Annotated in this window: 202 protein-coding genes, 9 pseudogenes and 1 riboswitch (2 of these 212 cut by a window edge); of the genes and pseudogenes, 103 read left to right on the forward strand and 108 right to left on the reverse strand. The window is 74.4% G+C overall.

The window, feature by feature from the left end:
- Positions 1–451, forward strand: partial view of a GNAT family N-acetyltransferase gene (locus tag GQS52_RS27625; RefSeq protein ID WP_259370672.1) — the 3' portion only. It extends 326 nt beyond the left edge of the window; only the last 451 of its 777 coding nucleotides appear in the window; its start codon lies off the left edge, out of view; its stop codon occupies positions 449–451.
- A gap of 67 nt (positions 452–518) precedes the next feature.
- On the opposite strand, the gene GQS52_RS09375 is transcribed toward GQS52_RS27625, so the two are convergent.
- Positions 519–731 carry a DUF397 domain-containing protein gene (locus GQS52_RS09375; protein WP_182312954.1) on the reverse strand — a complete coding sequence of 71 codons (213 nt, stop codon included), beginning with the start codon at positions 729–731 and terminating at the stop codon, positions 519–521.
- On the reverse strand, positions 691–1536 hold the full coding sequence (locus tag GQS52_RS09380; protein ID WP_346268232.1) for a helix-turn-helix transcriptional regulator: 846 nt from the start codon (positions 1534–1536) through the stop codon (positions 691–693). Before GQS52_RS09380 ends, GQS52_RS09375 begins: the two co-directional genes overlap by 41 nt.
- A 100-nt stretch (positions 1537–1636) precedes the next feature.
- Here GQS52_RS09380 and GQS52_RS09385 point away from each other — a divergent pair, with 100 nt between their 5' ends.
- The 3 genes from GQS52_RS09385 to GQS52_RS09395 all read left to right on the forward strand — a co-directional run bounded on the left by GQS52_RS09385 (position 1637) and on the right by GQS52_RS09395 (position 4230).
- A complete protein-coding gene (locus tag GQS52_RS09385; RefSeq protein ID WP_259370673.1) occupies positions 1637–2194 on the forward strand; it encodes an ATP-binding protein in 558 nt (185 codons plus the stop codon).
- Positions 2195–2225: 31 nt separating this feature from the next.
- On the forward strand, positions 2226–2678 hold the full coding sequence (locus tag GQS52_RS09390) for a hypothetical protein (protein ID WP_259370674.1): 453 nt from the start codon (positions 2226–2228) through the stop codon (positions 2676–2678).
- A 151-nt stretch (positions 2679–2829) separates the two neighbouring features.
- Positions 2830–4230 carry an FG-GAP-like repeat-containing protein gene (locus tag GQS52_RS09395; protein ID WP_182312957.1) on the forward strand — a complete coding sequence of 467 codons (1401 nt, stop codon included), beginning with the start codon at positions 2830–2832 and terminating at the stop codon, positions 4228–4230.
- A 76-nt stretch (positions 4231–4306) separates the two neighbouring features.
- On the opposite strand, the gene GQS52_RS09400 is transcribed toward GQS52_RS09395, so the two are convergent.
- On the reverse strand, positions 4307–5059 hold the full coding sequence (locus tag GQS52_RS09400; protein ID WP_182316329.1) for an A24 family peptidase: 753 nt from the start codon (positions 5057–5059) through the stop codon (positions 4307–4309).
- A gap of 137 nt (positions 5060–5196) precedes the next feature.
- Here GQS52_RS09400 and GQS52_RS09405 point away from each other — a divergent pair, with 137 nt between their 5' ends.
- On the forward strand, positions 5197–5565 hold the full coding sequence (locus tag GQS52_RS09405) for a DUF192 domain-containing protein (RefSeq protein WP_259371081.1): 369 nt from the start codon (positions 5197–5199) through the stop codon (positions 5563–5565).
- Between the two features lie 124 nt (positions 5566–5689).
- Here the strand turns inward: GQS52_RS09405 and GQS52_RS09415 are convergent, their stop codons facing one another.
- The 14 genes from GQS52_RS09415 to GQS52_RS09480 form a co-directional block, all read right to left on the reverse strand.
- Positions 5690–6199: a hypothetical protein gene (locus tag GQS52_RS09415; protein WP_182312959.1), complete on the reverse strand. Its 510-nt coding sequence runs from the start codon at positions 6197–6199 to the stop codon at positions 5690–5692.
- A 252-nt stretch (positions 6200–6451) separates the two neighbouring features.
- Positions 6452–7060 carry an OmpA family protein gene (locus GQS52_RS09420; protein ID WP_182312960.1) on the reverse strand — a complete coding sequence of 203 codons (609 nt, stop codon included), beginning with the start codon at positions 7058–7060 and terminating at the stop codon, positions 6452–6454.
- Between the two features lie 8 nt (positions 7061–7068).
- A complete protein-coding gene (locus GQS52_RS09425) occupies positions 7069–7653 on the reverse strand; it encodes a hypothetical protein (RefSeq protein ID WP_182312961.1) in 585 nt (194 codons plus the stop codon).
- Positions 7654–7687: 34 nt separating this feature from the next.
- Positions 7688–8284, reverse strand: a complete 597-nt coding sequence (locus GQS52_RS09430) for a pilus assembly protein TadG-related protein (RefSeq protein WP_346268271.1) — start codon at positions 8282–8284, stop codon at positions 7688–7690.
- Positions 8281–8466, reverse strand: a complete 186-nt coding sequence (locus GQS52_RS09435; RefSeq protein ID WP_182316331.1) for a hypothetical protein — start codon at positions 8464–8466, stop codon at positions 8281–8283. Before GQS52_RS09435 ends, GQS52_RS09430 begins: the two co-directional genes overlap by 4 nt.
- Positions 8467–8606: 140 nt before the next feature.
- Complete coding sequence (locus tag GQS52_RS09440; protein WP_182312962.1) at positions 8607–9518, reverse strand: response regulator transcription factor; 912 nt, start codon at positions 9516–9518, stop codon at positions 8607–8609.
- A gap of 91 nt (positions 9519–9609) precedes the next feature.
- Positions 9610–11016, reverse strand: a complete 1407-nt coding sequence (locus tag GQS52_RS09445; RefSeq protein ID WP_182312963.1) for a histidine kinase — start codon at positions 11014–11016, stop codon at positions 9610–9612.
- 88 nt (positions 11017–11104) lie between these two features.
- Positions 11105–11995: a DUF5936 domain-containing protein gene (locus tag GQS52_RS09450; protein ID WP_182312964.1), complete on the reverse strand. Its 891-nt coding sequence runs from the start codon at positions 11993–11995 to the stop codon at positions 11105–11107.
- Between the two features lie 37 nt (positions 11996–12032).
- A complete protein-coding gene (locus GQS52_RS09455) occupies positions 12033–12974 on the reverse strand; it encodes a type II secretion system F family protein (protein WP_182312965.1) in 942 nt (313 codons plus the stop codon).
- The gene (locus GQS52_RS09460; protein WP_182312966.1) at positions 12971–14308 is read right to left on the reverse strand and encodes a CpaF family protein; all 1338 of its coding nucleotides are present in this window, start codon (positions 14306–14308) and stop codon (positions 12971–12973) included. Before GQS52_RS09460 ends, GQS52_RS09455 begins: the two co-directional genes overlap by 4 nt.
- Positions 14309–14405: 97 nt before the next feature.
- Positions 14406–14849, reverse strand: coding sequence for a TadE/TadG family type IV pilus assembly protein (locus GQS52_RS09465; protein WP_182312967.1), 444 nt, complete (start codon positions 14847–14849; stop codon positions 14406–14408).
- Positions 14846–16534, reverse strand: coding sequence for an AAA family ATPase (locus tag GQS52_RS09470; protein ID WP_182312968.1), 1689 nt, complete (start codon positions 16532–16534; stop codon positions 14846–14848). The genes GQS52_RS09465 and GQS52_RS09470 overlap by 4 nt, the downstream gene beginning before the upstream one ends.
- Positions 16535–16541: 7 nt before the next feature.
- Positions 16542–17240, reverse strand: coding sequence for a Flp pilus assembly protein CpaB (gene cpaB, locus GQS52_RS09475; RefSeq protein WP_182312969.1), 699 nt, complete (start codon positions 17238–17240; stop codon positions 16542–16544).
- 15 nt (positions 17241–17255) lie between these two features.
- Positions 17256–18113, reverse strand: a complete 858-nt coding sequence (locus tag GQS52_RS09480; RefSeq protein ID WP_259370676.1) for a zinc ribbon domain-containing protein — start codon at positions 18111–18113, stop codon at positions 17256–17258.
- Positions 18114–18412: 299 nt separating this feature from the next.
- Here GQS52_RS09480 and GQS52_RS09485 point away from each other — a divergent pair, with 299 nt between their 5' ends.
- Both GQS52_RS09485 and GQS52_RS09490 read left to right on the forward strand, forming a co-directional pair.
- Positions 18413–19624 carry a pyridoxal phosphate-dependent aminotransferase gene (locus GQS52_RS09485; RefSeq protein ID WP_182312971.1) on the forward strand — a complete coding sequence of 404 codons (1212 nt, stop codon included), beginning with the start codon at positions 18413–18415 and terminating at the stop codon, positions 19622–19624.
- Between the two features lie 186 nt (positions 19625–19810).
- Positions 19811–20242 carry a hypothetical protein gene (locus tag GQS52_RS09490; protein ID WP_182312972.1) on the forward strand — a complete coding sequence of 144 codons (432 nt, stop codon included), beginning with the start codon at positions 19811–19813 and terminating at the stop codon, positions 20240–20242.
- 139 nt (positions 20243–20381) lie between these two features.
- Here GQS52_RS09490 and GQS52_RS09495 read toward each other — a convergent pair whose 3' ends face one another.
- Positions 20382–22196 carry a phosphoenolpyruvate carboxykinase (GTP) gene (locus tag GQS52_RS09495; protein ID WP_182312973.1) on the reverse strand — a complete coding sequence of 605 codons (1815 nt, stop codon included), beginning with the start codon at positions 22194–22196 and terminating at the stop codon, positions 20382–20384.
- 195 nt (positions 22197–22391) lie between these two features.
- Between GQS52_RS09495 and GQS52_RS09500 the strand changes: the two genes are divergently transcribed.
- On the forward strand, positions 22392–23078 hold the full coding sequence (locus tag GQS52_RS09500; protein WP_182312974.1) for a hemolysin III family protein: 687 nt from the start codon (positions 22392–22394) through the stop codon (positions 23076–23078).
- Positions 23079–23291: 213 nt separating this feature from the next.
- Positions 23292–23894, forward strand: coding sequence for a TetR family transcriptional regulator (locus GQS52_RS09505; protein WP_182312975.1), 603 nt, complete (start codon positions 23292–23294; stop codon positions 23892–23894).
- Between the two features lie 141 nt (positions 23895–24035).
- Here the strand turns inward: GQS52_RS09505 and GQS52_RS09510 are convergent, their stop codons facing one another.
- Entirely contained in the window at positions 24036–26192 is a 2157-nt protein-coding gene (locus GQS52_RS09510; RefSeq protein ID WP_182312976.1) for a thioredoxin domain-containing protein, read from the reverse strand.
- A gap of 216 nt (positions 26193–26408) precedes the next feature.
- On the opposite strand from GQS52_RS09510, the gene GQS52_RS09515 reads away from it, so the two are divergent.
- Entirely contained in the window at positions 26409–26681 is a 273-nt protein-coding gene (locus GQS52_RS09515) for a hypothetical protein (RefSeq protein WP_182312977.1), read from the forward strand.
- Entirely contained in the window at positions 26678–27085 is a 408-nt protein-coding gene (locus GQS52_RS09520; RefSeq protein WP_182312978.1) for a PIN domain-containing protein, read from the forward strand. The genes GQS52_RS09515 and GQS52_RS09520 overlap by 4 nt, the downstream gene beginning before the upstream one ends.
- A gap of 42 nt (positions 27086–27127) precedes the next feature.
- Here the strand turns inward: GQS52_RS09520 and GQS52_RS09525 are convergent, their stop codons facing one another.
- From GQS52_RS09525 to mca, 3 genes are all read right to left on the reverse strand, one after another.
- Entirely contained in the window at positions 27128–27394 is a 267-nt protein-coding gene (locus tag GQS52_RS09525; protein ID WP_182312979.1) for a transcriptional regulator, read from the reverse strand.
- Between the two features lie 145 nt (positions 27395–27539).
- Positions 27540–27782, reverse strand: coding sequence for a hypothetical protein (locus GQS52_RS09530; RefSeq protein WP_182316332.1), 243 nt, complete (start codon positions 27780–27782; stop codon positions 27540–27542).
- Complete coding sequence (gene mca / locus GQS52_RS09535) at positions 27778–28650, reverse strand: mycothiol conjugate amidase Mca (protein WP_182312980.1); 873 nt, start codon at positions 28648–28650, stop codon at positions 27778–27780. The genes GQS52_RS09530 and mca overlap by 5 nt, the downstream gene beginning before the upstream one ends.
- A 94-nt stretch (positions 28651–28744) precedes the next feature.
- Between mca and GQS52_RS09540 the strand changes: the two genes are divergently transcribed.
- The gene (locus GQS52_RS09540) at positions 28745–29152 is read left to right on the forward strand and encodes a DUF4307 domain-containing protein (RefSeq protein ID WP_182312981.1); all 408 of its coding nucleotides are present in this window, start codon (positions 28745–28747) and stop codon (positions 29150–29152) included.
- Positions 29153–29406: 254 nt separating this feature from the next.
- On the forward strand, positions 29407–29904 hold the full coding sequence (gene greA, locus GQS52_RS09545) for a transcription elongation factor GreA (RefSeq protein WP_182312982.1): 498 nt from the start codon (positions 29407–29409) through the stop codon (positions 29902–29904).
- A gap of 81 nt (positions 29905–29985) precedes the next feature.
- Here greA and GQS52_RS09550 read toward each other — a convergent pair whose 3' ends face one another.
- The 3 genes from GQS52_RS09550 to ilvA all read right to left on the reverse strand — a co-directional run bounded on the left by GQS52_RS09550 (position 29986) and on the right by ilvA (position 33395).
- Positions 29986–30843, reverse strand: a complete 858-nt coding sequence (locus GQS52_RS09550; protein WP_182312983.1) for an ABC transporter permease — start codon at positions 30841–30843, stop codon at positions 29986–29988.
- The gene (locus GQS52_RS09555) at positions 30843–31901 is read right to left on the reverse strand and encodes an ATP-binding cassette domain-containing protein (RefSeq protein ID WP_182312984.1); all 1059 of its coding nucleotides are present in this window, start codon (positions 31899–31901) and stop codon (positions 30843–30845) included. Before GQS52_RS09555 ends, GQS52_RS09550 begins: the two co-directional genes overlap by 1 nt.
- A gap of 267 nt (positions 31902–32168) precedes the next feature.
- Positions 32169–33395 (reverse strand): threonine ammonia-lyase, encoded by a 1227-nt coding sequence (gene ilvA, locus GQS52_RS09560; protein ID WP_182312985.1) that lies wholly within the window; start codon positions 33393–33395, stop codon positions 32169–32171.
- 222 nt (positions 33396–33617) lie between these two features.
- Between ilvA and GQS52_RS09565 the strand changes: the two genes are divergently transcribed.
- The 3 genes from GQS52_RS09565 to GQS52_RS09575 all read left to right on the forward strand — a co-directional run bounded on the left by GQS52_RS09565 (position 33618) and on the right by GQS52_RS09575 (position 35187).
- A complete protein-coding gene (locus tag GQS52_RS09565) occupies positions 33618–34178 on the forward strand; it encodes a MarR family transcriptional regulator (RefSeq protein WP_182312986.1) in 561 nt (186 codons plus the stop codon).
- A 131-nt stretch (positions 34179–34309) separates the two neighbouring features.
- Entirely contained in the window at positions 34310–34873 is a 564-nt protein-coding gene (locus tag GQS52_RS09570; protein WP_182312987.1) for a sigma factor-like helix-turn-helix DNA-binding protein, read from the forward strand.
- Between the two features lie 101 nt (positions 34874–34974).
- Positions 34975–35187, forward strand: coding sequence for a hypothetical protein (locus GQS52_RS09575; RefSeq protein ID WP_182316333.1), 213 nt, complete (start codon positions 34975–34977; stop codon positions 35185–35187).
- A gap of 157 nt (positions 35188–35344) precedes the next feature.
- On the opposite strand, the gene GQS52_RS09580 is transcribed toward GQS52_RS09575, so the two are convergent.
- Positions 35345–36523 carry a cystathionine gamma-synthase gene (locus GQS52_RS09580; RefSeq protein ID WP_182312988.1) on the reverse strand — a complete coding sequence of 393 codons (1179 nt, stop codon included), beginning with the start codon at positions 36521–36523 and terminating at the stop codon, positions 35345–35347.
- A 228-nt stretch (positions 36524–36751) separates the two neighbouring features.
- Between GQS52_RS09580 and GQS52_RS09585 the strand changes: the two genes are divergently transcribed.
- From GQS52_RS09585 to GQS52_RS09595, 3 genes are all read left to right on the forward strand, one after another.
- Positions 36752–37687: an NADP-dependent oxidoreductase gene (locus GQS52_RS09585; RefSeq protein ID WP_182312989.1), complete on the forward strand. Its 936-nt coding sequence runs from the start codon at positions 36752–36754 to the stop codon at positions 37685–37687.
- 106 nt (positions 37688–37793) lie between these two features.
- Positions 37794–38453, forward strand: coding sequence for a peptide-methionine (S)-S-oxide reductase MsrA (gene msrA / locus GQS52_RS09590; RefSeq protein WP_182316334.1), 660 nt, complete (start codon positions 37794–37796; stop codon positions 38451–38453).
- 278 nt (positions 38454–38731) lie between these two features.
- Positions 38732–38992, forward strand: coding sequence for a hypothetical protein (locus GQS52_RS09595; protein ID WP_182312990.1), 261 nt, complete (start codon positions 38732–38734; stop codon positions 38990–38992).
- Positions 38993–39120: 128 nt separating this feature from the next.
- Here the strand turns inward: GQS52_RS09595 and GQS52_RS09600 are convergent, their stop codons facing one another.
- A complete protein-coding gene (locus GQS52_RS09600) occupies positions 39121–39474 on the reverse strand; it encodes a zinc ribbon domain-containing protein YjdM (RefSeq protein WP_182312991.1) in 354 nt (117 codons plus the stop codon).
- A 234-nt stretch (positions 39475–39708) separates the two neighbouring features.
- On the opposite strand from GQS52_RS09600, the gene GQS52_RS09605 reads away from it, so the two are divergent.
- From GQS52_RS09605 to GQS52_RS09635, 7 genes are all read left to right on the forward strand, one after another.
- Positions 39709–41331, forward strand: coding sequence for a M48 family metallopeptidase (locus GQS52_RS09605; protein WP_182312992.1), 1623 nt, complete (start codon positions 39709–39711; stop codon positions 41329–41331).
- Positions 41332–41344: 13 nt separating this feature from the next.
- Positions 41345–42439, forward strand: a complete 1095-nt coding sequence (locus tag GQS52_RS09610; RefSeq protein ID WP_182312993.1) for a hypothetical protein — start codon at positions 41345–41347, stop codon at positions 42437–42439.
- A 104-nt stretch (positions 42440–42543) separates the two neighbouring features.
- Positions 42544–42837, forward strand: coding sequence for a hypothetical protein (locus GQS52_RS09615; protein WP_182312994.1), 294 nt, complete (start codon positions 42544–42546; stop codon positions 42835–42837).
- Complete coding sequence (locus tag GQS52_RS09620) at positions 42819–43235, forward strand: PIN domain-containing protein (protein ID WP_182312995.1); 417 nt, start codon at positions 42819–42821, stop codon at positions 43233–43235. The genes GQS52_RS09615 and GQS52_RS09620 overlap by 19 nt, the downstream gene beginning before the upstream one ends.
- 79 nt (positions 43236–43314) lie before the next feature.
- Positions 43315–44025 carry a hypothetical protein gene (locus tag GQS52_RS09625; RefSeq protein ID WP_259370677.1) on the forward strand — a complete coding sequence of 237 codons (711 nt, stop codon included), beginning with the start codon at positions 43315–43317 and terminating at the stop codon, positions 44023–44025.
- Entirely contained in the window at positions 44022–45389 is a 1368-nt protein-coding gene (locus GQS52_RS09630; protein ID WP_182312996.1) for a nucleotidyl transferase AbiEii/AbiGii toxin family protein, read from the forward strand. Before GQS52_RS09625 ends, GQS52_RS09630 begins: the two co-directional genes overlap by 4 nt.
- A gap of 250 nt (positions 45390–45639) precedes the next feature.
- Positions 45640–49218, forward strand: a complete 3579-nt coding sequence (locus tag GQS52_RS09635) for a phosphodiester glycosidase family protein (protein WP_259371084.1) — start codon at positions 45640–45642, stop codon at positions 49216–49218.
- An 11-nt stretch (positions 49219–49229) separates the two neighbouring features.
- Here the strand turns inward: GQS52_RS09635 and GQS52_RS09640 are convergent, their stop codons facing one another.
- Positions 49230–49877 carry a TetR/AcrR family transcriptional regulator gene (locus GQS52_RS09640; protein WP_182312997.1) on the reverse strand — a complete coding sequence of 216 codons (648 nt, stop codon included), beginning with the start codon at positions 49875–49877 and terminating at the stop codon, positions 49230–49232.
- 119 nt (positions 49878–49996) lie between these two features.
- On the opposite strand from GQS52_RS09640, the gene GQS52_RS09645 reads away from it, so the two are divergent.
- Positions 49997–50557 carry an NAD(P)H-dependent oxidoreductase gene (locus GQS52_RS09645; protein WP_182312998.1) on the forward strand — a complete coding sequence of 187 codons (561 nt, stop codon included), beginning with the start codon at positions 49997–49999 and terminating at the stop codon, positions 50555–50557.
- 168 nt (positions 50558–50725) lie between these two features.
- On the opposite strand, the gene GQS52_RS09650 is transcribed toward GQS52_RS09645, so the two are convergent.
- Positions 50726–54055: a S8 family serine peptidase gene (locus tag GQS52_RS09650; protein WP_182312999.1), complete on the reverse strand. Its 3330-nt coding sequence runs from the start codon at positions 54053–54055 to the stop codon at positions 50726–50728.
- Positions 54056–54529: 474 nt separating this feature from the next.
- Here GQS52_RS09650 and GQS52_RS09655 point away from each other — a divergent pair, with 474 nt between their 5' ends.
- The 4 genes from GQS52_RS09655 to GQS52_RS09670 all read left to right on the forward strand — a co-directional run bounded on the left by GQS52_RS09655 (position 54530) and on the right by GQS52_RS09670 (position 60872).
- Positions 54530–55849: an ROK family transcriptional regulator gene (locus GQS52_RS09655; protein ID WP_182316337.1), complete on the forward strand. Its 1320-nt coding sequence runs from the start codon at positions 54530–54532 to the stop codon at positions 55847–55849.
- Between the two features lie 302 nt (positions 55850–56151).
- Complete coding sequence (locus GQS52_RS09660) at positions 56152–57408, forward strand: lytic transglycosylase domain-containing protein (protein ID WP_182313000.1); 1257 nt, start codon at positions 56152–56154, stop codon at positions 57406–57408.
- 350 nt (positions 57409–57758) lie between these two features.
- On the forward strand, positions 57759–58790 hold the full coding sequence (locus GQS52_RS09665) for a universal stress protein (protein ID WP_182313001.1): 1032 nt from the start codon (positions 57759–57761) through the stop codon (positions 58788–58790).
- Positions 58791–59111: 321 nt separating this feature from the next.
- The gene (locus GQS52_RS09670) at positions 59112–60872 is read left to right on the forward strand and encodes an LCP family protein (protein ID WP_182313002.1); all 1761 of its coding nucleotides are present in this window, start codon (positions 59112–59114) and stop codon (positions 60870–60872) included.
- A 41-nt stretch (positions 60873–60913) separates the two neighbouring features.
- Here GQS52_RS09670 and GQS52_RS09675 read toward each other — a convergent pair whose 3' ends face one another.
- Together GQS52_RS09675 and GQS52_RS09680 are read right to left on the reverse strand one after the other, a co-directional pair.
- Positions 60914–61156 (reverse strand): DUF397 domain-containing protein, encoded by a 243-nt coding sequence (locus GQS52_RS09675; protein WP_182313003.1) that lies wholly within the window; start codon positions 61154–61156, stop codon positions 60914–60916.
- A gap of 11 nt (positions 61157–61167) precedes the next feature.
- The gene (locus GQS52_RS09680; RefSeq protein WP_182313004.1) at positions 61168–62019 is read right to left on the reverse strand and encodes a helix-turn-helix transcriptional regulator; all 852 of its coding nucleotides are present in this window, start codon (positions 62017–62019) and stop codon (positions 61168–61170) included.
- Positions 62020–62256: 237 nt separating this feature from the next.
- On the opposite strand from GQS52_RS09680, the gene GQS52_RS09685 reads away from it, so the two are divergent.
- Positions 62257–62748: an ATP-binding protein gene (locus tag GQS52_RS09685; protein ID WP_346268233.1), complete on the forward strand. Its 492-nt coding sequence runs from the start codon at positions 62257–62259 to the stop codon at positions 62746–62748.
- A gap of 127 nt (positions 62749–62875) precedes the next feature.
- Here the strand turns inward: GQS52_RS09685 and GQS52_RS09690 are convergent, their stop codons facing one another.
- The gene (locus GQS52_RS09690) at positions 62876–64096 is read right to left on the reverse strand and encodes an Ig-like domain-containing protein (RefSeq protein WP_259370678.1); all 1221 of its coding nucleotides are present in this window, start codon (positions 64094–64096) and stop codon (positions 62876–62878) included.
- A gap of 251 nt (positions 64097–64347) precedes the next feature.
- On the reverse strand, positions 64348–64722 hold the full coding sequence (locus GQS52_RS09695; protein WP_182313006.1) for a hypothetical protein: 375 nt from the start codon (positions 64720–64722) through the stop codon (positions 64348–64350).
- 141 nt (positions 64723–64863) lie between these two features.
- Here GQS52_RS09695 and GQS52_RS09700 point away from each other — a divergent pair, with 141 nt between their 5' ends.
- Positions 64864–65436, forward strand: a complete 573-nt coding sequence (locus GQS52_RS09700) for a hypothetical protein (protein WP_182313007.1) — start codon at positions 64864–64866, stop codon at positions 65434–65436.
- Between the two features lie 52 nt (positions 65437–65488).
- On the opposite strand, the gene hutH is transcribed toward GQS52_RS09700, so the two are convergent.
- Complete coding sequence (hutH, locus tag GQS52_RS09705; protein ID WP_182316339.1) at positions 65489–67060, reverse strand: histidine ammonia-lyase; 1572 nt, start codon at positions 67058–67060, stop codon at positions 65489–65491.
- Between the two features lie 65 nt (positions 67061–67125).
- On the opposite strand from hutH, the gene fdhD reads away from it, so the two are divergent.
- Positions 67126–67947, forward strand: a complete 822-nt coding sequence (gene fdhD / locus GQS52_RS09710; RefSeq protein ID WP_182313008.1) for a formate dehydrogenase accessory sulfurtransferase FdhD — start codon at positions 67126–67128, stop codon at positions 67945–67947.
- A gap of 59 nt (positions 67948–68006) precedes the next feature.
- Here the strand turns inward: fdhD and GQS52_RS09715 are convergent, their stop codons facing one another.
- The 4 genes from GQS52_RS09715 to GQS52_RS09730 form a co-directional block, all read right to left on the reverse strand.
- Entirely contained in the window at positions 68007–69200 is a 1194-nt protein-coding gene (locus GQS52_RS09715) for a sensor domain-containing diguanylate cyclase (RefSeq protein ID WP_182313009.1), read from the reverse strand.
- 151 nt (positions 69201–69351) lie between these two features.
- On the reverse strand, positions 69352–70173 hold the full coding sequence (locus GQS52_RS09720) for an enoyl-CoA hydratase-related protein (RefSeq protein WP_182313010.1): 822 nt from the start codon (positions 70171–70173) through the stop codon (positions 69352–69354).
- A 136-nt stretch (positions 70174–70309) separates the two neighbouring features.
- Positions 70310–71380 carry an adenylate/guanylate cyclase domain-containing protein gene (locus tag GQS52_RS09725; RefSeq protein ID WP_182316340.1) on the reverse strand — a complete coding sequence of 357 codons (1071 nt, stop codon included), beginning with the start codon at positions 71378–71380 and terminating at the stop codon, positions 70310–70312.
- Between the two features lie 282 nt (positions 71381–71662).
- Positions 71663–72556, reverse strand: a complete 894-nt coding sequence (locus tag GQS52_RS09730; RefSeq protein ID WP_182313011.1) for a biotin--[acetyl-CoA-carboxylase] ligase — start codon at positions 72554–72556, stop codon at positions 71663–71665.
- Between the two features lie 166 nt (positions 72557–72722).
- Here GQS52_RS09730 and GQS52_RS09735 point away from each other — a divergent pair, with 166 nt between their 5' ends.
- From GQS52_RS09735 to GQS52_RS09745, 4 genes are all read left to right on the forward strand, one after another.
- Complete coding sequence (locus GQS52_RS09735) at positions 72723–74303, forward strand: acyl-CoA carboxylase subunit beta (protein ID WP_182313012.1); 1581 nt, start codon at positions 72723–72725, stop codon at positions 74301–74303.
- 22 nt (positions 74304–74325) lie between these two features.
- A complete protein-coding gene (locus GQS52_RS09740) occupies positions 74326–74532 on the forward strand; it encodes an acyl-CoA carboxylase epsilon subunit (protein ID WP_182313013.1) in 207 nt (68 codons plus the stop codon).
- A gap of 125 nt (positions 74533–74657) precedes the next feature.
- Positions 74658–74783, forward strand: a complete 126-nt coding sequence (locus tag GQS52_RS27635; protein WP_259370679.1) for a hypothetical protein — start codon at positions 74658–74660, stop codon at positions 74781–74783.
- Between the two features lie 78 nt (positions 74784–74861).
- Positions 74862–75464 carry a nucleoside triphosphate pyrophosphatase gene (locus GQS52_RS09745; RefSeq protein WP_182313014.1) on the forward strand — a complete coding sequence of 201 codons (603 nt, stop codon included), beginning with the start codon at positions 74862–74864 and terminating at the stop codon, positions 75462–75464.
- A 145-nt stretch (positions 75465–75609) separates the two neighbouring features.
- Here GQS52_RS09745 and GQS52_RS09750 read toward each other — a convergent pair whose 3' ends face one another.
- Complete coding sequence (locus GQS52_RS09750; RefSeq protein WP_182313015.1) at positions 75610–75789, reverse strand: hypothetical protein; 180 nt, start codon at positions 75787–75789, stop codon at positions 75610–75612.
- 251 nt (positions 75790–76040) lie between these two features.
- The gene (locus GQS52_RS09755; RefSeq protein ID WP_182313016.1) at positions 76041–77624 is read right to left on the reverse strand and encodes an MFS transporter; all 1584 of its coding nucleotides are present in this window, start codon (positions 77622–77624) and stop codon (positions 76041–76043) included.
- Between the two features lie 148 nt (positions 77625–77772).
- Between GQS52_RS09755 and GQS52_RS09760 the strand changes: the two genes are divergently transcribed.
- On the forward strand, positions 77773–78105 hold the full coding sequence (locus GQS52_RS09760) for a helix-turn-helix domain-containing protein (protein ID WP_182313017.1): 333 nt from the start codon (positions 77773–77775) through the stop codon (positions 78103–78105).
- Here the strand turns inward: GQS52_RS09760 and GQS52_RS09765 are convergent.
- Complete coding sequence (locus GQS52_RS09765) at positions 78068–78586, reverse strand: hypothetical protein (RefSeq protein ID WP_182313018.1); 519 nt, start codon at positions 78584–78586, stop codon at positions 78068–78070. The genes GQS52_RS09760 and GQS52_RS09765 overlap by 38 nt on opposite strands.
- A gap of 417 nt (positions 78587–79003) precedes the next feature.
- Between GQS52_RS09765 and GQS52_RS09770 the strand changes: the two genes are divergently transcribed.
- On the forward strand, positions 79004–80773 hold the full coding sequence (locus GQS52_RS09770) for a biotin carboxylase N-terminal domain-containing protein (protein ID WP_182313019.1): 1770 nt from the start codon (positions 79004–79006) through the stop codon (positions 80771–80773).
- 116 nt (positions 80774–80889) lie between these two features.
- On the opposite strand, the gene GQS52_RS09775 is transcribed toward GQS52_RS09770, so the two are convergent.
- Positions 80890–81804: a DeoR/GlpR family DNA-binding transcription regulator gene (locus GQS52_RS09775; RefSeq protein WP_182313020.1), complete on the reverse strand. Its 915-nt coding sequence runs from the start codon at positions 81802–81804 to the stop codon at positions 80890–80892.
- 116 nt (positions 81805–81920) lie between these two features.
- Positions 81921–83369 (reverse strand): NAD(P)H-quinone dehydrogenase, encoded by a 1449-nt coding sequence (locus tag GQS52_RS09780; protein ID WP_182313021.1) that lies wholly within the window; start codon positions 83367–83369, stop codon positions 81921–81923.
- Positions 83370–83476: 107 nt separating this feature from the next.
- On the opposite strand from GQS52_RS09780, the gene GQS52_RS09785 reads away from it, so the two are divergent.
- The 4 genes from GQS52_RS09785 (at position 83477) to GQS52_RS09800 (ending at position 87167) form a co-directional block, all read left to right on the forward strand.
- The gene (locus tag GQS52_RS09785; protein WP_182313022.1) at positions 83477–83914 is read left to right on the forward strand and encodes a gamma-glutamylcyclotransferase; all 438 of its coding nucleotides are present in this window, start codon (positions 83477–83479) and stop codon (positions 83912–83914) included.
- A 104-nt stretch (positions 83915–84018) separates the two neighbouring features.
- Positions 84019–84837, forward strand: a complete 819-nt coding sequence (locus tag GQS52_RS09790; RefSeq protein ID WP_182316341.1) for a purine-nucleoside phosphorylase — start codon at positions 84019–84021, stop codon at positions 84835–84837.
- Positions 84838–84940: 103 nt separating this feature from the next.
- Positions 84941–86623, forward strand: coding sequence for a phospho-sugar mutase (locus GQS52_RS09795; protein ID WP_182313023.1), 1683 nt, complete (start codon positions 84941–84943; stop codon positions 86621–86623).
- A 223-nt stretch (positions 86624–86846) separates the two neighbouring features.
- Positions 86847–87167, forward strand: coding sequence for a MazG-like family protein (locus GQS52_RS09800; protein WP_182313024.1), 321 nt, complete (start codon positions 86847–86849; stop codon positions 87165–87167).
- 223 nt (positions 87168–87390) lie between these two features.
- Here GQS52_RS09800 and GQS52_RS09805 read toward each other — a convergent pair whose 3' ends face one another.
- Positions 87391–88050, reverse strand: coding sequence for a PH domain-containing protein (locus GQS52_RS09805; protein ID WP_182313025.1), 660 nt, complete (start codon positions 88048–88050; stop codon positions 87391–87393).
- Positions 88051–88221: 171 nt separating this feature from the next.
- On the opposite strand from GQS52_RS09805, the gene deoC reads away from it, so the two are divergent.
- The 5 genes from deoC to GQS52_RS09830 all read left to right on the forward strand — a co-directional run bounded on the left by deoC (position 88222) and on the right by GQS52_RS09830 (position 92542).
- Entirely contained in the window at positions 88222–89214 is a 993-nt protein-coding gene (gene deoC / locus GQS52_RS09810; RefSeq protein WP_182316342.1) for a deoxyribose-phosphate aldolase, read from the forward strand.
- Position 89215: 1 nt separating this feature from the next.
- Positions 89216–90646, forward strand: a complete 1431-nt coding sequence (locus tag GQS52_RS09815) for an aldehyde dehydrogenase family protein (RefSeq protein ID WP_182313026.1) — start codon at positions 89216–89218, stop codon at positions 90644–90646.
- Positions 90639–91520 (forward strand): aldehyde dehydrogenase family protein, encoded by an 882-nt coding sequence (locus GQS52_RS09820; RefSeq protein ID WP_182313027.1) that lies wholly within the window; start codon positions 90639–90641, stop codon positions 91518–91520. Before GQS52_RS09815 ends, GQS52_RS09820 begins: the two co-directional genes overlap by 8 nt.
- A gap of 324 nt (positions 91521–91844) precedes the next feature.
- Positions 91845–92231, forward strand: coding sequence for a type II toxin-antitoxin system RelE/ParE family toxin (locus GQS52_RS09825; RefSeq protein WP_182313028.1), 387 nt, complete (start codon positions 91845–91847; stop codon positions 92229–92231).
- Positions 92228–92542, forward strand: a complete 315-nt coding sequence (locus GQS52_RS09830; protein ID WP_182313029.1) for a helix-turn-helix transcriptional regulator — start codon at positions 92228–92230, stop codon at positions 92540–92542. The genes GQS52_RS09825 and GQS52_RS09830 overlap by 4 nt, the downstream gene beginning before the upstream one ends.
- A gap of 108 nt (positions 92543–92650) precedes the next feature.
- Here the strand turns inward: GQS52_RS09830 and GQS52_RS09835 are convergent, their stop codons facing one another.
- A complete protein-coding gene (locus tag GQS52_RS09835) occupies positions 92651–93175 on the reverse strand; it encodes a hypothetical protein (RefSeq protein WP_182313030.1) in 525 nt (174 codons plus the stop codon).
- Between the two features lie 172 nt (positions 93176–93347).
- Here GQS52_RS09835 and GQS52_RS09840 point away from each other — a divergent pair, with 172 nt between their 5' ends.
- Positions 93348–94067: a hypothetical protein gene (locus GQS52_RS09840; protein WP_259370680.1), complete on the forward strand. Its 720-nt coding sequence runs from the start codon at positions 93348–93350 to the stop codon at positions 94065–94067.
- 252 nt (positions 94068–94319) lie between these two features.
- On the opposite strand, the gene GQS52_RS09845 is transcribed toward GQS52_RS09840, so the two are convergent.
- Entirely contained in the window at positions 94320–95144 is an 825-nt protein-coding gene (locus GQS52_RS09845; RefSeq protein ID WP_182313031.1) for a SigE family RNA polymerase sigma factor, read from the reverse strand.
- A 229-nt stretch (positions 95145–95373) separates the two neighbouring features.
- Here GQS52_RS09845 and GQS52_RS09850 point away from each other — a divergent pair, with 229 nt between their 5' ends.
- From GQS52_RS09850 to GQS52_RS09870, 5 genes are all read left to right on the forward strand, one after another.
- Positions 95374–96048: a response regulator transcription factor gene (locus tag GQS52_RS09850; protein WP_182313032.1), complete on the forward strand. Its 675-nt coding sequence runs from the start codon at positions 95374–95376 to the stop codon at positions 96046–96048.
- Positions 96045–97760 (forward strand): sensor histidine kinase, encoded by a 1716-nt coding sequence (locus GQS52_RS09855; RefSeq protein ID WP_182313033.1) that lies wholly within the window; start codon positions 96045–96047, stop codon positions 97758–97760. Before GQS52_RS09850 ends, GQS52_RS09855 begins: the two co-directional genes overlap by 4 nt.
- Entirely contained in the window at positions 97757–98518 is a 762-nt protein-coding gene (locus GQS52_RS09860; protein ID WP_259370681.1) for a hypothetical protein, read from the forward strand. Before GQS52_RS09855 ends, GQS52_RS09860 begins: the two co-directional genes overlap by 4 nt.
- A gap of 212 nt (positions 98519–98730) precedes the next feature.
- Positions 98731–99240: a VanZ family protein gene (locus GQS52_RS09865; RefSeq protein ID WP_259371086.1), complete on the forward strand. Its 510-nt coding sequence runs from the start codon at positions 98731–98733 to the stop codon at positions 99238–99240.
- Positions 99241–99285: 45 nt separating this feature from the next.
- Entirely contained in the window at positions 99286–99486 is a 201-nt protein-coding gene (locus tag GQS52_RS09870) for a PspC domain-containing protein (protein ID WP_182313035.1), read from the forward strand.
- Between the two features lie 160 nt (positions 99487–99646).
- Here the strand turns inward: GQS52_RS09870 and GQS52_RS09875 are convergent, their stop codons facing one another.
- On the reverse strand, positions 99647–100114 hold the full coding sequence (locus tag GQS52_RS09875) for a hypothetical protein (RefSeq protein ID WP_182313036.1): 468 nt from the start codon (positions 100112–100114) through the stop codon (positions 99647–99649).
- Positions 100115–100281: 167 nt separating this feature from the next.
- Positions 100282–101439, reverse strand: coding sequence for an adenosine deaminase (locus tag GQS52_RS09880; RefSeq protein WP_182313037.1), 1158 nt, complete (start codon positions 101437–101439; stop codon positions 100282–100284).
- A 100-nt stretch (positions 101440–101539) separates the two neighbouring features.
- Here GQS52_RS09880 and GQS52_RS09885 point away from each other — a divergent pair, with 100 nt between their 5' ends.
- Positions 101540–102295, forward strand: a complete 756-nt coding sequence (locus GQS52_RS09885; RefSeq protein WP_182313038.1) for a prolyl oligopeptidase family serine peptidase — start codon at positions 101540–101542, stop codon at positions 102293–102295.
- Between the two features lie 33 nt (positions 102296–102328).
- Here GQS52_RS09885 and GQS52_RS09890 read toward each other — a convergent pair whose 3' ends face one another.
- Complete coding sequence (locus GQS52_RS09890; protein WP_259370682.1) at positions 102329–103315, reverse strand: LysR family transcriptional regulator; 987 nt, start codon at positions 103313–103315, stop codon at positions 102329–102331.
- Positions 103316–103377: 62 nt separating this feature from the next.
- Between GQS52_RS09890 and GQS52_RS09895 the strand changes: the two genes are divergently transcribed.
- On the forward strand, positions 103378–104709 hold the full coding sequence (locus GQS52_RS09895; RefSeq protein WP_182313040.1) for an MFS transporter: 1332 nt from the start codon (positions 103378–103380) through the stop codon (positions 104707–104709).
- Between the two features lie 95 nt (positions 104710–104804).
- On the opposite strand, the gene GQS52_RS27640 is transcribed toward GQS52_RS09895, so the two are convergent.
- The gene (locus GQS52_RS27640; RefSeq protein WP_259370683.1) at positions 104805–105611 is read right to left on the reverse strand and encodes a DUF2202 domain-containing protein; all 807 of its coding nucleotides are present in this window, start codon (positions 105609–105611) and stop codon (positions 104805–104807) included.
- 208 nt (positions 105612–105819) lie between these two features.
- On the opposite strand from GQS52_RS27640, the gene GQS52_RS09905 reads away from it, so the two are divergent.
- The 5 genes from GQS52_RS09905 (at position 105820) to GQS52_RS09925 (ending at position 110888) form a co-directional block, all read left to right on the forward strand.
- Positions 105820–106554: a response regulator transcription factor gene (locus tag GQS52_RS09905; RefSeq protein WP_182313041.1), complete on the forward strand. Its 735-nt coding sequence runs from the start codon at positions 105820–105822 to the stop codon at positions 106552–106554.
- 169 nt (positions 106555–106723) lie between these two features.
- Positions 106724–108220 carry a HAMP domain-containing sensor histidine kinase gene (locus tag GQS52_RS09910; protein ID WP_259370684.1) on the forward strand — a complete coding sequence of 499 codons (1497 nt, stop codon included), beginning with the start codon at positions 106724–106726 and terminating at the stop codon, positions 108218–108220.
- 148 nt (positions 108221–108368) lie between these two features.
- Positions 108369–109193, forward strand: a complete 825-nt coding sequence (locus GQS52_RS09915) for an SAM-dependent methyltransferase (RefSeq protein WP_182313042.1) — start codon at positions 108369–108371, stop codon at positions 109191–109193.
- Positions 109194–109411: 218 nt separating this feature from the next.
- Complete coding sequence (locus GQS52_RS09920; RefSeq protein WP_182313043.1) at positions 109412–109999, forward strand: type IV toxin-antitoxin system AbiEi family antitoxin domain-containing protein; 588 nt, start codon at positions 109412–109414, stop codon at positions 109997–109999.
- Positions 109992–110888: a nucleotidyl transferase AbiEii/AbiGii toxin family protein gene (locus GQS52_RS09925; protein WP_182313044.1), complete on the forward strand. Its 897-nt coding sequence runs from the start codon at positions 109992–109994 to the stop codon at positions 110886–110888. Before GQS52_RS09920 ends, GQS52_RS09925 begins: the two co-directional genes overlap by 8 nt.
- 82 nt (positions 110889–110970) lie before the next feature.
- Here GQS52_RS09925 and GQS52_RS09930 read toward each other — a convergent pair.
- The 14 genes and pseudogenes from GQS52_RS09930 to GQS52_RS09990 form a co-directional block, all read right to left on the reverse strand.
- Positions 110971–112247 (reverse strand): annotated as a pseudogene (locus tag GQS52_RS09930) (thymidine phosphorylase).
- A gap of 180 nt (positions 112248–112427) precedes the next feature.
- Positions 112428–112870, reverse strand: a pseudogene (locus GQS52_RS09935) (cytidine deaminase).
- Complete coding sequence (locus tag GQS52_RS27035) at positions 112867–114138, reverse strand: ABC transporter permease (RefSeq protein WP_220472750.1); 1272 nt, start codon at positions 114136–114138, stop codon at positions 112867–112869. The pseudogene GQS52_RS09935 and the gene GQS52_RS27035 overlap by 4 nt, the downstream one beginning before the upstream one ends.
- Positions 114135–115265: an ABC transporter permease gene (locus GQS52_RS09940; RefSeq protein WP_182313045.1), complete on the reverse strand. Its 1131-nt coding sequence runs from the start codon at positions 115263–115265 to the stop codon at positions 114135–114137. Before GQS52_RS09940 ends, GQS52_RS27035 begins: the two co-directional genes overlap by 4 nt.
- Positions 115262–116977 carry an ABC transporter ATP-binding protein gene (locus tag GQS52_RS09945; protein WP_182313046.1) on the reverse strand — a complete coding sequence of 572 codons (1716 nt, stop codon included), beginning with the start codon at positions 116975–116977 and terminating at the stop codon, positions 115262–115264. The genes GQS52_RS09940 and GQS52_RS09945 overlap by 4 nt, the downstream gene beginning before the upstream one ends.
- Before the next feature lie 67 nt (positions 116978–117044).
- Positions 117045–118109, reverse strand: a complete 1065-nt coding sequence (locus GQS52_RS09950) for a BMP family ABC transporter substrate-binding protein (protein WP_182313047.1) — start codon at positions 118107–118109, stop codon at positions 117045–117047.
- Between the two features lie 326 nt (positions 118110–118435).
- Complete coding sequence (locus tag GQS52_RS09955) at positions 118436–119632, reverse strand: M20 family metallopeptidase (protein WP_259371087.1); 1197 nt, start codon at positions 119630–119632, stop codon at positions 118436–118438.
- Positions 119633–120018: 386 nt separating this feature from the next.
- Complete coding sequence (locus GQS52_RS09960; RefSeq protein WP_182313049.1) at positions 120019–120873, reverse strand: hypothetical protein; 855 nt, start codon at positions 120871–120873, stop codon at positions 120019–120021.
- Complete coding sequence (locus GQS52_RS09965; RefSeq protein WP_182313050.1) at positions 120857–121021, reverse strand: hypothetical protein; 165 nt, start codon at positions 121019–121021, stop codon at positions 120857–120859. The genes GQS52_RS09960 and GQS52_RS09965 overlap by 17 nt, the downstream gene beginning before the upstream one ends.
- 103 nt (positions 121022–121124) lie before the next feature.
- Positions 121125–123089 carry a glycosyltransferase family 4 protein gene (locus GQS52_RS09970; protein ID WP_259370685.1) on the reverse strand — a complete coding sequence of 655 codons (1965 nt, stop codon included), beginning with the start codon at positions 123087–123089 and terminating at the stop codon, positions 121125–121127.
- Entirely contained in the window at positions 123086–124264 is a 1179-nt protein-coding gene (locus tag GQS52_RS09975; protein ID WP_182313051.1) for a hypothetical protein, read from the reverse strand. The genes GQS52_RS09970 and GQS52_RS09975 overlap by 4 nt, the downstream gene beginning before the upstream one ends.
- On the reverse strand, positions 124261–125205 hold the full coding sequence (locus tag GQS52_RS09980; protein WP_182313052.1) for an N-acetylneuraminate synthase family protein: 945 nt from the start codon (positions 125203–125205) through the stop codon (positions 124261–124263). The genes GQS52_RS09975 and GQS52_RS09980 overlap by 4 nt, the downstream gene beginning before the upstream one ends.
- Positions 125202–126401 (reverse strand): acylneuraminate cytidylyltransferase, encoded by a 1200-nt coding sequence (locus GQS52_RS09985; RefSeq protein ID WP_182313053.1) that lies wholly within the window; start codon positions 126399–126401, stop codon positions 125202–125204. Before GQS52_RS09985 ends, GQS52_RS09980 begins: the two co-directional genes overlap by 4 nt.
- 101 nt (positions 126402–126502) lie before the next feature.
- Positions 126503–127825, reverse strand: a complete 1323-nt coding sequence (locus GQS52_RS09990) for a DUF6716 putative glycosyltransferase (protein WP_182313054.1) — start codon at positions 127823–127825, stop codon at positions 126503–126505.
- Positions 127826–128196: 371 nt separating this feature from the next.
- Between GQS52_RS09990 and GQS52_RS09995 the strand changes: the two genes are divergently transcribed.
- From GQS52_RS09995 to GQS52_RS10005, 3 genes are all read left to right on the forward strand, one after another.
- Positions 128197–129186 carry a glycosyltransferase family 2 protein gene (locus tag GQS52_RS09995; protein WP_182313055.1) on the forward strand — a complete coding sequence of 330 codons (990 nt, stop codon included), beginning with the start codon at positions 128197–128199 and terminating at the stop codon, positions 129184–129186.
- Entirely contained in the window at positions 129186–130595 is a 1410-nt protein-coding gene (locus tag GQS52_RS10000) for a polysialyltransferase family glycosyltransferase (protein WP_182313056.1), read from the forward strand. The genes GQS52_RS09995 and GQS52_RS10000 overlap by 1 nt, the downstream gene beginning before the upstream one ends.
- Before the next feature lie 271 nt (positions 130596–130866).
- Positions 130867–132066 carry an acyltransferase gene (locus GQS52_RS10005; RefSeq protein ID WP_182313057.1) on the forward strand — a complete coding sequence of 400 codons (1200 nt, stop codon included), beginning with the start codon at positions 130867–130869 and terminating at the stop codon, positions 132064–132066.
- Between the two features lie 101 nt (positions 132067–132167).
- Here the strand turns inward: GQS52_RS10005 and GQS52_RS10010 are convergent, their stop codons facing one another.
- From GQS52_RS10010 to GQS52_RS10020, 3 genes are all read right to left on the reverse strand, one after another.
- On the reverse strand, positions 132168–133748 hold the full coding sequence (locus GQS52_RS10010; RefSeq protein WP_182313058.1) for a methylmalonyl-CoA mutase family protein: 1581 nt from the start codon (positions 133746–133748) through the stop codon (positions 132168–132170).
- 262 nt (positions 133749–134010) lie between these two features.
- Positions 134011–134841, reverse strand: a complete 831-nt coding sequence (locus GQS52_RS10015) for a hypothetical protein (protein WP_182313059.1) — start codon at positions 134839–134841, stop codon at positions 134011–134013.
- Positions 134838–135491 (reverse strand): RNA polymerase sigma factor, encoded by a 654-nt coding sequence (locus GQS52_RS10020; protein ID WP_182313060.1) that lies wholly within the window; start codon positions 135489–135491, stop codon positions 134838–134840. The genes GQS52_RS10015 and GQS52_RS10020 overlap by 4 nt, the downstream gene beginning before the upstream one ends.
- A 206-nt stretch (positions 135492–135697) precedes the next feature.
- On the opposite strand from GQS52_RS10020, the gene GQS52_RS10025 reads away from it, so the two are divergent.
- From GQS52_RS10025 to GQS52_RS10075, 11 genes are all read left to right on the forward strand, one after another.
- Positions 135698–138418: an FG-GAP-like repeat-containing protein gene (locus tag GQS52_RS10025; protein ID WP_182313061.1), complete on the forward strand. Its 2721-nt coding sequence runs from the start codon at positions 135698–135700 to the stop codon at positions 138416–138418.
- A gap of 107 nt (positions 138419–138525) precedes the next feature.
- Complete coding sequence (locus GQS52_RS10030) at positions 138526–139554, forward strand: L,D-transpeptidase family protein (RefSeq protein ID WP_259370686.1); 1029 nt, start codon at positions 138526–138528, stop codon at positions 139552–139554.
- Between the two features lie 137 nt (positions 139555–139691).
- On the forward strand, positions 139692–140003 hold the full coding sequence (locus GQS52_RS10035; RefSeq protein ID WP_182313062.1) for a hypothetical protein: 312 nt from the start codon (positions 139692–139694) through the stop codon (positions 140001–140003).
- Positions 140000–141292, forward strand: coding sequence for a hypothetical protein (locus GQS52_RS10040; RefSeq protein ID WP_182313063.1), 1293 nt, complete (start codon positions 140000–140002; stop codon positions 141290–141292). The genes GQS52_RS10035 and GQS52_RS10040 overlap by 4 nt, the downstream gene beginning before the upstream one ends.
- Complete coding sequence (locus GQS52_RS10045) at positions 141289–142020, forward strand: hypothetical protein (RefSeq protein WP_182313064.1); 732 nt, start codon at positions 141289–141291, stop codon at positions 142018–142020. The genes GQS52_RS10040 and GQS52_RS10045 overlap by 4 nt, the downstream gene beginning before the upstream one ends.
- A 46-nt stretch (positions 142021–142066) precedes the next feature.
- A complete protein-coding gene (locus GQS52_RS10050; protein WP_182313065.1) occupies positions 142067–142675 on the forward strand; it encodes a hypothetical protein in 609 nt (202 codons plus the stop codon).
- A 267-nt stretch (positions 142676–142942) separates the two neighbouring features.
- Positions 142943–143527: a 2-oxo-4-hydroxy-4-carboxy-5-ureidoimidazoline decarboxylase gene (locus GQS52_RS10055; RefSeq protein ID WP_182313066.1), complete on the forward strand. Its 585-nt coding sequence runs from the start codon at positions 142943–142945 to the stop codon at positions 143525–143527.
- Between the two features lie 400 nt (positions 143528–143927).
- Entirely contained in the window at positions 143928–144308 is a 381-nt protein-coding gene (sdhC, locus tag GQS52_RS10060; protein WP_182313067.1) for a succinate dehydrogenase, cytochrome b556 subunit, read from the forward strand.
- A 2-nt stretch (positions 144309–144310) separates the two neighbouring features.
- On the forward strand, positions 144311–144784 hold the full coding sequence (locus GQS52_RS10065) for a succinate dehydrogenase hydrophobic membrane anchor subunit (RefSeq protein ID WP_182313068.1): 474 nt from the start codon (positions 144311–144313) through the stop codon (positions 144782–144784).
- Between the two features lie 25 nt (positions 144785–144809).
- On the forward strand, positions 144810–146564 hold the full coding sequence (gene sdhA / locus GQS52_RS10070; protein ID WP_182313069.1) for a succinate dehydrogenase flavoprotein subunit: 1755 nt from the start codon (positions 144810–144812) through the stop codon (positions 146562–146564).
- Positions 146564–147337, forward strand: coding sequence for a succinate dehydrogenase iron-sulfur subunit (locus GQS52_RS10075; protein ID WP_182313070.1), 774 nt, complete (start codon positions 146564–146566; stop codon positions 147335–147337). The genes sdhA and GQS52_RS10075 overlap by 1 nt, the downstream gene beginning before the upstream one ends.
- A 130-nt stretch (positions 147338–147467) precedes the next feature.
- On the opposite strand, the gene GQS52_RS10080 is transcribed toward GQS52_RS10075, so the two are convergent.
- Entirely contained in the window at positions 147468–149153 is a 1686-nt protein-coding gene (locus GQS52_RS10080; protein WP_182316348.1) for a glycoside hydrolase family 18 protein, read from the reverse strand.
- Positions 149154–149487: 334 nt separating this feature from the next.
- Here GQS52_RS10080 and GQS52_RS10085 point away from each other — a divergent pair, with 334 nt between their 5' ends.
- Positions 149488–150111 (forward strand): Uma2 family endonuclease, encoded by a 624-nt coding sequence (locus GQS52_RS10085; RefSeq protein WP_182313071.1) that lies wholly within the window; start codon positions 149488–149490, stop codon positions 150109–150111.
- 72 nt (positions 150112–150183) lie between these two features.
- Here GQS52_RS10085 and GQS52_RS10090 read toward each other — a convergent pair whose 3' ends face one another.
- Together GQS52_RS10090 and GQS52_RS10095 are read right to left on the reverse strand one after the other, a co-directional pair.
- Positions 150184–151584, reverse strand: coding sequence for a metallophosphoesterase (locus tag GQS52_RS10090; protein ID WP_259370687.1), 1401 nt, complete (start codon positions 151582–151584; stop codon positions 150184–150186).
- A complete protein-coding gene (locus GQS52_RS10095) occupies positions 151581–151832 on the reverse strand; it encodes a hypothetical protein (RefSeq protein ID WP_182316765.1) in 252 nt (83 codons plus the stop codon). Before GQS52_RS10095 ends, GQS52_RS10090 begins: the two co-directional genes overlap by 4 nt.
- A gap of 239 nt (positions 151833–152071) precedes the next feature.
- Here GQS52_RS10095 and GQS52_RS10100 point away from each other — a divergent pair, with 239 nt between their 5' ends.
- Positions 152072–153541 carry a D-alanyl-D-alanine carboxypeptidase gene (locus GQS52_RS10100; protein WP_259371088.1) on the forward strand — a complete coding sequence of 490 codons (1470 nt, stop codon included), beginning with the start codon at positions 152072–152074 and terminating at the stop codon, positions 153539–153541.
- A 109-nt stretch (positions 153542–153650) separates the two neighbouring features.
- Here GQS52_RS10100 and GQS52_RS10105 read toward each other — a convergent pair.
- The 3 genes and pseudogenes from GQS52_RS10105 to trpS form a co-directional block, all read right to left on the reverse strand.
- Positions 153651–154484 (reverse strand): annotated as a pseudogene (locus tag GQS52_RS10105) (YihY/virulence factor BrkB family protein); the annotation flags it as partial.
- A gap of 111 nt (positions 154485–154595) precedes the next feature.
- Positions 154596–155165: a 2'-5' RNA ligase family protein gene (locus GQS52_RS10110; RefSeq protein WP_182313072.1), complete on the reverse strand. Its 570-nt coding sequence runs from the start codon at positions 155163–155165 to the stop codon at positions 154596–154598.
- A gap of 205 nt (positions 155166–155370) precedes the next feature.
- The gene (trpS, locus tag GQS52_RS10115) at positions 155371–156384 is read right to left on the reverse strand and encodes a tryptophan--tRNA ligase (RefSeq protein ID WP_182313073.1); all 1014 of its coding nucleotides are present in this window, start codon (positions 156382–156384) and stop codon (positions 155371–155373) included.
- A 374-nt stretch (positions 156385–156758) separates the two neighbouring features.
- Between trpS and rocD the strand changes: the two are divergent.
- From rocD to GQS52_RS10130, 3 genes and pseudogenes are all read left to right on the forward strand, one after another.
- Positions 156759–157951, forward strand: a pseudogene (gene rocD / locus GQS52_RS10120) (ornithine--oxo-acid transaminase).
- Positions 157952–158130: 179 nt separating this feature from the next.
- Positions 158131–158679 (forward strand): TetR/AcrR family transcriptional regulator, encoded by a 549-nt coding sequence (locus GQS52_RS10125; protein ID WP_220472751.1) that lies wholly within the window; start codon positions 158131–158133, stop codon positions 158677–158679.
- A complete protein-coding gene (locus tag GQS52_RS10130; protein WP_182313075.1) occupies positions 158679–160247 on the forward strand; it encodes an MFS transporter in 1569 nt (522 codons plus the stop codon). Before GQS52_RS10125 ends, GQS52_RS10130 begins: the two co-directional genes overlap by 1 nt.
- Before the next feature lie 40 nt (positions 160248–160287).
- Here the strand turns inward: GQS52_RS10130 and GQS52_RS10135 are convergent, their stop codons facing one another.
- The 7 genes from GQS52_RS10135 to GQS52_RS10165 all read right to left on the reverse strand — a co-directional run bounded on the left by GQS52_RS10135 (position 160288) and on the right by GQS52_RS10165 (position 167541).
- Entirely contained in the window at positions 160288–161502 is a 1215-nt protein-coding gene (locus GQS52_RS10135) for a glutathionylspermidine synthase family protein (RefSeq protein WP_182313076.1), read from the reverse strand.
- Between the two features lie 21 nt (positions 161503–161523).
- Complete coding sequence (locus GQS52_RS10140; RefSeq protein WP_259370688.1) at positions 161524–161844, reverse strand: hypothetical protein; 321 nt, start codon at positions 161842–161844, stop codon at positions 161524–161526.
- A gap of 240 nt (positions 161845–162084) precedes the next feature.
- Positions 162085–162675: a hypothetical protein gene (locus GQS52_RS10145; protein ID WP_182313078.1), complete on the reverse strand. Its 591-nt coding sequence runs from the start codon at positions 162673–162675 to the stop codon at positions 162085–162087.
- The gene (locus GQS52_RS10150) at positions 162665–164494 is read right to left on the reverse strand and encodes a hypothetical protein (RefSeq protein ID WP_182313079.1); all 1830 of its coding nucleotides are present in this window, start codon (positions 164492–164494) and stop codon (positions 162665–162667) included. Before GQS52_RS10150 ends, GQS52_RS10145 begins: the two co-directional genes overlap by 11 nt.
- A 238-nt stretch (positions 164495–164732) precedes the next feature.
- On the reverse strand, positions 164733–165722 hold the full coding sequence (locus GQS52_RS10155) for a malate dehydrogenase (protein ID WP_182313080.1): 990 nt from the start codon (positions 165720–165722) through the stop codon (positions 164733–164735).
- A gap of 342 nt (positions 165723–166064) precedes the next feature.
- Positions 166065–166658 (reverse strand): DUF3017 domain-containing protein, encoded by a 594-nt coding sequence (locus tag GQS52_RS10160; protein WP_259370689.1) that lies wholly within the window; start codon positions 166656–166658, stop codon positions 166065–166067.
- A 19-nt stretch (positions 166659–166677) separates the two neighbouring features.
- Positions 166678–167541, reverse strand: coding sequence for a bifunctional methylenetetrahydrofolate dehydrogenase/methenyltetrahydrofolate cyclohydrolase (locus GQS52_RS10165; RefSeq protein WP_182313081.1), 864 nt, complete (start codon positions 167539–167541; stop codon positions 166678–166680).
- 174 nt (positions 167542–167715) lie between these two features.
- Between GQS52_RS10165 and GQS52_RS10170 the strand changes: the two genes are divergently transcribed.
- Positions 167716–168114, forward strand: coding sequence for a DUF4190 domain-containing protein (locus GQS52_RS10170; RefSeq protein WP_182313082.1), 399 nt, complete (start codon positions 167716–167718; stop codon positions 168112–168114).
- A gap of 75 nt (positions 168115–168189) precedes the next feature.
- Positions 168190–168915 (forward strand): RDD family protein, encoded by a 726-nt coding sequence (locus GQS52_RS10175; protein WP_182313083.1) that lies wholly within the window; start codon positions 168190–168192, stop codon positions 168913–168915.
- 90 nt (positions 168916–169005) lie between these two features.
- Here the strand turns inward: GQS52_RS10175 and purH are convergent, their stop codons facing one another.
- A complete protein-coding gene (purH, locus tag GQS52_RS10180; protein WP_182313084.1) occupies positions 169006–170571 on the reverse strand; it encodes a bifunctional phosphoribosylaminoimidazolecarboxamide formyltransferase/IMP cyclohydrolase in 1566 nt (521 codons plus the stop codon).
- Positions 170568–171215: a phosphoribosylglycinamide formyltransferase gene (purN, locus tag GQS52_RS10185; RefSeq protein WP_182313085.1), complete on the reverse strand. Its 648-nt coding sequence runs from the start codon at positions 171213–171215 to the stop codon at positions 170568–170570. The genes purH and purN overlap by 4 nt, the downstream gene beginning before the upstream one ends.
- Positions 171216–171418: 203 nt before the next feature.
- Here purN and GQS52_RS10190 point away from each other — a divergent pair, with 203 nt between their 5' ends.
- Positions 171419–172177, forward strand: a complete 759-nt coding sequence (locus GQS52_RS10190) for a hypothetical protein (protein WP_259370690.1) — start codon at positions 171419–171421, stop codon at positions 172175–172177.
- 113 nt (positions 172178–172290) lie between these two features.
- On the opposite strand, the gene GQS52_RS10195 is transcribed toward GQS52_RS10190, so the two are convergent.
- The 9 genes from GQS52_RS10195 to GQS52_RS10235 form a co-directional block, all read right to left on the reverse strand.
- Positions 172291–173754 carry a DUF6350 family protein gene (locus tag GQS52_RS10195; protein WP_182313086.1) on the reverse strand — a complete coding sequence of 488 codons (1464 nt, stop codon included), beginning with the start codon at positions 173752–173754 and terminating at the stop codon, positions 172291–172293.
- Between the two features lie 217 nt (positions 173755–173971).
- Positions 173972–174856 (reverse strand): succinate--CoA ligase subunit alpha, encoded by an 885-nt coding sequence (gene sucD, locus GQS52_RS10200; RefSeq protein ID WP_182313087.1) that lies wholly within the window; start codon positions 174854–174856, stop codon positions 173972–173974.
- Positions 174857–174876: 20 nt separating this feature from the next.
- The gene (gene sucC / locus GQS52_RS10205) at positions 174877–176049 is read right to left on the reverse strand and encodes an ADP-forming succinate--CoA ligase subunit beta (protein ID WP_182313088.1); all 1173 of its coding nucleotides are present in this window, start codon (positions 176047–176049) and stop codon (positions 174877–174879) included.
- Positions 176050–176353: 304 nt separating this feature from the next.
- Positions 176354–177577, reverse strand: coding sequence for a hypothetical protein (locus GQS52_RS10210; RefSeq protein WP_182313089.1), 1224 nt, complete (start codon positions 177575–177577; stop codon positions 176354–176356).
- Positions 177578–177702: 125 nt separating this feature from the next.
- Positions 177703–178578, reverse strand: coding sequence for a hypothetical protein (locus tag GQS52_RS10215; protein WP_182313090.1), 876 nt, complete (start codon positions 178576–178578; stop codon positions 177703–177705).
- Positions 178579–178670: 92 nt separating this feature from the next.
- Positions 178671–179840, reverse strand: a complete 1170-nt coding sequence (locus GQS52_RS10220; RefSeq protein ID WP_182313091.1) for a VWA domain-containing protein — start codon at positions 179838–179840, stop codon at positions 178671–178673.
- The gene (locus GQS52_RS10225; RefSeq protein WP_182313092.1) at positions 179837–182272 is read right to left on the reverse strand and encodes a DUF5682 family protein; all 2436 of its coding nucleotides are present in this window, start codon (positions 182270–182272) and stop codon (positions 179837–179839) included. The genes GQS52_RS10220 and GQS52_RS10225 overlap by 4 nt, the downstream gene beginning before the upstream one ends.
- Positions 182272–183357: an AAA family ATPase gene (locus tag GQS52_RS10230; protein WP_182313093.1), complete on the reverse strand. Its 1086-nt coding sequence runs from the start codon at positions 183355–183357 to the stop codon at positions 182272–182274. Before GQS52_RS10230 ends, GQS52_RS10225 begins: the two co-directional genes overlap by 1 nt.
- Positions 183358–183555: 198 nt before the next feature.
- On the reverse strand, positions 183556–183993 hold the full coding sequence (locus GQS52_RS10235; protein ID WP_182313094.1) for a hypothetical protein: 438 nt from the start codon (positions 183991–183993) through the stop codon (positions 183556–183558).
- Positions 183994–184132: 139 nt separating this feature from the next.
- Here GQS52_RS10235 and GQS52_RS10240 point away from each other — a divergent pair, with 139 nt between their 5' ends.
- Positions 184133–185488, forward strand: coding sequence for an SWIM zinc finger family protein (locus GQS52_RS10240; protein WP_182313095.1), 1356 nt, complete (start codon positions 184133–184135; stop codon positions 185486–185488).
- Positions 185489–185567: 79 nt separating this feature from the next.
- Positions 185568–187217 (forward strand): DUF5691 domain-containing protein, encoded by a 1650-nt coding sequence (locus GQS52_RS10245; protein WP_182313096.1) that lies wholly within the window; start codon positions 185568–185570, stop codon positions 187215–187217.
- Between the two features lie 147 nt (positions 187218–187364).
- Here GQS52_RS10245 and GQS52_RS10250 read toward each other — a convergent pair whose 3' ends face one another.
- Positions 187365–187778 (reverse strand): cobalamin B12-binding domain-containing protein, encoded by a 414-nt coding sequence (locus tag GQS52_RS10250; protein WP_182313097.1) that lies wholly within the window; start codon positions 187776–187778, stop codon positions 187365–187367.
- 390 nt (positions 187779–188168) lie between these two features.
- On the opposite strand from GQS52_RS10250, the gene GQS52_RS10255 reads away from it, so the two are divergent.
- Both GQS52_RS10255 and GQS52_RS10260 read left to right on the forward strand, forming a co-directional pair.
- Entirely contained in the window at positions 188169–189017 is an 849-nt protein-coding gene (locus tag GQS52_RS10255) for an alpha/beta fold hydrolase (RefSeq protein ID WP_182313098.1), read from the forward strand.
- 215 nt (positions 189018–189232) lie between these two features.
- Positions 189233–190795 carry a M23 family metallopeptidase gene (locus GQS52_RS10260; RefSeq protein ID WP_182313099.1) on the forward strand — a complete coding sequence of 521 codons (1563 nt, stop codon included), beginning with the start codon at positions 189233–189235 and terminating at the stop codon, positions 190793–190795.
- Between the two features lie 114 nt (positions 190796–190909).
- On the opposite strand, the gene pcrA is transcribed toward GQS52_RS10260, so the two are convergent.
- Both pcrA and GQS52_RS10270 read right to left on the reverse strand, forming a co-directional pair.
- Positions 190910–193540: a DNA helicase PcrA gene (pcrA, locus tag GQS52_RS10265; protein ID WP_182313100.1), complete on the reverse strand. Its 2631-nt coding sequence runs from the start codon at positions 193538–193540 to the stop codon at positions 190910–190912.
- Positions 193541–193594: 54 nt separating this feature from the next.
- The gene (locus tag GQS52_RS10270; protein WP_182313101.1) at positions 193595–194125 is read right to left on the reverse strand and encodes a hypothetical protein; all 531 of its coding nucleotides are present in this window, start codon (positions 194123–194125) and stop codon (positions 193595–193597) included.
- 282 nt (positions 194126–194407) lie between these two features.
- A riboswitch (cyclic di-AMP (ydaO/yuaA leader) is annotated at positions 194408–194561 on the forward strand.
- 4 nt (positions 194562–194565) lie between these two features.
- Between GQS52_RS10270 and GQS52_RS10275 the strand changes: the two genes are divergently transcribed.
- A complete protein-coding gene (locus GQS52_RS10275; RefSeq protein ID WP_182313102.1) occupies positions 194566–195714 on the forward strand; it encodes a C40 family peptidase in 1149 nt (382 codons plus the stop codon).
- Positions 195715–195844: 130 nt separating this feature from the next.
- Here GQS52_RS10275 and GQS52_RS10280 read toward each other — a convergent pair whose 3' ends face one another.
- From GQS52_RS10280 to GQS52_RS10290, 3 genes are read right to left on the reverse strand one after another with little or no spacing between them, the layout of a single operon-like run.
- Positions 195845–196195, reverse strand: a complete 351-nt coding sequence (locus GQS52_RS10280) for a hypothetical protein (protein ID WP_182313103.1) — start codon at positions 196193–196195, stop codon at positions 195845–195847.
- 23 nt (positions 196196–196218) lie between these two features.
- Positions 196219–196923: a response regulator transcription factor gene (locus GQS52_RS10285; RefSeq protein WP_182313104.1), complete on the reverse strand. Its 705-nt coding sequence runs from the start codon at positions 196921–196923 to the stop codon at positions 196219–196221.
- The gene (locus tag GQS52_RS10290; protein ID WP_182313105.1) at positions 196920–198260 is read right to left on the reverse strand and encodes an ATP-binding protein; all 1341 of its coding nucleotides are present in this window, start codon (positions 198258–198260) and stop codon (positions 196920–196922) included. The genes GQS52_RS10285 and GQS52_RS10290 overlap by 4 nt, the downstream gene beginning before the upstream one ends.
- Before the next feature lie 182 nt (positions 198261–198442).
- Between GQS52_RS10290 and GQS52_RS10295 the strand changes: the two genes are divergently transcribed.
- The 3 genes from GQS52_RS10295 to GQS52_RS10305 all read left to right on the forward strand — a co-directional run bounded on the left by GQS52_RS10295 (position 198443) and on the right by GQS52_RS10305 (position 200757).
- Complete coding sequence (locus GQS52_RS10295) at positions 198443–199813, forward strand: PspC domain-containing protein (protein WP_182313106.1); 1371 nt, start codon at positions 198443–198445, stop codon at positions 199811–199813.
- A complete protein-coding gene (locus GQS52_RS10300; protein WP_182313107.1) occupies positions 199800–200135 on the forward strand; it encodes a hypothetical protein in 336 nt (111 codons plus the stop codon). The genes GQS52_RS10295 and GQS52_RS10300 overlap by 14 nt, the downstream gene beginning before the upstream one ends.
- Before the next feature lie 79 nt (positions 200136–200214).
- Positions 200215–200757, forward strand: a complete 543-nt coding sequence (locus GQS52_RS10305; protein ID WP_182313108.1) for a flavodoxin domain-containing protein — start codon at positions 200215–200217, stop codon at positions 200755–200757.
- A gap of 168 nt (positions 200758–200925) precedes the next feature.
- On the opposite strand, the pseudogene GQS52_RS10310 reads toward GQS52_RS10305, so the two are convergent.
- Positions 200926–201435 (reverse strand): annotated as a pseudogene (locus GQS52_RS10310) (DoxX family membrane protein); the annotation flags it as partial.
- Between the two features lie 380 nt (positions 201436–201815).
- Complete coding sequence (gene guaA / locus GQS52_RS10315; RefSeq protein ID WP_182313110.1) at positions 201816–203399, reverse strand: glutamine-hydrolyzing GMP synthase; 1584 nt, start codon at positions 203397–203399, stop codon at positions 201816–201818.
- 322 nt (positions 203400–203721) lie between these two features.
- On the opposite strand from guaA, the gene GQS52_RS10320 reads away from it, so the two are divergent.
- From GQS52_RS10320 to GQS52_RS27045, 5 genes are all read left to right on the forward strand, one after another.
- Positions 203722–204099 (forward strand): chorismate mutase, encoded by a 378-nt coding sequence (locus GQS52_RS10320; protein ID WP_182313111.1) that lies wholly within the window; start codon positions 203722–203724, stop codon positions 204097–204099.
- 776 nt (positions 204100–204875) lie between these two features.
- Positions 204876–205916: an LPXTG cell wall anchor domain-containing protein gene (locus GQS52_RS10325; RefSeq protein WP_182313112.1), complete on the forward strand. Its 1041-nt coding sequence runs from the start codon at positions 204876–204878 to the stop codon at positions 205914–205916.
- 218 nt (positions 205917–206134) lie between these two features.
- Positions 206135–207781: a SulP family inorganic anion transporter gene (locus GQS52_RS10330; RefSeq protein ID WP_182313113.1), complete on the forward strand. Its 1647-nt coding sequence runs from the start codon at positions 206135–206137 to the stop codon at positions 207779–207781.
- Positions 207782–207991: 210 nt separating this feature from the next.
- On the forward strand, positions 207992–208756 hold the full coding sequence (locus GQS52_RS27040; protein ID WP_220472752.1) for a DUF1254 domain-containing protein: 765 nt from the start codon (positions 207992–207994) through the stop codon (positions 208754–208756).
- A gap of 35 nt (positions 208757–208791) precedes the next feature.
- Positions 208792–209604: a DUF1214 domain-containing protein gene (locus tag GQS52_RS27045; RefSeq protein ID WP_220472753.1), complete on the forward strand. Its 813-nt coding sequence runs from the start codon at positions 208792–208794 to the stop codon at positions 209602–209604.
- 56 nt (positions 209605–209660) lie between these two features.
- Here the strand turns inward: GQS52_RS27045 and GQS52_RS10340 are convergent.
- Positions 209661–210460, reverse strand: a protein-coding gene (locus GQS52_RS10340; protein ID WP_259371089.1) for an IS5 family transposase whose coding sequence is annotated in 2 segments (ribosomal slippage) — positions 209661–210122 and positions 210125–210460 — 798 coding nt in all. Because the reading frame shifts where the segments join, the coding sequence is not laid out codon by codon here.
- A gap of 96 nt (positions 210461–210556) precedes the next feature.
- On the opposite strand from GQS52_RS10340, the gene GQS52_RS10345 reads away from it, so the two are divergent.
- Complete coding sequence (locus GQS52_RS10345; protein ID WP_182313114.1) at positions 210557–211099, forward strand: SRPBCC family protein; 543 nt, start codon at positions 210557–210559, stop codon at positions 211097–211099.
- Between the two features lie 174 nt (positions 211100–211273).
- Here the strand turns inward: GQS52_RS10345 and GQS52_RS10350 are convergent, their stop codons facing one another.
- On the reverse strand, positions 211274–211522 hold the full coding sequence (locus GQS52_RS10350; protein ID WP_182313115.1) for a hypothetical protein: 249 nt from the start codon (positions 211520–211522) through the stop codon (positions 211274–211276).
- An 882-nt stretch (positions 211523–212404) separates the two neighbouring features.
- Between GQS52_RS10350 and GQS52_RS10355 the strand changes: the two are divergent.
- Positions 212405–215012: pseudogene (locus GQS52_RS10355) on the forward strand (helicase C-terminal domain-containing protein).
- Between the two features lie 38 nt (positions 215013–215050).
- On the opposite strand, the gene GQS52_RS10360 reads toward GQS52_RS10355, so the two are convergent.
- The gene (locus GQS52_RS10360; protein ID WP_259370691.1) at positions 215051–215662 is read right to left on the reverse strand and encodes a VanZ family protein; all 612 of its coding nucleotides are present in this window, start codon (positions 215660–215662) and stop codon (positions 215051–215053) included.
- 240 nt (positions 215663–215902) lie between these two features.
- Here GQS52_RS10360 and GQS52_RS10365 point away from each other — a divergent pair.
- Positions 215903–217557, forward strand: a pseudogene (locus tag GQS52_RS10365) (DNA repair helicase XPB).
- A 60-nt stretch (positions 217558–217617) separates the two neighbouring features.
- Here GQS52_RS10365 and GQS52_RS27645 read toward each other — a convergent pair.
- The 3 genes and pseudogenes from GQS52_RS27645 to GQS52_RS10375 form a co-directional block, all read right to left on the reverse strand.
- A pseudogene (locus GQS52_RS27645) lies at positions 217618–217743 on the reverse strand (hypothetical protein); the annotation flags it as partial.
- Positions 217744–217849: 106 nt separating this feature from the next.
- Positions 217850–219232 (reverse strand): annotated as a pseudogene (locus GQS52_RS10370) (amidohydrolase); the annotation flags it as partial.
- Between the two features lie 154 nt (positions 219233–219386).
- On the reverse strand, positions 219387–220682 hold the full coding sequence (locus GQS52_RS10375; protein ID WP_259370692.1) for a glycosyltransferase 87 family protein: 1296 nt from the start codon (positions 220680–220682) through the stop codon (positions 219387–219389).
- A 353-nt stretch (positions 220683–221035) separates the two neighbouring features.
- Here GQS52_RS10375 and GQS52_RS10380 point away from each other — a divergent pair, with 353 nt between their 5' ends.
- Together GQS52_RS10380 and GQS52_RS10385 are read left to right on the forward strand one after the other, a co-directional pair.
- Entirely contained in the window at positions 221036–223093 is a 2058-nt protein-coding gene (locus GQS52_RS10380; protein ID WP_259370693.1) for an AAA family ATPase, read from the forward strand.
- 107 nt (positions 223094–223200) lie between these two features.
- On the forward strand, positions 223201–223935 hold the full coding sequence (locus GQS52_RS10385) for a hypothetical protein (RefSeq protein WP_259370694.1): 735 nt from the start codon (positions 223201–223203) through the stop codon (positions 223933–223935).
- Positions 223936–224020: 85 nt separating this feature from the next.
- Here the strand turns inward: GQS52_RS10385 and GQS52_RS10390 are convergent, their stop codons facing one another.
- Together GQS52_RS10390 and GQS52_RS10395 are read right to left on the reverse strand one after the other, a co-directional pair.
- Complete coding sequence (locus tag GQS52_RS10390) at positions 224021–224299, reverse strand: DUF4031 domain-containing protein (RefSeq protein WP_182313117.1); 279 nt, start codon at positions 224297–224299, stop codon at positions 224021–224023.
- Positions 224296–224658: a hypothetical protein gene (locus GQS52_RS10395; protein ID WP_182313118.1), complete on the reverse strand. Its 363-nt coding sequence runs from the start codon at positions 224656–224658 to the stop codon at positions 224296–224298. The genes GQS52_RS10390 and GQS52_RS10395 overlap by 4 nt, the downstream gene beginning before the upstream one ends.
- Before the next feature lie 185 nt (positions 224659–224843).
- Here GQS52_RS10395 and murQ point away from each other — a divergent pair, with 185 nt between their 5' ends.
- On the forward strand, positions 224844–225809 hold the full coding sequence (gene murQ / locus GQS52_RS10400) for an N-acetylmuramic acid 6-phosphate etherase (RefSeq protein WP_182313119.1): 966 nt from the start codon (positions 224844–224846) through the stop codon (positions 225807–225809).
- 125 nt (positions 225810–225934) lie between these two features.
- Here the strand turns inward: murQ and groL are convergent, their stop codons facing one another.
- A protein-coding gene (gene groL / locus GQS52_RS10405; RefSeq protein ID WP_182313120.1) for a chaperonin GroEL crosses the window boundary here: on the reverse strand, positions 225935–226638 show its end. 919 nt of this gene lie beyond the right edge of the window; 704 of the gene's 1623 nt are visible here — the last part of the coding sequence; its start codon lies off the right edge, out of view; its stop codon occupies positions 225935–225937.

Genomic DNA, 226638 nt, shown 5'->3' on the forward strand with positions numbered 1-226638 from the left:
CTGGATGGAGGACACCGGGCCGCTGCCCGCGGGCACACCGGCGGGCAAGGCCGAGTGGCTGCCCGGGTCCGCCGAACCGGAGGTGGCCCGCCTCGTCGAGGCCGGGTTCCCCGCCTCCTACGCCAAGCCGGGCGTGCCGGGCGTCCACACCTGGGCCGGCGTACGCGAGCCGGACGGCCGACTCGCGGCCGTGGCCACCCTCGCCTGGTCGGCGCCGGACGCCGCCCTGATCTCGGGCGTCGCCACCCGCCCCGACGCCCGGGGCCGGGGCCACGCCCGCGACGTCTGCACCTTCGTCCTGTCCGAGGCACTGTCCCGCCACGGCCGCGCGGCCCTGCTGGTGGACGACTCCAACCACGCCGCCCTGCGCCTCTACCGCAGCCTCGGCATGCGCTACCGCCCCCTGGCGGCGGCGTACCTGCCGCCGCCGGACAGCGCTCCGCCGCGCTGACCGGCCCGGTGTTCCCACCGGACGGCCTGCGCGGCGGAGGGGGCTCCGAGTTGCGCCGGGTGCGGTCCTACGCCCGGCGCAGCCCGCCGGAGGCGGCGGCCGCGACGAACGCGGCGAACCCGTCGGCCGTGAAGGTCAGCCGGGGCCCGTCGGGGTCCTTGGAGTCGCGGACGGCGATCCCGCCGTCCACGGCCGCCACCTCGACGCACTCGCCCCCGGTGTCACCGCTGTAACTGGACTTACGCCACTGTGCTCCGGTCCGGTCCTGACTGCTGCCCATGCAGGTCCTCCATCGCGTCGGCGATCAGGTCCGCCGAGTCCTGAGGAGACAGGGCGGTGGCTCGCAGCAGATCGTAGCGAAGCGAACGTGCCTTCACAGCTTGTGGATTGATGATGACCTGTCCTGCCTCGTAGCTCTCCGAGTAGGCGATGTCCGGGGTGTCGTCGAACGTGAGGACGGTGAACGAACCCAGGAGACCGGGGTGCTCCCCGACGGCTGCGGGAAGCACCTGGACGTGGACCAGGGGATGACTGAGACATTCCAACAGGCGGGCGAGTTGGGCGTACATCACTCCCGCACCGCCGACGGGACGGCGCAGCACGGCCTCGTCGAGCACCAACCACAGAACCGGCGGATCGGCCCGTTGCAGGATCCGCTGGCGCTCCATGCGGGCCGTGACCTTCTGTTCCAGGTTCTGCGGCCGGTAGGAGGAGAAGACCGCGCGGGCGTACTCCTCGGTCTGCAGCAGACCGTGCACCAGTTGGCTCTGGAAGGTGCAGATGGTGGTGGCCGTGGCCTCCAGTTCTGCGAACTCGCGAAACCACGGCGGCAGTGAGTTGCGGCTCACCAGCGGCCACAGCCGCAGCAGTGCTCCCTCCGCGCCGAGTCCGGCGTCCGCGCGTTCGGTGAACTCGCGGGTCGGGGGCTTGCGGGCCGTCTCGATCTGCCCGACCAGCGACCCCGTGCAGTAGATGACCTCGCCGAGCTGCTTCTGCGTCAGCCCCGCGGCCTCCCGCAGCCGGCGCAACTCCGCGCCGAAGAAGGCCAGCACGGACGACCCGGAGTCCAGATTGCGGATGTTCACCACAGGTGTCCCCTCGCTCCTGTCCGCAGCCGCACGAACGAAGCCACGGGTTGTGTTCGGAAGGCAGCTCAGAGTAGTCGCGGTGGTGCAGGCTCGAAGCGTGAAACCGATCCATGTGTCCGTCGGGATCTGCGAGAACACCGACACCCGACTCTTTCCGGTGCGTTGCCGCCGCGCGTTGACGGCGGGTCCGGACGCGCCCCGTGAGGTCCGCCGGATCCTCCGCGCCCACCTGCGCCTGTGGCGCATGCCGGAGGCGGCCGACGCGGCGGAACTGGCCGTCACCGAGCTCCTGGCGAACGTCGCCGCCCACGCCCCCGACGGCCGCTGCGCGGTGACCGTGCGGCGCCGGCCCGCCGGGGTCCGCGTCGAGGTGCGCGACGCCTCGCCGCTGCTGCCCGCCCTGCGGGAGGCGGGCGAGTGGGAGGAGTCCGGGCGCGGCCTGGCGCTGGTGGCGGCGGTCACCGACCGCTGGGGCGCCGAGCCCCCGGCCGTCGGAGGCGTCGGAGGCGGCACAGGCGGCGGGAAGACGGTCTGGTTCGAGATCGACGCGGCCCCGGTCCCGGTCCCGGCCACGGCTGCACTGCCGGGTCCGACCCCGGACCGGCAGGTCCCGGAGGCCTGCTGCCCCACCGGCCCGTGCACGAAAACCCGGTGACGACCGCCGGACGGTGCCGGACACTGCACGGATGAGCAGAGACGCCGAGGTCATCGTCATCGCCAGGGGCGCCGAGGAGGTCATGAGACCCCTCACCCTGCCCGACGAGAACCGGGAGTGGCACCAGTGCTTCGTCCGGGTCAACGGGGGCTTCGACGCCTGGATCGTGGAGTTCTGGCGTCTCAACTGGCACGGGCTCCTCGCACACCTGGAATCGCTGCCCTGGCCCGATCCGCATTCGGTGCAGGTGCTCGTCCACGACCAGGACGACGACTGCTTCGGCCTGTGGATGATGTACGACGGCCGACTCGTGGAGGTACCCCTGCCCCGCACCCGGCGCGAGCCCTGGCCCGGTCACAGCGTCTCGGGGGTCCTCTCCAGGACCGACCGCCGCCCCGCCGACCCGCCCGGGGCCGACGCCGACGGAGCCGCAGACGCCGGGGCTCCCGAGCCTCCCCAGCCGGACCGGCCTGCGGCGGTCTGAGCCGTCCCGCGGCGGCGCTCCGACCGCCCTCCGCCCGTTGCCCGTTGCCCGTTGCCCGTTGCCCGTTGCCCGTTTCGGGCTTCCCGTACAACTTCCGTTCCTCGCCGGTGGTCTTCCGCTCACCAACCACCTCTTTCCCCAGGACGACTTCATGCGCATACGCGTCACGACCGCCGCGACCGCCCTGCTGGCGGCGGGCCTCGCCCCGATCGCCTGGCCCGTCCCGGCGGCCGCCGCGGCCGCCAAGCACGCCGACGACTTCAACGGCGATGGATACCGCGACCTCGCCGTCGGCAACAGGGGCGCCACCGTCGGCGGTGTGAGCAAGGCCGGAGCCGTCGCCGTGGTCTACGGGTCCGCGAGCGGCCTCGACTTCGGCCGGCTCACGGTCGTCTCGCAGAACAGTCCGGGCATCCCCGGCGCCGCCGAGACCGACGACAACTTCGGCTCGGACATCACCGTCCGGGACATGAACAGCGACGGCTACGCCGATGTGATCGCCACCGCCCCGGGCGAGAACGCGGGCGAGTACCACGGCACGGTCACCGTCCTGTGGGGCTCGGCCTCCGGCCTGACCAGCGGCAGCTCGTACCGGAACCCGAAGTACAAGCACAAGGGGTTCGGCAAGGACATCGCGGTCGGCGACTACAACGCCGACGGCAAGCAGGACCTCGTCTCCGTCGACGACGACAACATCTGGTACCTGCGGGGCCCGTTCACCAAGTCCGGCTCCCGCGGCACCGCCACGAACCTCGACCCCATCGACGGCGAGAACATCTCCCCGGACGTGGTCGCCTCCGGGAGGATCACCGGCGACGGCACCGCCGACTTCGCGGTCCTCGGCCACGACTGGGACACCAGCAGCAACCGCGTCTGGTTCTACAAGGGCGGGTCCGGCGGCCCCACCAAGACCAAGAAGGTGAACCTGCCGGCCCGCGCCTCCCTCACGGAGGCCAGTGTCACCGTCGCCGACTACGACAAGGACGGCTACGGCGACCTGACGCTCGGCAGCCGGCGCGGCGGGGGCTCCGGCGGCGCCGTGTACATCCTGCCCGGCACCTCAACCGGCCCCAGCGGCTCGGCGAGGACCATCACCCAGTCCACGTCCGGGGTGCCCGGCACCCCCGAGAGCGCCGACTACTTCGGCAGCGACGTCTCGGCCGCCGACACCGACGGCGACGGCTACCCGGACCTCGCAGTCGGCGTGGCCGGGGAGATCATCGGCGACGGCCTCTTCCGGTCGGGCGGCGTCACCGTCCTGCGCGGCGGCCCGTCCGGCGTCACGGGCACCGGCGCCCGCTGGTACGACTACGGCACCCCCGGCATCGAGGGCGAGGCCACCGAGGAGGGCTGGCTCGGCGACTCGGTCCGGTTGCGGGACTTCAACCGCGACGGCCGCGCGGAGCTGATCGCCTCGGCCCCCGAGGCGGGACGGTTGTACATGCTGCCCGGCACGGCGTCGGGCCCCACGGGAATGAACTCGGTGATGCTCACCGCGGCCTCGTTCGGCAGCCCCTCCATCGTCCGCCTGTGGGCGGAACTGGCGGACTGACGCACCGCACGACAGGGCCTCGCGTACGCCGCCCACGGCGCCCGCGAGGCCCCCGCTCGTTCCCCGCCGGGCCGGGTCAGGCGGCGGAGGCGCCCAAGCAGACGCCGATCAGGGCGCCGGCCAGCATGAACGGGCCGAACGGCACGGCGGTGCGGCGGTCGGCCCGGCGCAGCAGCACCAGCCCGACCCCGTACACCGCGCCCAGCAGCAGGCCTGCGAACGCCCCCGCCAGCAGCACCGGCCAGCCGTACCAGCCCAGCGCCGCACCGACCACCGCGGCGAGCTTGACGTCGCCGAAGCCCATCCCGGCCGGGTTGACCACGAACAGCACGAAGTAGAAGGCGGTCAGCGCCGCCGCGCCCAGCAGCGCCCGCGTCCAGGACGTGCCGGGCGCCGCGCCGGGCAGGAGGGCAGCCACTCCCAGCAGGGCGACCGTGCCCGCGGCGGCGGGGAGGGTGAGCACGTCGGGCAGGCGGTGCACGGCCCCGTCGACCAGGGCCATCAGCACCCCCAGCGGCACCAGGAGCAGCCAGGCCGCCAGCTCCGGCCGCGCCCCGACGACGAGCGCGACCGCCGCGCACAGCAGCGCCGTCGTCGCGCTGACAGCGGCCGGGTTCGGCCCGTACGCTGCGTACCCGGCGGGGCAGGCACGGCAGCGGCCCGGCCCCAGGAGCCCGCGCAGGCCACGCCCGAACGGGTGCCCGGCCGGGCAGGCGGTGCGCCACGGCTCCTCCGGCTCCACACTGAGCCGGTACGCCGCCCGGGGCAGCACGGCGCCGGCCGCCGCGCCGCACACGACTGCGGCCGAGACGGCCAGGACGGCGGGCAGCGAAGCGTTCACGCGTCTCCTCGCGGGTGGTCGTGGCCCGGACGGTCCGGGTCAGGACCGCCCCGGCGGAACGGTAGACGGTACGGGCGGGGAAAAGGAGGGGCCGAACGGTGCGTTGGCGCGACGGCACGGCACGGCTGCGGATCGGGCGGGACGACGGCACGGAGACGGTGGTGCCGCTGGAGATCGCCGCCTCCTACCGGGCCCGCACCCGCGGGCTCCTCGGCCGGGACGGCATCGAGGGCGCACTGCTGCTGACCCCGGCGAGCAGCGTGCACACCTTCCGCATGCGGTTCCCCATCGACGTGGCGCACCTGGACCGGCGGATGCGGGTGATCGCGGTGCGCACCATGCCCCCGGGCCGCCTCGGCGCCCTGCGCCTGCAGGCCCGCCACGTCCTGGAGGCCGAGGCCGGCGCGATGCGCCGCTGGGGCCTCGCCCCGGGCACGACGGTGACGGTCCTCCCCGAAGCGGCGCACGGCGAACCCCGGACGGCGCCCCGGTGACCGTTGGTCGCCGTAACCGCCGTGCACCACAAACTGACACTGCTGCACGCCGACTCCGACTTCGAGACCGTCGCCCGCATCACGGAGCAGCCGGTTCGCAGGATCGCCTGAACCACGCCGCGAGTCACACTGCCTGCCGGTCGTGGCGGCGGTCCAGGGCGAGGTCGGCGGCCACGGCGGCCAGGCAGCCCGCGAGCACGGCGAGCGTGGACAGCCAGATGCCCTCCGGGAGCAGCACCTCCCAGGAGGTCACCAGGGAGAACACCAGCGAGCCCAGCGGCACCGCCAGGCAGGCCAGCAGGTGCCCGCCCGGCGAGGAGCGGAACGGTTCGGGGTGCACGCGGGCGGCGGCGAGGGCCGCCAGCCCGGAGCCCACCGTCGCCGGCAGGTGCAGCAGGAACACGCGCCAGCCGAGGGACTCCAGTCGCTGCGCCGAGGCCAGCGGCTCGAAGACGGCGAGGGTGGCGAACACCGAGCAGAGCAGCAGCACGACGATGCCCACCGCCCAGGACCGGACCAGCGCGAAGAACGCGTCGGCACGGCCGGTGCCACGACCGGCCGCGGCACCGGGCCCGCGACCGGGGGAACCGCCGCCGTAGAGGTGGCCGTCGTCGGCCCTCCTGCCGAAACCCATCCCGAACCTTCCCGTCCCGTCGCCGTCGCTGTCGCCGTCGCCCGGTGCCGCAGGTGCGTACCCCGGTCCCTCACGATGCTGCGCGACGGACACCACCCGCGGCACGGGCCCCAGGGCCCAGCCCCGGGCCCAACCGGGACGGGGGACGGCGGGCCGGGGCCCGTCGGCCGGGGACCGCCTGCCGGGGCCGCCCGGACCGGCCCCGGCCCCGGACCGGCCCCGGCGTCGTCGGCGGCAGCGGCAACAGCCCCGTCAGTCGCGGGTCTTGGGGAAGGAGATCTCGACCCGGCGGTTCTTCTTGCGGCCCTCCTCGGTGGAGTTGTCGGCGATCGGGTAGTCCTCGCCGTAGCCGCGCACGTCGAACCGCACGTCGGGGCCGAGTTCCTTGGCGAGCACCTTGTAGACGGCGTCGGCGCGCTGCTTGGACAGCTTGTCGCCGTGGGCCGCGGAGCCGAGGTCGTCGGTGAAGCCGAAGACCCTGACCGCCCTCGCCCCCTGCTCCTCGATCTCGTCGGCGACACCGACGATGCGGGACCTCGCCTCACTGCTCAGCCTGGCGCTGTCCTTGGAGAACAGGACTTCGGACTGGAGGGCGACCATGGTGTCCTCGTTGGACTCCTCGCGCCGCTCCTCCCCCTCCTCGCCGGCCTCCACGACGAACTTGACGTCCAGCACCCGGGGTTCGGCCAGGGTGGCGCCCTCGGGAAGCTTGAGGTCGGGGTCCTCGCCGTCCACCTCGACGGGCGGGGGCGGCGTCTTGGCCTCCCCGGGCCCGTCCTCCGCGAACGCCGCGCCCGTCCCCAGGCCGGAGGCGAGGAGCACGGCGGCGCACGCGGCGGCCACCACGCTGAAACGGTTCATCGCGCCGTTCACCCCGAGATCGCGATCGTCGCGGGCGGCATGGTGGGCAACTGGAAGTCCACCTCCGTGACGTCCTCCGGCGGCGCGGGGAACTGGGCGAAGATGTCGCGCTTCTCACCGGGCTTGATCGCGTTGAGGCCTGTCGTGCACAGGCAACCGCCATCCGTGTCCCGCAGGACGAAGTACTTCTTCTTGCCCGCCTTGTCGACCAGGACGGCCCCGGCGGTGGAAGCCCCGTTCTTCAGGAGCTCCGTCTCCTGCCCGCGCCAGAGGCCTGCGGTGAACATGTCCTCCCCGGTGTTCTCGAGCTGCCCGTTGACAGTGACGAATCCCCCGGAGTCCCGCTGGGCCGAGGTGATGGTGACCACCACTCCGTCCGCGCCCTTGATCCGGGCCAGGACCTCCTCGGACTCGGGTTCTTCCGAAGGGTCCTTCACAGGCTCCTTGCTCTGGCCGCTGCTCGCCTTGGGGGAGTCTTTCGTCTTCCCGCTGTCCTCCTCCCCCCCGCAGCCCGCCACGGTGAAGGCGACACTCGCCGCCATCACCACTGCCACAAGCCTCCTGCGGGCTTTGGTAGTGAGTCGGATGTCCATGACGTGTCTGTTCCTTCTGTCGGCGTTCGCTGGTTCAGTCGGAGAGGCGCACGGAGAACAGGTCTGCCGCGTCCGGGAGGGAATCGAGATCGTCCGGGTCGATGGTCCAGTCCTCGCCGTCGCACTCGATCACCCCGTTCTTGGGGTCTTCGAGGTCCAGGCTGCATCGCGGCTCGACGACAGCGGTTGCTTCGGCGGTGGCCTTGTCGTCCTCGACGCCAGGAACGATCGTGTCCCCGACGGTGTCACGCGTCTCGACCCGGACGGTGTAACCCAGGGGCCTGTACTGCCGCTCGCAGCCGATGCTGTCGGCATTGTTCTCGGCGGCGAAGCGCTGCGCCTCGGCGCACCCCTGGTCCGTCACGGGGCCGCGGCCGTCCAGAAGGTCTTCCAGACCGTCCAGGTCGTCACCGCCGACGAGGTCCTCGATGTCCAGCCAGAGCCGGTCCCGGGTCTCCTGGGCCGCTGCGAGCGCGGCGGCGTCGGCGGCGGTCTGCGCGCCGTTGCGCAGGACGGCGGCCTGCCCGACGGCGAAGTACGCGAGCGCGACAAAGAGCAGGCCCATCGCCGCTGTCATGTACAGCGGAAAGGCCTGCCCTTTGTCGTTGAAGCGGCGACGCCCCGGTATCAGCCGGTGAGCTCGGCGATCTCGTTGGTGATGGCGTTGTAGATCGTGGTGCCGATGTCCGTGCCGGTGATGGCGAGGACGATGGCCACGACCACCACGATGATGCCCAGGTACTCCACCGCGGTCTGGCCCCTGTCCGCGCGACGCGCGATCGCCGCGACCGTGGTGTTCTTCCAGTTGTTGATGCGGACCATCATGGTGGCCCCCCTTTTCCGGTGTTCCCGCCGACGTGGTGATGCGGTCACCGTAGTACGGGGCGCCTGTTCCGGTGGAGGGTCCGTGGGCCCAAAATCGGGCCCAGCAAAGGGGGTGACGGTTCGTTCGTTCAGTCACGGTGTCCACCTGCCGTCCGGTTCCGGGCCGTGCCGAGCCAGGTGGCGATGGCCTCGCTGCGGCTGGCGGCGTGCAGTTTGGCGAAGATCCGGTTGATGTGGTTCTTGACGGTCTTCTCGCTGATGAAGCAGGCCGCTGCGATCTGCTGGTTGCTCATGCCGGCGGCGATCAGCTCCATCACCTCTTCCTCCCGTCGGCTCAGGCCGTGACGTGCCCGGTCGGCGGGCGCGGGCTTCGAGTGTCCGGACGACGACTGTGCCACAAACGGTTGCATTTGCGAAGCAGGGTGTTGCGGTTGCAAATATTCGGTCGGGGGTTCGCCCGCCCCCGGGCGGTGCGCCGTCGGCCCCGGGCCCGCCGGGGGCCACTCCGGCGCAGGCCCCCGTCCGGGGCCGTACGCCGGGCCGTGACCGGGGGCGGCTCCGCCGCGCACCTGCTGGAGCAGGGCGGTGGCCGGGGTGGCGGTGAAGTGGGCGCGGCCCTCCCTGACGTCGCGGACCGCCGCGACCAGTTGCTCGGCGGTGAACTCCCCGTGGACCAGGTAGCCGCCCGCGCCCAGGCGCAGCGCCTCGCGCACGATCTCGCTCTCGCGGCTGTAGGTGAGCATGAGGACCGGGGCGAGCCCGACGAGGTAGGGCAGGGCCGAAATGCCGTCCACGCCGGGCATGCGGACGTCGAGCAGCACCACGTCGGGGCGGTGGGCCGCGGCCGCCTCCACCGCCTGGCGCCCGTCGGCGGCCTCGGCGACGACCTCGATGTCGGCCCGTCCGGTCAGGAGGGCGGTCAGGCCGGCCCTGACCACGGGATTGTCGTCGGCGACCACCACGCGCAGGGCCTGGGGTTCCGGGAGCGCCGGGAAGGGGCCGCCCCCGCGGGGCGGCACGGACGGCGGGTCGGTGCTCATGCGGGCCTCCTTTCACGAACGGTCGGTGGAGAGTGAGGTCGGCGGTGGGTGCGACGGGCGGTAGGTGCGGCGGGTGGTGGGTGCGGCGGGCTCAGGCAGTGGGTTCGGGGGGAACCGGGGGTTCGGGGGGCCTGCCGGTCGCGGCGCCCCGGCACCCCGGCCCGCCTGCGGCGGGGTGCCGGGGCGGGAGCAGGGGCAGGCCGGCGGGGGCGGCGGTCAGCAGTGCGGCGACGGGGAGTTCGAGGCGGACCTCGGTGCCGGTCCTGGCCCGGCCGCGGCCGATGCGGATGCGGGCGCCGATCCCGGCGGCCCGTTCGACCATGCCGACGAGGCCGAAGTGGCCGGCGCGGCGGAGTCCTTCCAGGTCGGTGCCGGGCGGCAGGCCCCGGCCGTCGTCGCGCACGCTGATCCGCAGCATCGCGTCGTCGACCCCGGCTTCGACGTCGACCCTGGTGGGCGCCGCGTGGCGGGCGGCGTTGTCCAGGGCCTCGCCGACGACGCCGAGCAGTTGCCGGGCGACGGCGGGCGGCAGCAGCGGCACGGGGGCCGCGCCGACCGGCCGGAAGCTGACGGCCAGGTTGCTGCGCCGTCCGAAGTCGGCCACCCGGGCGGCGAGTTCGTCGGCGAGGACGATGCCGTGCCCGTCGATGCCGGTCTCGCGGCGCAGGTCGTCGAGAAGTTCGCGGGACTCGGCGGCCGCGCGGCGGGCCGCCCGGCCGACGAGTTCGGCCTGGACGCGGACGCCGACCGGGTCGGGACGGCCCGCGGCCGCCGTGGCGGCGAGGCCGTCGGCGGCCAGGGCGAGGCCGTGCAGGGTCTTGGCGACGGAGTCGTGCATCTCCCGTGCCAGGCGGGCGCGTTCGCTGCTCACGGCCTCGCTGACGGCGAGCCGGGCCTGCGTCTCGGTCAGGGCGCGGGTGGCCGCGCCGAAGCGGAGCATCAGTCGGCGCAGGGAGACCCCGGCGCCGCCCGCGACGGCGTAGAAGCCGGGCAGGAGGAGGTCGGTGGCCGTGATCGGGTCGACGCGGGCGCGGGCGGTGAGGACGACGGCCAGCAGCGCGCCCTGCAGGACGGTGAACAGTGCGCCGCCCTTCGCTCCGTAGACGAGGCCGGCGAGCAGCGGGGTGGACGCGGTGAGGTAGGCGAGGGGGCTGTCCGGGGTGGCGACGACCAGCAGCAGGGCGGCGAAGAGGGTGTCGAGGGCCAGGAGCGCCGGGTGGCGCAGCAGGACGGGGCCGAACCGCTCCCAGTCGCGGAAGAGCAGGTAGGAGCCCATGAAGGTGGCGACCACGGCGGTGCCGATGAGGTACGAGGGGTAGCCGGGGGCGACGCGGACCAGTGCTATGGGGCCGGCGACGGCGATGAGGGCGAGGCGGAAGCCGAAGACCTGCCGACACAGGGCCTGGAGGGCGGACACCTGGAGGCGGGTGCCGGCCTCGTCGGTGCCGACTCCGGAGCCGGGAACAGCGCCGGAGCCGGTGCCGGTCCCCGCTCCCACCCCCGTCCCCGTCCATGCCCCCGAGCCCGAGCCCGGCCCCGGCGCCGTTCCCGGCCCCGCGCCCGCCCCGCTTATCGCCGCGTCCACGTCATTCGCCCGTCAGTGATCCGAGGTCGGCGCCGGAGCCGAGGAAGAGGCCGGCGATCAGCAGGATCATGGTGGCGGGGACCATGAAGGTGGTGACGACGCCGGTCGCCTTGGGCACGGCCCGCGCGGCGCGCCGTCGGGCGTTCTGGGCGTCGGTGCGGCGCATGTCGTTGGCGATCTGCACGAGGGTGTCGGTGATCGGCGCGCCGAGCTCCTCGCCCTGCTGGAGGGCGGTGACGAACTGGGCGACCTGCTCGCTGTCGTTGCGCCTGCGCAGTTCGTCGAAGGCCTGGCGGCGGCTGACGCCCATGTCCATCTGGCGCAGGGTGATGCGGACCTCGTCGGCCCAGGGGCCCTTGTACTTGTCGGAGACGCGTTCCAGGGCTTGGCGGAAGCCGAGCCCGGCGCCGACGACGACGGCGAGGACGTCGAGGAAGTCGGGCAGGGTGCGGTCGATGACCTCCTTGCGTTCGCGGACGGCGAGCACGATGCCCAGGTCGGTCCACCACAGGCCGAAGGCGGCCAGCATCGCCGCGACCAGCAGGTTGCCCTTGCCGAGGAAGACGAGTGCGCCGACCAGCCCCAGGGCGCCGTAGACGGCGCGGCGGGCGGCGTAGCGGTCGACGGTCAGGCCGTTGGGGTTGCCCGCGTGGTCGAGCCTGCGCCGGATCCGTTCGACGCGGACCGGGCCCATCAGGCGCAGCACCAGGGGCGCCCAGCGCATGCCGAGGCGGTCGACGGCCGAGCCGACGGCGGTGGTGCGGGTGGAGCCGACCTCGAGGGCGAGGGCGAGGTCGCCGGGGAGCTTGGTCTCCCGGCGGTACAGGGCGATGCCCCAGGCTGCGCCGGCGGCGCACAGGCCGGCGGCCAGGGCGAGCAGCAGTGCGGTCACCGGGTGTTCCTCCCTGTGTGGTTCACGGACGGCGCGCTCACACGTCGATCCTGGACATGCGGCGGATGAGGACGAACCCGACGGCGTAGAGGGCGAGGGCGACGACGACGGCGGCGCGTCCGAGGCCGGAGGAGGTCATGGCCTCGATGGCCCCGGGGCGGACGTTGTCGATGAGCAGGAGCGACCCGACGCCGATGACGGGCACCGTGTAGGCGGTGACGGTGACCTGGGAGAGCTGGGTCCTGATCTCGCGCCGGGTCTCCTTGCGTTCCTCCAGGGTCTCGGTGAGGTTGCGCAGCGAGCCGACGAGGGAGCCGCCGGCGCGGCTGGAGAGGATCAGGGTGGTGACCAGGACGGCGAGTTCGCGGGAGGGGAGCCGCTCCTGGAGCTCGCCGAGAGCCTCCTCGACGGGCTGACCGACGGCCAGTGCGCTGGCGACCTTGGCCAGTTCCTCGCCCGCGGGGGCGTCGAGTTCCTCGGCGGCCATGGCGATGGAGGTGCGCAGGGCGAGTCCCGCGGAGGTGGCGTTGGCCAGCACTCGGGAGAGTTCGGGGAGCTGGTTGATGAACTTCTCGATGCGCTTCTGGCGGCGCCAGGACAGGAAGGCGAAGCAGCCCCACAGGGCGGCCCCGGCCGCGATGGGGCCGAAGAACGGGGCGAGGGCGGCCTGCGCGGCGGCCCACGCGACGGCCATGGCGGCGGCCAGGGCGGCGGTGAACTCGCCGGGGGTGATGTCGGTGCCGGTGACGGCGAGGCGGCGTTCGACGCCCCGGCCGAAGCGGGTGCGCCGGACGCGGGCGTCGAGGCCGGCGAAGCGGCGCCGCCGGCCGGGGGCCTGCGGTGTGCCGGGGGTGGTGAGGCGGTCCACCAGTTCCTGCTGCCGGGCCCGGCCGGTGACCCAGGAGTGCACGCCCCACACGGCGAGGGCGCAGGCAACCAGCGCCGCGCCGACGGTGGCGCGGGCGAGGACGTCCGTCACTTGGCCTCCCGGAGGGCGAGGTGGTCGTCGGACAGGGCGACCCCGTGCGCCGCGGGGACCGCCTCGCCGGCCATGAGGAGGCGGTCGGCGACGCGGCGGGGCAGCGGGTAGTGCTCGAAGGTGCCGCGCACGGTGCGTTCGGCGTCCAGTGGCTCGGCCCGGAACCAGGTGACGGTGGCGAGCCGGAAGACCTCCCGGCCGCGGGAGGACAGGGCGGCGATCTCGGTGATCCGGCGCCGGCCGTCGGCCCCGCGGGTGAGCTGCACGATGACGTCGACGGCCGAGTTGATCTGGTCGCGCAGCGCCTCGAAGGGGATCTCGACCTCGCTCATGGAGGCGAGGGTCTGCAGGCGCATGACGGCGTCCTCGGCGGAGTTGGCGTGGACGGTGGCCAGGGAGCCGTCGTGGCCGGTGGACATCGCCTGGAGCATGTCGAGGGTCTCGCCGCCGCGGACCTCGCCGACGATGATGCGGTCGGGCCGCATGCGCAGGGAGTTGCGGACCAGATCGCGGACGGTGACCTGCCCCTTGCCCTCGACGTTGGGCGGGCGGGTCTCCAGGCGGATGACGTGCTGCTGCTGGAGCTGGAGCTCGGCGGCGTCCTCGACGGTGATGATGCGCTCGTGGTCGGGGATGAGGCCGGAGAGGGCGTTGAGAAGCGTGGTCTTCCCGGATCCGGTGGCGCCGGAGACGATGATGTTGAACCTGGCGCGCACCAGGGAGGCGAGCAGGACGAGCATGGCCTCGTCCAGGGTGCCGAGCTCGATCAGCTCGGTGAGCCGGTAGGAGCGGGGGAACCGGCGGATGGTGAGGGTGGGCCCGGTGAGGGCGAGCGGCGGGATGATGACGTTGACGCGCTCGCCGGAGGGCAGGCGGGCGTCGACCATCGGGTTGGACTCGTCGACGCGGCGGTTGACGGTGGAGACGATGCGCTCGATGGTCTGCATCAGCTGCTCGGTGCTGGCGAAGCGGGTGGGCAGCAGCTCGACCCTGCCGTTGCGCTCGACGTAGACGTGGTCGGGGCCGTTGACCATGATCTCGGTGATCGAGGCGTCCTCCAGGAGCGGTTCGAGGACGCCCAGGCCGAGTGCCTCGTCGACCACGCGGCGGATGAGGGAGGCCCTCTCGCGGGTGGACAGCACGGGGCCCTCGCGGCTGATGATGTGCCCGAGGACCCTCTCCAGGCGCAGCCGCCGCTCCCCCGCGGCGAGCGCGGACATCTCGGCGAGGTCGATCTCCTGGAGCAGTTTGGCGCGGTAGACCGCGACGAGACGGCTCTCCTGGTTCTGTTCGGAGGTCTCCTCGGGCGCTGCGATGCGCGCGCGCAGGCTCATCGCCGGTCTCCTTTCCGTCTGTCGTGGTGGTCGGGCCGTCGTGGTGGTCGGGCGGGGCGGGCTGCCGGTGCGGTGTCCCGGCGCGGGGCCGCGGGGTTCAGTCGCCGGGCATGACGGCCGACCGTTCCACGGGGTCGAACTCCCAGCCGGGGACCACGGACGGGACGCGGACGCTGACGGTGGCGCGGACCGCCTCGTCTCCTGAGACGGTCACGGTCGCCCCGTCGCGCAGCCAGGAGCTCATGGCCGCCAGCCCCGCGGCGGACCCGCTCAGCTCCAGCTCCTCGCGGCTCTCGGCGCGGGCCGCGGCGCGGGCGGCGGTGCCGGCCTGGGAGGCGGCGTAGGCGACGAGGCCGAGCTGGACGCCCGCCAGGGTCACCAGGAGCAGCAGGGGCAGGAAGCCGAGGAACTCCACGGAGGCCGAGCCCCGTTCGCGCCCGCCGTGCGGGCCGCGCCCGCCGCAGGGGCCGCGCCCGGCACGGGAGCCGCGCCCGCCGCGGGGGTCGCGGCGGGCCGGGGGGCGGGGTGCGTTGCCGGTCATCCCAGGTCCTCCTGGGCCGCGCCGGCGCTGCCGGTGACGGAGAAGGGGAAGTCGACGCCGCCGGGGAAGAGCACCGGAACCCTCAGCCGGACGTCGGCGGTGACCATCCCGCCGCCGCTCCCGGTGCTGACCGAGGCGTTCCAGGCGCCGGGCAGGTGGGCGCGGGCGGCGGCGTCCGCGGCGGCCCCGGGGTCGCCCTCGGCGGCCGCGGCGGCGCGGACCGCCTCGTCGGCGGCGTTGCCGGCGAGGGTGAAGGTGTAGCCGGTGAGCACGAACTGCCACAGCACGACGAGGACGGCCAGGATCATCGGGGTGAGGCCGAGGGTCTCGATCGCGACCTGGCCGCGGTCGTCGCTCCCCGGGGCGCCGGCCGGGCCTCCCCTGCCCCTGGCCCCGCGGTGGGTGCCGCCGCGCCGTGCCACGGCGAAGGACCCCCGGTCGCCGCCGCGGCCCCGGCCCCGGCCGCGGGGGGCGGGCACGAGGGCGCCGCCGGACTTCCCCTGCCGGTCGGGGGCGGCCTCGACCAGGCCGATCTCGGCTGCGAGCGCCCACAGGGCCTGCTTGACGCTGCTGCGGTTGTCCAGGTCCTGCATCCGGCCGCTGTCGACGACCGGCTGGAGCTCCTTGAAGGCGGCGGGGACGGCGGCGCGGGCGGCCCGGGTGCCGGTGAGCCGTTCGACGAGGGCGGGCTGGATCTCGCTGTTGCGGCTGTGCCGGTTGACCACGACGACGGTGTCCTCCGCCTTGCGGATCTGCAGGCGGTCCCACAGCCGCACCATCCGCTTGGCGGCGCGCACCGCGACCACGTCGGGGGTGGTGACGAGCAGAGCGGTGTCGGCCGTCTCCACGGCGACGGCGTTGGCGCCGTTCATCTGGCTGCCGCAGTCGACGACGACGACCTCGAAGCGGGAGCGCAGGGCGCCGATCACCTGGCGGGCCGCCCGGTCGCCGACCTCCTCGCCGCGTTCGCCCTCGGCGGGGGCGAGGAGCAGGAAGACGCCGGTGGCGTGGCTGAACATGGCGTCCTGGAGGACGCGGGGGGAGATGTCGGTGATCTCGGCGAGGTCGGCGACGGATCGGCGGAACTGCACGTCGAGGTAGGAGGCGACGTCGCCGGCCTGGAGGTCCATGTCGACCAGGGCGACGCTGCGGCCGGAGGCGCGGGCGGCGAGGGCGAGCTGCACGGCGGTGACGGTGGTGCCGACACCGCCCTTGGCGCCGGTGACGGTGACCAGGGTGCCGGCGGGCCCGGAGGGGGCCTGCCCCCCGGCGCCGAGGTGGCGCCGCACCCCGGACGCCCAGGCGGCGGCGGCCTGCACGCGGGTGGCCAGTTCGTCGTAGGACAGGGGCAGGCCGACCAGGCCGCGGGCACCGGCGTCCATGGCGGCGGAGTACAGGGCGGGCCCGGTCTCGGCGGAGAGCAGGACGACGCCGACCGCGGGGAAGCGCAGGGCGACCTCGCGGACGAGTTCGAGGGCGGGGACGGGCCCGATCCGCTCGTGGACGAGGACGACCTCGGGCAGTTCCTCCACCGACTCGGCGGCCAGCCGCCCCAGGGTGTCGAGCAGTGCGGTGGAGTCCGCGAGGACGGGGCCGGGTTCGGCCCCCGGGAGCTGCCCGGTCAGGGTGGTGGTGTGGCGGGCGGTGTCGGCGTCGCCGATCGCGCAGAGGATGCGGGTGATCATGCGGTTCTCACTTGTCGCCGTCGAGGGTGTAGGTGCGTTCGCCGGGCCGGAGGCTGGTGTCGCTGCCGGGGGCCACCAGGGCGAGGCGCACGTGGGTGGCGAACGACTCGGCGTAGGCGACGCGCTGGGCGTCGAGGGCGGAGAGGGCGAAGGTGATGGGCACGGCCCTGCTCGGGCCGCGGGCGTCGTCGTCCTGGAGGGCGGTGAGCTTGCCGACGTCGATCACCCGGGCGTTCGATACGATGATCTTGGAGACGGGCTCCTCGCGTTCCTTGCCACCGTCGAAGGTCGCGAAGATGTTCACCGTCGCACCAGGATTGATCTTGCCGGCAACCCCGGTCTCCGCGTCGATCATGATGGCGATCTCCTGCTGCCCCGGCCTGAGAGCGGGCCGGTCGGCGATCATGTCGCTCTGCAGCAGGGAGCCCTTCTTCAGGGAGGTGACCGCGACCTTCCCCCTGATGTCCGCCAGGTCCGTCACCGCGGTGTCGGAGAGCCAGCGCTCGGGCATCTCTATCTTCTCGAACTGCTCCTCGGTCACCGCCGTGTGGGCGGGCACGTTCCGGGTGAGGCGGTAGGCCGTGGTCTCCGGCCCCACCTTTGACTCCACGTCACTGATCACGGACAGCACGCCCGCGAAGACCGCGAAGGCGCACAGGACGGACAGCACGAGCAGGATGACGCCTCGTCGCTGGCGTGAGTTCATCGAAGGTCGGACCAATCACTCGGACACGGTGGTGACGGAGGGGACGGACGGGGCGGGCGGGCCCACCGGCGCCGCGCAGAAGGGGCAGCGGTCACCGATCAGTTCGAGGCCGCACCAGCCGCAGTTCTCCCGCCGCACGGAGGCGACGAGCTGGTACAGGACGCCGACGTCGGGGATGTGGGCGGCGAACTCCACGACCTTGCCCGTCCCCCACCACCTGCCCGACCACTCGGGCAGGGCCACCTCGCGCACCAACTGGGGCCGCCACTGGGGGGCGAGGCGCTCGCGCACCCACTCCCCGCCGGTGCCCCGGGCCCCGAAGGTCAGGTGGGTGGAGAAGTCCGGGCCGGGCAGCCGGACGTTGCCGTCGGCCTCCAGCAGCAGCGGCGACGGGTTCGCCAGGACGGCGAACTGCCGCCCGGGGACGTAGGACTTCAGGTGGGACCTGAAGTCCACCTCGACGCGGTCCAGCCGAGCGACGCTGCCCAGCAGCGCACCGGCGTGGACGTAGTGGGACAGCAGGCGCACGGCGCCGCCGAGGACGCCTGGGCCGAGGTCGTACAGGGACAGCTGGCGCAGCTGCTGGACGAGGACGGCCACCGCCAGGGGCGGCAGGTCCGACTCCACCAGGGCGATCCGGTCGCTCTCCAGGATCGAGCGGACGGTGTGCAGCCGCTGCCGGGCCGGGGCGGGCAGCCAGGAGGGCACGACGACGACCAGGTGGCCGTAGTGGTCCAGCACCGCCGTGACGTCGGCGAGCTGCCGGTCCAGCGGCTGCTGCTCCGGGTGCCCGAGCACCACGGCCGCGGGCGTCTGCCGGTCCGTCGCGGGCAGCACCAGGTCCTCCCCGGTGGCGCCGATCGCAGTGGGCACTCTCTCCGTCCCCCCGTCTCTCCCCATGTCACGGGCATGGCCAGGGTAACGACGCATTGCGACGAACACACTGCCAAAGGTGACGTTAGCCATAACGGGTGAGGTCCACCAGGTACCGCCGGTTTCGATTCGGCACGTGCCGCCGCCGCGACGCCCCTCTCCGGCCCCCCGCAGCCCCTCTTCCGCCCCTCTCCGCCCCTCTCGGTCCTCCTCCGACCCGTCCCCCCCGTCCCGGTCCAGTACCCCTGCGTGGCGGAAAACACTCGGCGCTGTCCGTTACGTCCCCGTAGGCTGCGAACATGCAGGTGATCCAGTCCACGAAGCTCGCCAACGTCTGCTACGACATCCGCGGCCCGGTGCTGGAGGAGGCGATGCGGCTGGAGGCCGCCGGTCACCGCATCCTCAAGCTCAACACCGGCAACCCGGCCCCCTTCGGCTTCGAGTGCCCGCCGGAGATCCTCGAGGACATGCTGCGCACGCTGGGCACGGCGCACGGCTACGGCGACTCCAAGGGCATACTGACGGCCCGCCGCGCCGTGGTGCAGCACTACCAGACCAAGGGCGTCGAGCTCGACGTCGAGGACGTCTACCTGGGCAACGGCGCGTCCGAGCTGATCCAGATGGCGATGCAGGCGCTGCTGGACGACGGCGACGAGGTGCTCGTCCCCGCCCCGGACTACCCGCTGTGGACGGCGTCGGTCTCGCTCTCCGGCGGCACGGCGGTCCACTACCGCTGCGACGAGCAGGCGGACTGGTACCCGGACCTGGCCGACATCGAGAGCAAGGTCACCGACCGCACCAAGGCCATCGTCGTCATCAACCCCAACAACCCCACGGGCGCGGTGTACGACGAGGAGCTGCTGCGCGGGCTGACCGACATCGCCCGCCGCCACGGCCTGGTGGTCTGCTCCGACGAGATCTACGACAAGATCCTCTACGACGACGCGACCCACACCCCCACCGCCGCCGTCGCCCCGGACCTGCTCACACTGACCTTCAACGGCCTGTCGAAGGCGTACCGGGTGGCCGGCTACCGCAGCGGCTGGCTGGCGGTGTGCGGCCCGAAGGAGCACGCGAGCAGCTACATCGAGGGCCTGACCGTGCTGGCCAACATGCGGCTGTGCGCCAACGTGCCGGCCCAGCACGCGGTGGCCACGGCGCTGGGCGGGCACCAGTCGATCAAGGACCTGGTCCTGCCCGGCGGGCGGCTGCTGGAGCAGCGCGACGCCGCGTACGAGCTGCTGACGCAGATCCCCGGAGTGTCCTGCGTCAAGCCGCGGGGCGCCCTGTACGCCTTCCCCCGGCTGGACCCGAAGGTCTACCCGGTCAAGGACGACCAGCAGATGGTGCTGGACCTGCTGCGGGCCGAGCGGATCCTGGTCGTCCAGGGCACCGGATTCAACTGGCCGGAGCCGGACCACTTCCGCCTGGTGACGCTGCCCAGGGCGGAGGAGCTGAAGGACGCCGTGACCCGGATCGGCAACTTCCTGGACGGCTACGCCCAGCACTGACCCGCCACCGGCCCGGGCACGGACCCGGGCACGACGCGCAGGGACCAGCCGCCCCTCGGGGGACGGCCGGTCCCTGCGCATTCCTGCGCGCCCCTGCGCGTTCACGCGGAAAGACGGCTGCATCGGCTCGTATTTTAGACCAAGTCCAAGTTAGGATGGCCTCCTGATTGTTTTCAGGAGGCACCCATGTACGAGCCGATCCGCTCGAAGTCGGTCCACTCCACGAGCCCCTCGCCCGAGCCTCCCCGCCGCAGCCGCGAGGAGGAACTCGACATCCAGCTCGCCGGACACCTGGCCGCCCTGCTGACCGTGACCGACGAACTGCGCGCCTCGGCCCCGTCGCCGGATCTCGACCGGGCCGCCGAGGAGATCGCCCGCCGCATCAGCGGGCTGCGCAGCGGCCGGGCCCCGGCCCGCCTCGGCGCGCAGCAGTTCCCCTCCGCCGCCGACAGCCCCGGCGGGGCCGTCGGCAGGGTCGCCGAGCTGCACCGGCGGGCGCACACCCTGGCCGGACGCGTCCTCGTCGTCGCGGCGTCCCGCCAGGACACCGCCACCGCCGTGCTCGCCTGCCGGCGCATGGACGCCCACGAGGCGGAGGCCGCCGCCGTCCCGGCCTGACCGGCACGGCACACCCGCCCCGCCGGGCCGCCGGGACGGGCCCGGACCGTCAGAGCGAATCCGGGCCGCTGGGACGGGCCCGGAGCGGATCCGGAGCGGCCCCGGGGCGGACCACCGCCCGCCCGGGACCGGGGGCCGGTCAGCCCAGGCGCTCGACGAGCTTGCGGTACTCGTCCCACAGCTCCTTCGGGGTGTGCTCGCCGAAGGTCTCCAGGTGCGCGGGCACCAGGGCGGCCTCCTCGCGCCACACGTCCCGGTCGACGGTGAGCAGCAGCTCCAGGTCCTCCTCGGGGAGGTCCAGGCCCTCGGTGTCCAGGGCCTCGCGGGTCGGCAGGACGCCGATCGGCGTCTCGACGCCCTCGGCCCGCCCGTCGAGCCGCTCGACGATCCACTTGAGCACGCGGCTGTTCTCGCCGAAGCCGGGCCACACGAAGCGGCCGGCGGCGTCCTTGCGGAACCAGTTCACGTAGTAGATCTTCGGCAGCTTCTCCGGGTCGGCCTTCTTCCCGGTCTCGATCCAGTGGCCGAAGTAGTCGCCCATGTTGTAGCCGCAGAACGGCAGCATGGCGAACGGGTCGCGGCGCAGCTCGCCGACCTTGCCCTCGGCCGCGGCGGTCTTCTCCGAGGCGACGTTGGCGCCCAGGAAGACGCCCTGCTGCCAGTCGAACGCCTCGGTGACCAGCGGCACCGCCGAGGCGCGGCGGCCGCCGAAGAGGATCGCCGAGATCGGCACGCCCTTGGGGTCCTCCCACTCGGGCGCGATGGTCGGGCACTGGGCGGCCGGGACCGTGAACCGCGCGTTGGGGTGCGCGGCCGGGGTCTTTGAGGCCGGGGTCCAGTCGTTGCCCTTCCAGTCGGTCAGGTGGGCGGGGGGCTCCTCGGTCATGCCCTCCCACCACACGTCGCCGTCGTCGGTGAGCGCGACGTTGGTGAAGATCGCGTTGCCCCACAGGGTCTTCATCGCGTTGGCGTTGGTGTGCTCGCCGGTGCCCGGGGCGACGCCGAAGAACCCGGCCTCGGGGTTGATCGCGTAGAGGCGGCCGTCCTCGCCGAAGCGCATCCAGGCGATGTCGTCGCCGATGGTCTCCACAGTCCAGCCGGGGACCGTCGGCTGGAGCATCGCCAGGTTGGTCTTGCCGCAGGCCGAGGGGAAGGCGGCGGCGACGTACTTGGGCTCACCGGTGGGCGGGGTCAGCTTGAGGATCAGCATGTGCTCGGCCAGCCAGCCCTCGTCGCGCGCCATCACCGAGGCGATGCGCAGCGCGTAGCACTTCTTGCCCAGCAGGGCGTTGCCGCCGTAGCCGGATCCGTAGGACCAGATCTCGCGGGTCTCGGGGAAGTGCGAGATGTACTTGGTGGTGTTGCACGGCCACGGCACGTCGGCCTGCCCGGGCTCCAGCGGCGCGCCGACGGTGTGGACCGCCTTGACGAACGTGCCGTCGGTGCCGAGCCGGTCCAGCACCTCCTGGCCCATGCGGGTCATGGTGCGCATCGAGACCGCCACGTAGGCGGAGTCGGTGATCTCCACGCCGAGCGCGGAGAGCGGGGAGTCCAGCGGGCCCATGCAGAACGGGACGACGTACATCGTCCGGCCCCGCATGGAGCCGGCGAAGATCTCGCCGAAGACCGCCCGCATCTCGGCGGGGGCCTTCCAGTTGTTCGTCGGGCCCGCGTCCTCCTCCTTCTCGGAGCAGATGAAGGTCCGGTCCTCCACGCGGGCCACGTCGGTGGGGTCCGAGGCGGCGAGGTAGGAGTCGGGGCGCTTGACCGGGTCGAGCTTCTTGAAGGTGCCCTTCTCCACGAGGAGGTCGCACAGACGCCGGTACTCCTCCTCCGAGCCGTCGCACCAGACGACCTCGTCGGGCTCGGTGAGGGCGGCGATCTCCTCGACCCACTCGATCAGGCCACGGTGCCCGGTGGGAGGATTGGCGGAAAACGCATCGTTGCGCACCACGATTGCTCCGTCCCGCCCGGTCCGCACCGACCGGGCGTCAGAATGTGAGGGTGTCTGCGGATCGTAACGCCTGTGTCCGCATAGCGGAACAGCGCCCCCCGCGCTGCCCCCGCGAGCACTGCGGACCCGGCCGGGGTGAGCGGCACCACCTCCGTACGCGCGCGTAACCTACGGTTCCGTAGGTAGCATTCCGGCATGCCTGCTGCATCCGAGTCTGCCGCTCCCGAAGCCCTGGATCTACCGCGCCTCGTCAAACCCCGCCTGCGGGGCTGGCTGCACGCCGGGATGTTCCCCGCGGCGCTGGTCTCCGGGATCGTGCTGATCGCCCTGGCCGAGAGCACGCGCGGGCGCATCGCCTGCACGGTCTTCACCGTCACGGCCTGCCTGCTGTTCGGCGTCAGCGGCGTCTACCACCGGGGGAACTGGGGGCCCAGGGCCAACGCCGTCCTGCGCCGCCTGGACCACGCGAACATCTTCCTGATAATCGCGGGCACCTACACCCCGCTGACGATCCTGCTCCTGCCCGAGGGGCGCCGCGAAGTGCTGCTGTGGCTGGTGTGGGCGGGGGCGCTGGCGGGCATCGCCTTCCGGGTCTTCTGGGTTGGCGCACCCCGCTGGCTCTACACGCCCTGCTACATCGCCCTCGGCTGGGCCGCGGTCTTCTTCCTGCCCGACTTCCTGCGCACCGGCGGCGTCGCCGTCCTGGTCCTGGTCGTCGTCGGCGGCCTGCTCTACAGCGTCGGCGGCGTGATCTACGGGATCAAGCGGCCCAACCCCTCGCCGCGCTGGTTCGGCTTCCACGAGGTCTTCCACAGCTTCACCCTGGCCGCGTTCGTCGCCCACTACGTGGGCATCTCGCTGGTGGCCTACAACCACGCCTGAGGCAGCGGCGGCGGTGCGGCACGCACCGCCGCCGGGCCCCCGCCGGGCCCCCGCGGGGCTCCCGCCGGGCCCCCGCGGGGCTCCCGCCGGGCCCCCGCGGGGCTCCCGCCGGGCTCCCGCGGGGCACCTGCGGGGACACCGGACGCCGCGGCCGCGCGGCCCGCGCCACCACCCCCGGTCCGCCCGCGGCGGGCTTGTCGGACAATGACCGGCATGGCCTCAGTCAGCACGCCTTCCGTCGGCCTCCGCGAGCGCAAGAAGATCAAGACCCGCCGGGCGATCCGCCGGGCCGCCCGCCTGCTCTTCGAACAGCAGGGGTACGAAGCCACCACCGTCGAACAGATCGCGGAAGCGGCCGAGATCTCCCCCAGCACGTTCTTCCGCTACTTCCCCGCCAAGGAGGACGTCCTCCTCGGCGACGGCTACGAACCCCTCGTCGAGGCCGCGCTGCGCGACCGGCCCGCCGGGGAGCCCCTCGCGGAGTCCGTGCGCCAGGCCCTGCTCCAGCAGCTGCGGCTGCAGCTCGCGCAGGACCCCGAGGAGACCCTCCAGTTCCTGCGGATCGCCCAGCGCGTCCCGGCCGTCCGCAGCCGGATGGCCGCGACCTCGGCCGCCGCCGGCCGCTCCCTGGCCCGGGTCGTCGCCGAACGCGCCGGACGCCCGGCCGACGACCTGCAGGCCCGGCTGCTCGTCTCAGCCTTCCTCGCGGCCTGGCACGAGGCCCTCCTGGACTGGGCGGAGACCGGCAGCCACGAGGAACTCCCGGACCTGCTCGACCGCACCCTGGCCCTCCTCACCGACGCCCTGCGGGGCTGACGCCCCGCGCCCGGGCCGGGCGCGGGCCGGGCGCGGGCCGGGGCCCGATTTGCGGGCCGGGCGCGGGCCGGGCACGGCGCCGCCCGCCGGGGCGGAGGGGCGTGCGGCCCGGCCGGCCGCCGCAGTCCTCCGCCGCGGCGGTCAGTGCGCTTCCCGCACGCCCAGCCGCTCGGCCAGCTCGTCCGCGTCCGCCGTCGGCACCTCGCAGGTGAAGTTCCGGCACACGTACGCCGCCGGGCGGCCGGCCAGCAGCGGACGCCCGCGCAGCAGGGGCGCCGCGTCCCCGCCGTCCGGCCACCGCCCGTCCGGTGCCTGCCCGTCCGGTACCTGCCCGCCCTGTGCCTGCCCGTCCGGTGCCTGCCCGTCCTGTGCCTGCCCGTCCGGCGCGGCCGGCGCGGCCGCCGGGTCCGGTTCGCCCACCGCGACCACCGCGCCGGGGGCCGTGGCCATCAGGGCGGTGCGGTGCAGGGCCGCCGTCGCCGGGTCGCCGGCCGGGCCGACCACGGCGACCTCGCGCGGGCCGTCGAGCGCCGCCTCGGCCACCGCCAGTCCCCAGCCGACGAAGCGCGGCACCCGGCCGGCCAGCCTGGTGATCACGCCCAGCGCCCGTTCCGCCGCCTCGCGGTGCCGCGCCGAGCCGGTGTACGCCGCGTAGGACAGCAGCGCCCCGGCCGCGGCCGTCCAGCCGGACGGGGCCGCGTTGTCGGTGGGGTCCTGGGGCCTGCGGATGAGCTGCTCGGCGTCGTCGGCGGTGTCGAACAGGGAGCCGTCGTCACCGGTGAAGTGCCGCAGCACCGCGTCCAGCAGCTGCCCGGCCAGCTCCAGCCAGGCCGTCTCGCCGGTGACCGCGTACAGGGTCAGGAAGCCCTCGGCGACGTCCCCGTAGTCCTCCAGGACGCCCGCGTTGGGCCCGGCCGTGCCGTCCCTGGAGGTGCGCAGCAGCCGTCCTGCGGGGGTGAGGTGCACGGCCACCAGCAGGTCGGCGGCGGCCGTGGCGGCCTCGACCAGGTCGGGGCGGTCGAGGAGCGCGCCGGCCTCGGCGAGGGCGGCGACCGCCAGCCCGTTCCAGGCCGCGACCACCTTGTCGTCGCGCTCCGGGCGGGGCCTGCGCTCCCGCGCCTCGAACAGCGCGGCCCGGACCGCCTCGACGCGGCCGGCGTCCGCGACCGCGTCCCCGGGCAGCCGCAGCACGGACGCGCCGTGCTCGAAGGTGCCCTCCTCGGTGACGCCGAAGTGCGCGGCGGCGAGCTGCGCGTCCTCCTCGCCCAGCACCTCGGCCAGCTGCTGCGGGGTCCACGCGTAGAAGGCGCCCTCGGCGCGGCCGCCGTCGGCCGTCTCGCTGTCCGCGTCCAGGGCGGAGGCGAAGCCGCCCTCGGCGGTGCGCAGCTCGCGCACCATGAAGTCCGCGGTGCCGAGCGCGACCCGGCGGGCGGACTCCGAGCCGTCGGCCCTCCACAGGTGGGTGTAGGCGCGCAGCAGCAGCGCGTTGTCGTACAGCATCTTCTCGAAGTGCGGCACGATCCACCCGCGGTCCACCGAGTAGCGGGCGAAGCCGCCGCCGAGCTGGTCGTGGATGCCGCCGCGGGCCATGGCGTCGCAGGTGTCCCGGGCCATCTGCAGCGCCGCCTCGGAACCGGTGCGGGCGTGGTGCCGCAGCAGGAACTCCAGCACCATCGACGGGGGGAACTTCGGCGCCGTGCCGAACCCGCCGTGGCGCGTGTCGTAGTCCCGGCTCAGCTGCATCAGCGCGGCGTGCAGCTCCGCGCCGCCGGGCGGGTGGGGGGCGCCGTCGGCGAAGGACCGCCCGGCCAGGTCGGCGACGATCCGCCCGGCGACCTCGCCGACCTGCTCGCGCCGGTCGGCCCAGGCGGCCCGCACCCCCTGCAGGACCTGCCGGAACGAGGGCATGCCGTGGCGGGGCTCGGGCGGGAAGTAGGTGCCGAAGTAGAACGGCTCCCGCTGCGGGGTGAGGAAGACCGTCATCGGCCAGCCGCCCTGCCCGGTGGCGGCCTGCACCGCCTCCATGTAGACGGCGTCGACGTCCGGGCGCTCCTCCCGGTCCACCTTCACCGACACGAAGTGCGCGTTGAGGTAGTCGGCCGTGGCCTCGTCCTCGAAGGACTCGTGAGCCATCACGTGGCACCAGTGGCACGACGAGTAGCCCACGCTCAGCATCACGGGGACGTCCCGGCTGCGGGCCTCCTCGAACGCCGCGTCGCCCCACGGCCACCAGTGGACGGGGTTGTCGGCGTGCTGCAGCAGGTACGGGGAGGTGGAGTCAGCGAGTCGGTTGACCATGCCCCCAGCCTCACACATCCCGCCCCGGCGATGGCCCGCACGTCCGCTACGTCCTGGACGAGAACCCCATGAGCCTCTGATCAATACGCCAGTACAAAAGCTGAAGCGAAGCGCGCGGCCACCCCCGGGCGGCCGCGCGCCTCCGCCGTCACCCCCTCGTCAGTGCCGACACCTCAAGGCTTCTCGTTGTAATAGATGCCGTATTACACTTCGGCCATGAAGCAGACTCGAGCCGGGACCACTGAGAACATCTCCGTGTCCATGCCCACCGAGCTGGTCAGCGAGCTCCGCTCCCGAACCGGCCGCCGCGGGCTGTCCAGCTACATCACCGAAGCCGTCAAGCACCGGCTCGCCATGGACGGGCTCGCCGAGATCGTGGCGTCGCACGAGGAGGAGCACGGCGCGCTCACGGAGCAGGAGATCGAAGCGGCTCGTCGCGAGCTGTTCGGAGACGTGAACGCCGAGGATGTCGAGCGGGGCGCCGCGTGAAGGAGCAGCCGGCCCGCTCGCTGGTGCTCGACTCCGAGGCGCTCTCTCTGCTCCTGCGCAACGACCGCGGTATGGCGGCTCGCATCGAGGCATCCCGGCAGGCTGGGGTTCCCGTCTTCGTGTCCGCGCTGACCGTTGTTGAAGCCGTACACGGGAAGACCGATCTGGCGCGCTTGAAGTGGGTGCTCTCCCGACTGCGAGTGGAACCGGTCAGCCAGGACGACTCCCTGACTGCCGTGGAGCTGCTTCAGGACGCAGGCGGGCTGCACGGGCACAAGTACGCGATCGATGCCCTGGTCGCCGCGCTGGCGCTCCGCGTCCCGACCCCCGTGATCGTTTTGACCTCTGACCGTGACGACTGGTCGAAGCTCTGCGGGAAGCGCGTGATCATCAGAGACGTGTAAGCACCGCCGACTACTGGGTCTGTGAGTTCACCGGCACCAGCCTCACACATCCCGCCTGCACCCGTCGCCGTCCTCCCGTCCGACCGCGACGACCGGTCGACCCCGTGCGGAGGCCGCGTCGCCGCCACGGACGCCCATCCGGTCGGCCACTTCCTGCTGCGTCAGCCCACGGGCGCGGCGCAGCTCCGCAAGGCGCCGCCCGGTGACCTCCGCGAGCATTTCCTCCTTACCCGCCTGCACGGCCTCCTCGCCGCCGGCCCGGGCAACGTGCTCGGCCCGGATGTCCTGCCAGCGCGTGTAGCTGCTCACGGCCTTCCTCCTTCACGGGTACAGCGACAGCTGTACCCGGCGGATGAGCTGCTCGTACCCCGAACCCACGCGTCAGGCCGCGCGGAGGCGCGCCGGACCGGCCGGCGGCGCGGGGCGCCGGCCGGCCGGGGCCGGGTCGGGCGGGTCAGGCCTTGCGGGGCTCGCCGCCGGGGGCGGTGCGCTTCGGGGCGTCGGCCGGGGCCTCCTCGAAGTCGATCCGGCCGAACTGCTTGTTCATGTTCTTCATCAGAAGCCACACGGCGCATCCCATGACGGCGAAGACGATGAAGCCGAGGACTCCGGGGGTCACCTTCGTCTCGTCGAGCTCCTTCGCGAGCGGGACGAGGTGGGTGAGGGCCAGGTTCACAGTCGTGTTCACGGGATCAATTCTCCCGGATGCCCGCGAAGAGGTCGTCCTCGGGGAGGGAGGTGTCCACCAGGGACTTGGCCAGCTCGTAGTCCTCGGTGGGCCAGACCTCCTGCTGGAGCTCCATGGGGACGTGGAACCAGAAGCCGTCGGGGTCGATCTGGGTGGCGTGCGCGATCAGCGCCTTGTCGCGGACGGGGAAGAACTCCGCGCAGGGCACGTGGGTGGTCAGGTTGCGCTCCGGGCGGTCGCTCTCCTCCCAGCGCTTGATCCAGTCGCCGTAGGGCGACTCCAGGCCTCGGTCGAGGAGGGCGTGGTGGAGGGCGACGGTGCGCTGCTTGCTGAAGCCCTGGTTGTAGTAGAGCTTCAGGGGCTGCCAGGGCTCGCCGGCCTCCGGGTAGGCCTCCGGGTCGCCCGCGGCCTCGAAGGCGGCCACGGAGATCTGGTGGGTCATGATGTGGTCGGGGTGCGGGTACCCGCCGTGCTCGTCGTAGGTGGTGATCACGTGCGGGCGGAACTCGCGGATCAGCTTCACCAGGGTGCCGGCCGCCTCGGCGACGTCGACCAGCGCGAAGCAGCCCTCGGGCAGCGGGGGCAGCGGGTCGCCCTCGGGGAGGCCGGAGTCGACGTAGCCGAGCCACGCCTGCTGTACGCCGAGGATCTGCCGGGCCTCCTCCATCTCCTTGGCCCGGACCTCGTGGATGTTCGCCTCCACGTAGGGGTCGCCCTGGAGCTTGGGGTTGAGGATCGACCCCCGCTCGCCGCCGGTGCAGGTCGCCACCAGGACGTCGACTCCCTCGCTGACGTACTTGGCCATCGTGGCCGCGCCCTTGCTCGACTCGTCGTCGGGGTGCGCATGGACCGCCATCAGTCGCAGTTGCTCAGTCAAGGCTCGATCCTCGGGTCACAAGTGGTGGAAGACGCCTCCTATAGTGACGGACGAAGGGCCTCGAACATTTCCGTATTCCGCGAAGAGGAACACCATGACCGCCACTCCGCCGCCCGACTCCCTCCGGGACCGCTACGGCAGGGAGGGCGCGGACGCCCGGTCCGACCGGTTCCTGCGCCGCCTGGGCGCCGTCCTCGGCGTGCTGTTCGTGCTGGTGGTGGGCTGGCTGGGCTGGTCCTACGTGTCCGGCCAGGAGGTCAGCGCGGAGATGATCAAGTTCAAGGTGGTCTCGGACTCCTCGGTCCAGGCGCAGCTGGAGGTCCGCAAGGAGGAGGGCACGGCGGCCGTGTGCACGCTGCGCGCCCAGGCCGAGGACACCAACGAGGTGGGCCGCAGGGACGTCCGGATCGACGATCCCGCCTCCCGGGTGGACACCGTGGTGACCGTGCGCACCACCGCCCGGGCCACCACCGTCACCCTCGTCGGCTGCCGCCCGGCCTGACCCGCCGCCCCGGCGCCGCCGTCCTCCCCCGCCGCCCCGGCGCCGCCCCGGCCGGACGTCTTCCCCGCCCCGCCCTGACCTGGCACGATGTCCGCCGGGAGGAATATTTCCTCCCCTTTCGCGGCCGGAATTGTTAGGGTCGTGGTTTCGCCCTGCCGTGAAGGCGCAGTCTTCCGGTTAGGGCGTTGCCTTTATCCGCTAGGGCCCCGCAGCACCGCTGCGCGGGGCAGTCCCAGTACCGACGAGGAGCACCCGTGACCCAGACGAGCGACAGCGTCACCTGGCTGACCCAGGAGGCGTACAACCAGCTCAAGGCCGAGCTGGAGGAACTGTCGGGTCCTGCCCGCGCGGCGATCGTCAGGAAGATCGACGAGGCTCGCCAGGAGGGCGACCTCAAGGAGAACGCCGGCTACCACGCCGCCCGCGAGGAGCAGGGCAAGATGGAGGCCCGCATCCGCCAGCTGACCCAGCTGCTGGAGACCGCCAAGGTCGGCGAGGCTCCCGCGGACACGGGCGTGGTGGCTCCGGGAATGGTCGTCACGATCGCCTTCGACGGCGACCCGGACGACACCATGACGTTCCTGATGGCGTCCCGCGAGTACCCCAGCTCCGACGTCGAGACCTACTCGCCGCAGTCCCCGCTGGGCTCGGGCGTGAACGGCAAGAAGGTCGGCGACGACGCCGAGTACGAGCTGCCCAACGGCAAGAAGGCCTCCGTGCGGATCCTCGCGGTCAAGCCCTACCAGGGCTGAGCACGGGACGCACGGGCCCCGGGGGGCCGGCCGCGGTACGGCTTCGGGCGTACCCGCGGCCGGCCCCCCGGGGCGTGCCGTTCACACGGCCGCGGAGCGGTACTTGCGCACGGCCAGGGTGCGGAACACCAGCAGGATCGCCACCGACCACAGCACCGAGGCGAGCACCGGGTGCTGCATCGGCCAGGCGTCGGAGACGGTGCCCTCGGGATTGCCGAAGAGCTGCCGGCAGGCCAGCACGGTGGCGCTGAACGGATTCCACTCGGCGACCGTCTGCAGCCAGCCGGGCATGCCGCCGACCGGCACGAAGGCGTTGGAGACGAAGGTCAGCGGGAACAGCCAGACCAGCCCGCCGGAGGTGGCCGCCTCGGGGGTGCGCACGGACAGGCCGATGAGCGCGCCGATCCAGGAGAAGGCGTAGCCGAGCAGGAGCAGCAGGCCGAGGGCGGCCAGCGCGCGGGGGAAGCCGTCGTGGATGCGCCAGCCGACCAGGACCGCGCAGCCGACGAGGACCAGCACGGTCAGCGCGGTCTGCACCAGGTCGGCCAGGGTGCGGCCGGTCAGGACCGCGCCGCGGGACATGGGCAGCGACCGGAAGCGGTCGACCAGGCCCTTGTGCATGTCCTCGGCGATGCCCGCCGCGGCGCCCGCGGTCGCGAAGGTCACGGTCTGGGCGAAGATCCCGGCCATCAGGTACTCGCGGTAGACCACCGGGTCGGCCGCCTCCTGGCCGGGGACCGGGATGGCGCCGCCGAAGACGTACGAGAACAGCACGACGAACATCACCGGCTGGACCAGGCCGAAGATCACCACTTCCGGGATGCGAAGCATCCGGATCAGGTTGCGCCTGGCCACGACCAGGGAGTCGTGCAGCGACCGGGCCACGGTCCCGCGGCGGCGGACGGCCGGGGCGGCTGCGGTGCGGGGGGTCGCCGGCATCACTCGGCCTCCTTCGGGTGTGCGGGCTCCGCGGCGGCGGCCCCCGCGGGGGCCGGGGCGGTGCGGTCGCCGGGCTTCCCGGGTCCTCCCGGTTCCCCGGGCCCGTCCGCGTCCTCCTCCAGGGCCGCGCGGCCGGTCAGGGACATGAAGACGTCGTCGAGGGTGGGACGGCGCAGGCCGATGTCGTCCAGCTCGACGCCCCGGGCGTCCAGCTCCCGGATGACCTCGGCGAGGAGCCTGGCCCCGCCCTGCACCGGCACGGTGATCCGGCGGGTGTGCCGGTCGACGACGGCCTCGCCCCGGCTGAAGCCGCCCAGCACGCCGACGGCCGCGGCGATCCGCCCGGGGTCGTGGACGACGATCTCCACCCGTTCGCCGCCGATGCGGGCCTTGAGCTCGTCCGCGGTCCCGCGGGCGATGACCCTTCCGTGGTCGACGACGGCTATGTCGTGCGCCAGCTGGTCGGCCTCCTCGAGGTACTGGGTGGTGAGCAGCAGGGTGGTGCCGTCCGCCACCAGGTCCTGGATGACCGACCACAGCTCCATCCGGTTGCGCGGGTCGAGCCCGGTGGTCGGCTCGTCCATGAACATCACCGGCGGGCTGACGACCAGCGCGGCGGCCAGGTCGAGGCGGCGGCGCATGCCGCCGGAGTAGGTCTTGGCGGGCCGGTCCCCGGCGTCGGTGAGGTGGAACCGCTCCAGCAGTTCGGCGGCGCGCACCCGGGCGGCCCGCGAGCCCATCTGGTACAGCTCGCCGACCATCCGCAGGTTCTCGCGGCCCGTCAGGTACTCGTCGACCGCCGCGAACTGCCCGGACAGGCCGATGGACCGGCGCACCTCGTCCGGTGCGGTGAGCACGTCGTGGCCGGCCACGACCGCGCGGCCGGCGTCGGGGCGCAGCAGCGTGGTCAGGACGCGGACCGCCGTCGTCTTGCCCGCCCCGTTGGGGCCGAGGAGACCGAGGACGGTGCCTTCGGGGACGTCGAGGTCGACGCCGTCGAGGGCCCGCACGCGGCCGAAGGTCTTCACCAGACCCTCTGCGTGGATGGCACCCGGCATGAATGGTTCTCCCAGCGTGTCGTGGTCGTCCCGGGGTGCGCGCCCCGCGGCTCCCACCACGGCGGTCCGTCCCGCCCGGGGGCGGGGTCGGACCGGCGGACCGACGCCCCCGTACGCGGTCACCGCGAGTCTTCCGACCCGCGGCGCCCCCCGTCAACGGCTTTCGCCCGCTCCGCGCGGTGCCAGTTTTGCGCACCCCTCCGACATTCGACCGGCATGCGCCGGAAGAGCCTGGTCAGAGCCCTGCCGCAGGCCCCCGGAGCCGTCTCACACGCTCGTCAGGACCGTGTACGAGGAGCGGCGCAGCGCCTCCACCACCGCCCGGCAGTGCTCGGGCCCCTTGGTCTCCAGGTGCAGTTCGACCTCCACCTCGGTCAGCCCGAGCCGGGGGTCGGTGCGCACGTGGCTGACGTCCAGGACGTTGGCGTCCGTCCCGGAGAGCACGCCCAGCAGCGTGGCCAGGGCGCCGGGGCGGTCGCTCAGCCGCAGCCGCAGCGACAGGTACCGCCCGGCCGCCGCCATGCCGTGCCGCAGGATGCGCTGCATCAGCAGCGGGTCGACGTTGCCGCCGGAGAGCACAGCCACCACCGGGCCCTCGAACGCGTCCGGCGCCGACAGCAGGGCCGCCACCGGGCTCGCCCCGGCCGGCTCCACCACCAGCTTCGCCCGCTCCAGGCACAGCAGGAGCGCGCTGGAGAGCTCGTCCTCGGAGACGGTGCGGACCTCGTCCACCAGGGAGCCGACGATGCCGAACGGCACGTCCCCCGGACGGCCGACCATGATGCCGTCCGCCATCGTGGCCACCTTCTCCAGCGCGACCGGGTGGCCGGCGGCCAGCGACGGCGGGTACGCGGCGGCGCCCTCGGCCTGCACGCCCACCACCTTCACGTCCGGGCGCAGCTCCTTGACCGCCACCGCGATGCCGGCCGCCAGGCCGCCGCCGCCGACCCCCACCACGATCGTGCGGACCTCGGGGCACTGCTCCAGGATCTCCAGGCCCACCGTGCCCTGGCCGGCCACCACGTCCGGGTGGTCGAAGGGATGGATGAACACCGCGCCGGTGGACTCGGCGTACTCCTGGGCCGCCCGCAGCGTCTCGTCCACCACCTGCCCGTGCAGCCGCACCTCGGCCCCGTACTCGCGGGTCGCCGCCACCTTGGGCAGCGGGGCGCCGACCGGCATGAAGACGGTGGAGCGCACGCCCAGCAGGCTGGCGGCCAGCGCCACGCCCTGCGCGTGGTTGCCCGCGCTCGCCGCCACCACGCCGGCCGCCCGCTCGACGGGACTCAGCCCGGCTATGCGCACGTACGCGCCGCGGATCTTGAACGAGCCGGTGCGCTGCAGGTTCTCGCACTTGAGGTGCACGGGGGCGCCGACCAGCTGCGACAGGTACCTGCTTCCCTCCATCGCGGTGACCCGGGCGACCCCGGAGAGCATCTTGTGCGCACCGCGCACGTCGTCGACGGTCACTGCTTTCGCTGCCGAGCTGTCCATGCCCCCAAGTCTCGCAGTCACCGGGCGCCGCTGGACAGCCCGTGCGGTCCGCACGCGCCGACGTGCGGACCGCTCGGACCGACGGGCGGACCGCACGGGCCGACGGGCGGACCGCACGGGCCGCCCTTTCTCCCGAGCCGCCGGGACCCGCCGCTGCGCGTACTCTTTTCTCCCAATCGACCGCACACCCTTCGGGACCGACAGAACGCGAGCAGCCCGACCATGCCTACCCACGACACGGTCGCAGCCGACGACACGGTCGCAAGCCACCGCACCGTCGACTGCCCCGGCTCCGACCCCGGCGACACCGCCTCGGGCAGAAGCCCCGAGGCCGCCCTCTACGACCGCCTCCAGCACCAGCTGGCGCTGTTCGCCCGGCGTGCCGAGCAGACCCGCCTGGCCGGTGTGGGCAAGGCGCGCAACTCGATGGACCGCGCCGCCTACCTGCTCCTGAACCGGCTCGACCGGGAGGGGCCGATGGGCGTCAAGGCGCTCGCCGAGGGCATGGGCATCGACTCCTCCACCGTCACCCGGCAGGTGGCGCCCCTGGTCGAGTCCGGCCTGGTGAAGCGGACCACCCACCCCGAGGACGGCCGCGCCGTCGTCCTGGAGCTCTCCTCCCGCGGCACGGAGCGCCTCGAGGAGGTGCGGGCCTCGCGCCGCGAGCTGATGGAGGTGCTCGTCGGCGACTGGGCCGACGAGGACCGGACGGTCTTCTGCGACCTGCTCACCCGCTTCAACACGGCCCTGTCCGACTACCACGCGACGACCGGCCGGCTCTGAGCGGCCGGCGACCCGCCGCGCCTCCGGCCCCCTGCCCCGCCCCTGCGTGAAGGCCCGCATCCCGCCGTCCTCTTGACCCGTTCCGGGCCGCGGGCATTCCCTGGGGGTCCGGCAAGAGGCCTGGAGGCGCGGTGGGGAAGCGGCACGAGGCGGCGGCGGAACGCCGGGACCGCGAGTTCGAGGGGTTCGTGGCGGGCGCGGCGGGACGGCTGCTGCACGCCGCGACGCTCCTCACCGGGGACCGCGCGGCCGCCGAACGGCTGGTGGAACGGGCACTGGCCCGCACCTGGGCCTGCTGGCTGCAGCTGCGCGACGAGGACCCGTACGCCCTCGCCCGCCTGGAACTGGTCACCGCGTACGACCGCGGGTGGGGGCCGCTGTCCCCGCGCGCCCGCCGCGGCGGCGGAGTCCTGGCCCGCCTCGCCCCCCGGGAGCGGCTGGTCCTGGTGCTGCGGCTGGTCGAGGGCGTGGACGAGGAGCAGGTGGCCGCGCAGCTGGGGCTGCCCGTCGACCGGGTGCGGGCGCTGCTGTCACGGGCCTGCACGGTCATGCGGAGCGGTCCGGCAGGGCCCGGCGGCGGTCCGGCGGGACCGACGGGTCCCGCCGTGGCCGCCGGGGCCGTCGGGACGGGCCGGGGCCTGCGGGGCCTGCGGGGTCTGCCGGGGCGGTCCCGGGCGGAAGGCGGCCCGCGGTGAGCCGCCCCGCCGGCGGCCCGCGGCCCGCTCTCTCCGCCTACCCCGCCGTCACGGCGACGGCGGCCGATCTGCCGGACCGCAAGCAGGAGAGGGTGCGGCAGATGCTGGTCGGCCCGCATCCCGCCGTCCCCGCGGACCTGGCCGAACGGGCCGCCCGGCGGGGCGGCCGGATACTGCGCCGCAGACGTGCGGCGGGCACCGTGTTCCGGCTGCTCCTGCTCGCCGCCGCGGCCACGGCGGTGGTACTGGCCGTGGCCGCGCGGCTGAGGGCCGGCGAGCCGGCCCTCACCACACCCCCTCCGGAAGGCTGGTGACCGGCGCGCCCGCGGGCGCGCCGGACCGTGCCCGCAGCCGCTCCGGACCGGAAGCGCCCCGAACGCCCGGACGCACCGGACCCCCGGACCGTGACGGGTCCGGGGGTCCGGTGCGTCCGGTTTCCGGGGCGTCCGGATGCGGAGACGGGGAGCCGCGTCAGTCCAGGGCCCGTGCGAGGTCGGCCAGGAGGTCGTCGACCGCCTCGATGCCGACCGACAGCCGCACCAGGTCGGCGGGCACCTCCAGCGCCGAACCGGCCGCCGAGGCGTGCGTCATCCGGCCCGGGTGCTCGATCAGCGACTCGACGCCGCCGAGGGACTCGCCCAGGGTGAACAGCTCGGTGCGGTTGCACACCTCGACCGCCGCCTCCTCGCCGCCCGCGACGCGGAACGAGACCATGCCGCCGAAGGCCCGCATCTGCTTGACCGCGACGTCGTGGCCCGCGTGCCCGGGGAGCCCCGGGTACAGCACCTGCTCGACCTTCGGGTGCGCGGAGAGCATCTCGGCGATCCTGGTGGCGTTCTCGCTGTGCCGGTCCATCCGCACGCCGAGGGTCTTGATGCCGCGCAGTACCAGCCAGGAGTCGAACGGGCCGGCCACCGCGCCCATCGCGTTCTGGTGGAACGCCAGCTCGTCGCCGAGGGCCGTGTCGGCCGTGATCAGGGCGCCGCCGACCACGTCGGAGTGGCCGCCCATGTACTTCGTCGTGGAGTGCACGACCACGTCGGCGCCCAGCGCCAGCGGCTGCTGCAGGTAGGGGCTGGCGAAGGTGTTGTCCACCACCAGCCGCGCGCCGGCCTCCCGCGCCACGTCGGCAACGGCGGCGATGTCGGTGATGCCCAGCAGCGGGTTGCTGGGGGTCTCCACCCAGATCACCTTGGTGTTCGGGCGGATCTGCTCGCGCACCGAGGCCGGGTCGGAGCTGTCGGCCACCGACCACTGCACGCCCCACTGCTCGGCGACCTTGCTGAACAGGCGGAACGTGCCGCCGTAGGCGTCGTTCGGGATCACCACGTGGTCGCCGGGACGGCACACCGTGCGCAGCAGGCAGTCCTCGGCGGCGAGGCCGGAGGCGAAGGCCAGGCCGCGCCGGCCGCCCTCCAGCGCCGCGAGGTTCTCCTCCAGCGCAGTGCGTGTGGGGTTGGCCGAGCGGCTGTACTCGTAGCCGCCGCGCAGCCCGCCCACACCGTCCTGCTTGTAGGTGGACACCTGGTAGATGGGCGGAACCACCGCGCCGGTGAGCGGGTCGGGCTCCTGACCGGCGTGGATGGCGATGGTCTCGAAGGCGTGGGGGCGTCCCTCTGTGGAGGGGCCGCCGTGGTGCTGGTCGCTCATGGGCCCGAGCGTAGTCCGGATCCCGGCCGCGCCGTGCCCGTCCGCCGCCCGGCCCGCCGCACGCGCCCGGGCACCGGCTGGCATGCTGGGGCGCGGAACCACCGCACGACCCCACCCGCACGGCCCCGCCCGCGCACCCGCCGCGCACCCGTCGGCCGGACGCCGTCCGGCCACCCCGGGCCGCCGCGGGAGCGCCGGAACGCAGCCCGCACCGGAAGGAACGACCTGATGAGAGCCATGGTCCTGGACGGATTCGGCGGCCCCGAGGTGCTGCGCCCGGCAGAGGTCCCCGCCCCGGAGGCGGTCGCGCCCACCGACGTGGTGGTGCGGGTGCAGGCCGCGGGCATCAACCCCATCGACCTCAAGACCCGCGCCGGCGGCGGGGTCGCCGCCCTGCTCCCCGCCGACGGGCCGAAGATCCTCGGCTGGGACGTGGCGGGGGTCGTGGAGTCGGTCGGGCGCGGGGTCACCCGCTTCGCCCCCGGCGACCCGGTCTTCGGCATGCCCTGGTTCCCCCGGCCGGCCGGCGCCTACGCCGAGTACGTGGCCGCGCCGTCCCGCCAGTTCGCCGCCCTGCCGCCGAACGTCTCCGCGGCGGACGCCGCCTCCGTCCCCCTGGCGGCGCTGACCGCCCGGCAGGCCCTCTCCCTGGCCGCGGTCGGCCCGGGATCGCAGGTGCTGGTGCACGGCGCGGCCGGCGGCGTCGGGTACCTGGCCGTCCAGCTGGCCGTCGCCCTGGGCGCCCGGGTGGTGGCCACCGCCCGGGGCGAGGACGCCGCGCTGCTGCGCGAGCTCGGCGCGGAGCGGGTGCTGGACTACCGCGGCGAGCCGTTCGAGAAGGCCCTCGGCCCCACCCTGGACGCGGTGATCGACCTGCACGGCGCCGACGGCTACCCGCAGCGCTCCCTGGAGGTGCTGCGCGACGGCGGCACGCTCGTCGTCGTCCCCTCGGTGGCCCCGCGGCCGGAGCCCGAGCGGGACGTCCGGGTCACCGGCGTCATGGTCGAGCCGGACCGCGCGGACCTGGAGGCGGTCGCCGCGCTGATCGCCTCCGGCGCGGTGCGGGTGCGCGGGGCGCGCACCTTCCCGCTGCGGGAAGCAGCCGAGGCCCACCGGGCGTTGGAGTCGGGAGAGGTCCGCGGCAAGGCCGTCCTGCTCCCCTGAGGGCGCCGGCCCGGTCCGCCCGGTCCGCCCGGTCTGCCCGGTCCGCCTGGTCTGCCCGTCCGCCCGTCCGCCGTTGCGAAAGGTGACCGACCGCATGTTCTCCGACATCTTCTCCAGCCGCTCCAGGATCCGCGTGCCCACCCCCGAGGAGGCTCTGCCGGGGCGCGACGAGCCCGCGTTCGCCCTCCCGGAGCGCCACACCGTGCTCGGCAACCCGCTGGCCGGCCCGTACCCCGAGGGGCTGGAGACGGCCGACTTCGGGCTGGGCTGCTTCTGGGGCGCGGAGCGGAAGTTCTGGCAGCTGCCGGGCGTGTGGACGACCCTGGTCGGCTACCAGGGCGGGCACACCCCGAACCCCACCTACGAGGAGGTGTGCAGCGGCCTGACCGGCCACACCGAGGCGGTCCGCGTGGTGTTCGACCCGCGCACGGTGAGCTACGAGCAGCTGCTGAAGGTGTTCTGGGAGTCCCACGACCCCACTCAGGGGTACCGCCAGGGCAACGACGTCGGCACCCAGTACCGTTCGGCGGTCTACACCCACTCCGCGGAGCAGGTCGCCGCCGCGGAGGCGTCCCGCGACGCCTACCAGCAGGTGCTGGCGGAGTCCGGCTACGGGGAGATCACCACCGAACTGGCCCCCGCCGGCCCGTTCCACCCGGCCGAGGCGTACCACCAGCAGTACCTGGACAAGAACCCCGCCGGCTACTGCGGCATCGGCGGCACGGGCGTCTCCTGCCCGGTCGGCGTCGCGAAGACCGACGGCTGAGCCCCTCCGGGCGGGTTCGACGGCGGTGAGTGCACGGCACCGCCGTACCGATGGAACCGAGGTGGCAAAGCGCAGAAAACCTGTCCGTTTTGCCGTTTTCTCTTTGCGGTTTGCCGCCCCGGTCCATCCGCCCTGCGGGGACCCGGCGCTGATTCCGATGATCACACCCACGGGCCCGGCAGGAGGGTCGATCATTGGGCGTGCGGGAAGCCCTTCCCGCAGCGGATGCTTCCTGGGGGCGCCGAACGACGTCGCCGGCCAAGGACGGGGAACCTGCCATGACCACCGGATCCACCGACAGCCCGGCCTCCCTCTACGGGCCCGTCTCCCTCGTTCTCGGAACCGTCGCCCTGGTCACCGCAGTGTTCGCGGCCTACGTCGGCTTCGCGATCCCCTTGCTGTGCGGCAGTCTCGCCGCCACCTTCGGCGTCCTCGGGCTGACCGCGCGGACCAGGCGCGCCCAGTGCGCCGTCGGCCTGACCACCGGCGGCCTGGCCGTGCTCTACTTCGTCGCCCTCATGGTCGCCTTCAGCGGCTGACGCCCTCGCGCCGGCTCCCGCCCGTTCCCGGCCGTGGGCACGGGCGGGCAGGATACGGGCGGGTCGGGCAGGGCACGGGCGGGCCGGGCGCGGGCACCGTGCCGCCGCGGGCGGCGGTCGACGGCGGGTCAGACCTTCTTGACCACGCTGGACTTGAGCTGCATGGGGCCGAAGCCGTCGACCTTGCAGTCGATGTCGTGGCCGTCCACGCCGTCGACGAGGCGGATGTTGCGCACCTTGGTACCGGCCTTGATCCCGGTGGGGCTGCCCTTGACCTTGAGGCCCTTGACCACCGTGACCGTGTCGCCGTCGGCGAGGACGTTGCCGACGGAGTCCTTGACCACACCGCCCCCGGCGGAGCCCGCGGGCTCGGCGGCGGACGGGTCCCACTCGTGCGCGCACTCCGGGCAGACCAGGAGCGGGCTCATCTCGTAGGTGTACTCGCAGGAGCACTCGGGGCACGGGGGCAGGGTCTCACTCACTCCGAAAGTGTATTCGAGGCTGCCGTGCGGCCGTCGGGGAGGCGGGGCGGGCAGGAGACGACCGCGGGGCGCCACCGCACGCCGCCGCGCCGCGCTTCCCCGGCCCCGGCCCGGAATCCGCCGAACCGCGCCGTGTGCGAACCCGGTTGCGGCGGTACCGCCGGGTAGGACATACTCCCGGCTCCCCCCACGAAGCTTTGCCATGTCCGCTTCATGGGGAGAAGTCTGCCCGAAATGGGTCCCACCCTGCGCGCCGCGCGCGCCCTCGTCCTGCTCGCCGGTTTCTACCTGCTCGGCCTCGCCATGCTCGGCGCCCTGGCGGTGATCGACTGGCAGGCCGGGGTGCACCTGGCCGGCAGCGCCTACGTCAAGATCTGGTTCGTCAGCGTGGTCGTCGCGATCCCGATCGCGCAGGGCATGTTCTCCGTCCGCGCGCCCCGGTTCGAACCGCCGAACGGCCTGCGGGTCACCGAGGAGCAGGAGCCCGCGCTGTGGGCCGCCGTGCGCCGCCTCGCGGACGAGGCGGGCACCCGCGCGCCCGACGAGATCTACCTGGTCCCCGACGTCAACGCGGCCGTCCACGAGGAGGCCCGGCTGCTGGGCCTGCTGCCCGGCAAGCGCGTCCTGATGATCGGCGTGCCCCTGATGACGGGCCTGACCGAGCCCCAGCTGATCGGCGTGCTGGCCCACGAGTTCGGCCACTACGGCAACCACGACACCCGGCTCGGCGCGATCTCCCGGCGCGCCTTCGAGCAGATGGAGCGCACCGTCGCCGCGCTGTACGAGCGCTCGGCGAAGAAGCAGGCCAAGGAGCGGGCGAAGCAGGAACAGAAGGAGGCCAAGCGCCTCGCCAAGGGCAAGAAGGCCCGCGGGGTCGAGACCGGTCACGCGGGGCTGAGCTACCGGCTCGCCGCCAAGCCGTTCCTGCTGTACGGCAAGCTGTGCATGCGCATCACGCTCGGCGGCATGCGGAAGGACGAGTACGCGGCCGACCTCGCCGCCGCCCGGATCGCCGGCCGCGACGCCACCGCGTCCGCGCTGCGCGAGATCCCGGTGCTGTCCGCCGCCCACGGCTTCTACATGGACTCGTACGCCACCCTCGGCGTCGGCGCCGGGCTCCTGCCGCCGCACGGCGAGGTCTACGGCGGCCTGCGGCACCTGCTGGCGGCGCGCGCGGACGAACTGGACGGGATGCGCCGCGAGGTCCCGCAGGAGGAGCAGTCGCCGTACGACTCGCACCCGCCGATCGCCGACCGGGTCGCCCGCATCGAGGCGCTCCCCGACGACGGGCGGTCGTCGGAGGGGGCCCGGCCGTCCCTCGCCCTGCTGGCCGACCCGGCGCGGACCTTCGCCGAGCTGGAGCACGCCACGCTGACGCCCGCGGCGCTGCAGCTGCGCCGCGCCGAGAGCTGGCAGCAGCTGGTCTCCGAGTCGATGACGCAGTACGCGTCGGAGTCCGCCGAGCCGCTGCGGGCCGCCGTCCGCGAGGTGCACGGCGGTGACGGCTCGCTCGACTCGGTGCTGCGCGCGATCGAGGACGGCGCGCTGTGGCAGGTCGCCGACCGGCTGCCCAGGTCGGAGGAGGCGGCCGCCGCCACCGGCCGGGCCGCGCGCGAGTTCGCCAGGCCCCGCCTGCGCTCCATGCTGTCCACCCTGGTCGCCGGGGAGCTGCTGCGGCAGGGCGCGGCGCGCTGGGAGCCGTCCTGGAGCGAGCCCGCGAGGCTGCGCCTGCCGGACGGCCACGAGGCGCTGCTGAAGTCCGCCCTGGACGCCGCCGTCGAGGACGTCCCCGACACCGGCGGGATCCGCCGGCTCCTCGCCTCCGTCCCCGCCCCCGCCGCCACCCCCGCCCACTGAGCAAGGAACCACCGTGGACCGCATCCTCCCCGTCGTCGGCGTCGCCGTCGCCCTCTTCCTCGTGTACCGGAAGTGGAAGTCCTCCTCCGGGCGCGTGCGCGAGGGGGACCTGTCCGGGGCCGCGGCGGAGCTGGGCTTCCTGCCCGCCGGGCAGCTCGACACCGAGCGCGTCGGCCCGCCCGACCCGCAGGTCACCGCCGTCCTGGAGGCCGTGCGGGCCGGGGACTGGCAGGCCGGTGCCCGTTTCCTGGAGGAGGCGGGCCGGAACTGGCAGGAGCGCGACCGGCGTTCCAGTTTCCTGGCCGACGAGGCCATGAAGGACGACTCCTGGCTGCTCGCCTGGCGCACGGCCCGCCCGCAGGACCCCGGGGCGGCCCTGGTGCACGCCGAGTCGCTGATCTACCTCGCCTGGGAGCTCCGCGGCTCCAAGCAGGCCGAGCACACCACCCGCGAGCAGTTCGAGGGCTTCCACCGGGTGCTGGAGCAGGCCCGCGCGGCCTGCCGGGAGGCCCGGGAGCTCGGCGGCGACGACCCCTGCCCGTACATCGTGGAGCTCCCGCTGGCCATGGGCCTGGGCTACCCGCGCGCCGACTTCGAGGCGCTGTGGGCCGAGATCGTCGAGCGCGACCCCCACCACCTGGCGGCCCACACCTCCGCCCTGCAGTACTGGTGCGCCAAGTGGCGCGGCTCGCACGAGCTGGCCCTGGAGTTCGGCCGCGAGGCCGCGGCGAAGGGCGCTCCGGGACAGCTGCTCACCTCGGTGCTGCTGGACGCGTACTTCGAGTACGAGTTCGCGCACGGCGACCTCGACCCGGACGAGTTCTACAAGCGTCCGGAGATCGTCGCCGCGGTGGACGCGGCCCTGGTCGACGTGGCGGCGGCGCACGCGGCGGACCCGGGCGACCGGCGCATCACGGCGGTGCGGCACACACTGGCGAACATGCTGTTCTGGCAGGACCGGTACGAGGCGGCCGTGGAGCAGTTCCGCCTGGTGGACGGCTGGATCGGCAGCACGCCGTGGTCGTACTCGGGCAACCCGGTCGAGACGTACGTGAAGGCCCGCGACTACAGCGCCGCCCAGGTCCTGAAAGCCGGCGCCGGGGCCTGACGCACGACGGAACGCGAGGCGCGTCCTCCCCCGGGTCCGGGCAGGCCCGGGGAGGACGCGCCTCGCGTTCCGCTTTTGGCAAACCGATTGCTAATGTGATTCCCATGTCGGAGAGCGAAGCCGTGGGTCCCGGCATCGGCGAGGGACCAGCCAAGGCCATAAGCGTTTCCCTGCCCGAGGGAACGGTGCTCGCGCTGCGCGGGTTCGCCGGTCCGCGAGGCGTGTCCGCCCTGATCGCCGCGGCGGTGGAGGAGCACCTCCGGAACCGGATGACCACCGCCTACCTGGCCGAGTACGAGGAGGAGCACGGCTCCTTCAGCGAGGACGAGAAGCGCAGTGCCGCCGATGTGTGGGCCAGGGCGGAGCAGAAGGAGAACCGGTGGCGCGCAACCGGGTGACCTCCGGCGGAGGGACCCTGGTCCTCGACAGCCAAGGACTCTCCCTCTACCTGGAGCAGGACCGTCACGTCCTCTCCATGGTCCGGTCCGCCCTGGAGCGCGGCGCGAACCGGGTGGTCAGCGGAGCGACCCTGATCGAGGCCCGTCACGCAGGTGTCAAGCCGGCCCGCTGGAACTTCGTCCTCTCCCAACTCGACGTCAAGCCGCTCAGCGTGGAGTGGGCGAAGGAAGCGGCCCAGTTGCTGGCCTCCACCGGTCTGCACGGCCACAAGTACGCCATCGACGCGATGGTCGCGGTCACCGCCGTGCACCAGCCCGGCCCTGTCGTGATGCTGACCTCCGACACCGACGACATGGAGAAGCTCTGCGGGGAACGCGTCACCCTGGTCGCGGTGTAGACGCGGGCGCCTGCGGCATCCGGGCCCGGGGCCGGGGCCGCCGGGGGACGGTGTCGGTGGTGGGGTCGAGAATGCCCGGGTGATCATCAGTGCTCCTGCTCCTGCTCCGCTCCCCGGCGGCGGTTCCGGCCCGCCCGCGTTCTCGGGGGACTTCGAGACGCACATCACCGTCCGCACCGACCGGGACGGCCTGTCCGCGCTCGCCCGCCACGCGTCCGCGCGGGGCATGAAGTTCGCCCACATCGTGCTCGCCCGCGGCCGGACCCCGTCCCAGCCCATGGTGACCCTGAACGGCTCCGGCCCGCTGGCCGACGTGGCCTCGGGCGCCCGCGCCGCGGCCGCCGGCCTGCGGGCGGCGGGGTTCGACGTGGTCCGCGTGAAGATCGAGGCCGCGCCGTGGACGGACGGCGTCCCCGCGGACGACGCCCGGGCCGCGGAGCTGGGCCCGCGCTACTACTTCGAGCACCACGTGAAACTGCTGCTGGACGCCGGCTCCGGCACGGCCGCCCTGGCGCGCCTGTCCACGGGCCACGGCGCGCACCTGTCGTGGAACGCGCGCCGGGTGCGGGAGGACGGCAGGGCCGAACGGTTCGTCACCCAGCGCTGCGGCCCGGTCGGGCTGGGGACGGCCGGCCGGCGCCTCGACGCGCTGGTCGCTGCCCTGCGCTCGGCCGGCCACGAACCGGTGTCGGTGGAGCGGGAGTTCGTGGTGTTCGACAGCGACGTGTCGGTGGACGAGGGCTGGATCGGCGAGGAAGCCGGCGAGGAAGAGGAAGGGGCAGCGGCATGACGTCGTCGTGGAAGGACCTGGGGTGGGGGCCGTGGCCGGAGGAGGCCGTGGTGCCCCAGGAACCGCTGGACGAGGAGACCCGCGAGCACCTCGACCTGCCCAGGACGCTGCGGGTGGTGCCCGGCCGCGGCGTGGTCCAGCACCCGGTCTTCGACCCTTCGCTGGCCCACCGTGCGAAGGCGATGCGGGCGAGCGAGCCGCACTTCGAGGACCCGGGGGCGGCGGCGTCCTGGTACGGGGCCCGCCACCGGGCGGTGGACCACGTGCTGGCCGCGGTCGCCGCGTCGCAGTGGGCGGACCACCTGGTGCTGCGCGGCAGCGTGGTCCTCAAGGCGTGGTTCGGGGAGGCGGCCCGCGAGCCGGGCGACCTGGACTTCGTGGTCGTGCCGGCCTCGTGGGCCCTGGAGGACCCGCGTACCGGCCGGATGCTCGACGGCATCGCCCGGGGCGCCGAGGAGCTGTCCCGGAGCGGCGGGAGCCCGGTGCGGATCCACGCCGACGGTGCGGACAGCGAGAAGATCTGGACCTACGACCGGGTGCCGGGGCGCCGCCTCGTCCTGCCGTGGAGGACGGCCGACGGGCGGCGGGAGGGCACCGTCCAGCTCGACTTCGTCTTCAACGAGCAGTTGCCCGCCGGGCCGGTCCGCACGCGGATCCCCTCCCTGAGCGGGGCCGGGGACCCGGTGGAACTGCCGACGGCCTCCCCCGAGCTGTCCCTCGCCTGGAAGATCCTGTGGCTGTTCACCGACACGCACCCCCAGGCCAAGGACCTGTACGACGCCGTGCTGCTCGCCGAGTCGGCCCCTCCGCTCACCTACGGGCTGCTCGCCCGCACCTTCCTCGCCTCGGACCCGCACAGCGTCCGGGACCCCCTCCTGCCCTCCTGGACCGAGCACCTGGAGGTGGACTGGGAGGAGTTCCCCAAGGACTACCGGTGGGCGCCCGGCACGGCGCAGGAGTACGTCGACCGCCTCGCAGCCGCGCTCGCCCCGGTGTTCGCGGACGACGACGGCGCCGAGCGGTCCGAGTACGACCTGCGGTCGGCCTGGCTCGCCCCGGTGGTCGACCGGTACCGCGAAGCGCCGGCCGCCTCGGACCCGGAGGCGGTGCTGAAGGCGCTGGACGAGGCGTACGTCCGGGGCGTCGACATGGTGGTGGTGCTCCGCGAGCTGCTGGGGCCCGGGGAGTGCACCGTCGAGCGGGCCGGGCGGATCGTCGGGGCGTATCTGACCGGGAGCGGCTCCTACTGGACAAACCGCACCGCGGAGGACGTCGCGCGGCTCGCCGCCGAGGCGCGGCGGCGGGAGCCGGGCCCCGCGCGGGCACCGGAGCGGACCGCGGCGGGCCCGGGCCCCGCGCGGTGACCGCCGCGCAGGGACTGTTCGCCCGCCGGTCACGGGCCGGCCGTCCGGGGGCCGCCCGTGTCCTCTGGCGCGGGGCGGGGCGGCGCGGGATGCTGTGACGCCGTGTGTGCGCACCGGTGCGCACCGTCGGCCCCGTGAAGGAGTTGCCGTGGCCCCCGCCGTGCCGTTACGCCTCCCTGCCGTGCCGTCGAGGCCTTCCCCCGCACGCCCCGCCCGCCGTACCCGCCGTGCCGGGGTTGCCGCGGCCGCCCTGGCGGGGGCGGTCTCGCTGCTGCTGGGGGCGGCCGTCCCCGCGCAGGCGTCCGGCACCGTGCCCGATCCCGCGCCGCGCACGGCGGCCGAGGTGCTCCGGCCGGTCGCCCCTCCGCCGGCGAGCGCCGGGGACGGGTACGGGGGCGGGGACGGGTACGGGGGCGGGGACGGCCGCGGGGGCCGGGACGGGTCCGGGGCGTTCCCGCGGGCCCGGGCGGTCGTGGACGGGGACGGCGTCGAGACGGCGCGGGCGGAGCGGCCGGTCGCGCCCGGGGTGTCGCTGACCTCGTACGACCGGCTGGAGTCGGACAAGTGGCTGCGGGTGGACGCCCTGTCGGTGGACCTGGGCGCGGGGGTGGCGGTGGACCACCTGTCGTCGGGGCTGGTGTCGGAGCGCCGGACGGTGTCGGAGGCGGCCGCGGCGCACGACGCCGGCGGGGGCCGCCGCACGGTGGCCGCGGTCAACGCGGACTTCTTCGACATCAACCGGACGGACGCGCCGCTCGGCCCGGCGCTGAGGGACGGCCGGGTGGTCAACTCCCCCACCGGCGGGGCCACGAAGGCGGTCGGGATCGGTCCCGGCGGCGCGGGGCGCGTCCTGGACCTGTACTTCGAGGGGACGGTGACGCTGCCGGGCGGGGAGCGTCCGCTGGCCGCGCTGAACGCGGCGCGCGTCCCGGCCGGCGGGATCGGCGCCTACACCGCGGCGTGGGGCCCGGCGGGCCGGGCGCCGGTCGTGGACGGGGCGGCCCCGGACGAGGTCGCCGAGGCGGCGGTGCGCGACGGCCGGGTGGTGTCGGTGACGGAGGGCTCCGTCGGCGGCCCGGTGCCGGCGGGCACCACCGTGCTCGTCGGGCGGGAGGCCGGGGCCGCGGCGCTGGCCGTGCTGGAGCCGGGCGACGAGGTGTCCACGGAGTACCGGCCGCGCGCCGGGGACGGCGGCGCGGTGCCGCGCACCGCGGTCGGCGGGCGCGGGCTGCTGGTGGTCGACGGCGTGCCGCAGGACCACGAGGGGCGGCCGAACAACGCCGCGGCCCCGCGCACCGCGGTCGGGTTCTCCCGGGACGGCACCCGGATGCAGGTGGTGACCGTCGACGGCCGGCAGGCCGACAGCGGCGGGGTGACCCTGACCGAGCTGGCCGTGATGATGAAGGAGGCCGGCTCGTACAGCGCGCTGAACCTGGACGGCGGCGGCTCCTCCACGATGGTCGCCGGGGAGGCGGGGAGCGAGGCGCTGCGGGTGGAGAACAGCCCCTCCGACGGCGGCGAGCGCGCGGTGCCCAACGGGCTGGCGCTGACCGTGCCGGAGGGCAGCGGGCGGGTGACCGGCTTCCGGGTGGGGACGGCGGTCGGCCCGGCGGAGGCGCCGACGGTGGACCCGGTGCGCGGCGGGCATCCGGAGCGGGTCTTCCCCGGCCTGACGCGGCGTCTGTCCGCGGTCGCGCACGACGAGACCTGGGGCCCGGTGGACGACCCCGGCGCGGCCCGCCCCCGGTGGCGCGCCGCCCGAGCGGACGTGGGCCGGGTGGACGACCGGGGGGTGTTCACCGCGCGGCGCGGCGGCAGCACCCGGGTGGTGGCCGAGCTGGGGCGGGCGCGCGGGGCCGTGGAGCTGACGGTGCTGGACGACCTGGCGCGGGTGGTCCCCACCGTCCGGCGCCTCGGCCTCGCCGGGGAGGGCGCCTCGGGGAGCTTCGGGATCGTGGGGCTGGACGCGCACGGGGCGAGCGCGCCGGTCGAGCCGGGGGACGTGGAGCTGGAGTACGACCGCTCGCTGCTGACGGTCCGCCCGGACGGCTCGGGCGGGTTCTCCGTCACCGCGCGGGAAGGGAAGGGCGCGGGGACGGTGCGGGCGACGGCGGCGGGGGCGAGCACGGTGCTGGCGGTCACCGTCGGCCTGGAGGAGGTGTCGGCGGCGGACTTCGACGACGCGGACGCGTGGTCCTTCTCGGCCGCCCGCGCCTCCGGCTCGCTGGCCGCGGTGCCCGACGGCCGCACCGGCACCGGGCTGCGCCTGGACTACGACTTCACCGCCTCGACGGCGACCCGCGCCGCCTACGCCGCCCCGCCGCGGCGGATCGCGGTGGACGGGCAGCCCCGGTCGTTCGGCCTGTGGGTCAAGGGCGACGGCAAGGGGGCCTGGCCGACCCTGCACCTGAAGGACGCGGCCGGCTCCGACCAGCTGCTGCGCGGCCCGTACGTGACGTGGACGGGGTGGCGGCAGGTGGAGTTCGCGGTGCCGGCCACCGTGGCGTACCCGGTGTCCGTGCACCGCTTCTACCTGGCGGAGACCTCTGCGGCGAAGCGGTACACGGGCTCGGTGGTGCTGGACGACCTGACGGCGCGGGTGCCGCCGGCGGTGGACCTGCCGGCGGGACGGGCGCCCGCCGACCCGCTGGTGGACACGGCGGCCGAGGTGGAGGGCCGGGACTGGCGGTACGCGGTGATGTCGGACGCGCAGTTCGTGGCGCGGGCCCCGGGCAGCGCGATCGTGGAGCGGGCCCGCCGGACGCTGCGCGAGATCCGGGCGGCCGGCCCGGACCTGCTGCTGGTCGCCGGCGACCTGGTGGACGAGGGGTCCCCGGCGGACCTGGCGTTCGCCCGGTCGGTGCTGGAGGAGGAGCTGGGCGGCGCGGTGCCCTGGGTCTACGTCCCCGGCAACCACGAGGTGATGGGCGGCGGGATCGGGCACTTCGAGGCGGAGTTCGGCCCGGCGCGGCGCGTCCTGGACCACCGGGGGAACCGGTTCGTCACCCTGGACACCTCCTCGCTGACCCTGCGCGGCGGCGGCGTCGCGCAGGTCCGCGGGCTGGTGGAGCAGTTGGAGGACGCGGCGCGGGACAAGGCCGTGCGGTCGGTGACGGTGGTCCAGCACGTCCCGCCGCGCGACCCGACGGGGCAGGACGCGAGCCGGCTGACCGACCGCAAGGAGGCCGCGCTGCTGGAGCGCCTGCTGGCGGACTTCCGGTGGTCCACGGGCAAGGGCGCGGTGTTCGTCGGCGCCCACGCCGGGGTCTTCGACGCCTCGCGGGTGGACGGCGTGCCGTACCTGGTCAACGGCAACTCGGGGAAGGCGCCGTCCGGGCCGGCCGACCGGGGCGGCTTCACCGGCTGGTCGCTGGTGGGCGTGGACGAGGTGACGGCCGCGGACCGCGCGGCGGCGCGGGCCCGGCCGTGGGCCGGCGGGCCGGACTGGGTGTCGGTGCAGACCCGCGCCCACGTGGACGGCCTGCGCCTGACCGCCCCCGAACGGCTGGCGGCCGGCCGCACCGCCCCGGTGGCGGGGCTCGTGGTGCAGGGGCAGGGCGAGGGGCGGCGGACGGTGCCGGTGGCGTTCCCGCTGAGCGCGGACTGGTCGGGCTCGCCGAACCTGCACGTCGGCGACGTGTCGGGGGCGAGGCCGCGCCACGCGGCGGCCTTCGACCCGGCGACGGGGACGCTGACCGCCCTGCGGGAGGGGACTGTGGTGCTGGCGCTGACCGTCAACGGGACGACGCACCGCGCCGAGGTGTCCGTCACCGCGTCGGCCGCGGCCGGCGCCCATGCCGGCGCCCCGGCGGCCGCCGGGGCCGCCTGACCGCCGGGCGGTCAGTGGCCCTCGCGCACCACCCGGGCGACGAGGTCCTTCCAGCCGGCCTCGACGCGCTCCGCGGGCAGCCGCCGCACGGTGCGCAGGTGGTTGACCAGTCCCGCGTCCAGGTAGCCGAGCAGCGCCTGGGTGAGGAGTTCGACGTCACCGGTGACGCCGGCCTGGCGCAGGAGGGCGGCGACGTGCGTGGCCTGGACGGCCCGGGCCGGGAAGGAGTAGCGGCGTGTCGGGCACCGCTCCGAGGCCAGGTACAGGTCGACGTAGGTCTCCAGGTGCCGCAGGGTCGCGATGCCGAACGCCTCGAGCCGCTCCGCCGCCGGGGCGCCGGGGCCGAGGGGGGCGGGGCCGAACAGGAACGCCTTCTGGTACTCCTGCTCGGCGTGGTCCAGGAGCGCGCGCATCAGGCCCGCCCGGTCCCCGAAGCGGCGGAAGACCGTCCCCTTGCCGACCGAGGCGGCGGCCGCGACGGCCTCCATCGTGACGTGCCCCGCGCCGTGCTCGGCCACCAGCCGGGACGCGGCCTCGAGCAGGCGGGCCCGGTTGCGTGCGGCGTCGGCGCGCTCGGGCTGGGCCCCGTCCACCACGGGCAGCACCCGTACCGACGGCTCCGGGACCGGCGTGCCCTGGGCGGGCGGGTACTGGGACATTGGGCGAGCATAACGCGGGGGAATGAAAGTGGACCAGAGTCCGTTTGACGTGGTACACATTTCAACGGACCACGGTCCGATTATCCGGTGCCCCGCCACCCACCCCTCAGGAGCCCCCAATGTCCGTCCGCATCCTCGCCCTCGTCGGCAGCCTCCGCTCCGGCTCGCACAACCGCCAGCTCGCCGAGGCGGCCGTCAAGCACGCCCCCGAGGGCGTCGACGTCGCCCTGCACGAGGGCCTCGGCGACATCCCCTTCTACAACGAGGACACCGACGTCGAGGGCAGCGTGCCCGAGGCCGCCGCCCGCCTGCGCGCCGCCGCCGGGGAGGCCGACGCCCTCCTGTTCTTCTCGCCCGAGTACAACGGCACCCTCCCGGCCGTGCTGAAGAACGCCATCGACTGGCTGTCCCGCCCCTACGGCGCCGGTGCCGTCGCCGGCAAGCCGGTGGCGGTCGTCGGCACCGCCTTCGGCCAGTACGGCGGCGTGTGGGCCCAGGACGACACCCGCAAGTCCCTCGGCGTCGCGGGCGGCAACGTCCTGGAGGACGTCAAGCTGTCGATCCCCGGCTCCGTCACCCGCTTCGCCGAGACCCACCCGGCGGACGACGCCGAGGTCGTCGAGCAGCTGACCGCCGTCCTGAAGCAGGTGTCCGCCGCCGCCGGGTCCGCGGCCGCCTAGTCACCGGCCCGCCGCGGCACGCCCGCGGCGGCACGAGCAGCGCGAAGGGCCCGCCCCGTCCGCCGTCCGGCACTGCGCCGACGGCCGACGGGGCGGGCCCTTTCCGCCCGGTCACCCGGTCACCCGGTCATCCGGTCATCCGATCATCCGGTCATCCGGTTCACCCGGTCACTTGGTCAGGTAGGCGTTGACGATCGTCTGAGTGACGGTGTTGCCCTTCTTGTCCGCGGCCTTCGCCCGGAAGGAGACGGTCCCCGCGGCCTTCGGGTGCTTGAGCTTGACCTTGCCCTGCGCCACCTTGGCCCGCTTCCAGGTCTTGCCACCGTCGTAGGAGACCTGCACGGTCAGGGAGGCGAGGTTCTTCCCGGCGGCCGAGCCCTGCACGGTCACCGGCACCTCGAAGGCGGCACCGGCCTTCGCGGTGGAGGAGGACGACAGCTCGGGGGTGAACCGCACCACGGACGCGGGCAGCCGGACCTCGTCCTCGCCGGACCGCTTGGAGGAGAACGCCCACTCGGCGCTGACCCTGGTGCTCACCGCGGTGAAGCCGCTGCGGGTCATGTCGGTGCGCAGCCGGTAGTCGGCGCGGCCGGCCGGGACGGTGAACGGCTCGCCCTCGAGCGGCGTCGCGCTCTCGGCGACCTTCTGGCCGTTGCGGTACAACACGGTGCGGCCCTTGTCGTACACCGAGTACCCGTCGTGCCCGGCGCCGTCGGCGACCAGCGGCAGGTAGCCGTAGACCTCGTCACCGGTGCGGAACAGCCCGGCGCCGTCGCCGAGCTTCGGGCCGAAGACGCCGACGTTGAACCTCTCGGTGTACTTCCTGCCCGCCCGGTAGTTCCGGTTCCCGGTGAAGTACTCGGCGACGTACTCGTCCTGCGCGTTCGTCTGGCCGACCGAGTAGCTCCACTTCACCCCGTCGGTGTTGACGAAGTGAGTGACGGTGGAGGGCAGGGCACGCTCGACCGAGGCGCCCGTGAAGGAGAAGCCCCCGGTGTCGGCGAAGAGCGCGACGTGCCCCTTCTGCTTCTTCGCCGGGGCGCCCGTGGTGACCTTCACCGCGGCCAGCTCCGACGCCTTGGCGGTGCGCTCGTAGCCGGTCCAGAAGGTGCCCTTGCGGCTGTAGGCGAGGTGGTGGTCGTTCTTGCCCGTCCAGTCGGCGGTGATCTGGGCGTGCAGTGCGTCGCCGGGGAGCGCGGCGCCCAGGTGGGCGGTGCGCACGTCGCCGAAGTCCTCCAGGAACCAGCCGAAGCCGAAACCGCCCTGCTCGGTGTTCACCCCGTAGTCGACGGCGGCGGCGTACAGCTCGGCCCCGCGGTCCGGGACGGCGAGCCGGATCGGCTTCGCGGCGCGGGCGTCCATGGTGAGGGTGGTGTCGCGGGTGAGCTCGACGCCGGGCCGGGCCAGCCAGTCTGCGCCCGCGAACTCGTCCCCGGCGCCGGGCACGAGGATGTTGCTGTTGACGATGTAGGAGCCCTTGGGCAGGCGGACCGAAGCCGTGCCGTCGGCGTCGTACACGTTCTCGAAGGTGCCGTCGTCCAGGCCGGCGAGGGTGGTCTCGTAGTCGCCGGAGGCCTTCCCGTCGCGGCCCAGGTGCTTGACGGTGAGCGTGTAGGACTCGACCTCGCGGACCACCGCGACGGCCGTGCGCACGCTCTGCCCGCCGCCGGTGGCGACGACCGCGCCGCTGTAGGCGCCGTCCGCGGAGCCGATGCGGGTGTCGGTGGTGACGGTGGCCGAAGCGGTGCCGCCGGCCGGGACGGTGACCTTCGCCGGGGACACGGCGAACAGCCCCTTCGGCGCGGCCTTCCCGTCCGGCCCGGTGGCCCGCAGGGCCAGGTCGAGGGTGACCGGCTCGGTGCCGAGGTTGCGGTAGACGACGTCCTTGGACTGCGGCTTGTCGTCGTGGTGCGGCCACTGCTGGACGCCGAAGCCGAGCGAGGACTGCTCCCCGACGACGCTTTGGCCGAGGGCGGCGACGATGTCGGCGCGGCCGTTGCCCTGCTGGAAGGCGCCGAGGCCGTCCAGCCCCTTCGCCGAGCCGGTGAGCGCCGACTTCAGCTGCGCCCCCGTCCAGTCGGGGTGCTTCTGGGCGAGGATCGCGGCGGCGCCGGCCACGTGCGGGGTGGCCATGGAGGTGCCGTCGAGGGAGAGGTAGCCCTTGGGGGAGGACGGGTCGTCCAGGAAGCCCTCGGCCGCCTTGGCGGCGACGATGCCGACGCCGGGGGCGGCGATGTCGGGCTTGAGGCCGCCGTCGCCGTTGCGCGGGCCCTGGCTGGAGAAGTCGGCGAGGACGTCCTGCTTGTCCACCGCGGCGACGGTCAGGGCCGCGTCGGCGCTGCCCGGGGAGCCGATGGTGCCGGTGGTGCCGGAGCCGGGGCCCTCGTTGCCGGCGGCTATGACGAACAGCGCGCCGGTGGTCTTCGACAGCCGGTTGACGGCCTCCTCCAGCGGATCCAGCTCGGGGCTGTCGTAGCCGCCGAGGCTGAGGTTGACCACCTTGGCGCCCTGTGCGGCGGCCCACTCCATGCCGGCGAGGATGCCGGAGTCGTACCCGCTGCCGTTGTCGTCCAGGACCTTGCCGTCCAGGATCCGGGCCCCGGGCGCGACGCCCTTGTACTTGCCGTTCGCCTTCGCCCCGGAGCCCGCGGCGATGGAGGCGACGTGGGTGCCGTGCCCGACGCGGTCCACGGCGTCGGCGGCGTCGGAGAAGTTCTTCTCCTCGACCTCGACGCCCTTGAGGTCCGGGTGGGTCTGGTCGACACCGGTGTCCAGGACGGCGATCTTCACGCCCTTGCCGTCGAACCCGGACTTCCACGCCTCGGGGGCGCCGATCTGCGCGGTGCTGCGGTCCAGGGACGCCTTGCGGACGCCGTCGAGGAAGACCTTGTCGACCCCGGGCGCCGCGGAGCGGTCGGTGCCGGAGCCCTCGTCGGTCAGTGCCTCCCAGACGTCGGGCACGATCTCCGGCTCGGCGGTGACGGCCTCGCCGTTGACGCTGCGGTAGGTCCCGGTGACCTCGGTGCCGGCCGCGCGCAGCTTCTGCTTGGCCGCGGGGCGGGCACCCCGGTAGGTGACGATCAGCGGCAGGCCCTCGCCGCGTTCGCGGTACTCGGCCCGGGCCAGCTCGGTGACGTCGAACAGCCGCTGGTCGACCCGGCCGTCGCGGACCAGCTTGCGGGCGTCGGCCGGGACGACGTAGGTGCGGCCGTCGTGGCGCCGCACGGAGAACGGGACGCCCTCGCGGCCCTCGGCCCGGCGCACCGACACGGCGCCGCCGTTCTCGTCGACGGCGACCCGGTCACCGGTGACGAGGGTGACCCAGGTGACGCCGGAACGGCCCCCGGCCGTCCCGTCCGTTCCGGCAGTCCCGCCTGCGAAGGCGGCGCCGGGCGCTCCGGGTGTTCCGGCCGCCGCGGCCGGGGCGGCCGCGAGGCCGCCCGTCGCGGTGACCAGGGCGACGAGCATCGCCGCCGAGCGCGCCTTGGAGAGGCGCATGAAGGGTGTGTGCAACTTTCCCCCTGTGACAGGCGTGTCTGATGGTGGGTCCGGTCGCACGGCGCCGACCCCACTGCATACCGGGTATGCAACCAGAGTTCGAAGCCTCGCACTTGCTTTCGCACGGAATTTCTGTGATTGGCGTGAAACAAGTGGCTGATGAGGATTCAGAGGCCCGGCCCACCAGGGCCCGTCGACGGCCCCTGTTCGGCAACGGCGATCCGGTTCCCGGCCGGAGTCCCTCCCGCCCTCCGGTTCCGCCCCGCGGCGGCGGGGCCGCCCCCGGGCCCCCGTACCCTGGCCGACGCCACACCCCTGTCCGACCGGTCGCCGGACTGCCGGGGCACCGGGGCACCGGGCCACCGGGGCACCGGGCCGCCGGAGACCGGCGCCGGGAGACCGCCCGGGCAGGGGCCCGCCGAGGCCGAGGAGAACGCCGTGCCCCCAGTCAGCACCGCCGCGTCGCAGGCGGGGATGCGGCGACGGAACCTCTCCCTCGTCCTGCACGCCGTCGCCGGGCACGGCGAGATCTCGCGGGCCGCGGTGGCCGCCGAGGTCGGACTGACCCGGGCCGCGGTGTCCACCCTCGTCGAGGAACTGCTCTCCCTCGGACTGCTGGCCGAGGCGGGGCTCACCCGGCCCGGCACCGTCGGGCGTCCCGGCACCGCCCTCGTGCTCAGCGACCGCGGGCCGGCCGGGCTCGGCGCGGAGGTCGGCGTGGACCACCTCGCCGCCTGCGTGGTCGACCTGCGCGGGAAGGTCCGCGCCTCCGCCTACGCGGAGGCGCCCAACCGCGACCATCCGCCGGAGAGGGTCCTGGCCGACCTCGCCGGCCTGGTCGTCCGCGTCGCCCGGGAGGGAGCGGCCGCCGGGCTGCGGCCCGTCGGGATCACCGTCGCCGTGCCCGGACTCGTCGGGCGGGATCCCGGCACCGTGGAGCGTGCCTCCAACCTCGGCTGGGAGCAGGTCCCCGCCGGGCCCCTGCTCACCGCCGCACTGGCCGACGCGGAACCGCCCGCCGGCCCACCCGCCGGCCCACCCGCCGGCACACCCGCCGACGATCCGTCGGGCAACCCGTCGCACGCGCCCTCCGCCGGCCCCCCTTCTTCCGCCGGCCGCCTGTCCGGGCTGCCGATCGGGTTGGACAACGAGGCGAACCTCGGCGCCCTCGCCGAACTGTGGCTGGGCGGTCACGACCGCGGCCTGCGGCATTTCCTGCACGTCTCGGCGGAGATCGGCATCGGCGCGGCCCTGGTCGTGGAGGGCCGCCTGTTCCGCGGGGCGCACGGCCACGCGGGCGAGCTGGGGCACGTCCCGGTGAGGCCGGCCGGGCCGGCGTGCCCGTGCGGGGCCCGCGGTTGCCTGGAGCAGTACGCGGGCGAGGAGGCGGTGCTGCGCGCCGCGGGCCTGGACCCGGCCCGTGCCGCCGCCGAGCGCCCGGGGCCGGGCGGGCGCGTGCGGCTGCTCGCCGAACGCGCCGGGACCGACCCCGCCGTCCGGCGTGCCCTGCACCGGGCGGGGAGCGCCCTGGGGCTGGCCCTGTCCGGGGCGGTGAACGTGTTCGACCCGCAGAAGGTGGTGCTCGGCGGGGGCCTCGCCGAGCTGTCGCCGTGGCTGCTGCCCGGGATCGAGTCGGAGCTGCGCCGCCGGGTGACGGACCGCCACTGGCCGGACGGTGCCGTCGCCGTGTCCTCGGTGGGCCGTGAGGGACCGCTGCTGGGGGCGGCCAACAGCGTCGTCCGGTCGGTCCTGGACGACCCGACGTCCGTCCGGCCGCGCGAGGACCCTTCCTGACGGCCTCTCCCGAGGGCCCTTCCTGAGTCCCCCCGAGGACCCCTCCCGGTTTCTTTCCCGGGGTCCCCCCCGAGGGGAAGTCCCGGGGTTCGCCTCCGGCTCCTCTCCGCCCCGCGCGGGCCCGCGCGGGGGTGTGCGCCGTGCGTTCCCGGTCTCCGACAGCCCTCCGCTGTGAGGGAGTTCACCACCGAACGGCATGTTACCGGCGGTAGCCAATGCCGGTCGGCTGTCGTACTGTCACCCGGAACGGGACGTAAGTCAGGGGACCAGGGGATCGGTGCGATCTCGGGGAAGGGGCCGCCATGAGCGTCGAGAGACACATTCGCAGACACGCCCGCAGGGGTCTGGGCGGGGCCGCCGCGGCCGTGATGGCGATGACGGCGCTGACCGCGTCCCAGGCGCCGATGTCGGTCGCCGCGCAGTCCGCCGCCGAGCCGAGCCCGCCGCCCGGCACCGCGATCACCGGCAACTCGCCCTACCGCACCGAACTGCCCCCGCTGAAGGCCGATCCCGAACCCGAGGCGGCCGCGCCGTCGAAAGCCCCCGACGCCCCTGACGAGGCCGCGCCCGAGGCGGGTGCCGCCGGCTCCTCGGGCGTCCCCGCCACCGTGCTCGGCGCCTACCGCCGGACCGAGACCGTCATGGCCCGCGCCGTCCCCGGCTGCAACCTGCCGTGGGAACTGCTCGCCGCCATCGGCAAGGTCGAGTCCGGGCACGCCCGCAACGGCCGGGTGACCGCCGACGGCACCGCCGCCCCGGCCATCCTCGGCCCGCAGCTCAACGGCGACGGCTTCGCCTCCATACCCGACACCGACGGCGGCCGGTACGACGGCGACACCGCCTACGACCGCGCGGTCGGCCCCATGCAGTTCATCCCCTCCACCTGGGCCTCCTGGGGCGCCGACGGCAACGCCGACGGGGTGCGCGACCCGAACAACATCCACGACGCGACGCTCGGCGCGGGCCTGTACCTGTGCGCCGACGGCCGGAACCTGGCACGGGCGGCCGACCTGGACCGGGCGGTCCTCGGCTACAACCACTCCTCGGAGTACCTGGCCACCGTCAAGTCCTGGCTGGGCTTCTACGAAACCGGCGTGCACCGGATCCCGGACACCGGTGCCACCGGCCCCGTCGGCATCGGCATCGGCATCGGCACGGACGCAGGCGGCACCGGGAGCACCGACGCCGGCCGGAAGCCCGGCGACAAGGGCTCCGAGGGCAAGAAGGACGAGAAGGAGAAGGAGAAGGGGAAGGACGAGAAGCCCGCGGACTCCGGCTCCGGCTCCGGCAAGGGGGACGGCTCCGGAAAGACCCCCTCCCCGGGCGCCGGTTCCGGCTCGGGCAAGCCGTCCTCCCCCACCCCCACCCCCTCCGACCCTGCCCCGGCGCCCGAGCCGGAGCCCGGGACCCCGACCGCCCCGGCGCCTTCCACACCTGCGCCCTCCTCCCCGGCACCCGAGCCGGAGCCCGCGCCGGAGGAGCCGCAGGAACCCGGCTGCCTGACCCCGATCATCGAGAAGATCACCGGCGTCTGCCTCATCCCCCTGCCGCCCTCCTGATCCCGCCCCCGCCCGCGTTGCCCGGCCGTGTTTCCGGTCTGCCGCCTGCGCCTCCCCGACGGTCTCCGTCGGGGAGGCAGCCCCTCCTCGGACGGCCGACGAACGGCCGAGATCGATTTGCCCCCGGCCACCGGATCGCCCAGCCTGGTTTCAGGGCCTGCTCCGCATGCCCCGGCCGGCCCCGCTCCCCGACGGCTCACCGTTCTGCGGTCCGTCGTGCGGTTCACGTGCGCGACGGGCGGGTCCGTACGAGAGGTCCCGAACGTCGGCCGCCGGTGCAGCAGAAAAAACGTTCGCCCGCAGAGAGGGGCGGAGGCGCGGCCGGAGAAAGCACGATCGGGAGCAGAGCGATGGACAAGGGCCAAGGGGTGATCGTCGGGGTCGACGGGTCGGACTCCTCGTGGATCGCGTTGGACTGGGCGTACCGCGAGGCGGCCCGGCGGAGGACGCGGCTGCGGGTCCTGCACGTCCGGGGAATCGCCCATCCCCTGCAGCACTGGCTCCGCCGCAGGTCCGCCGCCGCTCCTCCCGGGTCCGACCGCGTCCTGGAGGAGGTCGACGGGCACCTGCCCGAACTCGCCGACGCGCCCGCCTCCGTGGAGAAGTCCGCGCCCGCAGCGAAGCTCAGCACGCTCAGTCCGGCCCCGGACCTCGTCGAGTACTCCAAGGACGCGGAACTCCTCGTCCTGGGAGCCGTCGGTTCCAGCGGCACGCGGGAGCACCTGTTCGGCTCGACCGCGCTGAGGTGCGCCGCCTCCAGCTCCTGCCCGACGGTCATCGTCCGCGAACAGCCGCACGAGGTCAGGAGGGTCCTGGCGGGCATCGACGGTTCGCCGAACCAACTCGACGTGCTGCGTTGGGCGTTCAACGAGGCGGACCGGCACCGGGCCGAACTCCGCGTCGTCCACGTGATCTGGCCCTGGGAGTGGCCCCCGTACTCGGAGTCCGAGACGGCGCAGGCCGCGCGGCAGATGGTGAGGTTCGCCGTCGAGCAGTTGCCCGCGAGCCCCAGCGGCCGGGGGGTGTCCGTGGTGGCGGAGGTCGTCCGGCACAAGCACCCCGCCCAGGAGCTGCTGGACAGGGCGCGGGACGCCGATCTCCTGGTCTGCGGATCGTTGGGGACGGGTTCCGGGGAGGTCTCCGCCTCGCTCGTCCACGCGGCGGCGAAGCACCTTCGCGGAGCGGCGGAGGCGGGGGCGGAGGCGGCTTCGGCTGCGGACCGCACGGCGCACGCCTTCCCTTCGCACGTGGTGGTCGTTCCCACCGAGCCCGAACCCAAATTCTCCTGGGAATGGGACGAGTTGGTCGAGGAGGAGCGCGACTGGAACCGGCAGCAGTTCGCTCCGCAGCCCGACGACGTCATGCGTTTCGAGCTTCCCTGAGGTGCTGCACGGCCGCTCCTCCCGCGCGGGACACGGGCGCGGGACACGGGGCGCGGGTAAAGCCGCGTCAAAGGCGTGGCGCGGTACGTTCCGAATCGGAGAGACCTCCCGGTTCGCCGAGGAACGATTTCGCCCCCGGCCCTGCTCTGCCCCGAACCGAGCGGATAGTGTGAGCCGCCCGGTGCGGTCGTCCCGCGCCCGTGCGCGGGCCGCGCGCTGTCCAGGGAGTCGGCCGAGCGGGTGGCCCGGCCGTCGGACCGGGCGGTCGATCGAGCGCCCGGGAGGGGCGCGCCTGCCGGTTACGGAGGGAACACAGCAACTGTGGACACGCACGGCCGTGGGTGGACGGACGACGAGGACCCCGCAGACCAGTGGGTGTTCGACCCTGGCACCGGGAACTACGAGATGCGGCCGGGCCCCCCGGCCGCGCGACCGGACTCCGTCACCTCCCCGCCGTCAGCCACTCCCTCCGCCGGGCCCTCCGCCGCCACCAGGACCGACTCCCCCCGCCGCCGGGGCCCCGCGGCCCCGGAGGTCCCGGGGCAGCGCGGCAGGAGGCGGGCCGGCGCTGGCGCGGGGCCCGAACGGGCCGGCGGCACGCCGCCCGGCCGGCGCAAGCGCAGGGCGGAGAAGAGCGGGAAGCAGAAGGCGCTGCTGTGGACGGGCGGCGTCATGGCCTTCGTGCTGGTCGGCGGCTCGGTCGGCGCCTACCTCGTGTACGACCACTTCTTCGGGAACATCGACACGCTCCCCGACGACGGCGCGGGCACCGGCGGCTTCAGCCCGGACCGCGCGATCAACGTCCTGCTGATCGGCACCGACAAGCGGACCGGCGCGGGCAACGAGGGGTACGGCGACCGGAACAGCCCCGGCCACGCCGACACCACGATCCTGCTGCACGTCTCCAAGGACCGTACGAACACCACCGCGTTGAGCATCCCCCGCGACCTGGTCACCGACATCCCGGACTGCCCGACCACTCAGGCCGACGGCACGCAGAAGGTCATCCCGGGCACGCCGAACAAGCGGTTCAACGAGAGCCTGGGCCAGTTCGGCCGCACTCCGAGCTGCACCATGCGGACCGTCACCGAGATGACGGGGATCCGGATCGACCACTTCATGGTGGCCGACTTCAACGCGGTCAAGACGCTGACCACCGCGGTCGACGGCGTCACCGTCTGCCTCGCGAAGGACGTCGACGACCCCGACTCCAAGCTCAAGCTGTCGGAGGGCGAGCACACGATCCAGGGGGAGCAGGCGCTCGCCTTCGTGCGCACCCGCAAGAGCTTCGGCAACAGCGGGGACCTCGACCGGATCAAGACGCAGCAGCAGTTCATGAGTTCGCTGATGCGCAAGATGAAGTCCGACGACACCCTCACCGACCCGAAGAAGCTGTGGAACCTGGCCGAGGCGGCCACCGAGGCGCTGACGGTCGACTCCACGCTCAAGGACGTCGGCAAACTGCGCGCCCTGGCCATGGAGCTCAACAAGGTCGACCTGAAGAACATCAGCTTCGCCACGGTCCCGGTGACCGACAACCCCGCGGAGACGGTCAAGGCGACCGTCGTCCTCCACAGGACGAAGGCGCCCCAGCTCTTCTCGATGATCCGGGAGGACGTCTCCCTCACCGAGGTGAAGAAGAAGGAGAAGAGCAGGAAGGCGGCCGAGGAGGCGGCCAGGCTCAAGGGCCCCAAGGCCGATCCGTCGCAGGTCCGGGTGAAGGTCCTCAACGGCGGCGCCAAGGGCGGCTCGGCCCAGACGGTGCTCAACTGGCTGCAGAACGACCAGCTGATCACGAAGTCCGACAACGGCGGCAACGCGCCCGAGAACGTGGCGAAGACCCAGCTCGTCTACGCCCCCTCGCAGGCCGACCAGGCACGGCTCCTCGCCGAGGTCATGGGCCTGCCCGCGTCGGCGCTGAAGCCCACCGCGGAGGACGCCGCCGCGGGTGCCGAGCCGGAGCCGATGGCCCTCACCCTCGGCCCGGACTTCCAGGAGCCGGGCGTCCCCCTCGCGGCCCCGACAGAGGTGCCGAAGGACATCCCGAAGGTCGAGGCGGACAAGACCGTCTGCGCCGAATGACGTTTCCCGACGGGTAACCGAAAAAGCGGACCGACGCCGGGTCAGGCGCCGCTCACGGTGCCCGGCCCGGGGACGGGGCCGGACCCGAGGTCGGCGAAGTGGTCGAACTCGCCTGCCTTGACGCCGAGTATGAAGGCCCGCAGCTTCTCGGGCGTGGTGGTCACCACGACGTCCGGGTCGTCGCTCTCGCGGATCCTGACCGTCCCGTCGGGTGCGGCGGCGACGTAGACGCAGGAGGACGCCTCCTCACTGTAGGAGGACTTCTGCCAATCGAGAGCGGACACGTTCGTTCCCTTCAGATCTCTCGGACGATGCCGTGGACGAGGTCGCGCGACGCCTCCGGCGTGAGCGCGACTTCTTCCATGCGGTCCAGGACGAGCCGGTACTTCTCCACCTGGGCTGCGGCATCGATCAGTTCACTGCCGTGGGCGGTGTCGAGCTGCACCGTGTCGAGTTGTGGCACAGGACCGTACACGTAGTCGACGCCGTGACCCGTGGTGGGGAAGGAGGTCCCGCCGAAGGGGATGACAACGACCGTGATGTTGTCCCGTTCGCTCACCGCCAAGAGGTGCTTCAGCTGTGCTTCGGCCACGGCAGGACCGCCGAACTGCATACGCAACGCAGCCTCGTGGACGATCGCCGTGTATGGGGGTGCCTCCTCCTTGTGGAGGACGGCCTGCCGTTTGATCCGGAAGGAGACCCGATGTTCCACCTCGTGCGGCGGGAGCGGCGGGACGGCCTCTCCGAAGAGTGCCCTTGCATGATCGGGGGTCTGGAGCAGACCCGGAATATTGATGACCTGGCCGACCCGTAGCGCCAACGCGTGGTGTTCGAGTTCCGCCAGGTCCAGCAACCGGGTGGAGAGGACCTCCCGGTACTCCTCCCACCAGCCCTTCTTCCGGTCACCGGTCATCCCCGCCAGTGCATCGACGAGCCGTTGGTCGGAGCAGTCGTAGTTGCGGGCCATGGCCCGCACTCGGTCGGCACTCACCGCGTAGCGGCCAGCTTCGATGTTGCTGATGCGCGCCTGGTTGCCGCCCAGGAGCGCTGCGGCTTCCGTGGAGGAGATACCCGCACGCTCCCGGAGCTTTCGCAGTTCGGCTCCCAGGCGCTGTTTCCGCGCGGTCGGAGTGCTACGCGGCGGCATGATTCGCCTTCTCCTTTTCGCACACGTGGTGCAATCTTCACCCCTGGAGGGGAAATTGTAAGTTATTCCATTGTTTCTATGTAAGAAATTACATCGGCGGCCGTACGCTGCGAGTCGGACCATCGCGTCTTCTCCATCAACTCCGACTCGTCCCAGGAGACTTCCATGACCACGGCGTCCTCGCAGCGTTCTCGGCCGGAGCCGTCCGATCGGGCGGGTTACGAAGTGGAATCCGGCGTGCCGTGGGCCTACACGCTGCATCTGCCACGTGATCCGCGCGCCGTTGGGGTGGCCCGCAGGACGCTGCGGGCGGTGCTGGGCGGTTACGGGCTGCGGGAATTGGCCGACACGGCCGAGCTGCTGGCGAGCGAACTGGTCACCAACGCCCAACGGCACACCGGGGGCGCCTCGTTGATGCGGCTGAGCGGCATGGAGGGGGAACGGGTCCGAGTCGGGGTGTGGGACACCGATCCGGTGGTCCCGCCGCCGTTCGACCGGCCGCCGCGCCGGGGCGGGGAGCGGCGGGGCGGAGGGCAGCGGGGCGGGAGCGCCCCGTCCGATCCCGGGGGCGAGGGCGGGCGCGGGCTGCTGCTGGTGCGGACGTGGGCGGACCGGTGGGGCGGGTACGCGCTGGGCGAGGCGCCGTTCGGGGCGGGCGGGAAGCTGCTGTGGTTCGAGCTCGCCGCCCGGCAGGAGGGAAGGCCGGACGGCGGGCTCCCGGCGGGGTGAGCGGGCGGGGACGGGGAACGGGCGGGGCCCGGGTGCCGGATCGTCTCCGGTGCCCGGGCCCCGCCCGTCGTCGGTGCGGCGCGGGTGCGCCGCCGCCGTGCGCCGCGGGTGGCGGCGCGGTGCGCGGTCAGATCGCGCTGCCGGCCTTCCACTCCTCCCAGGACATGTTCCAGCCGTTGAGGCCGTTGTCCGGGGCGATGGTCTTGTCCGGGGAGTTCTTCACGACCACCACGTCGCCGATGAGGGAGTTGTTGAAGAACCAGGCGCCGTCCTGGCCGCTGTCGCCCGCGCCCTTGACGTCGTTCAGGCCCACGCAGCCGTGGCTGGTGTTGGCCGATCCGAAGATGGAGTCGGCGGCCCAGTAGTTGCCGTGGATGAAGGTGCCGGAGGTGCTCAGGCGCATGGCGTGCGGCACGTCGGAGATGTCGTACTCGCCCTTGCCGTCCTTGCCGACGAAGCCGACGGTGGAACCGTCCATCCGGGTCTCCTTGAACTTCTCGGAGATCACCATCTGGCCGTTGTAGGTCGGGGTCGCGGGGCTGCCGGCCGAGATCCGGAAGGTCTTGACGGTCTTGCCGTCCTGCACCACGGTCATCGTCTTCGCCCGGGCGTCGACGGTGCTGACCTGGGAGCGGCCGACCTGGAAGGTGACCGTCTTGTCCTGGATGCCCGTGACGCCGTCGGCGCCCTCGACCCCGTCGAGGTTGAGGTCGACGCTCACGGTGGAGCCGGCCTTCCAGTACTCCTCGGGGCGGAAGTCCAGGCGGGTGGGGCTGAACCAGTGCCCGACGACCTCCTGGCCGGAGCTGGAGTTGACCTTGATCGCGGACTGGACGGCGGCCTTGTCGGTGATCGCCTTGTCGAAGTTGATCGACACCGGCATGCCGACGCCGACCTTGGCGCCGTCGTCCGGGGTGAAGTAGCCGATGAAGCTGTTGGCCGGGGAGACCGTGGTGAACGTGCGGTTCACGGTCTCCTTGCGGCCGTCGGCGTCCTTCGCGACCGCCTTGACCTGGTACTTGGTGCCCCGCTCCAGCTGGCCGTTCGGCTTCCAGCCGGTCTTGTCACCGTTGAAGCTGCCCTCGACCGCGGTGCCGCTGTCCGCGGCGGTGAGGACGACCTCGGTGAAGGTGCCCTTCTTCACCGAGGCGCTGAAGGAGTTGATCGAGACGTTGTCCTGGCCCTCCTTGGCGGAGAACGTGACCTTCGCCTCCGACGAGGCCTTGGCGGCGGCGGCGTCGATCGCGGCCTGGGAGTCCGGCTTCCTCGCGGAGTCGCTGCTGCTGTCGCCGCCCCCGTCGCTGCCGCAGGCGCTCAGCGTGAGCACTCCGCTCAGCAGCACCGCCACTGCCCCGGCCGTCCTGCGTCCACGACGCCCACGACGCACGGACTGCCGTCCGGAAGGTATGCCGGTCTCCGCTGACTTCACACCAATCTCCACTTCCACAGACGCCTGTCACCACTACGACCCGTGCCCGGGCACTCCGGCACCGATGCGTGCCCGCCCATGTTCAAGGACTGGCGAAGTCCCGCGTCCGTTCCTGCCGTAACCAAACTGTGGCATACGTAACCGGGAGGCCGACGGCCGGAACCGGGCGGTCAGCCGCCGGCGCCCTCCCCGTCGGGGCCCGCCTCCCCCTCGGGGGCCTCGTCCTCGTAGAGGTCCCACTCGTCGGACTCGGGGTCGTACTCAGTGTGCACCGACTGCCAGGAGGCCTGGGCCAGCTCGATGCCGGGGATCTCGTCGACGAGGTCGAACGGGTCGATGAGGTAGGCCAGCGCCTCGGCCGGGTCGGAGTCGATGGAGGCGGCCGCGTGCTCGCGCTCGTCGTCGGGCATGTACTGGTCCTCGCGGACCTGCTCGAGGGCGGCGCTGGTCAGGGCCCCGGAATCGGTGATCTCGACGACCAGTTCGACCTGGAGGCGGATGTGGCGCGGGGTGTTGCCGGCGCCCTCGCCGTTCTCTGTGCTCATGGTTGGGCAGGGTAGGCGCAACGGCCGGTGCGGTGCGCCGGACACGACGGCCGCACCCTCCGCCTTTCCCCCGGTACGGTCATCTCACTACCATCTGGCGTGACACCCAATCCGCCGTGCTCTCAAGGGGATTCGTTGGCCATGTCGTCGAGGCGCCGTCCGATCACCGCCGCAGCGGCAGCCTCGGTGCTGCTGGGCCTGTGGTTCGTTCCGTCCGCCTCGGGCGAGGAGGCCGTGCGGTCCGGGGTGAACACCCCCGCCACGGTTGCCGTTCAGGCCCGGGCCGGATCCGCCCCCGCCGAGGCCGCCCCCGCGGCCGGGGACGACACCGCATCCGATGTGACCAACGCCACTTCAGAAACCTCCGCGGAAGAGGCGGGAGAGCAGGGCGCCGGCACCTCCGGGGACACCGGCGCGCCCGCGGCCGGCGGCGCCGCCGCGGCCGGCGGCGGAGCGGGCACGGACGCCTCCGGCGCGGCCGGCTCCGCCGACACGTCCGACACGTCCGACACGTCCGGGACTGTCCCCGCCGCCGGGTCCGCGCCCGGCACCGGCGCCGACGCCGGCCGGGCGGTCTACCTGGCTGACACCGGCAGCGTGGACACCACGCCGTACGTCACCGGCGGCCTGCTCTTCCTCGGCGTGGGCGCGGCCCTGGTGCTGCACTCCGTGCGCCGCGCGGGCGGCGCCGAGGAGGCGGACGGCGCCGCCTGACGGCGGCGACCGCCCGCCCGGGCTCCCCGCCCGGCCCCCGTCGGACGCCGGGTCAGGCCAGCGGGCCGGTGACGCCCTCCGCGGCGGCCACCAGCCGCCCCTGCCCGACGAACGCCTCCGCGGCGGCCAGGTCGGGGGCGGTGAAGCGGTCCGTGCCCGGTCCGGCGACGCCGGCGCCGCGCACCGCGGCGACCACGGCGCGGGCGGCCGGGGAGAGCACCGGGCCGCGGCCCAGGGTGTTCTCCCTGATCTCCAGCGCGCGGGTCGCGGCGACCAGCTCGACGGCCACGATGCGGGTCAGGTTGCCGATCGCGGTGCGCAGCTTGCGGGCCGCGGACCAGCCCATCGAGACGTGGTCCTCCTGCATGGCCGAGGAGGGGATGGAGTCCACCGAGGCCGGCACGGCGAGCCGCTTGTTCTCGCTGACCAGGGCGGCCTGGGTGTACTGGGCGATCATCAGGCCGGAGTCGACGCCGGGGTCGTGGGCGAGGAACGGCGGCAGGCCGTGCGAGCGGTTGGCGTCCAGCAGCCGGTCGGTGCGGCGCTCGCTGATCGACCCGAGGTCGGCGACGGCCACGGCGAGGAAGTCCAGCACGTAGCCGACGGGCGCGCCGTGGAAGTTCCCGTTGGACTCCACCCTGCCGTCGGGGAGCACCAGGGGGTTGTCCACCGCCGCGGCCAGCTCGCGCTCGGCGACGAGCCGGGCGTGGGCGAGGGTGTCGCGGCCCGCGCCGGCCACCTGGGGTGCGCAGCGCACCGAGTAGGCGTCCTGCACGCGCGGGGCGGCGGGGAGGCCGTCGATGCCGCTCTGGTGCCGGCCGGTCAGCCCGGACCCGGCCAGTACGCGCCGCATGTTCCCGGCGCTGGCGGCCTGCCCCGGGTGGGGGCGGACGGCGTGCAGTTCGGGGGCGAGGACGCGCTCGGTGCCCATCAGGGCCTCCAGCGTCAGCGCCGCGGCGATGTCGGCGGAGGTGAAGAGCCGCTCCAGGTCGGCGCAGGCCATGACGAGCATGCCGAGCATGCCGTCGGTGCCGTTGATGAGCGCCAGCCCCTCCTTCTCGCGCAGCACCACGGGTTCGATGCCGGCCTCGGCGAGGAGCTCGGCGGCGGGGCGGACCGTGCCGTCGGGGCCCTCCGCCTCGCCCTCGCCCATCAGGACCTGCGCGCAGTGGGCGAGCGGCGCCAGGTCGCCCGAACAGCCGAGGGAGCCGTACTCGTGGACGACGGGGGTGATGCCGGCGTTCAGCACGGCCGCCATGGTCTCCGCGACGACCGGGCGCACCCCGGTGTAGCCGGAGGCCAGCGTCTTCAGCCGCAGGAACATCAGGGCCCGGACGACCTCGCGCTCGACCCGCGGGCCCATGCCGGCGGCGTGCGAGACGACCAGGGAGTGCTGGAGGCGGCCGCGCAGCGCGGGGTCGACGTGGCGCACCGCGAGGGCGCCGAAGCCGGTGGAGACGCCGTAGACCGGGTCGGGCCCGCCCGCCAGGTCGTCGACGATCTTCCGGGCCGCGGCGATGCCGTCCAGTGCGGCGGGGGACAGTTCGACCCGCGCGCCGCCCCTGGCCACCGCCAGTACGTCGTCCGCGCCGGCCCCCGAGGGCTCGACCACCACAGTGTGCATATTCATATTCAGAAACCCTAGATACTGAAAAGGAAGTTGTCACGCCCCCCGGATATCCTCGATCCATGGCACGGAGCACGATCCGCCGCAAGGTACTCCGGCTCGACGGCGACCGGAGCACGGGCCGCCCCGACTCGCTCGCGGCGGAGGAGCCGCTGGAGATCCGGATCGGCGGCACCCCCCTGACCGTCACCATGCGCACCCCGGGCCACGACTTCGACCTGATGGCCGGGTTCCTCGTCGGCGAGGGCGTGATCACCCGGCCCGACCAGCTGCGCTCGATGCGCTACTGCGCCGGCGCCGGCCCCGACGGCGCGAACACCTACAACGTGCTGGACGCGGTCCTGGCCCCCGGCACCTCCGCGCCCCTGACCGCCAACCGCTCGATGCTCACCACCAGCGGCTGCGGCATCTGCGGCAAGGACAGCATCGAGGCCGTGCGGCTGAAGAGCCCGTTCCCGGTCGGGGAGGACCCGGTGCGCCTGACCCCCGAGGTCCTCTACGGGCTGCCCGACGCACTGCGCGCCGCGCAGCGGGCGTTCGACAGCACCGGCGGCCTGCACGCCGCGGGGCTGTTCACCGCCGACGGCCGGCTGCTGTGCGCCCGCGAGGACGTGGGCCGGCACAACGCCGTCGACAAGGTGGTCGGCCAGTCGCTGCGCGAGGGACTGCTGCCCCTGTCCGGCCGCGTCCTGATGGTCAGCGGCCGGGCCTCGTTCGAGCTGACGCAGAAGGCGGCGATGGCCGGCGTGCCGGTGCTGGCCGCGGTCTCCGCCCCCTCCTCCCTGGCCGTGGAGCTGGCCGAGGAGGTCGGCCTGACGCTCGTCGGCTTCCTGCGCGGCCGCACCGCCAACGTCTACACCCACCCCCACCGCGTCGCGGTCTGACCCGCAGGGCGGCGCGGGACGGGGGCCGGGCCCGGGGGCCGGGAGGGGCCGGCCGGGGCTCAGGGCGCGGGCTCCCGCCCGCCGCGGTCCTGCCCGCCGCGGTCCTGCCCGCCGCGGTGCAGTGCTCCGCGGAAGCGGCGGCGCTCGTCCGACTTCGGCGGCGCGGCCTCCACCAGTTCGATCACCGGGTCCGGGTCGCCGCCGCGGCCGGCGACGACCGGGTGCCGGGAGCGCGCCGCCTTCGCCCGGTACTGGGCCGCGTCCGCCAGGCGGAACAGCCTGCGGGCGGAGGTCACCTCGCCGATCGGGTCACCGGTGGAGGCGACCCCGCAGGCCACGCCCTCCCCGTGCTCCAGTTCGTCCGCGCGCCGGCACAGCTCCTCCGCCACCCGGACCACCTCGTCCGCCTCCGGGCCCGCGGCCAGCAGGCAGAACTCGTCCCCGCCGAGCCGGGCCGCCAGCGTGCCCGGCAGCATCGCCCCGCACAGCGACAGGACCGAGCCGAATCGTTCCAGCAGCCGGTCGCCGACGTCGTGGCCCAGGGTGTCGTTGACCCCCTTGAGCCCGTTGAGGTCGCAGACCACCAGGCTGACCACCGTGCCCCGGGCACGGTGGTGCTCCAGCGCCTCGTCCATACGGGCGTCGACCGCCCGGCGGTTGGCCAGACCGGTCAGCGGATCGGTGAACGCCAGCTGCCGGACCTCCTCCAGCCGGTCCGTCTGGGCGATCCCCGCCGCGATCACCGCGGCCAGCACGGTCGCGAAGTCCGCGTCCGCCCGGTCGAAGACCGGACGGCCGGGCATCCGGGCCAGGTACAGCTCCCCCCAGGCCCGCCCGCGCAGCACTATCGGGGCGACGACGCAGCAGGCGCGGCCGCGCCTGCGCAGCGCGGCGACCCGCTGGTGACGGTAGGTCCCCTGCTCCTCCGGGCCGTCGGCGGTCTCCACCCAGGCGTGCGGCTCCCCTCCGGAGGCCCAGCGCTCGTGCAGGAAGCCGACGATCTCGGGGAAGTCGTGGACGGGGTACCCCTCGTCCTTCGGCAGGGCCTCCTCGCCCGGTGCCAGCAGGCCGTCGTTGACCAGCACCTTCAGCCGCCCGGACGCCCGCTCCCACTCGGAGATCGCGGCGAACTCCGCACCCATGGCCGCCCTGGCGCCGGCCGCGGCGGCGCGGATCACGTCGCAGGGGCCCTGCGCGGCCGCCATGGCCTGCGCGAGCTTCACCACGGCCCGCAGCCCCGCGTCCTCGCCCACTGGCCGTCCCGTCTCCCGATCACCGCTCCCACGCCGCGCAGGAGTCCCAGAATAGAGGCTTTCACTCCTTTCATCCCGCGCGGGGAGGCCGGGCGGACGCCCGCGGGAAGGCCGCACGGGCCGGGGGGTCATCTCCCCGGACGCCCGCGGCTCACTCCCCCGGCCACTCGGGGGTGCGCTTGTCGTTGAAGGCCGCGACGCCCTCGTGGCGGTCGCCGGAGAAGGCGACCGTGCGCCAGGCGGCGTCCTCGACCTCCAGCCCGGAGCGCAGGTCCATGCCGTGCCCCAGCCGCAGGGCCCGCTTGGCCGCCCGCAGCCCGACCGGGGAGTTGACGGCGATGCGGTGGGCCAGCGCCAGGGCCTCGGCGCGGTCCTGGCCCTCGGCGGCCAGGAAGTCGACCATGCCGAGCTCCAGTGCCTCGCCCGCGGGCACCCGGCGCGCGGTGAAGACGAGCTCGGCGGCGCGCGCCGCGCCGACCCTGCGCGGCAGCAGCTGGGTCCCGCCGCCGCCGGGGATCACCCCGACGGAGACCTCGGGCAGCCCGACCACGGCGGTCGGGTCGGCGACGATCAGGTCGCACGAGAGCGCCAGCTCGTACCCGCCGCCCAGGGCGAAGCCGTGCACGGCGGCGACCGTGGGCATCGGCAGCTCGAGCACCCCGGTGTAGGCGGCCCGGGCGTGGGGGCGCTGGCGGGCCAGCTCGGCGTCGGACCAGCCGTTGCGCTCCCTCAGGTCGGCACCCACGCAGAACGCCCGCTCGTGGGAGGAGGTCAGCACCACGACACGGGCGGTGCGGTCGGCCGCCAGGGCCGCGGTGGCCTCGGCGACGGAGGCGGCCATCGCGGTGGAGACGGCGTTCATCGCCTTGGGGCGGTCCAGCACCAGCTCGACCACGTGCCCGTGCCGGCGCACCGCCACGTACTCCCCGTACCGCTGCTCCTCGTGCGTGCCGCCCTGCTGCGTGCTGTCCATGGCTCCCGGCCCTCCCGGTGTCGGCGCCCGCCCGCGGTGCTCCGCGGGCGTTCCGCGGGCCATGATCGCCTCCGGGGCGCCCCGCCTCAACCCCCGCCCGCGGACGCGGGCCGGCCGCACCCGCCCGGGCGGCCGGTCAACCCGCGGCGGAGGGCCGCCGCGTGAGCTGCCAGGGCTCGACCACTCCGAGGCCGCGGACGGGGCGGCGCCACATCGGCTGGAGGGCGAAGCGGTAGGCGGAGGCACCGCCCTCCTTCTCCTCCTCCGCGGCCTCGACCTCCGACAGCGGCGCGTCGCCGTCCCGGGCCAGCGCCCCGGCCATCTCGCCGTCGACGAGCACGGCGTCCTTGGGGGCTATGGAGGTCAGCCGGCTGGCCAGGTTGACGGTGGTGCCGAAGACGTCGCCCATCCGGGTGGTGACGGTGCCGAAGGCGATGCCGACGCGGAGGGCCGGCATGGTCTCGTCGTGCCGCATCGACTCGATCAGCCGCAGGCCGATCTCCGCCGCGGTGCCGGCCTCGCTCGCGACGTAGAGCACCTCGTCGCCGAGGGTCTTGATCAGCCGGCCGCCGTGCGCGACGACCAGGTCGGCCGCGGTGGTCTCGAACGCCTCCACCAGCTCGCCGAGCTCCGACTCCTCCAGCCGCTTGGACAGCCGGGTGAAGCCCACGAGGTCGGCGAACCCGACCGCCATGCGGCGGTGGACGCTCTCCTCGTCGTCGGCGGACTGCATCACCCGGCCGGTGGCGGCGGCGAGCTGGCGGCGCCAGACGTAGATCAGGAACTCCTCCAGGTCGGGCAGGAGGAGCTCGATCAGCGGATAGGTGACCTCGCTGCGGCTCAGCCCGGCCTCCGGGGCCTCGGTCAGCCCCTCCAGGAAGGAGTCGATCTGCCACTCGGCGAGGCGGGCGGTGGTCTGCCCCGTGGAGCGGGCGACCTGGACGGCCATAGGCTCGCTCAGCAGCCCGGCCTCGACCAGGCCGGACAGGCGGCGCAGGGCGATGACGTCCGCGTCGGTGAGGGCCTTGGCCTGGCCGATGTCGGCGAAGCCCATGGCGCGCCAGAAGCGGGCGGCCAGCTCCATGGGGACGCCGGCGGTGCGCGCGGCCTGGAACGGGGTGTACTGGCGCTCGGCGCCGAGGATCAGCTGCTCCAGCCGGATCGCGAGCGGGTCCTCGTCGGTCTCCCCGCCGCCGACGGCCTCCACGGCCGCGTCCGCGCCGGCTCTCCCGGCGGTGCCGGCGGGCCCGAAGCCCGGTTCCCGGTCGTCGCGCCCGTGCTCGCCGGACCCGTCCCCGCGGACGGCGGCCCCGCCGTCCGCCGCGGTCCCGCCGTCCTCGGCGGCCGTCCGGCGCGGGTCGGCTCCCGTGCCCTCCACGCTCACCGCCCGCCCCCTGTACCTGGCCTGTGCACTGCCCTTCCGCCCGTCAGGTCCGTCGTGCCGGTCTGCACCCGTCGGCCCCCCACGATACGGCAGATGTGCTCCAGCTCACTCCGCGCTCGGCGTGCCGCGGACGCCGTTGCCGCCGGACGGCCGGACGTGCACGACGTCGCCGGCGCCGACCGGCCGCAGGCCGTCCCCGGTGGCCACGACCAGGCGGCCGGTGTCGTCGATCGCGACGGCCTCGCCCTCGAGCGACTCCCCGCCGGGGAGTTCGGCGCGCACGGTGCGGCCCAGGGTCGCGCAGCCGGCCGTGTAAGCCTCGTGCAGGCGGGACGCGCCGGGGTCGGCGCCCACCTCGCGCCACCGCCCGTACCAGTCGGCGATCGAGCGCAGCACGGCGCGCAGCAGCGGGTCGCGGTCGGTCTCCGCGGCGCCGGCCAGTTCCAGCGAGCCGGCCGTGGGGACGGGCAGCTCGTCGGCGCCGAGGGTGACGTTGAGCCCGATGCCGACGATCAGGGCGCCCTCGCAGCGCTCGGCGAGGATGCCGCCGGCCTTGCGCTCCTCGCCGTCGACGGTGACCAGGATGTCGTTGGGCCACTTGAGTGCGGTGTCGACGCCTGCGGTGCGGGCCAGGGCGCTCGCCGTGGCGACGCCGACCAGCAGCGGCAGCCAGCCCCAGCGGGCCACCGGCACGGCGTCGCCGGGGCGCAGCAGCACGGAGAAGAAGAGCCCGGAGCGGGCCGGGGCGCTCCAGCGCCGGTCGAGCCGGCCGCGCCCGGCGGACTGCTCCTCGGCCACCAGCACGGCGCCCTCGGGCGCGCCGGAGCGGGCCCGCGCGCCCAGATCGCTGTTGGTGGAACCCGTGACATCCACCACATCGAGGCTGGTCCACAACGACCCCGGGACGACCAGCGCACGGCGCAGCGCGGCGGCGTTCAACGGCGGTCTGCGCAGGTCGGACCAGCGTGAGGGGCCCGTACCGGGCTGCTGCGGGGTCATGCGACCAGCCTATGCCGCCGTAGGCGGAACCCGACAAAGACGTGCCGACGGCACTGTGTCCAACGCCGCACGGCCGCCCTGCACCTGCGCGGATACGCTACGAAGCGGCGCACAGCGCCATCGGTATGGTCCGTACAAGAGCAACCAGAGCAGGAGAACCGCTTCGATGGCCGAGTCGGAGATCGACATCCACACCACCGCGGGCAAGCTCGCGGACCTGCGACGGCGCATCGAGGAGGCGACCCACGCCGGCTCGGCGCGTGCGGTGGAGAAGCAGCACGCCAAGGGCAAGCTGACCGCCCGCGAGCGGATCGACCTGCTGCTGGACGAGGGCTCCTTCGTCGAGCTGGACGAGTTCGCGCGCCACCGCTCCACCAACTTCGGGCTGGAGAAGAACCGCCCCTACGGCGACGGCGTCGTCACCGGCTACGGCACGGTCGACGGCCGCCCGGTGGCCGTCTTCTCGCAGGACTTCACCGTCTTCGGCGGCGCCCTCGGCGAGGTCTTCGGGCAGAAGATCGTCAAGGTGATGGACTTCGCGCTGAAGAACGGCTGCCCGGTCATCGGGATCAACGACTCCGGCGGCGCCCGCATCCAGGAGGGCGTCAGCGCGCTGGGCATGTACGGCGAGATCTTCCGCCGCAACACCCACGCCTCCGGCGTGATCCCGCAGATCTCCCTGATCGTCGGCCCCTGCGCGGGCGGCGCGGTCTACTCCCCCGCGATCACCGACTTCACGGTGATGGTCGACCAGACCTCGCACATGTTCATCACCGGCCCGGACGTCATCAAGACGGTCACCGGCGAGGACGTGGGCTTCGAGGAGCTGGGCGGCGCCCGCACCCACAACTCGACCTCCGGCGTCGCGCACCACATGGCGGGCGACGAGAAGGACGCCATCGAGTACGTCAAGGCGCTGCTGTCGTACCTGCCGAGCAACAACCTCGAGGAGCCCCCGGCCTTCCCCGAGGAGGCCGGCACCGAGGTCACGGACGAGGACCTGGAGCTGGACACGATCGTCCCGGACTCGGCGAACCAGCCGTACGACATGGTCAAGGTCATCGAGAGCGTCCTCGACGACGGCGAGTTCCTGGAGACCCAGGCCCTGTTCGCGCCGAACATCGTCACCGGCTTCGGCCGGGTCGAGGGCCGCCCGGTCGGCATCGTGGCCAACCAGCCGATGCAGTTCGCCGGCACCCTGGACATCGACGCCTCCGAGAAGGCCGCGCGCTTCGTCCGCACCTGCGACAGCTTCAACGTCCCCGTGCTGACCTTCGTGGACGTGCCCGGCTTCCTGCCCGGCACCGACCAGGAGTACGGCGGCATCATCCGCCGCGGCGCCAAGCTGATCTACGCCTACGCCGAGGCCACCGTCCCGCTGATCACCGTGATCACCCGCAAGGCGTTCGGCGGCGCGTACGACGTCATGGGCTCCAAGCACTTGGGCGCCGACCTGAACCTGGCCTGGCCGACCGCGCAGATCGCGGTCATGGGCGCCCAGGGCGCGGTGAACATCCTGCACCGCCGCGCGCTGGCCGAGTCCGACGCCCCCGACGAGCTGCGGCAGCAGCTGATCGCCGAGTACGAGGACGCCCTCCTCAACCCCTACGTGGCGGCCGAGCGCGGCTACGTTGACGCGGTGATCATGCCGTCCGAGACCCGCAGCCACCTCGTGAAGGCGCTGCGCGTTCTGCGGAACAAGCGCGAGAGCCTCCCGCCGAAGAAGCACGGCAACATCCCCCTGTAAGCCCCGTTAAGGAGAAGCTCCGGTGATCAACGTCGTCAGGGGCAATCCCGCCCCGGAGGAGCTGGCCGCGGTCGTGGCCGTCGTGCACGCCCGTGCCGCCGCGGCCGCCGCGGCCGGCGGGGAGGGGAAGGGGCCGGTCTCGGAGTGGGCCGACCCGGCCCGCACGATCCCGCGCCGCCTGCCCCACCCGGGCCCGAAGGCCTGGCGTTCCTCCTTCTGGCCGCAGTAGGCGGCCTCCCGCCCGCGCGGCCCCGGCACCCGGGGCCGCGCGGGCGTTCCGCGTTCCGTGACGGCTTCGGCGCCTGAGTACGCGTACTCAGGCGCCGGAGCCGTCACCGGACGCACCCTGGAAGGATGCTGTGGTCCGACCCTTCCCAGGAGCCGCCCGAGGAGATGCGGCAGGTCCAGGCGATGCTGCGCAGGGCGGGCGTCGTGCTGGCCGTGGCCGTCTTCGTGGTCATGGTGCTCCTGGGGCTGTAGTCCCCGCCCCGCCTCTCCGTCCCCCATGGATCACGCCGGTTCCCGCCCGGCGGTTCCCCACCCCCTACGCTGGTCCGCATGAGTGACAAGCGCGCCCTCGTCCTGGCCTCCGCCTCCCCCGCCCGGCTCGGCCTGCTGCGGCAGGCGGGGATGGACCCGAAGGTGATCGTCAGCGGTGTCGACGAGGACGCGCTGTCCGCGCCGACCCCCGCGGAGCTGGCCCTGGTGCTGGCCGAGGCCAAGGCGCACGCCGTGGCGGGACTGCCCGAGGCCGCGGGCGCGCTGGTCGTCGGCTGCGACTCCGTGCTGGAGCTGGACGGGCGGGCGCTGGGCAAGCCGTCCGACGCCGAGGAGGCCGTGGTCCGCTGGAAGTCGATGCGCGGCCGCTCCGGTGTGCTGCGCACCGGGCACTGCGTGGTCGACACCGCGAGCGGCCTGCGGGTGTCCGAGACGGCCTCCACCACGGTCCGCTTCGGCACCCCCGACGACGAGGAGATCGCCGCCTACGTCGCCTCGGGCGAGCCCCTGTACGTGGCCGGGGCGTTCACCCTGGACGGGCGTTCCGCGCCGTTCGTGGAGGGCGTCGACGGCGACCCCGGGAACGTCATCGGGCTCTCGCTGCCCCTGCTGCGCCGGCTGCTGGCCGGCCTCGGCGTGCGCATCACCGACCTGTGGGCCTGAGACCTGCCCCGCTCGACCACAGTCCCGCGCAGCCTGGACACCGCGCCGCCGTGTGCGAGGTGTTCCTGACCGACTCCGCCCGGACCTCCGAGCGGGAGGTCCTCGTGGCGGCCCGGCTTCCGCGCGTGCACAGCCACTACAGCGGTCACACGGCCACCCCGGCGTCGAACGGCTGCGCCCCGTCGTGGACGAGGTGATCGACCGGCGCTTCTCGGCCCTGCGGCGCCAGAACCGGCCCGCCAACCCCCGGCACCCGCAGTTCGGCCGTGGACGGACTGCGCTCCACGACGACGGTCCGTACGCGCCGTGCAGGCCGAGTTCGCATGCGGGCAGCATCCCCACGGGGCCACCGCCGTCGACGGCGACGGCGACGGCGACGGCGAAGTGCTGGACGGGGGCGGGCACACGGGCTCCTCGTGGTCGGCCGGGGTCACCGGGACCGGAACCGGGGAGTGCGGAACCGGGGACGGCGCGGCGGGCTGTCGGGGTGGCGGGCGTCGGACTGTCGAGGCGTCGGGCCGTCGGGGTGTCGGGCGTCGGACTGTCGAGGCGTCGGGCCGTCGGGGTGTCGGGGCGTCAGGCGGAGGGCTGCCGGGCGGGGCGGCCGCGCAGCAGGGCCACGACGAGCAGGCCGAGCAGCAGGCAGACGCCGGCCAGGGTCCACAGGACGGTGTGGAACGCTCCGTCGTAGGCGGTGACGAGGAATTCGGTGAGGCCGGCCCGGTCGGCCGCCCCGGCCGCCTCCACCGCGCCGGACAGGTCGCCGGCGGCCAGGTCGCCGGCGACGGCGGGCGTGCGGTCCGCTCCGGCGAAGTCCCCGATGCCGTCCCGGACCCTGCCGGTGACCGCGGTGGCCAGCAGTGCGCCGTAGACGGCGACGGCGACGGCCTCGCTGCCCAGGCGCAGGGTGTTGAGGAAGCCGGCCGCCATGCCGGCCCTGGCGTCGTCGACGAGTTCGAGGGCCTGGCCGTCGACGAGTCCGGCGGACAGGCCCATGCCGGCTCCGGTGACGAGCATGGGCAGGGCCACCACGGCGACGACGGGGTCCGGGCCGAAGAGGGTGAGGCCGACGTCGCCGGCGACGAGGCAGACGAGGCTGACGCGGATGAGGGTGAGCGGTGCGACGCCGCGGCCGACGAGCTCGGCGGCGAGCATCGGGCAGACCAGCACAGGGAGGGTCAGGAGCACCATGGTGGCGCCGGCCGCGCTGCTGCCGAACCCGGCGACGGCGGTGAGGTAGCTGGGCAGGTAGGTCAGCATCGTCACGAAGCCGAAGGAGGCCGCGACGGGGACCATGCACAGGGCGAGGAAGCGGCGGTCGCCCAGCAGGCCCAGGTCGAGCAGGGGGTACTCGGTGCGCTTCTCCACCAGGACGAAGACGGCGAGGGCGGCGGCGGAACCCGCGAAGAGCCCGAGCACTCCCGGGGAGGCCCAGCCCCACTGCGAACCCTGGACGATGGCGGTGGTCAGCAGCATCGTCGCGACGACGAAGACGACGCTGCCGGGCACGTCGAGGCGGGCGCCCTCGCGGCGGACGCGCGGGAAGCCCTTGGCGACGGCGGGCAGTGCGGCCGGCACCAGGCCCAGGGCCAGGGCGTGGAGGCCGAACACCCAGCGCCAGCCGAGGTTCTCGACGAACAGGCCGGAGAGGCTGGGGCCGACCGCGACCCCGACGCCGGCGACGGTGCCGAAGAGGGCGAAGGCGCGGGTGCGCTCGGGCCCGGCGAAGACGGTGGCGAGGATGGCGCTGCCGCAGGCGAAGATCGCGGCTCCGCCGACTCCGGCGAGGGCGCGGGCGACGTCCAGCAGCACCACGTTCCCCGCGAGGGCGCCGGCCAGGGAGGCGACGGTGTAGACCGCGGCGCCCAGGGCGAAGGCGCGGAGGCGGCCGATGATGTCGGCGACCGAGCCCCACACCAGCGTTGAGCAGGCGAAGGCGACGTTGAAGGCGTTGACGACCCACTGGAGGGGGACGAGGCCGGCGTGGGTGTCGCTGCCGATGTCGGGCAGCGCGACGGCCGTCCCGGAGATCGAGGTGGGGACGACGAAGACGGCGAGCAGGACGGCGGCCAGGGTGAGGGCCCGCCGGGGGACGGGCCCGGTGTCCGGGACGCCTTCGGCGGCGTCCTGTGCCGCGGGGGCATCGGTGTGCGTGGTCATGGAGGTCTCTCCGGCGCTCGGCCCGTCCCGCGACGGGCTAGGTACGGCAAGGATCGAACCTCATCGTGGCACGCGGCGAAGGTACGATGCAAGCAGAACCCCTGGGGCGCGCGCCCCGCGCGACGCCCGAGCCGGAAGGAGTCGGACGGTGCCCGACGAAGAAGGCCACCCCTCACGCGAGGAGATGGACCTGCGGTGCGTGATGAACGCGCTCGCCGACCCGCTGCGCTACCAGGTCGTCTCGGCGCTGGTGAAGGACGCGGAGGACAAGGAGCGGCACTGCAGCTCCTTCGGCCTGCCGGTGTCGAAGTCGACCCGCACGCACCACTTCAGGATCCTGCGCCAGGCCGGGCTGATCCGGCAGGTCGACCGCGGGAACAGCCGCATGGCGCACCTGCGGCGCGCCGACCTCGACGCCCGCTTCCCCGGACTGCTGGACCTGATCAGGCAGAACCCTGCGGCGCTTCCAGGTTCGGACTGAGCGGACCGGTGCCGGGCACGGCCCCGTCGGGCGACCCGTCGCCGCCGCCCCGCCCACTGTCGTCCCGCTCGCCGTCGCCCCGCTCGGCGTCGCCCCGCTCGCCCAGGACCACCAGACTGAGCACCTGCGCGCACAGCAGGAGCATCATCACACCGAAGGCCGCCCAGCCGACCAGCGCGGCCCCGGCCGCGCCCACCACGGCGGTCACCACGGCCGCGGAGATCAGCAGGACGCGGCCGAAGCGCCCGGGGGCGCGGTCGCGCACCGCCGCGACCACCAGCACCAGGGCGCAGGAGAGGAAGTACAGCGCGGTCAGCACCGCGCCGGCCCACGCACCCTTCGAGGCGGCCGCGGGGTCCATGCCGGCCAGCGACATCTGCTGGTAGTCGACCATGACCCCCATCACGTAGTTGACCAGGGCGAACCCGGCCGCCTCCGCGACGAGCAGAGCCGCCGTCACCGCGAGCACCGTCCTGCGCATCCCGCTGCCACCTCTGCCGTCGAGCCGTAGTTACCGCCGGTATCCGGTCAGCACGAAGGCTACTAACGGGTAACCGGGGGGACAAGGGGCGTGCACCGCATCCGCGCCCCTCCGCAGCTCCCGTCGCACCCCCGCCGCAGCTCCCGTCGCAGCTCCCGGCAAAGTTTCCCGGTGCCCTTCGTAGGAAGCCCACAAAAAATCCCTCTGCCGCACCTCCACCTCCCACCGAGATCCAGCCCACACCCGGAGCGTCCCACCACCGGGCGAAACGCGGCGTACCTTGGGATTTTCCAAGGACTCCAAGCGCGTTCGAGGGCTCCGCCCCACCCTCCGTGTGGGCAAGCTCACCACGGGGGGCACCTCGGCACGAGGTGTCGGCTGTACCTAAAATCGCCTTGGTTCAAGAAGGGAGCCATCGTGCGCAAGGTGCTCATCGCCAACCGCGGAGAGATCGCAGTCCGTGTCGCCCGTGCCTGCCGTGACGCCGGTATCGCGAGCGTAGCCGTCTACGCCGAACCGGACCGGGACGCCCTGCACGTCCGCGCGGCCGACGAGGCCTTCGCCCTGGGCGGCGACACCCCGGCCACCAGCTACCTGGACATGGCCAAGGTCCTCAAGGCCGCGGCCGACTCCGGTGCGGACGCCGTCCACCCCGGCTACGGATTCCTGTCCGAGAACGCCGAGTTCGCGCAGGCGGTCATGGACGCCGGGCTGACCTGGATCGGCCCGCCGCCGCAGGCCATCCGCGACCTGGGCGACAAGGTCGCCGCCCGCCACATCGCGCAGCGCGCCGGCGCCCCGCTGGTCGCCGGCACCCCCGACCCGGTCTCCGGCGCGGACGAGGTCGTCGCCTTCGCGAAGGAGCACGGCCTGCCGATCGCCATCAAGGCCGCCTTCGGCGGCGGCGGCCGCGGCCTGAAGGTCGCCCGCACGCTGGAGGAGGTCCCCGAGCTGTACGACTCCGCCGTGCGCGAGGCGGTCGCCGCCTTCGGCCGCGGCGAGTGCTTCGTCGAGCGCTACCTGGACCGTCCCCGGCACGTGGAGACCCAGTGCCTGGCCGACACCCACGGCAACGTGGTCGTCGTCTCCACCCGCGACTGCTCGCTGCAGCGCCGCCACCAGAAGCTCGTCGAGGAGGCCCCCGCGCCGTTCCTGACCGCCGAGCAGAACGCCGAGCTGTACCGGGCGTCGAAGGCCATCCTCAAGGAGGCCGGCTACGTCGGCGCCGGCACCTGCGAGTTCCTGGTCGGCCAGGACGGCACGATCTCCTTCCTGGAGGTCAACACCCGCCTGCAGGTCGAGCACCCGGTGACCGAGGAGGTCACCGGCATCGACCTGGTCCGCGAGATGTTCCGCATCGCCGACGGCGAGGCCCTCGGCTACGACGACCCGGTGCTGCGCGGCCACTCCTTCGAGTTCCGCATCAACGGCGAGGACCCGGGCCGCAACTTCCTGCCCGCCCCCGGCACCGTGACGAAGTTCGCCCCGCCGGCCGGCCCGGGCGTGCGCCTGGACGCGGGCGTGGAGACCGGCTCGGTCATCGGCCCGGCCTGGGACTCCCTGCTGGCCAAGCTGATCGTCACCGGCGCCACCCGGCAGCAGGCCCTGCAGCGCGCCGCCCGCGCGCTGGCCGAGTTCGAGGTCGAGGGCATGGCCACCGCCATCCCCTTCCACCGCGCCGTGGTGACCGACCCGGCCTTCGCCCCCGAGACGACCGGCTCCGAGGAGCCGTTCACCGTCCACACCCGGTGGATCGAGACCGAGTTCGCCAACGAGATCGCCCCCTTCACCGCCCCCGGCGGCGAGGAGGCCGAGGCCGAGGAGCGCACCAGCGTCGTCGTCGAGGTCGGCGGCAAGCGCCTGGAGGTCTCCCTCCCCGCCTCGCTGGGCGTCACCGCGGCGGCCGGCGCGGGCGCCGGCAAGAAGGCCCCCAAGCGGAGGGCCGGGAAGAAGGCCGGCGCCGCCGCCTCCGGCGACACCCTCGCCTCCCCGATGCAGGGCACCATCGTCAAGGTCGCCGTCGAGGAGGGCCAGGAGGTCAAGGAGGGCGACCTGGTCGTCGTCCTGGAGGCCATGAAGATGGAGCAGCCGATCAACGCGCACCGCTCCGGCACCGTCAAGGGCCTGACCGCCGAGGTCGGCGGCTCGGTCACCTCCGGCGCCGCGATCTGCGAGATCAAGGACTGAGGCACGCACCGCCGCAGCGGGCGGGGCCCGGTCGGCCGCCCGGCGTTCGCGCCGGACGGTCCGGCGGGGCCCCGCCCGCTGCCGTTGTGCTGCCGCGGGTGCCCTGTCGGGCCCGCTCAGCGGCCCCGGGGGCCCAGGCCCGCGGCCCGGCCGCCGTCGGGCAGCGCGGGGCCGCGCCCCGTCGCGCCGCGGGTGCGGCGCTGTCCCGGCATCGGCACGTCGCGCCGGCGCTGGTCCGCCTCCGACGCCTGCGTGGGGACGACGCTGACCTGCACGCCCCGGTCGGCGAGCGCCTGCAGCTCGGGCAGGGTCCGTTCGTCCGCCGCGGGCGGCTCGTCGGTCACCAGGTGGGTGATCATGTCCGTGGGCACGGTCTGGAACATGGTGTCCGTGCCCAGCTTGCTGTGGTCCGCCAGGACGACCACCTCCCCCGCCGACTGCACCAGCGCGCGGTCCACGCTCGCCGAGAGCATGTTGGACGTGGACAGCCCCCGCTCCGCGGTCAGCCCGCTGCCGGACAGGAACGCCCTGGAGACCCGCAGGCCCTGCAGCGACTGCTCCGCGCCGCTGCCGACCAGCGCGTAGTCCGAGCCGCGCAGGGTGCCGCCGGTCATCACGACCTCGACCCGGTTCGCGTGCGCCAGCGCCTGGGCGACGAGCAGGGAGTTGGTCACCACCGTCAGCCCGGGGACCCGGGCCAGCCGGCGGGCCAGCTCCTGCGTGGTGGTGCCGGCGCCGAGGACGACCGCCTCGCCCTCCTGCACCATGGCCGCCGCGGCGTCGGCGATCGCGGTCTTCTCGGCGGTCGCCAGGTGCGACTTCTGGGGGAAGCCGGACTCCCTGGTGAAACCGCCCGGGAGGACCGCGCCGCCGTGCCGGCGGTCCAGCAGGCCTTCGGCCTCCAGCGCCCGCACGTCGCGCCGTACGGTCACTTCTGAGGTCTGGACGACTCGGGCCAGCTCACGGAGCGACACCGCTCCGTTCGCACGCACCATTTCGAGGATCAGCTGGCGACGTTCTGCTGCGAACACAGCACCGACAGTAACGCCACCGACCGACTTGTTTCAGCAGTTTGCACCTAATAACGGAAGTTGTTCGTGTCGGTCCGCCCGGAATGCTATGGGACGGGACCGGCCCAGGGACGAGGTCAGCCCTGCCCCTGCATCTTGCGGGTGTGCAGCTGGCGGGCCACCTCGGCGAGCGAGCCGGACAGCGACGGGTAGACCGTGAAGGTGTTGGCGACCTGGTCCACCGTCAGGTTGTTGTCCACCGCGAGGGAGATGGGGTGGATCAGCTCGCTGGCGCGGGGGGAAACCACCACGCCGCCGACCACGATGCCCGTCCCCGGGCGGCAGAACAGCTTCACGAAGCCGTCGCGGATGCCCTGCATCTTGGCCCGCGGGTTGCGCAGCAGCGGCAGCTTGACGACCCGCGCGTCGATGCGGCCGGAGTCCACGTCCGCCTGGGTGTAGCCGACGGTGGCGATCTCCGGGTCGGTGAAGACGTTGGAGGAGACCGTCTTGAGGTTCAGCGGGGCGACCGCGTCGCCGAGGAAGTGGTACATGGCGATACGGCCCTGCATGGCGGCGACCGAGGCGAGGGCGAAGACGCCGGTGCAGTCGCCGGCCGCGTAGACGCCCGGGGCGGTGGTGCGCGAGACCCGGTCGGTCAGGACGTGGCCGGAGTCCCGCAGCTTCACCCCGGCCTCCTCCAGGCCGATCCCGCGGGTGTTCGGGACGGCGCCGACCGCCATCAGGCAGTGGCTGCCGCGCAGCACCCGGCCGTCGGCCAGGGCGACCTCGACGCCGTCGCCGACCCGCTTGGCCGACTGGGCCCGGGAGCGGGCCACGACGTTCATCCCGCGGCGGCGGAAGACGTCCTCCAGGACAGTCGCGGCGTCCGGGTCCTCGCCGGGGAGCACGCGGTCGCGGCTGGAGACCAGGGTGACCTTCGAGCCCAGGGCCTGGTAGGCGCCGGCGAACTCGGCGCCGGTGACGCCGGAGCCGACCACGATCAGCTCCTCGGGGAGCTCCTCGAGGTCGTAGACCTGGGTCCAGTTCAGGATCCGCTCGCCGTCGGGGAGGGCGTCGGGGATCTCGCGCGGGTGCGCGCCGGTGGCGATCAGCACGGCGTCGGCGGTCAGCGTCTCGGAGGAGCCGTCGACGGCCTCGACGACCACCGTGCGGGAGCCGTCGGGGGCCTGGTTCGGCTCCAGGCGGCCCCTGCCGCGCACGACGCGGGCGCCGGCGCGGGTGACGGAGGCGGCGATGTCGTGCGACTGGGCGAGGGCGAGCCGCTTGACCCGGCGGTTGACCTTGCCCAGGTCCACCCCGACCACGCGGGCGGGCCGTTCCAGGGGCGGGGTGTCGTCGGCGACGATGATGCCCAGCTCCTCGTAGGAGGAGCCGAAGGTGGTCATCACCTCCGCCGTGGCGATCAGGGTCTTGGAGGGGACGCAGTCGGTGAGCACCGAGGCCCCGCCCAGCCCGTCGCGGTCGACGACGGTCACCTCCCCCCCGAGCTGCGCGGCCACCAGAGCCGCCTCGTACCCGCCAGGTCCGCCACCGATGATCACGATCCGAGTCACGTACCCCATTGTCCCGCACGCGCCAAGCGATCACCGGACCGCCCCCCGACCGCCTCGGCCGAACGAGTGCGAAACGATTGATCCGCCGTTGGACTTCCTCCCGTACCCTTCTGACCATGTCGCTCTTCGCCGCGTACGCCGGCACCCTCGACGCGCGGCTGATGGCGCGCCGCGCACCCCACTCACCGCTGCGCAGCACGGGCTGGCTCAACGGCTGGCGGCTCACCTTCGGCGGTGAGCACATGGGCTGGGAGGGGGCGCTGGCCACCATCGTCGAGGACCCCCTCCACCAGGTCTTCGTCTGCCTGTACGACATCGCGGACATGGACGAGGAGGCCATGGACCGCTGGGAGGGCGTCCCGCTGGGCATCTACCGGCGGGCCCTGGTGCGGGTGCACACCCTGGAGGGCGACGCAGCGGCCTGGGCGTACGTGCTCAACGACTACGAGGGCGGCCTGCCGTCGGCCCGCTACCTGGGCGAGATCGCCGACGCAGCGGAGTCCGCCGGCGCCCCGCACGACTACGTGATGGAACTGCGCAAGCGCCCCTGCTGACCCGCCCGCCGCCGACCGCCCGCCACGGCGCCGGGAAGAGGCAGGACCTGTTCCGCCACCTCTTCTACGCGCGTAGGCAAAGACCGGATACCCTCATGGGCGTGATGAACGCTTCCCCCTCGGAGCTGGGCTCCGACCCCTACGCCGCAGCGGACACCGCCGCCGCCACTCTCCGTGCCCTGACCGGCGCCGAGTCGCACGACGTCGCGCTCGTCATGGGCTCCGGATGGGTTCCCGCCGCCGACGCGCTGGGCGAGCCCGACGCCGAGTTCCCGGTCACCGAACTGCCCGGGTTCGCCCCGCCGGCCGTCGCCGGCCACGCGGGGAAGGTCCGCTCGGTGCGGATCGGGGACCGGCGAGCCCTGGTCTTCCTCGGCCGCACCCACCTGTACGAGGGCCACGGCGTCGGCTCCGTGGTCCACGGCGTGCGCACCGCCGTCGCGGCCGGCTGCAGGACCGTCGTGCTGACCAACGGCTGCGGCGGGCTACGCGCGTCATTCCGCCCCGGCCAGCCGGTCCTGATCAGCGACCACATCAACCTCACGGCGACCTCCCCCATCGTCGGCGCCAACTTCGTCGACCTGACCGACCTGTACTCGCCGCGGCTGCGGAAGCTGTGCAAGGAGGTGGACGACTCCCTGGAGGAGGGCGTCTACGTCCAGCTCCCCGGGCCGCACTACGAGACCCCGGCCGAGATCGGCATGGTCCGGGCCATCGGCGGGGACCTGGTCGGCATGTCCACCACCCTGGAGGCCATCGCCGCCCGCGAGGCCGGCGCCGAGGTGCTGGGCCTGTCGCTGGTCACCAACCTCGCCGCGGGCATGACCGGCGAGCCGCTCAACCACGAGGAGGTGCTCCAGGCCGGCCGCGACTCCGCGACCCGGATGGGCGCCCTGCTCGCCCGGGTGCTCGGCCGGATCTGAGCCCGGCGGCAGGCGGGAACGGCGGGCGGGGACGGCCGGCCGGCACGACGGCGGGCGCGGTGGCCGGCCGACGACACGGAAACACACCCATCAGGAGTCGCACGTGGGAAACGACCTGGTACAGCGGGCGCAGGACTGGCTCATCGAGGACCCGGACCCGCAGACCCGCGAGGAGCTGCGGGGGCTGCTCGACGCCGTCGCCGCCGGTGACGGGCCGGCCCGGGCCGACCTGGCGGACCGCTTCTCGGGCACCCTGCAGTTCGGCACCGCGGGCCTGCGCGGCGAGCTCGGCGCCGGACCGAACCGGATGAACCGCGCCGTGGTGGTCCGGGCGGCCGCCGGCCTGGCCGGCTGGCTGCGCGCGCAGGGCCAAGGCGACGGGCTGGTCGTCGTCGGGTACGACGCCCGCCACATGTCGGAGGAGTTCGCCCGCGACACCGCGGCCGTGGTGACCGGGGCGGGCCTGCGGGCCGCGCTGCTGCCCCGGCCGCTGCCCACCCCCGTCCTGGCGTTCGCCGTCCGGCACCTGGGCGCGGCCGCCGGGGTGATGGTCACCGCCAGCCACAACCCGCCGCGGGACAACGGCTACAAGGTCTACCTGGGCGACGGCGCGCAGATCGTGCCGCCGGCCGACTCCGGCATCGCGGAGCGCATCGCCGCGGTCGGCCCCCTGGCGGAGGTCCCGCGCCCCGCCTCCGGCTGGCAGGTCCTCGACGACGGCATCGTCGACGCCTACCTGGAGCGCGTGACCGGCGTGGTCGCGGACGGCTCCCCCCGCGAGCTGTCCGTGGTCTACACGCCGCTGCACGGCGTGGGCCGGGAGGTGCTGGAGCGGGCGTTCGCCCGGGCCGGCTTCCCCGCGCCCGCCGTCGTCGCCGAGCAGGCCGACCCCGACCCGGACTTCCCCACCGTCGCCTTCCCCAACCCGGAGGAACCGGGGGCGATGGACCTGGCGTTCGCGCACGCCCGCGCCGCCGGCCCGGACATCGTGATCGCCAACGACCCCGACGCGGACCGCTGCGCGGTCGCCGTGCCGGACGCGCGCGCCGGGGGCGGCTGGCGGATGCTGCGGGGCGACGAGGTCGGCGCCCTGATCGCCGCCCACCTGGTGGCCGGCGGGGCCTCGGGCACCCTCGCCACGACGATCGTCTCCTCCTCGCTGCTGTCGCGGATCGCGCGGGCCGCGGGCCTGGGCTACGCCGAGACGCTGACCGGGTTCAAGTGGATCTCCCGCGCCGAGGGCCTGCGGTACGGCTACGAGGAGGCCCTGGGGTACTGCGTCGACCCGGAAGGGGTGCGCGACAAGGACGGCATCAGCGCCGCGCTCGTCGTCGCCGAGCTGGCCGCCGCCCTCAGGGCGGACGGCCGCACCCTGACCGACCTGCTGGACCGGATCGCCGTGGAGCACGGCCTGCACGCCACCGACCAGCTGTCGGTGCGGGTGGAGGACCTGTCGGTGATCGCCGGCGCCATGGCCCGGCTGCGCGAGCACCCGCCGACGGAGCTGGCCGGACTGCCCGTCTCCTCCGCCGAGGACCTGAGCGCGGGCACCGCGGACCTGCCGCCCACCGACGGCCTGCGGTACCGGCTCTCGGGCGGCCCGGCGTCGGGCGTGGAGGCGGCCAGGGTCGTGGTGCGCCCCAGCGGCACCGAGCCGAAGCTCAAGTGCTACCTGGAGGCCGTCGTGCCGGTGGCCTCGGCGGACGCCCTGGACGACGCCCGCCGCCGGGCCGGCGAGGTGCTCGCCGCCCTCAAGCGCGACCTCGCCGCCGCAGCCGGCATCTGACGGCCGCGGCTGCGGCCCGGCGGGGCAGGCAAGCCGTGGCGGCAAACCGTAGAGAAAAACGGGCAGAACGGACAGATTTTCTACGCTTTGCCGCCTCGGTCGACTCTGCCGCTCAACGCATCACCCCTTCGGGGGCGGCTGTCCGGATCGCCTCCGCGCTGCCGGCCCGGCACGGTAGCGTCCCCGTCCGACCACGCACCGCCCACCGCACGGAGCAGCGCACATGCACGACGAGGCCTGGGACACCGTCGACCGCCTGGTGGAGTGGCTGGACGCCGAGAGCCCCGTCTCCCCGGAGGTGGCACGGCTGCTGCGGGTACTGAAGATCACCGAGGAGGCCGGGGAGGTCGCCGAGGCCGTGCACGGCGCCTTCGGCTCCAACCCGCGCAAGGGCGCCAGCCACACCTGGGAGGACGTGCAGAACGAGCTGTGCGACGTCATCCTCACCGGCATGGTCGCCCTGGCCACGATCGCCCCGGACGCCCGGGAGGTCTTCGCCGGGCGGCTGGAGCACGTCGCCGGCCGGTCCTTGCCCTCCGCCTGACCGTTCCTTGAGGGCAGGGACGGCAGGGCCTCCTCCTCTTCCTCCGGGAGAGCGTGATCGTGCGCCGTCGGCGACCGGGCTCCGGAAGGGGGCGGGTCACACACCCGGGGGAACGGGCCGGGGGAACGGGCCGGGGGAACGGTACGGGAGGCCGCGCGGTTGCGGGAACCCGCCCGCGTCCCTCCCGTCGCCGCTCCGGACGGCCCGGTCCGGTCGCTCCGGCTCAGCCGGCCGCCCACAGGACGGCCAGGGCCACCGCTCCCGCGACCGCCGGGACGACGATCTCCCAGGCCCAGCGCACCTGCGGCTTCCCCTGCGCCTCCGGCCGCCGGGCGTTGCGCTCCACCAGCTCCCGCAGGTCGTCGACCGCCTGGTCGGACCAGGCGCGCGCCGGTGCCGCCGACTGCGGGCCCCGGCCGCCGGAGGGGCCGCCGGCCGCCGTCCGGGGCTCGTTGCGCGCGGGACGGGTCCCCTCCGCCGCCGCCCGGGCCTCGGCGCGCGCGGCCCTCTTGCGCTGGCGCAGCGAGACGGGCAGGGCCCACAGCTGGTACTTGCGCCCGTCCGCGAAGATCTCGTGGGAGTAGCCGGAGCGCAGGCCCTCCACGGCGGCCCACGGCAGCACGACCGTCCGGAACGGGTTGCGCACCACCAGCCGGTCGGCGCCGGCGACGACGGCGGGCCGCAGGGTGAAGGCGGTCACGAGGGGCGCCGCCAGCGCCAGACCGGCCAGGGCGATCCACCGCACCCGCCCCTCACCGTTGACGACCGCGTCCGTCACCACCCACAGGCCCAGGGCGAGCATCAGGACGCCGGCGACCAGGCCGGCCGTCGATCGGTAGGTCCTGTCGGCGTGGTGCGGTCCGGAGTCCTCGGGGGTCGTCATGCGACAGATTGTGCACGACGACCCCCGGGCACCGCCCCGGGCTCCGGCCCGGGTGCCCGTCGACGGCACTCCGCGACCGTCCGGTGACGTTTCGGCCCGTCCGCGCCGGAGAACCCCGCCCAGGGGGGAATGACGCTTTGCTACGCGTGTAGATATGCTCTTCGGGTGACCATGCCCACTGTTCCCGCACACAGCCCGGAGGCCGCGGAGCGCCTGGCGTCGACGGCGGACGTCACCGCCTCGGACGCCGCGCTGCGCCGCTTCCTCCACGGGCTGCCCGGCGTCGACGCCGTCGGCCTCGAGGGCCGTGCCGCGATGCTCGGCACCCGCTCGATCAAGACCACGGCCAAGGCGCACGCCATCGACCTGGCGATCTCCATGATCGACCTGACGACCCTGGAAGGCGCGGACACCCCGGGCAAGGTCCGGGCGCTGTGCGCCAAGGGCGTCCTCCCCGACCCGACCGACCGCACCACCCCGAAGGTGGCCGCGATCTGCGTCTACCCGGACATGGTGGCCACCGCCAAGGAGGCGCTGGGCGGCTCCGGCATCCACGTGGCCTCCGTCGCCACCGCCTTCCCCTCCGGACGGGCCGGCCTGCCGGTCAAGCTCGCCGACACCGCCGAGGCGGTCGCGGCGGGGGCCGACGAGGTCGACATGGTGATCGACCGCGGCGCCTTCCTCTCCGGCCGGTACCTGGAGGTCTTCGAGCTGGTGCGCGCCGTCAAGGACGCCTGCCGCCGGGCCGACGGCACCGCCGCCCACCTGAAGGTGATCCTCGAGACCGGCGAGCTGTCGACCTACGACAACGTGCGCCGCGCGTCCTGGCTGGCCATGCTGGCCGGGGCCGACTTCATCAAGACCTCCACGGGCAAGGTCGCGGTCAACGCCACCCCGCCGGTCACCCTGCTGATGCTCCAGGCCGTGCGGGACTTCCGCGACGCCGTCGGCGTGCAGGTCGGCGTGAAGCCGGCCGGCGGCATCCGCACCACCAAGGACGCCCTGAAGTACCTGGTGATGGTCAACGAGACCCTGGGCGAGGACTGGCTGCACCCGGACTGGTTCCGGTTCGGCGCCTCCAGCCTGCTGAACGACCTGCTGATGCAGCGTCAGAAGCTGAGCAGCGGCCGGTACTCCGGTCCCGACTACGTGACGGTGGACTGAGATGGTTTTCGAGTACGCACCCGCCCCCGAGTCCCGCTCGGCGGTGGACATCGCCCCCTCCTACGGGCTGTTCGTCGACGGCGAGTTCACCGAGGCCGCCGGGGGCAGGACCTTCACCACCGTCTCCCCCTCCACCGAGGAGGTCCTGTCCGAGGTCGCCCTGGGCGGCGCCGAGGACGTCGACCGCGCGGTGCGGGCAGCGGGCAGGGCGTTCGAGAAGTGGAGCGCGCTGCCGGGCCGCGAGCGCGCCAAGTACCTGTTCCGGATCGCCCGGATCCTCCAGGAGCGCTCCCGCGAACTGGCCGTCCTGGAGACCCTGGACAACGGCAAGCCGATCCGCGAGACCCGCGACGTGGACCTGCCGCAGGTCGCCGCGCACTTCTTCTACTACGCCGGCTGGGCCGACAAGCTCGAGCACGCCGGCTTCGGCCCGGACCCCAGGCCCCTGGGCGTCGCCGGGCAGGTGATCCCGTGGAACTTCCCGCTGCTGATGCTGGCGTGGAAGGTCGCCCCGGCGCTGGCCGCGGGCAACACCGTCGTCCTCAAGCCGGCCGAGACCACCCCGCTGTCCGCCCTGTTCTTCGCCGACGTCTGCCGCCAAGCGGGGCTGCCGCGCGGCGTCGTCAACATCGTCACCGGGGCCGGGGAGACCGGCGCGGAGCTGGTGGCGCACCCGGGCGTGGCCAAGGTCGCCTTCACCGGATCCACCGGGGTCGGGCGTTCCATCGCCCGCTCCGTGGCCGGCACGGACAAGAAGCTCACCCTGGAGCTGGGCGGCAAGGGCGCCAACATCGTCTTCGACGACGCGCCGGTCGACCAGGCGGTCGAGGGCATCGTCAACGGCATCTTCTTCAACCAGGGCCACGTGTGCTGCGCCGGCAGCCGGCTGCTGGTGCAGGAGTCGGTGCACGACGAGGTGCTGGACGCGCTGCGGCGGCGCATGGAGCTGCTGCGCGTCGGCGACCCGCTGGACAAGAACACCGACATCGGCGCGGTCAACTCCGCCGAACAGCTGGAGCGCATCCGCTCCCTGGCCGACGCCGGGGAGGCCGAGGGCGCGCAGCGCTGGGCGCCGGCCTGCGAACTGCCCGAGCGCGGCTACTGGTTCGCGCCCACCCTGTTCACCGGCGTCACCCAGGCCCACCGGATCGCCCGCGAGGAGGTCTTCGGCCCGGTGCTTTCGGTGCTGACCTTCCGCACCCCGGACGAGGCCGTCGCCAAGGCCAACAACACCCCCTACGGGCTGTCGGCCGGCGTCTGGACCGAGAAGGGCTCGCGCATCCTGTGGATGGCGGACCGCCTGCGCGCCGGCGTGGTGTGGGCCAACACGTTCAACAAGTTCGACCCGACCTCGCCGTTCGGCGGGTACAAGGAGTCCGGCTTCGGCCGCGAGGGCGGGCGCCACGGCCTGGAGGCGTACCTCGATGTCTGACCGTCCGAGCACCGACCGTCTGAGTGTGTTCAAGACCTACAAGCTGTTCGTCGGGGGGAAGTTCCCCCGGTCCGAGAGCGGGCGGGTGTACGAGGTGACCGACGGCAAGGGCCGGTGGCTGGCCAACGCCCCGCAGGGCTCCCGCAAGGACGCCCGCGACGCGGTGACGGCGGCCCGCAAGGCGTTCGGCGGCTGGTCCGGGGCGACCGCCTACAACCGCGGCCAGATCCTGTACCGGATCGCCGAGATGCTGGAGGGGCGGCGCGACCAGTTCGCCGCCGAGGTGGCCGACGCCGAGGGGCTGTCGCGGAAGGCCGCGGCGGCGCAGGTGGCCGAGGCCGTGGACCGCTGGGTGTGGTACGCGGGCTGGTCGGACAAGGTCGCGCAGGTCGCGGGCGGCGCCAACCCTGTGGCGGGCCCGTTCTTCAACCTGTCGGTGCCCGAGCCGACCGGCGTGGTGGCCGTGCTGGCCCCGCAGGAGTCCTCGTTCCTGGGCCTGGTGTCGGTGCTCGCCCCGGTGGTCGTCACCGGCAACACGGCCGTGGTCCTGGCTTCCGAGCGCTCCCCGCTGCCCGCGCTGTCCCTGGGCGAGGTGCTGGCCACCTCCGACCTGCCCGGCGGCGTGGTCAACATCCTGTCCGGGAAGGTCGCCGACGTCGCCCCGGCGCTCGCCGCCCACGCGGACGTCAACGCCATCGACCTGGCCGGCGTCGCCGGCGACCCGGAGCGGGCGAAGGAGCTCCAGGTGGCCGCGGCGGACAACCTCAAGCGGGTGCTGCGCCCGAAGGCCGTCGACTGGGCCGAGCCCCCCGGCACGGAGCGGATGCTGGCCTTCCTGGAGACCAAGACCGTCTGGCACCCGACAGGCGCCTGAGGCCGCCGGCGCCTCCCCCGCCGGCCCCGTCGCAGGACCGCCCGGAGCCCCCGGCATCGCACCGTGCCGGGGGCTCCGCCGCGCCCGGCCGCCCTCTCGCGGGCGTTGCAGGCACCCTGCCGGTGCTGTAGCCCGCCGCGGACGGCAGGACCGTCCGCGACGCCCGCGACGGCGACGGCCCGCGACCGCGCCGCCCTGCTCGCCCTGCTGGACGCGCGCGACCGGGACGAGACCGCTCACCCGCGGGTCACCGTGCACCGCACCGAGGAGGACAACGCCGTCCACCACTGGCCCATAACGCCTGCGCCATATACCATCGAAGTTATGGATGGCGGGCGGTACACGATCGAGGTCGAGCCAGAGGTGTCCCTCTGGCTGGAGAACATCCCCGCCCGTCACTACGTCGTCGCCGAGCAGAAGGTCGACCGGCTCGCCGAGAACGCCACCACGCTCGGCGAGCCCTACACCCGCCATCTCGGCGGCAAGCTCCGTGAACTGCGCTTCGACCTCGACGGCAATGCCCAGCGCGTCACCTACTGGATCGCCCCCGGCCGCCGCATCGTGCTCCTGACGGTGTTCCGCAAGACCAGGATGCGCGAGACGGCGGAGGTGGAACGCGCCCGCGCAGCCCAGGCCGTCTGCGAGGCCCGCCACGAACCGGCCGCCGAACACGCCGTCTACAGCCGGAACCTCAAGGAGGAACTGCGATGAACCACTCCGAGTGGAAGACCCGCCGCCACCGCAGGCTCCTGGGCGAAGCAGCCGAGGACAACCCCGAGTACGACCGCCTCTACGAAGAGGCGGAACTGGCCCACGACCTGGGCCAGATGGTCTACGACCGGCGCACCGCTCTCGGTCTGTCCCAAACCGAGCTCGCCGAGCGATGCGGCATGAAGCAACCCCAGATCTCCCGCATCGAAGGCGGCGGCACCGTTCCCACCATCCCCCTCCTGCGACGTCTGGCCCGCGCCCTCGACGCCGACCTGACCATCAACCTCACCCCCCACGGCAACGCCGCCTGAGCACATAAGCCTTCCGCGGGCCCGCGTGCGCACGGCGGCGCCGGCCGCCGGGGAGGGGTCCGGCGGCCGGCGCGGGGGCGGCAGGGCGGGGGTGCGGGGTGCGGGGCGTCAGCCGGGGAGGAGGCCGCCCGCGGCGCCGCCCGCCGTGCCGACGGCGTCAGAGGCCAGGTCGTTCAGGGAGGCGCCGTGGGCGATCGGGCCGGTGAGGTCGGCCGTGGAGACCGGGCGGAGGTCCGCGACCCGGGTGCCGACGGAGTTGTCCAGCGGGTTGAAGCCGCCGTGGTGCAGCGGGTTGACGGGCAGTGAGCCGGCCGCCGCGAGGTCCTCCTGGAGCCCCCCGACCGTGTCGCCGGTCTGCGGGGCCACCAGGGTGGAGCCGTCGGCCGCCGCGACCTGCGGGGAGGAGTGGGTGGCGGACTTCGGGACGGACTGTCCGACCGCCTCGTCCGCGGCCTCCTGCGCGGCCGAGACGGAGGCACCGGCGTCGACTGCGTCGACGGGCCCCGCGGCGCTCGCCGCTCCCGCGGCGGTCAGGAGCAGCGCCCCGGCGGAGGACGCCGTCACCGCGGCGCCCAGCAGGGTGCGGGGCAGGACGGAGCGGACGGGGGTGCGGCGGCGGGCGTGTGCGGCCATGGGATCTGCCTTCGGCAATCGTCGGTGGTACTTCCTTGCGTTCCGCTCCGTGACGGCTCGGTGACGGAGCGGTGGCGGAGCGACTCCGAAACGTACCGGCGCCCGCGGCCCCGGTCGAGGCATTCCGCCCCCCGTCCCCCGTACGAGTGGCGATGCCTCACACTGGTGTCCCGTGAACCCGCCTCATCCGCACCTGCTTGCGCACGTCGTCCTGCTGACGGGCCCCTCGGGCTCGGGCAAGTCCGTCCTCGCCGAGCACACGGGGCTGCCGGTGCTCCGGCTCGACGACTTCTACAAGGAGGCCGGCGACCCGACGCTCCCGCGCCTGCCCGGCGGCGAAGTGGACTGGGACTCGCCCATGTCCTGGGACGCCGAGGCCGCCGCGGCGGCCGTGGCCGAGCTGGCCTCGACCGGCCGCACCCGCGTCCCCGTGTACGACATCGCGACGAGCTCCCGGACCGGGGAGGCCGAGGTGGTACTGGACGGTGCCCCGGTGTTCGTCGCCGAGGGGATCTTCGCGGCCGAGATCGCCGGGCGGTGCCGGGAGGCGGGCGTGCCGGCGGACACCCTGTGCCTGCGCGGGAAGCCGTTCACCACCTTCCGGCGCCGGCTGGTGCGCGACCTGCGCGAGGGCCGCAAGCCGGTGCTCTTCCTGCTGCGCCGCGGCTGGGCCCTGCTGCGGGCCGAGGAGCGGGTCGTGCGGCGGCAGGTGGAGCTGGGCGCCACGGTCTGCGACCGCCGCCTGGCGCTGGCCCGGATCGGCACCGCGGCCGGAGGCGCGGCGGCGGCGGACGTGGGAGCGGCGGACGCGGGAACGTCCGCCTGGACGGCGGTGGGCGCGAGGGGCTCCGTGGCGCCCGCCCCCCTGGCCGTCGGCGCGACCGACGGGTGACCGCCCGTCGGGTGAGTGCCCGGCAGGTGCCCGGCAGGTGCCCGGCCGACGGGTGCGTCACCGGCAGGTGACCGGCCGACGACGGGCGGGGCGCGGGGTGCGGCCGGACGGATCCCCCGATCGTCCGGCCGCGCCCCGCGCCCCTTTTCCCCGTTCCCCCGTGTCCCCCGTCTCTCCCCGTTCCCCCGTCCCCCCCGTGGGACCTGTCCTCCGGGACCGGGCCGTTCCCCCGAACCGGCCCGGTCCCGCCGGTCAGGCGACCAGTTCGCCGAACGCCTCGGCGCCGCTGTGGCCGAGCGTCTCGTCGTCCCGCAGCCGGCGCAGGGAGCGCCAGATGCTGCTCTTGACCGTGCCGACACTGATGCCGAGTATGTCGGCGATCTCCGGGTCGGTGCGGCCCTCGTAGTAGCGGAGCACCAGCATGGTGCGCTGGGTCTCCGGGAGTCCGGCCAGTGCCTTCCACAGCACGGCCCGCAGCTCGGTGCCGCGCATGGCGTCGCAGTCGCCCGGCGTCTCCGGCAGCTCCTCCGTCGGGTACTCGTTGAGCTTGCGCCGGCGCCAGGCGGAGATGTGCAGGTTGGTCATGGTGCGGCGCAGGTAGCCGCCGAGGGCCGCCTTGTCCGCGATCCGGTCCCACGCCCGGTAGGTCGAGAACAGCGCGCTCTGCAGCAGGTCCTCGGCCTCGTGGCGGTCGCCGGTGAGGTGGTAGGCGGTCGCGTACAGGGAGGCCCGGCGCTCGCGGACGTAGGCGGTGAAGTCCGCCTCCGCCCGGCCGTCCGTGCGGCCCCTCCCCCCGGCGGGGCCGGTCTCCCCGTACGCGCTCCCCCCGTTCCTCCCCCCGGGCGCTCCCCCGTTGCCCGGCAGTTCCGTGACGGCGCTCATGTACGACGGGCGGTTGCGGACGACGCCGGCGGCGGCACCCGTCCCCCGGCGGGTGCCGGTGCCGCGCGCAGTCCGCCCGGTGCCGTGGGCGCACCCCCGTCCGCCCACGGCACCGGACACCTCTCCCCCGTGCCCGCCGCCGAGAGCCCGCGCCGGACGGACTGCGGTGGTGCTGTTGGCGTGCAGTGCGTTCATGGCGTGCCCCCACGGTTGGAGCCTTCACGGACCGGCGGGCCGTGTTCGCCCGCCGTGGACCATTAGCCTGCCGCGCCAGTTTCATCGGCCTGTCCGCCCACTGTCACAGCACTGTCACAAGGCCCGGCGCCCCCGTAACCGGCGCCCGGGGGCCGCCTTCGGGGCCCGTTCCCGCCCCCGTCGTCCACAGGGTCGAACCCCCGGGCGGATGTGGGCCAGAATGACCTACGTGCCCTTCCTGTTGCTGATCGAGGACGACAACGCCATCCGCACCGGCCTCGAGCTCGCCCTGAGCCGCCAGGGCCACCACGTGGTGGCCGCGGCGTCGGGCGAGGACGGCCTGAAACTCCTGCAGGAGCAGCGCCCGGACCTGATCGTGCTGGACGTGATGCTCCCCGGCATCGACGGCTTCGAGGTGTGCCGCCGCATCCGCCGCACCGACCAGCTGCCGATCATCCTGCTGACCGCGCGCAGCGACGACATCGACGTGGTGGTGGGCCTGGAGTCGGGCGCGGACGACTACGTCGTCAAGCCGGTCCAGCCGCGGGTGCTCGACGCCCGGATCCGCGCGGTGCTGCGCCGCGGCGAGCGGGACAGCACCGACTCGGCCGCCTTCGGCAACGTGGTGATCGACCGGTCCGCGATGACCGTGACCAAGAACGGCCAGGACCTCCAGCTGACCCCCACCGAGCTGCGGCTGCTGCTGGAGCTGAGCCGCCGCCCCGGTCAGGCGCTGTCCCGGCAGCAACTGCTGCGGCTGGTGTGGGAGCACGACTACCTGGGCGACTCGCGGCTGGTGGACGCCTGCGTGCAGCGGCTGCGCGCCAAGGTCGAGGACGTGCCCTCCTCGCCGACCCTGATCCGCACCGTGCGCGGCGTCGGCTACCGGCTGGACACCCCGTGACCGGTAGGGGGGAGGACACCGGCCGGCTCGGCGGGTGGAGGGCGGTGGCGGCCCGGCTGACGAGCCTCCGGCTGCGGCTGGTCGCGGTCTTCGCGGCGGTGGCGCTGACCGCCGCTGTGTCCGCCTCGGGCATCGCCTACTGGCTCAACCGCGACGCCGTGCTGACCCGTGCCCAGAACGCCGCGCTCAACGACTTCCGGCAGGCCATGGAGCGGGAGGCCGGCTCGCTGCCGCTGCGGCCCGAGTGCGACCAGCTGGAGGAGACCGCGCGGCGGATGGCGCGCAGCCCGCACAACTACCGGGTCCTGCTGCTGGCCGTGAACCCCGAGGGCGAGCCGTGCGCGAAGTCCTCCGACGGCGAGTTCAGCATGTCGGCGGTGCCCGGGGCCCTGACCGCGGCCGTGGAGAAGCGCCGCGAGGTGAACGCCGCCAACCGGTTCGAGTACCACCTGTACTGGCAGCGGACCACGCCCGGCGGCGACCCGTACCTCGTCGGCGGCGCGAAGGTCATGGGGGGCGGCCCGACCGGCTACATGCTCAAGTCCCTCGACGCGGAGGCCGACGACCTCAACTCCCTGGCCTGGTCGCTGGGGATCGCCACGCTGCTCGCCCTGATCGGCTCCGCCCTGCTGGCGCAGGCCGCGGCGACGACGGTGCTGCGCCCGGTGCAGCGCCTGGGCGACGCGGCCCGCCGCCTCGGCGAGGGGCAGCTGGACACCCGGCTGCGGGTGTCCGGGACCGACGAACTCGCCGACCTGTCACGGACGTTCAACCGGACCGCGGAGTCGCTGGAGGCCCGGGTCGAGGAGCTGAGCGCGCGCGAGGCCGCCAGCCGCCGCTTCGTCGCCGACATGTCTCACGAGCTGCGCACGCCGCTCACCGCGATCACGGCGGTGACCGAGGTGCTGGAGGAGGAGACCGACTCCCTCGACCCGATGATCGCCCCCGCCGTCCAGCTGGTGGTCACCGAGACCCGGCGGCTGAACGACCTGGTGGAGAACCTCATGGAGGTCACCCGCTTCGACGCCGGCACGGCGCGCCTGGTGCTGGACGACGTGGACGTGGCCGACATGGTGACCGCCTGCATCGACGTCCGCGCCTGGCTGGACGCGGTCGAGGTGGACGCGCCGCGCGGCATCGTCGCGCGGCTGGACCCCCGCCGCCTGGACGTGATCCTGGCCAACCTGATCGGCAACGCCCTCAAGCACGGCGGGTCCCCGGTGCGGGTCGCGGTGCGCACCGAGGACGCGCGCACCGGCGGAGCGTGCGCCGGGGGGACGGAGCCGGCCGGGGCCCCCACGGGCCCCGCGGGCCCCGGGGAGGCGTGGGACGACGGCGCCGGGGACGCCGGGGACGAGGGGCCCGCCGCGGCGGCGGAGGGGTGCGACTTGGTCGTGGAGGTCGCGGACCGCGGCCCCGGCATCCCCGAGGACGTGCTCCCGCACGTCTTCGACCGCTTCTACAAGGCGAACAGCTCCCGCCCGCGCTCCGAGGGCAGCGGCCTGGGGCTGTCCATCGCCATGGAGAACGCCCTCGCGCACGGCGGCACGATCGTGGCGGCCAACGCCCCGGACGGCGGCGCGGTGTTCACCCTGCGGCTGCCGCTGGGCGGTCCGCGGCCGGACGAAGGACATGGCCCCGGTCACGGCCCCGGCACGGACCGGAAGGCCGGCACGGGCCGGAAAGCCGGGGAAGAGGACGGACGGAATTGATCTCGCGCACCATCCGCCGGGCCGCCCGCACGCCCGCCGCCCGCACACCCGCCGCCCGCACACCCGTCACCCGCAGGCCCGCCACCCGCAGGCCCGTCGCGGCGCTCCTGGTGGCCGCGGCCCTGGCCGCCGCTTCCGGCTGCGGCATCCGCGCCACGTCGGTGCCGGTGGACGCGGGCGCCGCGCCGTCCCGCGTCTCGTGCACCACCCCCTCCGAGGACCCCGGGCCGGGGGCGCCTCCCGCCTCCCCGTCCGGCACCGCACAGCCCTCCCCGTCCGGCTCCTCCTCCGCGGACGCCTCCGCGTCACCGGGGGCGGAGGCGTCCGGGAAGCCGGCCGCGCAGCGGGCCGTGGAGGTCTACCTGGTCTGCCGCTCCGAGGTGGTCCCGCGCACGCGGACCGCCGAGTTCCGCGACGACGACCCCGAGGCGGCCGCCCGCCGCCTGGTCGGCCTGCTGCGGGCCGGGCCGACCCGGGAGGAGGGCGGTGCGGGCTTCACCACCGACGTCCCCCCGGACCTCCAGGTCCGCGGCCCGCGCTCCGGGGACCCCGAGGACGCCTGGCGGCTGAGCCGCGAACCGGACGAGCTCCCCTCGTTCGCCCTCGCCCAGCTGGTGTGCACCTTCTCCGCCTCGCTGGCCGACGGGGGCCCCGTCCTGCTCGGCGGACCCGACGACGACCGGGTGCTCTCGTACCCCTGTACGCAGGAACTGCGGACACGACCCGAAGCCGGGCTCACCGCCGGTGCGTCGGTGTGACACCGCCGCCGGATCCCGTACCGTTGCCTGCCGTGGCATCAGCATTCGCCGGTCGGCCGCCCCGCTCCGGGAACCGCACCGCTCCGGCCCGCGTCCTTTCCCCCGTGCAGCGTGGAGGCTCCGGCGTGCGGACCGGATCTGAGCAGTCGGTACGGACCCCGGGCGCCGGGGCCCGCTCCGCATTCCCCGCGGCCAGGGCCGCCGGCGTCGTACTGACCGTCGCCTGGCTGGCCCTCGTCGGCTGGCTGCGGCTGCGTCCGGTGGACGTGCCGTGGGTCTACGGGGCGAACTTCGACCCCTTGGCGACCATCAGACGCGACCTGGCACTCGGCCCCGCCCGGGCCGTCCGGTCCTTCGCCTCCGGTCTGGCCCTGCTGGCCCCGCTGGGTTTCCTGCTGCCCCTGGCCGGCGGCCGGGCCCGGGCCTCCGCGGTGGCCTCGTTCGTCCGGACCCTCCTCGCCGGCTCGATGATCGCGTTCGCCCTGGCCTGCGCCCAGACCTGGGTGCCGGGCCGGGTCTTCGACATCGACCAGCTGATGCTGAACACCGCGGGCATCGTGGTGGCGCACCTGGCCGTGGTGCCCGCGGTGCGGGGGCGGCTGCGCAGACGGGCAGGGGCGGCCCGGGTCGGGGACAACCCCGAGAAGCACGTCGGGGGCGGTTCGCCCCGTGGAGTGACGATCGGCGCGATTCGCGGTTCTACGGTTGATTCGTCGGCCTGATACCGGGAAGGCCGTCGTCGAGTCCTCCACCAGAAGGAGCAACCGATGTCTGCCGCTCTCGTACGCCCCCGTGACGGAAGGATGATCGCCGGGGTCTGCGCCGCACTGGCGAACCGTTTCGGCACGTCTCCCACCACCATGCGGGTGATCTTCGTGGTCTCGTGCCTGCTGCCCGGCCCCCAGTTCCTCGTCTACCTCGCACTGTGGGCGCTGCTGCCCTCGGAGGAGCGGGTGCACACGTACTGAGCCGCGCCGGCGGCGGGGCGCGCAAGCGCCGAGGTGCCTTCGTGCCGGGGCGGGTACGCACCGGCACACGCGCGGCGGGCCGCGCCCCGCACCCGGTGGGTGGGGGCGCGGCCCGCCGCCGCGCGCTGCCGCCGCCGTACTGAAGCCGCGGCGGCCGGACTCAGCCGGCCAGGCCGCCGGTCACCGCACCCGTCGGCAGACCGGTGGCGGGCAGACCGGTCGACGGCAGACCGGCCGTGGGCAGACCGGCCGTGGGGGCGGTGACGCCGCCGGGGAGGGCGCCGGCCGTGACGGCACCGGCGGGCCCGCTCACGGCGGCCACGCCCTGGACCGGGTCTCCCGCGGCGGCGGGCAGGGTGCGGGTCGCCCCGGTGCCCTCGACCAGGCCGGAGAGCTTGCCCAGAGCGCTGCCGGTGGTGCCGTTCAGGCCGCCGAGGCCGTTCGCGGCCCTGGTGGACGGCAGGGCCGCGGCCCCCTCGACGGTCTGCGCGACCTTCTCGAGCGGCAGGTCGGCCGGCAGCCGGTCCGAGGTGCCGTGTCCGGCCGCGGAGGCGGAGCCCGCGGCGGCGGCCGCGAGGGCGACGCCGAGGGCGGCGGCTCCGGCGGTCTTGAGCATGGCCTGCTTCATGGGGGAACGTCCTCGTGGTTGGTGGCGTCGGTGCACCGCGCCGGCGGACCGGCCGTGACCGCGGAGTTCCGCAACGTAGCCACCCCTCCCGGGCCGCGCAAACAGCCGGACGCGGCCCGGGACCGCCTCCCGGGCCGCGTCCGGCCCCCCGTTCCCGCCGCTTCCCGTCAGGCCTCAAAAGCCCCTTCGGAAGAGGTCACCGCGGGTGCCCCGCGGAACAGCCACTCGGACTTCAGCGCGGCGTACCCGGGCTTGATCACCTCGTTGATCATCGCCAGACGTTCATCGAAAGGGATGAACGCGGACTTCATCGCGTTGACGGTGAACCACTGCATGTCGTCGAGCGTGTAGTGGAAGGTCTTCACCAGGTGCTCGAACTCGCGGCTCATGCTGGTGCCCGACATCAGCCGGTTGTCGGTGTTGACCGTGGCGCGGAAGTGCAGCCGGCGCAGCAGCCCGATGGGGTGCTCGGCGTACGACGCGGCCGCGCCCGTCTGGAGGTTGGAGGTCGGGCACAGCTCCAGCGGGATCCGCTTGTCGCGCACGTAGGCGGCGAGCCGGCCGAGGGTGACCGAGCCGTCCTCGTCGACGGTGATGTCGTCGATGATCCGCACGCCGTGGCCGAGCCGGTCGGCGCCGCACCACTGCAGTGCCTGCCAGATCGAGGGCAGCCCGAACGCCTCGCCGGCGTGGATCGTGAAGTGGTTGTTCTCGCGCTTGAGGTACTCGAAGGCGTCCAGGTGCCGGGTGGGCGGGAACCCGGCCTCGGCGCCGGCGATGTCGAAGCCGACGACGCCGTCGTCCCGGTGCGTGTTGGCCAGTTCGGCGATCTCCAGCGAGCGCGCCGCGTGCCGCATCGCGGTGAGCAGCGCGCCAACCCGGATGCGGTGCCCGGCGTCGAGCGCCCGGCGCTCGCCCTCGCGGAAGCCCTCGTTGACGGCGCGGACGACCTCCTCGAGGGTCAGGCCGCCCTCCAGGTGCTGCTCGGGCGCGTACCGGACCTCGGCGTAGACCACTCCGTCGGCGGCCAGGTCCTCGGCGCACTCCGCGGCGACGCGGAAGAGCGCGTCCCTGGTCTGCATGACGGCGCAGGTGTGGCTGAACGTCTCCAGGTAGCGCTCCAGCGAGCCGGAGTCGGCCGCGTCCCGGAACCAGGTGCCCAGGCGGTCGGGGTCGGTCTCCGGGAGGTTCTCGTAGCCGCAGTCGGCGGCGAGCTCCACGATCGTGGCAGGACGCAGGCCGCCGTCGAGGTGGTCGTGGAGGAGCACCTTGGGGGCCCGGCGGATCTGGTCCGCGTCCGGTGTGGTGAGGTTCGGGCTCTGCATTGGCGAATGCTACCGCCTACGCGCGTAGAATGCATGTTGATACCGATTCTTGACCACCCCGACAGGTAGTCCCCACCACCCCTTCTGCCATCGTTCTTCCATGGCTTCGCAAGTCTTGCCGGTACGCGCCGCGCGGCTCGGCCGCCGGACGGGGGTTCCTGCGCAGGACGGCACGGTCCGCGCGGCCGTCCTCGTACTGCCCGCGGGCCCCGAACTGAGCACCCGTCACCGCTCGCCCCTGGCCGCCGCCGCACTCCGGCCGCTCGCCCGCCGGCTGGTGCGCGCCGGGCACTCCCGGGGACTCGTCGGCCACCTCGTCCACTACCGCTTCCGCGGCTGGAACGGCGACTGGGCCCACCCGGTGGAGGACGCCGAGTGGGCGGTCGACGAGGTGGTGCGCCGCTACGGCGACATACCCGTGTGCCTGGTCGGCATGGGCATGGGGGCCCGCGCCGCACTGCGGGCGGCGGGCCGGCCCGCCGTGGAGTCGGTGGTGGCGCTCGCCCCCTGGGTCCCCGCCGTCCCCGAGCCGGAGCCGGTGCAGCAGCTCGCCGGACGCCGGGTCCTCATCGTCCACGGCACCAACGACTCCGTCTTCGACCCCGAGGAGTCCTACCGCTACGCGCGTCGGCTGAAGAAGACCAACCGGGACGTGTGCCGCTTCGAGGTCCACTCCGACGGGCACCACCTGGTCCAGCACCGCCACGAAGTCTTCGCCCTCGCCGAGGACTTCGTGGTCGGCACCCTCCTCGGCCGGGGCCTCTCCCGGCCCGTGGCCGACGCCCTCGCCGCTCCCCCGCCCCTGGGCCTGCGCATGCCGCTCGCCTCCGGGTTCGGCCGCAGCCTCCGCCACTGACCCGGCCGCCCCCTCCCCCGGCCCCCGAACCCGTCAGCCCGACAGCAGCCGTCCCCGCCGGGCCAGTACGAACCGTTTGAACGCCTCCACCGGCGCCGTCCCGCCGGGCCCCGCCCGCCAGGCCACCCCGATCTCGCGCACCGCCCTCGGCTCGACGACGGCCAGCTCCACCACCCCCGGGCGCGGCACCGCCGGGGGCGGCAGCAGGGCGACCCCGAGCCCCGCCGCGACCAGCCCGCGCAGCGTCTCCGCCTCCTCGCCCTCGAACGCCGTCCGGGGCGTGAACCCGGCGCGGGCGCACAGCGCGTCGGTGATCCGGCGCAGTCCGTAGCCCGGCTCCGTGGTGACGAACGGCTCCTCCGCCGCCTCGGCCAGCCGGACCCGGCGGCGCCCGGCCAGGCGGTGGTCCGCCGGGACGACGAGCCGCAGCCGCTGCTCGTCCAGCCGGTGCGTCACCAGGTCGGGGTCGTCCGGCAGGGGCGCCGTCAGGCACAGGTCGAGCTCTCCGGTGCGCAGCCGCTGCAGCATGGCCTCGTTGTGGTCCTGCACCAACTGGAAGCGCACCCGGGGGTGTTCGGCGCGGAACTCCCGCAGCAGCCCCGGCACCGTCTCCCAGCCCAGCGTGTGCAGGAAGCCGAAGGCGACCCGGCCCGACCCCGGGTCCGCGTCCGCCCGCACGGCCTCCGCCGCCCGCTCCACCTCCGCCAGCGCGCGTTCGACCGAGGCGAGGAAGGTCCGTCCGGCGGGGGTGAGGGAAACCCCGCGGCCGTGCCGGGCCAGCAGGGGCACCCCCAGGTCGGCCTCCAGTCGGGCGACCGCCCGGCTCATCGTCGGCTGCGGCACGGCGAGCAGGCGGGCGGCCCGGGTGACGTGCTCGGTGCGCGCCACCGCGGCGAACTGCGCCAGGCGCGGGGCGAGCAGCGCCGCCCACGAACCCGCCTCCAGCTCCGCCGTGACGAAAGCCTCTTCCTCCTGCCCGGACGCCGCCCGGTACCCCTGTGGCCTCGGCTCATTCACCATGGCATCGATTCTCGCTTTTTCATGCATTGGACGCATCGAACGGCGCGTCCTACGTTCGAGACATGCCCGATGCCGATACAAGGGCGCCCGCCCCCGCCGCGGGCGCCCGGACCACCGAATCCCCCGCCCCGGCAAGAACCGGGACCGCCGCCGCGAAGGCCGCCGCGACGGCCGACGAGCGGCTGCTGCCCGGCACGTCCGCCTACCGCCGCGCCATCCTCGCCCTCTTCGCCGCCGGCACCGCCACCTTCCTCCTCGTCTACGCCACGCAGGGGCTGCTCCCGGCGATCTCCGCCGAGTTCTCGGCCACCCCGGCCCGCGCCAGCCTCACGGTCTCCCTGACCACCGGCGCCCTCGCCGCCGCGCTGCTGCCGGTGAGCACCCTGTCCGAGAAGTACGGACGCCTGCAGGTGATGACCGCGTCGGTCTTCGGCGCGGCCCTCGTCGGCCTGGCGATCCCCTTCTCCCCCGACCTGACCACCCTGGTGGTGCTGCGCGCCCTGCAGGGCGTGGCCCTGGCCGGGCTGCCCGCCAGCGCGATGGCCTACCTGGCCGAGGAGGTCTCGCCCCGGGCCCTGGCCGGCGCCGTCGGGCTGTACGTGGCGGGCAACAGCCTCGGCGGCATGACCTCGCGGCTGGCGGCCGGCTGGATCGCCCAGTGGACGAACTGGCGGATCGCCCTGGGCGTGCTGGGCGCGACGTCGCTGCTGTGCGCCGTGACGTTCCTCCTCCTGGCCCCGAAGGCCCGGCACTTCACGCCGTCCCCGATCAACCCGGCGGCCCTGCTGCGCACCGTGCGCGGGCACCTGGGCAACCCGCTGCTGCTGCGCCTGTACCTGCTCGGGATGCTCTTCATGTCGGTCTTCGGCTCGGTCTACACCGTGCTGGCCTACCGGCTGACCGAGGCCCCCTTCCACCTGGCCGAGGGCGTGATCGGCTCGATCTTCCTGGTCTACCTGGTGGGCACCTTCACCTCGGCCGTCTCCGGCAGGCTAACCGCCCGCATCGGCCGGCGCGGCTCGCTGTACACCGGAATCGCCACCGTCACCGCCGGCCTGCTGCTGACCCTGGCGGACTCCCTGACCGCCGTCCTCCTCGGACTGGTACTGATCACCGGCGGCTTCTTCACCGGGCACGTGGTCGCCTCCGGATCGGTCAGCGGCACCGCCGCCTCCGGACGGGCCCAGGCGTCCGCGCTGTACATGACGGCCTACTACGTCGGCAACAGCGTGGGCGGCACGGTGGGCGCCGGCGCCTACCACTCGGCGGGCTGGAGCGGCACCACGGCCGTCGCCCTCCTGGCCATGGCCGCCGCTGCCGCCACCACCGGCTACGCCACCTGGCGCGCCCGCGGCGGACGGCGGGCCGGGGCGAACCGCGGCGCCGAACCGTAGAAGAAAAGGTGCACAACGGACAGCTTTTCCACGGTTCGGCACCGCACTTCGTCCGGGGCGGCCGCGGGGCCGGGTGACCGGCCGGCCGCCCCTGCTCAGACGGCGAGCTGCCGTTCGAAGGCGGCCAGGTGGTTGCGGGAGGCCTCGAGCAGGCTGCCGTAGACCTGCGCGACATCGGGGGCGTCCAGCTTCTCGAGCGCGGCGGTGAGGTCGGCGATGTCGGTGCGCTCCACCGTCCGGCCGGCCTCCAGCGCCTGCTCCTTCCCCTCCTCCCCCCGGGCGAGGAGGCGGTCGTAGGTCGCCCGGGTCTCCGCATCGGCGAAGTCGCCCGCGGCCCGGCCCCCGGTGGGGTCGTCGATCCCGTACCGGTCCATCAGGGTGCGCACGGCCTCCAGGTGCCGGGACTCGGACTCGGCGATGTTGCCGAAGATCCGGGCGTCGTAGCGCTCGGCGAAGGCCGTGTACAGGTCGTGGGCGAGCTTCTCCTCCTCCGCCATGGCGGCGAGCCCGGCCCGCTGCCCGGCGGTCAGGGTGCCGGACTCGGCGGTGAGCCCGCCCGCTCCGGCACCGGCCTTCCCGCCGCCGAACCCGGCCCGGCTCGCGTGGCCGCCCTGGTTGCCGCCCTGATTGCCGCCCTGGTTGCCGTGGCCGCCCTGGTTGCCGTGGCCGCCCTGGCCGCCCTTTCCGCCGTGGTCGCCCCGGCCGCCGCCCCGGCCGTCCTCGCAGTCGGCCGTGCCGGCTCCGCCGCCGTTCCCGTGGGCCGCCGACCGGCTCTGCGTGCCGTGCCGGGCTCCGTCCCCGCCGCCGTCCGAGGCGAGGGCCACTCCTCCCGCCAGGGCGCCGCCCGCGAGCAGGACGCCGCTCGCGGCCAGGGCCGCCGTGAGTTTCACACTGCGCTTCATGGCTTCTCGCTCCTCTTCGGATCGTCGGGCGGCCTCCTCGACCGCCCGCCCCGCCCTTCCCGGGCACCCTCACCATGGCTCCGGGCGGCGCAGTCGCCGTGGCGCCGGTGTGGAGACGGTGTGGAGACGAACCCGCCGGGACGTCCGTCACCGGCCCGGGGCCGTTCGGCGCTCGACGGCCCACCGCGGCCGGTGTAGACCTGGGCACATGTCCGCCACACTGCTCGTCGTCGAGGACGAGAAGGAGCTCCGCGAGCTGCTGCGGCGCTACCTGGAACGCGCCGGGTACGCCGTGGTGACCACCGCCTCGGGCGCCGAGGCGATCAGGCTGCTGGGGGCCGGCGGGATCGACCTGGCCGTCCTCGACCTGGGGCTGCCCGACGTGGACGGGACGGAGGTGCTGCGCGAAGCCCGTCGCGGAGACGGAAGCGGCACGGCCGGGAACGGGACCGGGGGCGCGGCCGGGGTGCCGGTGGTCGTCCTGACCGCGCGCAGCGCCGTGGAGGACCGCATCCGGGGGCTGGAACTGGGCGCCGACGACTACGTGACCAAACCCTTCAGCCCGACCGAGGTGGTGCTGCGCGTCCAGGCGGTGCTGAACCGGGCCCGGGGGACGGCGGGCGGGACGTCGGCGGTGGCCTGCTACGGCGGCGGACGGCTGCGCGTCGACCAGGAGCGGCACCGGGTGTCGGTGGACGGGGAACCGGTGGACCTCACGCCGACCGAGTGGGGCCTGCTGACCGCCCTGGCCTCGGTGCCGGGGCGGGTGTACTCCCGCTACGAGCTGGTCAACCGGGTGCGCGGCTACGAGTTCGCCGGCTACGAGCGGACGATCGACTCCCACGTGAAGAACCTGCGGCACAAGCTCGGCCCCGCCGGGGCGCAGGTGGTGGAGACCGTGCTGGGCGTCGGCTACCGGCTGGGGCTCGACCGTGACGCCTGAGCCGCCCGGCGGGCACGGCCCGGCCGGTACGCCCGGCGGTCACGACGCCCCCGGCGTCTCCGGCGCCCCCGGCGGACGCCGCCGGGCCGACGGTGCCGCGCCCCACTCCCCCGCGCCCGCGACCGCGTCCCCCGCCGCCCCTTCCGCTCGGGAGCGCGGCCTGAGCCCCTTGGGGTGGCGGCTGTTCGCCGCATTCGTCCTGGTGGCGCTCTCCTCGGTGGCCGTCCTGACCGCGGCGGCGCTGGTCGGGACCGGGCGCGGGCTGAGCGAGACGCGGCAGGCCGACCGGCAGCAGGCCGCCGAGCGCGCCGCGGAGGCGGCGGCGGTCGCCTACTCGCGTGCGGACGGCTGGACCGGTGCCGACCTCGGGCCGGCCCGCGCGGTCGCCGACGCCGCGGGCGCCCGGCTGGTCGTGCGGGACGAGGACGGGCAGGTCGTCGCCGGAAGCAGCGGCACCGGACAGGGCAGGCCCGGCGCGGGCCCCGCGGGAACGGGAACGCCGGGAACAGGAACACCGGGTGCGGGAACACCGGGTGCGGGAACACCGGGGCAGGGAACGCCCGGGCAAGGGACGCCCGGGCAGGGGCCTCCCGGCGCCGGCGCCACGGGAACGCCCGGGACCGGAGGCGGGGGCACCGGCACGGGCGCGGGCGCGGGCGCGCCCAGGGCGAGTGCCTCCGTGGCGGTGGAGGGCCGCACGGTCGGCTCCGCCACCCTGGTCTTCGCTGCGGAGTCCGCCTCCGCGGCCCGGCGGATCGCCTGGGGGTGGATCGCCGCCGCCGCGGCTACCGCCCTGGTCGTGGCGCTGGCCGCCAGCTGGTTCGTCACCCGGCGCCTGACCGGGCCGGTGGTGCGGGTGGCCCGGACCGCCCGGGCGATCGCCGCGGGCGAGCGGACGGCGCGCTCGCGGGTCGACGCGCCCGGCGAGCTCGGGGAGCTGTCCCGCGCCTTCGACGCTATGGCGGACGACGTGGCCCGCGCGGAGTCGTCGCGGCGCAACCTGGCCGCCGACGTCGCCCACGAGCTGCGCACGCCGCTGGCCGCGCTGCAGGCCGGGCTGGAGGAGCTGCGCGACGGGCTCGTGGAGCCCGGTCCGCAGCGTCTGGCCGGGCTCCACGACCAGTCGCTGCGGCTGGGGCGGATCGTCGGGGACCTCGCGGAACTGTCGGCGGCCGAGGCCGCCGCCCTGTCCCTGCACCCGGCCGACACCGACCTGGCCGGGCTGGTGCGGGCCCTCCTGGCGGACCGGGAGGCGGAGCTGCGGTCCGCCGGGCTGCGGGTACGCGCCGACCTCGGGACGCGCCCGGTGACGGTGCGCGCCGACGCCGGCCGCCTCCACCAGGCGTTCGGCAACCTGCTGAGCAACGCGGCCCGCTACTGCCGCCCCGGCGACACCGTCGAGGTCACGGTCGGCACCGGGGGCGGACGCGCGGTGGTGGAGGTGTCCGACACCGGGCCCGGCATCGCCGCGGAGGACCTGCCGCACGTGTTCGACCGGTTCTGGCGCGGGAAGTCCGGGAACGGCGTGAGCGGATCGGGGATCGGGCTGGCGGTCGTGCGCGAACTGGTCGCGGCGCACGGGGGCACCGTCCGCGTGGCGTCCCCGCCGTCCGGCGGGGCGGTGTTCACCGTCTCCCTGCCCCTGCCGGACGGCCGGGGCGACTGACCGGTGCGGACGCCGGGTGCGCCCGGGGCGACCGGCCCGGCTCTTCTCCCGCATCCCACCGCGGTACTCAACTAACTTCTTGCACAGGAGAGTTGATGCCTCCGCAGGTGAACACGAAGGGCTGGCAGCGGTGAACGGACAGGACTGGATGAGGATCGACCCGGGCGCGCCGGAGAGGGCACCGGTGGAGCTGAACACCGACCGGCCGCACTCCGCGCGGATATACGACTACCACCTGGGCGGGAAGACCAACTACCCGGCGGACCGGGAGTCCGCCCGGGCCGCCGAGGCGGCCTTCCCCCTGCTCCCGCTCACCGCGCGGATCAACCGGGCGTTCATGCACCGCGCGGTCGCCCGGCTCGCCCGGGAGGAGGGGATACGCCAGTTCCTGGACGTCGGCACCGGCATCCCCACCGCCCCGAACCTCCACGAGACCGTCCAGGCGATCGCGCCGGACGCCCGGGTCGTCTACGCCGACAACGACCCGATCGTCCTGGCCCACGCCCAGGCCCTGCTGACCGGCACCCCCGAGGGACGCACCGCCTACGTCGACGGGGACGCCCGCGACCCGAAGGGCATCCTCGGCTCCCCGGAGCTGGCCGCGACGCTCGACCTGGACCGGCCGGTCGCGCTGTCGCTGGTGGCGCTGCTGCACTTCGTCTCCGACGAGGACGGGCCGCGCGGGATCGTCGCGGAGTTCATGGACGCCCTGGCCCCGGGGAGCTTCCTCGTCCTGTCGCACGTGACGGCGGACTTCTCGCCGCAGTGGGCGCAGGCCCTGGAGGCGTACAAGCGCAACGGGACCATGGGGTACCTGCGCACCCGGGACGAGGTGGCCCGGTTCTTCGACGGGCTGGAAATGGTGGAGCCCGGCCTGGTGCCGGCCCACACCTGGCACCCGGAGCCCGGGGTCCCCGCCCCCGACGCCCACGCCCTGGCCACCCTGCACGCCGGGGTCGCCCGCAAGCGCTGACGCCCTTCCGGGGCGGCCCCGCCGCGCAGGAGCCGCGGGGCCGCCCTGCCTGCCGCAGGTGCCGCTCGCCCGCCCCGGCAAGGAATCCACCCTTTCGAGTTAATCCCCCCCTTTTTCCTGCCACGCCCTCCGGAACAAACCTCACCATGTAGCCATGGCCCGTATAGGTTTTTTCCGAGGCATGCCTCACCGCACCCGGCAGCAGGCAGGAGAGAACCATGAGCACCGGCGGATCCGCGCTCCCCCCGACCTTCACCTACCGGCAGGCCCGTGAGGCCGGGCTCTCCAAGCACCGGCTTTACGCGCTGCGCGACAGCGGTGCCGTGGAACAGATAGGCCGAGGCCTGTTCCGGCGCGGCGACGCCGACTGGGACGCCGACATCGACCTGGTCGAGATCGCCCTCCACGCCCCCGAAGCGACCCTGTGCCTGGGCACGGCCCTGGCACGCCACGGGCTCACCGACCTCATCCCCGCCTCCATCGACACCGCCCTGCCCCGGGGACGCTGGAAGCCGGTCGTCCAGGCACCGGTCACCTGGCACTCCTTCCGACCGGAGACCTTCGGGATCGGCCGGTCCGAACTCCCCCTCGAAGGCGATCTCCGCATCGGGATCTACACCCCCGAGCGGTCCATCGTCGACGCGTTCCGCCTCCGCCACCGCGAGGGCAGCGACCTGGCCAACGGCGCCCTGCGGCGCTGGCTGCGGCAGCCGGGCAACCACCCGGCCGCCCTGTTGCAGATGGCGGAGCACTTCCCTGCCGCCCGCACAGCACTGCGCACATCACTGGAGATCCTTCTTGACTGACCGCCGCCCCACCCGGAGCACCCCGGCCGGACGCGCCTACCTCGACCTGCAGAACCTCGCACGCCGTCTGCGCCGCCCCACCGACGAACTGCACCAGCTCTACGCCCTCGAGGGCTTCCTCTCCCGCCTGGCCGCCTCGGAGCACGCCGACCACCTCGTCCTGAAGGGCGGCGTGCTGCTCGCGGCGTACGAGACCCGCCGCCCCACCCGTGACGTGGACCTGTACGCACGGCAGGTTCCCAACGACATCCCCACCGTCCTCCGCACGGTCCGGGAGATCGCGGCCCTCCCCCAGGACGATGGCCTCGACCTCGCCCCGGAGACCGCCACCGCCGAGAGCATCCGCGACGAGGACGAGTACAGCGGCGTGCGCGTCACGCTGACCGGCCGCCTCTCGGCGGCTCGCATCGCCTTCCACGTCGACGTCAACGTCGGCGACCCGGTGCAGCCCGCCCCCCGGCGGGTCGTGCTGCCCAGGCTCCTCGGCGGCCGGCTGGAGGTCACCGGTTATCCGCTGCCGATGGTGCACGCGGAGAAGATCGTCACCGCCGTCCAACGCGGTGCCGGCAACACCCGCTGGCGCGACTTCGCCGACGTGCACGCCCTGTGCCTGCGGCACGCGGTCGACGGCGACGAACTGCGCAGCAGCGTCGTCACCGTGTCCGAGTACCGGCGGGTCGCCCTCACACCGCTCGCCACCGCTCTCGCCGGTTACCCCGCCGTCGCCCAGGCCAAGTGGGCGGCTTGGCGCCGCCGCCAACGGCTGGACGACCGGCTCCCCGAGGAGTTCGCCGACGTGCTGGGCACCGTGACGGCCTTCGCCGACCCCGTCCTCACCGGCCGGACGTCGGGCCTCTCGTGGGACCCGGGCGCGCTGTCCTGGCGGTGAACCACAACCCGCCCGGGGCCGGGGCGGGCGCGGGTGTTGCCGCCGTGCCCGCCGCGGCCCCGGAACCGCGGGGCCGGCGGGTTCAGCCGATGCGGTCGAGGATCACCGGGGACGGGGTGAACGGGGTGTCGGGGGCGGCGACGGTGATGCCGCCGTCCAGGGGGGCGAGGGCGTACTCGAACCGCTCGGGGGTGTCGGTGTGGAGGGTGAGCAGGGGCTCGCCCTCGCGCACGGCGTCGCCCGGCTTGGCGTGCAGTTCGACGCCGGCGCCGGCCTGCACCGGGTCCTCCTTGCGGGCGCGGCCGGCGCCCAGGCGCCAGGCGCACAGGCCGACCGCGTAGGCGTCCAGCTCGGTGAGGACGCCGGTGGCCGGGGCGGTGACGACGTGCTGCTCGCGGGCGACGGGCAGGGGCGCGTCGGGGTCGCCGCCCTGGGCGGCGATCATGCGGCGCCACACGTCCATGGCGGAGCCGTCCCGCAGGGCGGTCTCCGGGTCCTTGCCGTGCACACCCGCGCCGGCCAGCATCTCGCGGGCCAGGGCCACGGTCAGCTCGACGACGTCCGCGGGGCCGCCGCCGGCCAGGACCTCGACCGACTCGCGGACCTCCAGGGCGTTGCCGGCGGTCAGGCCGAGGGGGTGGACATGTCGGTGAGCAGGGCGGTGGTGCGCACCCCGTGGTCGGTGCCCAGGGCGACCATGGTGGAGGCCAGCTCGCGGGCGTCGTCGATGTTCTTCATGAAGGCGCCGGAGCCGACCTTGACGTCGAGGACGAGCGCGCCCGTGCCCTCGGCGATCTTCTTGGACATGATCGAGCTGGCGATCAGCGGGATCGCCTCGACCGTGCCGGTGACGTCGCGCAGCGCGTACAGCTTCTTGTCGGCCGGGGCGAGGCCGTCGCCGGCGGCGCAGATCACGGCGCCGACGTCGCGCAGGACGGCCATCATCTCGTCGTTGGACAGCAGCGCCCGCCAGCCGGGGATCGACTCCAGCTTGTCCAGGGTGCCGCCGGTGTGGCCGAGGCCGCGCCCGGACAGCTGGGGGACGGCCGCGCCGCAGGCGGCGACGAGCGGGGCGAGCGGGAGGGTGATCTTGTCGCCGACACCGCCGGTGGAGTGCTTGTCGGCGGTGGGCCGGGGCAGGGACGAGAAGTCCATCCGCTCGCCGCTGGCGATCATCGCCGCGGTCCAGCGGGCGGTCTCGGCCCGGGTCATGCCGTTGAGCAGGACGGCCATGGCGAGCGCGGCCATCTGCTCGTCGGCGACCTCGCCGCGGGTGTAGGCGTCGATCACCCAGTCGATCTGCTCGTCGGTGAGGGTCTCGCGGTCGCGCTTGGTGCGGATGACGGAGATGGCGTCCATGGTGGCGACGGTCCTTGGGTGTCGGTGGTGTCGGGCCTCGTGGGCCGGGGACGTGTCGTGGGTCCGGGGTGGCGGAGGGGTGTGGCCGGGGCTGTGAGTTGCGGGCCGGGCCGGGGGGGCCGGGGGCGGGGGTGCCGGACCGTGCGCGGCCCGGCACCCCCGCCCCCGGCCCCCCGGGTCTCAGTCCGCGTCGGGGACCTCGGGGGCCTCTGGGGCCTCTGGGGCGAAGCCGGCGATGTCGTCGGAGTCGAAGGCGTCGGGGAGGACCTCGCTCATCGGGCGGACGCCGCGGGGGTGTCCACCAGCAGGCCGGGGCCGCCGTGCTCCCACAGCAGCTGGCGGCACCGCCCGCACGGCATGATCGTCTCGCCGTCGCCGTTGACGCAGGTGAACGCGGTCAGCCGGCCGCCGCCGGAGGCGTGCAGGGCGGAGACCAGGCCGCACTCGGCGCACAGCCCGACGCCGTAGGCGGCGTTCTCCACGTTGCAGCCGGTCACGGTCCGGCCGTCGTCGACCAGGGCGGCGGCGCCGACCCGGTAGCCCGAGTAGGGCGCGTAGGCGCGGGACACAACGTCCCGCGCCTGCGCCCGCAGGTGCTCCCAGTCGACGGCGGGGGCCGTCACTTGCCCGTCCCCCGGCGGTAGGGGTCGCCCACCGCCCGCGGGGGCCGCAGGCGCTGCGCGGACAGCGCCAGGACCAGGAGGGTGGTGACGTAGGGGGCCATGGTGACGAAGTACGTCGGGACCTCGTCGGTGGAGGCGTACCAGAACGCCAGGCCCGCGGCGACGACCAGTGCGACCGCGGCACTGACGAACTTGCGGCGGTACAGCTGCCAGGCGGCCGCCAGCACCAGCAGGACCGCCAGCAGCAGGAGCAGCGCGTGGACGCTGGTGCCGCCGGAGCGCAGGTTGAGGCTGTCGGTGTAGCCGAACAGGCCGGCGCCGAGGGCGAGGCCGCCGGGACGCCAGTTGCCGAAGATCATCGCGGCGAGGCCGATGTAGCCGCGCCCGCCGGTCTGGCCCTCGCGGTAGTAGCTGCTGGCGACCTCGGCGAGGAAGACGCCGCCGAGTCCGGCCAGCGCGCCGGAGACGACCACCGCGACGTACTTGTACTTGTAGACGTTGACGCCCAGGGACTCCGCGGCGGTCGGGTTCTCGCCGCAGGACCGCAGGCGCAGGCCGAACGGGGTGCGCCACAGGATCCAGTAGCTGGCCGGGACCAGCAGCAGCGCGACGACGGTGAGCACCGAGATGTCGGTGACCACGCCGCCGACGAAGCCGGCCAGGTCGGAGACGAAGAACCAGTGCTTCTCGTTGAGCGCCTTCATCGCGTCCGACAGCCCGGGGACGGTGAACCGCTCGATCTGGCCGATCGGCGGTGACTGGGTGGCGCTGCCGCCGCCGGGGGCCTCCTCGAAGGTCAGATTGGACAGGTACTTGGTGCTGCCCGCCGCCAGGATGTTGATGGCCACGCCGGAGACGATGTGGTTGACCCCGAAGGAGACGGTGACGACCGCGTGCACCAGGCCGCCGATCGCGCCGCCGAGGATGCCCATGGCGACGCCGCTCCACGGGCCCCACTGGTAGCCGGCCCAGGCGCCGAACCAGGTGCCGAGGATCAGCATGCCCTCCAGGCCGATGTTGATCACGCCGGCGCGTTCGGCCCACAGGCCGCCGAGGCCTGCCAGGCCGATGGGGATGGCCAGCTCCAGGGCGCTGCGCACCTGGCCGACGGAGGTGATGTCGTCGGCGCCGGTGACCAGGCGCACGGCGGAGAACAGGGCGAGGGCCGCCGCGATGCAGAGCAGCAGTACGGGCAGTGACAGCCGACGGCGCGGAGTGGGGGCCTTGCCGGCCGAGGGCCCGGCGGCCTTGGTGAGTGTCGCGGTCACACCGGCACCTCCTTCTTGACCTTGTCCTGGGAGGCCTGGTGGGTGCGGGCGAGTTCCTCGCCGACCCGCTGCTGCTGGCGGCGCAGGCCCCAGCGGCGGACCGTCTCGTAGGCGACGACGACGGCGATCACGATCAGGCCTTCCATGATCTCGGCGATCTCCTTGACGTAGCCGTTGGAGTCCAGTGTCTGGGAGGTCACTTTGAGGAAGGCGAGGAGCAGCGCGCCGACGGCCATGCCGACCGGGTTGTTGCGACCCAGCAGTGCGATGGTGATGCCGGTGAAGCCGACGCCTGCGGGGAAGGCCAGGTTGTACTCGTGGGCCTCGCCCAGCAGCAGCGGCATGCCGGTCAGGCCGGCCAGCGCGCCGGAGAGCAGGATGCTGGTGAGCACCATCCGCCGACCGTTGACGCCGCTGGCCGCGGCGGCGCTCTCGGAGGCGCCGGCCGCCCGCAGGTCGAAGCCGAAGCGGGTGCGGTTGAGCAGGAACCAGTAGCCGATGCCGAGGAGGACCGCGACCACGATGAAGCCGTAGATCTCGCTGCCGGGGGCACTGGTGGGGATGCCGGGCAGCCAGGCGGACTCCGGCAGCTCGCCGGTGGTCAGGTCGTTGCTGCCCTCGAGTCGCTTGCCCAGCAGGGAGGGCTGGAGCAGGTAGGCGATCAGGGAGGTGGCGATGGCGTTGAGCATGATCGTGGAGACGACCTCGCTCACGCCCCGGGTGGTCTTGAGGATGCCCGCGATACCGGCCCAGGCGGCGCCGACCAGCATCGCGGTGACGACGATCACCACCATGCGCAGGGCCCCGGGCAGCGGCACGGCGGTGCCCACTGCGGCGGAGAGCATGGCGGCGAGGCGGTACTGGCCGTCGACGCCGATGTTGAACAGGTTCATCCGGAAGCCGACCGCGACGGCGAGCGCCGCCAGGTAGTAGGTCGTGGTCCGGTTGACGATCAGGACCTGCACGTCCGGGTTGACGACCGCGTAGTCGACCATCAGCGCGTACGGCTCGACCGGGTTGCGGCCGGAGGCCAGCAGGATGGCCGAGCTGAGCAGCATCGCGAAGGCGACTGCCAGAACCGGGGCGGCGACCGCGAGGATCAGCCGCTCCTTGTCGATCTTCTTCATGCTTCCTCTCCCCCGTCGCCGTCGCCGGTGGCGGAGTCCTTGCCCGGGGCCGGGGCGCCGCTCGTGGCCGGGGCCTTGTCGGCGGCCGGGACCTCGTCGGCCGCGGGGTTCCCGCCGGACGGCTGCCCGTCCGGGGACTCCAGGCGGCCGGAGGAGGCGCCGGTCATCGCCGAGCCCAGCTCCTCGGAGGTGATCGAGGCCGGGTCGGCGTCCGCGACCAGGCGGCCGCGGTACATCACCCGCAGGGTGTCCGACAGGCCGATGAGTTCGTCGAGGTCGGCGGAGATGAGCAGGACCGCCAGGCCCTCGCGGCGGGCCTCGCGGATCTGGTCCCAGATCTGGGCCTGCGCGCCGACGTCCACGCCGCGGGTGGGGTGGGCGGCGATGAGGAACTTGGGGCGGTGGCTCATCTCCCGGCCGACGATCAGCTTCTGCTGGTTGCCGCCGGACAGGGAGGCCGCGGTGACGTCGATGCCGGGGGTGCGCACGTCGTACTCGCGCACGATCCGCTCGGTGTCGGCGCGGGCCGCCTTGGGCTTGAGCAGGAAGCCCTTGCTGTTGGGGGCCTCGCCGACGTGGCCGAGGATGCGGTTCTCCCACAGCGGGGACTCGAGGAGCAGGCCGTGGCGGTGGCGGTCCTCGGGGATGTAGCCGATGCCGCCCTCGCGGCGCGCGCGGGTGGGGCGGGAGGTGATGTCCTCGCCGTCCAGCCGGATCGTGCCGGAGTCGGGGGCGCGCAGGCCGATCAGGGCCTCGATCAGCTCGGTCTGCCCGTTGCCCTCGACGCCGGCCAGGCCCAGGACCTCGCCCTTGCGGATGGTCAGGGAGATGTCGTCCAGGACGGCGCGGGGGCCGCTCTCGGCGTCGTGGGCGGTCAGCCGCAGCGAGTCGACGGCGAGCATCACGGTGTCGGTGACGGTGCACTCGCGGGTCTCCGGCGAGGGCAGTTCGGCGCCGACCATCAGCTCGGCGAGCTGCTTGGCGGTGACGTCGGCCGGCTTGACCGAGGCCACGGTGGTGCCGCGCCGGATGACGGTGATGTCGTCGGCGACGGACAGCACCTCGCCCAGCTTGTGCGAGATGAAGATGACGGTCAGGCCCTCGGCCTTGAGCTCGCGCAGGTTGGCGAAGAGCGCGTCCACCTCCTGGGGCACCAGCACCGCGGTGGGCTCGTCCAGGATGAGGGTGCGGGCGCCGCGGTAGAGGACCTTGAGGATCTCCACGCGCTGGCGGTCGGCCACGCCGAGGTCCTCGACGACGGCGTCCGGGCGCACGCCCAGGCCGTAGGCGTCGGAGATCTCCTTGATCTTCGCCCGGGCCTTCGCGCCGATGCCGTACAGCTTCTCCGCGCCCAGAGTGGTGTTCTCCAGGACGGTGAGGTTGTCGGCGAGCATGAAGTGCTGGTGCACCATGCCGATGCCGCGTGCGATGGCGTCGGCCGGGGTGCTGAAGGCGACCTGCTCGCCGTCGACCGCGATGGTGCCCTCGTCCGGCTTCTGCATGCCGTAGAGGATCTTCATCAGGGTGGACTTGCCGGCCCCGTTCTCACCGACGATCGCGTGAACGGTGCCGCGCCCGACGGCGATGTCGATGTCGTGGTTGGCCACGACTCCGGGGAACCGCTTGGTGATGCCGTGCAGCTCCACGGCGGGCGGCGGTGGACTGGAGGATCGGATGGCGCACTCTCCTCGTGCGAAGAATCCCTGGGACATGACCGGGGCCCGGAGGCGGGACGGACGTCCCGCCTCCGGGCCCGGCGCATCGGTGGCGGTGCCGGTGTCAGGAGACGGTGCTCTTGACCTCGATCTTCCCGTCGATGATGTCCTTCTTCACGGCCTCGAGCTTCTTGATCAGCTCGGCGTTCTCGGCGAAGGCGGGGTTGGACTTGGAGTAGCCGACGCCGTCGTCGCTCAGGTCGTGCGTCTTGACGCCGGTCTGCGGCTTGCCGTCGACGACGGACTTGATGAACTCGTACACCGCGCCCTCGACGTTCTTGGTCATCGAGGTGATGATGACGTCCTTGACCTTCTCCAGGCTCTTCTGCTGGTACTGGTCGGAGTCGACGCCGATGCCCATCTTGCCCTCGGCCGCGATGGCCTCGAACGCGCCGCCGCCGGAGGCGCCGGCCGCCGGGTAGATCACGTCGATGCCCTGGTCGAGCATGCCGGCCGCGACCTTCTTGCCGTCCGCCGGGGACGAGAAGCCCTTCATGTCCGGCGGCTGCGAGATGTACTGGGTGGTGACCTTGACGTCCTTGTTGGTGTCCTTGACGCCCTGCTCGAAGCCGGCCTCGAACTTCTGGATCAGCGGGGTGTTCACGCCGCCCAGGAAGCCGACCCTGTCGGTCTTGGTGAGGGTCGCCGCGGCGACGCCCACCAGGTAGGAGCCCTGCTCCTCGCTGAACACCAGGTTGGCGATGTTCTCGCCCTTGCGCGACGAGTCGTCGATGACCGCGAAGCTGGTGTCGGGGAACTTCTTGGCGACCTTCTCGATCGGGCCCGCGTAGGCGTAGCCGACGCCGATGACCGGGTTGAAGCCCTGGCGGGCCAGCTCGGTGAGGCGCTGCTCCTTGTCGGCGTCCGACTCGCCGTCGGAGGGCTCCTTGTCCTCCCCGGCGATGTCGAATTCCTTGAGGGCCTTGTCGAAGCCGCGGTAGGCGGCGTCGTTGAAGGACTGGTCGCCGCGGCCGCCGATGTCGTAGACGAGGCCGACCTTGACCTCGCCGTCCTTCGCGGAGGACGACTCGTTGGAGTTGCCGCTGCTGCCGCTGCCGCACGCGGTGGCGGTGAGGGCGAGGGCGGCAGCGGTGGTGACCGCGGCAGTGATCTTGGATACCCGGCGCAAGAGGAGCACCCCTTCGGTTGAAAAGCGCCCCGTCCGGCGCTGGTTCGCGGGCAGCTTAACGCGCGTAGATGCCGGAAAAACACCCACTCCGGGGCTGTTATCAGATTGTCGCTCAGGAGGTGGGGCGTGCTCACTCCGGCGGTCCGGAGCGTCACTGTCGGTCCCCCGCCGGACCGCCCCGGCAGGGGTGTGCCGGGGCGTCCCGGCAGGGGTGGCGGGGTGCCCTGCGGGTACGGCGGACCGGCCCGGCGAGGGGCCGGGCCGGTCCGGTGGTTCGTTCCGGTGGTTCGTTCCGTCGGACCGGCCCGTCGGACCGGTCCGGCGGTTCAGTCCAGCAGGGAGGCGGCGGTGAACAGCTCCACGCCCACCGCGATCGCCCTCTCGTCGACGTCGAAGTCGCCCCGGTGGAGGTCGCGGCCCGTGCTCTCGTGCGGCGGGCGCACCCCCAGCCGGGCGAGCGCGCCCGGCACCTGCTCCAGGTACCAGGAGAAGTCCTCTCCGCCCAGGCTCTGCTCGGTGTCCTCCACCGTGTGCCCGCCGTAGCGGGCACCCATCGCCGCGCGCAGCAGCTCCACGGAGTCCGCCTCGTTGACCACCGGCGGCACGCCCCGGTGGTAGGTCAGCTCCCACTTGGCCCCGTACATCGAGGTGACCTGGTCGATCACCTCGTGGACCAGGTCCGGCGCCTCGCGCCACGCCTCGTGCTCCAGGCACCGCACGGTGCCCTCCAGCTCGGCGTGCTGCGGCACCACGTTGCAGGCGTGGCCGGACTGGATGCGGCCCCACACCAGCGACAGGCCGGCGCGCGGGTCGATCCGGCGGGCCAGCACTGCCGGCAGGTCGACGGCCAGCCGGGCCGCCGCCGTCACCAGGTCGGTGGTCAGGTGCGGGCGGGCGGTGTGCCCGCCGGGGCCGTCCAGGGACAGCTCCAGCCGGTCGCAGGCGGAGGTGATCGCGCCCTGCCGCAGCCCGATCCGGCCGACCTCGACCTTGGGGTCGCAGTGCAGGGCCAGGATGCGGTCGACACCGTCCAGCCCGCCGGCCTTGATCACGTCCAGCGCGCCGCCGGGCATCATCTCCTCGGCCGGCTGGAAGACCAGCCGCACCGGGCGGGACAGCAGGCCGTCGCGGGCCAGCTCGGCGAGGACGAGCCCGGCGCCGAGCACCACCGTGGTGTGCACGTCGTGCCCGCAGGCGTGGGCCCGGCCGGGGACGGTGGAGCGGTAGCCCACCGTCTTGGTGTCCGGGATGGGCAGGGCGTCGATGTCCGCGCGCAGCGCCAGCCGGGGTCTGCCGGTGTCCTGCGGGCCGATGTCGCACAGCAGGCCGGTGCCGCCGGGCAGGACCCGCGGCTCCAGGCCGGACGCCTCCAGCCGGGCCTTGATCAGACCGGTCGTGCGGAACTCCTGGCGCCCCAGCTCGGGGTGCATGTGGACGTCCCGCCGGAAGGAGACGAGTTCGGCGAACAGTCGCTCGGGCAGCGACCCGGGCAGCAGGCCCGGGACGGGCGACTGCACGGGCAGTGGGGCGGATTCGGACGGGTAACGGGGTGGTTCGGCGTGCGGGAGGGTGCGGGCGGCCGGGTCGGCGCCTTCGACGCTCACGGACGGACCGGGAGTCGAGGGGTTCACCCCGGACAGGGTATGCCGCATCACCGCTCCATTTCACTGATCGACAAAAATTTTCGGCATCGGAGGAGAAGAATCCGCCTTCGGCGCGCATACCCGCCTTCACGCAGGGGTATGACCGCCGATTTGAGGGTGATCGACCCGTCCGATGGTTCCATCGTGGACCAACGACGGGACAAGCGCGAAGGCACGCGGGCCGTGCGGGCGGTCACATCCACCCCGACCCGCCGGACCTGCGGCGTTCCCGAGCCGGGCTCCGGGGCCGCCCGCCCCGCCCCTCGTCAGGTGGCCGAGGTGTTCGATTCCCCGGTGAGGGCGGCGACCCGGGCGTGCAGGGCGGGTACCAGTTCGGGGTGGTCGCCGCGGGAAGCGGCCTGGAGCAGGTCGGCGGCGACGACCAGCTGGGCGGCGCGGCCGGTCGGGGTGTCGAGGATGTCGGCGAAGACGGCGCGGGCCCGGTGGGCGGTGTCGGGCTGCAGGAGGGTGTAGGCGTGCAGGAGGGCGGCGTCGTAGCCGGCCGGGGCTGTGCCGTGGCCTTCCCAGTCGAGCAGGCACAGGTCGGGGCCGGTCAGGTTCGCCCAGTGCAGGTCGCCGTGGGCGGTGGTCCACTCGCCGATGTGCGGGGCGGGGGCTCCGGTGTACCGGGGGACGGCGCGGTCGATCCACTGCCGGCGGACCGCGGTGCGGTCGGTGGGAGTGGCGGCGACGGTGTCCAGGTCGGCGCGCAGTGCCTTCCACCAGGTGTCGGGCAGGTCGAGCGGGGTGCGCAGGACCGGGCCCGGGGACAGGACCGGGGCGGTGATGAAGGCGGACAGCTCTGCGCGGCAGACGCGGCCGGCGTCGTCGACGGGCAGGTCGTGGACGGCGTGCAGGGCTGGGCGGTGGACGGTGGGGAAGCTCGCGGCCGCGGCCGCCGTGCCGTCCCAGAGTCTGCCGTGTGCCTTGTCTGCGGGGAGGCGGAGCAGGCGCAGCCAGCAGGTGCCGTGCTCGGGGTGTGTGGCTCGGCGGCCGAGGGTGCGGCCTCTCCATCCCCACACGAGGGGGCCGGCGCAGGTGACACCGAGGGCGGTGGCGGCGGTCGCGTGGGCGGTCCGGAGGCGGCGGGCGTCGGTGTCGTCGTCAGGCGGCGAGTACATCGAGGGCCTTCCGGAGGTGGCTGGGAGGGACCGGGCCGTGGGCGAGGGCGTCCAGCGCCTGGCCCCAGTGTGCCGGATCCGTGGCCGAGAGCAGCACCTTGTTCACTCCCGGGCACGAGGCAGCCGCCAGCAGGCAGGTCTGCGCCACGTTCAAGGTGGGGTGGAGGAGGCGGGCGAGCGCGGTGGTGGCCCGTCCTGGAGGCGGAGGGCGAGGGGAAGTCCAACCGCCCTGCCGCGACGGAACCACCGCGCTACCGGGGCTGCGGGCCCAGGAGGCGGGCCCAGAGGGCGGGCAGCGGGGCGGACGCGGCCTCCCAGGACCACTGGTCCAGGGCGCCCGGCCGCTCGTAGGCGCGGCGGTAGCGCTGCGGGTTGGTCAGCACCGCCCCGACCGCGCGGACGAAGTCCGCGGTGTCCCGGGCCCGGAAGACCTCGCCGTTGCCCAGCGCCAGGGTGGCCGCGGCCATCGGCCGCACGTCGCTGACCACGACCGGCAGCCGGGCGTGCGCGTACTCGAAGTAGCGGGCCGGCAGCGCCACCTGGTGGTGCGGGAGCGGGTGCACGGGCGCGACGCCGATGTCGGCCGTGGCCAGGAAGGCGGGCACCTGCTCGTGGGGTACGTGGCCGACCACGTGAAGCCGCCCGGCCACCCCGGCGTCCGCCGCCCGGTCCAGCAGCCGCCGCACGTACGGCGCGCCCGGGTCGGGGACGACGAACGCGGCGTGCAGGTCGTACAGCTTGGGCAGCGCCTCGACGACGGTGAGCAGGCCGCGCTCCTCGGACACGGGCCCGCTGTGCACCAGCAGCGGCACGTCCCCGGCCAGGCCGCAGCAGGAGCGGACGCCCCCGCGCGGGGCCGTGCGCACCGGCTGCGCGGCCGGGTGCACCGGCTGTGGGGACTGCGGGGATGGCGGGGACGGCGGGGACAGCGACGGGGCGTCGACGACGACGGCCGGGCGTTCCGGCAGCCGGTGGCGGCGTGCCAGCAGGTCGGCGCAGGCCTCGGAGACGGTGACGACGGCGTCCGCACGGGGCGCGTAGACCCGCTCGTGGGCGTCGTACGCGGTCGCGGTGCGGCGGGAGGGGAAGCGGGTGCCGGGCAGGTGCTCGGCCGCGTCCCAGACGACGACGGTGCGGTGGCCGGCCGCCTCGGCCCTCAGCGCCGCCCGCACGGCCACGCCCAGCATGCGCTGGCCGTGCGCATGGATCAGCTGCGGCCGCAGGGCGTCCAGGACCGGCCCGTAGGCGGTCTCCAGGTCCAGCAGGCCCGGGGCGAGGCGCTGCCAGGCCCGGTGCTTCCCCGAGACGGCGCGCACCACGGCGGTGGCGACGTCGTCGGCGAAGGAGTCCGGGGAGGCGCGGCGGGCGGTGGCGGACCGGTACTGGGCGGCGCGCATCCGGGTCCACAGCCGGCCCACGACGTGGGCGAGGCGGGCGACGGCGAGGGCGATGAGGGCGAACGGGGCGGGCCGGTGCCGCATGGACAGCTCGGCGGCCCGGGTGCGCAGCAGGGCCCGGCGGGCGGCGAGGCGGGCCAGCCGGTACCGCCAGGCGTCCTCGCTGCGGTAGGCCAGCGGCCGGCGCAGGCCGGGGCGGGGGCGGCGCAGCCGGTTGCGCGCCAGGGTCCCGCCGACCGTCACCGGGACGGTCCGCGGCCCGCCCGGCGGGCCCGCGCCGCCCGGCCGGGCCCCTCCGGAGGAGCCCCCGCCGGCCGTGCCGGCTCCGCCGGTCCCGTCGGACCCCTCTGCGCCGGACGGGACGCGGAGGGGACCGGCGGAACCGGCGGGACCGGCGGGACCGGCCGGGTCCGGGTGACCGGCCGGGCCGGTGGAGGCGCGCACGAGGAGGTGGACGTCGTAGCCCGCTCCGGCCGCGGTGCGGGCGACCCGGTGCGCGCGGGCGGCCGACTCCGCGGACCCGGCCGTCAGCACCGCCACCCGCACCCCGACTGCGGGGGCAGTGCCGGGCGGGGCGGCGGCCCCGGGCGGGGCGGCGGGGTGGTGGGAGCGGCCGGCCGGGGCCGGGGCCGCCTCGGTGGGCCGGCGCTCCCGGTACGCCGTCCCGGGGTCCTCGGCGGGCGGGCCGGCCGGCCGCTCCCGGTCTTCGGGGGTTCCGGGGGTCCGGCCGGGCGGCCGGACGGTCACCGGCCGCCGGTCCCTCTCACCGGTGGCCGCGGGGCCGCAGGAGTGGCGGCCGTCCGCGGCGCGGGTGGTCACGGGGTCACCGTCCCGACCGAGTCCAGTCCGTGCAGGTCGCGGGCGGTGCCGGTGACACCGGTCAGGAAGCCCCGGGCGCGCGGGGAGGCGCCCTCGGTGAGCCAGGACGGGTCGAGCTCGCACACGGCGACCTGTGCGCCGGTGCCCTCCAGGGCGAGCGGCAGGGTGTGCACGACGGTCGACGGGAAGCTGACGATCGTCCGGCCGACCGGGCCGCGGCGGGCGACCAGTTCGAGCGGGAGGTCCGGGCGGACGATCTCCAGCCCGGCCGTCTCGGAGATCCGCCGCAGCTTCTCCTCGCGCTCGCGGCGGTGGGCGAAGTAGCGGCCGGCTCCCCGGGCTCGGGCCAGCGAGGCGACGGCGGCCAGGTACCGCTCCGGGTCGACGACGCCGGTCTCCACCAGGGAGGTGCCGACGATGTCGGTGGCGTCGGTGACCTGCGGCGGCCCGAAGCGGGCGCGGGTCCAGGCGAACCGGTTGGGGGTGAGGACGACGCCGGGCGGCGGGGTGACCGGCATCGCGCTGAACACCTCCACGCGGCGGCCGCCGGGGCCGTCGCCGGGGGTGAGGCGGCGGCGGGCGACGCCGGAGAGGACGCCCAGCAGCCGGTCGCGGGCGGAGGTGCCGGTGCGGTGCCAGCGCACCAGGCGCTCGCCGCGGGCGAGCTGGGAGACGAACTCCATGGTGGCCGTGCCGTCGTCGACCACGACCAGGTCGCGGGCGCGGGTGAGCGGCAGCAGCGCCTGCACGTACCGGGAGAACGGGTCGCCGAGCACGATCCGCCGGGCGGCGAGCAGCACGGGTGCCAGCTGCCAGGCGGCGCGCACCGGGGCGGTGCGGGAGGTGCGCGGCTCGCGCCAGCACACCGTGAGGCCCTCGTCCCGGGCGAGTTCGGCCATCCGCCGCAGCTGGCCCCGGGTCATCGGGTCGCGCGGCGGCAGGACCACGAGCGTGCAGGCCGGCGGCCCTCCGTCGCCGCCGTCCCCGCCGCCCGCCGGGCCGGTGGCCTCCGAGGGGAGCCGGCCGGCGGGCACCGCCGCGGTGTCCCCGCCGGCGCCGCCGGCCGGCGGGGACACCGCGGTGCGGCGCTCGTGCACCCACTCCAGCACGTTGAGGAGCTGGACCGGGCTCTCCACGAGCGCCACGGTGCCGGTCGTGCGGGGTTGTCCGTTCACACGGAGGCCGGCTCGCGCTCGGCTCCGGCCGCCTCGGCCTCGGCGACGACGCCGGTGACGCGGCGCAGCTTCTTCATCGCGGCCTTCTCGCCCTCGTAGACCTTCTTCACGCCGTCGCCGAGGGACTCCTCGACGACGCGGATGTCGCGGACCAGGCGCTGCAGGCCCTGGGGCTCGACGGAGGCGGCCTGGTCCGAGCCCCACATGGCGCGGTCGAGGGTGATGTGGCGCTCGACGAAGACGGCGCCGAGGGCGACGGCGGCCAGGGTGGTCTGCAGGCCGACCTCGTGGCCGGAGTAGCCGATCGGGACGTTCGGGTACTCGGCCTCCAGGGTGTTGATCATGCGGAGGTTGAGCTCGGCGGCCGGCGCCGGGTAGGTGCTGGTGGCGTGGCAGAGCAGGATGTTCTCGCTGCCGAGGACCTCGACCGCGTGGCGGATCTGCTTCGGGGTGGACATGCCGGTCGACAGGATGATCGTGCGGCCGGTGGCGCGCAGGGCGCGCAGCAGCTCGTCGTCGGTGAGCGAGGCGGAGGCCACCTTGTGGGCGGGGACGCCGAACTTCTCCAGGAAGGCGACGCTCTCCACGTCCCACGGGGAGGCGAACCAGGCGATGCCCTTCTTGCGGCAGTACTCGTCGATGGCGCGGTAGCCGTCCTCGTCGAACTCCACCCGGTGGCGGTAGTCGATGTAGGTCATCCGGCCCCAGGGGGTGTCGCGCTCGATCTCCCACTGGTCGCGCGGGGTGCAGACCTCGGGGGTGCGCTTCTGGAACTTGACGGCGTCGCAGCCGGCCTCGACGGCGGCGTCGATCAGGGCGAAGGCGTTCTCCAGCTCACCGTTGTGGTTGATGCCGATCTCGCCGGTGACGTAGACGGGGCGGCCGGGGCCGACCTCGCGGTCGCCGAGGGTGCGGATGCGGGAGGTGGAAGAAGTGCTCACTGGTTCAGGTCCTTTCCAAGGATCCACGAGGCGATCTCGCGGATCGCCCCGTGCCCTCCGGGCACGGAGGTCACCGACCGGGCGGCCGCGCGCACCACGTCGTGCGCGGAGGCGACGGCCACGGGCCAGCCGACGAGGTCGAAACAGGGGAGGTCGTTGACGTCGTTGCCGACGTAGAGGACCCGTTCGGGGGCTACGCCCTCCTGCTCGCACCACTGCTTGAGTGCGAGGTCCTTGCGGTCGACGCCGTGGATCACGGGCAGCTTGAGCTTGCGCGCGCGGGCGGCGACGACCGGGTTGGTCTCCGTGGACAGGATCAGCACGGGCAGGCCGGCGCGGCGCAGGGCCGCGATGCCGTAGCCGTCACCGCGGTGCACGGTGACCTGCTCCCGTCCGTCGGAGTCGATCAGCACCCTGTCGTCGGTCTGGGTGCCGTCGAAGTCGAGTACGACCGCGTCGACGTCGTCGCGGGCGGGGAGGCTGCCGGGCCGGGGGCCGTCGAGCAGCGGGACGAGCGCGCGGGCGCGGTCGAGGTCGGCGGGCTCGTCGACCTCCAGCACCCGGGCGGGGTCGGTGCGCACCAGGGCGGTGCGGCCGAAGAACCGGTGGCGGTGCTCGCGGAAGCCGTCGGCGCGCATGGCGTAGGCAGCGCCGGTCTCCAGTAGGTCCTGGGGGCGGTCCTGGCGGCGCGGCCGGTGGGACTTGTCGTGGTTGACGCCGTGGCCGCCGTCGTCGGCCGGGTCGGCGGCGGTGCCGCCGTCGCGCCAGAGGAAGCCGTGGAAGGGGGCGACGGTCAGGGCGGTGTCGGCGCCTTCCTCCAGAACCGCGGCGGCCACGCCGTCGACGTCCTCGCGGGTGAGGAAGGGGCTGGTGCACTGGACGAGGAGGACGGCGTCGGGCGCGGTGCCGTGGCGGGCCTCGTGGGCGTCCATGGCGTGCAGCACGGCGGACTCGCTGGTCGCGGTGTCGCCGGCGATCTCGGCGGGGCGGGCCACGGTCTCGGCGCCGGCCTGGCGGGCCGCGGCGGCGACCGCGTCGTCGTCGGTGGAGACCACCACGTCGGTGACCAGGAGGGCGGCGAGGCACTCGCGCACCGCCCGGGCGACCAGCGGCACCCCGCCGACGGGCGCGGTGTTCTTGCCGGGCACCCCCTTGGAGCCGCCCCTGGCGGGGATCACGGCCAGCACACGTGCCACGGGGGCTCCTCGGTTCGGTCGGTTCGGGGAGTGGTTCGGGGACTGCTTCGGGGAGTGGTTCGGGGACTGCTCCGGGGCCCGGGCGGGGGGCTGCGCGGTGCTCACAGCTGCCCCCAGCGGCGGACGACCGGGGCGACGCGCTGGACGCCCTGCCGGTAGGCGGTGCGGGCGGCGTTGCGCGCCATCTCGCGGGCGGCGCGGCGCAGCGCGCCCTCGCCGGCCGGCTCGTCGGCGGCGCCGGGCAGCGGCTCGCCCCCGGTGTCCAGGCCGTGGCGGGCGAGGATGCCGGGCAGGTAGGAGGTGGCGGTGGCCATGGAGTAGTGCGGGGTCAGCGGCGGGAGGCTGCCGGCGGCGGCCAGCGCGGCGACCCGTTCGCGGGCCGCGCGGTGCGGCTCGGCGACGGCGACCCCGTGCCGGGCGAGCCAGGCCGGGTCGGCGAGGGGCCGGCGGCCGCCGTCGAGCTCGTCCCAGGAGGCCAGGCAGCCGGAGCCGAGGAAGTGGTGGTTGCCCAGCGCCTCGCGGACGCCGAAGTCGGTCAGGACCGCGGTGGGGATGCCCCGGTGCATGGACTCCAGGGCCGCGGTGGAGCTGACCGTGACGCACAGGTCGGTGCGGTCCAGGACCTCGCCCATGTTCCCGTAGACCAGGCGCAGGTTGCCGGGGCGGGCGCCGCCGAGGCGGGCGGCCAGCTTCTGGTACGGGTGCTCCTCGATGTGCGTGGTGTGCTCGCCGGGCCTGCTGCGCAGCTTCAGCAGCACCTCGCGGTCGGGGTGGCGCTCGGCGTGCCGGACCAGGCGGCGCAGCAGGTACTCGCGGTCCGCGCGGCTCTCCGGCACGGACGGCTGGGCCGCGAAGGTGACGGTGAACGGGCGGGAGCCGTCCGGCTCGTACGGGGCGCCCTCCAGGAAGGGCAGCGCGGTCTCGACGACCGCCGAGGGGTCGGCGCCGGCGCCGTCGTAGGCGGCGCGGAACCGCTCGGCGTCGTGGGCGCTGTTGGCGAGGACGACGTCGGCGCCGCCGCGCAGCAGCAGGCCGTCGACCATCTTCTCGTACACGACGCCGACGTAGCCGGTGACGACGACGGGCCGGCGCCCGGCGCCCTCCCAGGCGCGGGCGAGGCCGTGCAGCATCGCCTGGCAGGTGCCGCCGACGACGGCGAGGACGAGCACGTCGCAGGTGTCGCGGCCGACGGACTTCAGGAACTGCGCGGCGGTGACCTCCCGCATGTCGTCGGGCCGGATCCCGACCTCGTCGAGCTGGCGCGCGGTGGGGGTCGCACGGCCCCTGAGCAGGTACGCGTGCAGGGTGGAGCCGGGTGCGATCCGGCGGGCGGTCAGCGCACCCCACTTCCATCGGGTGTCGGAGTCGGCCAGTACGGCGACCCGGAGCTTCCCGCCTTCTTCGCTGGCAGTTCTGGCTGGCACGTCGCCGACATTAGGAATGCTTTTCGAGGCGCCGTCCAACGCGATGTCAACAGACGGTGAACAGAACGCCGACAGCAGCCGAACCGGCCCGCCGGGCGGTGCGCGGGAGGTCGGGGAAAATCGTGCGGCAGGCATGGGGAATCCGTCCGCAAGGTGGCGGAACCATTCCCTCCGCCTTCTCCCCGAACAGGTGATCACCGGTCGGCGACGGCCCGTCACGGCCCTGCCGGGGCCCGACATTCCGGCATGGCGACCCATTCACGAAACCGCCATGCCCAGTTCACCCGCGCGTTCTTCAAGGGCCAGGAGAACGATCGGAGCACCCAATACCGTGTGGCAGGTCCGTACCGGACCAGAGGAGTCCCTGTCCCGTGGTTAAGCTCTCCGCCATCGTGCCTTTCTACAATGTCCAGGCGTATGCGCCGGACATGCTGCGCAGCCTTTTCCTCAATTCGCGCGCCGATTTCGAGTTCGTCCTGGTGGACGACTGCTCGAAGGACGAGACGCCCGAACTGCTGGAACGCGCCTGCCGCACCCTGCCCGGCGCCACCCTCGTGCGGCACGAGGTGAACGGCGGTCTGGCCACCGCCCGCAACACCGGGCTGGCCGCCGCCCAGGGCGAGTACATCACCTTCCTCGACGGCGACGACTGGCTCGCCCCCGGCTACCTGGCCGAGCTGGTCGCCGCCGCCGAACGGCTCGGCTGCGACTTCCTGCGCACCGACCACGTGCAGTGCACGGGCAAGGAGCGGACGATCCGCCGCGTCCCGCACGGCCGCCGCGACGAGGTGCTCGACCCCCGTTCGGCGATCCTGCCCGCGGACCGCTCCACCTCGGTGGACTACCCCTTCGCCTGGGCCGGGATCTACCACCGCCGGCTCAAGGACGCCGGGCTGCTGGACTTCCCCGACGGCCTGCGCACCGCCGAGGACCGGCCGTGGATCTGGCGGCTGCACCGCGAGGCGGAGTCCTTCGCCGTGGTGAACCTCCTCGGCGTGTTCTACCGGCGCGGGGTGGCCACCTCCCTGACCCAGATCGGCGACGTCCGACAACTCGACTTCATCCGCTCCTTCGACCAGGTACTGAAGGAGACGGCCCGCGACCCGGAGGCGGAGCAGTTGATGCCCAAGGCGGTGCGCACCTACTGCGCGATCATCTCCCACCACCTGAACAACATCGAGCGCTTCGAGCCCGCGGTGGCCCGGAAGCTGCGGACGATGAGCTCCGCCGCGCTGAAGCGGATGCCGCAGGACGTCCTCACCGAGGCGCTGGACTCGATGGACGTCGAACGCAGCGCCCGGCTGCGCAGGCTGCGCCGCCGCATCACGGCCGGCACCGACAGCGCGACGGCGGCCGCGTGATGGCCCGCACCCGCATCCTCTTCGCCTCGACCCTCTACGGCGTCGCGACCCTGGCCGCAGCCCTGGACGCCGACTGCTTCGACCCCGCCGACCGCACGATCCTGCTGACCAGCAACAACGCGGCCGTGCCCGAGACCGCCACCCCGCTGGAGCGGATGCCCGGCTTCGAGCGGCTGCGCGGCAGGTTCGACGAGGTCCTCTCCTGGAACGAGGCGATCTCCCCGTTCCACCCCGGCGGCTGGTCGCCCCGCCCGGACGACGCCCCCCTGTGGGAGCGCCACCTGCGGCTGCTGTGGGGGCTGGGGGACGACTCCGTCGAGCTGGTCGTGGAGTCCATCCAGGTCGAGCCGGCCCTGGCGCTCGTCCAGATCTTCACCGGCGCCCCGGTGCACGTCTACGCCGACGGGCTGATGAGCTACGGGCCGACCCGCAACAAGCTCGACCTGCTGGTCACCACCCGCATCCGCCGCCTCCTCCACCTGGACCTGGTGCCGGGCCTGCGGCCGCTGCTGCTGTCCGAGCACGGCGTGGAGCCGGAGATCGTGCCCACCGAGGCGTTCCTGGCCGTGCTCGCCGAACTCTCCGAGGCGGCCGACCTCCCCGACCTCCCCGGGGTCCCGGCCGACACCGGGGTCCCGGCCGACACCGGAGCGCCGGAGCGCCCCGCCGGGCCCGCCCTGCTGCTGGGCCAGTACCTGGCCGCCCTGGGCATCCTCACCGCCGAGGAGGAGGAGCACCTGCACGTGCGGATGCTGCGCGGCGCCGTCGCCCTCGGGCACCGCTCGGTGGTCTTCAAGCCGCACCCCACGGCCCCGGCGCGCTGGTCGAGGGTGCTGGAGAAGGAGGCCGGCGAGCTGGGCGTGGAGCTGACCGTGCTGGAGACCCCGGTCCTCGCCGAGGTCCTCTACCGGCGGATGCGGCCCGCGCTCGTCGTCGGCTGCTTCTCCACGGCCCTGCTGACCGCGGCCGTCCTGCACCGGCTGCCGGTCGCCCGGATCGGCACCGAAGTGCTGCTGGAGCGGCTGTCGCCCTACCAGAACAGCAACCGCGTCCCGGTGACCGTCGTGCACGCGATGCTGCCGGACCTGGAGGCCGAGGACGCGCAGCGGGCCGTCGCCGAGTGGAGCGTCCCCGACGCGGAGGCCGTCGCCGCCACCCTCTCGCCCCTGGTGCGGGCGGTGGGGTACTGCATGCAGGCGCAGAGCTACCCGCACCTGCGCGACTCGGCCGTGGCCTACCTGCGGATGAACCTCGACGCGCGGACCCGGGTGTACTTCAAGCGCCGCCGGCTCACCGCGCTCGCCCTGCCCGGCGGCGTCCCCGCGAAGCTGTCGGGGCTCCCGCGCAACGCCGCGGTGCGCCGGGTGGCCCGCCGCGCCAGGGCCCTCAAGCGCGCCGCCTTCAAGTAGCCGCGCGCGGCCGGCCGCCGCGCCACCGGCCGGCCGCGCCGCCGTGCCGCGGCCCCCGTCACGGAACGGGGGCGCGGCACGGGGCGGGCGGCACGGGGTGAGCGGCACGGGGTGAGCGGCGCGGCCGCGTCCCGCGCCGGGCTGCCGTCCCGCGCCGTCCCGCGCCGGGCCGCCGTCCCGCGCCGTCCTACACCGACCCGCGCCGTCCCGTGCCGGGCGCCCGCCGCGGCCGCTCCGCCGTCCCCGTCACCCACGCCCAGGCAGCGAGGCCATGGACCACACCGCCCCTCCCCTTCGCACCGCCACCCTGGAGCCGAAGCTCCCTCCCCTCGGCGAGGCCGGCCCGCAGCCGCCGGCCTCCCCCGCCGCGCCGGGACGGCCGCCCGTCCGGCTGCGCGCCCTGGACGGCCTGCGGCTGCTCGCCGCCATGATGGTCTGCCTGTACCACTACGGCGGCCGGGACGGGGAGGTGTCCCGGGCCTGGGGCACCTCGCCGCGCAACGTCTTCCCCGACTGGTCCCAGGCGTTCGCCTACGGCTCCCTGGGCGTGCAGATCTTCTTCGTCATCAGCGGCTTCGTCATCTGCATGAGCGGCTGGGGGCGCGGCCTGCGGGCCTTCGCCGTCTCGCGGGTGTCCCGCCTCTTCCCCGCCTACTGGGCCGCGGTCGTGCTGGTCACCGCCGTCTTCGCCCTGCCGGTCGTGGTCTACGACCCGGTCTCGCCCAGCGACGCGCTGGTCAACCTGACGATGCTGCAGATGCCGCTGGGCGCCGACCGGGTGCTCGGCGTGTGCTGGACCCTGTGGGTGGAGCTGCGCTTCTACGTGCTGTTCGCCGTGTTCGTCGTGATCCCCGGGGCGACCCGGCGGCGGGTGGTGCTGTTCTGTGCCGCCTGGACCATGGCCGCGGTCGTCGGAGACGCGGCGGACGAACCGCTGCTGGACCTGGTCCTGATGCCCGAGTACGCGCCGTTCTTCGTCGGCGGCATCGGGCTCTACCTGCTGCACCGCTTCGGCCACGACGCCACGGCGTGGGGGATCGTCGCGGTCTCCTGGCTGCTGGGCCAGCACTACGCGGTCCAGGAGCTGTGGCACGCGCCGGACCCGCGGTTCTTCTCCTACCGGCAGTCCTGGGTGATCGTCGCGGTCGTCACCGTCGGCTTCGCGGCGGTCGCCGCGGTGGCCCTGGGCAGGCTGTCGCGGATGAACTGGCGCTGGCTGACCGTGGCCGGCGCCCTGACCTACCCCTTCTACCTGGTGCACGAGCACCTGGGCTGGGCCGTCATCCACGCCCTCAACCACGGCCTGGGCCTGCCGCACGCCGTGGTGCTGCCGGTGACGGTGGCCTCGATGCTGCTCCTGGCCTGGCTGCTGTACCGGCTCGTGGAGATCCCCCTGACCCCGCGCCTGAAGCGGGCCCTGACCCCGCCGCGCCCGTCGGACGCGCCCGTCCCGCCCGTCCCGCGCCGGTGAGACGCCGCGGCGGCCGCCCGGAGGACCGGGCGGCCGCCGCGGGGCGGTGCGGGTGCGCGGGCGCGGTTACGGGCGCGGGCGCGGTTACGGCGCGGGTGCCGTCAGAACGCGTCGGTGGGGACGTAGGCGCCCCACACCTCGCGCAGGGTGTTGCAGACCTCGCCGACGGTGGCGCGGGCGGCCAGCGCGTCCTTCATCGGGTACAGGACGTTGTCCGTGCCCTCGGCCGCGGTCCTCAGCCTCGCCAGGGCCTCGTCCACCGCGGCCTGGTCGCGCTCGGCGCGCAGCTTCGCCAGGCGCTCGGCCTGCTGCGCCTCGATCGCCGGGTCGACCCGCAGCGGCTCGTACGGCTCCTCCTCCTCCAGCTGGAAGCGGTTGACGCCGACGACCACGCGCTCGCCCGAGTCCGTCTCCTGCGCGATGCGGTAGGCGCTGCGCTCGATCTCGGACTTCTGGAAGCCGCGCTCGATCGCGTTGACCGCGCCGCCCATGTCCTCGACCTTCTGCATGAGCTCCAGGGCCGCGGCCTCGACCTCGTCGGTCATCGTCTCGACGACGTAGGAGCCGGCGAACGGGTCCACGGTGGCGGTCACGTCGGTCTCGTAGGCCAGCACCTGCTGGGTGCGCAGCGCGAGCCGGGCCGACTTCTCCGTCGGCAGCGCGATGGCCTCGTCGAAGGAGTTGGTGTGCAGGGACTGGGTGCCGCCGAGGACCGCGGCGAGGCCCTGGACCGCGACACGCACCAGGTTGACCTCGGGCTGCTGGGCGGTCAGCTGCACGCCCGCCGTCTGGGTGTGGAAGCGCAGCATCATCGACTTGGGGTTCTTCGCGCCGAACTCGTCCCGCATCACCCGCGCCCAGATGCGGCGGGCCGCGCGGAACTTGGCGACCTCCTCGAGAATGGTCGTCCGCGAGACGAAGAAGAACGACAGCCGGGGCGCGAAGTCGTCGACGTCCATGCCCGCGGCCACCGCGGTGCGCACGTACTCGATGCCGTCGGCGAGGGTGAACGCGATCTCCTGGGCGGGGCTCGCCCCGGCCTCGGCCATGTGGTAGCCGGAGATCGAGATCGTGTTCCACTTCGGGATCTCGGCCTTGCAGTACTTGAAGATGTCCGCGATCAGCCGCAGCGACGGCTTGGGCGGGAAGATGTACGTGCCGCGGGCGATGTACTCCTTGAGCACGTCGTTCTGGATGGTGCCGGTGAGCTTGTCCGCGGAGACGCCCTGCTCCTCGGCGACGAGCTGGTACATCAGCAGCAGCAGCGAGGCGGGCGCGTTGATCGTCATCGACGTGGAGACCTTGTCCAGCGGGATGCCGTCGAACAGGACCCGCATGTCGTCGACCGAGTCGATGGCCACGCCGACCTTGCCGACCTCGCCCGACGCGATGGGCGCGTCGGAGTCGTGACCCATCTGGGTGGGCAGGTCGAAGGCCACGGACAGGCCCATGGTGCCGTTGGCGATGAGCTGCTTGTACCGGGCGTTGGACTCGGTGGCGGTGCCGAAGCCCGCGTACTGGCGCATCGTCCAGGGGCGCCCGGTGTACATCGTCGGGTAGACGCCGCGGGTGAAGGGGTACTTGCCCGGCTCCCCGAGCTTGTCCTGCGGATCCCAGCCGGCAAGTGCCTCGGGTCCGTAGACCGGCTCGATGGGCAGTCCCGACTCCGATTCGCGCCCCATGATCGATGCCTCTCCGCTCTTCGCGCGCCGCCCGGCTGATCGCGACTAGGAAACCGTCCTCGCCACGGACTGTAGTGGCGGCCGTACCGGCCCGTGCAGGTCCGCAGCCTGGGACCTTGCTCACAGTGTGCCGCAGCCGGCCGGTCCGGGCCCTCCGGGACGCCGCCCCCGGACCGGCCCGGGGGCGGCGTCCCGGCTGCCCGCGGGCCGTCCGGGGGCCGTCCGGGGCTGGCCCGGCCGCAGACCGCACGTGACGCGTTTCTCAGCCCCCCGCGCTCCCCCGCGGCCGTGGTTCGCCGATCCCCAGTGACCTGCAGTAGTCGTCGATGCGGTCCTCGCCCCCGGCCGCCCGCGCCAGTCGTTCCAGGAGGCCGTCGCCGAGCCCCGTGCCCGCCCCCGCACCCGAGCCCGGGCCCGCATCCGCACCCGCACCCGCGCCCGCACCGGGGCGGGCTCCGGGGGCGGTGGCGGCGGGCCCGGGAGAGGCCTTCGCCGCGGCGGCGTACGCGCGGCACAGCCCGGCGGTTCCGCCGTCCGCGCCGCCGTCCGCGCCGCCGGACGGGACGCCGGAGGGGCGGCGTCCCCCGCTCCTCCCCGGCCCGTCCGTGCCCGTGCCGCCGTCCGCGCCGGACGGCGGGACCGGGCCCCCGCCGGGAGGCCCGGACGGGGCGTCCGCCCCCGGGCCCGGGTCCGGGGGGAGCCCGGGACCCCGGACGGGCGCGGAGGGCCGCGCCGTGGGCCCCTCGGTGCCGCCCGTGCCGGGGGACGGCAGGTGCCCGGTGCCGGCCGCGACGGCGACCCCGCCGAGGACGAGCGCGGCCGCGAGGGCGGCGAGGGCCGCCCTGACCGGGCGCGTCGCCCTCCGCCGGGGCGCGGGACGGGCCGCCGCCCGGAACGCGGCGACGGCGGCGTCCTCCCCGGGCGCCGGCCCCCCGGCGGTGCGGGCTGCGGCCCGGGCCTCGGCCAACAGCCCCGCCAGGTCGCGCACGGTCCTGTCCTCGGAGTCGACGTCCCGGCCCCGCAGGAGGCGCTCGGCCGTGTCCGCGTCGAGCCGCTCCCGTGCGGCGTCGCCCGTCGGCCCCGTGCTCCTCATGTCCTGCCCCTCCCTGCCCGGGCCCCCGCCGCACCGGAACGTTCCCTGCCGTCCAGCATCTCCGCCAGCCGCCTGAGCCCGCGGTGAGCGGCCATCCGTACGGCGCCCGGCCTCTTGCCGAGCACACGCGCCGCACTCCTCGCGTCCAGCCCGACGACCACGCGGAGCAGCACCGCCTCCGCCTGGTCCCGGGGCAGCCGCGCCACCATGGCCAGCGCCTCCCCGGTGGCCACCGCCTCCAGTGCCTCGCCCGCCGTGTCCTCCGCGGCCGCCAGGCCGGCCAGGGCCGACTCGTCGCCGCCGACGAGCGGCGAGCGGCCCGCCCGCCGGAGGTGGTCGTACGCCCGGTTGCGGGCCACCCGGGTCGCCCAGGCGGGGAAGCGGTCGCCGTCCCCGCGGAAGGACCGCAGGTCACGGGCGATCTGCAGCCACGCGTCCGAGGCGACGTCCTCGGCGTGGGCCGGGCCCACGAGGCTCCTCACGTAGGCGAGCAGGCGTGGGTGCACGGCCCGGTACACCAGCCGGAAGGCCGCCTCGTCACCGGCCCGGGCCTGCCTCACAGCGGCCGTCAGGTCCGCCCCGCGGCCCTGCGGCGGGCCGCCCCCGGGAACCTCTTCGTCGCCCGTCGTCTCTGTGTTCGCCCCGTGCACGGTCGCTCATCCTGCCCCACCCCGGCGACACCCGTGCGGCCGAGGGTGCGCGGGGAGCGGGGCGGGGGGAGTTGTGAGCGGGGCCCGGTGTGACGCTTCCGGGGCCCGCAGCGCCCCAGGAGGTGGCATGCCGACCGCGAGGGACGGCCCGGTCCGCCGGCGCGACACCTCCGGGAACAGGCGCGGCACCGTGAAGGGACGAGGACTTGAGTCCGCGAAAACAGCACGCGTACAAACCGCTGGGGTTGAGGGGGAGGGTGTGGCTGACGCTCGGCGCCGTGGCGCTGGGCGGCGGAGGGATAGTGGCCGTGGCGACCGCCGGTCCCTCGGGCCCCGGCAAGGAGCCGCCCCGGCCCGCCGAGGTCCGCGTGCTCCCGCTGGAGGCCGGGGGCGCGGGCCGCAGCGGCCTGGACCGGCGCGAGGTCGAACCGTTCAGCATGGTGTCGGTCTCCTGGAAGGGCGCGCGGAGCCGGCTCGACGGCACCGCGCAGGTGCGGACCCGGTCCGCGGGCACCGGGGAGTGGGGCGACTGGCAGGCGCTGGCCGAGAGCGGCGGCGAGGGCCCGGACGTTCCGTCGGAGCGCGCCGGGGCGACCCCCCGGGGCTCGGTCGGCCCGCTGTGGGTCGGCCCGTCGGACGCCGTCGAGGTGCGCGTCACGGCGGCGGACGGCACCTCGTCCGGACTGCCGAAGGGGATGCGGCTCGACATGGTCGACCCGGGCGTCCCGTCCGGGAGCGGGAAGACGTTCGCGGGGGCTCCCGTCGCGTTCTCCGGCACGGTGGCGGACTCGGCGTCCCCGACGGCCGCGGACACGGCCGCCCCGACCGCCTCCGCCGACCCCGCCGTCCCGCAGCCCGACGGCACCGCCACGGCGACGGACCCCGCCTCCCCGACCGCACCGGAGTCCGCCTCCCCGACCGCCTCGGAGTCCGCCGGGGGGTCGCCGAGCGCCGAACCGTCGGCCACCGTCCCCACCGCTCCGCCGTCCACGGTCGCCGCGCCGCCCGTCACCGGCCGCGCCGCGTGGGGCGCGAACGAGGACCTGGAGGACCCGCCGTCCTACGCCGAAGAGATCAAGGCGGTCACCCTCCACCACACCGCCACCGGGAACGGCTACACGTGCGCCGACTCCCGTGACCTCGTCCGCAGCCTCCAGGCCCTGCACATGGACCCGAACGGCAACGGGTGGAACGACATCGGCTACAACTTCGTGGTCGACAAGTGCGGGCAGATCTTCGAGGGACGCGGCGGCGGCGCCGACCTGCCCGTCGTCGGCGCCCACAACGTGGGCTTCAACACCGGCACCGTCGGCATCGCCGTCATCGGCAACTACGAGGAGTCCGTGACCCCGCGGCCCGCGCTGGACGCCGTCGCGCGCATCGCCGCCTGGCGCCTGGGCCAGTACGGCGCCTCCCCGACGGGCACCGTCGCCCTCACCAACGGCGTGGTCGTCCCGGGCTCCAAGTACGCGCAGGACGAGCAGGTCACGCTGCCGCGGATCTTCGGCCACCGGGACACCTTCGCCACCGCCTGCCCCGGCGCCCTGCTGTACCCGAAGCTCGGCCTGATCCGCTCGCTCGCCGCGGCCCCCGGCGTCTCGCACGCCCTGGACACCGCCGACATCGACCGCAACGGCGTCAACGACACCGTCGCCGGCACACCGGGGCACGGCTCGGGATCGGTCACCGTCCTGCCCGGGAACGGCGACGGGCCCGTCGCCTCCGCCAAGCGCACCCTGACCCAGTCGAGCAGCGGGGTCCCCGGCGCCTCCGAGAGCGGCGACGCGTTCGGCGCGTCCGTCGCCCTGGGGGACGTCGACGGCGACGGCCACGCCGATGTCGCGATCGGCGCGCCGGGCGAGGACGACACCACCGGGCACACCGACTCCGGCTCGGTCACCGTCCTGTACGGCCCCGGCCTGGACACCGGCAGGCTGTTCACCACCGCCTCCGCCACCCGGGCGAGCGGCGAGAAGCTCGGCGCGGCCGTCACGATCGGCGACTTCGACGCCGACGGCCGGGCCGACGTGCTCTCCGTCGCCCCCGGCGCGCCGGGCCGCTGGTGGGTCCGGGACAGCGCGACCGGCGCCGTCACCTCCGGTCTCCTGGGCTCCACCGGCTACGGCTCCGCCGTTGCTCACCCCGACGCCGCCGCCGGCGACTTCGACCGCGACGGGTACGCCGACGCCGTCGTGACCTTCCGCGACCCCGGAGGCCGCAGCCGCCTCCTGCTGCTCGAGGGCTCGCCGGACGGCCTGCGGCGCACCGGCGTGCTGGGCGTCCCGGGCGGCCGTTCGGTCGCCGTCGGCGACGTCGACGGCAACGGCTACGCCGACGCCGTGGTGGGCCAGCCGTACGCCTCCGAGTCCGGGGCGTACAAGGGCGGCCAGATCACGGTGGTCCCCGGCTCGGCCACCGGCCCGACCACCACCGGCGCCCGCACCGTCCACCAGGACACCTCGGGGGTGCCCGGCGCGGCCGAGGCCGGCGACGCCATGGGCTTCTCCGTCGCGGCCGGCGACTTCGACCTCGACGGCCGGGCCGACGTCCTGACCGGCCTGCCCCGGGAGGACCTCACCCGCAGCGGAACCTCCCGGCAGGACGCCGGGACCGTCCTGCTGCTGCGCGGCTCCTCCTCCGGCCCGACCGGCTCCGGGGCCCTCAGCCTCCACCAGGACACCTCCGGCATCGCCGGCGCGACCGAGACCGGCGACCGCTTCGGCTCCGCCGTGGTCCTGGCCGACCTGTCCGGGTGGGGACGCGCCGACCTCCTCGTCGGCGTCGACGGCGAGGACTCCGGCAACGGCACGCTCCTCCAGCTCGACAGCGGCAGCGCGGGCGTGTCGACAACCGGTGGCGTCTACTACGGCACCGGCACGCTCGGCCTGCCCGCCGGGGTGCGCCTGGGGCAGACGCTGGCCCCCTGACCCGTCCCGCACCGACCGGAGCCCGCGGCGCTCCGGGGCCGGGGCCGCTCCCCCAGGGGGAGCGGCCCCGGCCGGTTTCCGGGGTTCCGCACCGCGCCCGGGCGGGCATGCCGCAGGATGTACACGGCACGGAGGAGCACGACGCGGGGGAGCACGTCGCAGGGAAGCACGTCGCCAGGGAGCACGTCGCCGGAGGAGAGACCGACATGTCCGCACCGTCCGCCCGCAGGGCTGCCGCCGCACTGGCCGCCGGGCTGCTGACCGCAGGAGTGCTCACCGGCTGCGAGGCCGGCGGGCGGACGGCGGACGCCGCGGCCTCCCCGCCCGCGGCCGTCACGACCGCGCCCACCACGGCCGCGCCCTCGCCGGAACCGTCCACCGCCTCCGCCACGGCGTCTGCGTCCGCGTCGGCCTCCTCCGCACCGCCGTCCGCGCCGCCGTCGTCCGCGCCGCCGTCCGCGACCCCGTCCTCGGCCGCGCCGACCCCCGACCGGGCCGCCGAGCAGCCGGTCGTCGCCCCGGGCACCAGCGGGGAACGGGTGCGCGAGCTCCAGGCCCGGCTGCAGCAACTGGGCCACTTCACGGTGGGCGTCACCGGCTACTACGGCACGGTCACCCGCTCGTCCGTGGCCGCCTTCCAGCGCTCGCGCGGCCTGCCCGGCGACGGCACGGTGTACTCGGCCACCTGGTCGGCGCTGCGCGCCGCCACCCGGCAGCCCACGCGCCTGGAGACCCATCCGCAGACCACCAACCCGCTCCCGGCGCCCGACCCGCGCTGCACCACCGGCCGGGTGCTGTGCATCTCGAAGTCGGCCCGCACCCTGGCCTGGATGTCCGACGGGCAGGTCCTCATGGCCATGGACGTCCGCTTCGGCTCCCAGTACACGCCGACCCGCGACGGGGCGTTCGAGGTCTACTGGAAGAGCCGCGACCACCACTCGACGCTCTACGACTCCCCCATGCCGTTCGCGCTCTTCTTCAGCGGCGGCCAGGCCGTGCACTACTCCGCCGACTTCGCCGCCAACGGCTACGCCGGCGCCTCCCACGGCTGCGTCAACGTCCGCGACCGGGCGAAGGCCGCCGCCCTCTTCGACCAGGTCCGCACCGGCGACAAGGTCGTCGTCTACGGCCCCTGAGGCACCCCGCCCGGGGCGTTCACGAAATCTCCACCCGCACCGCACCCGAGGGCCGTCACCTTCCGTCCCGCAGCCGTCACACACCACTACACTGACGGGCCATCACGATCTGTCAACAGCCACCAGAAGGACGGGGCATGGGGGGCACCTTCGACGTCGACGTCGTCGAGCTGGGCAACTTCCTGAAGACCTTGAAGGAAGCGGAGAACTCGCTGGACAAGGTGCGCACGGCGCTGCGCACCACCTCCTCCGGTGAAATCGGCACCAAGGACCTGGACAGCGCCTGCGACGAATTCCAGCAGCACTGGAAGTACGGGGCCGAGCAGATATCCGACCAGGCCAAGAAGATCAAAGAGGGCCTCGAGAAGACGAAGCAGAACTACGAAGAGGTCGAGAAGTCCCTGGAGGAATCGTTCAAGAAGGCCTCCGCGCAGGGAGGCGGCAAATGAGCCCGCGCTACGCACACCTCGGGTTCGACCCCGCACCCGGTGACGTGGAAGCCGTCTTCACCCTCCAGAAGAAGCTGACGGACACGACCGGGGCCCTGGGCGAGACCTACAGAATGATCACCTCGCTCCGGTCCAACGTCTCCTGGAAGGGAGACGCCGCCGTGGCTTTCAAGGAGCAGATCGACGGCGCGTTCCCGGACAACCTGCGCAAGGCCTACGACTCCCTCGCGAAGGCAGCCGTTCACCTGGACAGCTGGCGCAAGGACCTGGCGGGCTACCAGGAGCAGGCCAGAGCGCTGGACGGCCGGGCCAAGGCGGCCAAGGACAAGCTCGAGAAAGCGAAGGCCCGGGAGAAAGAGGCTTCCGCCCACCCCGACCTCGACCTGGCCGGCAAGCAGTTCGACACCGACGCCGAGCTGAACTCCGCCCAGACGCGCCTGAACGCCGCGACGAAGTCCCTCAACGACGCACGCACCGCCGTCAACGACGCCCAGGACGACCTGGACGCCGTCCTCAAGAAAGCGCGCGAGCTGGAGGAGACCCACGGCTCCACGGCGCGCAAGACCGCGCGCGACATGCGCGACGCGGCGGAAAAACTGGCCCCCGACGAGCCCGGCTGGTTCGAGACGGCCCTGGACTGGATCGTCGACAACCGCACCGACATCCTCGGCGCGATCGCCGCGATCGCGGGTCTGCTGGCCCTGATCTGCAGCGGTCCCTTCGGCATCGCCATGCTGCTCGTCGCCGCCGTGGCCAGCGCCGCGACCCTGGCGTCCCGCCTGTCCGACCCCAAGGTCCGCGAGTCCCTCAAGGACGGCTTCACCAAGGGCGAGTTCGACGCCGACTTCTGGAGCAATTCGGTCGGCGCAGCAGGGGACATCCTCGGTGCTGTGCCGGGCCTTGGCGCCGTGACGCGAGGCGCCAAAGGGGCTTTCGCCGTCACGGACGCGGCCGCCGACTCTGCGACGCTGGGGCAGAAGATCATCAATTTCGGCCCCGAAACCTGGCAGGGCGCAAAGGATGTCTCCCAGTTGAAAAATCCTCTGACCACGTGGATCGTCAGAGGCGCCGGGGGAGGTCAAAAAATGACCGACACAATCGACATCACCGTTGCGGGGGCCGGCACACTGACAGCCACCTACGGAGTCGCAAAGAATATCTTCGAAGAAATTCAGAACCCCACGGCCGAGAACGTGGGGGTCGGCATGGACGCGACTCGGGCCGTGACGTTCGACGGCGCAGGACACGGATCCACCATGCTGAAGACGTTGCAGGTGCTTTTCAAATGATGAATCCGGAGGAGAAACCGGTGCCCGCCGACCACTCGCTCGCCCTCGACGAATCGGTGATGCAACGCGGAAACCACATATGGTTCGCACTCCCTCCCGGGTTCGTCGAGATCCCTTTCGGCTCCCTTCTCGCCGAGCCCGGGTCCGAAGAAGCGCGGAAGATGATCGAGGCGGTCCGCGAACTGCTGCAACTCGTCCCGCTGGAACAGCATGAGGCTTTCCTCGGCCAGCTGTCCCAGGCCCAGGGGCTGCTGGCGCTGTTGCGCAAGGACGGCACCGTCCACTGCTCTCTGGGAGTCCACGGTGGCGACGAGGGCGGCGTCCTCCAGTCCGTCTTCACCCTCACCTGGCGCGAGACTCCGTGGACACCGCGCAGGATCAGCGCCGTCCGGGCCGCCACGGCGCGCGAGAGCGCCTCCGGGATCGAGATGCTCGACCTGCCCTGCGGTCCGGGGACGATCGCCGAGACGGTGGTGGAGACCCCCGCGTCGGTCGACCCGCTGCAGCGTTCCCTGTACCAGGCCACCGCGTACCTCCCGCACCCCGACGGGCAACGCCTGGCCGTACTGGCCCTCGGCACCACCGCCGTGGAGGCCCGCGAGCACTACCGCGACATGCTCCGAGCCATCGCCCACATGGTCAGTTTCGACAACCCCCTCCCCGAGGAACTGCGTGAGCAGATCCCGGAGTCCGAGGTCGCCGCCTCAGTCAGGGCCGTCTTCGGCTGAACGTCGGACGAAGAACAACAGCACAGGCGGAAGGCGGGAAAGAGCAATGCAGACAACCACCCACAAGACGGCCTACGAAGACCCGGCGACACGGCGGGCCTGGCGGGGACACATGGCCCGCCGCATCCTGCGGCTGGTGCTGTGGCTGGCAGCCTTCCCCGGCTTCCTGTTCGCCACCGTGATGACGCCGGTGTGGACCGTGGCGATCTTCGTTCCGCTCCTTTGCGTGGCTGGTTACCAGTGGCTCGTCTCGATCGCGCACATCGGTTTCTCCCTCCGCATCCGCCGCACCCTGCGGGTCTATCCCTGGCAGCCCTTCCCCGACGCCGTGGAGAAGCTCGGGGTGCCCCTCCTGCGGTTGTCCCTGCCCGACCCGGAAACCCCCGGCGCCATGGTGGCGATCGACAAGCGCGGCACCCTCGCGAGCCCCTGGGGGCTGTGGGAGAAGTCGGCGAAGAAGGGCGCCGTCGGCGAGGTGTGGTTCGCCGGGGACCCGCGCTTCGCCGGCGTCCTCGCACTCCCCGGCCCCAAGCGCCTCACCCTCCTCACCCAGCCCGAGACCTACAACTCGGACCTCCCCGCCCGCGCCGAGGGCATCGGCGCCGAGGCCCGGGCGCGGGCGGAGGCCGCCGGGTTCCGCGTCGGCGGGGCGTGACGGGGCGCGGGGCGCGTTCCCGGCGGGTGACGGGGCGCGGGGCGCGTTCCCGGCGGGTACGGGGGCGCGTTCCCGGCGCATTCGGGGGAAAAGGGAGGCCGGGAGGGCAACCCCCGGGCGGGTACGGGCGTCTTCCTCGGTGAGCGCACCGGCCGGTCCCGCGCTTTTTCCCTCCTGCGGGTGATTGTTCGCGCACCGGTCGGACGGTTCGGTCCCGAGCCATTACGGTTGCGGTCCCCGAGACCGCCCCACCTCCCGAGGAGCCAGATGCCGGCCAGTGACAGCCCGGCTCTCCCTTCGCGGAGCCGTGCGCCGCACGCCGCCTCCCCCCGCACCCCGGAGCCCGCGGACGCCCCCGTACGGCAGACCGTACGGCCGGCCGGTTTGGAGCGGCTGAACGCCGTTCCGGCCGAGGAGGCCGTGGCGGCCCTGCTGCGCTGCTGCGGCAGCCGCCGCTGGGCCGGGCTGCTGGCCGGCCACCGGCCGTACCCGGACCTGGCCGCCCTGCTCGCCGCCTCCGACGAGGCCAGCTACGACCTGACCCCCGAGGACCTGACCGAGGCTCTGGCCCGGGAGGGGACCCTCCAGGCGCCGCCCGCCGGCGCCCGCGGCCCGGGGACCCTCGCGGCGCACACCGCGCTGCGCGCCGCCCACGCCGCCTACGAGAGCCGGTTCGGGCACGCCTTCGTGGTGTGCACCGCCGACTGCCCGCCGGACGAGGTGCTCGACCGGGTCCTGGTGTCCCTGCACGCCCGGCTGGGCAACCCGCCGGAGGAGGAGCGCGCCGTCACCGCGGAGGAGCTGCGGCGCAGTGCCCGCGCCCGCCTGGAGGAGCTGGTGACGCGCCCGTGAGCCCCGGCCGCGGCCGCACCCGTGGCCGCACCCGCGGCCGCGGCTCGCACCGGGGGCCGGGCCGGCCGGCGTCACGGAGCGGGGCCGACCGACTCCGCGGACCGGACCGGTCGGCCCCTGCGGACGAGGCCGCCCGGCCCTGTCCTCCGCGTGGTCCAAGGCCCGCCACGCCCGGCCGGTACATCGCGGAAACACACCTCCGCAAGCCCGGTATCATGGAGTTCGTCCGTTTTCACGTAGGGCCACCGGTGCCTCTTTGATCACATCTGCACAACCCCCGATGTCGCACCCCGACGGCGCGTCGCTACGATGGCGGGGGCCGGTGGACCGTACCCGGCCGGGCCCGTCCGACACCGACATAGCCGGCAGGCCCTAGTCCCGCATCCGGAGGGTGTTTTCCGTGCCGGCTGGAACGCTGTACCGCGGCCGGGAAGGCATGTGGTCCTGGGTGGCTCACCGAGTCACCGGCGTCCTCATCTTCTTCTTCCTGTTCGTGCACGTCCTCGACACCGCGCTCGTCCGCGTCTCGCCCGAGGCCTACGACGACGTTGTCGCAACGTACAAGAACCCCGTTGTCAATCTGCTCGAGTACGGGCTGGTCGCTGCCATCCTGTTCCACGCCCTGAACGGTCTGCGCGTCGTCGCCGTGGACTTCTGGGACAAGGGCGCCAAGTACCAGCGCCAGATGCTGTGGACCGTGATGGCCGTCTGGGTCGTGCTCATGGCCGGGTCGTTCTACCCGATCCTCGAGCACACGCTGCGCACTCTGTTCGGGAGCTGAGAATGTCCGCCGAGAGCAATTCCGTCGACCTGACCTCCTCGAGCTCGCAGTACAGCGTGGAGAACCCCGCCCCGTTCATCGAAGCGGCGCGGGCCCGCACCAAGCGCACCCCGCGCGGCGGCCGCACCAACTTCGAGATGCAGGCCTGGGTGTTCATGCGCCTGTCCGGCATCCTCCTCGTGGTGCTGGTGCTGGGCCACCTGCTGATCCAGCTGGTGCTGGACGGCGGCGTGTCCAAGATCGGCTTCGCCTTCGTGGCCGGCCGCTGGGCCTCGCCGTTCTGGCAGGTCTGGGACCTGCTGATGCTGTGGCTGGCGATGCTGCACGGCGCCAACGGCCTGCGCACCGTCATCAACGACTACGCCGAGCGGGACAACACCCGGTTCTGGCTGAAGATGGTGCTGTACGCCGCCACGGTGTTCACCGTCCTCCTCGGCACGCTGGTGATCTTCACCTTCGACCCGAACATCCAGTAGAGCCCGGGGCACAGGAAACGCGACTATGCAGATCCACAAGTACGACACCGTCATCGTCGGCGCCGGCGGCGCCGGCATGCGCGCGGCCATCGAGGCCACCAAGCGCAGCCGGACCGCCGTCCTGACCAAGCTCTACCCGACCCGCTCCCACACCGGCGCCGCGCAGGGCGGCATGGCCGCCGCGCTGGCGAACGTGGAGGAGGACAACTGGGAGTGGCACACCTTCGACACGGTCAAGGGCGGTGACTACCTGGTCGACCAGGACGCCGCCGAGATCCTGGCGAAGGAGGCCATCGACGCGGTCCTCGACCTCGAGAAGATGGGCCTTCCGTTCAACCGGACGCCCGAGGGCAACATCGACCAGCGCCGGTTCGGCGGCCACACCCGCAGCCACGGCGAGGCCGCCGTGCGCCGCGCCTGCTACGCCGCCGACCGCACCGGTCACATGATCCTCCAGACGCTGTACCAGAACTGCGTCAAGGAGGGCGTGGAGTTCTTCAACGAGTTCTACGTCCTGGACCTGCTCCTCAACGAGGTCGACGGGGTCAAGAAGACCGCCGGCGTGGTGGCCTACGAGCTGGCCACCGGCGAGATCCACGTCTTCCAGGCGAAGGCCGTCATCTTCGCCTCCGGCGGCACCGGCAAGTTCTTCAAGGTGACCTCCAACGCGCACACCCTCACCGGTGACGGCCAGGCCGTCGCGTACCGGCGCGGGCTGCCGCTGGAGGACATGGAGTTCTTCCAGTTCCACCCGACGGGCATCTGGCGCATGGGCATCCTCCTCACCGAGGGTGCGCGCGGCGAGGGCGGCATCCTCCGCAACAAGGACGGCGAGCGCTTCATGGAGAAGTACGCGCCCGTCATGAAGGACCTGGCCTCCCGCGACGTCGTCTCCCGCGCGATCTACACCGAGATCCGCGAGGGCCGCGGCTGCGGTCCCGAGGGCGACCACGTCTTCCTGGACCTCACCCACCTGCCGCCGGAGCAGCTGGACGCCAAGCTCCCGGACATCACCGAGTTCGCGCGGACCTACCTCGGCATCGAGCCCTACACGGACCCGATCCCGATCCAGCCGACCGCGCACTACGCCATGGGCGGCATCCCGACCAACGTGATGGGCGAGGTCCTCCTCGACAACACCACGGTCGTCCCCGGCCTGTACGCGGCCGGCGAGGTCGCCTGCGTGTCCGTGCACGGCGCCAACCGGCTGGGCACCAACTCGCTGCTGGACATCAACGTCTTCGGCCGGCGCTCCGGCATCGCCGCCGCCGAGTACGCGTCGGCCAACGACTACGTCGAGCTGCCGGAGGACCCGGCCTCGGTCGTCGAGGAGATGGTCGAGAGCCTGCGCAACAGCACCGGCACCGAGCGGGTCACCGAGATCCGCAAGGCCCTGCAGGAGACGATGGACGCCAACGCCATGGTCTTCCGCACCGAGGCGACCCTGAAGCAGGCGGTGTCCGACATCGCCGAGCTGAAGGAGCGCTACAAGAACGTGTCGGTGCAGGACAAGGGCAAGCGCTTCAACACCGACCTGCTGGAGGCCGTCGAGCTGGGCAACCTGCTCGACCTGGCCGAGGTCCTCGCGGTGTCCGCCCTGGCCCGCAAGGAGTCCCGCGGCGGCCACTACCGCGAGGACTACCCGACCCGCGACGACGTCAACTTCATGCGCCACACCATGGCCTACCGCGAGGTCGCAGCCGACGGCACCGTCAACATCCGCCTGGACTACAAGCCGGTCGTCCAGACCCGCTACCAGCCGATGGAGCGTAAGTACTGATGAGCACCCCCACGCTCGAGAAGAGCTCCGGAGCGCCGGAGGCGGCGCAGAGCAGCGACGACCACCTGATCACCCTCACCATGCGGGTCCGCCGGTTCAACCCGGAGGTCTCGGACGAGGTCACCTGGGTGGACTACGAGCTGCGGATGGACCCGAAGGAGCGCGTCCTGGACGCCCTCCACAAGATCAAGTGGGAGATCGACGGGACGCTCACGTTCCGCCGTTCCTGCGCCCACGGCATCTGCGGCTCCGACGCCATGCGCATCAACGGCCGCAACCGCCTCGCCTGCAAGACGCTCCTGAAGGACATCAACCCCGAGAAGCCGATCACGGTGGAGCCCATCAAGGGCCTGACCGTGCTCAAGGACCTCGTGGTCGACATGGAGCCGTTCTTCCAGGCGTACCGCGACGTCATGCCGTTCCTCATCACCAAGGGGAACGAGCCGACCCGCGAGCGCAAGCAGTCCGCCGAGGACCGCGAGCGCTTCGACGACACCACCAAGTGCATCCTGTGCGCGGCGTGCACCACGTCGTGCCCGGTGTTCTGGAACGACGGGCAGTACTTCGGCCCGGCGGCGATCGTCAACGCGCACCGTTTCATCTTCGACTCGCGCGACGAGGCCGGGGAGCAGCGGCTGGAGATCCTCAACGACAGGGAAGGCGTGTGGCGCTGCCGCACCACCTTCAACTGCACCGACGCCTGCCCGCGCGGCATCGAGGTCACCAAGGCGATCCAGGAGGTGAAGCGCGCGCTGCTCACGCGCCGCTTCTGACGCCTCCCGGCGCCCGGGGAGAGGCCCCCTCCCCGGATGCTGCGGAGTGATTCGGGGCCGCGCACGACGTCGGCCTTCGAGACCCGGTTGCGGTCTCGGAGGCCGACGTCGTCGTACGGGGCGGGTGCGGTTACGGCAGGGCGTGCACGTGCGGGCCGACCGCGTTCGACCAGGCGTTGCCCGCCGCGGCGTCCCAGTTGGTGGACCAGGTCATCGCGCCCCGCAGGGACGGGTAGGTCCGGGACGGCTTGAAGGTGCCGCAGCCGGTGCCCCGGGTCAGGCAGTCCAGGGCGTTGTTCACCACGGACGGGGAGACGTAGCCGCTGCCCGCGCCCCGGGTCGAGGCCGGCAGGCCCAGGCCCACCTGGGACGGGTCGAGCCCGCCCTCGAGCTGGATGCAGGCGAGCGCGGTGAGGAAGTCCACCGAGCCCTGGCTGTAGACCTTGCCGTCGCAGCCCAGCATGGAGCCGCTGTTGTAGTACTGCATGTTGACGACCGTGAGGATGTCCTTCACGTTCAGCGCGGTGCGGAAGTAGGAGTTGGACGTCGACTGCATGTCGATGGTCTGCGGGGCCATCGTCAGGATCATCGACGGGCCCGCCTTCGCCGACAGCGAGCGCAGCGCCTGCGTCATGTACGTGGCGTTGAGGCCGTTCTCCAGGTCGATGTCGACGCCGTCGAAGCCGTACTCCCGCATCAGCGCGTACACCGAGTCGGCGAAGTTCGTCGCGGAGGCGGAGTCGTTCACCGAGACGGTGCCCTTCTCGCCGCCGACCGAGATGATGACCTTCTTCCCGGCCGCCTGCTTGGCCCGGACGTCCGACTTGAACTGGTCCACGGTGTAGCCGTTCAGGCCCGCGGAGTCCAGGTTGAAGGTGACGGCGCCGGGAGTGGCGGTGGCGTCGGCGAAGGCGACCGCGATGATGTCGTAGTGGGAGGGGACGTCCGAGATCTTCTGGACGGTCGCGCCGTTGTTGAAGTTCTGCCAGTAGCCGGTGACCGCGTGCTCGGGCAGGTCGCCGCCCCCGCCGCCGCTGTCGTTCGTCCGCGCCGACACGGCCGTCGACCTGGGCGACTCGCCCGCCGCGTTGGTCGCCGCGACCTGGAAGGAGTACGACGTCGACGCCGCGAGCCCGGTCACGGTCGCCGAGGTGCCGGTCACGGCCGTCACCTTCGTGCCGTCGCGGTAGACGGTGTAGCCCGTCGCCCCCGACACCGGGTTCCACGCCAGTGACACCGACGAGGACGTCGTGCCGGAGACGCCGAGCCCGCCCGGGGCGCCCGGGACCGTGGGCTCCGGGTCACCGCCGCCGCCCCCGTCGGGGCCGAACACCGACAGGTCGTCCACGTGGTACGCCGCCTGGCCGTACCAGCCGTGGGTGTAGACCGTCACCGAGGTGGTGGAGGAGCCGGTGGTGAAGCTCGTCGACAGCTGCTTCCAGCTTCCGGAGTCCGGGGTCCAGGTGGACACGTCCGTCGTACCGGTGCCGGTCACGCCCAGGTAGGCGTACCCGCCCTGCACCCAGCCGCTCAGCCTGTAGGTCGCATTGGGCCGCACCGCGACCGTCTGGGTGCAGCGGGCGTCGTCCTGCCCGGACGGGGTGGCCTTGAGGGCGGCCGCGCCGCCGTGCACCGGGGAGGAGACGGTGCTGCCGCTGCCCGCCGAGCAGGTCCAGTTGCTCAGGCCCGCCTCGAAGCCTGCGTTCTTGACGTTGTTGACGTCCGCCGCGGACGCCTGGCCCGCGCCGACGAGGGGCAGGGCGAGGGCGAGGGCGGAGACGAGGGCTCCGGCCCAGACGCGTCTGCGGCCGGACATGCGTGGTGCGCGGTCCACTGGGGCCTCCGGTGGGGAGTCGGGGAGGAGGGAGCGACGATGGCCACCGTCGGAGGACAAGGTGGTCCAGACCAATGGCCCTGTCAATAGGTCCAGACCAGAAATGCCGCCGTCCGGCGGGGAGTTGGCCCACCGCCCGAGGGGAGGCGCGGGGCCAGGCCCGGGCCGCCCTTCACTTGTTCACTCGTTCGGACGGTGTGTTGATCAGTGGATCGTTTCTCCGCCCGGACGGCCTCCGCCTGGCCGCTACCGTCGCCGGTGTCGCTTGTGCCGGGCCGCAGCGCGTGGCCACACTGAGAGGAGGAGGTGTGCTTCCATGACCGCTCTCGCGCACGAGGCTCCCTGCGGCGAACCGCAGCAGGAGGACCCGGGTCTCGACGAGGTCCTGTGGCAGGCGTGGAAGGCCCTTGATCTTCCGGAGGGCTACCGGGCCGAGATCATCGAAGGGTCCATCGAAGTGTCGCCCACCGGACGCCGCCGTCACACGGTGCTCACCACCCGGCTCCGCCGGGCCCTCGACGCCCACCTGTCGGGAAGCGGGTACAGCGTCTACCAGGACGGGAACCTCGTCCACGGACGGAAGGTCTGCATCCCGGACCTGTTCGTCGGGCCGGAGGACCTGGACGAGATCCCGGACGAGGAGGACCTCGGCGTCGACGCGACGCGGGTGCCGCTGGTGGCCGAGATCGTCTCCCCGGGACGGGACGCCCGCGCCCGGGACCAGGTGCGCAAGCGGCGCTGGTACGCCACCGCAGGCGTCCCGGTGTACCTGATCGTCGACGACTTCGCCGGGGACGGCACGGTGACCGTGCTCAGCTCCCCCGACCCCGCCAAGGGCGTCTACGCGGCCGAGACGCACGCCCCCTACGGCACCGACGTGGTCGTGCCGGACGGTCCCGCCAAGGGCTTCGCCGTGACGGCCGCGATCACCGCGCAGTGACGGCCGCACGGCAGATGCCGACGGCCCCGGTGCGCAGTCGCGCCGGGGCCGTCGGAATCGGGGAAGCGCTGGTCAGGCGCGCAGGGAGGCCAGTTCGACGACGGTGATGTCGGAGGGGGCTCCGACGCGGACCGGCGGGCCCCAGGCGCCCGCGCCGCGGGAGACGTACAGCTGGGTGTCGCCGTAGCGCTCCAGGCCGGCCACGGTGGGGTTGGCCAGGCCCGCGATCAGGTTCCCGGGCCACAGCTGGCCGCCGTGGGTGTGGCCGGACAGCTGCAGGTCCACGCCGTGCTTGACGGCCTCGTGGATCATCACCGGCTGGTGGGCCAGCAGGACCGAGGCGCGGGAGGTGTCCCGGTCGCCGAGGGCGGCCCCGTAGTCGGGGGCGTCCGCGGTGCCCTCGGCACTGACGTCGTTGACGCCGGCGAGGTCGAAGCCGGGCATCTCCACCCGGGCGTTCTCCAGCGGGTGGACGCCCAGCTCCCGGACGAAGTCCACCCACTCTCCCGCGTCGCCGAAGTACTCGTGGTTTCCGGTGACGAAGTACGAGCCGTGCCTGGCGCGCAGCTGCGCGAGCGGCTCGGCGTCCCGGCCGAGGTTCTGGACGCTGCCGTCGACGAGGTCGCCGACGATCGCCACCAGGTCGGGCTGCGTCCCGTTGACCGCGTCGACGATCCGCTGCGTGTGGGCCCGGCCGAGCAGCGGGCTGATGTGGATGTCGCTGACGACGGCTATCCGGAAGCCCGCGTCGCGCGGGGCGAGCTTGGCCAGGGGCACGGTGATCCGCTTGACCGTGGGCCCGCGGAAGACCGTCCGGGTGCCGTGGCCGACGGTGGCCACCGCGACGGCCCCGGCGGCCACCGCGACCGTGCGGGAGACGAACAGCCGCCGGGACACCTCGGCGGTCTGCGGCGCGGTCTGCGGCGCGGCCTGCGGCGCGGCTCCCGCCCCGCCGTCCGGGAGTGCGGCGCCGTCCGGGGCGGCACCGTCCCGGGCGGGCGTGCCGTTCCGGGAAGGCGCGCCCTCCGGGGCCGCGGTTCCGGCCGGGGCGGGGTCGTCCGCCGACGCCCCCACCGGGACCGGCACCCGGGCCGCGGGAGCGGTCTCCGCTCCCGCGCCCTCCGCGTTCCCGCTCCCGGCGGCCCGCTGCGCGCGGCGGCGCAGCACCCGCAGCAGCAGGGGCCGGACAACCTCCCCGACCAGCAGGCCCAGGACGAGGTAGAGCAGCACCGGCAGCCACATGTAGCCGGGCCAGGACAGTGCGCGCTCCAGCTCGATCGGCACGCCGCGCCGGGCGGACAGGGCCGAGAAGGACACCAGCGGCAGCACCACGCACAGCACGGTGCCGACGCGCCGGGGCCATCCGCCCCGGGCCGTGGTGTCCCGCACGGTGCGGCGCCACACGTAGTAGTGGGAGCCGCCGAGCAGGCCCAGGGCGACGAGGAGGAAGGCTGCGCCGATGACGATGTTCACGACTGGTCGGTTCCCGAGGTCCGGAGCGCCCGCAGCCCGCGGACGCCGATGATCCCGATGGCCGTGCCCAGCAGGAAGGACGTGACGGCCAGCAGCAGGTGGACCCAGAAGTACGCCGTGGGTTCGCCGTCGTCGAAGGCGAGCCCGCTCGCGTCGTTCCAGAGGTTCTTGACGAAGGTGGTCCAGATGATCCAGCTCCACACGCCGAAGGCGACGAGGAACCAGGACACCGGGCGGCTGAGCTTCATGGTTCCAGTATGGTGCGTGGCCGCGGCCCCGACGGACACCGGGGGCGGAAGGTTGCGCTCCGCGGCCGTGGCACTCCTCACGGGCCCTCGTACCGGGGGTGGTATGCCGTTTAATCCGATCGGCAGGGTAATTTCTCTGAGTGGCCATCACCCCTCCCGCTCCGCAACGGCTTCCCTCGGCGCGCCCTGCCCGCTTCGCCGCCCGTGCCGCCGCATCCGCGCTCGCGGCCGGCGCCCTGCTGCTGGGCGCCGCCGTTCCGGCTCACGCCGATGACGACGACAAGGACAAGGCCCCCCGGCCGCCGGCCACCATGTCGACCGTGGGCGGCAAGCTGCTGGGCCGGCCCGGCACCCAGGTGCTGCCGCGGGCCGGGGCCCCGAAGCTGCCCGTGGCCGAGGAGCTGACGGCCCGTTCGTGGATCGTCGCGGACGCCGAGTCCGGTGAAGTGCTGGCGTCCCACAACGCGCACTGGCCGCTCCCGCCCGCCAGCACGCTCAAGATGCTGTTCGCGGACACCCTGCTGCCGAAGTTCGACAAGGACGCCGAGTACGAGGTCACCCGGGAGGACCTGGAGGGCGTCGGCGAGGGCAGCAGCCTGGTGGGGGTCAAGGAGGACCTCACCTACACGGTCCACGACCTGTGGCTGGGCGTCTTCCTGCGCTCCGGCAACGACGCCGTCCACGTGCTGTCCGAGATGAACGGCGGCGTGGACAAGACCGTGCGGGAGATGCAGGAGCGCGCCGACGACCTCCAGGCCGGCGACACCCACGTGGTCAGCCCCGACGGCTACGACGCGGAGGAACAGGTCTCCTCCGCGTACGACCTGTCGCTCTTCGCCCGCCAGGGCCTGCAGAACGCCGACTTCCGGGAGTACTGCTCCACGGTCCGCGCCCAGTTCCCCGGTGAGTGGAAGAAGGACAAGAAGGGCAAGCCCACCGACAAGCGGGAGACCTTCGAGATCCAGAACACCAACCGGCTGCTCACCGGAGCCCACGGGGGCGCGCCGTACCAGGGCCTGGCGGGCGTGAAGAACGGCTACACGAGCAAGGCCGGCAACACCTTCACCGGCGTCGCCCAGCGCGGTGAGCGCACCCTGCTCGTCACGGTGATGCACCCCGAGAAGGGCGGCGCCAACCAGGTCTACACCGAGGCCGCGGCACTGCTGGACTGGGGCTTCGACGCCTACGGCAAGGTCGACCCGGTGGGCGTCCTGGCCACGCCGAAGAGCGCGCAGGGCACCGGGCCCGGCGCGGGCGACGACGGCAAGAACGCGGGCGGCGGCTCCCCCGCCGGGGTGGACGCCGCCGGGGCGGGCGTGACCGTTCCCCCGGGGAAGACCGGGGTGTGGACGGCCGTCGGCATCACGGGCGGCTCGCTGGTCGTCATCGGAGCGGTCGGGTACGTGGTGCGCCGCCGGTGGCCCCTTCCCGCCCCGGTGGGCGGCCCCGTTCCGCAGCGGGCGCCCCGCCCGGCACCGTCACCGTCCCCCTCGGACCGGGCGGAGCCGGAGGAGCTCACGTACCTGAAGGGCCTGAAGGCCGAGGAGCCGGAGCAGACGGCCGGGAAGCCGGAGCCGGCGGATGAGGAGCCGGGACAGGCGGCCGGGAAGCTGGAGCCGGCGGCCGAGGAGCCGGTGGGCGAGGAGCAGACGGCCGAGGAGCAGACGGCCGAGGAGCCGGAGCGGACGAAGGGGAAGAAGGAGGGCTGACCTCCTTCGGGTCCCCGCCCGCGCCCGTCCCGGTCTCGGCCGTGGCCTCAGCCGTGGCCGCGGCCGTGGCGGTTTCCCCGCCCTCCGCCGCGGCGGTTTCCTCCGCCGTGGCGGTCCAGGCCGCGCAGTACAGCAGGAGCCTCGCCATGAGGTTGATCCACAGCAGCAGGGCGACCGGCACGCCGAAGGCGCCGTACATGCTCTTCGCGGCGACCCCGCCGATGTAGCCGCCGATCAGCAGCTTCAGCAGTTCGAAGCCGACCGCGCCGACGAGCGCCGCGCCGACGACCGAGCGGCGGCCGGGGGCGACCCGGGGCAGCAGGGTGAGGGTGTAGACGAGCAGCAGGAAGTCGACGGCGACGGCGGTGCAGAAGCCGGCGGTGGTGAGCAGGACGCCGCCGGGCCCCCCGTCGGGGAGGCCCGCGCGCTCGGCGGTCCGGCCGACGGCGGTGGTGGCGAGGGCGGAGGCCAGGGCGGAGAGCGCGCCGACGCCGCCGAGGCCGACGAGCACGCCCGCGTCGGCCAGTCTGCGGACCACCGGGTTGCCCGGGTCCTCCTCCAGCCCCCAGACGGCCCGGAGGCACTCGCGCAGCGTCCCCACCCAGCCCACGCCGGTGAACAGCAGGGCCGCACCGGCGACCAGGCCCACCGTTCCGGCGTTGTCGACGAGCGAGCCGATGTCGAGCCGGTCGGAGATCCCGGGCACCTGGTCGGCCAGCAGGCGCTGCAGTTCGCGCAGTTGGCCGTCGCTGAGCAGGGCCGCACCGACGGCCGCACCGATGGTGACCAGGGGGAAGAGGGAGACGAAGCTGACGAGGGTGACGGCCGCGGCGAGCCGCGCCCAGTGCACCTCCTCCAGGCGCAGCCAGGCCCGCCAGAGACGGGTGCGCATCAGCCGGGCCGCGGCGGGGCCGAGCAGCGGGAGCCTGGTCAACCAGTCCATGGCCGGGCCCTACCCCGCCCGGCCTGCGGCACGCGCCCGCGGGGCGCGCGGCGGCCACCGCGCGCCGTCCGGGTCCGTCCGCCGGGTGTCCCGTCCGCCCGCCGGGGTGCTTCAGCCGCCCGCCGGGGCGGAGCTGCCGGGAGGGCCGGGGCGGGCGGGCACCGCGGCGGCGAACGGGTACTCGCGCTCCAGCCGCCAGACACCGTCCGCGCCCTGCTCGTAGAGGGCGAACCCGCCCACCGTCCAGGACGCGGTGAAGTCAGCCAGCTCCTTCTGGGCCAGGTCCATGCGGTCCTCGGGGATGCCGTGCGCGACGGTGACGTGCGGGTGGTAGGGGAACTGCAGCTCGCGGCGGAGCGGGCCGGACCGCACCTCGGCCTGGAGCTCGGTGCACTCCTCGGCCCCGCTGACGAGGCGGACGTAGACCACCGGGGAGAGCGGACGGAAGGTGTCGGTGCCCTCCAGCCGCATCAGGAACGGGCTGCCGGCCGCGGCGACCCGCGCCAGGTGCTCCTCGAACGACGGCAGGTCCGCCGAGTCGACCTCGGTGGGCGGCAGCAGGGTCACGTGCGTGGCGATGGCGTACGCCTGCGGGTCGCCGAAGTCCGCACGCCGCTCCTGGAGCATGCTGCCGTGGGGCTCCGGGACCGCGATCGACACACCGATCGTGCAGGTCCCCACTGCGTTCCCCTTTCCTGTGCGGCGGGCCGGGCCCGTTGTGCGTTCGGTGACCGGTGGCGCGGCACCCGGTCGTGCGGTGCCCCGCCGGACGGTGCCCTGCCGGACGGTGCCCTGCCGGACGGCACCCGGTCGTGCGGTGCCCGGTCGTGCGGTGCTCCGCGGCGGCGCGGCGGCGGGCCGACGGCGGCCCGCCGCGCGTCCCGCCCTAGTGCTTGGCGGGGAGGAAGCCCACCCGGTCGTAGACGGTGGCCAGGGTCTCCGCGGCGACGGCGCGGGCCTTCTCGGCGCCCTTGGCCAAGAGGGAGTCCAACGTCTCCGGGTCGCCGAGGTATTCCTGGGTGCGGTCCCGGAAGGGAGTCACCCACTCGACGAAGACCTCGGCCAGGTCGGTCTTCAGGGCGCCGTAGCCCTTGCCCTCGTACCGGGCCTCCAGCTCCGCGATCCCGGTGCCGGTGAGGGTGGAGTAGACGGTCAGCAGGTTGCTGACGCCCGGCTTGCCCTCCGGGTCGTAGCGGATCACGGTGTCGGTGTCGGTCACCGCGCTCTTGAACTTCTTCGCCGACGCCTTCGGCTCGTCGAGGAGGTTGACGAGGCCCTTGGGCGAGGCCGCCGACTTGCTCATCTTGACCGTCGGGTCCTGCAGGTCGTAGATCTTCGCCGTCTCCTTGACGATGTGGGCGCCGGGGACGGTGAAGGTCGGGGCGTACCGGGCGTTGAAACGCTCGGCGAGGTCGCGGGTCAGTTCGACGTGCTGGCGCTGGTCCTCGCCGACGGGGACGGCGTCCGCCTGGTACAGCAGGATGTCGGCGACCTGGAGGACCGGGTAGGTGAAGAGGCCGACGGTGGCGCGGTCCGCGCCGTGCCTGGCCGACTTGTCCTTGAACTGGGTCATCCGGCTCGCCTCGCCGAAGCCGGTGAGGCAGTTCATCACCCAGCCGAGCTGGGCGTGCTCGGGCACGTGGCTCTGCACGAAGAGGGTGCAGCGGTCCGGGTCCAGTCCGGCGGCCAGCAGCTGGGCGGCGGCGAGGCGGGAGTTGGCCCGCAGCTCGGCCGGGTCCTGCGGCACCGTGATGGCGTGCAGGTCGGCGAGCATGTAGAACGCGTCGTGCGTCTCCTGGAGGGCCACCCACTGGCGGACCGCGCCGAGGTAGTTGCCGAGGTGGAACGAACCTGCGGTGGGCTGGATACCGGAGAGCACACGGGGACGATCGAAGGCCATGCCCCTCATTGTCTCAGGTTCACAGGACTGTTCGCCCGCCCCCTCCGGGAGTCGGGCGCCGCGGTCCGGGGCGCGACGGCGCGTGCCGGCACGCCGGGGAGCGGGCCGGCGCGGGGGCGGCGCCGGCCGGCGCGCGGCGGCCCGGCGCCGTTGTTCCGCGGGTCCCTGAAGGTTTTCCCGCCATTCCGCCCGTGCCACAGTAAGGATGGAATCCTCCGGCAGCTTCAGACGTAAATCCTATGATCAGGAGTACTTACGTGACCTCTGCGACGACTCCCCCGGTCCCCTCCGTCCCCTCCCCCGCGGGCACCCCCGACGCCGCCGGCACCCCCGACACCGCGGGCACTCCCGGCTCCGCGGACACCACGGCCGGGCTGATCGCCGCGGCCGACGCCCGCAGCGCGCACAACTACCACCCGCTGCCGGTCGTGATCGCCTCCGCCGAGGGCGCGTGGATGACCGACGTCGAGGGCCGCCGCTACCTCGACCTGCTCGCCGGGTACTCGGCCCTGAACTTCGGCCACGGCAACCGCCGCCTGATCGAGGCCGCCAAGGCGCAGCTGGACAGGGTCACCCTCACCTCCCGCGCCTTCCACCACGACCGCTTCGCCGCGTTCTGCACCGAGCTGGCCGACCTGTGCGGCATGGACCGGGTGCTGCCGATGAACACCGGCGCCGAGGCGGTCGAGACGGCCGTCAAGACCGTCCGCAAGTGGGGCTACCGGGTCAAGGGGGTGCCGGACGGCCGGGCCAGGATCGTGGTGGCGGCCGGCAACTTCCACGGCCGGACCACCACCGTGGTCAGCTTCTCCACCGACCCCGAGGCCCGGGCGGACTACGGCCCCTACACCCCCGGCTTCGACGTCGTCCCCTACGGCGACCTGGCCGCCCTGGAGGCCGCGGTCGGCGACGACACGGTCGCGGTGCTGCTCGAGCCGATCCAGGGCGAGGCCGGGGTGCTGGTCCCCCGCCCGGTTACCTGGCCGGGGTGCGGCGGATCACCGCCGAGCGCGGCGTGCTGTTCGTCGCGGACGAGATCCAGTCCGGGCTGGGCCGCACCGGCCGTACCTTCGCCTGCGAGCACGAGGGCGTCGTCCCCGACATGTACGTGCTGGGCAAGGCCCTCGGCGGCGGAGTGGTCCCGGTCTCCGCGGTCGTCTCCTCCGACGAGGTGCTGGGCGTGCACCGGCCCGGGGAGCACGGCTCGACCTTCGGCGGCAACCCGCTGGCCTGCGCGGTGGCCCTGGAGGTCATCGCCATGCTGCGCACCGGCGAGTACCAGCGGCGGGCCGCCGAGCTGGGCGAGCACCTGCACGCGGAGCTGGCCGCCCTGACCGGCGAGGGCGGGCCGGTGACCGCGGTGCGCGGGCGCGGCCTGTGGGCGGGCCTGGACGTGGCCGAGCGCTTCGGCACCGGCCGGGCCGTCTCCGAGGCCCTGATGGAGCGCGGGGTCCTGGTCAAGGACACCCACGGGCAGACGATCCGGATCGCCCCTCCGCTGGTGGTCTCCGAGGAGGACCTGGACTGGGGTCTGGACCGCCTGCGGGAGGTCCTGGGAGTGCGCTGAGACCCCTGCGGGACGGCGGGCGGCGGGGCCCCACCGGGCCCGCCGCCCGCCGTCCCGCAGCCCCTGCCCGCCGGGCCCGGAATCCTCCTGCCCGCCGGGCCCGGGGCCACAGGGCGAGGGTGAGCAACACCGCACCCTCATGTGAGACATGCATGTCTCACATGAATTATGCTCGTCTCATGGCTGTCGACCGTGACCACGTGCTGCGCACCGCCGCGACCCTGCTGACCCGTAGAGCCACCGCGACCATGGACGAGGTGGCCCGCGCCGCGGGGATCAGCCGGGCGACGCTGCACCGCCACTTCGCCGGGCGCGACGCCCTCGTCCACGCCCTGGAGGCCCTCGGCATCGCCGAGTGCGAGGCCGCCCTGGAGACGGCGCGCACCGACGAGGGCCCGGCCTCCGACGCGGTGCGCCGGCTGGTCGGCGCGATCGAGCCGTCCGCCGGTCTGCTGGCCTTCCTCTACACCGAGAACCAGCTCTTCGAGGGCGAGGAGCAGAACGAGGGCTGGGCCCGCATCGACGCCCGGCTCGTCGCCCTGTTCCGGCGCGGCCAGGAGAGCGGCGAGTTCCGCATCGACCTCAGCCCGGCCTGGCTCACCGAGGCGCTCTACGGCCTGCTGGCGTCCGGCGCCTGGGCGGTGAACGAGGGCCGCGTGGCCCGCAACGACTTCGTCCACATGATCGTGGAACTGCTGCTCGGCGGCGCCGCCAGGAGGGGAGAGTGATGACCGGCACCCCGAAGACGGCCGGCACCTCGGGAGCGGCCGGCACCGCGGGAGCGACCGGCACCGCGGGAGCGGCGGGGCGGCGCGGACGCTGGGCGGCACTCGCCGTCCTCGTCCTGGCCGTGCTGCTGGTGGCCGTCGACGCGACCGTCCTCGGTCTCGCGACGCCCTTCATCAGCGAGGACCTGAAGCCGTCGGGCACCCAGCTGCTGTGGATCGGCGACGTCTACTCGTTCGTGATCGCCGGTCTGCTCGTCTCCATGGGCAGCCTCGGCGACCGCATCGGCCGCAAGCGCATCCTGCTCCTGGGGGCGACGGCCTTCGGCGCGGTGTCCGTGCTCAACGCGTACGCGGCCACCCCCGAACTGATGATCCTGGCCCGCGCGCTGCTCGGCGTCGCCGGGGCCACCCTGATGCCCGCCACGCTGGCCCTGATACGCAACCTCTTCCCCGACCCCCGCGAACGGAGCCTCGCCGTCGGCATCTGGGGGGCCGCCGCCTCCGGCGGGGCGGCGCTCGGCCCGATTCTGGGCGGCTTCCTGCTGGAGCACTTCTGGTGGGGTTCGGTCTTCCTGATCAACCTGCCCGTGATGGCCGTCCTGGTGCTCGTCGGCGCCAGGCTGCTGCCGGAGTCCCGCAACCCCGATCCCGGGCCGTGGGACCTGCCCAGCGTCGCCCTGTCGCTGGCCGGCACGGTCGGCGTCGTGTACGCGATCAAGGAGACCGCGGCGCACGGCTTCGCCGCGGGCGCCCTCGCGGCGGGCCTTTCGGGCGGTGCGGCCCTGTACGGCTTCGTCCGGCGCCAGCAGGCCCTGCCGAAGCCGCTCCTCGACATGCGGCTGTTCAGCAACCGGGGCTTCAGCAGCGCGGTCCTCGCCGACCTGCTGGCCGTCCTGGGCCTGTCCGGGCTGATGTTCTCCCTCTCGCAGTACCTGCAACTGGTGCAGGGCAGGGGGCCGCTCGAGGCCGGGGTCACCGAACTGCCCGCCGCCGTCGGCGCGGTGGTGGCCGGGCTGGCCGCCGGGCGCGCGGCGCGGCGCTTCTCCGTCCGTGTCGTCGTCTCCGGCGGGCTCGCCGCCGTCGGGCTGGCCCTCGCCGCGCTCACCACCGTCGACCGGTCCACCGGTTATCCGCTGCTGGGCGCCGTCCTGCTCGTCGTCGGCCTGGGCGCCGGGTTCGCGTTCACGGTGACCGCCGACGTGATCCTCTCCAGCGTCCCCAAGGAGCAGGCGGGCTCGGCCTCCGCGGTCTCCGAGACGGCGTACGAGCTCGGCGCCGCCCTGGGCATCGCGCTGCTCGGCTCCGTCGTGACCGGCGTCTACCGGGGCTTCACCGCCCCGGCCGGCACGCCGGACGCGGCGCACGAGTCGCTGGGCGGGGCCGTGGAGGTCGCCGCGCACCTGCCCGCCGACACCGCCTCGGCGCTGCTGGACGCCGCCCGCCACTCCTTCGTCGACGGGCTGGCGCTCGCCGCCGGCGCCGGCGCGGCGGTGCTGCTCGCCGCCTCCGCCGCGGTCTGGTTCCTGCTGCGCGGGCAGAAGCTGGACGACCGGGCGGCGGAACACTGAGGGGAGGCGGCGGGCCCGGGCCCGGCGCGTGCGGCCCGGGTCAGAGGATGACGTGCGGCAGGAAGCGCGCGTACTCGTCCGTCACCAGCGTCGCGGACTCCCGGATGCCCAGGCCGGCCGCCTCGCCGCCGACGACCCAGGTCCCCAGGACCACGCGGTTGCCGTCGAACTCCGGCAGCGCGGCGAACTGCTGGTGGCAGTGGCCCTCCGCGCCGTACTCCTTGCCGTAGCTGTCCGGGCGCGGCGCGGTGGAGGTGCCGTCGGGCAGGTGGACGGTGACGCCCGCGCCCTCGCGGCCGAGCAGCGGCTTGGAGACGTACCCGGTGGTGGAGGCCAGCTCGCGCGGCCCGTCCAGGTAGGCCGGGAGGAGGTTGGGGTGGCCGGGGTGCATCTCCCACAGCACCGCCAGCAGCGCCTTGTTGGACAGCAGCATCTTCCAGGCGGGCTCGATCCAGCAGGTGCTGCCGGAGCCGCCGCCGTTGTCGAGGGTGTCCAGGACGTGCCCGCCGAAGGCGTCGGTGGACAGCCACTCCCAGGGGTAGAGCTTGAAGCACGACCTGATGAAGCGGTACCTGTCGTCCACGAAGCGGCCGGAGAGCCGGTCCCAGCCGATGTCCTCCATGGCGACGTACGCGGTCTCCAGGCCTGCCTGCTCGGCGGTCTCCTGGAGGTAGGCGACCGTCATCTGGTCCTCGCCGAGGGTGTCGCCGGTGGAGTGGGCGAAGTGGACCGGCCCGGGCGGCAGCCTGTCCGCCTGGTCGCGCCACGCCTGCACCAGGCGCTCGTGCAGGGAGTTCCACTGGTCGGCCCCGGGGAAGCGGTCCTCCATCCAGAACCACTGCGCGCTCGCCGCCTCGACCAGTGAGGTCGGGGTGTCGGCGTTGTACTCCAGCAGTTTGGCCGGCTCCCCGCGCCCGTCGTAGCGCAGGTCGAACCGCCCGTAGATGCTGGGCAGTTCGTCGCGCCGGTGCCAGGACTCGGTGATCCGCTCCACCAGGCGGGGGTCGCGGACGCCGAGTTCGGCGAAGCGGCCGGTCTCGACGATGTGCCCGGCCGCGGCCAGGCACATCGCGTGCAGCTCCTCGACGACCTCCTCCAGCGCCTCCACCTCGGGGAGCGAGAAGACGTAGTAGGCGCTCTCGTCCCAGTACGGGCGCAGGGATTCGTCCGGGTAGCGGGTCAGCGGGTAGACCACGCCCTGTTCCTCGACGATGCGCTGCCAGTCGGGGCGGGGGGTGGTGGTGCGGCGTTCCACGGCGTCGGGTCCCCCGCCGGCTCAGCCGCCGCCGGAGCCGGAGCAGCCGAAGCCGCCGCGGCTGACCGCGGTCTTGTCGAAGCTGCCGCCGGAGACGTAACTGCCGTTCTTCTCGCCGCCGTAGTACCAGCGGCCGCTGCTCTTCCCGCCCGCGTACGAGCCGCCGGAGGACCCCCCGCCGGAGGCCCCTCCGGAGGAGGACGAACCCGACCGGCAGGAGCGGTCCTTGAGCTGCTTGTAGGTGACCGGGTCCACGCACCGGCGGTCCGGCTCGGACCCGCAGCTGGTGACCAGGAGGGCCAGGGTGCCCATCGCTCCCAGCGCCACCGTGCTGGACCTCATCCGCCGCGGCTTCCCGACGTCCCCCTGCATACCGCTCCCCGTTCGTGGTTCCGTGACCCGTCCCGCTCCTTGAATACGGGACGATCGCCCCACAACGTTACTCCTTCCGGGGGAAGGAACAGAACCGGGGCGTCACAGGTTCCCTCTCCCTCCGCGAGGACGCGGGCGGGGGCCCGTGACGGTGGCTCACCGCGCCCCGGCCGTGCCCGAATCCCCCGGGGGACGCGGCGCGGGCCGGAGTCAGCCTCCGGTCAGGGCGGTGACGGCACCGACGACGGCGGCGGCCGACGCCAGCGCGGTCAGGGCGGTGTTCCCGGTGGTCAGCAGGGACCGCAGGCGGGCCAGGCGGCCCGGGCCGGCCCTCCCGGTGCGGGTGATCTCCTCCTCGACGGCCGCCAGTTCGCCGTCCGCCTCCGTCACCTCCTCGGTGACGGACAGCAGCTCCAGGTGCTGCCGGAGCAGCCGGACGGCCTCCAGCAGCTCCCGGTGGCCGCGGTCGGCGGCCACGGCGGCGTACTCCGCCTCGCTGCCCTCGCCCGCGGCGACCGCGCCGCCGGTGACGTGCCCGGCGACGTGCACCTCCCCCGGGACCCGCGAACCCGACGGCGCGGCGGGCGCCGGGAGTCCGCCGACGGGCCGTTCCCCGCCGCGGCGGCTGCGGTCGCGGGCCCTGGCGCCCGCGCCGGTGGCGATCGCCCCGCCGGTCATGCTGCCCCCGACGAACAGCCCGCCGGAGCCGGACGCCGGCCCGCCGGGACCCGCGGGCCCGGCCCCGGCCCCGCCACCACGGCCCTGCTCCTGCTCCTGCTCCTGCTCCTGCTCACGGTTCATCGTGGTCCCTCCTGCGTCCCCGGGCCGGGTGCGCCCCGGCGTGCTCGGCCTTGGAGCCGCTGCCGCTGGCGATGGCCCCGCCGCTCATCGAGCCGCCGATGAAGACCCCTCCGGCCGCGACGTTGACGACCTGCCGGTCGAACTCGTCGACCTCGTAGCCCTGGGACTTCAGGGCCGTCCGCACCCCGTTGACGATCCGGTCCTGGACGGTCTTGACGTACCGGCTGGCGTCCATCTTCTGGAACAGCGACACCGTCGGCTCGCTGCCCAGCTCCCGCACGGAGGCCAGCGGCCCCTCGGGCAGGGGGTTGCCGCGCGGGCGCAGCCACCTCCTCGGGACGGCCGCCGCCTCCCGGAGGGCGGACAGGACGGCCTCCGCCCCGGCGGCCGGCGCGGCGGCAAGGAAGGCGAGGGCCTCGCGCGGGCCGCCGGTGCCTGCGTCTGCGGCCAGGAGCGCGTCGGCGGTGCGGAAGTCCTCCCGGATCGGCGGCAGCACGTGCGGGACGACCTCCAGGACGAGCATGCCGCCCTGGGTGTGGATCCGGACCAGTACGGTGATCACGAGCTGCTCGTCCCAGGCGCCGATCCTCACCCGCAGGAAGTACCGGCGGGTCTCGGCGCCCTCGTCGACGGCCTCCGCCACCTGCTCCGCGATCGCGTCGGGCGAGTGGTCCGCCCCGTCGCGACGGTCCCCCGCCGGGAGGAAGACGCACTCCTGCAGTTCCAGGTCCTTGAGCCGGTCCCGGCTGGTGGCCGCGGACTCGCGCGCCAGCCGTTCGAGCTGGGGACGGATCAGGTCGACGACCTGGCGGCTCGTCAACCGTCCCCCGCTGCCCCCGGGTTTCCTGCGCCTGAGCTCCACGGCGAACGACCACGGCTCGTGCAGCCGGCCGGCCCCGGCGAACGGCCGGAAGGGGTCGTAGGAGGTCAGCGGCGAGTGCTGCTCGCGGTTGATCGCCGCGACGGTGCGCCGGTGGGCCGGGCCCACGTCGGGCATCCGGCGCGGCAGCAGCGGGAACGCCTCCCGGCTCAGCTCGTAACGCAGGGTCCCGAGGAGCTGTCCGCGCTGCCACAGTGTGCACAGGAGCAGGGCGGCGGGTGGCACCAGGGCCGCGGGGGCCCACTCCGGGAGCCACCACTCCGGAGCCCCCAGGAGCGGCGCCTCCGCCGGCGGATCACCGAACCAGGTGTCCACCGCCGGGAGCACCAGGAGCGGGACCTCCCACCCGCCGAGCCACGGCAGCCACGCCGGCAGCGGCACACCGGCGACGACGTGGACCGGGAGCCACCCCAGGGCCGCGACCCAGTACAGGACGTGGTTCAGCCGCGCGAGGAGGGTCCAGAACCGGGCGCGCCGCAGGCGCCGCCCGTCGGGCCCCCTGCGGGTGCCCGGCGCCGCGGTGAGGGTGCGGGCCGCCCACAGTCCCAGGCACACGAGGGCGTAGTAGGCGGACCACATGCCGAGCCGGAGGGCGGACGGCCAGTACGTGCCGCTGCGGACGGCGATCTGCCAGCCCGCGTGGTCGACCAGCACGAGGACGGGCCACAGGGCGAGCAGGAGGAGTCCGGTGCGCACCTCCCGGGCCCGGGCGCGCAGGGCGTGCGCCAGGACCGGGAGGACGTCGACGCCCAGCGAGGGGGCGACGGGCCGCTCGGGGTGGTCGAGGAGCTCCTCGACCACCCGGCGGCGGAAGGCGGCGTTCAGGTGGGCGCCCAGGCACAGCAGGCGGGTCGCCTCGCTGCGGTGCGCGTCGGCGCCGGGCCGGCGGGTGCCGGGTCTTCGCGGCCGCGGCGGTAAGGCGGGCGGAGTGCTGTCCACGTGCGATCCCCCGATCCGTGAACCACCCGGGCTGCGGGGCCCGGGGCCGGTGCGGTGCGGTGCAGTGCGTGCGGTGCACCGCGGTGCGGGCGTGCGGGCGGTGCGGTGCGTGCGGGCCACCACTGTAGGGGGACGGGTGCGACGGCGGCAGCCCTCCGCCCCCGTGATTTCCGGGGGCGGAGGGCTGCCGTGCGCGGCGCCGGGCGGCGGCGCGGCGGGGTCGGGCGGGGTCGGGCGATCAGACCAGGCCGAGCTTGCGGACGGCCTCGCGCTCCTCGACCAGCTCCTGGACCGAGGCGTCGATCCGGGTGCGGGAGAACTCGTTGACGTCCAGGCCCTGGACGATCTCGAAGCGGCCGTCCTTGGCGGTGACCGGGAAGGAGGAGATCAGGCCCTCCGGGACGCCGTAGGAGCCGTCGGAGACGACGCCGGCGGAGGTCCAGTCGCCCTCGGGGGTGCCGTTGACCCAGGTGTGGACGTGGTCGATCGCGGCGTTGGCCGCGGAGGCCGCCGAGGAGGCGCCGCGGGCCTCGATGATCGCCGCGCCGCGCTTGGCGACGGTCGGGATGAACTCGTCGGCCAGCCACTTCTCGTCGTTGACGGCCTCGGCGGCGTTCCGGCCGGCGACCTCGGCGTGGAAGACGTCGGGGTACTGGGTGGCGGAGTGGTTGCCCCAGATCGTCAGCTTCTTGATCTCGGAGACCTGGACACCGGTCTTCGCGGCGAGCTGCGACAGGGCGCGGTTGTGGTCCAGGCGGGTCATCGCGGTGAAGCGCTCGGCCGGTACGTCCGGGGCCGCGGCCTGGGCGATGAGGGCGTTGGTGTTGGCCGGGTTGCCGACGACGAGGACCTTGATGTCGTCCGCGGCGTGGTCGTTGATGGCCTTGCCCTGCGGCTTGAAGATGCCGCCGTTGGCCTCGAGGAGGTCGCCGCGCTCCATGCCCTTGGTGCGGGGGCGGGCGCCCACGAGCAGGGCGACGTTGGCACCGTCGAAGCCGACGTTGGGGTCGTCGGTGATGTCGATGCCGCACAGCAGCGGGAACGCGCAGTCGTCGAGCTCCATCGCGGTCCCCTCGGCGGCCTTCAGGCCCTGGGGAATCTCGAGGAGTCGCAGCTTCACCGGAACGTCCGGGCCCAGGAGCTGGCCGGAGGCGATGCGGAACAGCAGCGCGTAGCCGATCTGGCCGGCGGCGCCGGTGACGGTGACGTTGACGGGAGTGCGGGTCATGGCAGTCTCCAGCTGGTACCTGGCGGTGGGCGTCCCTTGCCCCGGGATGGCCGGGCCTCTCGATTTGTCTTGGTATCAAGAGACCTGGCGCCAGGCTATCCGAACCGGGCCGGGCCGGACCCTCCGACCCCGCGGTGCGGCCCGCCGGGCGGCGCCCGCACCCGTGCGGGGCGGCACACGAGCGGCGGGGCGGGGCTGCCGGGCGGCCGTCCGTCGAGGGGGAGCGAGGACGGCCGCCCGGGTGTCGCCACCCGTGGGGGGTGACGGCCTTCTGCCCCGCTGCCCGGAACCCATGCACGCTTCCTCCGCCGGATTCCCGAAGCCGTGCCCGCCGGGCGCGTCTCAGCGCACGGCGAAGCGGATCGCGTCCTCCAGGAAGGGGATCTCCAGGATCGGTTTGGGCTGAATCATCAGGGCCAGCAGCACGATCGCCGTCCCGAAGACGCTGTAGGTGATCACGTCGGTGAAGCGGCTGCGGACCGCGAGCAGCCCGACGGCCGGCAGCGACCAGCGCATCCCTGCACCGGCCAGCATCGACATCCCCATGATCAGCGCCCCGGCCCGGAAACCGCCGAAGGCGGTGACCAGCAGCCCGAGTGCGAACCCGCCGGCCACCACCAGCATCGGCCACTGCCGTGCCGGGGCGGGCGCCTCGCCGCCGGCCGCACGGCCGCCGCCCTCGGGCCGCGCCGTGCCGGCGCTGCGGTCCGGCGCCCGGCCGCCGGTCAGGTGCGCCTCGTCGAGCCGCGCGTCCGCGGCGGCCGTGTCCGCACCGGTCCCGGCGGTCCCGGCGGTCCCGTCGGCTCCGTCGGTCCCGGCGGCGTCCGCGGTCCGTGCGGCCCCGTGCGCCCCGGCGGCTCCGGCTCCGTCCGCGGCCGTCTCCCCGGGGCGCGCCTGCCCCTCTGCCCTGTCCGTGGTGCCCATCGCTGCGGTCATCCCCTCGCTCCGGGCCGGCTCAGCCCGACTGTGCGGCGGCGGCGCGCTCGGCCGCCTCCACGACGTTGGCCAGCAGCAGGGCGCGGGTCATCGGGCCGACGCCGCCCGGGTTGGGCGACAGCCAGCCGGCGACCTCCGCCACACCGGGGTCGACGTCGCCGACGAGCCCGTCCTCGGTGCGGGAGACGCCGACGTCGAGGACGACGGCGCCGGGCTTGACGTCCTCCGCCTTGACCAAGTGCGGCACGCCGGCCGCCGCGACGACGATGTCCGCGCGGCGCAGCTCGGCGGACAGGTCCCGGGTGCCGGTGTGGCACAGGGTCACGGTCGCGTTCTCCGAGCGGCGGGTGAGCAGCAGGCCGATGGAGCGGCCGACGGTCACGCCCCGGCCGACCACGCACACGTGCTTGCCCGCGATCTCCACGCCGTGCCGGCGCAGCAGCTCCACGATGCCGTTGGGGGTGCAGGGCAGCGGGGCGGGCTGGTTCAGCACGAGCCTGCCGAGGTTCATCGGGTGGAGGCCGTCCGCGTCCTTGGCCGGGTCGATGAGCTCCAGCACCCGGTTGGTGTCCAGGCCCTTCGGCAGCGGGAGCTGGACGATGTACCCGGTGCACTCGGGGTTGTCGTTCAGCTCGCGCACGACCGCCTCGACGTCGGCCTGCGTGGCGTCGGCGGGCAGTTCCCGCCGGATGGAGGCGATGCCCACCTGGGCGCAGTCGCGGTGCTTGCCTCGTACGTAGGAGTGGCTGCCGGGGTCGTCGCCGACGAGGACGGTGCCCAGGCCCGGGGTGATCCCCTTCGCCTTGAGCGCCTCCACCCGCGCGGAGAGTTCGGACTTGATCGCGGCCGCGGTGGCCTTGCCATCGAGAATCTGGGCGGTCATGGCCCCATCCTCCCGGATGCCCCGGCCGTCGTCACAATCAGGGACGCCCGCCGGGACCGGCTGTCATGGGTGCGTGATGAACTGGTTGCAGATTCAGCACGGGAGAACGTCCTCACTGGACACCGGGCACACAGAGCTACCACGATGGTGCGGCACATGAATCGGGGGAGGACCGTGAGCAATCCGTACCAACAGCCGAATCCGTACGGGGGGCAGCAGTACCCTTCCCCCGCGCACGGGCCGGCCTACGGCTACCCGCAGGCTCCGCAGCCGCCCCACGGCGGCCTTCCGCACGGTCCCCAGCCCCCCGCGGGCGAGCCGAACCAGCTGGCGACGGCCTCCGTCTACTGCGGTTTCGGCTCGATCGTCGGAATCCTCTTCTGCTACGGCGGCCTCCTGGGGTTCGTCGGGATCGGCCTCGGCATCGCCGCGCTCAACAGGGCGAAGCGGACCGGTACCGGGCGCGGCCAGGCCCTCGGAGGGATCGCGCTCTCCGTGATCGGCGTCATGATCCTGGTCGCCTTCGTGGTCTTCTACAAGATCATCCTGGACAAGACCGATCCGTACGGCTGAGAAGACCGCTCCCCCTGTGCGCCCCCCAGACCGACCTGTCCCCAGTACTGCAAGACCGCTCCGGTGGAGGAGAACGTGAGTTACCCGCCCGATCCCAACAATCCCTACGGGCAGCAGCCGCAGCAGCCCGGCTACGGCTACCCGCAGCAGGGCGCGCCGCAGCAGCCGCAGCCCGGCTACGGCTACCCCCAGCAGGGCGCGCCCCAGCAGCCCGGCTACGGCTACCCCCAGCAGGGCGTCCCGCCGCAGCAGGGCTACGGCTACCCGCAGCAGGACCAGTACGCGGGCGGCGGCTACCCCGGCCCCGGCGGCGGCTACCAGATCGCCTCGATGGGTGCGCGCCTGGGCGCCCGCCTGATCGACGGACTCGTCACCGGCGCGATCATGTTCGTGATCTACCTCGCCGGTGCCGCCAGCCTCTTCGGCATCGCCGAGAGCAGCTGCACCACCGACGAGTACGGCTACACCGACTGCAGCGGTGCCGAGGCGGGCATGGCGGGCGTCGCGTTCATGATGCTCGGCCTGATGTTCGCGGTCGGCCTGCTCTACGAGTGGCTGATGATCGGCCTCAAGGGCGCGACGGTCGGCAAGATGGCCCTGGGCCTGCGGGTGCTGCGCGAGTCGGACGGCCGGGTCCCCGGCCTGGGCGCCGGCTTCGTCCGGTTCATCATCCCGATGGTCGGCTGGATGCTGTGCTACCTGCCCGGCCTGCTGGTCTTCCTGTCGCCGTTCTTCGACAACAGCGGCAAGTGCCAGGGCTGGCACGACAAGGCGGCCAAGACCCTGGTCGTCAAGAAGTAGCCGGAGGGCGCCCGTTGCAGGGGCGTCACCGCGGAGGGCGGCACGCACCGGTTCCGGTGCGTGCCGCCCTCCGTCGTTCCTGCCGGTGCGTCAGTGGAAGAAGTGCCGCGTGCCGGTGAGGTACATGGTCACCCCGGCCTTGCGCGCGGCCTCGACCACGGCCTCGTCGCGGACCGAACCGCCCGGCTGCACCACGGCCTTCACGCCCGCCTCGAGGAGCACCTCGAGCCCGTCGGGGAAGGGGAAGAACGCGTCGGAGGCGGCGTAGGAGCCGGCCGCGCGCTCGGCGCCCGCGCGCTGCACGGCGAGCTTCGCCGAGTCCACGCGGTTGACCTGTCCCATGCCGACGCCGACGGTCGCGCCGTCCTTGGCCAGCAGGATCGCGTTGGACTTGACGGCCCGGCAGGCGCGCCAGGCGAAGGCCAGCTCGGCCAGGCCCGCCCCGTCCAGCGGCTCGCCGCTGGCGAGCGTCCAGTTCGCCGGGTCGTCGCCCTCGGCCTGCAGGCGGTCCTTGACCTGGAGCAGCAGCCCGCCCTCGACGGGGCGGACCTCGGTGGCGGCGGCGGGCGCCTCGGGGCAGCGCAGCACGCGGATGTTCTTCTTGCGGGCCAGGACCTCGACCGCGCCGTCCTCGTAGTCCGGGGCGACGATCACCTCGGTGAAGATCTCGGCGACCTGCTCGGCCATCTCCTTCGACACCGGCCGGTTGACGGCGATGACGCCGCCGAAGGCGGACAGGGAGTCGCAGGCGTGGGCCTTGCGGTGGGCCTCGGCGACGTCCGCGCCGACCGCGATGCCGCACGGGTTGGCGTGCTTGATGATCGCCACGCAGGGCTCGGCGTGGTCGTGCGCGGCGCGGCGGGCGGCCTCGGTGTCCACGTAGTTGTTGTAGGACATCTCCTTGCCGTGCAGCTGCTCGGCCTCCGCGAGGCCGCCGGTGCCGTCGGTGTAGAGGGCGGCGGCCTGGTGCGGGTTCTCGCCGTAGCGCAGGACGTTCTTGCGCAGGTGGGTCGAGCCCAGGAAGTCGGGGAAGGAGCTGTTCTCGTCGGCGGGGGCGTAGTCGGAGGCGAACCAGCCGGCCACGGCGACGTCGTAGGCGGCGGTGTGCTGGAACGCCTCGGCGGCCAGCCGCTTGCGGCTCGGCAGGTCGAAGCCGCCGGCGGCGACCGCGGCCAGGACGTCGGCGTAGCGGTCCGGGCTGGTCACGACCGCCACGGACGGGTGGTTCTTGGCGGCGGCGCGGACCATGGAGGGGCCGCCGATGTCGATCTGCTCGACGCACTCGTCGGCGGAGGCGCCGGAGGCGACGGTCTCCCGGAACGGGTAGAGGTTGACGACGACCAGGTCGAACGGGGCGACGCCCAGCTCGTCCAGCTGCGCGCGGTGGGCCTCCAGGCGCAGGTCGGCGAGAATGCCGGCGTGCACCTTCGGGTGCAGGGTCTTGACCCTGCCGTCCAGGCACTCGGGGAAGCCGGTGAGCTCCTCGACCCTGGTCACCGGTACTCCGGCGGCGGCGATCCGGCCCGCGGTGGAGCCGGTGGAGACCAGCTCCACGCCGGCCTCGTGCAGGCCGCGGGCGAGCTCCTCCAGCCCGCTCTTGTCGTAGACGCTGACCAGGGCGCGGCGGATCGGACGCTTGGTGTCTTCGGCGGTCACGGGACCAGGACCTTTCTTCCGTCAATGCGGTAACCCTCGCGGGCCAGCCGGCCCACGACGTCGACGAGGAGGGTGCGCTCCACCTGCTTGATGCGCTCGTGGAGGGTTTCCTCGGTGTCGTCCGGGGCGACCTCGACCACGCCCTGGGCGATGATCGGGCCGGTGTCGACGCCGTTGTCGACGAAGTGCACGGTGCAGCCGGTCACCTTCACCCCGTGGGCGAGCGCGTCGCGGACGCCGTGGGCGCCGGGGAAGCTCGGCAGGAGCGCGGGGTGGGTGTTGACCAGGCGGCCGCCGAAACGGTCCAGGAAGTGCTTGCCGACGATCTTCATGAAGCCCGCGGAGACGACGAGGTCCGGCTCGTGGGCGGCGACCGCCTCGGTGAGCGCGCGGTCCCAGGCGTCGCGGTCGGCGTGGTCCTTCACGCGGCAGACGAAGGTGGGCAGGCCCGCGGCCTCGGCCCGCTCCAGGCCCGCGATGCCCTCGCGGTCGGCGCCGACGGCGACGACCCGGGCCCCGTAGCCGGGGTCGTCGGCGATGCGGTCGAGGAGGGCCTGCAGGTTCGTCCCGGAACCTGAGACGAGGACGACGAGGCGAGCCGGGCCTCGGGCGGGCGGGGGAAAGGCAGCCACTGCTGGGCTCATCTCTCGCGGGTCGGGCGGTTCTGGGGCAGGAACCGCTCCGGGCTCCGGCCGTCAGCAACGATACCGGCACGACGGTGCGCCCCCGCAGCGACGCCGGGGCCCCCGCCGGGTAGCGTCTGCCCCGGGGGCTGCGTGCAGTCCCCTCCTCAGGCCGGCGGGAGCACCCGGCGGCGGGACGGACCACAAGGGGATGGCGCAACCGAATGAGCAGCGGCCGCATCACGACCTCACCGGGCCAGGGCCAGGCAGTGCGCGAGCACCGGCCTGCGGCGTCGGAGCGGGGCGGCACGCCGGACGACGACCCGTTCGCCCCGCCGCCGGAGGACGCGCCGGACCGGCCGTGGAGCCCGCGCCGCCCCGCCGTCGAGGAGGCACGGGGCTCCGGCGGGAACGGGGACTCCGGCGGGAACGGCCCCGCCCCGGGCGGCCGGTGGAGCGACCGGCAGCCCGGGGAGCAGCACGGCGGGTTCGGGGACCGGCCCGGCGGCCCGGGCCCCGGCACCGGCCCGGGCGGCTCGCGGTTCGACCCGAAGGACCCCGTGCAGCGGCGGTCCAGGTACGCGCTGCTGGCCGGCATGTGGGGAGTGTTCTTCGGGCTGCTGGGACTGCCCGAGGTCGGCCTGCTGCTGGGCGCACTGGCCGTCTACTGGGGCTTCGACTCGCTGCGGGCGAAGCCGCGCGCGGCGGCGTCCGCCACCGGGACGGACGGCGGCCGGCCCGCCGGGGCGGACGGCCCCCGGCCCACCGGGGCACCGGGCCCCCGGCCGCAGGCGGCCGCGGCCCGCGGCGGCCTGATCGCGGGCGTCATGGCCCTGGTGATCGCCGGGTCGGTGTTCACGGTGCAGCTGGTCTACAAGGACTACTACGACTGCGTCTCCGACTCGCTGACCAGCACCCAGCGGCAGAACTGCAGCGAACTCCTGCCGGAGCCCCTGCGCTCCTACCTCGAAGTGCCCGAATGACGGCACCCCGGTGACGACGGCGGGCTGACAGGGCCCGGCACGGCGGGGACGGCGGGGACGGCGGGAGCCGCCCGGGACCGCCGCCCGGGCAGCGGTCCGGGTAGTGGCGCGGGTCAGCGGCGCGGGCGGCGCGCCCGCCGGCCGATCACCCGGGCCTCCGGGGTCCGCCACCAGCGCAGGAAGAGCGCCACCGGCAGGCCCCCGCCCGCCGCCCAGGCCGCGGCCGCCCCGCCCGCCGCCCACCAGCGGGGCCCGAAGTCGGCCAGGGCGTGCAGCCCCATCGGCCCCGAGGCCGCCCCGGCCAGCAGCGCGGCCCCCGCACCGGAGGCGAGGGCCGCCAGGACGGTGACCGCCGCGGTCTGCCGCCACCGCCACCGCGCAGCCCCTCCGCCGGTGGCGGCGCCGGCCACCGTCACGCCGAGCAGGACGGCCGCGGCGACGGGGACGACCGCCACCGCCCAGGCCGCAGGCCCCGGGGCCCCCGGCTCCGGGAGCGCCTCCAGCAGCGGGAAGAGCGGCAGGTCCGGGCGCCCGGACCAGGCCGCCGGGCTCACCGTCCCCCCGCCCCCCACCGCGAAACCCGGCCCCAACGCGTAGCAGGCGCCCCACACCACGGCGTTCGGCACCAGGCACACGGCCAGCAGCAGGACCGCGACCCGTCCCGGCAGCGGCCCGGTGAGGCGGGAGAACGACTGGGCCGCCTCCGGGGCGGACCGCACGAGGGCCAGGCAGAACAGGAGCGCGCCGCCCGCCACCACCGTCCCCGTGGCGACCGCCGCCGCGCGCAGCGCGACCCGCACCCCGCCGCGGGGCAGGAAGGCGTGCGGGGCGTGCTCCGCGGGCCCGGAGGACGCCCGCAGCGGGTTCGGCAGGGGCGGGCGCCCGCAGCCCTTCCATGCCCCCGCGCCGGCCACGAGCGCGGCGACGAGGGGGACGCGCACCAGCACGTCGGGGATCTCCGCGCTCAGCGGGCCGGTCAGGGAGTGCAGCAGCGCGGCCAGGGCCACGAGCGTGTAGCCGGTCACCAGCCAGGCGACCCGGCCCACCGCGTCCGTCGGGTCGGCCCAAAGGGACGGGGGTCCGTCGCCGACCCGGCCCGCGCGCCGGGCCCCCCGCGGGAGACGGCCGGCCGTGCGGGGGGTCCGGGAGTGCGGGAGGCCCGCGTCGTCGTCTGCGGCGACAGCGCCGGTGTCGGCATCAGTGTCGGTGCCGGTACCGGTGTCGTGGACCACGGACTGCTCGCCGGCCCGGTGGAGCAGCCACACCGGCAGTACGACCAGCAGCAGCGGGGTGATCCCCACCGGCACAGCGGTGCCGCCGGCTCCGTCCGTGCGCACCAGTCCCGCGCCGTGGGCCGCCAGCCACAGGTCCGCCGCCACCCGCAGGGGCCCCGCCGGGCCGTCGTCGGGGTAGGGCGAGGTGATCCACAGGGTGATGACGACCAGCACCAGTGCGCCGAGGCCGAGGGCTGCGGCGAGCATGCCGCCCAGGAGCCCCGCGAGCATCGGTGACATCCGCGGTCCGTCCGGCCCGGGGCGGTGGTGGGCGCGGTCCCGTTCGATCGTCTGCTGGCTCACGCCGCCCCATGCTGCCAAGAACACCCGTTTCGCACCGGCAGGTCACCAATGGTCGACGTGTCGCCAACTCAACCGATACGAGAATGATCAGATGATTTGAACGGCGCATTGGCGGGGGCCGAGCAACCGCAGGGCCGAGCACCGCAGGACGGAACGCCGCAGGGCGGCCCCGGGGTCTCCCGGGGCCGCCCTGCGGTGGTGGAGCTGTGGTGCCGCCTCAGCCGGCCAGCGCGGCGCGCGCCAGACGGGCGGTCTCGGACGGCGTCTTGCCGACCTTCACGCCCGCGGCCTCGAGGGCCTCCTTCTTCGCCTGCGCGGTGCCGGAGGAGCCGGAGACGATGGCGCCGGCGTGGCCCATGGTCTTGCCCTCCGGGGCGGTGAAGCCCGCGACGTAGCCGACGACCGGCTTGGTCACGTTCTCCTTGATGAAGGCCGCGGCCCGCTCCTCGGCGTCGCCGCCGATCTCGCCGATCATGACGATCAGGTCGGTGTCGGGGTCGTCCTGGAAGGCCTTCAGGGCGTCGATGTGGGTGGTGCCGATGATCGGGTCGCCACCGATGCCGACGGCCGAGGAGAAGCCCAGGTCGCGCAGCTCGTACATCATCTGGTAGGTCAGCGTGCCGGACTTCGACACCAGGCCGATGCGGCCGGCGGTGGTGATGTCGGCCGGGATGATGCCCGCGTTGGACTGTCCGGGAGAGATCAGACCCGGGCAGTTCGGACCGATGATGCGGGTCTTGTTGCCCTTGGAGCAGGCGTGCGCCCAGAAGGCGGCGGTGTCGTGCACCGCGATGCCCTCGGTGATGACGACGGCGAGGCCGATCTCGGCGTCGACCGCCTCGAGGACCGCGTCCTTGGCGAACTTCGGCGGGACGAAGATGACGGTGACGTCGGCGCCGGTGGCCTCCATGGCCTCCTTGACGCCGCCGAAGACCGGTACCTCGGTGCCGTCGACGTCGACCTTGGTGCCGGCCTTGCGCGGGTTGACGCCACCGACGATGTTGGTGCCCGACGCGAGCATGCGGCGGGTGTGCTTCATGCCCTCGGAGCCGGTCATCCCCTGGACGATGACCTTGCTTTCCTTGGTGAGGAAGATAGCCATGGTGTGGTGACCTTTATCCCTTACTTCGCAGCCAGCTCGGCGGCACGCTCGGCCGCGCCGTCCATGGTGTCCACCTGCTGCACCAGCGGGTGGTTCGCGTCGGTCAGGATCTGCCGACCCAGCTCCGCGTTGTTGCCGTCGAGGCGGACGACCAGCGGCTTGTTGACCTCCTCGCCCTTGGAGGCGAGGAGCTCGAGGGCCTGCACGATGCCGTTGGCGACGGCGTCGCAGGCGGTGATGCCGCCGAAGACGTTGACGAAGACCGACTTGACGGCCGGGTCGCCCAGGATGATCTCCAGGCCGTTCGCCATGACCTCGGCGGAGGCGCCGCCGCCGATGTCGAGGAAGTTGGCGGGCTTGACCCCGCCGTGGTTCTCGCCGGCGTAGGCGACGACGTCCAGGGTGCTCATGACGAGACCCGCGCCGTTGCCGATGATGCCGACCTCGCCGTCGAGCTTGACGTAGTTGAGACCCTTGGCCTTGGCCGCGGCCTCCAGCGGGTCGGCGGCGGCCTTGTCCTCCAGCGCCTCGTGCTCCGGCTGGCGGAAGTCGGCGTTGGCGTCCAGGGAGACCTTGCCGTCCAGGGCGATGATCTGCCCGTCGCCGGTCTTGACCAGCGGGTTGACCTCGACCAGGAGCGCGTCCTCGGCGATGAAGGTCTTCCACAGGGTCTGCAGGACGTCGGCGATCTGGTCCGCGACGTCGGCCGGGAACTTGGCGGCCTCGACGATCTCGCGGGCCTTGGCCTCGGTCACGCCCTCGTTGGCGTCGACCGGGATCTTCGCCAGCGCCTCGGGCTTGGTGGCCGCGACCTCCTCGATGTCCATGCCGCCCTCGACGGAGGCCATGGCCAGGAAGGTGCGGTTGGCGCGGTCCAGCAGGTAGGAGACGTAGTACTCCTCCGCGATGTCCGCGGTCTGGGCCAGCATCACCTTGTGGACGGTGTGGCCCTTGATGTCCATCCCAAGGATCTGGGAGGCCTTCTCGACTGCGTCCGCGGGGTCCTTGGCCAGCTTCACGCCGCCGGCCTTGCCGCGACCGCCGACCTTGACCTGGGCCTTGACGACGGCACGGCCGCCGAGACGCTCGGTCACCCCGGCCGCCGCCTCGGCGGTGTCGATGACTTCACCGTCCAGAACCGGTACGCCATGCTTGGCGAAGAGGTCCCTCGCCTGGTACTCGAACAGGTCCACGCGCGTACGTCCCCTTGTATCTCGGTAGTCACGGTTCGTGTCTTGCGCGGGCGTGCCGCCACGGTCGTCGTGACGAGCGGTGAAGCAGGGCGCACGGGTCGGCCGGATACGCGGCATGTCCGTCTCGCAGGTTATCCCCGTACCCGCAGGTCGGCTAAATCGCGGATCACACCCGCGCGGTGAGAACCGTCACAGAACAGGTGTGCCGAACAGTGGTAGGGACGCAGGGCGGGCGGCCCCCGAAACGCGTGGGGACCGCCCGGCCTGCGAGGCTCCGGCCCGCCGGGCCGGCCGGTTCGGGACGTCAGACCGCGGGGACGTCCGCGGCCGGGAGGGTGTGGAACACCGGCAGGGCCGGGATGTTCGCGGCATCGGTCAGGTCCGTGCCGACCGGGGCGGCCCGGCAGACACCGGCGGCGGCGTCGGCGGCCAGCACGGTGGCGTCGGCGGCGGCGCCCGCCGCCAGCGAGCCCGCGTCACCGGCCACGAGCTGCGCGAACGGCACGGCGCGGGCCGGCACGGTACGTGCGAGGCCCTCGGCCCCGGCGGTCACGCCGGACACGAAGGGGGTGACGCCCGCCGACGCGTGCTGCACCAGGACACCGGCGTCGCCCGCCGCCGTCCCGGCGACCGGCAGGACCGCGCCGACGGTGCGGTGGGCGGTCGGCGGCAGGGTGTCGGCGGTCAGGCCGTCGACGGCCGGACGGGCGTCGGCCACGGCACCGCGAACGGCCGGGACGACCGTGCCGACCGCCTCGGAGACCGCCTCCGGCCCGGCCGGAACGGCCGGCGCCCCGGGCACGGACGGCACCTCGGACGGAACCGACGGCAGCTCACCGGGGACGGCCGGAACGGTGGGCACGGACGGGACGGCCGGAGCGGACGGCACGGACGGGGTGCCGGGGACGGCGCCGCGCAGCGCGTCGGTCACCGCCTCCGGGCGGGCACCCGCACCGGCCAGTGCGCCGAGCAGGTTGTTGACGGTGCCGGGGGCTTCGGGCAGCTCCGGGGCCCCGGGAAGCCCGGACGGGGCCGACGGCACGGACGGGGCGGTCGGGGCCCCGGGGAGGGACGGGGCGGCCGGCACGGACGGCAGTTCCTGGGCGGGCAGTGTGCGGACGGCCTTGCGGACGGTCTTCTCGGCCTTCTTCGCGTCGGCGGCCTTCTCCGCCTTCTTCACGGTCCTGCGGACGTCGCCCGCACCGGCCCGCTGCCCGAGTGCGTCACCGGCGCCCTCGACGGCGTCGGTGGCGGTGCCGAGCCCGGCGGCCTTCTCGACGGCGCCGGTGACGGTGCCGGTCACGTCGTCGGCCGGCACCTCGGCCGGCAGGTCCCCGGTGGGCAGACCGGCCTCGGGCAGACCGCCCTCGACGGTGCCGGTGACGGTGTCCGCGGCTCCGGTCGCGGCACCGGTCACGGTGTCGGCGCCGACGGGCAGTCCGGCAGCGGAGGATACGGCGGTACCCATCGCCCAGAGGCCGGTGGCGGCAGCGGCGACGACAATGGAACGACGCAGGTTCTTGCGCATGGAAAAGCGATTCCTTCGAATTCGGGAAAAGTGTTCGGGCGAGGCAGACCTGACACGCCCCCGCGACGGCAGGTCGGCGTTCCTTCCGGATTCGGAAATCCGGGCGGGAGGGGGAAAGGCCTGCCTCAGGCCGGGAATTCGAGGATTTCGCCGGCGCGCTCGCGCGTCGGACGGGCGCCCGTGTCGCGGACACCGCCGGCCGTGGGGCCGAAGCGGTCGGCAGCGGGCGTGAGAGTGCCGTTCACGTCCCCGCCGCGGGGGCCGTTGTTGTCACCGGCGTTGTGGGAGGTGTGCCCGGAGGGGGCGTGGGGGGACTGCTGGGGTGCCCGGTCGTGCGACCGGCCGTCCAGGTCCCGGCCGTGGTCCCCGCCCGCCGCGTGCGGCTCGGGAGCGGCGGGGACGGTGTGCTGCAGGTCGGTGCAGGGGCGCTGCGCGTGCGGCTCGGCGTCCGCGTGCCGGGCGGAGCCCTCGGGCCCGTGGGGGCCGGGACGCGCGGCGCTTCCGTCCCCGTCGCCACCGGTGGGCGGTGTCCGGCCGGGGCGTTCACCGCCGACGGGCAGGTCCACGGAGATCCCGGTGGCGTCCTCGACCAGGTCGGTGACGGGCTCGACGACCGGCCCGGTGACCGGGTCGGTGTGGCGGGCGACCGGCTCCAGGGCCCGCTCGGCCCCGTCCCGGACGGACCGCCCGCCCTCCACGGAGTCCTCCGCCAGATCGACGCCCTGCTCGACCGTGTCACCGGCCTCGGTCCCGGCCTCGGCGAGGCCGTCGGACGCCTCGGCGTCCCCCGCCTCGCCGCCCGCCTCCTCCGCCTCCCGCAGGAGGTGGCCGGCCGGGGGAGCGACCTGCTCCGTCCCGGTACCGGCCGCCCGGGCGCTGCCCGCGAGGGCGAACGCGAGGGCCAGCAGACCGCCGAGGAACACGGCCACCAGCAGTGCGCGCCGGGCGGCCGGTGTGCGCGGCAGGCGCACGGCGGCAGGCAGGCGGAGCACGGCGGTCAAAGCGGGGTCCTCTTCCGGTGAATTGCGAAATCACGTTCCGGGGCGACGAACAGATACTTGCACGACGCCCGGGGGTGGACGCAAGTCCCGAATTACCGATGCGCATCCATGTCCGGTATGGGAAGGTCCCGTTTCTCGATTGCCGCGGCCATGATGTCGGGAAACAGGTCGGGGGTGCAGGCGAATGCCGGAGCGCCCAGGGCGGCCAGGGCGGCCGCGTGTTCCCGGTCGTAGGACGGCGCGCCCTCGTCGGACAGCGCGAGCAGCGCCACGAACTGCACTCCGGACGCCTTCATGGCGGCGACGCGCTTGAGCATCTCGTCCCGGATGCCGCCCTCGTACAGGTCGCTGATCAGGACCACGACGGTCTCGGCGGGCCGGGTGATCTGCGACTGGCAGTAGGCCAGTGCGCGGTTGATGTCGGTGCCGCCGCCGAGCTGGGTGCCGAAGAGCACGTCGACCGGGTCGTCCAGCTGGTCCGTCAGGTCGACCACGGAGGTGTCGAAGACGACGAGCCTGGTGGCTATGGATCGCATGGAGGCCAGGACCGCGCCGAAGACGCTGGCGTAGACGACCGAGGCGGCCATCGAGCCGGACTGGTCGATGAGCAGGACCACGTCCTTCTTGACGGCCTGCGAGGCGCGGCCGTAGCCGACCAGGCGCTCGGGGACGACGGTGTTGTACTCGGGCAGGTAGTTCTTGAGGTTGGCCCGGATCGTGCGGTCCCAGTCGATGTCGCGGTGGCGGGGCCGGTTGACGCGCGCCGAGCGGTCCAGGGCGCCGCCGACGGTGGCGCGGGTGCGGGTGGCCAGCTTGGCCTCCAACTGCCGGACGACCTTGCGGACCACGGCCCGGGCCGTCTCCTTCGTGGTCTCGGGCATGACGCGGTTGAGGGAGAGCAGGGTGCCGACCAGGTGGACGTCGGCCTCCACCGCCTCGAGCATCTCCGGCTCCAGCAGGAGCGAGGACAGGCCGAGGCGGTCGACGGCGTCGCGCTGCATGACCTGGACGACGGAGGTGGGGAAGTACTCGCGGATGTCGCCGAGCCAGCGCGCCACCCGCGGCGCGGAGCCGCCCAGGCCGGCTTCGCGGCGGCCGCCCGCCCCGCCGGTGCCCCTGCCGTCGCCGCCGTAGAGGGCCGCGAGGGTGCGGTCCATGTCGGCGTCGCGGCCGTGCAGTGCCACGCCGGTGCCGTCGGCCTCGGCGCCGCCGCCGAGGACCAGCCGCCAGCGGCGCAGCCGCTCGTCCGTGTCCGTGCTCAACCTGCTGTCCTCTCCGGATGGGTGGGGTGGTCCTGCGGTGCGGCAGGGGTTGCCGGTGCGCGGCCGAGGAGGAGTCGCAGCACGGGCAGCACGGCCTCGGCCCGTTCGGGGTCCGGCAGGTCGGCGAACCCGGGGACGCCCGTCCCGCCGGTCCCGGCGGAGGCACCCGCCGTCCCGCCCCCGGCCAGGCGCCGGGCCAGTTCGCCGACGGTGCGCCGCACCCCGGGGTCGAGTCCGGCGAACGTGCGGCGCAGCAGGGGCAGGACGTCGGTGAAGGCGTGCGCGGGGACGGAGGCGAGCCATCCGTCGAGGAGCGGCAGCAGCCGTTCGTCGTGGACGAGGAGCATGCCGCCCCCGGCGAGGAAGCCCTCGATCCACGCCGCGGCGTCGGCGGGCGGGGCCGCCGCCGACAGGGCGAGGCCCATCAGCCGTGCCGTGTCGTCGGCGGTCAGCCGGTCGTCGTCGAGCAGGATCCGGGCGGCCCTGCCGCGCAGGAGGCCGGGGACCACGGAGGGGTCCTCGCGCCCGGCCAGGGTGCGCAGGGTGTCCGCCCAGCGCTCCCGCAGCGGGTCCCGGGCAGGTGCCAGGAGCGAGAGGGCGGCGTGGGCGTCGTCGAGGTGGCCGCGCATCTGGGCCGCCCCGTCGGCGTCGAGGCCGGTGCAGGCGGGCGGCAGCCCCACGCGGATCCGCTCGGCCAACCCTTCGGCGACGCGCCGCAGGGCGGTGGTGTCGGTGCCGCGGACGTCGCCGTAGCGGGCGGAGCGGACCAGGGCGGGCAGGGCCCGGGCGAGGTGGCCGACGTCCGCGTCCAGGGCGGCGCGGTCGGCCACGGCCCGCATCACCGCGGGCAGCGCGTCCGGGAGGCCGGCCAGCAGGCACTGCTCGGCCAGCGCGGTGGCCCCGGCCAGGCCGGACGCGCGCTCGGCGCGGTCCTCGGCGTACGCGGAGGCCGCCGCGAGGACGGTGGTCCCCCACACGCCGGCCTCGGCGACGCGCACCGCCAGTTCCGGCTCCCACGACAGCCGCCAGCTCTCCCGGAAGGTGCCGGTGCTGCCGGTCCTGGACGCGGTCGGCTCGCCCCAGGGGACGCCGAGCAGGCGGAGCCGGTGCAGCAGCCGGCTGCGGGCGGCGTCGGTGTCCTTGCGCAGGTCCAGGTCGAGTTCGCGCTCGTGGGCCTCCGGTTTCAGGCGCAGCGTGCGCTGCAGCCTGGTCAGGTCCTGGTGGAGGGGGACGGCCGGGGCCTCGTCGGGCACCTCGCCGATGTCGTCCCCGACGACCATGCGGTCGTGGACGAGGGCGAGCGGCACGTCGGAGCCCTCGCACATCACGGCCCGCACGGCGTCGGTGGCCTCGCCGAGCCCGGGCAGCGGCCGGCCGCGCACGGCGGCGAGGGTGTCGGCCAGCCGCACCGCCTCGATGACGTGGGCGGAGGAGACGGGCCGGTCCTCCTCCCTGAGGAGTCCGGCGACCCTGGTCATCCAGCGGACCAGGGGCCGGTCGGGGGAGGTGAACAGGTGCCGGTACCAGCCGGGCGACTCGATGCCCGCGCCGTACCCGCTCCAGTGGCCGAGCCTGCGGTGGGTCCAGGGGACCCAGGTCATGCCGACCTTCACCTTGGGCAGGCCCTTGAGGAGCTGCCGGTCCGCCCCGACCGGGACCCTGTCCGCCAGGGCGGGCACGTGCCAGGCGCCGCAGACCACGGCGACGCGGTCGTACGCGCGGCGGGCGTCCCGGACGCGCAGCCGCATGTGGGCCTCGCGCACCGCGTCGCTGCGCGGTCCGGTGCCGCCGTGCGCGCCGTCGCCGCAGCGCTCGCGCAGGGCGGCCATGGCCTCGGCGAGGGCCGCGAAGGGCGCCAGGGCGTCGCCGTCGTGGTCGAGGCGGTGCTCGACCACGTCCTCCCACCACCGTTCCGGGTCGTCGTGGCCGGCGGCCCGGGCGAGCACGGCGATCGGGTCGACGCGCGCCTCGCGCCGCTCCGGCGCCCCGTCGCCCTCCCCCTGCGTGCCCTCAGCCCCTTCCTCCTGCTCCTCCCGCTCCCCCTCGGGGTCCGCGGCGAGGCTGTGCGCGGCGGGCAGGTCGATGAAGCGGACGGGGACGTCGCGCTCGACCGCCCAGCGCACGGCGACCCACTCGGGCGAGAACTCGGCGAACGGCCAGAACGCCGCCCGGCCGGCCGCGCCGCCCCCGGCGCCGCCGTCCGCCGCCGCGGAGGGGCGGGTGGTGGTCACCACGTGGGCCAGCAGGGCCACCGGGGGCCTCATGTCCTCGTGGGCGGCGAGTCGGACCAGCGCGTCGGCCTCCGGCGGGCCCTCGACCAGCAGCACCTCGGGCTTGACCTGTTCCAGTGCGGCGAGCACCGCCCGGGCCGAGCCGGGCCCGTGGTGCCGGACGCCGAGGAGTGCGACGTCCGCCTGCTGCTCCCCGCCCATCAGTGCGCCACTTCCCGGCAGGCCCGGTAGAAGTCCTTCCAGCCGTCGCGCTCGCGCACCACGGTCTCCAGGTACTCGTTGAACACCACGCGGTCCGCGGCCGGGTCGCGGACGACCGCGCCGAGGATGCCGGCCGCCACGTCCGAGGGCCGCAGCACGCCGTCCCCGAAGTGGGCCGCCAGGGCCAGGCCGTTGGTGACGACCGAGATCGCCTCGGCGGTGGACAGCGTCCCCGAGGGGGACTTGACCTTCGTGCGCCCGTCGGCGGTGACGCCGTCGCGCAGCTCCCGGAAGACGGTGACGACCCGTCGGATCTCCTCGGCGCCGCGCGGGGCCTCGGGCAGGTCGAGGGAGCGGCCGATCTGCTCGACGCGCCGCGCGACGATGTCGACCTCCTCCTCCACCCCGGCGGGCAGCGGCAGCACCACCGTGTTGAAGCGGCGGCGCAGGGCGCTGGAGAGCTCGTTGACCCCGCGGTCGCGGTCGTTGGCGGTGGCGATGACGTTGAAGCCGCGGACCGCCTGGACCTCCTCGTTCAGCTCCGGGACGGGCAGCGTCTTCTCGGACAGGACGGTGATCAGCGCGTCCTGGACGTCGGCCGGTATGCGGGTGAGCTCCTCGATGCGGGCGATGCGGCCCTCCCCCATGGCGCGCATGACCGGGCTGGGCACCAGGGCGTCGCGGCTGGGGCCGTGGGCGAGCAGCTGGGCGTAGTTCCAGCCGTAGCGGATCGCCTCCTCGGCGGTGCCGGCGGTGCCCTGGACCAGCAGGGTGGAGTCGCCCGCGACGGCCGCGGCCAGGTGCTCGGAGACCCAGGTCTTGGCCGTGCCGGGGACGCCGAGCAGCAGCAGGGCGCGGTCGGTGGCGAGCGTGGTGACGGCGACCTCGACGATGCGGCGCGGGCCGACGTACTTGGGCGTGATGACGGTGCCGTCCGGCAGTTCACCGCCGAGGAGGTAGGTGGCCACGGCCCACGGCGAGAGGTTCCAGCGCGCGGGGCGGGGGCGGTCGTCGGCGGCCGCGAGGGCGGCGAGCTCCTCGGCGAACGCCTCCTCGGCGTGCGGCCGCAGCACGGCAGTGGTCATGGTGGTCCCCCAACTCGGAGCGGGAATCAGCAGGAAGGCAGCCGGATCCGGCTGTGCTCCTCACTGTGGACCACCCCACTGACACAGCCGCCCCGCGACCGGCGGACGCCCCGTGGACGGCGGACGGCCCGTGGACGGCGGACGGCCCCGCACCGTGGGGTGCGGGGCCGTCGGGGGCGTGCGGTGCGCGGGGCCGGCTCAGCCGCCGGCGATCGGGGAGATCGCGATGCAGGCCGCGGTGCCCATCGCCCCGTCGCCGCTCTTCTGCTCGATGACCTTGCCCTTGTGGGTGATGGTGCACTTCACCTCGCCGCCCTCCATGCCGAGCATGGCGGTGACGGTGGGCGGGTCGATCCCCTTGAGGGTCACAGTCTTCTTCCACGGCGTCGTGGGCTTCTCGACGTTCTCCAGGTCGTGCGCCGACCTCCCGCCGCCGGGGGCGTAGTCGAGGGACTCGATGCCGGTCCCGGTGACCTCGTAGGTCACCTCGTACTCCTGCTCGGTGATCTTCTCGACCTCTTCGTTGACCTGCTCCTTGGCCGCCTCCTCGACGGCGGAGCAGCCCGTCGCCGTGAGGACGAGCCCGGCCGCGGCGAGCGCGGCCAGGGCGGAACGGACGCGCGTGTTCTTCTTCACTGCGGTGATCCCCCACTCAAGTTGCAAAGGAACCCGAAACTAGCCGTCACACCGCTTGCCGGGCAAGCACATTGCGGCCCGCCGGGTCCTCCCACGCCTCCCGGGCCGGATGTCAGTGGCCGGTCCTAGCGTCACCGGCATGGAGGAACGCTGGACTTCGGAACAGGTGCTGGGCCTCGCCCCGGACGCCGCGTCGCGCAAGGCCGGGACCAGGCTGTCGGCCCCCGGGCCGTGGTCGGACACGGGGTGCACCGCGCCCGCCGGCCGGGAGGGGACGGTGGTGTGGGGGCTGTGCAGGGGCAGCGGCAGCACCCCCTACCGCACGGTCGCCGACCTCGGCGGGCCCGCTTACAAGTGCAGTTGCCCGAGCCGGAAGTTCCCGTGCAAGCACGTCCTGGGACTGCTGCTGCTGTGGTCGGCCGGCCCGGGCGGCGCGGTGGGCCCGGCGGAGCCGCCGGAGTGGGTCGCGCAGTGGCTGTCCGCGCGGGCCGGCGCCGCCACCCGCAAGGCGCAGCGGGCCGCGGGCGGGGACGGGGACGGGCTCGCGGACCCGGAGGCGGCCCGCCGCCGCGCCGAGCTGCGTGACGCCCGGACGGCCGACGGCGCGGCCGAGCTGGAGCAGCGGCTGGCCGACGGGGTGCGGGCGGGGCTGGCCGGTGCCGACCGGTCGGACTCCCGGGCGTGGGAGGAGGTCGCCGCGCGGATGGTCGACGCCCAGGCCCCCGGCCTCGCCGCCCGGGCCGGGGAGCTGGCGGTGGTCCCGTCCTCGGGGCCGGGCTGGCCGGGCCGGCTCCTGGAGGAGTACGCCCTGCTGCACCTGCTCGCCCGCGGGGTCCGGGCCCTGGACGGCCTGCCCGAGGGGCCGGCCGCAACGGTCCGCTCCCGCGCGGGGCGGTCCGTCGACTCGGCCGCGCTGCTGAGCACCCGCGCGGTGCGGGACGACTGGCTGGTGCTGGGCAGCCGGGACAGCGCGTCCGAGAGGCTGACGACCCGCCGGATCTGGCTGCGCGGGGCCCGTACCGGTGCCGCCGCGCTGGTGCTCTCCTTCGGTGCGGCCGGCCGGGCCCCGGACCTGGTGCTGCCCGTCGGCATGTCCGTCGACGCGGACCTGGCCCACCACCCGGCGGCCCGCCCCCTGCGGGCGTCCCTGGGCGAGCGGCACGCCGCGCCCGCGCCCGGCCCGGTGCCGCCGGGGACGGCGGTGGCCGACGCGCTGTCCGCGTACGGCGACGCCCTGCGCGACGACCCGTGGCTGGACTCCTGGCCCGCCGTCCTGGCCAGCGTGGTGCCCGTCCCCCTGGACGACGGCTGGCAGCTGGCCGACGCCGACGGCGGGGACGCCCTGCCGGTGGACCCCGGCGCCCGGGGCCGCGCGGGCCTGTGGCGGCTGGCCGCGGTCTCCGGCGGAAGGCCGGTCACGGTCTTCGGCGAGTGCGGCCACCGGGGGTTCTCCCCCGTCACCGTCTGGTCCGGCACCGAAGCCGTACCCCTCTGACCGACCGTCCCGCCGGACCGGCCGCCCGGCGCCCGCGCCGGCCGGACCGGCCCTGCCACCACCTCCTGCGAGGGTCCCCATGACAACCTCCGCCCGCCCTTCCTCCGCCTCCCCGTCCCCCTCCTCCGCAACCGCGACTCCCTCCTGGGACGATCTGGTCAGCACCGCCCTGCTCGGTGTGGAGCGCCGCACGCCCCCGTGGCTGCAGGGGGCCGACGACCCCGCCGCGGCCCTGCTCGACCTGGCCGCCGTCCGAACCGTGCAGCGGCGCGCCGGGCTGCGTCCGGGCACGGCCGCGCCTCTGCCCGAGCCGGCCCGGCCCGACCCCCGCCCGGAGCTGCCGCCCGCCGCCCGGCGCCGTCTGGCACTGCTCCTGGCCGACCGGGCGGCGGGCGGTTCCGGTGGCCGGAACGGCTCCGCGCCCAACCTCGCCGAGCTGCTCCCGCAGTGGCTCGCCGCGGCGAACGCCCACGGCTACCGCGCTCCCGCCCCGCTGCTGGACGCGCTGCTGGACGCCGCCCGGGCCCGCAGCGACCTGCGTCCGCACGCCCTGGAGCTGGCCGGTCCCGGGGCCCTGTGGCTCGCCGCGCTCAATCCCGACTGGAAGTTCGCCCTCCGCACCACCGCCCCCGCCTCCCCCGGCGCCGCCCCGCCGCCCGGGCCGGAGGAGCGGAGCACCCTGTGGCAGGAGGGCCTCTTCGCCGAACGCGTCGCGCTGCTGGCCCGGCTGCGCGCCACGGACCCCGCGGCCGCCCTGGAGCTGCTGCGCTCCACCTGGGCCCAGGAGCGGGCCGAGGACCGGCTGATGTTCGTCGACGCCCTGCGCGAGGGGCTGTCGGCCTCCGACGAGCCGTTCCTGGAGGAGGCCCTGTCCGACCGCAGCAGGAACGTGCGGGCGACGGCGGCGGAGCTGCTGTCCGCCCTGCCCGGGTCGGCGCTCGCGGCCCGCATGGCCTCGCGGGCCCTGGCCTGCGTGAGCGCCGTGCCCGGTCCCGGCGGCGGGCTGCGGCTGGTGGTGGAGGCCCCGGCCGGGTGCGACGCCGCGATGGAGCGGGACGGGGTGGTGGCCAGGCCGCCGTCGGGCCGCGGCGAGCGGTCGTGGTGGCTGGGCCAGCTGGTCGACGCCACTCCGCTGTCGGCGTGGACGGAGGCGTTCGGCCTGCCGCCCGCCGCGCTGGTGGAGCTCCCGGTGGCCGACGACTGGCAGGCGGACCTGCACGCGGCCTGGAGCCGGGCCGCGGTGCGGCAGCGGGACGCCGGGTGGGCCCGCGCCCTGCTCGGCCCGCTCCCGGAGCCGGCGGTGCGCCCGGCCCCGGTCGGCGACCCGGCGCGGCTGCTGGCCGTGCTCCCGGAGGAGGAGAGGGCCGCGTGGGTGGCCCGGTTCGTGGAGTCCCAGGGGCTGGCCGAGTCCCACTCCATGCTGGGCGTGTGCGCGGTGCCGTGGTCGGAGCCGCTGGGCCGGGCGGTGGTGGACGCCCTCGACATCGCCCGGGACGCGGGCAGCTACCCGTGGAGCTTCAGCGGAGTGATGGGACTGGCGGAGCGTTCCCTGGACCCGTCGGCGGTCGACCGCGTCGCCCCGCTGGCCGCCCTGCCGGAGGAGACGGAGAACGGCTCGCCGGGGGCGGCCGGCTACTGGTCCGAGGCGTTCGGGCGGCTCGCCGCGACGCTGCGCCTGCGCGCCACGATGCTCCAGGAGCTGCGGCCGGACCCGGCCGCAGCCCCCTGACGGTCCCGCCGCCCGGCCGGGGCCCTTGCGGAAGGCGCCCCGGCGGCCCGGGGCGCGGCCCCGGTTCACGGCCCCGGAGCCCGAGGTCCGAGGATCCGGGGGCCGGGGATCCGGGACCCGGGGCGGGGCCGGGTGGGGCGGGGTGCCTCAGGCGTCGGCGTGCGCGCCGACGTTGGCCCGGACCCACTCGACCACGTCGCCGGTGGGCGTCCCCGGGGTGAAGATCGCGGCGACGCCGGCCTCCTTGAGCGGGGGGATGTCCGCGTCGGGGATGATCCCCCCGGCGAACACCTTGATGTCGGCCGCGTCCCGCTCCGCGAGCAGCTCGATCACCTTGGCGCACAGCGTCATGTGGGCACCGGAGAGGATGGACAGGCCGACCCCGTCCGCGTCCTCCTGGATCGCCGTGTCGACGATCTGCTCGGGGGTCTGGTGCAGGCCGGTGTAGATGACCTCCATGCCCGCGTCCCGCAGCGCCCGTGCGATGACCTTCGCGCCGCGGTCGTGGCCGTCGAGGCCGGGCTTGGCCACCACAACTCGGATCGGACCGGACACACCCATCACTGCCTCCTGCACGACTTGCCTGACCCGGGATGCCATAGCTGGCACGAACGTGAACGAACGTTATCCCCAGCATCCCGCAACCGGCTGTTTCGCAGTACTCGGGGAGGGGGAAATCACACTCAGGCACATTTTCACACCCATCGGTCCAGTGGCGGCCCGCCCCCCGGGCACCACCCCCGGGCCGGTCACACACAGGATCCGCAGGGGATCCGCGCAGGGAGCCGCAACCGGGCGGCCGCGCCGGCGCACCGCAGGACGGCAGGTGCGGCGACGCAGTCCCCGTCCGCCCCCGCCACGGCCCCGGCCGGGCCGTGCGCACGCGGCCGACCGCCGAGGACGCGCGGGGACACGGAACGCGCCCCCGCCCCGCCGCACGGGAGGTGGGCCATGGCCATCCTTTCCTTCTCCTCCTTCTCCCTGCCCCTCTGCGCCCCGACGGGCCTGGGGGAAGGGTGCCGCCGCACGGCGGCCCTGGCCCGCGCCGTGGGGGTGGACGTCGCCGTCCTGACCGCGCACATGCTGCTCTACCCGACCGGCATGGCCCAGGAGCGCCTGCTGCGGATCCCCGACGGCGACGGCGGCGCCCCCCGCACCCCCTCCCCGGACCGGGCGCGCCCCCCGGTGCTGCTGATGCACGGGTTCGTGGACAACCGGTCGGTGTTCGCCCTGCTGCGCAGGTCGCTGCACCGCAACGGCTGGACCCACGTCCAGGCGCTCAACTACTCGCCCCTGACCTGCGACGTGAGGGTCGCCGCCGCTCTGCTGGCACGCCACGTCGAGGAGGTCTGCCGCAGCACCGGCCACAGGCGGCTGGACATCGTCGGGCACAGCCTCGGCGGGCTGATCGCCCGCTACTACGTCCAGCGCCTGGGCGGTGACGCCCGCGTGCGCACCCTGGTCACGCTCGGCACGCCGCACTCCGGCACCCGCGCCGCGCTCCTGCTCGCCCCTCACCCGATCGTGCGCCAGATGCGCCCCGGGTCCGGCCTGATCGGCGAACTGGCCATGCCCGCACCGGAATGCCGGACCCGCTTCGTTGCGTTCTGGAGCGACATGGACCAGGTGATGTCGCCGATCGAGGCCGCCCGGGTGGAGCACCCGGACCTCACCGCGCACAACGTCCTGGTCAGCGGGGTGGGCCACCTGACACTGCCCGTCCACGGGGAAGTTGCCGCCGGGACGAGGCGGGCGCTGGCCGGCCCCGGAGGACCGGCGGAGGACGACCGCGCCGCGTAGAACGCCCCTCCCCGGGCGCCGCCCCGCGCCACGCACCCGAACGGGAATCGAACATCCTGTGTCGGACCGTGTGGGCTTGCGGGACACTCCGCCGAAAGAGGGTCAATTCCCCGTCGCTCGCACGGCCGAATCCCGGCGAAGATTGTGACCGTCCCGTAGTGGGGGATACAGTCGCCGCTAATTCTCCTGCTGTCGAGGCGAAAGAGAAGTTGGCGGTGAACGACAGTCACCCGGCGGGGACGATGTCCCCGAACGATGCCTCGTACGGGTACTACGACGGCGACCCGCTCTTCGGGCAGGCCGTCGGCCCGGTCGGCGCCCACCCGGCGCACGAGGCACCCCAGGGGTACGCCGCGCTGTACGACACCGGCGGTTACGACACCACCGGGCTCGGCACCACCGCCTTCGACACCGGCGCCCACTCGTTCACCGGCGGCTACGCCCAGCAGGCCGACACCACCGCCACCGGCTACGCCCAGGACTACGCGGCCGGCTACCAGTACGCTGCCCCGGCATCCCCGTTCGACACCTCCACCGGCGAGATCCCCGCCCACGGCGCCCACGGCTACGGGGCCGGTTACGGAACCGGCTACGACGACGGCTACGACACGGGCGGCTACCCCACCGTCACCCACGACTCCGGCGCCCACCCGGTGTTCGTGCCCGGGCAGGCGCAGCCGCAGGAGCAGGGCCCGGGGACCGGGGAGTACGAGGCGGTCCCGGCGGAGCAGTCCGCCTCTTCCCACGGGGACGGGGCGTCCGGGTACGCGTCCGCGGAGTACGCGCCGTCCGACTACGAGTCCGGGTACGACACGGGCGAGTACGGGACCGACGGGTACGGGACGGGCGAGTACGGCACCGGCGAGTACGACGCGGGCGACTACGGCACCGGCGAGTACGGGACGGTCGGCTCCGCCCCGTCCGACGACGACACCCGGGCCTTCGAGCCGGCCGGCCCGGCGGACCCGGCCGACCGCGCGGACGACGACGACCCGGCCGTGGTCATCGCCCCCTCCGCCTCCGCCCCGTCCGGCCCCGCCCCCGCGCGGAACCGCCGCCGCAAGGCCGCCAAGCGTTCCGCGCTGCTGACCGTCGCCGTGCCCTCCGTCGCCGTGATGGGCGTCGCCGCGGTGGCCGCGGCCACCATCACCAGCGGCCCGGAGGCCGACGCCAAGGACACCAGCACCCAGGCCGCCGACGAGATCGCGAAGAAACCGGTCCAGGAGACCGAGCTGGACCGGCAGCTCGAAGGGCTCAGCGTCGGTGCCGACGACTTCGCCGAGCGCGCCAGCCGCACCCAGAAGCGCATCGACCTCAAGGAGCGGCAGGCCGAGGAGCGCCGGCGCGCCGCGGAGGAGGCCGCCCGCAAGGAGGCGATGCGGCCCAAGTTCGCCCTCCCCGTCGCCCAGCGCGGCCTGAGCGCCGGCTACGGCCAGGCCGGCGTCAACTGGATGTCGCTGCACACCGGCATCGACTTCCCCGTCAGCACCGGCACCCCCGTCATGGCGGCCACCGACGGCACCGTGAGCACCCAGTGGGACAGCGCCTACGGCAACATGGTGATAGTGACCGCCGCCGACGGCACCGAGACCTGGTACTGCCACCTGTCCAGTGCCCGCATCCGCTCGGGCACCGTCAAGGCCGGGGACGTCATCGGCTACGCCGGCAGCACCGGAAACTCCACCGGCCCCCACCTGCACTTCGAGGTGCACCCCGGTGGCGGCCCGGCGATCAACCCGTCCGCCTGGCTGCAGAGCAAGGGACTGAACCCCAACTGACGCCCCGCGTCCGTGCCCCCGGGCAACCGGGGCGCGGACGACCGCCCGCACAGGGACCCGCCGCGGACAGGCGGCCGTCCGGGGACGGCCGCCTGTCCCGTCACCTCGCCCCGGTCAGAGCTTCTCCACCGGTGCGTAGCGCAGCAGCAGCCGCTTCGGCTTCTCCCCGCCGAAGTCGATGGTCGCCTCGGCCGCGTCCCCGCTGCCCCTGACGCCCACCACCGTGCCGAGGCCGAACGAGTCGTGGGTGACCCGGTCCCCCACCGCCAGCGACACGACCTCCCGCTCCCCGGCCCGCCGCGTGGCGAACCCCGACGGGCCCCGACGGGCCTGCCGTCCCGCCTGCTCGGACGGGAAACCCGCCGTCAGCCCGGACGGCGACGTCCCGGCCGAGCGCACCGCGGACCGCGTGCCGCCCCGGGCCGGAGCGGGCGGCGCGCCCGTCCGCTTCCAGGTGATCAGGTGCTCCGGGATCTCCTCCAGGAAGCGGGACGGCGGGTTGTAGGAGGGCTGGCCCCACGCGCTGCGCATGCTCGCCCGCGTCAGGTACAGCCGCTCGCGGGCCCGGGTGATGCCGACGTAGGCGAGCCGCCGCTCCTCCTCCAGCTCCTTGGCCTGCCCCAGGGCCCGCATGTGCGGGAAGACGCCGTCCTCCATGCCCGTCAGGAAGACCACGGGGAACTCGAGCCCCTTGGCGGTGTGCAGGGTCATCAGCGTGACGACGCCCTGCGCCTCGCCCTCCTCGTCGTCGGGGATCTGGTCGGAGTCGGCGACCAGCGCCACCCGCTCCAGGAAGTCGGCCAGCGCGGCCGCGCCGCCCCCGGCGCCGCCCCCGGCCTCCTCGTCCGTCCCGTCGCCGTCCCCGCCGCCGGCCCCGGGGCCGGCCGTGCCCGTCTCCTGCTCGAACTCCAGGGCCACCGCCGCGAGCTCCTGGAGGTTCTCCACCCGGGTCTCGTCCTGGGGGTCGGTCGAGGCCTGCAGCTCGGCCAGGTAGCCGGTCTGCTCCAGGACCGCCTCCACCACCGTCGCGGGCCCCGCGCCCGACTCGACCACGGTGCGCAGCTGCTCCAGCAGCTCGTTGAACCGCCTGACCGCGTTCATCGACCGCGCCGCCAGGCCGTACGCCTCGTCGACCCGGCGCAGCGCCTGCGCGAAGGAGATCCGCTCGCGCAGCGCCAGCGCCTCGATCATCGCCTCCGCGCGGTCGCCGATGCCGCGCTTGGGCACGTTGAGGATGCGGCGCAGCGGCACGGTGTCCTCGGGGTTGGCGAGCACCCGCAGGTAGGCCAGGATGTCCCGGACCTCCTTGCGCTCGTAGAAGCGCACCCCGCCGACGACCTTGTACGGCAGCCCGACCCGGATCAGGACCTCCTCGAAGACGCGGGACTGGGCGTTGGTGCGGTAGAAGATCGCCACGTCGCCGGGGCGGGCCCGGCCCGAGTCGGTGAGCCGGTCGATCTCCTCGGCGATGTACTGCGCCTCGTCGTGCTCGTGGTCGGCGACGTAGCCGGTGATGGTCGCGCCCGCGCCGGCCTCGGTCCACAGGTTCTTGGCGCGGCGGTTGGTGTTGCGCTCGATGACCGCGTTGGCTGCGGTGAGGATGGTCTGGGTGGAGCGGTAGTTCTGCTCCAGCAGGATGGTGGTGGCGTCCGGGTAGTCCTCCTCGAACTGGAGGATGTTGCGGATGGTGGCGCCGCGGAAGGCGTAGATGCTCTGGTCGGCGTCGCCGACCACGCACAGCTCCGCCGGCTCGACCTGCACCGGGCCGGCCTCCGCCGGGTTCACCGGGTCGCCGTCGACCGTGCGCCGCGGCTGCTGCCCCACCGCCCCGCCGACCAGCTCGCGCACCAGCGTGTACTGGGCGTGGTTGGTGTCCTGGTACTCGTCGACCAGGACGTGCCGGAACCTGCGCCGGTAGTGCTCGGCGACGTCCGGGAACGCCTGGAGCAGGTGGACGGTGGTCATGATGATGTCGTCGAAGTCCAGCGCGTTGGCCTCGCGCAGCCGCTGCTGGTACAGCGTGTACGCCTCGGCCAGCTTCTTCTCCGTGGCGTTGTCGGCCCGGGCCGCGAAGGTCTCCTCGTCGACGAGCTCGTTCTTGAGGTTGGAGATCTTGGCGGTGAAGGACTTCGGGGGGAACTGCTTGGGGTCCAGGTCCAGGTCGCGGCAGACCAGGGCCATCAGCCGCTTGGCGTCGGCCGCGTCGTAGATCGAGAAGCTGGAGGTGAAGCCGAGCTTCTTGCTCTCCCTGCGCAGGATGCGCACGCAGGCGCTGTGGAACGTGGACACCCACATGGAGTTCGCCCGGGGGCCGACCAGCTGCTCGACGCGCTCCTTCATCTCGGCCGCGGCCTTGTTGGTGAAGGTGATCGCCAGGATCTGCCCGGGGTGCACCCCGCGGGCGCCCAGCAGGTAGGCGATGCGGTGGGTGAGCACCCGGGTCTTGCCGGAGCCGGCGCCGGCCACGATGAGCAGCGGCGAGCCGATGTGCACGACGGCCTCCCGCTGCTGCGGGTTCATGCCGTCGAGCAGCCGCTCGGGGTCGACGACACTGCGCGGGGCCCCGTCGCGGTGGTAGGCGTCCCGGGCCGGCAGCGGCGCGTCGAAGACGCCCGCGAACAGGTCCGCGGGGACGTCCTCCTCCGGCTCGTACTCCGCGGCCTCCCGGTCCTCGGGCGGCGGGGGCTCCTCCTCCGCCGGGCCGAGGTCGGAGAAGAAGCTGTCGTCGAAAAGGCTGTCGCTCATCGCCGTCGAGTCTAGGCCGACCGGACGACGCCCCGGCGCGGTACGCCCGGGGAGTCAGGAGTCCTTCGGGGACCGCCCGCCCCAGGGCCCCGGGGCGGGCGCCGCGTACGGCGCGTGCGGCGCGGGGGACGCGGGGGACGCGGAGCCGGCGGGGGACGCCGGGGACCGCCACCGGTGGGGCACGGCGGCGGAGGCCAGCAGGGCGACGGCGACGAACAGGTAGAAGCCACTGGCCCCGGCGGAGAACATGGACCGGGCCGCGTCCTCGCCGACGGAGATCGCTTCGTAGAGCTCCATGGCGGTCCCGAGGTCGACGAGCACCACGCCGCCGAGGACGAGGTGGACGCCTCCGGCCAGCAGCGCGGCGACCGGCGAGACCCACCGGGCGGAGGCGAGGACGGCCACCGCCGCGGCTGCGAGGACCGTGCAGGCCGCGGCCGTCACCGTGTGGGCGGAGCCCCGGCCGTAGAAGACCTGCGCCTCCCGCATCATGTCGTTCAGGCCCTTGCTGCCCGCGAAGCAGATCAGGGCCGCGCCGAGCAGTCCGACCGGGACGCCGATTCCGTGCCGTGCTCCACCGTTCACCGTGGTCTCCCCGTGTCGTGCCGGTGTCCTCCCCCGGCCCCGTGCATGATCCTCCGGCCGGCCGTGCGCCCGGCCGCCCGCCAGCGTGCCACACGGACCGGCACCGCGGCAGGGAGCGCGTACGGGGCCCATCGCCGTTCGGGCGTCGCACAGTTGACGGAATGACCGTTTTTGTCCGGAGGGATTCGCAACAATGTCCGGTCGCGACTTCACATGACGATCACGGTTTGATTACTGTCGCCCTCGTGCAGGCCGCACCGCTACCGGCGGACGGCGCCGGAACGGTCTGCCCCGTCGAGTCCGGACGTGTCCGGAGCCGGGGACCCACTTGTGTTCCGGGGTGAATCGGGACGGCCCTTCCGGGCCGGACCGTAGGGCGACCTTCCGACAGCCCGAACCCGACAGCTAACCCGGTAGGCGGTCCACGGAAGGAGCGCCTGTTGGCGTCGCACCGCAAGCCGCGCACCCCCGTCCTGTCGGCGACGGGTTCGCGGGCCGCGATAGGCATCAGCACCGCCGCGCTCGCGTCGGTCACCCTGATGGGCGAGGCGGCCACCGCCGCGCCGGCCACCCCCGCCAAGCCCTCCGTCGAGGAGGTCAAGGACCGGGTCGACTCGCTGTACCGGCAGGCCGAGGTGGCCACCCAGAAGTACAACGGCGCCAAGGAGAAGACCGACTCGCAGCGCGAGGACGTCGAGAAGCTCCTGGACGAGCTGGCGGAGCAGACCGACGCGATGAACGACGCCCGGCGCAAGCTGGGCGCCTACGCCGCCGAGCAGTACCGCACCGGCGGGCTCGCCCCCAGCACCACCTTCCTGCTCTCCCCCGACCCCCAGGCCTACTTCGACCAGGACCACCTGATGGACCGGCTCGGCGGCGAGCAGGACACCGCGGTCAAGGACTTCCGCGACCAGCAGGCGGCCGCGTTCGAGCAGCGGCGCGAGGCGTCCGAGAAACTGGACGACCTGACCGAGACCCAGCAGCAGCTGGGCACCCAGAAGAAGACGGTCCAGAAGAAGCTGACCGAGGCCCGCGAACTGCTGGCGGACCTGACGGCGGAGGAGAAGGCCCGCCTGGCCGCGATCGAGCGGCAGAAGGAGCGGGAGGCTGCCGAGCGCGCCGCCGAGCTGGCCGAGGCGGAGAAGGCCAGGGAGGCCGCACAGCAGGAGCAGTCCGCAGGTTCCGGCACGAGCACCGGTCCGGGCACGAGCACGGGCACGGGCTCCACCGCGCCCGCCTCGTCCCGGGCGGCCGAGGCGGTGGCCTTCGCCCGTGCGCAGATCGGCAAGCCGTACGTGTGGGGCGCCTCGGGACCGAGCTCCTACGACTGCTCGGGCCTGACCCAGGCCGCGTGGAAGGCCGCCGGGGTCGCCCTGCCCCGGACGACCTGGGACCAGGTCGAGGTGGGCACCCGGGTCTCGATGTCCCAGCTGCAGCCGGGCGACCTGGTCTTCTTCTACAACGACATCAGCCACGTGGGCCTGTACGCGGGCGGCGGCATGATGATCCACGCGCCCAAGCCGGGCGACCTCGTCAAGGAGGCGCCGATCACCGAGATGCCGTTCTACGCGGCGGTCCGCCCGGCCTGACCGAGGGGGCCGGGCACGGAAGGTACGGGCCGGGCACGGACGGCAGGGGCCGTCCGGCGGTACGCGTTCCGGTCTCCCGGGTGTCCCGGGAGACCGGTCGCCGGACGGCGGGGAGCACGGGGGACGGTGGTCACCACATGACGGCGATGACGATGTTGGCGATCGTCAGCAGGCCGACCGCGCCGAAGACCGGCGCCGGGACCTTCTCGTCGTCGCGCTTGACGTAGACCAGGGCGGTGATCACCACCAGGATCAGCAGCTTGATGCCGATCTTGACGTGGTTGAGCGTCGCGCCGTCCGCCTCGTTGAGGCCGACCAGGGCCAGGCCGGTGACGAGCATGGTGAGCGCGCCGTGGAACATGGCCGGCACCATGCGGGCCGTCCCCGCGCCGATGGACTTCATCTGGGTGAGGAAGCCGCCCAGGAGCGAGGCTATGCCGATGAAGTGCAGGACCACGAAGATATTGATGAGTACGTTCATGGCCGCGAGCCTAGTCTCAGGCCTCAGACCAGCCGCCGGGCGGTGGCCCAGCGGGTGAGCTCGTGCCGGTTGCTCAGCTGGAGCTTGCGCAGCACGGCCGAGACGTGGCTCTCCACGGTCTTCACCGAGATGAACAGCTGCTTGGCGACCTCCTTGTAGGCGTAGCCGCGGGCGATCAGCCGCAGCACCTCGCGCTCGCGCTGGGTGAGCCGGTCCAGGTCCTCGTCGGCCGGCGGGGTGTCGGTGGCGGCGAAGGCGTCCAGGACGAAGCCGGCCAGGCGCGGGGAGAAGACTGCGTCGCCGTCCGAGACCCGGAAGACGGCGTCCACCAGGTCCGGCCCGGTGATGGTCTTGGTGACGTATCCGCGCGCCCCGCCGCGGATGACGCCGATGACGTCCTCGGCGGCGTCGGAGACCGACAGGGCGAGGAAGCGCACCGGGTTCTCGGCGGCTCCACTCAGGGCCGCGCAGCGGCGCAGCACCTCCACCCCGCCGCCGCCGGGCAGGTGGACGTCGAGCAGGACGACGTCGGGGCGGGTGGCGGTCACCACGGTCACCGCCTGGTCGACGTCGGCAGCCTCCCCGACGACCTCGACGCCGGTGCGGGCGGTGTCGCCGATCTCGGCCCGGACGCCGGTGCGGAACATCCGGTGGTCGTCGACGAGGACGACCCGCACCCGGCGGCCCTCCCCCTGCTCCGCCTCCGTGCTGACTGCCGACTCGTTCAAGACCCCGCCCTCTCCATCTCCAGCTCCACTTCCGTCCCCCCGCCGGGCGCCCCGCGCAGGGCCGCCCGGCCCCCGTTGCGCCGCATCCTGCCGACGATCGACTCGCGCACGCCCATCCGGTCGGCCGGCACCCGGTCGGGGTCGAACCCGGGGCCGTGGTCGCGGACGAAGACGAGGACCGTGCGCTCCTCGACCTCGGCGTAGACCTGGACCGGGCCACCGCCACCGTACTTGGCGGCGTTGACCATCGCCTCGCGCGCGGCCTGGACCTGCGCCCCGAGCCGCTCGTCGAGCGGGCAGTCGCCGACGCAGACCACCTCGACCGGCACCCCGTGCGCGTCCTCGACCTCGGCGGCAGTGCGCCGGACGCACTCGGCGAGGGTGGCCGGCTCGTCGTCCTCCCGGCCGTTGCCCTCGGGCCGGTAGAGCCAGGCCCGCAGTTCGCGTTCCTGCGCGCGGGCCAGCCGGGCGACCTCGCGGGGGTCCCCGGCGTGCCGCTGGATGAGGGTGAGGGTGTGCAGGACGGAGTCGTGCACGTGGGCCGCGACCTCGGCGCGCTCCTGGGCGCGGATGCGCATCAGCCGCTCCTCGCCCAGGTCCTGCACCATGCGCACCAGATAGGGGCCCCCGAGCAGCGCCACCCCGACGAGCACGGCCAGCGCCGCCTGCATCACGCCGGCCAGCTGCCCCGCCGCCCCCTGCACGACGACGAAGCCGGTGATGCCGACGACGACGAGGAGGACGCCGGCCGCGCCGCGGGCCACGGGGACGACCCGGCCGCGGCGGCTCATCTCGGCCCAGCGGGCGCGGCGCGCGTTGTCCGCCTGCCGCCACACCAGGGCCACGCCCGCGCCGAACAGCAGCAGGGGCCACAGGTAGGCGTGGGCGGCGCCGAGGTTGAGCCGGTTCAGCAGCGCGGCGGCGCCGACGACCACGGCGATCAGGGCGACGATCTGCCCCTTGTCGGGCTTGCGCGCGGCAGCGGTCCAGCGGCGTCCGGCGCCGGGGCCCGGCCCGGTCCCCGGTGCGGCCGCGGTCTCCCGGCGCCCCTCCCCCTCGCCGGCTCCCACACCGCCGACGCCCAGGGGCACGACGAACCAGAAGGCCGCGTAGAGCAGGATGCCCAGGCCCTGCGCGGCCGTGGTGAGGACGGCGAAGCCGATCCGCACCCAGGAGACCGGCAGGCCCAGGTGCCCGGCGAGGCCCCGGGCGACCCCGCCCAGCATCCTGCCCTCCGCGCTGCGGTAGAGCCTTCGGACGGACGGCTCCTCGGCGCCGGCCGGCGGCCCGAAGGCACCGGGGCCCGCCGTGCCCGTCGTTGCGGTCGCTGGTGACATGCCGACGATCGTCACACGCCGGGGGCCGGGACGGCATCAGGGTGAACCCCGGGGCCGTCCCGGGGTTCGCCCCGGATCCCTCCCGGTGCCGCCGGGCATGGGGGATCCCCCGGGGGGAAATCCGGGGAGGCCCAGGGTTGCGGGCCGTGGGAACGGCAGCCCCGGGGGGCCACCATGGACGCATGACGGAGCAGCACACCTCCCCCACGGCCGGTGGCGACACGGGCGCCCCCGGCCCCGGGGGCGCCCCCGGCGGCAGGGACGAACCCGGACGCGGGGGCGCCCCCGGTCGCACGGACGCCCATGGCGGCGGGGCGTCCGCCCCCGGAGCGGGCGGCGGGACCGGAGCGGGCGGCGGCCCCGGCCGCGGCCGGCTCGTCCGCAGCCGCAGGCACCGGGTGGTCTCCGGGACCTGCGGGGGCCTGGGCCGGCACTTCGACGTGGACCCGGTGGTCTTCCGGATCGTGCTGGCCGTCCTCGCGCTGGTGGGCGGCGCCGGACTGCTGGCCTACGGGCTGCTGTGGCTGCTGGTGCCGGTGGAGGGCGAGGAGCACAACGAGGTGCACCGGCTGCTGTCCGGCCGGGTCGAGGGGGCGGGGCTGACCGCCGTCCTGGTCTCGTTGGTCGGCTGCGGGCTGTTCCTGGCGATGCTGGGCGGCAACAGCGACCAGCTGTTCGCCCTGGCGGTGGTGGCCGTGGTCCTCGGCGCCGCCTTCCGGACGCGGCAGCGTCCCGGGGAGGGGACGGCGGACACCGCTTCGACCCCGCCCGTCTCCTCCCCGCCCGCCGCGCAACCGCCCCCCGTCCCCGCGGGCCCCTCGTGGTGGCAGGAGCCGCTGACGAAGGACGGCCCGCCCGCCGCCGGCCCGCAGCCGTACCGGTGGGGGCCGGCACCCGCCCCGTCCTCCCGGGGCAGGGAGCGCGAGGAGTCGCCGTTCGCCCTGGCCGTCTTCTCCCTGGCCGTGATCGCCGCGACCGCGGGAACGTCCCTGGCGTGGGACTCGCACCCGGCCGGGACCAGTCTGCAGATCGGCCTGGCCTGCGCCCTGGCCGTGCTCGGGGCGGGGCTGGTGGTGAGCGCGTGGGCCGGCCGCACGGGCGTGGGCACGGTCTTCACCGCGGTGGTGGTCTCGCTGCTGCTGGCGGGGGTCTCCGCGCTTCCCGCGTCGGTGGGGGGCGACTGGGGCCACCGGGTGTGGCGCCCGGCGGCGGCGGCCGAGGTCCGCGACGGCTACGCCCTGGGGGGCGGCACGGCCGAACTGGACCTCACCGGCGTCTCCGCGCAGGGCCGCACCGTCGGCACGAGGGCGGACGTGGGCACGGGCACCCTGCGGGTGCGGGTGCCCGACGACGTCACGGTCCGGATCACCGCGCAGACGGGCATGGGCGCGGTGCGGCTCCCCGGCGACCCGCCCGGCAGGACGGACCTCCACCCCGCCGAGCGGCGCACCGCCGTGCTGGAGCCCGTGGACGGGGAGAGGTCCCGGGGCGTGCTGGTGCTGGACCTGAACGTGGGTCTCGGACAGGTGGAGGTCGTTCGTGAGGCGGCATGAGTTCGAGCCGGCCCGGCTGCTCGCGGGGCTGGCGTTCGCGGGGATCGCGTCCGCGTTCGCGGTCGACGCCGCCGGCTGGCGGGACGTGCCCGGGTGGCTGGTCGTGCCGGTGCTCGCGGCCGCCCTGGGCCTGGCGGGGCTGGTCTCGGCCGTCACCCGCGCGGTACGCGCCCGCCGGCCCGGCGGCGGACTCCGCGAGGGCGCACCGGTCGGCGCGGCCCCCGGCGCGGACCCCGGATCGGCCCTCGGACCATGCCCCGGCGCGGACTCCGGCGGCGTCCGAGCCGGTGGGGAGGAGGCGCCGCGGGCCGGCGGCCGGTGATCCGGGCCGCCGATTGCGCGGCCCCGGGCGCTGCCGTCGAATATGAACGAACCGACCGTGCGGCCCGGGAGGCGCAGCCATGAGGATCCTTGTCGCCCATGCGAGCAGGTACGGCGCCACGGAGGCGATCGCGGAACGCATCGCGGAGAGGCTGAGGGAGGCTGGGCACGAGGCGGAGGCGCGGCCGGTGGAGGAGGTCGGTGACACGGTCGGCTACGGGGCCTTCGTGATCGGCAGCGCGGTCTACTTCGGGAAGTGGCTCGCGGAGGCCGCGCGGTTCGTCCGCCGGCACCGCGCCGAGCTGGCGGACGGGCGGCCGGTGTGGCTGTTCAGCACCGGCCCCCTGGAGGCCCCGGAGACCGTCGCCGCCGAGGCCGGGGAGGGGCAGGACGTCCTGGCGGACGCGGCGCCGGAGGAGATCCCCGAGTTCACGGAGCTCCTGCGGGCCCGGGGGCACCGGGTCTTCTTCGGGGCGCTGGACCCGGACGCCCTCGGCCTGCGTGACCGTCTGGTCAGGGCCCTGCCCGCCGGCCGGCCGCTGCTCCCCGAGGGCGACTTCCGCGTCTGGCCGGACATCGACGACTGGGCCGCCGGGATCGCCCGCGAACTGGCCCGGGCGTAGGCGGAGGGAGCCGGCGGGGGCGGCGGCGCTCCCGCCGGAGCCGACGGGTCAGCCGCGGCCGTACGGGTCTCGGCGGCCCGCGCCGTCCGCGCTCGCGGCGTACTCCTCGCGGTACCCGCCGACGTACCCGCCGCGGCGGCCGTTCCCGTAGCCGCCGTACCCGGGGACGCGGTGTTCGTCGCGGCGGCGCCTGCGGCGGGCCGCGATCGCCGCGTCGAGGGAGAGCAGCGGGGCCCCGGCCAGGATCAGCGGGAGCCAGGCCATCAGGTAGGCCAGGTCGTTGCCGAGGTAGTACGGCTGGATCTGCCAGGTGACGGTCAGCCACAGGGTCAGCGAGATCAGCGCCCCGCCGAGGGCGGCGATCCGGGTCAGCAGGCCGACCAGCGTGCCGACGCCGACGGCGACCTCTCCGACCGCGACGGCGAGGGCGAAGTCCCGGGGCGCCTGCTGTGCCAGTTCGACCAGCGCGGGCACCGCCGCCGTGTTCCCGACCGCGGCGAGGGCCCCGGTGAACGATCCGGTGCCGGAGGCGGCCAGGTAGGCGGGGTCGGTGAGCTTGTCCAGGCCCGCGTAGACGAAGGTGACTCCGAGGAAGACGCGCAGCGGCAGGAGGGAGTACCGGGCGGCGGCCGCCCTCCACATGCCGTGGCCCTCGCTGGTGTGGTTCCCGACGGACATGACGCCCTGCCTCTCCGGTCGCGGCCGTGCAGGGCACGATTGTGCACCGGGGCACCCTCCCGGAGCCCGTAAGCAGCGAAACCGCCGCGTCGCGCCGCGCCGTCCGCTACGGTCCCGCGGCCCTGCGGGTCCGCGGAACCGCAGGGCCGCAGGGGTCCGGTCGAACGTGCTCGACGCCGTTGAGGTCGACGAGGTCGTCGGCGGTGAACCCGTCCTTCGGAGGGACCAGCCGGTTCGGCAGTGGCCCGGCAGTCAACGTTCCTCCCACGGACGGGATTCTCGACCCCGCGCCCACCGTGAACGGGACGGTACGACGGCGCCGCCACTCGAACGGGTCGAGTGGCGGCGCCGTCGTTGACCGCCGGGGGCGGTGGGAGGGGTCACTCCCACTCGATGGTGCCCGGGGGCTTGCTCGTCACGTCGAGGACGACGCGGTTGACGTCGGCGACCTCGTTGGTGATGCGGGTGGAGATCCTCGCCAGGACGTCGTACGGCAGGCGGCTCCAGTCCGCGGTCATGGCGTCCTCGGAGGAGACCGGGCGCAGCACGATCGGGTGGCCGTAGGTGCGGCCGTCGCCCTGGACGCCGACGCTGCGGACGTCGGCGAGGAGTACGACCGGGCACTGCCAGATGTCGCGGTCCAGGCCGGCCGCGGTCAGCTCCTGGCGGGCGATGGCGTCGGCCTCGCGCAGCAGGTCCAGGCGCTCCCTGGTGACCTCGCCGACGATGCGGATGCCCAGGCCGGGGCCGGGGAACGGCTGCCGGTGGACGATCTCGTCGGGCAGGCCGAGCTCGGCGCCGACCATCCGCACCTCGTCCTTGAAGAGGCGGCGCAGCGGCTCGACGAGCCGGAACTCCAGGTCCTCGGGGAGCCCGCCCACGTTGTGGTGGGACTTGATGTTGGCGGTGCCGGTGCCGCCGCCGGACTCGACGACGTCCGGGTAGAGGGTGCCCTGGACGAGGAACTCGACGCTCTCGCCGTGCTCGCCGGCCTCGGCGACGATCTCGGCCGCGGCCTGCTCGAAGACGCGGATGAACTCGCGGCCGATGATCTTGCGCTTCTGCTCCGGGTCGGAGACCCCGGCCAGCGCCTCCAGGAACTGCTCCTCGGCGTCGACGACCTTCAGCTGGACGCCGGTGGCCGCGACGAAGTCCTTCTCGACCTGCTCGGACTCGCCCTTGCGCATCAGGCCGTGGTCGACGTAGACGCAGGTCAGCTGCGAGCCGATGGCGCGCTGGACGAGGGCGGCGGCGACCGCGGAGTCCACGCCGCCGGACAGGCCGCAGACGGCCCGCTTGGAACCGACCTGCTCGCGGATCGCGGCGATCGACTCCTCCACGACGTTGGTGGTGGTCCAGTCCGGCTTCAGGCCGGCGCCGCGGTAGAGGAAGTGCTCCAGCAGCATCTGGCCGTGCGTGGAGTGCATGACCTCGGGGTGGTGCTGCACCCCGTAGAGCTTCTTCTCGTCGTTCTCGAAGGCGGCGACGGGGGTGCCGGGCGTGGTGGCGGTGACCGTGAAGCCCTCCGGCGCCTCGGAGACGGAGTCGCCGTGCGACATCCACACCGACTGGTTCTCCGGGGTGCCCTCGAAGAGGGTGGAGCCCGGCCGGGTGACCTTCAGCTCGGTGCCGCCGTACTCGCGGGTGCCGGTGTGCGCGACGGTGCCGCCGAGCGCGCGGGCCATCGCCTGGAAGCCGTAGCAGATGCCGAAGACCGGGACGCCGGCCTCGAAGAGCTCCGGGCCCACGTTGGGCGCGTCCTCCGCGTAGACGGAGGAGGGGCCGCCGGAGAGCACGATGGCCTTGGGGTTCTTGGCGAGCATCTCGGACACCGGCATGGTGTGCGGGACGATCTCGCTGTAGACCCGCGCCTCGCGCACGCGGCGGGCGATGAGCTGTGCGTACTGTGCACCGAAGTCGACGACCAGCACGGTGTCGGGTGCGGCGTGGGGCGCTGATGCCACAGGGCGGCCTTCCGGCGGTTGCTGCAAAGGGGTCGTGTCCGATTCTACCGTTGCGGCCCGCGCCCCGGCCCCGCCCCGTTCGTCTCACCATCCGGTCCCGGTGCGACGCCGCCCGGAGGCGGGTCCATAATGGACGGCATGTTCAGCGCATTCGGCATCTTTACCTATGGCACCGGCTGGTCCGGCTGCCATCGCGCTGCTGCCTGAACACGACAGAGCAGACCTCGCACAGGCGCCCCGGGCCGTACGGCCCGGGGCGCCTGTCGTTTCCCGGACCTGCGGACCCGTCGGCGGCCGACCCACGGACAGCAGGGAGACGACGATGAACACCCGCCTCGAGGACAGGACCACCGCCGCCGCGAACGGCACGGACGCGAGCGGCACGGACACCACCGGCAGCGCCGCGAACGGCACGGAGGCGAACGGCACCGGCACGGCGGCCGCGGGCACGGGCGGCACCGAGGCGGTGATCGGCAGCGCCAGGGAACGCATCGACTCCCTGGACGAACGGATCATCGCGCTGATGCAGGAGAGGATGTCGGTGTCGCAGTCGATCCAGCGGGCACGGATGGCCTCCGGCGGCCGCCGGGTCGCGCTCTCCCGCGAGATGGAGATCATCTCCCGCTACAGCGAGGCACTGGGGCGCCCCGGCACCACCGTGGCCATGACGCTGCTGGAGCTGTGCCGCGGGCAGGTCTGACCGCCCTCCCCCCCCTCGCGCCCGCAGTCCCTCGGAACCCCGGGCCCGCAGAACCCCGGGGCCCGAGGGCGCGGCGGGCCCGGCCGGCCCGCGGGCACGGAGGCCTCCCACGGTCGCGGGCCGGCCGCATTCCGGATCGCCCGTTCGCGCCCGGGCTTCACCCGTACGGTGCGTGACCGGCCCTCGCGAGAATTCGTTGAACCCGTCGTCCGCACCAATCCAGGGGCGGGTCACCCCCGTCCCAGGACGGGTTTCGCACAACCACGCGTGGGCAACGCCGGTCCGCCGGGGCGATGAGGCGTGCAGAAATGCACATCGTGGGACCTCGCTCCGGCGCTGTGACCGATCCGCAGGGGACAGCGGCCAGGTCACGACTGAAGGGACGGCCGGCTCCGGGGACGCCCGGAACCGGCCGTCCGGCAGCACACCGCCGCCTCCGCACGGCCGTGGCACTGCGGGTGCCACTGACAGACACCGACCGGACACGTCGCCGGCCACTCCCGCTCCCGCCTCCGTCGGCCCGCACTCCCCTGGATCCGGCGATTCCGGGGATGTGATTCATGCCACAAAGAATTCACCGGAAGCATGGGCAACCGATCGCAAGTGCGGCTTTTGCCCCCTGCGTGGGATCTTGCCGTGCTGTCAGCGCGCGGTTAAGGCCCTCGCGGAACCTCCGCGGCCTCTCTAGTCTCCTGACCGTCGCACCGCACCCCACGGCGGCAGCGCTCAATTCTTTTTCTTTTCTTCCAGTTCACCACTGGATACGAGGGGTCTTCATGAAGCTTCGCCGTGCCATTGCCACGGTCGCAGCGACCGCAGCCATCGCGCCCGCTGCCCTGCTGGCCGCCCCGTCCGCCTTCGCGGAGGACGGCGGGACGACCGACAGCGCCGTCGTCACCCAGCCCGCGGACAACCCGGGCGAAGAGCCGCCCGCCGCCGAGGAGCCGCCCGCCGCCGAGGAGCCCCCGGCCGAGGAGCCCCCGGCCGCCGAGGAGCCCCCCGCTGCCGAGGAGCCGCCCGCCGAGGAGCCCCCGGCCGAGGAGGAGCCGCCCGCCGAGGAGCCCCCCGCCGAGGAGGAGCCCCCGGCCGAGGAGCCTCCCGCCGAGGAGGAGCCGCCCGCCGAGGAGCCCGGTGAGGGCGACGAGGAGTGCGTCGTGGACGCCGACCTCGAGATCGGGCTCTCCGGCCTGCCCTCGAAGGTCGTCGCCGGCTCCGGCTGGGTCAACTTCGACCTGAACATCTCCAACAACGGCGACACCGACTTCGACGACGTCGCCCCGTGGCTGTACGTCGACGGCGTCGACCACGACTACGCGAGCAACCTGCTCGTCCTCCAGGCCCGCGACTCGGCCGGCGGCGAGTGGATCACCGTGGCCGACGAGGTCGGCGCCGGCGGCTACTTCACCTCGTTCTCCCTGAAGGCCGGCCAGAGCGTCTCCTACGACCTGCGCCTGAAGGTGGACGCCAAGGCCCCGGCCGGCACCGCGTTCGCCGTGGCCGTCGGCGACTACTACAACGAGGACGGCACCTGCGGTTACACGGGTGACGACGACTACGTCCCGTACTTCTTCGAGGTGCTGGCCTCCGGCACCGAGCCGGGCGGCCCGGTCGACGACTCGAAGCCGCAGACCGGCGGCAAGAAGCCGGTCGAGGTCGACACCGACAAGGTGAAGGAGACCAAGGTCACCGGCGAGCTCGCCGAGACCGGCTCCTCCTCCGCGCTGCCGACCATCGCCACCATCGGCGGTGTCGCGATGGCGCTCGGCGCCGGCGCCGTCTTCGTGGTGCGCCGCCGCAAGGCCGGCACCGCCGCCTGACGCAAGGCCGGCACCGCCGCCCGGCGCAAGGCGGTCCGGCACGGCGTGACCCGTGCGCGGGCCGCGTGCACGACAGCGGGCCCGCTCCCTTCCGGGGAGCGGGCCCGCCGCGCGTGCGGACACCGGCCGGTCCCGGCTCGCGCGCCTGCCGGGTGCGGACGGCCACCACTCCTACCCTTTCACCCGGAATGGTCGTTTCTCCGTGTCGAGGGTGTTCTGTGGGCGGAAGCGGGACCGGGGCGAGGCGGACGGCGCTGCGGGACGGCTGGTCGCGGGGGGACGTGGCGGGGGCGCTCACGGTGTGGGCGCTGCTCGTGCCCGAGTGCGTGGCGTACGCGCAGATCGCGGGCGTGCCGCCGCAGAACGCCTTCTACGCGGCCCCGGTCGTGCTGCTGGTGTACGCGCTGCTGGGCAGGTCCCGGTTCCTGGTGGTCGGTGCGACGTCGGCCGCCGCGGTGCTGTCCGCGGCGACGGTGGCGACGGTGGCCGGTCCCGGCACGGGCCCGGAGGGGGCGGTGGGGGTGTCGGCGGCGCTGGCCGTCCTCACGGGCGCGGTCCTGGTGGGGGCGGGCCTGGCCCGGCTGGGGTTCGTGACCAACTTCCTCGCGGAGCCGGCCCTGGTGGGTTTCCTGTCCGGAACGGCACTGACGATCATCGTGCGGCAGGCGGCGAAGGTGGCCGGCGTGCCCGGCGGGGAGGGTGACTTCTTCGAACGGGCCTGGTCGCTGCTGCGCAGGGCCCCGGACTGGTCGCCCGCCGCCCTCGCCGTCGGCGCGGGGGCCCTCGTGCTGCTGCTCGCCCTGGAGCGCCTGGGCCCGCGGCTCCCCGCCTCGCTGGCCGTGCTCGCCCTCGGACTCGTCGTCTCCGCGGGCGCGGACCTGGCGGACCACGGGGTGGAGGTGGTGGGGCCGGTCCCGGCCGCGTTGCCCGTCCCGCACCTGCCCGCGATCCCGGCCGAGGACTGGGCGGCGCTGGCCGGCGGCGCGTTCGGCGTCGCCCTGGTCGTGTTCGCCGAGTCGTTCAGCATCGCCGACCGCTTCGCCCGCGCGCACGGCGACGAGGTCGACGCCGACCGCGAGATGATCGCCGTCGGCGCGAGCAACGTCGCGGCGGGCCTGGTGCGCGGGTTCGCCGTCTCCGGCAGCACCTCCCGCAGTGCGGCCGCCGAGGCCGCCGGCAGCACCTCCCGGCTGACCTCCCTGGTCGCCGCCGTCCTGGTCCTGCTCACCGGCGCCTTCCTGACCCCGCTCTTCACCGACCTCCCGGAACCGGTCCTCGGTGCGATCGTGATCGTCGCCGTCCTCGGTTTCCTCCGCCCCGCCGAGCTGCTCCGGTACCGCCGCCTGGACCGGCCGAGCTTCTGGGTGGCCATGACCGCCCTCGTCGGCGTGCTCCTGTTCGACCTGCTGCCCGGGCTGTTCCTCGCGGTCGTCCTCTCCCTCGTCCTGTTCGTCGCCTCGGCCGGCGCCGTCCACGTCTCCGTCCTCGGGCGCCTGCCCGGCAGCCCGCTCTACGGGGACGTCGAGCAGCACCCGGGCGCGGCCACCGTCCCGGGGGTGCTCGTCGTCCGGCCCGACGGGGCCCTGTTCTTCGGGAACGTCGACCGGGCCAGGCGGGCGGTCCGCGCCCGAGTCGCCGCCGGCGGCCCGGCCGTGCGCGCGGTGGTCCTGGACCTCGGCGCGTCCTACCGCCTCGGCGTCCAGGTCCTCGACACCCTCGACGAGCTGCGCGAGGAGCTGGCCGCCGGGAACGTGGCCCTGCACCTCGCCCGGCTCCGGGCCCGCGCGGGGAGCGAGCTCGACCGTCACCGCCTCGCCGGACGCCTCGCCCGGGCACCAGGCACGCGAGCGTCGAGGACGCCGTGACCGCCCTCGCCCCGCCCCCCGCCGACGGGCCGTGAGCACCGGCCCCGGGCGGGCCGCACCGCCGGGCCGCAACCACCCGTATGCCGGAGAACACCCCGCTGGAGGGGCGCGTCCGCCCCGGCCGGGATGGGATGGGAATCCCGGGGCGGGGCGTTCCGGGGCGAGGCATTCCGGCCCGTCCCCCACAGGAGCAGCAGGAGGAGTGGAGCCATGGCGCAGTCCGCACGGGTCCCGCAGCGGACCGTGGATTCCGTCTCGACCCCCGAGCGGGTCGAGACCCGGCTGGGAACGCTGGAGTTCCCGCTCGGCGTGCCGACCGAGGAGACGCAGCGCCGCATCCACGACCACCTCGACCACGTGCGCGCGCTCAACGTGTTCCTGAACGCGCACCGCGGCGTGAGCACGTGGGCGACGCGCGATGCCTTCCTGGCTGCGGGCGTCAACGACAACGACGTGCTGCTCTTCTCCGGACTGATGGACTCGACCTCGCTGTTCCTCACCGCGAACGCCGACACCGTGTACTTCGTCTCGTTCCTCGACCTGACCCGGGGACCGCTGGTCGTCGACTTCCCCCCGGCGACCCTCTGCTTCGTGAACGACATGTGGTTCAGGTGGGTCACCGACGTGGGCACGGTCGGGGCGGACCGCGGTGCCGGGGGCAGCTACCTCTTCGTCCCGCCCGGGTACGACGGCCCGCTGCCGGAGGACGGGTTCTTCGTCCGGCGCAGCCGCACGACGCGGCTGATCCTCGGCGGGCGGGCCTTCCTGGGGGGCGGCGGCCCGGAGCCGGCCGTGGAACGCATCAGGCAGGGCCTGAGGATCCATCCCTACGCCGCGGGCGGGTACGGCACGAGCATCGGCGGCATCCTCGGGGGCGGCCCGCCCCGGCACCGCCGTGGACGCCGGAGACCTGGGCCGCCGCGCTCGAACAGTCCGCCCCGCCGCGCTTCGTCGAGGGCAGCGGCCTCGCCCTGAACACGGTCCCGCCCGTCGACGAGACGTACTTCGACATGGCCTCCGAACTCGTGCAGGACCAGCCCGCCGAGGCGCTCGACCCCGAGGCGTCCGGCGACCTGGCCGCGATCGGGATCGTCAGGGGGAAGCCGTTCCGGCCGGACGAGCGGATGCGGGGAATCCTCGCCGAGGCGGCCGCCGTGGGGAACGCCGCCGCCCGCACGCTCTCCTTCCGCCCCCGGGCGGACTCGGGGGCGTACTACTACGGCGAGGGGTCGCAGTGGACCAACGGCCTCTTCGCCTACGGCCACGAGTTCATGACGCCGTCGCCGCGGATCACGGACGAGGGCGTCGAACCGTACCCGAACGACGGCGCCCGGAAGCTCGACCTGCAGGCCTGGTACTTCTACAGCGTCACCGGCATCAGCCCGGCGCTGGCCATGCGGCTGACCGGCCTCGGCTCGCAGTACCTGTTCGCGTTCGCGGACCGGGAGGGCCGCCCGCTCGACGGCGGCAAGCACTACCGGGTGACGCTGCCCCCGGACGTCCCGGCCGCCAGGTTCTGGTCGTTGACGGTCTACGACAACCAGACCCGCTCGATGCTCGACACCCCGCAGCGGTTCCCGCGCGCGGGCAGCCAGGCCTCCCCGACCCCGGCCGCGGTGCCCGGCCCGGACGGGGCGGTCACCGTCCACTTCTGCCCCGACCGCCCCGACGGCGCGCCGGAGGGCAACTGGATCCGGACCGTGCCGGGCCGGGGGTGGTTCGTCGCCCTGCGGCTCTACAGCCCGCTGCAGCCGTTCTTCGACAAGACCTGGCGGCCGGGGGAGATCGAGGAGGCGGGGCGGAGCGGCAACGGGGCGGGGTGACCCGTCTCACCAAACCCGGCAGGGGAGCGGCCGGCCCGTACGTGTAAGAGGTCATCTCATTTGGTGAGTCTGCGGTAGCAGATGAGGGTGCAGGCGATGCTGGTGAAGGCGAGGAAGTGGTCGGCTTTGCGCTCGTAGCGGCGGTGGAGGCGCCGGTAGCCGGTGAGCCAGGCCATGGTTCGTTCGATGGTCCAGCGGTGTCGGCCGAGCCGTTGCGAGGTCTCGACGCCCTTGCGGGCGATGCGGTGCCGGATGCCGCGCCCGGACAGCCATCGGCGCAGGTGGCGGTAGTCGTAGCCCTTGTCGGCGTGGAGCTTGCCGGGCTTGCGCCGGCGGGGCCCGCGGCGGGAGCGGATCGGGGGGATGCCCTTGACCAGCGGGATCAGGGCCTGGCTGTCGTGGGTGTTGGCACCGGAGATCCCGACGGACAGGGGCAGACCGGTCCGTTCGGTGATCAGGTGGATCTTCGAGCCGTACTTGCCCCGGTCGACAGGATTCGGACCGGTCAGGTCCCCTTTTTCATCGCCCGCATGTTCACCGAGTCGATGGCGCACCGGGACCAGTCCAGCTCGCCGCGGGAGCCGAGTTCGTCCAGGACCAGGCGGTACAGCTTGGCCCACACCCGGGCCTTGGTCCACTCGGTGAAGCGACGGTGGGCCGTCGCCCCCGACGGCCCGAACGACGCCGCGGGCAGCTGCTGCCACGTACAGCCCGACGTCGCCACGAAGATGATCGCGGCCAGCACCTCACGGTCCCCGTGCCGACGTCGGCCGCCGCCTTGAGGCCGCGACGGCGCCTCCGGCACCACCCGCTGGAACAGCTCCCACAACTCGTCCGGCACCAGCCGCTCAACCATTCCCACCACGACCGGCAGCCTATCGGGCCAAATGAGATGACTTCTAAGCCACAATGACTGACCGGTACTGCTTTTCCCACGCTCCCTGGAGGCGACGTGCGCTACACGGACGGGCCGGGCACCCGGTGCGAGACCCACATAGATGCGGCACCGCAGATCGTGTGGAAGCTGGTGGCCGACATCGGCACTCCTGCTCGCACCAGCCCCGAACTGCAGCGCGTCGAATGGCTCGACGGCGCCGACGCCCCCGCGCTCGGCGCGCGCTTCGCGGGGCACAACCGCAACCCGGTGATCGGCGAATGGCGAACCGTCTCCGAGATCGCCGAACTCGACACCGAACGCGTCTTCTGCTGGGCCGTCCTGGACGCCGAGGGCCGGTTCGGCGAGCCCGCCCGCACCGCGGACGACGCACTGGCCACCTGGCGGTTCGACCTGGAGCCCGCCGGCGACGGCACCCTGCTGCGGCACTCCGTCCGGCTCGGGCCGGGCCCCTCCGGGCTCTCCCGGGCGATCGAGCGGATGCCGGAGAAGGAGGAGGAGCTGCTGGCCGGGCGCCTCGCCCAGCTGCACACGGGCATGGAGGCCACTCTCAAGGGCATCAAGGAACTGGCGGAGGGAACCGTCACCGGGGTCCTCTGAGCCCGGTGCCGGGAACGGCACGGGGCGGCGCCCGGCGACGGGGCGGCGCCCCCCCGGGGCCGCTCCCCCGGGCCACCGCCCGCCGTCACGCGCGGGGCGGGCGGGTGGAGCGCCACAGGAGGAAAGCCGCCGAGGCCGCCGCGGCGACGCGCAGGAGGACGGGGAAGCCGTCGGTCATCGCCTCGCCCAGCCGGCCGGCGGCGAGGGGCTCGCCCAGCGCCCCTCGGTGCGGCCCCACAGCCACAGCAGTGCGCCGCCGGCGACCAGCCCCGGCACCACCAGCACGGTGCCCTGCACCTCCGGGCGGCTGAGCCGCCGGGAGGTCCAGGCCAGGGCCCAGCCGGCGAGCGCCGCGAGCCACTGCCCGGTCACCGCGCCGCCCACCAGCAGGGCGGCGGCCACCGCGTCCACGAACCCCGGCATGCGCCGGGCCGGGGCGGCGGCCGCAGGCGCGGGGGCGGGGGCCGGTACGGGGTCCGGCCGCTTCTTCCGCAGCCACCCCCGCGCACGGCCGGGGCGGAGGCGGCCGCCCCTCCCGCGGCCCCGTCCTCCCCGGGCCCTTCCCGTCCCCGGCCGCCTGGGCCGGGACGGGCGCGGCGGGGTACGCCGGGGTGAAGCCGGCGCCCAGGGGGCCGTCGGGGTCGATTCCGCCGACGAAACCGGGCGGCAGTTCGATGCCCCCCGGCGAAGAGGTGAAGGCGCCGGGCACGGAGCCCGTCAGCGGCCCTCCGAACGCGCCGGGGGCCGGTCCGGGGGCCGGGCCGTCCGGAGTGCCGTACGGCGGTGACGCGGGCGGCGGGCCCGACGGGGCCCCGGCCGCGCGCTGCCGCGGCAGCCGCCACCACTCGGTACCGCCGGCGGCCGGGGCGCGGCTCTCTGGCTGTTCGGGCACCTGCGGCTGCGGCCGGGACTGCGGCGGGAGGTGGGGCCGGGGCTCTCCGGCCGCGCCGGCAGCCGCGCCCTGGCCGGCAGCCGCGTCCGGGCCGTCCGGGGCGGACCGTCCGGACGGCTCCGGGGGTGTGCCGGGCGCGTTCCCCGCCGTCGGCTCGCGCTCCCGGTCGCTCTCGCTGCCCATCGAACCCCCATCGTTCCCACCGAACCGGCCGGGCCGCACGCTACCGCTCCGGCCCGGGCCGCGGCAGCACCGTGCTCCCTGCCGAACGTCGTGCCCGGACGGAGGGCCGCCAACCCTGCCTGGGCGCGACACCACCCTTCGGCACCCGTCCGGCGGTCCCGTGCCGCCCGGCACCCTGCCCCGTCCGGCACCCTGCCCCGTCCGACGGCCGCGCCGCTAATGTTGAGCGGATGGCCACCGAGCAGAGCGAAACGGCGGGCCGGGGTCCGCGCACCCTGGCGGAAGACCTGCGCGCCCGCGACGACGAGGCGCTGGCGGCGCTGCTGCGCGCCCGCCCCGACCTGCTCTCCCCCGTGCCCGGCGACCTCACCCAGCTGGCCACCCGGGCCGGAACCCGCGCCTCGGTGCTGCGCGCGCTGGAGCGCCTGGACCGCTTCGCCCTGCAGACCGCCGAGGCACTGGCCGTGGCCCCCGAGGGATGCGGGTACGACGAGCTGCTGGGGCTGATGGCCGGGGACGACGGCGACCCGGAGGTGGCCGCCGCGCTGCCCGGGGCGGTCGCCGTGCTGCGCGAGCGCGCCCTGGTGTGGGGCGGCACGGGCGGGGCCGGCGCCCCCGGCAGGACGGCTGCCCCCGGCGGGGCGGGGCCGCTGCGGCTGGTGCGTACCGCGCGCGACCTGCTGGCGCCCGGCCCGGGCCAGTCCTCCGCCGCCCCGCCGACCGGGCTGGGGCCGACGTTCGCCGAGGCCACGGCCGGCATGTCGCCCAGCCGCATGCAGGAGCTGCTGGCCGACGCGGGCCTGCCTGCCACCCACGACCCGGTGAGCGCGGTCGCCGCGTTCACCGCCTTCCTGACCGACCGGGCCCGCCTCGGCGCCCTGCTGTCCGGCGCGCCCGAGGGGGCCGTGGCGGTCCTGGAGAAGCTGATGTGGGGGCCGCCGCACGGGGAGGTGTCCGACGCGGCCCGCCACGTCCGGGCGGCCGGGGCCGTCACCCCGGTGGAGTGGCTGACCGCCCGCGGGCTGCTGCTGCCCTCCGGGCCGCGGCACGTCGTGCTGCCGCGCGAGGTGGCCCTGCACCTGCGGGGCGGCCGGGCGCACCGCGGGACGCAGCCGCGGCCGCCCGCCGTGGAGCCGTTGCGGCAGCACGGTCCACAGGCTGTGGACGCGGCCGCCGCGGGGCAGGCGTTCGCCGCGCGTGCGCGTCGTGGAGGAGCTGCTCCAGTCGTGGAGCGTGGAAGGGCCCCCGGTGCTGCGGGCGGGCGGGCTGGGCGTGCGCGACCTCAGACGCACCGCCGCCGCGCTGGAGACGGACGGGCGGACCGCCGCCTTCTGGCTCGAACTCGCCCACTGCGCCGGGCTGCTGGCGTCCGACGGCGAGGTGGACGAGGCGTGGGCGCCGACCCCGGCGTACGACGAGTGGCTGCGGGAGCCCGCCGAGCGGCGCTGGGTGCGCCTGGTCGCCGCCTGGCTGGCGGCGACCCGGACGGCGGGCGTGGTCGGCGAGCGCGACGCCAAGGGCCGCGCGACGTCTCCCCTCGGTCCCGGGCTGGACCGCTCGCTCGCGCCCGAGGTGCGCCGCCTCACCCTCTCGCTCCTCGGCGACCTGCCCGCGGGCGCGTCCGCCTCATCGGACGCGCTGGTGGCACGCCTGGCCTGGGAGCGGCCGCTGCGCGACGGCGACGGGCTGCGCGACCGGCTGGTGCGGTGGACCGTCGAGGAGGCGGAGCTGCTGGGGGTGACCGGCCGCGGCGCCCTCGCCTCCCAGGTCCGGCCCCTGCTGGCCGCCGCACACGGCGGGCCGCACGGCGGTGTCCCGGGGGAGGCGGCCCGCGAGGCCGAGGCCCTGCTCGCGCCGCTGCTGCCCGAGCCGCTGGACCACGTGCTGCTCCAGGCCGACCTGACCGCCGTCGCGCCGGGCCCGCTGCACACCCCCCTGGCGGAGGCCATGGCCGTGGCCGCGGACGTGGTGTCCAAGGGCGGCGCCACCGTCTACCGGTTCACCCCGGAGTCGGTGCGGCGCGCCCTGGACGCCGGGCAGTCCGCCGCGGGCCTGCACGCCTTCCTCGCCGAGCACTCCCGCACCCCGGTGCCGCAGCCGCTGACGTACCTGGTGGACGACGTGGCCCGGCGGCACGGCCGGCTGCGGGTGGGGGCCGCCTCCTCCTACGTGCGCTGCGACGACGACACGCTGCTGGCTGAGATCCTCGCCGACCGGCGGTCGGCCGGGCTGTCGCTGCGGCGCCTGGCGCCCACCGTGCTGGCCGCGCAGTCCCCGCCGGACGTCCTGCTGGAGCGGCTGCGCGCCATGGGCTACGCCCCGGCCGCCGAGTCCGCCGGAGGGGACGTCCTGATCGCCCGCGCCGACGCCCGCCGCACTCCGCCGCGCAACGCCCCCGTCCCGGTGGTGGAGGGCCCGCCGGTCCCCGACGAGGTGCTGACGGGCGCCGCGCTGAAGGCGGTCCGGGCCGGTGACCGCGCCGCCACCGCCGCCCGCCGGGCGCCCGCGGCCGCCCCTGCGGCCGACCGGCCCTCCGCGGGCCGCTCCTCCGCGGGCCGGGGCCCCACGGGCCGGCAGCCCGGCACCACCTCCGCCGAGATCCTGGCCACCCTCCAGGCCGCCGTGCTCACCGGGGACGTGGTGTGGATCGGCTACGTCAACGCCGACGGCGCGGCCAGCCGGCGGGTCATCGCCCCGGTGCGGGTCGAGGGCGGGTTCGTCACCGCCCACGACCACACCACCGACGAGGTGCGCACCTTCGCCCTGCACCACATCACCGGCGTCGCCGAACTGGAGGAGGACGAGGCGGCGGGCGCCCCGGCGGGCGGGGCGGCCTGACCCCCGGCGCCGGCCGTGCGGGCCGCACCCTCCGCGCCCTACGCCGTCCCGGCGGGGTGCGTGCGCCGCTGCCACCAGCGGCGCCGCGGCGGGTGGACGGCGCGGCCGATGCGGCGGCCCAGCAGCAGGTAGCCGAGCAGGGCGCCCGAGGTGTTGAGGATGACGTCGTCGACGTCGAAGGCGCGCCCGGTCACGACGGCCCCCTGCACCGTCTCGACCAGCACCATGACCAGGGCGGTCAGCAGCACCACCCGCAGCAGGCCGCGCGCCTTGGGCCACACCACCGGCAGCAGCACGCCGAAGGGCACCCCGAGCAGCACGTTCCCGCCGATCTGCTTCACGGCGTCGCGCAGTTGCGGCTGGTCGAGGTACTGGCGGATGGAGTCGCCGGGGACGAGGTTGCTGTGCACCAGTTCCTCGGAGGCCGGTGACGGGACGAGGGTGAGCCGGGCCAGCACGACCGCGAACCCGACCATGGCGGCGAACGCCACCCCCATGACGACCACCCGCAGCAGCACCGCGGGCCAGGAGCGCTTCGCCCCGCCGGCCGGGCGTTCCGGGCGTTCGCCCCGTTCGCGCCGTCCGCGCGTCCGCACCGTCCGGTGCCCCCGCGCCGCCCGCAGCGCCCGCGCGCCCTCCGGACGCGGCACCGTCGTCCGCAGCCGGCGCGCCCCTCTTCCTGAACAGAACCGGCCGGGTCATCGTCGTCCCACCCCCACCTCGTCGAAGGATCCGTTACCGCCGTTTACCCCGGTTCCTGACTGTCAGTCGGCCCCGTCCCGGCCCTCCGCCGAAGTGCGCTCCCGCGTTCCGCCCCCGATGGGGGACACTGGACGCTTGGCCGAAACCGTGCGGAAGCGGAAACGGCGGCAGAGGGGAAGGACGCGGCGTTGGGCAACGGGCCACTGATCGTGCAGAGCGACAAGACTCTGCTCTTGGAGGTCGACCACGAGCGGTCGGAGGAGTGCCGGCGGGCGATCGCCCCGTTCGCGGAGCTGGAGCGCGCCCCGGAGCACATCCACACCTACCGGGTGACCCCGCTGGGGCTGTGGAACGCCCGGGCGGCCGGGCACGACGCCGAGCAGGTCGTCGACGCCCTGGTGACCCACTCCCGCTACCCGGTGCCGCACGCGCTGCTCGTGGACGTGGCCGAGACGATGTCCCGCTACGGGCGGCTGCAGCTGCTCAAGCACCCTCCCACGGCCTGGTGCTGGTCACACGGACCGGCCGGTGCTGGAGGAGGTGCTGCGCTCGAAGAAGATCCAGCCGCTGGTCGGCGACCGGGTGGACCCGGACACCGTGGTCGTCCACCCGTCCGAGCGCGGCCAGATCAAGCAGGTGCTGCTCAAGCTGGGCTGGCCGGCCGAGGACCTGGCCGGCTACGTGGACGGCGAGGCGCACCCCATCGAGCTGGACGAGGACGGCTGGACGCTGCGCCCCTACCAGCGGCAGGCCGTCGAGGGCTTCTGGCACGGCGGCTCCGGCGTCGTCGTGCTGCCCTGCGGCGCGGGAAAGACCCTGGTCGGGGCGGGGGCGATGGCCACCGCGAAGTCGACGACGCTGATCCTGGTCACAACACCGTCTCGGCCGGCAGTGGAAGCACGAACTGGTGCGGCGCACCTCGCTGACCGAGGACGAGATCGGCGAGTACAGCGGCACGCGGAAGGAGATCCGCCCGGTCACCATCGCCACCTACCAGGTGCTGACCACGAAGCGGAAGGGCGCTACCCGCACTTGGAGCTGTTCGACTCCCGCGACTGGGGGCTGATCGTCTACGACGAGGTCCACCTGCTGCCCGCGCCGGTCTTCAAGTTCACGCCGACCTGCAGGCCCGCCGCCGCCTGGGGCTGACGGCGACGCTGGTGCGCGAGGACGGCCCGCGAGTCGGACGTGTTCTCGCTGATCGGCCCGAAGCGGTTCGACGCGCCGTGGAAGGAGATCGAGGCGCAGGGGTACATCGCGCCGGCCGAGTGCGTGGAGGTGCGGGTCGCCCTCACCGACTCCGAGCGGCTGGCCTACGCCACCGCCGAGCCGGAGGAGAAGTACCGCTTCTGCGCCACGACCGCCTCCAAGCAGCGGGTCACCGAGGCGCTGGTGGCCCGGCACGCGGGCGAGCAGACCCTGGTGATCGGCCAGTACATCGACCAGCTCGACGAGCTGGGCGAGCACCTGGGCGCGCCTGTGGTCAAGGGCGACACCGGCAACGCGCAGCGCGAGAAGCTGTTCGACGCCTTCCGCAGCGGCGAGCTGTCGGTGCTGGTGGTCAGCAAGGTCGCCAACTTCTCCGTCGACCTGCCGGAGGCCGCCGTCGCCATCCAGGTCAGCGGCACGTTCGGCTCCCGGCAGGAGGAGGCGCAGCGCTGGGCCGGGTACTGCGGCCGAAGGCGGACGGGCGGGCGGCGCGGTTCTACTCGGTGGTCGCCCGGGACCCGTCGACCAGGACTTCGCCGCGCACCGCCAGCGGTTCCTGGCCGAGCAGGGCTACGCCTACCGGATCATGGACGCCGGCGACCTGGACGACCTGCCGGCGGCCGACGGAATCTGAGCGGCACCGCCCCGCGCCGCGACCCCCGCCCGTCCGCGGGCGGGGGCTCCGGCCCGCCGGTCAGTCGTCCGCGCGGTGGGTCGGGCGGCCGGCGAGCCAGGTGCCGCGCACCCGGACGTGGCGCAGCTTCATCGGTTCGACGCCGCGCGGGTCCTCGGACAGCCACACCAGGTCCGCCGGGGCGCCCGCGGCGAGTGTGCCGCGCCCGTCGGCGAACGCCTGGTGGGCGACGCCCGCGGTGCAGGTCGAGTGCCTGGTCGACGGTCAGCCGCTGGTGCGGGGTCCAGCCCGCTTCGGGGTCCCCGTCGAAGGTGCGGCGGGTGACCGCCACCTGGATGCCCTCCAGCGGCAGGTGGCTGCTGACCGGCCAGTCGCTGCCGAAGGACAGCCGGGCCCCGCCGCGGGCGAGTTCGCCCATCGGGTACTGGAGGGCGGCGCGCCGCTCACCGACCCGCGGGACGGTCAGCTCGGTCTGCGTGCCGTCGTACTGCGCCCACAGGGGCTCGAAGTTGGCGATGACGCCGAGGGCCGCGAACCTCGGCAGGTCGGCCGGGTCGACGACCTGGACGTGGGCGATCACCGGCCGCCGGTCCCGCGTGCCGTTGGCGCGGCGGGCGGACTCGACCGCGTCGAGGGCGGCCCGCACGCCCGCGTCGCCGATGGCGTGGATGTGCACCTGGAAGCCGTCGGCGTCGAAGGCGCGCACCGCCTCGGTGAGCCGTGCGGGCTCCCAGACCGCCATGCCGCAGCTGTGCGGGGCGTCGTGGTACGGCTCGAGCATCGCCGCCGTGCCGCCCTCGATCACCCCGTCGGCGAAGAACTTGACCGTCCGGGCCTCCAGCAGCCCGCTGCCGTCCTCGGCCTCCACCCTCCGGCGGACGGCGGCGAAGGCGGCCCGCTGCTCCTGCCAGTGGTCGGGGTCGGCGCGCAGGGCCAGATCGGCGCGGAAGGACAGGGCGCCGCGCCGGGCGGCCTCGAGGTAGGCGTCGACCATGGGGGGCTCGACCCAGGCGTCCTGGACCCACGTGACCCCGGCGCGGGCGTAGGCGTCCCCGGCGACGCGCAGCGCGTCGACGAGTTCGCCGAGGGGCCGGGCGGGCACGCGGTCGAGGACGAGGTCGCAGGCGTGCCACTCGCGCAGGGTGCCCATCGGGCTGCCGTCGGGGCGGCGGACGATCCAGCCCAGCCGGGGGTCGGGCGTGTCGGCCGTGATGCCCGCGCGGCGCAGCGCCTCGGTGTTGCACCACACGGTGTGGTAGTCGGAGGCCCGCAGGACCACGGGCCGGTCGGGGACCACCGCGTCGAGCCAGCGGGCGTCGAACTCGCCGCCGGGGGCGAGCTCCGGCTCGTAGCTGGCACCGACCACCCACTCCTCGTCGGGGTGGGCCGCGGCCCAGCGGCCGACCTCGGCGACGGTCTCCCCGACCGATGCGCAGCCCTTGATCCGCGGGCCGAAGTGCTCCAGGCCGCCGAAGAGCGGGTGGGCGTGGCCGTCGCCGAAGGCGGGCATGAGGAACCCGCCCCCGAGGTCGACGCTCTCGTCCGCCCCGGGCCGCAGCGCCTCGGCACCGGCGCCGAGCGCGACGACGCGGCCGTCCCGGACGGCGAGGGCGGTGGTGTCCTCGCCGGTTCCCGTGCGGACGGTCCCGCCGTGCAGTACCAGCAGTCCGTTCATGATCCTCGTCCCCCTGAAGCCTCGTGCGGTCCGTACGGCTCGTGCGGTTCGTGCGGTTCATCCGGTTCGTGCGGCCGGACGTGTCCGGTGTCCCGGGCGTGCCCGGTGTCCCGGACGCGCCGTTCCCGCTCCGGGGCGCCGGGCGTCCGGGGGTTCAGTGCCCTGCGGGCTGCTCCGCCGACGGCCGCTCCCCGGCGTCGCGGCGCAGGCGGCGGAGCCGGGCCGCGAGCAGCACCAGCAGGGCCAGGCCCAGCAGCGGGTAGGGCGAGGCGAACGGCTGGAGCCACCACGCCAGGTGCAGGTCGGCGTCGCCGTCCTTGGGCACCAGCCACAGGGAGCGGCAGGTGAACAGCGCGGCCACCGCGGCCACCGCGGCCTGCCGCCGGCGGCTTCCCCCCGCCTCCGCGGCCAGCAGCACCAGCAGGGGCACGCACCACACCCAGTGGTGCGACCAGCTGATCGGCGACACCAGCAGCGCGGTGACCGCGCACGCCACCGCGCCCCACGCCTCCGCCCTCGGCAGGGCCGGCCCGGCGGTGGCCGTCCGGGCCGCCACTGCGAGCCCGAACGCGGCCACCGCGACCGCGGCCGCCGCCCACAGGGCGCCCGGTTCCCTGGTGCGCAGGACGCGGGCCATCAGTCCCTGGAGCGACTGGTTGTCCACGATCCACAGCTCGCCGACCCGCTCGGTCTCGAACATCCGGAGGGTGAAGAACTCGACGGTCTCCCCGGGCAGGAAGGCGGCGCCGGCCAGCACCGTCGCGACGAACGCGACCGCCGCGACCGCCGCCGCGCGCACCCGTCCGGACAGCAGCAGGTAGACGGCGAAGATCCCCGGGGTGAGCTTGACGCCCGCGGCGACGCCGATCGCGATCCCCTTGCCCCGCGCGGTGTCCGGGCGGCTCAGGTCCCACAGCACCAGCGCCGCGACCAGCAGGTTGACCTGGCCGAACCAGAAGGTCTGGAAAACCGGTTCCAGCCACAGCCCGAACGCCGCGACCAGCAGCACCGCGGCCGGGCGGCGCGGGGGGCTCGGCCAGTCGGCGCACCGGAACGACAGGTGCGCCAGCACCCCCAGCAGCACCAGGTTCCCGGCCGTGACCAGCACCTTCAGCACGGGCACGGGCACCACGGCGGTGGGGGTGAACAGCATCGCGGCGAACGGCGGGTAGGTGGCCGGCAGGTTCCACTCGGTGACGCGCAGGGCGTACAGGTCGTCGCCGTTGAGCACGGCCGCGCCCTCGGCGCGGTAGACCAGCATGTCCGCCATCGGCACCCGCGCCACCGCGACCAGCACCGTCCAGGCGGCCACCGAGAGGGCGAGCAGGGCGAGCGCCCGCGCCGTGGAGGGGCTCAGGAGGGGAGCAGGGCGCCGTGCCGGGCCGGTACGCCTTCCGGCGCCGTTTCCGGGCCCGCCGCCTCCGGACCTGCTGCGGATCCGCGCAGACACCAGCCCTCCGTTCGCCGTCCCGGCGCGACACTAACCGATCCGGGGCCGTACCGGGAGGAGTTCCCGGCGCCGCCCGGCGGCCGGGCGGGTGACCGGATGGCGACGGAGCGCCGCGGTCACTACACTCTCCTGCCTTGCCGCCTCCCGAACCGTGATGCGCCGTCCGTGCGCAGCCGTGGGAGGTACCGGCCGTCCAGCAGCCCAGCCGTGTCCGGCGGAGCCGTGCCCGGGCGGCCGGTGTCTCGCCCGCCCCTTGTCGCTGGAGGCAGTCCGCCGTGCCCACGCACGTCCACGCGCCCGACCCCGTGTCCGGCCCCGCACCCCGTTCCCCGCACGACCCCGTACCCGGTCCCGTGCACGACCCCGTGTCCGACCCCGCGTCCGACGACGGCCCGCTCGGGCGCGAACGCGCCCACCTCGCCGCGTCCCGCGCCGCCCTGAGGGCGATGCGCGCCGACGCCGAGGCGCTGGACATCTCCGACGTGACCGCCAACTGGGTGAACGCGACTGCGCTGCGCCACCAGATCGAGCTGCGCATCGCCGCGCTCGCCGACCTCGCGCACACCCCCCTGTTCTTCGGACGCCTCGACTACGACGAGACCGCCGGGGAGAACGCCGGCCGCTTCTACATCGGCCGGCGCCACGTCCACGACGCCGCCGGCGAGCCGATGGTGATCGACTGGCGCGCCCCGGTCTCCCAGCCGTTCTACCGGGCCTCGCGCGCCGACCCGATGGACGTCGCCCTGCGCCGCCGCTTCGGCTACACCGGCGGCGGGCTGACCGCCTACGAGGACGAGCGGCTCACCGACCCCGCCGCCGCCGACACCTCCTCCGCGCTGCTGCGGGCCGAGATCGAACGGCCCCGCGTCGGCCCCATGCGCGACATCGTCGCGACCATCCAGCCCGAGCAGGACGAGATCGTGCGCGCCGGGATCGGCGGCACGGTGTGCGTGCAGGGCGCGCCCGGCACGGGGAAGACGGCCGTCGGCCTGCACCGCGTGGCGTACCTGCTGTACGCGCACCGCGAGCGGCTGGCCCGCTCAGGCGTGCTGGTCGTCGGGCCGAACCGGTCCTTCCTGCAGTACATCGAGCAGGTGCTCCCCGCGCTGGGCGAGGTGGGCGTGGCCCAGGCCACCGTCGAGGAGCTGGTGGCGCACGTCGAGGTGCGCGGCGAGGACTCCCCGGCCGTGGCGCGGCTGAAGGGCGACGCGCGGATGGCCGAGGTGCTGCGGCGCGCGGTGCGCGACGGGATCACCGCGCCGACGGAGGGGCTGGTGGTGGTGCGCGGCTCGCGGCGCTGGCGCGTGCCCGTGCACGAACTGGAGGAGATCGTCGCCGGGACGGCCGCCCGCGACGTCCGCTACGGCGCGGCGCGGGAGGCGCTGCCGCAGCGGATCGCCCACGCGGTCCTGGTGCGGATGGAGGCGGCCGGGGAGGCCCCGGACGACCGCGTGCAGGACGCGGTGGCGCGCACCAAGGCGGTCAAGGACCTGGTGAAGGCGGTCTGGCCGCCGGTGGACCCGGCGAGGACGGTGCTGCGGCTGCTGTCCGACCCCGCCTTCCTGGCCCGGGCCGCGGACGGGATCCTCGACGCCGACGAACAGAGGCTGCTGCTGTGGGAGCGGCCGCCCCGCGGCGTGCGCGGCGCCCGCTGGTCGCCCGCGGACGCGGTGCTGGTCGACGAGGCCCACGACCTCGTGCAGCGCACCCCCTCGCTGGGGCACGTGGTCCTCGACGAGGCGCAGGACCTGTCCCCGATGCAGTACCGGGCGGTCGGACGGCGCTGCAGCACCGGCTCGGCGACCGTGCTGGGCGACCTCGCGCAGGGCACCACGCCGTGGGCGACCACGACCTGGGAGGAGGCGCTGGCCCACCTGGGCAAGCCCGGCTCCCGGGTGGAGGAGCTGACCCGGGGCTTCCGCGTGCCGCGGGAGGTGATCGCCTACGCCTCCCGGCTGCTGCCGCACATCGCACCGGGCCTCGCCGAGGCGACCTCGGTGCGCGACTCCCCCGGGTCGCTGGAGGTCCGCGCCGCGTCCTCGCCCGGCTCGCCGACCGCCGACACGGTGCGGGCCTGCCTGGAGGCGCTGGAGAACGAGGGGTCCGTCGGCCTGATCGCCGCCGACGCCCGCGTCGGCGAACTGGGGCGGGCGCTGGCGGACGCGGGCGTGGACTGCCTCGCCCCCGGCGAGGAGACCTCCGCCGAAGCCCGCCTGACCCTGGTGCCGGCGTCCCTGGCCAAGGGCCTGGAGTACGACTGGGTGGTGCTGGACGAACCCGCCGCGGTGGTGGACGGCGAACCGGACGGGCGGACCGGCCTGCGCCGCCTGTACGTGGCCCTGACCCGGGCCGTCTCCGGGCTGACCGTCGTCCACTCCGCGCCCCTGCCGGAGCAGTTGGCCGCGCCCTGACCCGGTGTCCCCGCGGTCCCGCGGGACCGCGGGGACACCGCTGTGCGGGAAGGAGCCGCGGGCGGGCCGGTGCCGCCCGCACGGGCCCGTCCGCGACAATGGTTCCCATGGCCGCGACGACGCATCCCGCACACGAGGCACTGCTGACCCGCTGGAACGGGCTCCTGCGGGCCGTCCGCGACGAGGCGCAGGCGCCCGACCTCCCCGACCCCGCCCCCTACGGGCTGGAGCTGCTCCGCCGCTGGGCCGAGCCCCAGCGGCGCTACCACACCACCGACCACCTGCTGGCCGTCCTGGACCGCATCGACCTGCTCGCGGGCTACGCGGACGACGTGCAGAACGTCCGGCTCGCGGCCTGGTTCCACGACGCCGTCTACCTGCCGGACCGCTCCACCAACGAGGAGCGCAGCGCCCGCCTCGCCGAACGGGCCCTGCCCGAGGCCGGCGTGGACGCCGCCCGCGCCGCCGAGGTCGCCCGCCTGGTGCTGCTCACCCGGGACCACGACCCGGCCGAGGACGACCGGGACGGCGAGGTGCTGTGCGACGCCGACCTGGCGGTCCTCGCCTCCCCGCCCCAGGAGTACGCGGCGTACGCGGCCGCCGTCCGCGAGGAGTACGGCTTCGTCCCCGACGACGCCTTCCGCGCCGGCCGCGCCCGGGTCCTGCGCTCCCTGCTCGGCATGCCCCGGCTCTTCCGCACGCCGGAGGCGCAGGACCGCTGGGAGGACGTGGCCCGCCGCAACGCCGCCACCGAGCTGGAACTGCTCGAGGCCGCCGGCGCCGACACCGGGGCCGACACCGACGCCGGGGCCGGTACCGGGGCCGACACCGAATCGCGGTGACCGTCCCTCCCCGACGGGGTCCCTCCTCTGCGGGGTCCGTCCTCGCCGGGAGAGGGCGCCCCGGACGTGCAGGAGGTCCCGGCGGTCAGCCGACGGGCGTGCGCCGGCGGTGCTTGGGGCGGCGCAGGCCGGCGCCGGTCAGGCGGCGCAGCAGTTCCTTGCTGCCGACCTCGACGGCGCCCAGCCGGACCGCGTCCGCGTAGTGCTCCGAGGGGATGTCGTAGTGGTCGCGGTCGAAGGCCCGCGGGGGCGCGCCCAGCCGGGCCGCGAAGGCGTGCAGTTCGTCGAAGGATGCGTCGCTGACCAGGTGGGACCACATCCGGCCGTGGCCCGGCCAGGTCGGCGGGTCGATGTAGACGCTCACGGCCGCAGTGCCTCACCCAGTCGGCCCACGGGCGCCAGGGCGACCGTGTTCTTCTCGCACACCCAGTGCGGGTCCGGGCCGAGTTCGGGCTCGACCGTCAGGGCGTGCGGGTCGCCCTCGTCGCGGCACAGCGGGCACAGCGGCCACCGGCCGTACCGCTCCAGCAGGGCGTCCTGCACGTCCTGGGCGACCAGCCCGGCCAGGTAGTCGGCCCCCTCGGGCCACTGCTCCGCCCACCACCGCCGGTGCGCCACCGCGTCCTCGACCAGCGAGACGGTGTCCGGGTCGTCCACTCCGCAGGCCGACAGGTCGGCCAGGACGAGGGCACGGGCCGCGTGCAGAACCGGTTCGAGATCCATACGGACCATTGTCGCCCCCGCCCCGCCGCCCCCTTCTCCGCCCGGGCCGCCCCCTTCTCCCCCGGGACCGCCCGCTCCCCCGCCCGGGGCCGCCCGCCCGAACACCTGCGCCGTCGCCGTGTCCCGGCGAGAATCGGGAGTGGTGCACCCCGCACGACGCCCGCCCGGAAGGACTGTGATCCGCCATGAACACGTCGTCCCCCGCCCCGGGGATCCAGCGGCTGCGGCAGGAGCTGGAGTCACTGACCACCGAGGCGTTCCGCCCCGAACTCTCCGACATCGACCGGCTGGACACCCTGGAGATCGCCGGTCTGATGAACAGCGAGGACGCGGACGTGCCCACCGCCGTGACCGCGCAACTGCCCCAGATCGCCGCCGCGATCGACGCGATCGCCGAACGGATGGCCCGCGGCGGCCGGCTGGTCTACGCGGGCGCCGGCACCGCGGGCCGGCTCGGGGTCCTGGACGCCAGCGAGTGCCCGCCGACCTTCAACACCGACCCGGAGCAGGTCGTCGGGCTGATCGCCGGCGGCCCGGAGGCCGTGGTCGCCTCCGTCGAGGGGGCCGAGGACGACAGGGAACTGGCCGTCGCCGACCTCGAGCGCCTGGGCGTGGAGCCGGCGGACACCGTCGTCGGGATCTCGGCCTCGGGCCGCACCCCGTACGCGGTCGGCGCCGTCGAGCACGCCCGCTCCGTCGGGGCGCTCACAGTCGGCCTGGCCTGCAACGAGCGCACCCCCCTGGCCGCCGCGGCCGAGCACGGCATCGAGGTCGTCGTCGGGCCGGAGCTGCTCACCGGCTCCACCCGGCTGAAGGCGGGCACCGCCCAGAAGCTGGTGCTCAACATGATCTCGACCATCACGATGATCCGGCTGGGCAAGACCTACGGGAACCTGATGGTCGACGTCCGGGCCACCAACGAGAAGCTGCGGGCCCGTTCCCGCCGCATCGTCGCGCTGGCCACCGGCGCGTCGGACGAGGAGGTGGAGGAGGCCCTGGCCGCGACGGACGGCGAGGTGAAGAACGCGGTCCTGACCATCCTGGGCGGGGTCGACGCCCCCACCGCGGCCCGGCTGCTGGCCGAGTCCAGCGGCCGGCTGCGCCCAGCCCTCGACGCGGCCACGGGCCGGGCCCGCATGATGGGCGAGTGACGCCGCCGGGCGTCACCGGACGCCCGGACGCCGCGGCGCCCGGGAACGCCCGAGGGCGGCACCCCTTCCGGGGTGCCGCCCTCGAGTCCGTACCGGTGCCCGGCCGGGCTTCGGATCCGGGAGGATCAGAAGTCCATGCCGCCCATGCCGCCGGCCGCGTCGGCCGCCGGGGCGGCCTTCTCCGGCTTGTCGGCGATGACGGCCTCGGTGGTGAGGAAGAGCGCCGCGATGGAGGCGGCGTTCTGCAGCGCGGAGCGCGTGACCTTGGCCGGGTCGATGATGCCCTCGGCGATCAGGTCGACGTACTCGCCGGTGGCGGCGTTGAGGCCGTGGCCCGGGGTCAGGTTGCGCACCTTCTCCGCGACGACGCCGCCCTCGAGGCCGGCGTTGACGGCGATCTGCTTCAGCGGGGCCTCCAGGGCCAGCTTCACGATCGCGGCACCGGTGGCCTCGTCGCCCTCGAGCTCGAGCTTGTCGAAGACGGAGACGGTCTGGAGCAGGGCCACGCCGCCGCCGGCGACGATGCCCTCCTCGACCGCGGCCTTGGCGTTGCGCACCGCGTCCTCGATGCGGTGCTTGCGCTCCTTGAGCTCCACCTCGGTGGCCGCGCCGGCCTTGATGACGGCCACGCCGCCGGCCAGCTTGGCGAGGCGCTCCTGGAGCTTCTCGCGGTCGTAGTCGGAGTCCGACTGCTCGATCTCGGCGCGGATCTGGTTGACGCGGCCCTGGACCTGGTCGCTGTCGCCGGCACCGTCGACGATGGTGGTCTCGTCCTTGGTGATGACGACCTTGCGGGCGCGGCCGAGGAGCTCCAGGCCGGCGTTCTCCA

It is taken from the genome of Streptomyces sp. SCUT-3 (assembly GCF_014083985.1).
Classification (GTDB): Bacteria; Actinomycetota; Actinomycetes; order Streptomycetales; family Streptomycetaceae; genus Streptomyces_H; species Streptomyces_H thermolineatus.

Bases quoted from the DNA above. Each gene is read 5' to 3' on its own strand.
- GQS52_RS09375 (WP_182312954.1), bottom strand. From the start codon at position 731: ATGGGCAGCAGTCAGGACCGGACCGGAGCACAGTGGCGTAAGTCCAGT.
- GQS52_RS09390 (WP_259370674.1), top strand. From the start codon at position 2,226: ATGAGCAGAGACGCCGAGGTCATCGTCATCGCCAGGGGCGCCGAGGAG.
- GQS52_RS09395 (WP_182312957.1), top strand. From the start codon at position 2,830: ATGCGCATACGCGTCACGACCGCCGCGACCGCCCTGCTGGCGGCGGGC.
- GQS52_RS09415 (WP_182312959.1), bottom strand. From the start codon at position 6,199: ATGGGTTTCGGCAGGAGGGCCGACGACGGCCACCTCTACGGCGGCGGT.
- GQS52_RS09420 (WP_182312960.1), bottom strand. From the start codon at position 7,060: ATGAACCGTTTCAGCGTGGTGGCCGCCGCGTGCGCCGCCGTGCTCCTC.
- GQS52_RS09425 (WP_182312961.1), bottom strand. From the start codon at position 7,653: ATGGACATCCGACTCACTACCAAAGCCCGCAGGAGGCTTGTGGCAGTG.
- GQS52_RS09440 (WP_182312962.1), bottom strand. From the start codon at position 9,518: ATGAGCACCGACCCGCCGTCCGTGCCGCCCCGCGGGGGCGGCCCCTTC.
- GQS52_RS09460 (WP_182312966.1), bottom strand. From the start codon at position 14,308: ATGAGCCTGCGCGCGCGCATCGCAGCGCCCGAGGAGACCTCCGAACAG.
- GQS52_RS09465 (WP_182312967.1), bottom strand. From the start codon at position 14,849: ATGACCGGCAACGCACCCCGCCCCCCGGCCCGCCGCGACCCCCGCGGC.
- GQS52_RS09470 (WP_182312968.1), bottom strand. From the start codon at position 16,534: ATGATCACCCGCATCCTCTGCGCGATCGGCGACGCCGACACCGCCCGC.
- cpaB (WP_182312969.1), bottom strand. From the start codon at position 17,240: ATGAACTCACGCCAGCGACGAGGCGTCATCCTGCTCGTGCTGTCCGTC.
- GQS52_RS09485 (WP_182312971.1), top strand. From the start codon at position 18,413: ATGCAGGTGATCCAGTCCACGAAGCTCGCCAACGTCTGCTACGACATC.
- GQS52_RS09490 (WP_182312972.1), top strand. From the start codon at position 19,811: ATGTACGAGCCGATCCGCTCGAAGTCGGTCCACTCCACGAGCCCCTCG.
- GQS52_RS09500 (WP_182312974.1), top strand. From the start codon at position 22,392: ATGCCTGCTGCATCCGAGTCTGCCGCTCCCGAAGCCCTGGATCTACCG.
- GQS52_RS09505 (WP_182312975.1), top strand. From the start codon at position 23,292: ATGGCCTCAGTCAGCACGCCTTCCGTCGGCCTCCGCGAGCGCAAGAAG.
- GQS52_RS09510 (WP_182312976.1), bottom strand. From the start codon at position 26,192: ATGGTCAACCGACTCGCTGACTCCACCTCCCCGTACCTGCTGCAGCAC.
- GQS52_RS09515 (WP_182312977.1), top strand. From the start codon at position 26,409: ATGAAGCAGACTCGAGCCGGGACCACTGAGAACATCTCCGTGTCCATG.
- GQS52_RS09540 (WP_182312981.1), top strand. From the start codon at position 28,745: ATGACCGCCACTCCGCCGCCCGACTCCCTCCGGGACCGCTACGGCAGG.
- GQS52_RS09550 (WP_182312983.1), bottom strand. From the start codon at position 30,843: ATGCCGGCGACCCCCCGCACCGCAGCCGCCCCGGCCGTCCGCCGCCGC.
- GQS52_RS09555 (WP_182312984.1), bottom strand. From the start codon at position 31,901: ATGCCGGGTGCCATCCACGCAGAGGGTCTGGTGAAGACCTTCGGCCGC.
- ilvA (WP_182312985.1), bottom strand. From the start codon at position 33,395: ATGGACAGCTCGGCAGCGAAAGCAGTGACCGTCGACGACGTGCGCGGT.
- GQS52_RS09565 (WP_182312986.1), top strand. From the start codon at position 33,618: ATGCCTACCCACGACACGGTCGCAGCCGACGACACGGTCGCAAGCCAC.
- GQS52_RS09575 (WP_182316333.1), top strand. From the start codon at position 34,975: ATGCTGGTCGGCCCGCATCCCGCCGTCCCCGCGGACCTGGCCGAACGG.
- GQS52_RS09580 (WP_182312988.1), bottom strand. From the start codon at position 36,523: ATGAGCGACCAGCACCACGGCGGCCCCTCCACAGAGGGACGCCCCCAC.
- GQS52_RS09585 (WP_182312989.1), top strand. From the start codon at position 36,752: ATGAGAGCCATGGTCCTGGACGGATTCGGCGGCCCCGAGGTGCTGCGC.
- GQS52_RS09595 (WP_182312990.1), top strand. From the start codon at position 38,732: ATGACCACCGGATCCACCGACAGCCCGGCCTCCCTCTACGGGCCCGTC.
- GQS52_RS09605 (WP_182312992.1), top strand. From the start codon at position 39,709: ATGGGTCCCACCCTGCGCGCCGCGCGCGCCCTCGTCCTGCTCGCCGGT.
- GQS52_RS09615 (WP_182312994.1), top strand. From the start codon at position 42,544: ATGTCGGAGAGCGAAGCCGTGGGTCCCGGCATCGGCGAGGGACCAGCC.
- GQS52_RS09630 (WP_182312996.1), top strand. From the start codon at position 44,022: ATGACGTCGTCGTGGAAGGACCTGGGGTGGGGGCCGTGGCCGGAGGAG.
- GQS52_RS09640 (WP_182312997.1), bottom strand. From the start codon at position 49,877: ATGTCCCAGTACCCGCCCGCCCAGGGCACGCCGGTCCCGGAGCCGTCG.
- GQS52_RS09645 (WP_182312998.1), top strand. From the start codon at position 49,997: ATGTCCGTCCGCATCCTCGCCCTCGTCGGCAGCCTCCGCTCCGGCTCG.
- GQS52_RS09650 (WP_182312999.1), bottom strand. From the start codon at position 54,055: ATGCGCCTCTCCAAGGCGCGCTCGGCGGCGATGCTCGTCGCCCTGGTC.
- GQS52_RS09655 (WP_182316337.1), top strand. From the start codon at position 54,530: ATGCGGCGACGGAACCTCTCCCTCGTCCTGCACGCCGTCGCCGGGCAC.
- GQS52_RS09660 (WP_182313000.1), top strand. From the start codon at position 56,152: ATGAGCGTCGAGAGACACATTCGCAGACACGCCCGCAGGGGTCTGGGC.
- GQS52_RS09665 (WP_182313001.1), top strand. From the start codon at position 57,759: ATGGACAAGGGCCAAGGGGTGATCGTCGGGGTCGACGGGTCGGACTCC.
- GQS52_RS09680 (WP_182313004.1), bottom strand. From the start codon at position 62,019: ATGCCGCCGCGTAGCACTCCGACCGCGCGGAAACAGCGCCTGGGAGCC.
- GQS52_RS09695 (WP_182313006.1), bottom strand. From the start codon at position 64,722: ATGAGCACAGAGAACGGCGAGGGCGCCGGCAACACCCCGCGCCACATC.
- GQS52_RS09700 (WP_182313007.1), top strand. From the start codon at position 64,864: ATGTCGTCGAGGCGCCGTCCGATCACCGCCGCAGCGGCAGCCTCGGTG.
- hutH (WP_182316339.1), bottom strand. From the start codon at position 67,060: ATGCACACTGTGGTGGTCGAGCCCTCGGGGGCCGGCGCGGACGACGTA.
- fdhD (WP_182313008.1), top strand. From the start codon at position 67,126: ATGGCACGGAGCACGATCCGCCGCAAGGTACTCCGGCTCGACGGCGAC.
- GQS52_RS09720 (WP_182313010.1), bottom strand. From the start codon at position 70,173: ATGGACAGCACGCAGCAGGGCGGCACGCACGAGGAGCAGCGGTACGGG.
- GQS52_RS09730 (WP_182313011.1), bottom strand. From the start codon at position 72,556: ATGACCCCGCAGCAGCCCGGTACGGGCCCCTCACGCTGGTCCGACCTG.
- GQS52_RS09735 (WP_182313012.1), top strand. From the start codon at position 72,723: ATGGCCGAGTCGGAGATCGACATCCACACCACCGCGGGCAAGCTCGCG.
- GQS52_RS27635 (WP_259370679.1), top strand. From the start codon at position 74,658: ATGCTGTGGTCCGACCCTTCCCAGGAGCCGCCCGAGGAGATGCGGCAG.
- GQS52_RS09745 (WP_182313014.1), top strand. From the start codon at position 74,862: ATGAGTGACAAGCGCGCCCTCGTCCTGGCCTCCGCCTCCCCCGCCCGG.
- GQS52_RS09750 (WP_182313015.1), bottom strand. From the start codon at position 75,789: ATGCGAACTCGGCCTGCACGGCGCGTACGGACCGTCGTCGTGGAGCGC.
- GQS52_RS09755 (WP_182313016.1), bottom strand. From the start codon at position 77,624: ATGACCACGCACACCGATGCCCCCGCGGCACAGGACGCCGCCGAAGGC.
- GQS52_RS09765 (WP_182313018.1), bottom strand. From the start codon at position 78,586: ATGCGCAGGACGGTGCTCGCGGTGACGGCGGCTCTGCTCGTCGCGGAG.
- GQS52_RS09780 (WP_182313021.1), bottom strand. From the start codon at position 83,369: ATGGGGTACGTGACTCGGATCGTGATCATCGGTGGCGGACCTGGCGGG.
- GQS52_RS09785 (WP_182313022.1), top strand. From the start codon at position 83,477: ATGTCGCTCTTCGCCGCGTACGCCGGCACCCTCGACGCGCGGCTGATG.
- GQS52_RS09790 (WP_182316341.1), top strand. From the start codon at position 84,019: ATGAACGCTTCCCCCTCGGAGCTGGGCTCCGACCCCTACGCCGCAGCG.
- GQS52_RS09800 (WP_182313024.1), top strand. From the start codon at position 86,847: ATGCACGACGAGGCCTGGGACACCGTCGACCGCCTGGTGGAGTGGCTG.
- GQS52_RS09805 (WP_182313025.1), bottom strand. From the start codon at position 88,050: ATGACGACCCCCGAGGACTCCGGACCGCACCACGCCGACAGGACCTAC.
- deoC (WP_182316342.1), top strand. From the start codon at position 88,222: ATGCCCACTGTTCCCGCACACAGCCCGGAGGCCGCGGAGCGCCTGGCG.
- GQS52_RS09815 (WP_182313026.1), top strand. From the start codon at position 89,216: ATGGTTTTCGAGTACGCACCCGCCCCCGAGTCCCGCTCGGCGGTGGAC.
- GQS52_RS09820 (WP_182313027.1), top strand. From the start codon at position 90,639: ATGTCTGACCGTCCGAGCACCGACCGTCTGAGTGTGTTCAAGACCTAC.
- GQS52_RS09825 (WP_182313028.1), top strand. From the start codon at position 91,845: ATGGATGGCGGGCGGTACACGATCGAGGTCGAGCCAGAGGTGTCCCTC.
- GQS52_RS09830 (WP_182313029.1), top strand. From the start codon at position 92,228: ATGAACCACTCCGAGTGGAAGACCCGCCGCCACCGCAGGCTCCTGGGC.
- GQS52_RS09835 (WP_182313030.1), bottom strand. From the start codon at position 93,175: ATGGCCGCACACGCCCGCCGCCGCACCCCCGTCCGCTCCGTCCTGCCC.
- GQS52_RS09845 (WP_182313031.1), bottom strand. From the start codon at position 95,144: ATGAACGCACTGCACGCCAACAGCACCACCGCAGTCCGTCCGGCGCGG.
- GQS52_RS09870 (WP_182313035.1), top strand. From the start codon at position 99,286: ATGTCTGCCGCTCTCGTACGCCCCCGTGACGGAAGGATGATCGCCGGG.
- GQS52_RS09875 (WP_182313036.1), bottom strand. From the start codon at position 100,114: ATGAAGCAGGCCATGCTCAAGACCGCCGGAGCCGCCGCCCTCGGCGTC.
- GQS52_RS09880 (WP_182313037.1), bottom strand. From the start codon at position 101,439: ATGCAGAGCCCGAACCTCACCACACCGGACGCGGACCAGATCCGCCGG.
- GQS52_RS09885 (WP_182313038.1), top strand. From the start codon at position 101,540: ATGGCTTCGCAAGTCTTGCCGGTACGCGCCGCGCGGCTCGGCCGCCGG.
- GQS52_RS09890 (WP_259370682.1), bottom strand. From the start codon at position 103,315: ATGGTGAATGAGCCGAGGCCACAGGGGTACCGGGCGGCGTCCGGGCAG.
- GQS52_RS09895 (WP_182313040.1), top strand. From the start codon at position 103,378: ATGCCCGATGCCGATACAAGGGCGCCCGCCCCCGCCGCGGGCGCCCGG.
- GQS52_RS27640 (WP_259370683.1), bottom strand. From the start codon at position 105,611: ATGAAGCGCAGTGTGAAACTCACGGCGGCCCTGGCCGCGAGCGGCGTC.
- GQS52_RS09905 (WP_182313041.1), top strand. From the start codon at position 105,820: ATGTCCGCCACACTGCTCGTCGTCGAGGACGAGAAGGAGCTCCGCGAG.
- GQS52_RS09915 (WP_182313042.1), top strand. From the start codon at position 108,369: ATGAGGATCGACCCGGGCGCGCCGGAGAGGGCACCGGTGGAGCTGAAC.
- GQS52_RS09920 (WP_182313043.1), top strand. From the start codon at position 109,412: ATGAGCACCGGCGGATCCGCGCTCCCCCCGACCTTCACCTACCGGCAG.
- GQS52_RS09940 (WP_182313045.1), bottom strand. From the start codon at position 115,265: ATGAAGAAGATCGACAAGGAGCGGCTGATCCTCGCGGTCGCCGCCCCG.
- GQS52_RS09945 (WP_182313046.1), bottom strand. From the start codon at position 116,977: ATGTCCCAGGGATTCTTCGCACGAGGAGAGTGCGCCATCCGATCCTCC.
- GQS52_RS09960 (WP_182313049.1), bottom strand. From the start codon at position 120,873: ATGTACTCGCCGCCTGACGACGACACCGACGCCCGCCGCCTCCGGACC.
- GQS52_RS10000 (WP_182313056.1), top strand. From the start codon at position 129,186: ATGGCCCGCACCCGCATCCTCTTCGCCTCGACCCTCTACGGCGTCGCG.
- GQS52_RS10005 (WP_182313057.1), top strand. From the start codon at position 130,867: ATGGACCACACCGCCCCTCCCCTTCGCACCGCCACCCTGGAGCCGAAG.
- GQS52_RS10010 (WP_182313058.1), bottom strand. From the start codon at position 133,748: ATGGGGCGCGAATCGGAGTCGGGACTGCCCATCGAGCCGGTCTACGGA.
- GQS52_RS10015 (WP_182313059.1), bottom strand. From the start codon at position 134,841: ATGAGGAGCACGGGGCCGACGGGCGACGCCGCACGGGAGCGGCTCGAC.
- GQS52_RS10030 (WP_259370686.1), top strand. From the start codon at position 138,526: ATGCCGCAGGATGTACACGGCACGGAGGAGCACGACGCGGGGGAGCAC.
- GQS52_RS10035 (WP_182313062.1), top strand. From the start codon at position 139,692: ATGGGGGGCACCTTCGACGTCGACGTCGTCGAGCTGGGCAACTTCCTG.
- GQS52_RS10040 (WP_182313063.1), top strand. From the start codon at position 140,000: ATGAGCCCGCGCTACGCACACCTCGGGTTCGACCCCGCACCCGGTGAC.
- GQS52_RS10045 (WP_182313064.1), top strand. From the start codon at position 141,289: ATGATGAATCCGGAGGAGAAACCGGTGCCCGCCGACCACTCGCTCGCC.
- GQS52_RS10050 (WP_182313065.1), top strand. From the start codon at position 142,067: ATGCAGACAACCACCCACAAGACGGCCTACGAAGACCCGGCGACACGG.
- GQS52_RS10055 (WP_182313066.1), top strand. From the start codon at position 142,943: ATGCCGGCCAGTGACAGCCCGGCTCTCCCTTCGCGGAGCCGTGCGCCG.
- GQS52_RS10065 (WP_182313068.1), top strand. From the start codon at position 144,311: ATGTCCGCCGAGAGCAATTCCGTCGACCTGACCTCCTCGAGCTCGCAG.
- sdhA (WP_182313069.1), top strand. From the start codon at position 144,810: ATGCAGATCCACAAGTACGACACCGTCATCGTCGGCGCCGGCGGCGCC.
- GQS52_RS10075 (WP_182313070.1), top strand. From the start codon at position 146,564: ATGAGCACCCCCACGCTCGAGAAGAGCTCCGGAGCGCCGGAGGCGGCG.
- GQS52_RS10080 (WP_182316348.1), bottom strand. From the start codon at position 149,153: ATGTCCGGCCGCAGACGCGTCTGGGCCGGAGCCCTCGTCTCCGCCCTC.
- GQS52_RS10085 (WP_182313071.1), top strand. From the start codon at position 149,488: ATGACCGCTCTCGCGCACGAGGCTCCCTGCGGCGAACCGCAGCAGGAG.
- GQS52_RS10095 (WP_182316765.1), bottom strand. From the start codon at position 151,832: ATGAAGCTCAGCCGCCCGGTGTCCTGGTTCCTCGTCGCCTTCGGCGTG.
- trpS (WP_182313073.1), bottom strand. From the start codon at position 156,384: ATGGCCTTCGATCGTCCCCGTGTGCTCTCCGGTATCCAGCCCACCGCA.
- GQS52_RS10125 (WP_220472751.1), top strand. From the start codon at position 158,131: ATGGCTGTCGACCGTGACCACGTGCTGCGCACCGCCGCGACCCTGCTG.
- GQS52_RS10130 (WP_182313075.1), top strand. From the start codon at position 158,679: ATGACCGGCACCCCGAAGACGGCCGGCACCTCGGGAGCGGCCGGCACC.
- GQS52_RS10140 (WP_259370688.1), bottom strand. From the start codon at position 161,844: ATGAGGTCCAGCACGGTGGCGCTGGGAGCGATGGGCACCCTGGCCCTC.
- GQS52_RS10145 (WP_182313078.1), bottom strand. From the start codon at position 162,675: ATGAACCGTGAGCAGGAGCAGGAGCAGGAGCAGGAGCAGGGCCGTGGT.
- GQS52_RS10155 (WP_182313080.1), bottom strand. From the start codon at position 165,722: ATGACCCGCACTCCCGTCAACGTCACCGTCACCGGCGCCGCCGGCCAG.
- GQS52_RS10160 (WP_259370689.1), bottom strand. From the start codon at position 166,658: ATGACCGCAGCGATGGGCACCACGGACAGGGCAGAGGGGCAGGCGCGC.
- GQS52_RS10165 (WP_182313081.1), bottom strand. From the start codon at position 167,541: ATGACCGCCCAGATTCTCGATGGCAAGGCCACCGCGGCCGCGATCAAG.
- purN (WP_182313085.1), bottom strand. From the start codon at position 171,215: ATGAGCCCAGCAGTGGCTGCCTTTCCCCCGCCCGCCCGAGGCCCGGCT.
- GQS52_RS10190 (WP_259370690.1), top strand. From the start codon at position 171,419: ATGAGCAGCGGCCGCATCACGACCTCACCGGGCCAGGGCCAGGCAGTG.
- sucD (WP_182313087.1), bottom strand. From the start codon at position 174,856: ATGGCTATCTTCCTCACCAAGGAAAGCAAGGTCATCGTCCAGGGGATG.
- GQS52_RS10210 (WP_182313089.1), bottom strand. From the start codon at position 177,577: ATGCGCAAGAACCTGCGTCGTTCCATTGTCGTCGCCGCTGCCGCCACC.
- GQS52_RS10225 (WP_182313092.1), bottom strand. From the start codon at position 182,272: ATGGGCGGGGAGCAGCAGGCGGACGTCGCACTCCTCGGCGTCCGGCAC.
- GQS52_RS10230 (WP_182313093.1), bottom strand. From the start codon at position 183,357: ATGACCACTGCCGTGCTGCGGCCGCACGCCGAGGAGGCGTTCGCCGAG.
- GQS52_RS10240 (WP_182313095.1), top strand. From the start codon at position 184,133: ATGGAGGAACGCTGGACTTCGGAACAGGTGCTGGGCCTCGCCCCGGAC.
- GQS52_RS10245 (WP_182313096.1), top strand. From the start codon at position 185,568: ATGACAACCTCCGCCCGCCCTTCCTCCGCCTCCCCGTCCCCCTCCTCC.
- GQS52_RS10250 (WP_182313097.1), bottom strand. From the start codon at position 187,778: ATGGGTGTGTCCGGTCCGATCCGAGTTGTGGTGGCCAAGCCCGGCCTC.
- GQS52_RS10255 (WP_182313098.1), top strand. From the start codon at position 188,169: ATGGCCATCCTTTCCTTCTCCTCCTTCTCCCTGCCCCTCTGCGCCCCG.
- pcrA (WP_182313100.1), bottom strand. From the start codon at position 193,540: ATGAGCGACAGCCTTTTCGACGACAGCTTCTTCTCCGACCTCGGCCCG.
- GQS52_RS10280 (WP_182313103.1), bottom strand. From the start codon at position 196,195: ATGAACGTACTCATCAATATCTTCGTGGTCCTGCACTTCATCGGCATA.
- GQS52_RS10290 (WP_182313105.1), bottom strand. From the start codon at position 198,260: ATGTCACCAGCGACCGCAACGACGGGCACGGCGGGCCCCGGTGCCTTC.
- GQS52_RS10295 (WP_182313106.1), top strand. From the start codon at position 198,443: ATGACGGAGCAGCACACCTCCCCCACGGCCGGTGGCGACACGGGCGCC.
- GQS52_RS10305 (WP_182313108.1), top strand. From the start codon at position 200,215: ATGAGGATCCTTGTCGCCCATGCGAGCAGGTACGGCGCCACGGAGGCG.
- GQS52_RS10320 (WP_182313111.1), top strand. From the start codon at position 203,722: ATGAACACCCGCCTCGAGGACAGGACCACCGCCGCCGCGAACGGCACG.
- GQS52_RS10325 (WP_182313112.1), top strand. From the start codon at position 204,876: ATGAAGCTTCGCCGTGCCATTGCCACGGTCGCAGCGACCGCAGCCATC.
- GQS52_RS27040 (WP_220472752.1), top strand. From the start codon at position 207,992: ATGGCGCAGTCCGCACGGGTCCCGCAGCGGACCGTGGATTCCGTCTCG.
- GQS52_RS27045 (WP_220472753.1), top strand. From the start codon at position 208,792: ATGGCCTCCGAACTCGTGCAGGACCAGCCCGCCGAGGCGCTCGACCCC.
- GQS52_RS10350 (WP_182313115.1), bottom strand. From the start codon at position 211,522: ATGCCGGGGTTCGTGGACGCGGTGGCCGCCGCCCTGCTGGTGGGCGGC.
- GQS52_RS10385 (WP_259370694.1), top strand. From the start codon at position 223,201: ATGGCCGCGACGACGCATCCCGCACACGAGGCACTGCTGACCCGCTGG.
- GQS52_RS10395 (WP_182313118.1), bottom strand. From the start codon at position 224,658: ATGGATCTCGAACCGGTTCTGCACGCGGCCCGTGCCCTCGTCCTGGCC.
- murQ (WP_182313119.1), top strand. From the start codon at position 224,844: ATGAACACGTCGTCCCCCGCCCCGGGGATCCAGCGGCTGCGGCAGGAG.